Source organism: Cellulomonas sp. PSBB021 (assembly GCF_002240455.1).
GTDB classification, from domain to species: domain Bacteria; phylum Actinomycetota; class Actinomycetes; order Actinomycetales; family Cellulomonadaceae; genus Cellulomonas; species Cellulomonas uda.
This window is the reverse complement of record NZ_CP021430.1, coordinates 57,672-288,357: the sequence shown is the minus strand read 5'-3', so window position 1 is coordinate 288,357 and position 230,686 is coordinate 57,672. Positions and strand designations below refer to the sequence as shown.

At 73.2% G+C, this 230,686-nt stretch carries 193 protein-coding genes, 1 tRNA gene, 3 rRNA genes and 2 pseudogenes (2 of these 199 only partly in view); 69 read left to right on the top strand and 130 right to left on the bottom strand.

The genetic code is table 11. The annotated features are described in order from the left end of the window. Window positions 1-106: the start of a carbohydrate ABC transporter permease gene (locus CBP52_RS01235; protein ID WP_094182046.1), read on the bottom strand. 935 nt of this gene lie to the left of the window's left edge; only the first 106 of its 1,041 coding nucleotides appear in the window; the start codon lies at window positions 104-106; its stop codon lies off the left edge, out of view. Window positions 107-111: 5 nt separating this feature from the next. After that, window positions 112-1,437, bottom strand: a complete 1,326-nt coding sequence (locus CBP52_RS01230) for an ABC transporter substrate-binding protein (RefSeq protein ID WP_094179486.1) — start codon at window positions 1,435-1,437, stop codon at window positions 112-114. A gap of 153 nt (window positions 1,438-1,590) precedes the next feature. On the opposite strand from CBP52_RS01230, the gene CBP52_RS01225 reads away from it, so the two are divergent. Then, entirely contained in the window at window positions 1,591-2,577 is a 987-nt protein-coding gene (locus tag CBP52_RS01225; protein ID WP_094182045.1) for a LacI family DNA-binding transcriptional regulator, read from the top strand. A gap of 23 nt (window positions 2,578-2,600) precedes the next feature. On the opposite strand, the gene CBP52_RS01220 is transcribed toward CBP52_RS01225, so the two are convergent. From CBP52_RS01220 to CBP52_RS01190, 7 genes are all read right to left on the bottom strand, one after another. Then, complete coding sequence (locus CBP52_RS01220; protein ID WP_094179485.1) at window positions 2,601-4,205, bottom strand: peptide MFS transporter; 1,605 nt, start codon at window positions 4,203-4,205, stop codon at window positions 2,601-2,603. Window positions 4,206-4,259: 54 nt separating this feature from the next. Next, window positions 4,260-4,835 (bottom strand): GNAT family N-acetyltransferase, encoded by a 576-nt coding sequence (locus tag CBP52_RS01215; RefSeq protein WP_094179484.1) that lies wholly within the window; start codon window positions 4,833-4,835, stop codon window positions 4,260-4,262. Between the two features lie 149 nt (window positions 4,836-4,984). Continuing rightward, the gene (locus CBP52_RS01210) at window positions 4,985-10,069 is read right to left on the bottom strand and encodes an endo-1,4-beta-xylanase (protein WP_094179483.1); all 5,085 of its coding nucleotides are present in this window, start codon (window positions 10,067-10,069) and stop codon (window positions 4,985-4,987) included. A 300-nt stretch (window positions 10,070-10,369) separates the two neighbouring features. Beyond that, window positions 10,370-11,878, bottom strand: coding sequence for an Asp-tRNA(Asn)/Glu-tRNA(Gln) amidotransferase subunit GatB (gene gatB, locus CBP52_RS01205; RefSeq protein ID WP_094179482.1), 1,509 nt, complete (start codon window positions 11,876-11,878; stop codon window positions 10,370-10,372). Further along, window positions 11,875-13,392, bottom strand: a complete 1,518-nt coding sequence (gene gatA / locus CBP52_RS01200; protein ID WP_094179481.1) for an Asp-tRNA(Asn)/Glu-tRNA(Gln) amidotransferase subunit GatA — start codon at window positions 13,390-13,392, stop codon at window positions 11,875-11,877. Before gatA ends, gatB begins: the two co-directional genes overlap by 4 nt. Next, a complete protein-coding gene (gene gatC, locus CBP52_RS01195; protein ID WP_094179480.1) occupies window positions 13,389-13,688 on the bottom strand; it encodes an Asp-tRNA(Asn)/Glu-tRNA(Gln) amidotransferase subunit GatC in 300 nt (99 codons plus the stop codon). The genes gatA and gatC overlap by 4 nt, the downstream gene beginning before the upstream one ends. 21 nt (window positions 13,689-13,709) lie before the next feature. Continuing rightward, window positions 13,710-14,126, bottom strand: a complete 417-nt coding sequence (locus CBP52_RS01190; protein ID WP_094179479.1) for a pilus assembly protein CpaE — start codon at window positions 14,124-14,126, stop codon at window positions 13,710-13,712. Between the two features lie 67 nt (window positions 14,127-14,193). Between CBP52_RS01190 and nrdI the strand changes: the two genes are divergently transcribed. Further along, window positions 14,194-14,667, top strand: a complete 474-nt coding sequence (gene nrdI, locus CBP52_RS01185; protein ID WP_094179478.1) for a class Ib ribonucleoside-diphosphate reductase assembly flavoprotein NrdI — start codon at window positions 14,194-14,196, stop codon at window positions 14,665-14,667. 28 nt (window positions 14,668-14,695) lie between these two features. Here nrdI and CBP52_RS01180 read toward each other — a convergent pair whose 3' ends face one another. The 8 genes from CBP52_RS01180 to CBP52_RS01145 all read right to left on the bottom strand — a co-directional run bounded on the left by CBP52_RS01180 (window position 14,696) and on the right by CBP52_RS01145 (window position 24,151). Beyond that, window positions 14,696-16,174 (bottom strand): flotillin family protein, encoded by a 1,479-nt coding sequence (locus tag CBP52_RS01180; protein ID WP_094179477.1) that lies wholly within the window; start codon window positions 16,172-16,174, stop codon window positions 14,696-14,698. An 88-nt stretch (window positions 16,175-16,262) separates the two neighbouring features. After that, window positions 16,263-16,730 carry a hypothetical protein gene (locus CBP52_RS01175; protein WP_094179476.1) on the bottom strand — a complete coding sequence of 156 codons (468 nt, stop codon included), beginning with the start codon at window positions 16,728-16,730 and terminating at the stop codon, window positions 16,263-16,265. A gap of 162 nt (window positions 16,731-16,892) precedes the next feature. Then, the gene (locus CBP52_RS01170; protein WP_157732462.1) at window positions 16,893-17,702 is read right to left on the bottom strand and encodes a GNAT family N-acetyltransferase; all 810 of its coding nucleotides are present in this window, start codon (window positions 17,700-17,702) and stop codon (window positions 16,893-16,895) included. Window positions 17,703-17,764: 62 nt separating this feature from the next. Then, entirely contained in the window at window positions 17,765-20,077 is a 2,313-nt protein-coding gene (gene ligA, locus CBP52_RS01165; protein WP_094179474.1) for an NAD-dependent DNA ligase LigA, read from the bottom strand. Window positions 20,078-20,132: 55 nt separating this feature from the next. Beyond that, a complete protein-coding gene (locus CBP52_RS01160) occupies window positions 20,133-20,597 on the bottom strand; it encodes a hypothetical protein (protein WP_094179473.1) in 465 nt (154 codons plus the stop codon). Between the two features lie 97 nt (window positions 20,598-20,694). Then, the gene (locus tag CBP52_RS01155) at window positions 20,695-21,708 is read right to left on the bottom strand and encodes a hypothetical protein (RefSeq protein WP_094179472.1); all 1,014 of its coding nucleotides are present in this window, start codon (window positions 21,706-21,708) and stop codon (window positions 20,695-20,697) included. Beyond that, complete coding sequence (mnmA, locus tag CBP52_RS01150; protein WP_094182044.1) at window positions 21,705-22,895, bottom strand: tRNA 2-thiouridine(34) synthase MnmA; 1,191 nt, start codon at window positions 22,893-22,895, stop codon at window positions 21,705-21,707. The genes CBP52_RS01155 and mnmA overlap by 4 nt, the downstream gene beginning before the upstream one ends. After that, window positions 22,895-24,151, bottom strand: a complete 1,257-nt coding sequence (locus CBP52_RS01145) for a cysteine desulfurase family protein (protein WP_369826262.1) — start codon at window positions 24,149-24,151, stop codon at window positions 22,895-22,897. Before CBP52_RS01145 ends, mnmA begins: the two co-directional genes overlap by 1 nt. 90 nt (window positions 24,152-24,241) lie before the next feature. Here CBP52_RS01145 and CBP52_RS01140 point away from each other — a divergent pair, with 90 nt between their 5' ends. Beyond that, window positions 24,242-25,231 (top strand): phosphotransferase family protein, encoded by a 990-nt coding sequence (locus tag CBP52_RS01140; protein ID WP_369826261.1) that lies wholly within the window; start codon window positions 24,242-24,244, stop codon window positions 25,229-25,231. Between the two features lie 12 nt (window positions 25,232-25,243). On the opposite strand, the gene CBP52_RS01135 is transcribed toward CBP52_RS01140, so the two are convergent. Together CBP52_RS01135 and CBP52_RS01130 are read right to left on the bottom strand one after the other, a co-directional pair. Continuing rightward, complete coding sequence (locus CBP52_RS01135) at window positions 25,244-26,218, bottom strand: electron transfer flavoprotein subunit alpha/FixB family protein (RefSeq protein WP_094179470.1); 975 nt, start codon at window positions 26,216-26,218, stop codon at window positions 25,244-25,246. A 73-nt stretch (window positions 26,219-26,291) separates the two neighbouring features. Continuing rightward, a complete protein-coding gene (locus tag CBP52_RS01130) occupies window positions 26,292-27,071 on the bottom strand; it encodes an electron transfer flavoprotein subunit beta/FixA family protein (protein WP_094179469.1) in 780 nt (259 codons plus the stop codon). Window positions 27,072-27,195: 124 nt separating this feature from the next. Between CBP52_RS01130 and glgX the strand changes: the two genes are divergently transcribed. The 3 genes from glgX (at window position 27,196) to CBP52_RS01115 (ending at window position 31,798) form a co-directional block, all read left to right on the top strand. Continuing rightward, a complete protein-coding gene (gene glgX, locus CBP52_RS01125; protein ID WP_094179468.1) occupies window positions 27,196-29,457 on the top strand; it encodes a glycogen debranching protein GlgX in 2,262 nt (753 codons plus the stop codon). Window positions 29,458-29,559: 102 nt separating this feature from the next. Continuing rightward, window positions 29,560-30,084, top strand: a complete 525-nt coding sequence (locus CBP52_RS01120) for a flavodoxin domain-containing protein (RefSeq protein WP_094179467.1) — start codon at window positions 29,560-29,562, stop codon at window positions 30,082-30,084. A gap of 61 nt (window positions 30,085-30,145) precedes the next feature. Further along, the gene (locus CBP52_RS01115; RefSeq protein ID WP_094179466.1) at window positions 30,146-31,798 is read left to right on the top strand and encodes an FAD-binding dehydrogenase; all 1,653 of its coding nucleotides are present in this window, start codon (window positions 30,146-30,148) and stop codon (window positions 31,796-31,798) included. 12 nt (window positions 31,799-31,810) lie between these two features. Here the strand turns inward: CBP52_RS01115 and CBP52_RS01110 are convergent, their stop codons facing one another. Continuing rightward, entirely contained in the window at window positions 31,811-33,052 is a 1,242-nt protein-coding gene (locus CBP52_RS01110) for an AGE family epimerase/isomerase (RefSeq protein ID WP_094179465.1), read from the bottom strand. Window positions 33,053-33,388: 336 nt separating this feature from the next. Here CBP52_RS01110 and CBP52_RS01105 point away from each other — a divergent pair, with 336 nt between their 5' ends. The 3 genes from CBP52_RS01105 (at window position 33,389) to CBP52_RS01095 (ending at window position 38,659) form a co-directional block, all read left to right on the top strand. Beyond that, window positions 33,389-35,533 carry an alpha-1,4-glucan--maltose-1-phosphate maltosyltransferase gene (locus CBP52_RS01105; RefSeq protein WP_232514730.1) on the top strand — a complete coding sequence of 715 codons (2,145 nt, stop codon included), beginning with the start codon at window positions 33,389-33,391 and terminating at the stop codon, window positions 35,531-35,533. Between the two features lie 62 nt (window positions 35,534-35,595). Further along, entirely contained in the window at window positions 35,596-37,341 is a 1,746-nt protein-coding gene (gene treS, locus CBP52_RS01100) for a maltose alpha-D-glucosyltransferase (RefSeq protein ID WP_369826331.1), read from the top strand. 1 nt (window position 37,342) lies between these two features. Beyond that, window positions 37,343-38,659: a phosphotransferase gene (locus CBP52_RS01095; protein ID WP_094179464.1), complete on the top strand. Its 1,317-nt coding sequence runs from the start codon at window positions 37,343-37,345 to the stop codon at window positions 38,657-38,659. Window positions 38,660-38,673: 14 nt separating this feature from the next. On the opposite strand, the gene CBP52_RS01090 is transcribed toward CBP52_RS01095, so the two are convergent. Continuing rightward, complete coding sequence (locus CBP52_RS01090) at window positions 38,674-39,912, bottom strand: ROK family transcriptional regulator (RefSeq protein ID WP_094179463.1); 1,239 nt, start codon at window positions 39,910-39,912, stop codon at window positions 38,674-38,676. 214 nt (window positions 39,913-40,126) lie between these two features. Between CBP52_RS01090 and CBP52_RS01085 the strand changes: the two genes are divergently transcribed. The 6 genes from CBP52_RS01085 (at window position 40,127) to glgB (ending at window position 49,075) form a co-directional block, all read left to right on the top strand. Then, entirely contained in the window at window positions 40,127-41,464 is a 1,338-nt protein-coding gene (locus CBP52_RS01085; RefSeq protein WP_094179462.1) for an ABC transporter substrate-binding protein, read from the top strand. Window positions 41,465-41,475: 11 nt separating this feature from the next. After that, window positions 41,476-42,447 carry a carbohydrate ABC transporter permease gene (locus CBP52_RS01080; protein ID WP_094182040.1) on the top strand — a complete coding sequence of 324 codons (972 nt, stop codon included), beginning with the start codon at window positions 41,476-41,478 and terminating at the stop codon, window positions 42,445-42,447. Then, entirely contained in the window at window positions 42,444-43,280 is an 837-nt protein-coding gene (locus CBP52_RS01075) for a carbohydrate ABC transporter permease (RefSeq protein WP_094179461.1), read from the top strand. The genes CBP52_RS01080 and CBP52_RS01075 overlap by 4 nt, the downstream gene beginning before the upstream one ends. 56 nt (window positions 43,281-43,336) lie before the next feature. Further along, window positions 43,337-45,892 (top strand): glycoside hydrolase family 2 protein, encoded by a 2,556-nt coding sequence (locus tag CBP52_RS01070; protein ID WP_094179460.1) that lies wholly within the window; start codon window positions 43,337-43,339, stop codon window positions 45,890-45,892. Window positions 45,893-45,951: 59 nt separating this feature from the next. Beyond that, complete coding sequence (locus tag CBP52_RS01065) at window positions 45,952-46,791, top strand: LacI family DNA-binding transcriptional regulator (protein ID WP_232514598.1); 840 nt, start codon at window positions 45,952-45,954, stop codon at window positions 46,789-46,791. Window positions 46,792-46,885: 94 nt separating this feature from the next. Beyond that, the gene (gene glgB, locus CBP52_RS01060; RefSeq protein WP_094179458.1) at window positions 46,886-49,075 is read left to right on the top strand and encodes a 1,4-alpha-glucan branching protein GlgB; all 2,190 of its coding nucleotides are present in this window, start codon (window positions 46,886-46,888) and stop codon (window positions 49,073-49,075) included. A 108-nt stretch (window positions 49,076-49,183) separates the two neighbouring features. On the opposite strand, the gene CBP52_RS18545 is transcribed toward glgB, so the two are convergent. The 5 genes from CBP52_RS18545 to CBP52_RS01035 all read right to left on the bottom strand — a co-directional run bounded on the left by CBP52_RS18545 (window position 49,184) and on the right by CBP52_RS01035 (window position 58,360). Continuing rightward, the gene (locus tag CBP52_RS18545) at window positions 49,184-52,234 is read right to left on the bottom strand and encodes a glycosyl hydrolase 53 family protein (protein WP_094179457.1); all 3,051 of its coding nucleotides are present in this window, start codon (window positions 52,232-52,234) and stop codon (window positions 49,184-49,186) included. A gap of 90 nt (window positions 52,235-52,324) precedes the next feature. Then, window positions 52,325-53,233 carry a sugar ABC transporter permease gene (locus CBP52_RS01050; protein ID WP_094179456.1) on the bottom strand — a complete coding sequence of 303 codons (909 nt, stop codon included), beginning with the start codon at window positions 53,231-53,233 and terminating at the stop codon, window positions 52,325-52,327. Further along, window positions 53,233-54,867: an ABC transporter permease subunit gene (locus CBP52_RS01045; protein ID WP_094179455.1), complete on the bottom strand. Its 1,635-nt coding sequence runs from the start codon at window positions 54,865-54,867 to the stop codon at window positions 53,233-53,235. Before CBP52_RS01045 ends, CBP52_RS01050 begins: the two co-directional genes overlap by 1 nt. A gap of 85 nt (window positions 54,868-54,952) precedes the next feature. Continuing rightward, entirely contained in the window at window positions 54,953-56,215 is a 1,263-nt protein-coding gene (locus tag CBP52_RS01040; protein WP_094179454.1) for a maltose ABC transporter substrate-binding protein, read from the bottom strand. Between the two features lie 99 nt (window positions 56,216-56,314). Next, window positions 56,315-58,360 carry a beta-galactosidase gene (locus CBP52_RS01035; protein ID WP_094179453.1) on the bottom strand — a complete coding sequence of 682 codons (2,046 nt, stop codon included), beginning with the start codon at window positions 58,358-58,360 and terminating at the stop codon, window positions 56,315-56,317. A 275-nt stretch (window positions 58,361-58,635) separates the two neighbouring features. On the opposite strand from CBP52_RS01035, the gene CBP52_RS01030 reads away from it, so the two are divergent. Together CBP52_RS01030 and CBP52_RS18075 are read left to right on the top strand one after the other, a co-directional pair. Then, entirely contained in the window at window positions 58,636-59,973 is a 1,338-nt protein-coding gene (locus CBP52_RS01030) for an ISL3 family transposase (RefSeq protein WP_198303508.1), read from the top strand. 311 nt (window positions 59,974-60,284) lie between these two features. Further along, the gene (locus tag CBP52_RS18075; protein ID WP_232514597.1) at window positions 60,285-60,797 is read left to right on the top strand and encodes a GNAT family N-acetyltransferase; all 513 of its coding nucleotides are present in this window, start codon (window positions 60,285-60,287) and stop codon (window positions 60,795-60,797) included. Between the two features lie 121 nt (window positions 60,798-60,918). Here CBP52_RS18075 and rrf read toward each other — a convergent pair. The 7 genes from rrf to CBP52_RS00990 all read right to left on the bottom strand — a co-directional run bounded on the left by rrf (window position 60,919) and on the right by CBP52_RS00990 (window position 70,942). Continuing rightward, window positions 60,919-61,035: ribosomal RNA gene (gene rrf, locus CBP52_RS01020) — 5S ribosomal RNA — on the bottom strand. 96 nt (window positions 61,036-61,131) lie between these two features. Continuing rightward, a 23S ribosomal RNA gene (locus CBP52_RS01015) occupies window positions 61,132-64,240 on the bottom strand. A gap of 428 nt (window positions 64,241-64,668) precedes the next feature. Continuing rightward, window positions 64,669-66,187, bottom strand: a 16S ribosomal RNA gene (locus CBP52_RS01010). The 16S, 23S and 5S rRNA genes sit together here, the layout of an rRNA operon. 845 nt (window positions 66,188-67,032) lie before the next feature. Beyond that, window positions 67,033-67,959: a tetratricopeptide repeat protein gene (locus CBP52_RS01005; protein ID WP_094182038.1), complete on the bottom strand. Its 927-nt coding sequence runs from the start codon at window positions 67,957-67,959 to the stop codon at window positions 67,033-67,035. Between the two features lie 60 nt (window positions 67,960-68,019). After that, window positions 68,020-69,036: a hypothetical protein gene (locus tag CBP52_RS01000; RefSeq protein ID WP_232514596.1), complete on the bottom strand. Its 1,017-nt coding sequence runs from the start codon at window positions 69,034-69,036 to the stop codon at window positions 68,020-68,022. Continuing rightward, window positions 69,033-70,415, bottom strand: a complete 1,383-nt coding sequence (locus CBP52_RS00995) for a hypothetical protein (RefSeq protein WP_094179452.1) — start codon at window positions 70,413-70,415, stop codon at window positions 69,033-69,035. Before CBP52_RS00995 ends, CBP52_RS01000 begins: the two co-directional genes overlap by 4 nt. After that, window positions 70,337-70,942, bottom strand: a complete 606-nt coding sequence (locus tag CBP52_RS00990; protein WP_157732461.1) for a hypothetical protein — start codon at window positions 70,940-70,942, stop codon at window positions 70,337-70,339. Before CBP52_RS00990 ends, CBP52_RS00995 begins: the two co-directional genes overlap by 79 nt. Before the next feature lie 333 nt (window positions 70,943-71,275). On the opposite strand from CBP52_RS00990, the gene CBP52_RS00985 reads away from it, so the two are divergent. Next, complete coding sequence (locus tag CBP52_RS00985) at window positions 71,276-73,567, top strand: hypothetical protein (RefSeq protein ID WP_232514595.1); 2,292 nt, start codon at window positions 71,276-71,278, stop codon at window positions 73,565-73,567. A gap of 124 nt (window positions 73,568-73,691) precedes the next feature. Continuing rightward, window positions 73,692-74,078, top strand: a complete 387-nt coding sequence (locus CBP52_RS00980) for a hypothetical protein (RefSeq protein ID WP_369826258.1) — start codon at window positions 73,692-73,694, stop codon at window positions 74,076-74,078. A 125-nt stretch (window positions 74,079-74,203) separates the two neighbouring features. Here the strand turns inward: CBP52_RS00980 and CBP52_RS00975 are convergent, their stop codons facing one another. The 7 genes from CBP52_RS00975 to CBP52_RS00945 all read right to left on the bottom strand — a co-directional run bounded on the left by CBP52_RS00975 (window position 74,204) and on the right by CBP52_RS00945 (window position 83,214). Beyond that, window positions 74,204-74,983: an alpha/beta fold hydrolase gene (locus CBP52_RS00975; RefSeq protein WP_094179450.1), complete on the bottom strand. Its 780-nt coding sequence runs from the start codon at window positions 74,981-74,983 to the stop codon at window positions 74,204-74,206. Further along, window positions 74,980-75,852: an alpha/beta hydrolase gene (locus CBP52_RS00970; RefSeq protein ID WP_232514594.1), complete on the bottom strand. Its 873-nt coding sequence runs from the start codon at window positions 75,850-75,852 to the stop codon at window positions 74,980-74,982. Before CBP52_RS00970 ends, CBP52_RS00975 begins: the two co-directional genes overlap by 4 nt. A gap of 10 nt (window positions 75,853-75,862) precedes the next feature. Continuing rightward, entirely contained in the window at window positions 75,863-76,726 is an 864-nt protein-coding gene (locus tag CBP52_RS00965) for an HAD family hydrolase (RefSeq protein ID WP_094182036.1), read from the bottom strand. 1 nt (window position 76,727) lies between these two features. Continuing rightward, window positions 76,728-77,057 (bottom strand): hypothetical protein, encoded by a 330-nt coding sequence (locus CBP52_RS00960; RefSeq protein WP_094179449.1) that lies wholly within the window; start codon window positions 77,055-77,057, stop codon window positions 76,728-76,730. A gap of 153 nt (window positions 77,058-77,210) precedes the next feature. Beyond that, window positions 77,211-78,656: a GH1 family beta-glucosidase gene (locus tag CBP52_RS00955; RefSeq protein ID WP_094179448.1), complete on the bottom strand. Its 1,446-nt coding sequence runs from the start codon at window positions 78,654-78,656 to the stop codon at window positions 77,211-77,213. Window positions 78,657-78,825: 169 nt separating this feature from the next. Next, window positions 78,826-81,129 (bottom strand): alpha-xylosidase, encoded by a 2,304-nt coding sequence (yicI, locus tag CBP52_RS00950; protein WP_094179447.1) that lies wholly within the window; start codon window positions 81,127-81,129, stop codon window positions 78,826-78,828. A 51-nt stretch (window positions 81,130-81,180) separates the two neighbouring features. Then, window positions 81,181-83,214 carry a beta-galactosidase gene (locus CBP52_RS00945; RefSeq protein ID WP_094179446.1) on the bottom strand — a complete coding sequence of 678 codons (2,034 nt, stop codon included), beginning with the start codon at window positions 83,212-83,214 and terminating at the stop codon, window positions 81,181-81,183. Window positions 83,215-83,477: 263 nt separating this feature from the next. Between CBP52_RS00945 and CBP52_RS00940 the strand changes: the two genes are divergently transcribed. After that, complete coding sequence (locus tag CBP52_RS00940; RefSeq protein WP_094182035.1) at window positions 83,478-84,488, top strand: LacI family DNA-binding transcriptional regulator; 1,011 nt, start codon at window positions 83,478-83,480, stop codon at window positions 84,486-84,488. A gap of 10 nt (window positions 84,489-84,498) precedes the next feature. Here CBP52_RS00940 and CBP52_RS00935 read toward each other — a convergent pair whose 3' ends face one another. From CBP52_RS00935 to CBP52_RS00920, 4 genes are all read right to left on the bottom strand, one after another. Next, window positions 84,499-87,012, bottom strand: coding sequence for a glycoside hydrolase N-terminal domain-containing protein (locus tag CBP52_RS00935; RefSeq protein ID WP_094179445.1), 2,514 nt, complete (start codon window positions 87,010-87,012; stop codon window positions 84,499-84,501). Between the two features lie 10 nt (window positions 87,013-87,022). Beyond that, on the bottom strand, window positions 87,023-88,018 hold the full coding sequence (locus tag CBP52_RS00930) for a carbohydrate ABC transporter permease (protein WP_094179444.1): 996 nt from the start codon (window positions 88,016-88,018) through the stop codon (window positions 87,023-87,025). Further along, window positions 88,015-88,941: a sugar ABC transporter permease gene (locus CBP52_RS00925; RefSeq protein ID WP_094182034.1), complete on the bottom strand. Its 927-nt coding sequence runs from the start codon at window positions 88,939-88,941 to the stop codon at window positions 88,015-88,017. Before CBP52_RS00925 ends, CBP52_RS00930 begins: the two co-directional genes overlap by 4 nt. 158 nt (window positions 88,942-89,099) lie before the next feature. Further along, entirely contained in the window at window positions 89,100-90,767 is a 1,668-nt protein-coding gene (locus CBP52_RS00920) for an extracellular solute-binding protein (protein ID WP_094179443.1), read from the bottom strand. A gap of 389 nt (window positions 90,768-91,156) precedes the next feature. Here CBP52_RS00920 and CBP52_RS00915 point away from each other — a divergent pair, with 389 nt between their 5' ends. Beyond that, entirely contained in the window at window positions 91,157-94,108 is a 2,952-nt protein-coding gene (locus CBP52_RS00915) for a glycoside hydrolase family 3 N-terminal domain-containing protein (RefSeq protein ID WP_369826256.1), read from the top strand. On the opposite strand, the gene CBP52_RS17420 is transcribed toward CBP52_RS00915, so the two are convergent. After that, window positions 94,098-94,238, bottom strand: a complete 141-nt coding sequence (locus CBP52_RS17420; RefSeq protein ID WP_157732460.1) for a hypothetical protein — start codon at window positions 94,236-94,238, stop codon at window positions 94,098-94,100. The two genes, CBP52_RS00915 and CBP52_RS17420, sit on opposite strands and share 11 nt — an antisense overlap. 219 nt (window positions 94,239-94,457) lie before the next feature. Between CBP52_RS17420 and tatA the strand changes: the two genes are divergently transcribed. After that, on the top strand, window positions 94,458-94,715 hold the full coding sequence (tatA, locus tag CBP52_RS00910) for a Sec-independent protein translocase subunit TatA (protein ID WP_094179442.1): 258 nt from the start codon (window positions 94,458-94,460) through the stop codon (window positions 94,713-94,715). Between the two features lie 4 nt (window positions 94,716-94,719). Here the strand turns inward: tatA and CBP52_RS00905 are convergent, their stop codons facing one another. The 18 genes from CBP52_RS00905 to rpmE form a co-directional block, all read right to left on the bottom strand. Further along, entirely contained in the window at window positions 94,720-95,952 is a 1,233-nt protein-coding gene (locus tag CBP52_RS00905; RefSeq protein ID WP_094179441.1) for an N-acetylglucosamine-6-phosphate deacetylase, read from the bottom strand. 4 nt (window positions 95,953-95,956) lie between these two features. Next, window positions 95,957-96,364 (bottom strand): hypothetical protein, encoded by a 408-nt coding sequence (locus CBP52_RS00900; RefSeq protein ID WP_094179440.1) that lies wholly within the window; start codon window positions 96,362-96,364, stop codon window positions 95,957-95,959. 35 nt (window positions 96,365-96,399) lie between these two features. Then, window positions 96,400-97,095, bottom strand: coding sequence for an endonuclease NucS (nucS, locus tag CBP52_RS00895; RefSeq protein ID WP_094179439.1), 696 nt, complete (start codon window positions 97,093-97,095; stop codon window positions 96,400-96,402). Between the two features lie 25 nt (window positions 97,096-97,120). Further along, entirely contained in the window at window positions 97,121-97,540 is a 420-nt protein-coding gene (locus CBP52_RS00890) for a DUF2550 family protein (protein ID WP_094179438.1), read from the bottom strand. Between the two features lie 10 nt (window positions 97,541-97,550). Continuing rightward, window positions 97,551-97,829, bottom strand: a complete 279-nt coding sequence (locus tag CBP52_RS00885; RefSeq protein WP_094179437.1) for a F0F1 ATP synthase subunit epsilon — start codon at window positions 97,827-97,829, stop codon at window positions 97,551-97,553. Next, on the bottom strand, window positions 97,829-99,316 hold the full coding sequence (gene atpD / locus CBP52_RS00880; protein WP_094179436.1) for a F0F1 ATP synthase subunit beta: 1,488 nt from the start codon (window positions 99,314-99,316) through the stop codon (window positions 97,829-97,831). The genes CBP52_RS00885 and atpD overlap by 1 nt, the downstream gene beginning before the upstream one ends. Window positions 99,317-99,378: 62 nt before the next feature. Continuing rightward, window positions 99,379-100,278, bottom strand: coding sequence for a F0F1 ATP synthase subunit gamma (locus CBP52_RS00875; RefSeq protein ID WP_094179435.1), 900 nt, complete (start codon window positions 100,276-100,278; stop codon window positions 99,379-99,381). 2 nt (window positions 100,279-100,280) lie between these two features. Next, window positions 100,281-101,909: a F0F1 ATP synthase subunit alpha gene (gene atpA, locus CBP52_RS00870; protein WP_094179434.1), complete on the bottom strand. Its 1,629-nt coding sequence runs from the start codon at window positions 101,907-101,909 to the stop codon at window positions 100,281-100,283. A gap of 55 nt (window positions 101,910-101,964) precedes the next feature. Then, entirely contained in the window at window positions 101,965-102,777 is an 813-nt protein-coding gene (locus CBP52_RS00865; RefSeq protein ID WP_094179433.1) for a F0F1 ATP synthase subunit delta, read from the bottom strand. Then, window positions 102,777-103,358 carry a F0F1 ATP synthase subunit B gene (locus tag CBP52_RS00860; protein WP_094179432.1) on the bottom strand — a complete coding sequence of 194 codons (582 nt, stop codon included), beginning with the start codon at window positions 103,356-103,358 and terminating at the stop codon, window positions 102,777-102,779. Before CBP52_RS00860 ends, CBP52_RS00865 begins: the two co-directional genes overlap by 1 nt. Continuing rightward, window positions 103,355-103,585 (bottom strand): ATP synthase F0 subunit C, encoded by a 231-nt coding sequence (gene atpE, locus CBP52_RS00855; RefSeq protein ID WP_094179431.1) that lies wholly within the window; start codon window positions 103,583-103,585, stop codon window positions 103,355-103,357. Before atpE ends, CBP52_RS00860 begins: the two co-directional genes overlap by 4 nt. A gap of 102 nt (window positions 103,586-103,687) precedes the next feature. Further along, the gene (gene atpB, locus CBP52_RS00850; RefSeq protein ID WP_094179430.1) at window positions 103,688-104,572 is read right to left on the bottom strand and encodes a F0F1 ATP synthase subunit A; all 885 of its coding nucleotides are present in this window, start codon (window positions 104,570-104,572) and stop codon (window positions 103,688-103,690) included. 77 nt (window positions 104,573-104,649) lie between these two features. Further along, window positions 104,650-105,132 (bottom strand): hypothetical protein, encoded by a 483-nt coding sequence (locus CBP52_RS00845; RefSeq protein ID WP_094179429.1) that lies wholly within the window; start codon window positions 105,130-105,132, stop codon window positions 104,650-104,652. After that, the gene (locus CBP52_RS00840) at window positions 105,068-106,237 is read right to left on the bottom strand and encodes an MraY family glycosyltransferase (RefSeq protein WP_094179428.1); all 1,170 of its coding nucleotides are present in this window, start codon (window positions 106,235-106,237) and stop codon (window positions 105,068-105,070) included. The genes CBP52_RS00845 and CBP52_RS00840 overlap by 65 nt, the downstream gene beginning before the upstream one ends. Continuing rightward, window positions 106,234-107,001, bottom strand: a complete 768-nt coding sequence (locus CBP52_RS00835) for an L-threonylcarbamoyladenylate synthase (protein WP_094179427.1) — start codon at window positions 106,999-107,001, stop codon at window positions 106,234-106,236. The genes CBP52_RS00840 and CBP52_RS00835 overlap by 4 nt, the downstream gene beginning before the upstream one ends. After that, complete coding sequence (gene prmC / locus CBP52_RS00830) at window positions 106,998-107,936, bottom strand: peptide chain release factor N(5)-glutamine methyltransferase (RefSeq protein WP_232514593.1); 939 nt, start codon at window positions 107,934-107,936, stop codon at window positions 106,998-107,000. Before prmC ends, CBP52_RS00835 begins: the two co-directional genes overlap by 4 nt. Next, window positions 107,933-109,018: a peptide chain release factor 1 gene (prfA, locus tag CBP52_RS00825; RefSeq protein ID WP_094179426.1), complete on the bottom strand. Its 1,086-nt coding sequence runs from the start codon at window positions 109,016-109,018 to the stop codon at window positions 107,933-107,935. The genes prmC and prfA overlap by 4 nt, the downstream gene beginning before the upstream one ends. 128 nt (window positions 109,019-109,146) lie before the next feature. Next, window positions 109,147-109,359: a 50S ribosomal protein L31 gene (rpmE, locus tag CBP52_RS00820; protein ID WP_048342972.1), complete on the bottom strand. Its 213-nt coding sequence runs from the start codon at window positions 109,357-109,359 to the stop codon at window positions 109,147-109,149. A gap of 210 nt (window positions 109,360-109,569) precedes the next feature. Between rpmE and CBP52_RS00815 the strand changes: the two genes are divergently transcribed. Further along, window positions 109,570-110,736, top strand: coding sequence for a glycosyltransferase family 4 protein (locus tag CBP52_RS00815; RefSeq protein WP_094179425.1), 1,167 nt, complete (start codon window positions 109,570-109,572; stop codon window positions 110,734-110,736). Window positions 110,737-110,806: 70 nt separating this feature from the next. Here the strand turns inward: CBP52_RS00815 and CBP52_RS00810 are convergent, their stop codons facing one another. Then, entirely contained in the window at window positions 110,807-111,175 is a 369-nt protein-coding gene (locus CBP52_RS00810) for a TfoX/Sxy family protein (protein ID WP_094179424.1), read from the bottom strand. 139 nt (window positions 111,176-111,314) lie between these two features. On the opposite strand from CBP52_RS00810, the gene CBP52_RS00805 reads away from it, so the two are divergent. Continuing rightward, entirely contained in the window at window positions 111,315-111,911 is a 597-nt protein-coding gene (locus tag CBP52_RS00805; protein ID WP_094179423.1) for an NADPH-dependent FMN reductase, read from the top strand. A gap of 9 nt (window positions 111,912-111,920) precedes the next feature. Here CBP52_RS00805 and CBP52_RS00800 read toward each other — a convergent pair whose 3' ends face one another. The 8 genes from CBP52_RS00800 to CBP52_RS00765 form a co-directional block, all read right to left on the bottom strand. Further along, window positions 111,921-112,487 carry a type II toxin-antitoxin system PemK/MazF family toxin gene (locus CBP52_RS00800; protein WP_157732459.1) on the bottom strand — a complete coding sequence of 189 codons (567 nt, stop codon included), beginning with the start codon at window positions 112,485-112,487 and terminating at the stop codon, window positions 111,921-111,923. Between the two features lie 163 nt (window positions 112,488-112,650). Next, window positions 112,651-114,609, bottom strand: a complete 1,959-nt coding sequence (gene rho / locus CBP52_RS00795; protein ID WP_094179421.1) for a transcription termination factor Rho — start codon at window positions 114,607-114,609, stop codon at window positions 112,651-112,653. Window positions 114,610-114,906: 297 nt separating this feature from the next. Continuing rightward, window positions 114,907-115,884, bottom strand: a complete 978-nt coding sequence (thrB, locus tag CBP52_RS00790) for a homoserine kinase (protein WP_094179420.1) — start codon at window positions 115,882-115,884, stop codon at window positions 114,907-114,909. A gap of 7 nt (window positions 115,885-115,891) precedes the next feature. After that, entirely contained in the window at window positions 115,892-116,983 is a 1,092-nt protein-coding gene (thrC, locus tag CBP52_RS00785; RefSeq protein ID WP_094179419.1) for a threonine synthase, read from the bottom strand. Beyond that, window positions 116,983-118,293 (bottom strand): homoserine dehydrogenase, encoded by a 1,311-nt coding sequence (locus tag CBP52_RS00780; protein ID WP_094179418.1) that lies wholly within the window; start codon window positions 118,291-118,293, stop codon window positions 116,983-116,985. The genes thrC and CBP52_RS00780 overlap by 1 nt, the downstream gene beginning before the upstream one ends. A 140-nt stretch (window positions 118,294-118,433) precedes the next feature. After that, window positions 118,434-119,798, bottom strand: a complete 1,365-nt coding sequence (lysA, locus tag CBP52_RS00775; RefSeq protein ID WP_094179417.1) for a diaminopimelate decarboxylase — start codon at window positions 119,796-119,798, stop codon at window positions 118,434-118,436. Further along, window positions 119,795-121,477: an arginine--tRNA ligase gene (gene argS / locus CBP52_RS00770; protein WP_094179416.1), complete on the bottom strand. Its 1,683-nt coding sequence runs from the start codon at window positions 121,475-121,477 to the stop codon at window positions 119,795-119,797. Before argS ends, lysA begins: the two co-directional genes overlap by 4 nt. Beyond that, window positions 121,474-122,802, bottom strand: a complete 1,329-nt coding sequence (locus tag CBP52_RS00765) for an MFS transporter (protein ID WP_232514592.1) — start codon at window positions 122,800-122,802, stop codon at window positions 121,474-121,476. The genes argS and CBP52_RS00765 overlap by 4 nt, the downstream gene beginning before the upstream one ends. A gap of 117 nt (window positions 122,803-122,919) precedes the next feature. On the opposite strand from CBP52_RS00765, the gene CBP52_RS00760 reads away from it, so the two are divergent. The 3 genes from CBP52_RS00760 (at window position 122,920) to CBP52_RS00750 (ending at window position 124,632) form a co-directional block, all read left to right on the top strand. Beyond that, window positions 122,920-123,573 carry a FadR/GntR family transcriptional regulator gene (locus CBP52_RS00760; RefSeq protein ID WP_094179414.1) on the top strand — a complete coding sequence of 218 codons (654 nt, stop codon included), beginning with the start codon at window positions 122,920-122,922 and terminating at the stop codon, window positions 123,571-123,573. Window positions 123,574-123,814: 241 nt separating this feature from the next. Next, window positions 123,815-123,887: transfer RNA gene (locus CBP52_RS00755), tRNA-Arg, on the top strand. 118 nt (window positions 123,888-124,005) lie between these two features. Then, entirely contained in the window at window positions 124,006-124,632 is a 627-nt protein-coding gene (locus CBP52_RS00750; protein WP_094179413.1) for a 4'-phosphopantetheinyl transferase, read from the top strand. 42 nt (window positions 124,633-124,674) lie between these two features. On the opposite strand, the gene CBP52_RS00745 is transcribed toward CBP52_RS00750, so the two are convergent. Then, complete coding sequence (locus CBP52_RS00745; RefSeq protein ID WP_094179412.1) at window positions 124,675-125,403, bottom strand: SDR family oxidoreductase; 729 nt, start codon at window positions 125,401-125,403, stop codon at window positions 124,675-124,677. A gap of 223 nt (window positions 125,404-125,626) precedes the next feature. On the opposite strand from CBP52_RS00745, the gene CBP52_RS00740 reads away from it, so the two are divergent. The 3 genes and pseudogenes from CBP52_RS00740 (at window position 125,627) to CBP52_RS18070 (ending at window position 126,353) form a co-directional block, all read left to right on the top strand. Continuing rightward, window positions 125,627-125,956, top strand: a complete 330-nt coding sequence (locus CBP52_RS00740) for a CU044_2847 family protein (RefSeq protein WP_094179411.1) — start codon at window positions 125,627-125,629, stop codon at window positions 125,954-125,956. Continuing rightward, window positions 125,920-126,270: pseudogene (locus CBP52_RS18625) on the top strand (trypsin-like peptidase domain-containing protein); the annotation flags it as partial. The gene CBP52_RS00740 and the pseudogene CBP52_RS18625, both read left to right, overlap by 37 nt. Next, window positions 126,216-126,353 (top strand): hypothetical protein, encoded by a 138-nt coding sequence (locus CBP52_RS18070; RefSeq protein WP_157732458.1) that lies wholly within the window; start codon window positions 126,216-126,218, stop codon window positions 126,351-126,353. The pseudogene CBP52_RS18625 and the gene CBP52_RS18070, both read left to right, overlap by 55 nt. Before the next feature lie 21 nt (window positions 126,354-126,374). On the opposite strand, the gene CBP52_RS18065 is transcribed toward CBP52_RS18070, so the two are convergent. After that, the gene (locus CBP52_RS18065) at window positions 126,375-128,549 is read right to left on the bottom strand and encodes a hypothetical protein (protein ID WP_157732457.1); all 2,175 of its coding nucleotides are present in this window, start codon (window positions 128,547-128,549) and stop codon (window positions 126,375-126,377) included. Window positions 128,550-128,599: 50 nt separating this feature from the next. Between CBP52_RS18065 and CBP52_RS00730 the strand changes: the two genes are divergently transcribed. After that, window positions 128,600-129,518 (top strand): IS5 family transposase gene (locus CBP52_RS00730; protein WP_369826240.1). Its coding sequence is split into 2 segments (ribosomal slippage): window positions 128,600-128,962 and window positions 128,964-129,518, totalling 918 coding nucleotides; the frame shifts between segments, so codons are not numbered across the junction. Between the two features lie 50 nt (window positions 129,519-129,568). Beyond that, on the top strand, window positions 129,569-129,964 hold the full coding sequence (locus tag CBP52_RS00725) for a hypothetical protein (protein WP_094179410.1): 396 nt from the start codon (window positions 129,569-129,571) through the stop codon (window positions 129,962-129,964). 48 nt (window positions 129,965-130,012) lie between these two features. Here the strand turns inward: CBP52_RS00725 and CBP52_RS00720 are convergent, their stop codons facing one another. Next, window positions 130,013-130,639: an ABC transporter ATP-binding protein gene (locus CBP52_RS00720; RefSeq protein WP_198303507.1), complete on the bottom strand. Its 627-nt coding sequence runs from the start codon at window positions 130,637-130,639 to the stop codon at window positions 130,013-130,015. A 389-nt stretch (window positions 130,640-131,028) separates the two neighbouring features. On the opposite strand from CBP52_RS00720, the gene CBP52_RS00715 reads away from it, so the two are divergent. The 6 genes from CBP52_RS00715 (at window position 131,029) to CBP52_RS00690 (ending at window position 138,194) form a co-directional block, all read left to right on the top strand. Next, window positions 131,029-132,717 (top strand): sodium:proton antiporter, encoded by a 1,689-nt coding sequence (locus CBP52_RS00715; protein WP_094179408.1) that lies wholly within the window; start codon window positions 131,029-131,031, stop codon window positions 132,715-132,717. Between the two features lie 228 nt (window positions 132,718-132,945). Beyond that, window positions 132,946-135,672 (top strand): bifunctional acetaldehyde-CoA/alcohol dehydrogenase, encoded by a 2,727-nt coding sequence (gene adhE, locus CBP52_RS00710; RefSeq protein ID WP_094179407.1) that lies wholly within the window; start codon window positions 132,946-132,948, stop codon window positions 135,670-135,672. Between the two features lie 212 nt (window positions 135,673-135,884). Further along, entirely contained in the window at window positions 135,885-136,565 is a 681-nt protein-coding gene (locus CBP52_RS00705; RefSeq protein ID WP_157732456.1) for a DUF6318 family protein, read from the top strand. Further along, complete coding sequence (locus tag CBP52_RS00700; RefSeq protein WP_157732455.1) at window positions 136,562-137,395, top strand: hypothetical protein; 834 nt, start codon at window positions 136,562-136,564, stop codon at window positions 137,393-137,395. The genes CBP52_RS00705 and CBP52_RS00700 overlap by 4 nt, the downstream gene beginning before the upstream one ends. Window positions 137,396-137,454: 59 nt before the next feature. Further along, window positions 137,455-137,967: a hypothetical protein gene (locus CBP52_RS00695; protein WP_094179404.1), complete on the top strand. Its 513-nt coding sequence runs from the start codon at window positions 137,455-137,457 to the stop codon at window positions 137,965-137,967. Between the two features lie 110 nt (window positions 137,968-138,077). After that, window positions 138,078-138,194: a molybdopterin oxidoreductase gene (locus CBP52_RS00690; protein ID WP_198303506.1), complete on the top strand. Its 117-nt coding sequence runs from the start codon at window positions 138,078-138,080 to the stop codon at window positions 138,192-138,194. 132 nt (window positions 138,195-138,326) lie between these two features. On the opposite strand, the gene CBP52_RS18060 is transcribed toward CBP52_RS00690, so the two are convergent. The 3 genes from CBP52_RS18060 to CBP52_RS00675 form a co-directional block, all read right to left on the bottom strand. Further along, complete coding sequence (locus CBP52_RS18060) at window positions 138,327-138,446, bottom strand: hypothetical protein (protein WP_232514589.1); 120 nt, start codon at window positions 138,444-138,446, stop codon at window positions 138,327-138,329. 168 nt (window positions 138,447-138,614) lie between these two features. After that, window positions 138,615-139,232, bottom strand: coding sequence for a hypothetical protein (locus CBP52_RS17400; protein WP_141319598.1), 618 nt, complete (start codon window positions 139,230-139,232; stop codon window positions 138,615-138,617). Beyond that, entirely contained in the window at window positions 139,229-139,732 is a 504-nt protein-coding gene (locus CBP52_RS00675; protein WP_094179402.1) for a sigma-70 family RNA polymerase sigma factor, read from the bottom strand. Before CBP52_RS00675 ends, CBP52_RS17400 begins: the two co-directional genes overlap by 4 nt. An 869-nt stretch (window positions 139,733-140,601) precedes the next feature. On the opposite strand from CBP52_RS00675, the gene CBP52_RS00670 reads away from it, so the two are divergent. From CBP52_RS00670 to CBP52_RS00655, 4 genes and pseudogenes are all read left to right on the top strand, one after another. Continuing rightward, on the top strand, window positions 140,602-141,825 hold the full coding sequence (locus CBP52_RS00670; RefSeq protein WP_094179401.1) for a hypothetical protein: 1,224 nt from the start codon (window positions 140,602-140,604) through the stop codon (window positions 141,823-141,825). Between the two features lie 203 nt (window positions 141,826-142,028). Then, on the top strand, window positions 142,029-142,316 hold the full coding sequence (locus CBP52_RS00665) for a transposase (protein ID WP_157732454.1): 288 nt from the start codon (window positions 142,029-142,031) through the stop codon (window positions 142,314-142,316). Further along, on the top strand, window positions 142,313-143,272 hold the full coding sequence (locus tag CBP52_RS18620; protein ID WP_094179399.1) for an IS3 family transposase: 960 nt from the start codon (window positions 142,313-142,315) through the stop codon (window positions 143,270-143,272). Before CBP52_RS00665 ends, CBP52_RS18620 begins: the two co-directional genes overlap by 4 nt. Beyond that, window positions 143,157-143,708, top strand: a pseudogene (locus tag CBP52_RS00655) (transposase); the annotation flags it as partial. The gene CBP52_RS18620 and the pseudogene CBP52_RS00655, both read left to right, overlap by 116 nt. 325 nt (window positions 143,709-144,033) lie before the next feature. On the opposite strand, the gene CBP52_RS00650 reads toward CBP52_RS00655, so the two are convergent. From CBP52_RS00650 to CBP52_RS17380, 5 genes are all read right to left on the bottom strand, one after another. Continuing rightward, on the bottom strand, window positions 144,034-145,143 hold the full coding sequence (locus CBP52_RS00650; RefSeq protein WP_094179398.1) for a hypothetical protein: 1,110 nt from the start codon (window positions 145,141-145,143) through the stop codon (window positions 144,034-144,036). Beyond that, entirely contained in the window at window positions 145,140-145,802 is a 663-nt protein-coding gene (locus CBP52_RS17395; protein WP_157732453.1) for an ABC transporter ATP-binding protein, read from the bottom strand. The genes CBP52_RS00650 and CBP52_RS17395 overlap by 4 nt, the downstream gene beginning before the upstream one ends. Then, window positions 145,790-146,803 (bottom strand): hypothetical protein, encoded by a 1,014-nt coding sequence (locus CBP52_RS17390; RefSeq protein ID WP_157732452.1) that lies wholly within the window; start codon window positions 146,801-146,803, stop codon window positions 145,790-145,792. The genes CBP52_RS17395 and CBP52_RS17390 overlap by 13 nt, the downstream gene beginning before the upstream one ends. Then, window positions 146,800-147,174 (bottom strand): hypothetical protein, encoded by a 375-nt coding sequence (locus tag CBP52_RS17385; RefSeq protein WP_157732451.1) that lies wholly within the window; start codon window positions 147,172-147,174, stop codon window positions 146,800-146,802. The genes CBP52_RS17390 and CBP52_RS17385 overlap by 4 nt, the downstream gene beginning before the upstream one ends. A 340-nt stretch (window positions 147,175-147,514) precedes the next feature. Further along, entirely contained in the window at window positions 147,515-147,772 is a 258-nt protein-coding gene (locus tag CBP52_RS17380) for a hypothetical protein (RefSeq protein WP_157732450.1), read from the bottom strand. Window positions 147,773-148,104: 332 nt separating this feature from the next. Between CBP52_RS17380 and CBP52_RS00640 the strand changes: the two genes are divergently transcribed. After that, window positions 148,105-149,334 carry a pyridoxal phosphate-dependent aminotransferase gene (locus CBP52_RS00640; RefSeq protein ID WP_094179397.1) on the top strand — a complete coding sequence of 410 codons (1,230 nt, stop codon included), beginning with the start codon at window positions 148,105-148,107 and terminating at the stop codon, window positions 149,332-149,334. A 1-nt stretch (window position 149,335) separates the two neighbouring features. On the opposite strand, the gene CBP52_RS00635 is transcribed toward CBP52_RS00640, so the two are convergent. Next, window positions 149,336-150,607, bottom strand: a complete 1,272-nt coding sequence (locus CBP52_RS00635) for a multidrug effflux MFS transporter (RefSeq protein WP_369826253.1) — start codon at window positions 150,605-150,607, stop codon at window positions 149,336-149,338. 322 nt (window positions 150,608-150,929) lie between these two features. Between CBP52_RS00635 and CBP52_RS00630 the strand changes: the two genes are divergently transcribed. Next, a complete protein-coding gene (locus CBP52_RS00630) occupies window positions 150,930-151,661 on the top strand; it encodes an SOS response-associated peptidase (protein ID WP_094179396.1) in 732 nt (243 codons plus the stop codon). Window positions 151,662-151,668: 7 nt separating this feature from the next. Here CBP52_RS00630 and CBP52_RS00625 read toward each other — a convergent pair whose 3' ends face one another. Further along, window positions 151,669-152,754 carry an adenylate/guanylate cyclase domain-containing protein gene (locus CBP52_RS00625; RefSeq protein WP_232514588.1) on the bottom strand — a complete coding sequence of 362 codons (1,086 nt, stop codon included), beginning with the start codon at window positions 152,752-152,754 and terminating at the stop codon, window positions 151,669-151,671. Between the two features lie 14 nt (window positions 152,755-152,768). Further along, window positions 152,769-153,626 carry a biotin--[acetyl-CoA-carboxylase] ligase gene (locus CBP52_RS00620; RefSeq protein ID WP_094179394.1) on the bottom strand — a complete coding sequence of 286 codons (858 nt, stop codon included), beginning with the start codon at window positions 153,624-153,626 and terminating at the stop codon, window positions 152,769-152,771. 161 nt (window positions 153,627-153,787) lie between these two features. On the opposite strand from CBP52_RS00620, the gene CBP52_RS00615 reads away from it, so the two are divergent. The 4 genes from CBP52_RS00615 (at window position 153,788) to CBP52_RS00600 (ending at window position 157,950) form a co-directional block, all read left to right on the top strand. Further along, the gene (locus CBP52_RS00615) at window positions 153,788-155,392 is read left to right on the top strand and encodes an acyl-CoA carboxylase subunit beta (RefSeq protein WP_094179393.1); all 1,605 of its coding nucleotides are present in this window, start codon (window positions 153,788-153,790) and stop codon (window positions 155,390-155,392) included. Window positions 155,393-155,407: 15 nt separating this feature from the next. After that, a complete protein-coding gene (locus tag CBP52_RS00610; RefSeq protein WP_094179392.1) occupies window positions 155,408-155,995 on the top strand; it encodes a hypothetical protein in 588 nt (195 codons plus the stop codon). Continuing rightward, window positions 155,992-156,207 carry an acyl-CoA carboxylase subunit epsilon gene (locus tag CBP52_RS00605; protein ID WP_094179391.1) on the top strand — a complete coding sequence of 72 codons (216 nt, stop codon included), beginning with the start codon at window positions 155,992-155,994 and terminating at the stop codon, window positions 156,205-156,207. Before CBP52_RS00610 ends, CBP52_RS00605 begins: the two co-directional genes overlap by 4 nt. Window positions 156,208-156,273: 66 nt before the next feature. Beyond that, window positions 156,274-157,950: a DUF885 domain-containing protein gene (locus CBP52_RS00600; protein ID WP_094179390.1), complete on the top strand. Its 1,677-nt coding sequence runs from the start codon at window positions 156,274-156,276 to the stop codon at window positions 157,948-157,950. A 65-nt stretch (window positions 157,951-158,015) separates the two neighbouring features. Here the strand turns inward: CBP52_RS00600 and CBP52_RS00595 are convergent, their stop codons facing one another. Both CBP52_RS00595 and CBP52_RS00590 read right to left on the bottom strand, forming a co-directional pair. Further along, the gene (locus CBP52_RS00595; RefSeq protein WP_198303555.1) at window positions 158,016-159,035 is read right to left on the bottom strand and encodes an IS30 family transposase; all 1,020 of its coding nucleotides are present in this window, start codon (window positions 159,033-159,035) and stop codon (window positions 158,016-158,018) included. A gap of 455 nt (window positions 159,036-159,490) precedes the next feature. Then, window positions 159,491-160,153 carry a vitamin K epoxide reductase family protein gene (locus CBP52_RS00590; protein ID WP_232514587.1) on the bottom strand — a complete coding sequence of 221 codons (663 nt, stop codon included), beginning with the start codon at window positions 160,151-160,153 and terminating at the stop codon, window positions 159,491-159,493. 173 nt (window positions 160,154-160,326) lie between these two features. On the opposite strand from CBP52_RS00590, the gene CBP52_RS00585 reads away from it, so the two are divergent. The 6 genes from CBP52_RS00585 to efeB all read left to right on the top strand — a co-directional run bounded on the left by CBP52_RS00585 (window position 160,327) and on the right by efeB (window position 167,179). Beyond that, window positions 160,327-161,025, top strand: a complete 699-nt coding sequence (locus tag CBP52_RS00585) for a nucleoside triphosphate pyrophosphatase (protein ID WP_094182027.1) — start codon at window positions 160,327-160,329, stop codon at window positions 161,023-161,025. Between the two features lie 202 nt (window positions 161,026-161,227). Further along, the gene (locus CBP52_RS00580) at window positions 161,228-163,042 is read left to right on the top strand and encodes a biotin carboxylase N-terminal domain-containing protein (protein WP_232514586.1); all 1,815 of its coding nucleotides are present in this window, start codon (window positions 161,228-161,230) and stop codon (window positions 163,040-163,042) included. A 10-nt stretch (window positions 163,043-163,052) separates the two neighbouring features. After that, entirely contained in the window at window positions 163,053-163,574 is a 522-nt protein-coding gene (locus CBP52_RS00575) for an NUDIX hydrolase (RefSeq protein ID WP_094179387.1), read from the top strand. A gap of 141 nt (window positions 163,575-163,715) precedes the next feature. Next, on the top strand, window positions 163,716-164,576 hold the full coding sequence (efeU, locus tag CBP52_RS00570) for an iron uptake transporter permease EfeU (protein ID WP_094179386.1): 861 nt from the start codon (window positions 163,716-163,718) through the stop codon (window positions 164,574-164,576). A gap of 46 nt (window positions 164,577-164,622) precedes the next feature. Continuing rightward, complete coding sequence (efeO, locus tag CBP52_RS00565; protein ID WP_094179385.1) at window positions 164,623-165,819, top strand: iron uptake system protein EfeO; 1,197 nt, start codon at window positions 164,623-164,625, stop codon at window positions 165,817-165,819. A gap of 1 nt (window position 165,820) precedes the next feature. Then, window positions 165,821-167,179 (top strand): iron uptake transporter deferrochelatase/peroxidase subunit, encoded by a 1,359-nt coding sequence (efeB, locus tag CBP52_RS00560; protein WP_094179384.1) that lies wholly within the window; start codon window positions 165,821-165,823, stop codon window positions 167,177-167,179. Window positions 167,180-167,186: 7 nt separating this feature from the next. Here the strand turns inward: efeB and CBP52_RS00555 are convergent, their stop codons facing one another. Continuing rightward, window positions 167,187-167,978, bottom strand: coding sequence for a transglutaminase family protein (locus CBP52_RS00555; protein ID WP_094179383.1), 792 nt, complete (start codon window positions 167,976-167,978; stop codon window positions 167,187-167,189). A 62-nt stretch (window positions 167,979-168,040) separates the two neighbouring features. Beyond that, window positions 168,041-169,231, bottom strand: a complete 1,191-nt coding sequence (locus CBP52_RS00550) for a TIGR04053 family radical SAM/SPASM domain-containing protein (protein ID WP_369826252.1) — start codon at window positions 169,229-169,231, stop codon at window positions 168,041-168,043. Between the two features lie 89 nt (window positions 169,232-169,320). On the opposite strand from CBP52_RS00550, the gene CBP52_RS00545 reads away from it, so the two are divergent. After that, complete coding sequence (locus tag CBP52_RS00545; RefSeq protein ID WP_198303504.1) at window positions 169,321-171,420, top strand: endonuclease/exonuclease/phosphatase family protein; 2,100 nt, start codon at window positions 169,321-169,323, stop codon at window positions 171,418-171,420. A 12-nt stretch (window positions 171,421-171,432) separates the two neighbouring features. Here the strand turns inward: CBP52_RS00545 and CBP52_RS00540 are convergent, their stop codons facing one another. Then, on the bottom strand, window positions 171,433-172,860 hold the full coding sequence (locus CBP52_RS00540; protein WP_094179382.1) for an NAD(P)H-quinone dehydrogenase: 1,428 nt from the start codon (window positions 172,858-172,860) through the stop codon (window positions 171,433-171,435). Between the two features lie 125 nt (window positions 172,861-172,985). Here CBP52_RS00540 and CBP52_RS00535 point away from each other — a divergent pair, with 125 nt between their 5' ends. Together CBP52_RS00535 and CBP52_RS00530 are read left to right on the top strand one after the other, a co-directional pair. After that, window positions 172,986-173,816, top strand: coding sequence for a purine-nucleoside phosphorylase (locus CBP52_RS00535; protein WP_094179381.1), 831 nt, complete (start codon window positions 172,986-172,988; stop codon window positions 173,814-173,816). A 97-nt stretch (window positions 173,817-173,913) separates the two neighbouring features. Then, entirely contained in the window at window positions 173,914-175,770 is a 1,857-nt protein-coding gene (locus CBP52_RS00530; RefSeq protein ID WP_094179380.1) for a phospho-sugar mutase, read from the top strand. Between the two features lie 82 nt (window positions 175,771-175,852). Here CBP52_RS00530 and deoC read toward each other — a convergent pair whose 3' ends face one another. The 9 genes from deoC to CBP52_RS00485 form a co-directional block, all read right to left on the bottom strand. Then, window positions 175,853-176,539 (bottom strand): deoxyribose-phosphate aldolase, encoded by a 687-nt coding sequence (gene deoC / locus CBP52_RS00525; protein WP_094179379.1) that lies wholly within the window; start codon window positions 176,537-176,539, stop codon window positions 175,853-175,855. Then, the gene (locus CBP52_RS00520) at window positions 176,536-177,615 is read right to left on the bottom strand and encodes an adenosine deaminase (RefSeq protein WP_094182024.1); all 1,080 of its coding nucleotides are present in this window, start codon (window positions 177,613-177,615) and stop codon (window positions 176,536-176,538) included. The genes deoC and CBP52_RS00520 overlap by 4 nt, the downstream gene beginning before the upstream one ends. 134 nt (window positions 177,616-177,749) lie before the next feature. After that, window positions 177,750-177,983 carry a hypothetical protein gene (locus CBP52_RS00515; protein WP_094179378.1) on the bottom strand — a complete coding sequence of 78 codons (234 nt, stop codon included), beginning with the start codon at window positions 177,981-177,983 and terminating at the stop codon, window positions 177,750-177,752. A 178-nt stretch (window positions 177,984-178,161) separates the two neighbouring features. After that, the gene (locus tag CBP52_RS00510) at window positions 178,162-179,451 is read right to left on the bottom strand and encodes a thymidine phosphorylase (RefSeq protein WP_094179377.1); all 1,290 of its coding nucleotides are present in this window, start codon (window positions 179,449-179,451) and stop codon (window positions 178,162-178,164) included. Further along, a complete protein-coding gene (locus CBP52_RS00505; protein ID WP_094179376.1) occupies window positions 179,448-179,846 on the bottom strand; it encodes a cytidine deaminase in 399 nt (132 codons plus the stop codon). The genes CBP52_RS00510 and CBP52_RS00505 overlap by 4 nt, the downstream gene beginning before the upstream one ends. A 13-nt stretch (window positions 179,847-179,859) precedes the next feature. After that, on the bottom strand, window positions 179,860-181,161 hold the full coding sequence (locus tag CBP52_RS00500; RefSeq protein ID WP_094179375.1) for an ABC transporter permease: 1,302 nt from the start codon (window positions 181,159-181,161) through the stop codon (window positions 179,860-179,862). Continuing rightward, on the bottom strand, window positions 181,158-182,459 hold the full coding sequence (locus tag CBP52_RS00495; protein WP_369826251.1) for an ABC transporter permease: 1,302 nt from the start codon (window positions 182,457-182,459) through the stop codon (window positions 181,158-181,160). Before CBP52_RS00495 ends, CBP52_RS00500 begins: the two co-directional genes overlap by 4 nt. After that, the gene (locus tag CBP52_RS00490) at window positions 182,456-184,075 is read right to left on the bottom strand and encodes an ABC transporter ATP-binding protein (protein WP_094179374.1); all 1,620 of its coding nucleotides are present in this window, start codon (window positions 184,073-184,075) and stop codon (window positions 182,456-182,458) included. The genes CBP52_RS00495 and CBP52_RS00490 overlap by 4 nt, the downstream gene beginning before the upstream one ends. 91 nt (window positions 184,076-184,166) lie before the next feature. Beyond that, the gene (locus CBP52_RS00485; protein WP_094179373.1) at window positions 184,167-185,288 is read right to left on the bottom strand and encodes a BMP family protein; all 1,122 of its coding nucleotides are present in this window, start codon (window positions 185,286-185,288) and stop codon (window positions 184,167-184,169) included. Between the two features lie 411 nt (window positions 185,289-185,699). Here CBP52_RS00485 and CBP52_RS00480 point away from each other — a divergent pair, with 411 nt between their 5' ends. Both CBP52_RS00480 and CBP52_RS00475 read left to right on the top strand, forming a co-directional pair. Then, the gene (locus CBP52_RS00480) at window positions 185,700-186,254 is read left to right on the top strand and encodes a hypothetical protein (protein ID WP_094179372.1); all 555 of its coding nucleotides are present in this window, start codon (window positions 185,700-185,702) and stop codon (window positions 186,252-186,254) included. Beyond that, window positions 186,254-186,727, top strand: coding sequence for a hypothetical protein (locus CBP52_RS00475; RefSeq protein WP_094179371.1), 474 nt, complete (start codon window positions 186,254-186,256; stop codon window positions 186,725-186,727). Before CBP52_RS00480 ends, CBP52_RS00475 begins: the two co-directional genes overlap by 1 nt. Here the strand turns inward: CBP52_RS00475 and CBP52_RS00470 are convergent. Together CBP52_RS00470 and CBP52_RS00465 are read right to left on the bottom strand one after the other, a co-directional pair. Continuing rightward, window positions 186,708-187,916, bottom strand: coding sequence for an amidohydrolase (locus tag CBP52_RS00470; protein ID WP_232514821.1), 1,209 nt, complete (start codon window positions 187,914-187,916; stop codon window positions 186,708-186,710). The two genes, CBP52_RS00475 and CBP52_RS00470, sit on opposite strands and share 20 nt — an antisense overlap. Before the next feature lie 167 nt (window positions 187,917-188,083). Continuing rightward, entirely contained in the window at window positions 188,084-189,217 is a 1,134-nt protein-coding gene (locus CBP52_RS00465) for a mannose-1-phosphate guanylyltransferase (RefSeq protein WP_094179369.1), read from the bottom strand. Between the two features lie 265 nt (window positions 189,218-189,482). Here CBP52_RS00465 and sdhC point away from each other — a divergent pair, with 265 nt between their 5' ends. The 6 genes from sdhC to CBP52_RS00435 all read left to right on the top strand — a co-directional run bounded on the left by sdhC (window position 189,483) and on the right by CBP52_RS00435 (window position 194,591). Beyond that, window positions 189,483-189,902: a succinate dehydrogenase, cytochrome b556 subunit gene (sdhC, locus tag CBP52_RS00460; protein WP_094179368.1), complete on the top strand. Its 420-nt coding sequence runs from the start codon at window positions 189,483-189,485 to the stop codon at window positions 189,900-189,902. Then, window positions 189,902-190,360, top strand: a complete 459-nt coding sequence (sdhD, locus tag CBP52_RS00455; RefSeq protein WP_094179367.1) for a succinate dehydrogenase, hydrophobic membrane anchor protein — start codon at window positions 189,902-189,904, stop codon at window positions 190,358-190,360. The genes sdhC and sdhD overlap by 1 nt, the downstream gene beginning before the upstream one ends. 25 nt (window positions 190,361-190,385) lie before the next feature. Beyond that, window positions 190,386-192,215 carry a succinate dehydrogenase flavoprotein subunit gene (gene sdhA / locus CBP52_RS00450; protein WP_094179366.1) on the top strand — a complete coding sequence of 610 codons (1,830 nt, stop codon included), beginning with the start codon at window positions 190,386-190,388 and terminating at the stop codon, window positions 192,213-192,215. After that, a complete protein-coding gene (locus CBP52_RS00445) occupies window positions 192,215-192,976 on the top strand; it encodes a succinate dehydrogenase iron-sulfur subunit (protein WP_094179365.1) in 762 nt (253 codons plus the stop codon). The genes sdhA and CBP52_RS00445 overlap by 1 nt, the downstream gene beginning before the upstream one ends. Before the next feature lie 95 nt (window positions 192,977-193,071). Further along, the gene (locus tag CBP52_RS00440; RefSeq protein WP_232514585.1) at window positions 193,072-193,830 is read left to right on the top strand and encodes a phosphotransferase; all 759 of its coding nucleotides are present in this window, start codon (window positions 193,072-193,074) and stop codon (window positions 193,828-193,830) included. A gap of 35 nt (window positions 193,831-193,865) precedes the next feature. After that, entirely contained in the window at window positions 193,866-194,591 is a 726-nt protein-coding gene (locus CBP52_RS00435; protein WP_232514584.1) for a HEAT repeat domain-containing protein, read from the top strand. Window positions 194,592-194,608: 17 nt separating this feature from the next. Here the strand turns inward: CBP52_RS00435 and CBP52_RS00430 are convergent, their stop codons facing one another. The 7 genes from CBP52_RS00430 to sigE form a co-directional block, all read right to left on the bottom strand. Beyond that, a complete protein-coding gene (locus CBP52_RS00430; protein ID WP_094179364.1) occupies window positions 194,609-195,613 on the bottom strand; it encodes a YihY/virulence factor BrkB family protein in 1,005 nt (334 codons plus the stop codon). A 128-nt stretch (window positions 195,614-195,741) separates the two neighbouring features. Further along, window positions 195,742-196,317 (bottom strand): 2'-5' RNA ligase family protein, encoded by a 576-nt coding sequence (locus tag CBP52_RS00425; RefSeq protein ID WP_094179363.1) that lies wholly within the window; start codon window positions 196,315-196,317, stop codon window positions 195,742-195,744. After that, window positions 196,314-197,333 carry a tryptophan--tRNA ligase gene (gene trpS / locus CBP52_RS00420; protein WP_094179362.1) on the bottom strand — a complete coding sequence of 340 codons (1,020 nt, stop codon included), beginning with the start codon at window positions 197,331-197,333 and terminating at the stop codon, window positions 196,314-196,316. Before trpS ends, CBP52_RS00425 begins: the two co-directional genes overlap by 4 nt. Window positions 197,334-197,433: 100 nt before the next feature. Further along, window positions 197,434-197,784, bottom strand: coding sequence for a twin-arginine translocase TatA/TatE family subunit (locus tag CBP52_RS00415; protein WP_094179361.1), 351 nt, complete (start codon window positions 197,782-197,784; stop codon window positions 197,434-197,436). Between the two features lie 54 nt (window positions 197,785-197,838). Next, window positions 197,839-199,452, bottom strand: coding sequence for a S1C family serine protease (locus tag CBP52_RS00410; protein ID WP_094179360.1), 1,614 nt, complete (start codon window positions 199,450-199,452; stop codon window positions 197,839-197,841). Next, window positions 199,449-200,393, bottom strand: coding sequence for an anti-sigma factor (locus tag CBP52_RS00405; RefSeq protein WP_094179359.1), 945 nt, complete (start codon window positions 200,391-200,393; stop codon window positions 199,449-199,451). The genes CBP52_RS00410 and CBP52_RS00405 overlap by 4 nt, the downstream gene beginning before the upstream one ends. Next, the gene (gene sigE / locus CBP52_RS00400) at window positions 200,390-201,034 is read right to left on the bottom strand and encodes an RNA polymerase sigma factor SigE (protein WP_094179358.1); all 645 of its coding nucleotides are present in this window, start codon (window positions 201,032-201,034) and stop codon (window positions 200,390-200,392) included. The genes CBP52_RS00405 and sigE overlap by 4 nt, the downstream gene beginning before the upstream one ends. A 243-nt stretch (window positions 201,035-201,277) precedes the next feature. Here sigE and CBP52_RS00395 point away from each other — a divergent pair, with 243 nt between their 5' ends. Next, window positions 201,278-201,925 carry an O-methyltransferase gene (locus CBP52_RS00395; RefSeq protein WP_094182020.1) on the top strand — a complete coding sequence of 216 codons (648 nt, stop codon included), beginning with the start codon at window positions 201,278-201,280 and terminating at the stop codon, window positions 201,923-201,925. 6 nt (window positions 201,926-201,931) lie between these two features. Here the strand turns inward: CBP52_RS00395 and CBP52_RS00390 are convergent, their stop codons facing one another. The 7 genes from CBP52_RS00390 to CBP52_RS00360 form a co-directional block, all read right to left on the bottom strand. After that, window positions 201,932-203,530 (bottom strand): M17 family metallopeptidase, encoded by a 1,599-nt coding sequence (locus CBP52_RS00390; RefSeq protein ID WP_094179357.1) that lies wholly within the window; start codon window positions 203,528-203,530, stop codon window positions 201,932-201,934. A gap of 1 nt (window position 203,531) precedes the next feature. Then, complete coding sequence (locus tag CBP52_RS00385) at window positions 203,532-203,699, bottom strand: DUF3117 domain-containing protein (RefSeq protein WP_013884554.1); 168 nt, start codon at window positions 203,697-203,699, stop codon at window positions 203,532-203,534. Window positions 203,700-203,844: 145 nt separating this feature from the next. Further along, window positions 203,845-205,134 carry a hypothetical protein gene (locus CBP52_RS00380; protein ID WP_232514582.1) on the bottom strand — a complete coding sequence of 430 codons (1,290 nt, stop codon included), beginning with the start codon at window positions 205,132-205,134 and terminating at the stop codon, window positions 203,845-203,847. After that, window positions 205,131-206,102 carry a dihydropteroate synthase gene (gene folP, locus CBP52_RS00375; RefSeq protein WP_232514581.1) on the bottom strand — a complete coding sequence of 324 codons (972 nt, stop codon included), beginning with the start codon at window positions 206,100-206,102 and terminating at the stop codon, window positions 205,131-205,133. The genes CBP52_RS00380 and folP overlap by 4 nt, the downstream gene beginning before the upstream one ends. Then, a complete protein-coding gene (locus tag CBP52_RS00370) occupies window positions 206,099-206,929 on the bottom strand; it encodes a TIGR00730 family Rossman fold protein (RefSeq protein WP_094179356.1) in 831 nt (276 codons plus the stop codon). The genes folP and CBP52_RS00370 overlap by 4 nt, the downstream gene beginning before the upstream one ends. 9 nt (window positions 206,930-206,938) lie before the next feature. Next, on the bottom strand, window positions 206,939-208,018 hold the full coding sequence (gene dapE, locus CBP52_RS00365; RefSeq protein ID WP_094179355.1) for a succinyl-diaminopimelate desuccinylase: 1,080 nt from the start codon (window positions 208,016-208,018) through the stop codon (window positions 206,939-206,941). Window positions 208,019-208,046: 28 nt separating this feature from the next. Continuing rightward, window positions 208,047-209,015: an IS481 family transposase gene (locus CBP52_RS00360; RefSeq protein WP_157732448.1), complete on the bottom strand. Its 969-nt coding sequence runs from the start codon at window positions 209,013-209,015 to the stop codon at window positions 208,047-208,049. Between the two features lie 166 nt (window positions 209,016-209,181). On the opposite strand from CBP52_RS00360, the gene dapD reads away from it, so the two are divergent. Both dapD and CBP52_RS00350 read left to right on the top strand, forming a co-directional pair. After that, window positions 209,182-210,123, top strand: coding sequence for a 2,3,4,5-tetrahydropyridine-2,6-dicarboxylate N-succinyltransferase (gene dapD / locus CBP52_RS00355; RefSeq protein ID WP_094179354.1), 942 nt, complete (start codon window positions 209,182-209,184; stop codon window positions 210,121-210,123). Window positions 210,124-210,128: 5 nt separating this feature from the next. Beyond that, window positions 210,129-211,028: a hypothetical protein gene (locus CBP52_RS00350; RefSeq protein WP_094179353.1), complete on the top strand. Its 900-nt coding sequence runs from the start codon at window positions 210,129-210,131 to the stop codon at window positions 211,026-211,028. A gap of 7 nt (window positions 211,029-211,035) precedes the next feature. On the opposite strand, the gene CBP52_RS00345 is transcribed toward CBP52_RS00350, so the two are convergent. The 11 genes from CBP52_RS00345 to CBP52_RS00290 form a co-directional block, all read right to left on the bottom strand. Next, window positions 211,036-211,470 carry a YrdB family protein gene (locus tag CBP52_RS00345; protein WP_094179352.1) on the bottom strand — a complete coding sequence of 145 codons (435 nt, stop codon included), beginning with the start codon at window positions 211,468-211,470 and terminating at the stop codon, window positions 211,036-211,038. A gap of 1 nt (window position 211,471) precedes the next feature. Then, the gene (locus CBP52_RS00340) at window positions 211,472-212,770 is read right to left on the bottom strand and encodes a citrate synthase (protein ID WP_094179351.1); all 1,299 of its coding nucleotides are present in this window, start codon (window positions 212,768-212,770) and stop codon (window positions 211,472-211,474) included. Between the two features lie 174 nt (window positions 212,771-212,944). Next, window positions 212,945-214,096, bottom strand: a complete 1,152-nt coding sequence (gene dapC / locus CBP52_RS00335) for a succinyldiaminopimelate transaminase (protein WP_094179350.1) — start codon at window positions 214,094-214,096, stop codon at window positions 212,945-212,947. A 12-nt stretch (window positions 214,097-214,108) separates the two neighbouring features. Further along, window positions 214,109-214,435, bottom strand: a complete 327-nt coding sequence (fdxA, locus tag CBP52_RS00330; protein WP_094179349.1) for a ferredoxin — start codon at window positions 214,433-214,435, stop codon at window positions 214,109-214,111. A 412-nt stretch (window positions 214,436-214,847) separates the two neighbouring features. Further along, a complete protein-coding gene (locus CBP52_RS00320; protein WP_094179348.1) occupies window positions 214,848-217,952 on the bottom strand; it encodes a VanW family protein in 3,105 nt (1,034 codons plus the stop codon). A gap of 116 nt (window positions 217,953-218,068) precedes the next feature. Then, the gene (locus tag CBP52_RS00315; protein ID WP_094179347.1) at window positions 218,069-218,557 is read right to left on the bottom strand and encodes a flavin reductase family protein; all 489 of its coding nucleotides are present in this window, start codon (window positions 218,555-218,557) and stop codon (window positions 218,069-218,071) included. After that, window positions 218,554-218,964, bottom strand: coding sequence for a hypothetical protein (locus CBP52_RS00310; RefSeq protein ID WP_094179346.1), 411 nt, complete (start codon window positions 218,962-218,964; stop codon window positions 218,554-218,556). The genes CBP52_RS00315 and CBP52_RS00310 overlap by 4 nt, the downstream gene beginning before the upstream one ends. 4 nt (window positions 218,965-218,968) lie before the next feature. Next, window positions 218,969-219,907 carry a PIG-L family deacetylase gene (locus CBP52_RS00305; protein WP_094179345.1) on the bottom strand — a complete coding sequence of 313 codons (939 nt, stop codon included), beginning with the start codon at window positions 219,905-219,907 and terminating at the stop codon, window positions 218,969-218,971. A gap of 3 nt (window positions 219,908-219,910) precedes the next feature. Continuing rightward, a complete protein-coding gene (gene typA / locus CBP52_RS00300; RefSeq protein ID WP_094179344.1) occupies window positions 219,911-221,842 on the bottom strand; it encodes a translational GTPase TypA in 1,932 nt (643 codons plus the stop codon). 157 nt (window positions 221,843-221,999) lie between these two features. Continuing rightward, entirely contained in the window at window positions 222,000-223,817 is a 1,818-nt protein-coding gene (locus CBP52_RS00295) for an ABC transporter substrate-binding protein (protein ID WP_094179343.1), read from the bottom strand. Further along, complete coding sequence (locus CBP52_RS00290) at window positions 223,814-225,604, bottom strand: ABC transporter ATP-binding protein (RefSeq protein WP_094179342.1); 1,791 nt, start codon at window positions 225,602-225,604, stop codon at window positions 223,814-223,816. The genes CBP52_RS00295 and CBP52_RS00290 overlap by 4 nt, the downstream gene beginning before the upstream one ends. A gap of 26 nt (window positions 225,605-225,630) precedes the next feature. Between CBP52_RS00290 and CBP52_RS00285 the strand changes: the two genes are divergently transcribed. Continuing rightward, window positions 225,631-226,254, top strand: a complete 624-nt coding sequence (locus CBP52_RS00285; RefSeq protein ID WP_094179341.1) for a PH domain-containing protein — start codon at window positions 225,631-225,633, stop codon at window positions 226,252-226,254. Window positions 226,255-226,286: 32 nt separating this feature from the next. On the opposite strand, the gene CBP52_RS00280 is transcribed toward CBP52_RS00285, so the two are convergent. The 3 genes from CBP52_RS00280 to CBP52_RS00270 all read right to left on the bottom strand — a co-directional run. Then, window positions 226,287-227,405, bottom strand: coding sequence for an ABC transporter permease (locus CBP52_RS00280; protein ID WP_094179340.1), 1,119 nt, complete (start codon window positions 227,403-227,405; stop codon window positions 226,287-226,289). Then, complete coding sequence (locus CBP52_RS00275; RefSeq protein ID WP_094179339.1) at window positions 227,402-228,931, bottom strand: ABC transporter permease; 1,530 nt, start codon at window positions 228,929-228,931, stop codon at window positions 227,402-227,404. Before CBP52_RS00275 ends, CBP52_RS00280 begins: the two co-directional genes overlap by 4 nt. Before the next feature lie 289 nt (window positions 228,932-229,220). Further along, window positions 229,221-230,686, bottom strand: partial view of an ABC transporter family substrate-binding protein gene (locus CBP52_RS00270; RefSeq protein ID WP_094179338.1) — the 3' portion only. The gene runs 367 nt beyond the window's last position; only the last 1,466 of its 1,833 coding nucleotides appear in the window; its start codon lies off the right edge, out of view — the gene reads right to left on this strand; it ends in the stop codon at window positions 229,221-229,223.

The window sequence follows — 230,686 nt, the reverse complement described above, 5'->3', positions numbered from 1 at the left end:
GGCCGGCCACCGGCCGCGCCGAAGCGCGACCGGTGACCGGAACCGTCGGGGTGGACGTCGCAGGCGAGGCGGGGGCGCCCAGGCGGGCGGTCGCTTCGTCTGCCACGTCGATCACTTCTCCAGGTCAGCCGCCGCCTGCGTGGCGTCGACGATGTCCTGCGGGCTGGCCTTACCGGCGAACAGGTCGACGATCTTGGCGTTCATGGCGTCGCCGATCGCCGGACCGAAGGCCGTGTCGAAGTACAGCTGGATGAACGGCGACGCGTCGCGGACCTCGAGGAGGCTCGCCAGCGCGGCGTCGGACACGTACTTCGATGCGCTCGCGTTGGTCGGAAGACCCATGTCGAGCTCCGCGAAGCCCTTCTGGACCTCGTCGGACAGCAGGTACGACGCGAAGTCGACCGCGACGTCGGGCGCGTCCTGCGACACGGCCCAGGCGTCACCGCCACCGAGCTGCGCGGCGGGGTCGCCCTCGCCACCCGTGACGGCCGGGAACGCGAACCACGCGAGGTTCTCGCCGATGCCGGCCTCACCGATCTCGTCGGTGATGCCCTGCATCACGCCGGGCTCCCAGTGACCCTGGAGCTCGATCGCGACCTTGCCCGTGGCGAGCAGGCCGGACGCGGACGTCGCGCCCTTCTGCGCGACCGTCGACAGGAAGCCGTCGTTGAACGGCTGCGCGTCGAGCAGCTCCTTGAGCGACTCGCCCGCACGCACGAAGCACGGGTCGGAGAAGTCGAGCGAGGAGACGGCCGAGGTCAGGACGTCCTGCTTGCACTGGCGCAGCGCGAAGTAGTACCAGTAGTGCGCCGCCGGCCAGCCGTCGCCCGCACCGACCGAGATCGGCGCGATGTTCTTCGCCTTGAGCTTGTCGATGGCGTCGTACATCTCGTCCCACGTCGTCGGCGGGGCCTCGATGCCCGCCTCGGCGAAGAGGGCCTTGTTGTACCAGAAGCCCACGACGCCGATCGAGAACGGCAGCGCGTACGTCTTGCCGTCGACCTGGAAGCCCGCGACGGTGCCGCCGAGCTTGGCGATCGTGTCCGCGGCCGGCTCGGACAGGTCCTTGGTCAGGCCCGCCTCGACGTGGTCGGCGAGCTCGCCGCCACCACGCTCCATGTAGATGTCGGGCATGTCGCCCGACTGCATGGCGGCCGCCAGCTTGTCGAGCATGTCCTCGTGCTGCATGGCGTTCACCTTGATGGTGACGCCCTCGTGCGAGGCCTCGAAGTCCTTCGCGACCTTGTCGTAGTAGACCTTGCCGTCACCCGTGTTCGAGTTGTGCCACCACTCGAGCGTGACGGCCTCGCCCTTGGCGCCACCACCGGAGGTGGTGCCGTCACCGGACGGGGTGTCGCCCCCGCTGCTGCAAGCGGCAAGGAGAGCGATCGTCGTCGCGAGCGCGATACCGGCGCCCGCACGGCGCATGCGTGCCATGTCTGGTCCCTTCAGTCTTCGTTGACCCACCCTGACGACGACGAGAGTGCCAAAGTTTCGTGGCGGGTGTCAATCGTTATCGAAACCGATATCGACACCGTTATGAAACTGATGCCATATAGTCACCGCGTGGAGCACTCCGGTCGGGTCAAGATGTCCGACGTCGCCCGCCGAGCGGGCGTGTCGGTGGCGACCGTGTCGAAGGTCGTCAACGGTCGCTACGGGGTCGCGCAGGCCACCCTGGACCGGGTCCAGCAGGTCATCGCCGACCTCGGGTACGAGGCGAGCCTCGGTGCGTCCAGCCTGCGCTCGCACCGCACGCACGTCGTCGGGATCCTCGTCGCCGAGTTCGAGCCGTTCAGCACCGAGCTGCTCAAGGGCGCATCGGAGGCCATCGGGTCGACCGAGTACGAGCTGCTCGCCTACTCCGGCGGCGGCCGGCGCACCGACGTCGGGTGGGAGCGGCGCTACCTGTCCCGCCTCGGCGGCACGCTCATCGACGGCGCGATCATCGTCACCCCCACGGTCGTCGACGCGCACAGCGTGATCCCGGTCGTCGCGATCGACCCGCACACGGGCCCCACCGGCCTGCCGACCGTCGACTCCGACAACTTCGCCGGCGCGGTCATGGCGGTCGAGCACCTCGTCGCGCTCGGGCACCGGCGCATCGGCCTCATGGGCGGACGTCCCGACCTGGAGTCCGCACGGCTGCGCGAGGCGGGGTTCCGCGCGGCGCTGCAGGCTGCGGGCCTGGAGGTCGACGAGACGCTCGTCGTGAACGGCGGGTTCCGCCCCGAGACGGCGACGCAGCCCGCGCGTGAGCTGCTCGACCGGCCCGACCGCCCGACCGCGATCTTCGCCGCGAACGACCTGTCGGCCATCCGGACCATCGAGGTCGCGCGCGAGCTCGGGCTGCGCGTGCCCGACGACCTGTCGGTCATCGGGTTCGACAACGTCCCCGAGTCCGCGCTGTGCGAGCCACCCCTCACGACGATCAGCCAGCCGCTGCGCGACATCGGCGCACGCGCCCTGCACCTGCTCATCGACCTGCTCGACGACAAGGACGACAAGGACGTCCCGACGCACCTGCAGCTGCCGACCGCGCTCGTCGAGCGCTCGTCCTGCCGCGCGCTGGCCTGACCCGGCACGGCCCGTCCGGCCCGCTAGAGGACCGTCGCGTCCTCGGCGTCCTCCTCACGCGAGCCCTCGCGGATGTGCCGCGTGACCCAGGGGGCGATCGCGAACATCCCACCCGCGAACACGAGCGCCACGGCGCCGATCCAGCCGAAGTAGGCGGTCGGGCCCACGTCGCTCGTCGCCTGCACCACCTGTGCGGTGATCGCGTTGCCCGCGCTCGTCGCGAGGAACCACAGGGCCATCGCCTGCCCGCGGAACGCCCGCGGCGCGAGCAGCGTCGTCGCCGCGAGACCCACGGGTGACAGGCACAGCTCGCCGACGGTCTGGATGACGTACACCAGCACCAGCACCCACCAGGGAGTGCGCCCGTCGCCCGCGATCGCGGACGCGCCCGCGAGGAACAGGAACGACAGCGCCGCGAACGTCAGACCGATCGCGAACTTCACGGCGGTCGGCGGCCGGTCCTCGAGCCGGACCCACAGCCACGCGAAGACGGGTGCGAGGACGATGATCGCGGCGGGGTTGACCGACTGGAAGAACGCCGGCGAGACCTCGACGCCGAGGATCGTGAGCTCCGTGTGGTCCCGTGCGTACTCGGACAGCGTGCTCGCGGCCTGCTCGAAGATCATCCAGAACAGCATCGCCGCGACGAACAGCGGGATGTACGCCCGCAGCCGCGTGCGCTCCGCGTGCGTGACCTTCGGCGAGCGGAACATCAACCAGAACGTGGCCACGGGCGCGGCGAGCGCGATGTACGACAGCGCGTCGATGAACGTCGTCGTCGTGAACCCGCCGGAGACCGCCGCCGCGACGCCGACCGCGACGAGGCAGCCCACCAGGACGGCACCCACGAGCCGCACGAGCGGCCCGCGGTCCGCCGCCGTGAGCGGGTTCGGCGCCTCGTCGCCGGCGCCGCCGAGCAGACCCCGCCCCGCGACGAAGAACACGAGCGCGATCGCCATGCCGACCGCCGCCACGGCGAACCCCGCGTGGTACCCGCCGATCTCCCGCGCGACGCCCACCAGGATCGGCGCGAGGAGCGAGCCGATGTTGATGCCCATGTAGAAGATCGAGAACGCCGAGTCGCGGCGCGGGTCGTCGCGCGAGTACAGCTCGCCGACCATGCTCGAGACGTTCGGCTTGAGCAGGCCCGTGCCCAGCGCCACCAGCACGATGCCGAGGTAGGAGAACCGCGAGTCGGGGACCGCGAGGCTCACGTGACCCGCCGCGATGACCACCCCGCCGTACAGCACCGAGCGCCGCGCGCCGATCACCCGGTCCGCGAGCCACCCGCCGATGACGGACAGCAGGTACACCGACGCGCCGTACACCGCGACGACCGCGTTGCCGAGGTCGTCCGCGAGCCCGAGGCCGTCGTTCGCGATCGTGTCGGTGAGGAAGTACAGCAGGATCGCGCGCATGCCGTAGTAGCTGAACCGCTCCCACAGCTCGGTGCCGAACAGCGTCATGAGCCCCAGCGGGTGGCCGAAGAACGCGCGGTCGCGCGGCACGACCCCGTGCGCCTCCCCCACGCGCACGGACCGTCCGTCCAGCCGCGCGTCCCCGGGTGCCGGGTCGCGGGGCTCCACGCGGCGACGCGGGCGGCCCGGCGGCTCGTCAGGTGCGCTCATGCCCCCATCGTCGTGGGGCTCCCGGCGCGCCACCAGTCGGAGGCGGCAGCGGTGTCAGCGGGCTGAGCCCAGCTGGCCCGCGCGGTACTCGTCCTCGAGCAGACCCATGTCGATCGCGTCGCACCACCGGTCGCCGTCGCGGTAGGCGTCGCGGCGGCGCCCCTCGACCCGGAAGCCGAGGTTCTCGTACAGCGACAGCGCGCGGGAGTTGACCGACAGCACGTCGAGGCCGACCCGGTGCAGCCCCAGCCCGTCGAACGCGAACCCGAGCACCAGCTCGATCGCCTCCGTGCCGTAGCCGCGGCCCCGGTACCCGGGGCGCATCACGAGCCGCAGGTTCGCGCTGCGGACGACGTCGTCGATGTCGTTCAGCACGATCTCGCCGAGGTACTCGTCCTGACCCGCCAGCGTGATCGCCAGGTCGACCCGGCCCGGCAGGTCCGCCACCGTCGCGCACCAGCGGTCGACGTCCTCGCGGGTGAACGTCGCCGTGGTCCCGGTGAGGCGCTTGCCCTCGGGGTCGGTGACCACCTCCCAGACTGCCGCGGCGTCCGCGGCGCGGATCGGTCGCAGCGTGAGCATCTCACCCTGCAGGGTCGGCTTCTCGCTGCTCGTCGTCTGCTCGGTCATGCGCGACGCCCCTCCCGGCTCGGTGAGGCGAGGCTATTGCACCGGTCCGCGCCACCGCACCGACCCGCCGAGGACCGCCCGGGAACGACGAGGCGGCGTCGCCGCGGAGCTCAGCCATGCTCCGCGGCGACGCCGCCGGTCCCGTCGGGTCAGCGCAGCGTCAGCAGCGCTCCCCTGCTCGTGACCGTGCCGGCCACGTTGTGGACCACGGCCCGGAACGTCGAGCCGTCACGCGACGCGGTCGCGTTGATCCGCAGCGTCGTCTTGGTGGCACCCGAGATGGCGAACCACTTCGTCGACCCCTTGGGCTGGACGTACCACTGCACCTTCGGCGCGGGGTACGCGGTGGCCGCCACGGTGAACGTCGCGACCGTGCCCGGCGCCGCCACCACCGACCTCGGCTGCGCCGTGATCGTCGGGGCGACCTTCGTGGCGGTGATCGTCGCCGCCTTCGTGGTGACCGTGCCCGCGCTGTTCTTGAACACCGCGCGGACCTGGACGCCGTCGACCGTCGGCGTGAGCGAGACGCTCACCGTGGTCTTGGTGGCACCGTTGATCTTCGTCCACGACGACGAGCCGGGGAGCTTGCGCTCCCACTGGACCGCCGGCGTCGGGTAGCCCGACGCCTGGGCCGTGACCTTGACCACCGAGCGCACCGGAGCCGTCACCGACTTCGGCTGCACCGTGACCTTCGGCGCCACGCGCTGCACCTTCAGCTGCGCGGTGCGCGTGATGGCCGTGCCGTGGCTGTTGGTGAACACGGCGCGGAAGCTCGCCCGGTCGTTGACCGCGACGGCCTTGACCGTGAGCGTGCTGCTCGTGCGACCGGACAGGTTCGCCCAGGTCGTCGAGCCCGGCAGCTTGCGCTGCCACTGCACCGTCGGCGTCGGGTTGCCGGTCGCCGCAGCCGTGAACGTCACCGTCGAGCCGAGCGTGCCCGTGGTCGTGACCGGGTGGGTCACCACGACCGGCGCCGTCTCGACCGGCGGCTCGAGCGCGCCGACCAGCTTGGCGACGCCCCAGCGGGCCGTCGACTGATAGCCAGTGCCCGTCGGGTCCGCCCAGTTGGTGATGGCGTGCCGGCTGCCGCCCGCGGCGTCGTTGACCTGGACGTCCAGGCCGTGGAACGTCCCGAGGCCGCCGTACTCGAGGAGGCTGATCGCCGCCTCGACGCGGTACCCGGTCGCCGTCGGCACCACGGCCGACTGCAGGCGGTTGCGCTGGAACGCCTCGTCGCCCGTGCCGAACGAGACCGCACCGGTCGCGTCGATCCGGATCTGCGTGTCGTCGTAGCGGTACGCGCCGTTCTTGAAGTTCCCGCCGTCCACGTAGATCTCGACGGAGTCCTTCGTCCACGGGTCGCTGCCCGACGTGTCGACCTCGGGGTCGGTCACGTCCGCCAGCAGGTACAGCGTGTTGTCCTTCCACAGCGTGCGGAACGTGCCCTGCGCACCACCCGTGCCCAGCGTCGGCTTCTCGGTCGTGACCGAGCCCGCACCGGACCACACCGCGTCGACGTCGCCGTCGATCGTCGGGGCGGTCGCGGTCGCCGGCACCTCGGTGTACGACAGCGGCTCGACGAGCGTGACGCTGCCGAGCACGCCCGACGTGTTCCACGCCGACGTCGTGTCCTGGTCGACGACGCGCACGTCGAGCTCGACCACGTCGCCGCGGGCGGCGCCCGACAGCGGCACCGTGGCGACGACGGACCAGCCACCGGCACGCTCGACCGCACCCGACGAGCCGCGCGCGATCGTCGTCACGCCGTCCGGCGTCTCGAGCAGCACCGCGTCGCCCGAGTCAGCCGACGCGTCGTCGACGTCCACGTAGGCCAGCAGACCGTCCGGCGTCCAGCGCAGCTGGAACCGGCCGTTCTCGCCCACCGCGTGCAGCGGGAGACGACGCCACTCGTCGGAGCCGACCGCGTAGTCGCCCTCGGCGTCGGCCGCGAACGCGTTCGCGCTGCGGATCGCCGGCGGGAGATCCTGGTCGGCCGCGCCGTAGTACGCGGGCTTGGCCTTGAAGTAGTCGTCGAACAGCAGCGGCTTGCCGTTGTTCGACGCCCGCCACGACCGACCGTCGGTCAGGCCCCAGACCGTCACCGAGAACAGGTCGTCGGCGTGCGCCCGGAACGCGTCGAACGCGGCCTGGTAGTAGTACCCCTGGTCGACGGACTTCGCGGTGTCGGGCGAGCCGACGAACACGTCGAGCTCGGTCACGGCCTGCACGAGGTCGCGGCCGTCGGCCGTCTTCATGCCCTCGAAGTCGTCGATCGCGGCACCGAGCGTGCTGACCGGCGTCGACAGCGCGACGTGGAACTGGTGACCCACGCCGTCGATCGGGACGTCCCGCGCGATCAGGCGCTCGACGAGCGCCTTGTAGCGCGCCCGCTTGCCCGTCTGCTCGGTGTTGTAGTCGTTGATGAACAGCGTGACGGGGTGCTCCTCGCCCTCGGCCGCGTAGACGTCGTTGAACGCCTCGTTCGCGTACTCGAACGCCGAGTCCACGAAGCTCTCGCCGAGGATCTGGTACCACGTGGAGCGGCGCATGCCGTCCTCGTAGGCGGTGCCGTCGTCGATCACCTCGTTGACGACGTCCCACGCCTTGAGCGGGTTGGTCGGCGAGCCGAACGGGCCGTACTGGTCCGAGATCGTCTCGGCGATCGCGAAGATGTGCTCGCGCAGGCGCGCACGCATCGCGTCCGGCCCGAGCAGCGCACCCTCGTCGTCCCGGTAGAACCAGTCCGGCGTCTGGCTGTGCCACGCGAGCACGTGCCCGTACACCCGCAGCTCGTTCTCCTGCGCGTAGTCCAGGAGCGCCTTCGCCTCCGGGTGCATGCGGAACGAGTCCACACCCTCACCCGCATACCAGGCCTCGACCTTCATGTAGTTCTCGGCCGTGAGCTGGTTGAAGTGCTTGAGCAGCAGCTGGGAGGCCGAGCCGTTCATCTCGCGCGAGTCGACGGCCGCACCCATCGGGAACGTCACCGTGTCCTTGAGCGGCGTGAGGTCCTGGATCTCCGAGACCGGGGTCGACTTCACCGTGACGTCGTCGACGACGAACGTCGAGGTGTTGCCGGCCTCGCCCTGCGCCCACTTGGTCTCGAAGTAGATCTCCGCGGCGGTGTCGAACGCCGGCATCGTGAACGTGCCCGTCACGTTGACCCACTGGCTCGACGACAGGCCCGTGAACTGGGCCAGGTTCGAGAACGCGGCCGAGTTGTCACCCGTCACCGTGCGCGACGAGAGCGTCATGTCGCCCGGCGTGCCCTCGAACTTGACCCACGCCGAGACGTCGTACGACGCACCGGGCGTGGCCTTGTCCGTCACGTCGAACTGGATGCCCTGGCCCTGCGAGACGCGGTCCGAGACCCGGACGGCGTACGTCGAGTCGTGCGCGACCTCGTCCTGCACGACGACCGTCGGGGCGCCCTTGCCGTCGTCGCGCGGGGACCAGCCCTGCGGCGTGCCGTCCTCGAAGTCCGTGTCGACGAGCGTGACGCCCTTGGGCGCCGCACCGCCGGCGGGCAGCGTGAACGTCCAGCCGTCGGCGAGCAGCTCGGCGACCACGGTCTTGACCGCGTTCACGCCCGCCGTGCGGTTGCCGCCACCGTCGTGCACCAGGACGATCTCGCCCGGGTTGGACGTGATGACGTCGCGCAGCGCGGCCGTGAGCTTCGCCTCGTCGCCCGCGTTCTCGGCGCCGTCCCAGTCGAAGATCAGGTTGTCGACCGCGAGCGGCTGCATGCCGAGCGCGACCGCGACCTGGTTCGTCCGGCCCCAGTCACCGTTGGGCGCACGGAAGTAGGGCACCTCGGCCTCGGGGTCGCCCAGCGCGTCCCGGATGATCGCCAGGTTCGCCTTGAGCTTGTCCGCGACCTGCGCCTTCGTCAGCGAGCCCATGCCGTCGTAGTCGGTGCTGTGGTTGCACAGCGTGTGGCCGTCGGCCACGATCCGCTTGAGCACGTCGGCACCGCCGGGCGCCTGCACGTTCTGGCCGATGACGCAGAACGTGGCCTTGACGTCGTTCTCCTCGAGGAAGTCGAGCAGCGCGGTCGTCGTGGCGCCGTTCGGGCCGTCGTCGAACGTGAGCGCGGACGTCTTCGTCGTGCCGCGCGCGGCCGAGACGGGCGCCTCGGACGGGTTCAGCGCACCGCCCGGGACGAAGCTCGGGTCGGTCTCGACGTAGTCGTCCCCGCTGCCGGCGGCACCGGTGACGCGCACGTCGTCGACGAGGAAGCCCGGGTGGACCGTGTCGATCGCGGACGCCTCGAAGTAGAGGATCACCGAGGTGAGGCCGGCGGGCCGCGTGTACGACCCGGAGATCTCGACCCACTCGTCGGCCGTCACGTCGGCGGCCGTGGCGATGGTCGCGTACGAGTCGTCGCCGCCGCTGTTGGTCTGGGCCGTGACCTTGATGGTCGACGCACCCTCGGTCCCGGCCGGGAGCTTGACCCAGGCGGAGAAGTCGGCGGACTGCCCCGCGACGAGCGTCGACGTCAGGTCGGCCTGCGTGCCCGCCCAGTCGGCGGTGCGGTTCGCGACCAGCAGGCTCTGCGCGCCGCCGTGGAACTCGGTCCCGGTGAGGGAGGTCACCGAGCCGCGGTCGCCCCAGGGCGACTTCGTCGACTCGAAGTCGTTGCTCAGCACGACGGTGGGCTCGCTCGCGGGGGCGGCGGCGGTCACGACGACGTCGTCGAGCTGGTAGGTGAACGCCAGCGCGGGGGTCGGCTCCGGGTAGGGCCCGGTGCCGAGGTACAGCTCGCTCTCGGCGCCCGTCGCGGGGATGGTGTAGGTCCCGGTGACGGTGGTCCACTCATCGGTCAGGGTGGTGCTCGAGAGCCAGGTGAAGCTCGGCTTGGTGACCCAGCGGGCGCCGACGTTCGTGTCGCCCGCGACGATGCGGGCCTGCGCCGTCACGGTGACGACCGTGCCGGCCTCGAGGCCCTCGAGGAGGTCGGTGGGGGTCGAGACCCCGTCGAAGTTGGCGCCGCGGACGACCTGGTAGACCTTGTCGCCGTCGCCGAGGTCGACGAACGTGCCCGCCGCACCCGACTGCGTCAGGCCGCCGAGGGTCCCGTCGTCGAACGACGCGGTGAGCAGGGACGTCGTCCCGTCCGCCGCGCCGGCGGCGCTCGCGCCGACCGTCACGGCTGTCAGCGGTGCTGCCAGCAGGGCGAGCGTCGCGAGTCCCGCGACCCCTCGTCTGCTGTGCACCCGTGTACTAGTAAGCATCGACGCTCCTTTGCGTGACGTGGTTCCGGTGGCCGTGAGGCTAACCCGGTGTTGCGACCGGAGGGAACAATCTTTCGGTAACGATTTCGATACCGTTCAACACCCGGTCGCCGCGCACACCCGACATCTCGGACAGTCGCCTGCGGGACGGCCTCTGGACCGATCCGCACCACCACCTGGAACAACACCCGAAGGGAGCAATCTCCGGGGAACGCGAAGACCCCGGTCGGTGGACAGCCGACCGGGGTCTTGACGCCCGATGGTCCCGTCTGGGAGGAGCCGGAACCTAGAAAGTCTCGATCAGGACGAGACCCTCTCGAGGACCAGCTCGCGGACGCGTGCGGCATCCGCCTGACCACGCGTCGCCTTCATGACGGCACCGATGATCGCCCCGACCGGGCCCAGGTTGCCCGAGCGGATCTTGTCGGCGACGTCCGGCTGAGCCGCGAGCGCCGCGTCGATCGCCTCGAGGAGCGGACCGTCGTCCGAGACGACCTCGAGCCCCCGCGCCACGACGACCTGCTCCGGCCCGCCCTCACCCGCCAGGACGCCCTCGAGCACCTGCCGCGCGAGCTTGTCGTTGATCCGGCCAGCGTCCACCAGAGCCTGCAGCTCACCGATCTGCGCGGGCGTGATGGGCAGGTCGCCCAGCTCCACGTCCCGCTCCTTCGCGGTGCGGGCCAGCTCGCCCATCCACCACTTGCGCGCCGCGGCCGGTGCGGCGCCCGCCGCGACGGTCGCCTCGATGAGCTCGACCGCCCCCGCGTTCACCACGTCGCGCATCTCCGCGTCCGCGAAGCCCCACTCGCCCTGCAGGCGACGACGACGCGCCGCCGGCAGCTCCGGAAGCGCGGCACGGATCTCCTCGACCCACGCCCGGTCCGGCGCGATCGGCACCAGGTCGGGCTCCGGGAAGTACCGGTAGTCCTCCGCGTCCGACTTCACGCGGCCGCTCGTCGTGACCCCCGTGTCCTCGTGCCAGTGCCGGGTCTCCTGGACGATCGCACCACCCGCGTCGAGCACCGCGGCCTGCCGCGAGATCTCGTAGCGGACCGCACGCTCGACCGAGCGGAACGAGTTGACGTTCTTGGTCTCGGTCCGCGTGCCCAGCGGGCTGTCCGGAGTCGGGCGCAGCGAGACGTTCACGTCCGCGCGGACGTTGCCGCGCTCCATGCGCGCCTCGGAGACCTCCAGCGCGCGGAACAGGTCACGCAGGGTCTGCACGTACGCGCGCGCGACCTCCGGCGCGCGCTCGCCCGCACCCGTGATCGGGCGCGTCACGATCTCCACCAGCGGGATGCCCGCACGGTTGTAGTCGACGAGCGAGTACTCCGCCCCGTGGATGCGGCCCGTGGCGCCGCCCACGTGCGTGTTCTTGCCCGCGTCCTCCTCCATGTGCGCGCGCTCGACCTCGACGCGGAACACCGTGCCGTCCTCGAGCTCGACGTCGACGTAGCCGTCGTACGCGATGGGCTCGTCGTACTGCGACGTCTGGAAGTTCTTCGGGACGTCCGGGTAGAAGTAGTTCTTGCGTGCGAACCGGCACGTCTGCGCGATCGAGCAGTTGAGCGCGAGCCCGATGCGGATCGCGTACTCCACCGCCGTGCCGTTGACCACCGGCAGGCTCCCCGGCAGGCCCAGCGACACGGGAGTGACCGACGTGTTCGGCTCCTCGCCGAAGCCGGCGGGCGCCGCGTCGAACATCTTCGTGCGCGTGCCCAGCTCGACGTGCACCTCGATGCCGATCACCGGGTCGAAGCGCGCCACCGCGTCGTCGTAGTCGACCAGGGCCGCGGTCGTGCCGCTCATCGCGCCACCTCCAGCTCCGGGGCCTGCGCCAGCAGCGGACCGCCCCACTCGTTCTCCAGCAGACGCTCCAGCGCGGCACCGACCCGGTACAGGCGGTCGTCCGCCTTCGCCGGCGCGAGCACCTGGAAGCCGACCGGAAGGCCGTCGTCCGACAGCCCCGCCGGCAGCGACAGGCCGGGGACGCCGGCGAGGTTCGCCGGGATCGTCGCGACGTCGTTGAGGTACATCGCCAGCGGGTCGTCGAGCTTCTCGCCCAGCTTGAACGCAGTCGTCGGCGCCGTGGGCGAGACGAGCACGTCCGCCTGCGCGAACGCGGCCGCGAAGTCACGCTGGATGAGCGTGCGGACCTTCTGGGCGCTGCCGTAGTACGCGTCGTAGTAGCCGGCCGACAGCGCGTACGTGCCGAGGATGACGCGGCGCTTGACCTCGTCGCCGAAGCCCGCGCCTCGGGTCGCCGCCATGACGCGCTCCGCGGTGACCGGCCCCTGCGTGGGCTCGACCCGCAGACCGAACCGCATGCCGTCGAACTTCGCGAGGTTGCTCGACGCCTCCGCCGGCAGGATCAGGTAGTACGCCGCGAGCGCGTACTCGAAGTGCGGGCACGAGACCTCGACGACCTCGGCACCCGCGCGCTGCAGCAGCTCGAGCGACTCGTGGAACCGCGCGAGCACGCCCGGCTGGTACCCCTCGCCCTGCAGCTGGGTGATGACCCCGACGCGCACGCCCGACAGGTCCCCCGACGCGCCCTGGCGAGCCGCCGCGACGAGCGGCGGCAACGGCTCCGCGATCGACGTCGAGTCACGCGGGTCGTGGCCACCGATGAGCTCGTGGAGCAGCGCCGAGTCGAGCACCGTGCGCGTCACCGGGCCCGCCTGGTCCAGGCTGCTCGCGAGCGCGATCAGGCCGTACCGGGACACCGAGCCGTACGTCGGCTTGACTCCCACCGTGCCCGTGACCGCCGCGGGCTGGCGGATCGAGCCGCCCGTGTCCGTGCCGATCGCGAGCGGCGCCTCGTACGCGCCGACCGCCGCGGCGCTGCCGCCGCCCGAACCGCCCGGGATCCGCTCGAGGTCCCACGGGTTGTGCGTGTTGCCGTACGCCGAGTGCTCCGTCGACGAGCCCATCGCGAACTCGTCCATGTTCGTCTTGCCGAGGATCGGCAGCCCCGCGGACTTGATGCGCTCGACGAGCGTCGCGTCGTACGGCGGCACCCAGCCCTCGAGGATGCGCGAGCCGGCGGTCGTCGGGACACCGCGTGTCACCACGACGTCCTTGACCGCGATCGGCACGCCCGCCAGCGGGTGCAGGTCCTCGCCCGCCGCGCGGCGGGCGTCCACGTCGGCCGCCGTCGCGAGCGCGGCCTCGTCGGACACGTGCAGGAAGGCGTGCACAGCGCCGTCCACGGCAGCGATCCGGTCGAGGTGCGCGCGCGTCGCCTCCACCGACGAGACGTCGCCGGCCTGGAGGCGGTCCGCGAGCGCGGCCGCGGAGATCCGCGTCAGGTCCTCGCTCATGCGTCCTCCCCCAGGATCTGCGGCACCAGGAACTTGCCGTCCTCGCTGGCCGGCGCCGCGGCGAGCACCGCGGCGCGGTCCACCGGGGGCTCGGGCACGTCGGCACGGAACACGTTCGTCAGCGGCAGGGGGTGGCTGGTGGCCGGCACGTCCGGGGTGGCGATCTCGCTCACGCGTGCGACCGACTCGACGATGACGTCGAGCTCGCCCGCGAGCCGGTCGAGCTCGGCGGGCGACAGGTCGATCCGGGCCAGCCCTGCCACACGCGCGACCTCGTCGCGGGAGAGGGTGGACATGCCACGGAGTCTAGACGTGCGTCAGGTCCGGTCGACGGCCGCCTCGATCAGTGAGAGGAGCGCGAGCGCGTACGCGTCCTCCGCGTGCGGCGCGGTGAACACCTGCTCGGGCCGTCCCGCGAGCTCGACGAGCACCTGGAAGCTGCCGTCCGTCGAACGCGCGAGCGACCGGAACGTCCCGCCCAGCAGCTCGCGCAGCTGGTCCTCGCGCGGCAGCCACACCGCGTCCTGCAGCTCGACCGAGTCCAGCGCCCACTCCGTGGTGCCGTTGAACCCCAGGACCGTGCCCGTCGCGTAGTGGTGCGCCTCGATCGTCATCTCGCTTACCGTGAACACCTCGTCGACGCCGTCGACCAGCATCCCGAACCGGTCGCCCGAGGTCGGGTGCCAGTGCAGGCCGGTGGTCCGCAGCCGCAGGGCCAGGTCGCGTGAGATCACACGCCCAGTATCGGGCCGGGACCATCTGCCCGCGAGCACGCGGGGGCAGCGGGCGATCCTGACGGACGTGCGTGTCATCCCGGTGTACTACTACTCGTCCGCGAGCGGCCTCGTGCGGTCCTTCGCGCAGCGGCTCGAGCGGCCCGTGCACGACCTCGCGCAGCGTGAGGTCCGCCTGTCCGAGGCCGACGGGCCCTGGGTCCTGCTCACGCCGTCGTACAAGACCGGCAACGACGCGAACGACACCGTGCCCGAGGCCGTGCGGCGGTTCCTGCGCTCGGCGGCCAACCGCCGCCGGCTCGTCGGCGTGATCGGCTCGGGCAACCGGAACTTCGGCCGCTACTACCAGGACGCCGCGCGGCTCGTCGCCCGCGCGTCCGGCCGGCCCGTGCTGTTCGAGTTCGAGCTCGCGGGCACGCCGTGGGACGTCGAGGAGTGCCGGCGGCTGCTGGCCGACCTCGACGCCGCGCTCGACGCCTCCCGCGCCGACCGCCCGCTCGACGAGGGACCGGCGGGGACCGGTCGGCCCGAGGAGCGCTGAGCGCGGACCCCGGGCCGACCGGCGCCGATCAGGAGCGGGTGTCCGTGTGGTTGCCGCCCTGGTGGTTCAGCACGCCCGCGGCCACGCCGCCCGCTGCGCCCGAGAGCACCGCCGCGATGTCGATGCCCGTGAGCGACTTGACGACCTCCTGGCCCTCACCGAGCACCTGGCCGACGGTCTTGGTGACCGCCGACGCGCCGTCGGTCGAGACCACGGTCAGCTGCTTGATCGCGGCGATCGGGTCGGACGCCGCGCGCACGATCTCCGGGAGCACGCCGATGACCTGCTGCGCGAGGATCGCCTCGCCCTGCTCGCGCAGCGCCTCGGCCTGCGCCTTGGTCGCCTCGGCGGCGGCCAGACCCTCGGCCTTCGCGGCGGCGGCCCGCGCGAGACCCAGGGCCTCGACCGCCTGCGCCTCGGCGAGCTGCCGGTCGCGCTCGGCGTTACCGGCACGGATGGTGGCCTGCGCGGCAGCCTCCGCGTCGTTCACCGCCGCGACCTTGTTCGCCTCGGCGATGCGCGTGCGCTTGAACGCGTCCGCCTCGGTCGCCGCGTTCGCGGCGTCACGCTCACCGGTCGCCTGCTGGACCGCGGCGTACGCGGCGGCCTCGGCCGGCTTGCGCACGTCGATGTCCAGCTGCTCCTCGGTGACCTTGGCCTTCTCGGCGAGCGCCTCACGCTCCTGGAGGGCGACCAGCTTGTCCTGCTCGGCGCGTGCGAGCCGGCCCGCGGCGTCCGCCTCCGCGTTCGCGCGGTCGGTCTCCGCCTTGATCGTCGCCTGCTTGAGCGCGAGGTCGCGCTGGCGCTCGGCGATGGCCTCGGCCGCGACGATCTTCGCGAACTCGGAGACCTGCTGCGCCTCGGCCTCCTTCACCTCGGCGACCTGCCGTGCACGGGCCGCCTCGGCGCGCCCGAGGTTCGCCAGGTAGTCCGAGCCCGGCGTGGAGATGTCCGAGATGTTGAGCAGGTCGACCTGCAGGCCCTGCTCCGCGAGGTCCGTCTTCGTCGAGGCGACCACCGCGTCCTGCAGCGACTTGCGGTCGGAGATGATCTGCTCGATCGTCATGTCGCCGATGATCGAGCGCAGCGAGCCCTCGAGGGACTCCTTGATGACGTCGGTGAGCGTCGCCTGCTGCGAGAGGAACCGCTGGGCCGCGCGTCGCACGCCCTCCTCGTCCCCGCGGACCTTGAAGTTGATCGAGGCCTTGATGGCGAGCTTGATCCGGTTCTTGTCGACGCCCTCGACCGTGATGCCGATCTGACGCTGCTCTAGCGAGATCGGGAAGCCCTGCTGGAGCACGGGCCAGACGAAGACGCGCCCGCCGACGACGACGCGCTGGCCGCCGTCGCCCGCGTTCTTGCCGGCGCCCCGGCCCACGATGACGAGGGCCTCGTTCGGCGGGACGCGCCGGATGCGCTTGGTGACGAGCGTGATGACCGCGACGAACGCGATGACGAGCGCGAGGACGGCGAGGACCGCCGAGCCGCTGCTGAGGAAGTCGGGCATGGTGTCCGGGTCGCCCCGGGCTCCTCTCTTCAGGCCCGCGGCCTGTGCCGCGGGGACGGGTGGTAGGGGTGGGCCGCGCGGCCCGGTGTCAGGCGCGCCGCACGCGGACGCGGGACCCGGAGACCCCGACGACGACGATGCGGGTCCCCGCCGGCAGCTCCTCGTCGGCCCACGCGAGCCGGCTCTCGAGGTCGCGCACGCCCTCGAGCCGGACCTCGCCGCCCTCGGGGCCCGTCGTCGAGGTCAGGACCCCGAAGGCCCCCTCCAGCGGCGGCGGCGGGGCGTCCTCGGACGCGGCGAGCTTGGTGATCACGGTCTGGGCGACGAGCCCGGCGACCACCGCGAACGCCGCCGCGATGACGTAGGCCCAGACGTCGGCGAGCTCGGCCGAGCGCGCGAGCACGCCGGACGCACCGAACACCACCGCGCCGATCCCCACCGCCAGGCCCGAGATGCCACCGTCGCCGATCTCGAAGGACTCGAAGATCTCGCCCACGACGAGCGACAGGACGAGCAGCAGGAGGCCGACGGCGCCGACCACGAAGAACACGGTCACGGGGGTGCTACCTCTTTCTCGCCGGGTCGGGCGGGTGCACGGGCGGATGAGCCGTCCTCTGCGGCGGGAGCGAGCGTCCCCGGCCGTGAGTAACGGAGCAGTATGTCAGAGACCAAGACTCGGTGTGGGCGGTTTCGGACCGCCTGTGCACAGGACGTCAGGTCAGCAGGAACCCGCGGGCACCGTGCCGTCGGCGGTGGGCCGTTCGAGGTAGCTGTACCCGTCCACCCGGACGAAGCCGAGGTCCGCGTACAGCGCGGCCGCGCCCGTGTTGTGCTCCTCGACCTGGAGGAACGCGTGCGACGCGCCGTGCTCGCGCGCCACCTCGAGCCCGCGCAGCGTGAGCAGCCGCCCGGTGCCTCGCCGGCGGTGCTCGGGCCGCACCGCGAGGCACGACAGCGCACCCCAGCGCCCGGCGCGTGCCACGCGGATGATGCCGACGAGCGCGTCGTCGTCGTACGCCGTCAGGTGCCACGCCTCGCCGCCCGTGAGGATCGCGCGGGCCAGCGCGCGCCGCGCACCGCCGTCGCATGCGTCCGCGCCCTTGACGTCGAGGTGCAGGTCGAGCCACGCGTCGTCGGGCTCGCGTGCGAGCGACGTGCGCACGGCACCGCCCCCGGGCGTCGCCGTGAGACCGTCGAGCGGGCGCGCGAGCACCGCGGTGACCGCGCGCTCGGCCCACCCGCGGCCGTCGAGCTCGCCGCGCACCTCGTCCTGCAGGCCGCCGTGGCCGACGCGCATCACCGCGGGCAGACCGGCCGCCGCGTAGTGCGTCTCGACCTCGTCCACCGCGCTCGGGACGCCGCCGTCGGGGACCTGGAGCGCGACCGCGCTGTTCGCGCGCTTCGTCAGCCCGCCGGACAGGCCCACCCACCACCCCTGGGTCGTCACGACGCGACGCAGCGGGGGCCAGCACGCCATCTCGACCTCGACCCCCGGCGCGAGCGCCGTCGGCACCTTCGCCCTGGACACCGTGCCCCTGGACACCGTGCCCCTGGACACCGTGGACGCGGGCGCGCCACCGTCCCGCGCGCTCACGCGACGGCCTCCGGTCCCCCGGCCAGCAGCCGCTCGAACCCGGACTCGTCGAGGATCGTGAGGCCGAGCTCGCGCGCCTTGGTCTCCTTCGAGCCCGCGCTCTCCCCCACCACGACGAAGTCCGTCTTCTTCGAGACCGAGCCGGCGGCCTTCCCGCCGCGCACGAGGATCGCCTCCTTGGCCTCGTCGCGCGAGAACCGTTCGAGGCTGCCGGTCACGACGACCGTGAGCCCCTCGAGCGTGCGCTCGGTATCTGCCCCCGCCTCGTCCCGCATGAGGACGCCCGCGTCGCGCCACCGGTCGACGACCTGCGCGTGCCACGGCGTCGCGAACCAGTCCGTGAGCGACTGCGCGATGGTGGGGCCGACGCCCTCCACGCCCGCGAGACGTCCCGCGGCCGTCTCGGCGTCGCCCTCGACGACCTCGCGCAGCGCGGTCATCGAGCGGAACTCCTGCGCGAGCGCGCGCGCCGCCGTGGGGCCCACGTTCCGGATCGACAGCGCGACGAGCACGCGCCACAGCTCCTTCGTCTTGGCGAGGTCGAGCTGGTCGAGCAGCGTGCGTGCGGCCTCGGACGGCTCCCAGTCCGGCAGCTCACGGCCCTGCGCCTCGGCCGCGGTGCGCTGCGCGCGGCTCCACGTGAGGCGGCGGCGGAACGGGGTGCGCCGGCGCACGTTGCCGTCCTCGTCCTCGCGCGGCAGCCCCGTCTCCGGGTCCCGCACGACGACCTCGATCTCGGCGAGCCTCGCCAGGCTCGCCGCACGCACGCGTTCGCGCTCCTCGTCGGACGCGTCCGCCGCGTACCCCACGAGGTCGAAGAGGTCCGCCTCGGTGCGCAGCGGCGGCTCCCGCGGCACGTCGGGCTGCGTGAGCGCCGCGGCCGTGACCTCGCCGAGCGCCTCGATGTCGAGCGCGCCGCGCGAGCCGATGTGCTCGACGCGCCCGCGCACCTGCGCCGGGCAGGTCTCCGCGTTCGGGCAGCGCAGGTCCACGTCGCCCTCGCGCATCGGGCGCAGCGGCGTGCCGCACTCGGGGCAGTCGGCGGGCATGTGCCACTCGACGCGCGGCACGGAGTCGTCGGGGGCCTGGGGCGCGGGCCCCACGACCTCGGGGATCACGTCGCCCGCCTTGCGCAGCACGACCATGTCGCCGACACGCACGCCCTTCGCCCGCACGACGTCCTGGTTGTGCAGCGTCGCCTGGCGCACGGTCGAGCCCGACACGAACACGGGCTCCATGACCGCGAACGGCGTCGCCCGCCCGGTGCGGCCGATGCCCACCTCGATCGCGAGCAGGCGCGTGTTGACCTCCTCGGGCGGGTACTTGTAGGCGATGGCCCAGCGCGGTGCGCGGCTCGTCGCGCCGAGGCGGCGCTGCAGGCCGATCTCGTCGACCTTGAGCACGATGCCGTCGATCTCGTGCTCGACGTCGTGCCGGTGCTCGCCGTAGTACGCGATCATCTCCCGCACACCGTCGAGCCCCTGGACCACGCGCGTGTGCGAGGACGTGGGCACTCCCCAGCCGGCCAGCAGGTCGTACACCTGGGACTGCCGCGTCAGGTCCGCGGGCCGGGTGCCGTCGGCCCAGCGCAACGCCCCGATCCCGTGCGCGTACATGCGCAGCGGACGCGACGCGGTCACGCGCGGGTCCTTCTGCCGCAGCGAGCCCGCCGCGGCGTTGCGGGGGTTCGCGAACGGCGCCTTGCCCGCCGCGACCTGCGCCTCGTTGAGCGCGGTGAACGCCTCGACCGGCAGGAACACCTCGCCGCGGATCTCGATGAGCTCCGGGTGGGTCGCCGGGTCGCCCGCGAGGACGTCGGGGATCGTCGTGATCGTGCGGACGTTCAGCGTGACGTCCTCACCGGTGCGCCCGTCGCCGCGCGTCGCCGCGCGCACCAGGCGGCCCTTCTCGTACAGCAGGGCGATCGCGAGGCCGTCGATCTTGAGCTCGCACAGGTAGTGCGGCGGCTCGTCGGTCTCCAGGTCCCGCTGGACGCGGTCCGCCCACGCACGCACGTCCTCGTCGGAGAACGCGTTGTCGAGCGAGAGCATGCGCTCGACGTGGTCGACCGCGCGGAACTCGGTCGAGAACGTGCCGCCGACGAGCTGCGTCGGCGAGTCGGGCGTGCGCAGCCCCGGGTAGGTCTCCTCGAGCTCACCGAGCTCGCGCAACCGCGCGTCGTACTCCGCGTCCGACGAGCTCGGCGCGTCCCGCACGTAGTAGGCGAACTGGTCCGCGCGGATCCGCTCGGCGAGCTCGTCCCAACGGTGGCGAGCCTCGGGCGGGATCTCCTCGTTCTCTTGCGTCACCCGCCCATTGTGGCGGCGACCGCCGACAGACGCCGACCCCGCGGCGCGCCTCGGCTCAGCGCGTCGCGCGCGCCCGGGACGCTCGCCGGCGCCCGGCGAGCAGCACGGTCGCGCAGGTCACCACGCCCACGACGGCCAGCGCCAGCCCGACCCAGAAGACCGGCACGGACGGCTGGGCGACCACGACGGTCTGCGGCGCTCCGTCGACCAGCCACGTGCAGGTCGCGCGCGGCGGCAGGTAGGCGTTGTCGAGCGATGCGCCCTGGACCGAGCCGCTCACGGCCTCGAGGCACGGCACGTCCCCGGACTCGCTCGCGTCGAGCGACTGCGAGCCGAGCGTGATCAGCGTGGTCAGGAGCATGACGATGCCGACGAGCGCCGCGGCGCTCGCGACCAGCAGCACGAGCGGCCGCACGAGGGTCGCGCGCGTCGGTCCCGCGCCGCCCGCCGGGCTGCCGGTCCCACCGGCCGCGGGTCGGCCACCGTCGGTCGTCGCGCCGCGCGCGTCTGCCTGGTCCACGTCTCTCCTCGCCTCGCGCGCCGGTCGCGCCCGTGCAGCGTACGCGAACCGCCCGGGACCCGTGCGGGCGACCGCCCGGCCACGGCCGCTGCGCGGGTCAGCCGTGCACCGCCTCCGCGACCACGCGAGCGGCCCGCACGACGCCCGCGAGCGCACCGCGCGCCTCGTCGGGACCGCCCGCCGGCTCGGGCGCGAGCAGCACGACGTCGTCGAGGCCCGCCGCGGGCAGCCCGACCCGGCGCCACGGGTCCGTGACGGTCCGCGCCTGGCCCACCGCGTCCGGTCCCGCGCACTGCGACGAGCGCTGCGGCGGCACGTGCGCCCACAGCCGCAGGCCCGCCTCGACCGCCTCCGCGACGCGTTCCCAGCCCGGCTCGTCGAGCGCCGCCACCTCGAGCGCGACCGCGTCGGCACCGGCCGCACGGACGGTCGGGACGGTCGTCCACGCCGCGCCGCCGTGCACGACGACGCCTCCCGCGCCGCCCGACCGCGCGCCGTCGAGAACGGTCCCCACCCGCTCGGCCGCGAGCGGCCCCGGCACCCGGCGCAGCCGCGCGTAGCCGGAGAACGACGGCAGGACGCCCGCGACGGCCTGCGCGAGCGACGGCTCGTGCACGAGCACGAGCGGCTCGGCGCCCGGCACGGCCCGTCGGACGGCGCCCAGGTGCTCCGCGACACCGGCCGCGAGCGAGTCGGCGAGGTCGCGCAGCGCGCCACCGTCCGCGACCGCGCGGTCGCCGCGCGCGAGGTACACCGTCGCCGCGAGCGTCACCGGGCCGAGCACGGGCACGACGAGCGGACCCGCGTAGCCGTGCCCGGCGACCGCGAGCGCGTCGAGGTCCTCGCGCGTCGCCGCGCGCGTGCGGGCGAGGTCGCCGCCCGGGCGGTCGGCGAGCCGCCAGCCGTGCGGTCCGAGCTCGGCGGGCAGGTCGACGAGCAGGCCGAGCGTGCGCGCGACGAGCGTGCCGGCCGGGCCGCGCGCGGGCAGGTGGACCACGAACGGCAGCCCCCGGACCTCGGGCGGGACGTCGACGAGGTCGCCGAGCACGGTCGTCTGGGCCTCGAGGACGTCCTCGCCGGGCCAGGCACCCGGGCCGCTGACGCCGATCACGCGGTGGTCCGCACGACGGCCTGTCCAGCGGCCTGTGCAGGAGCCTGTGCGGTGCCTCCCACGCGCTCGGTCGAGGTGACCGTCGCCTGGCCGAGCACGCGCGTGCCGGCGTACACGACGAGGGACTGCCCCGGTGCGACCCCGCGCAGCGGCTCGTGCAGCCGCACCGCGACGCGGTCCACGTCGCCGTGGCGCGCGGGCGGCTCGACCGTCGCGGCCACGGGAGCGCCGTGCGCGCGCACCTGCACGCTCACGGGCCCGAGGCCGTCGCCGGCGCGCGCCGCGTCGTCGCGCCAGGCGTCGTACCGGTCGTCGTACCAGACCGCCCGGTCGGCCAGCACGCGGTCGACGACGAGCTCGTCGGCCGGTCCGACGACCACCCGGTTGGCCACGGGCTCGACGCGCAGCACGTAGCGCGGACGTCCGTCGGCGGCGGGGCGCCCGAGCGCGAGCCCGCGGCGCTGCCCGACCGTGTAGGCGTACGCGCCGTCGTGCGTCCCGACGACCTCGCCGCGGGAGTCCACGACCTCGCCGGGCTGCGCGCCCAGCCGGTCGCGCAGGAAGCCCTGGGTGTCGCCGTCGGCGACGAAGCAGATGTCGTACGAGTCGGGCTTCGCCGAGACGGACAGCCCGCGCGCGGCCGCCTCGCGGCGCGTCTCGTCCTTGGACGAGACGTCACCGAGCGGGAACAGCGACCGCGCGAGGCGGTCGGGCCCCATGACCGCGAGGACGTAGGACTGGTCCTTCGCGGCGTCGCGCGCGCGGTGCAGCTCACGCGTCCCGTCGGCGCGCTCGACGACGCGCGCGTAGTGCCCCGTGCACACGGCGTCGAACCCGAGCGCGAGAGCCTTGTCGAGCAGCGTCGCGAACTTGACGTGCTCGTTGCAGCGCACGCACGGGTTGGGAGTACGACCCGCCGCGTACTCGGCCAGGAAGTCGGCGACGACCGTCTCCTCGAACCGCTGGGACAGGTCCCACACGTAGTACGGGATGCCGAGCACGTCGGCCGCGCGGCGCGCGTCCCCCGCGTCCTCGATCGAGCAGCACCCGCGTGAGCCGGTGCGGAGCTGGTCGCGTGTGCGGGACAGCGCCATGTGCACGCCGACGACCTCGTGCCCCGCGTCGACGGCGCGCGCGGCGGCGACCGCCGAGTCCACGCCCCCGGACAGGGCCGCGAGCACCCGCATCACGCCACCTGCTCGTCGTGCGTGCCCGCAGCGCGCGGGGCGGCGGACGACGAGGTCGCTCGCGACGAGCCCGACAGCCCGGCGGCCCGCGCGCGCTCGAGCACCGCCGGGAGTGCGGTGAGCAGCGCCGCGACGTCGTCGGACGTGGACGTCCGCCCGAGCGAGAACCGCAGCGCGCCCCGCGCGTCGTCCTCGTCGACACCCATCGCGAGCAGCACGTGCGACGGGCGCGGCACGCCCGCCTGGCACGCCGAGCCGGTCGACGCCTCGACGCCCGCGGAGTCGAGCAGGTACAGCAGCGAGTCGCCCTCGCAGCCGGGGAACGTCAGGTGCGCGTTGGCGGGCAGGCGCCGCGCCGGGTCGGCGGGGCCGCGCAGCACGGCGGTCGGGTCGATCGCCCGCACGCCCGCGACGAGCTCGTCGCGCAGGGCGGCGAGCCGCGGCGCCGCGCTCGCGCGCGTCGTCACGGCCTCCTCGACCGCAACCGCGAACGACGCGAGCAGCGCCGCGTCGAGCGTGCCCGAGCGCACGCCGCGCTCCTGGCCGCCGCCGTGCAGCACGGGCGTCAGCTCGAGCCCGCGGCGCGCGAGCAGCGCACCCGCACCGCCCGGCCCGCCCACCTTGTGCCCGGTCACCGTGAGCGCGTCGAGCCCGCTCGCGGCGAAGTCCACCGGGACCTGGCCGACGGCCTGCACCGCGTCGGCGTGCACCGGCACGCCGTACCGGCGCGCGAGCGCGACGACCTCGGCGAGCGGCTGGAGCGTGCCCACCTCGTTGTTCGCCCACATGACCGACAGCAGCGCCGCGTGCTCGGCGTTCGCCTCGAGATCGGCGCGCAGCGCGTCGAGGTCGACGACGCCCTCGTGGTCGACGGGCAGCAGGACCAGCTCGGCGCCCGCGTGCTCGGCCATCCAGAACGCGGGGTCGAGCACCGCGTGGTGCTCGACCGCGGAGACCAGGATCCGGCGCCGCGACGCGTCCTGCGTGCGGCGCGCCCAGAACAGCCCCTTGATCGCGAGGTTGTCCGCCTCGGTGCCGCCGGACGTCCACAGCACCTCGCTGGGCCGCGCGCCCAGCGACGCGGCGAGACGCTCGCGCGCCTCCTCGACGACGCGCCGCGCGGCCCGGCCGGACGCGTGCAGCGACGACGGGTTCCCGGTGCGCGCGAGCTCCTCGGTCAGCACGCGAGCCGCCTGGGGCAGCATCGGCGTGGTCGCCGCGTGGTCGAGGTACGCGGTGGTGCGGGCAGCGGTCACCCCTGGAGTCTACGAACCCGTGCGTGCGACAGCGGTGCGTCCCCGGACGGGGGACGCACCGTCCGGGCCGGACCTGGCAGGATGTCGGCCGTGAGCGCCGACGACGACGTCCTGGCCATGCCGCTCGCCTTCAGCGGGCAGCGGCTGGACTGGCGCGACCTCCCCCGTCACGTGCGCGCGCGCATCAGCGAGCTCGCCGGCGCCTCGGTGTCCGCCGAGACGGACGCCACGAGCGGCTTCTCCCCGGGGTTCGCGGCGGTCCTGGAGCTCGCGGACGGCCGTGACGTGTTCGTCAAGGCCGTCTCGCCCGAGCAGAACCCCCACTCGCCGGAGCTCGCGCGCGCGGAGATCCGCAACGCGGCGGCGCTCCCGCCCGAGGTGCCCGCGCCGCGCCTGCTGTGGTCGGACGACGACGGCGAGTGGGTGGTCCTCGGCTTCGAGGTGGTGCACGGGCGCTCGCCCGAGCTGCCGTGGCGGCCGGACGACCTGGGCGAGGTGCTCGCGACCATCGGGCGGCTCGCGGACGCCGAGCCCGTCGTCGGCCACGCGCTGCCCCGCACGGACGACCGGCTCGCCGACGACTTCCAGGGCTGGCGGCGCCTCGCCGCGGGACCCGGGTCCGACCTCGACGCGCTCGTGCGCGACGGCGGTGACCTGGGTCGGTGGGCGGTCGAGCACCTCGAGCGGCTGGTCCTGCTCGAGCAGGACTCGCTGCCCGCGTGCGCGGGCGACGCGCTGGTGCACGGCGACCTGCGCGCCGACAACGTGATGATCGACTACGACCGCGGCCGCGTGTGGCTCATCGACTGGCCGCACGCCTCGGTGGGCGCGCCGTGGCTGGACCTCGCGTTCATGCTGCCGAGCGTCGCGCTGCAGGGCGGCGGTGAGCCCGCGCGCATCTTCCGGGACCACCCGTTGTCGGTCGGGGTGTCGGACGACGAGCTGCGCGCGTGCCTCGCCGGGCTCGCGGGCTGGTTCGCGTGCTCGAGCGTGCAGCCCGCCCCGCCGGGGATCCCGAACCTGCGGGCGTTCCAGCGCGCGCAGGCGTACGCCACGCTCGACTGGCTGCGCGCGACCTGACGCGGTCCGGTCTCAGCCCTTGAGGCGGCGCAGCTCCGCGGTGAGCTGCGGGACCACGGTCGTGAGGTCGCCGACGATGCCGTAGTCCGCGATCTCGAAGATCGGCGCGTCCGGGTCGGAGTTGATCGCGACGATCGTGCCCGAGGCCTGCATGCCGCCGCGGTGGTGCACCGCGCCGGACACGCCCGCGCCGATGTACAGGCGGGGCGAGACGGTGATCCCGGTCTGGCCGATCTGCGCGTCGTGGCCGATCCAGCCCTCGTCGGTGGCGACGCGTGTGGCGCCCACCGCGGCACCCAGCACGTCGGCGAGCTCCTCGAGCGGCGTGAAGTCGCCCTCGGTCCCGCGCCCGCCGGTCACGACGATGGTCGCGCTGCCCAGGTCGGGACGGCCCGTCGCGGGACGCTCGGTCCGCTCGACCACGCGGACGCGCGAGGCGGACGGCGACGCAGTGAACGCGTGCTCGGTGACCTGCGGCTCGACGGGCGCCTCGGCGTCCGTCGCGACCACGCTGTTCGCCTTGACCAGGACGACCGCGAGCGGCGCGCGGACCGCGCATCGCGTGCTCCAGGTGCCGGCGAACACCGTCTTGCCGGCGACGAGCGTGCCGTCGACGCGCTCGAGCGTGTCGGCGTCGGTCACGACGCCCGCGCCCGTGGTCACCGCGAGGTGCGCCGCGACCTCCTTGTTCTCGAACGACGACGTCGCGAGCACCGTCCGCGCCCCCGTGGCCTCGAGCAGTCCGGCGACGCCCTCGGCGAGCACCGCGGTCGCGTGCAGGTCGGCGTCGGAGGTGAGGCGGTAGACCTGCGTGACGCCGAGCGCGCCGAGCTCCGCGAGCGTCTGCGCGCCCGGCTCGGCACCGTCGACCGCCCACGCCGCTGTCACGGCGCCGCCCAGGCTGCGGGCGAGCGTGACGAGCTCACGCACGGGGGTGCGCAGCGCGCCGGTTGCGGTGTGGTCGAGCAGGACGAGGGTGTCGCTCACGGTGGTCCTCAGTTCTTGCCGGGCCACGCGCCGCGCGGGGCGGCTCGTGGCGGGTCACGCGGGAGAAGAAGGGTCAGACGAGCTGGTTCTCGACGAGGTAGGCCGCGAGCCTGGCGCCCGCGTCCCCCGTGTCGTTGACGAGCACGCGGTCCTCGCGCGCGGGGCGCGGCGCGGCCTCGAGCACCTGCGTGCGGGAGCCGGCGTCGCCGACGAGCGTCGCGTCGAGGCCGAGGTCGGCGAGCGTCAGGGTGGTGACCGGCTTCTTCTTGGCCGCCATGATCCCCTTGAAGTTGGGGTAGCGCGGCTCGTTGGCCTGGTCGGTGACGGAGACGAGCGCGGGCAGGTCCGCCTCGAGCACCTCGCTCGCGTGGTCGAGGTTGCGGGTCACGCGCACGGTCGAGCCGGTGACCTCGAGGCTCGCCGCGAGCGGGAGGGCGGGGACGTCGAGCAACGCCGCGAGCGCGGTCGGCACCAGGGACGTGAGGCCGTCGAGCCCCGCCATGCCGGTCACGACGAGGTCGGCCCCGCCGACGTGCCGCACCGCGGCGGCGAGCACGCGCGCGGTGCCGAGCGCGTCGGATCCCGCGATCGCGTCGTCGAGGACGTGCACGGCCTCGTCGGCGCCCATCTGCAGACCCTTGCGCACGGCGTCCACCGCGTCGTCGGGGCCCACGGTCACGACGACGACCGAGCCCTCACCGCCGGCCTCGACGACGGCGAGCGCGGCCTCGAGCGCGTTCTCGTCGAGCTCGTTGAGCGTCCCGTCGCCGCCGTCGCGGGCGGTGCGACCGTCGACGAGCCGACGGTCCGACTGGATGTCCGGGACGTACTTCACGCAGACGACGATCTTCACGCCCGGAACGTTACCCGCCGCACGCCCCGACGCGTCCGGTGCTGCTCGCCTGCCGGACGCCCCGGTGCCGCCGGACGCCGGCTGTCATGGCCGCGACACCCGCCCGACACGGGCGTCGGACACAATGTGCGGCGTGAGCCCGCGACCGACGACCCCTCGCCGCCCGGCGCGCCTGGGCGTGCACCCGGTGCGCGGCGGCATCGAGGTCGCCGTGCTCGCGACCCACGCGACCGGGGTCGAGGTGTGCCTGTTCGACGGCCACGGCGACGAGCCGCACACCACCGAGCGCCGGTACCCGCTCGACGGGCCCGTGCACGGGGTGTTCTCGGGCTTCGTGCCGGACGTGGCGCCCGGGACGCGCTACGGGCTGCGCGCGCACGGCGCGTGGGACCCGGTGCACGGGCTGCGGCACAACCCGGCCAAGCTGCTGGTCGACCCGTGGGCCCGCGGGCTCGAGGGCAGCCTGCGCTACGGCCCGCAGACGTACGGGCACGTCCTCGACGACGAGCTCCGCGGGGACGTGCACGGCCCGGCCGACCCGCGCGACTCCGCGGGGCACGTGCCGTACTCGGTGGTCGTGGACACCGCGGCGCTCCCGGGGCCGGACCCGGCCGCGAACCGCCCGTGGGTGCCGTGGGAGCGCACGGTCGTCTACGAGGCGCACGTGCGCGGGCTGACGATGCTGCACCCCGACGTGCCACCGGAGCTGCGTGGCACGTACGCGGGTCTCGCGCACCCGGCCGTCGTCGACCACCTCGTCGGGCTCGGCGTCACCGCGGTCGAGCTGCTGCCGGTCCACGCCGCCGCGTCCGAGCCGCACCTGACGGCCCGCGGCCTGACGAACTACTGGGGCTACAGCACGCTCGGGTTCTTCGCGCCCGAGCCGCGCTACGCGACCGCCGCGGCGCGCGCGGCCGGCCCGGCCGCCGTGCTCGCGGAGCTGCGGGGCGCGGTGCACGCGCTGCACGAGGCGGGCCTCGAGGTGCTGCTCGACGTGGTCTACAACCACACGTGCGAGGGCGGCAACGCCGGTCAGCACGTGTCGTGGCGGGGCCTGGACAACACGCTGTACTACCGGCACGACGGCGGTGTCCCGGCGACGCTCGCGGACGTCACCGGGACGGGCAACACGCTCGACCTGCGGCGCACCGAGGTCGTGCGGATGACGCTCGACTCGCTGCGCTACTGGGCGGACGTGGTGGGCGTCGACGGCTTCCGGTTCGACCTGGCGGTGACGCTCGGCCGAGGTCCGGACGGCTTCACGCCGGACCACCCGCTGCTCGTCGGGGTGGCGACCGACCCGTCGCTGCACGGTCTCAAGCTCGTCGCCGAGCCGTGGGACGTCGGGCCCGGGGGGTGGCGCACGGGTCAGTTCGGGCTGCCGTGGGCGGAGTGGAACGACCGGTTCCGCAACGCCGTGCGCTCGTTCTGGCTCGCGGACCCGGCGCGCGCCGCGCACGGCCTGCCGGGGCACCGCGTGCGGGACCTCGCCACGCGGCTGTCGGGGTCCGTCGACCTGTTCGGCCACGGCGACCCGCCGCTGGTGCGCGGGCCCGAGGCGTCGGTCAACTTCGTCACCGCGCACGACGGGTTCACGCTCGCGGACCTGGTCGCGTACGACCACAAGCACAACCTCGCCAACGGTGAGGACAACCGCGACGGCACCGACGACAACCGCTCGTGGAACCACGGTGTCGAGGGGCCGGTCGAGCTCGACTCGCCCGCGGCCGCGCTCCTGCCGCTGCGCCGCCGTTCGATCCGCAACCTGCTCGCGACGCTCGTCGTGGCCGCGGGCACGCCCATGATCACGGCCGGCGACGAGCTGGGCCGCACCCAACGCGGCAACAACAACGCGTACTGCCAGGACACCGAGCTGGGGTGGGTCTCGTGGGACCTGTCCCCGTGGCGTGCGGACCTGCTCGCGACCGCGCGCTACCTGCTCGCGCTGCGTCGCGAGCACCGGGCGCTGCGCGCCACCCGGTTCTACTCGGGGAGGCCGCTGCGTCCGGGCGGACGGCCGGACCTCGCCTGGTACGCCGCCGACGGCACCCCCTTCGACCACGCCCGCTGGCACGACCCGTCGATCCGCACGCTGCAGATGGAGCGCGCGACGGACGACGACGCGCGCACGGCGGCCGACGTGGTGCTCGTCGTCGTGAACGGGGCGCTCCAGGAGGTCGACGTGACGCTCGCCGGCGGGCCCGGCGACCGCTGGCGCCTCGTGTGGGACTCCGTGTGGGACCACCCCGACGAGGCCCGCTCGGCGGCGATCGCGGGTGCGCTGCACGCGACGGCGGGCGCCGAGACGGTCCTCGAGCCGCTGAGCCTGCGGGTCTACGTGCTGGACCCCGAGCACCTGCCGCCGACCCCCGGACCGACGTCCTGACCTGGGCCTGCTGACCTGCGCCTGCTGACCTGGGCCTCCTGACCTGGGCCGCAGGGACCTCCGGCCCACCCGACCGGCGCACGCCCCCGCGATCCTGGAGGCATGGTCGCGGTGGTCGTGTTCGAGTCGATGTTCGGGTGCACGCGCGCGGTCGCGTCGGCGATCGCCGAGGGCATGACGTCCGCGGGCCTCGAGACGGTGGTCCTGCCGGTCGACGAGGCACTGGCCAACGACGACCTCGTCGCGCGCGCCCGCCTGCTCGTCGTGGGGGCACCCACGCACATGCGCGGCCTGAGCACGCCGCGCTCACGTGCGCTGGCCCGTGCGCGCGGCGCCGACGCGGAGCCAGGGCTGGGCGTGCACGACTGGCTCGACGCGCTGCCGGGGCTCCAGGGCCGCGCGGTCGCGGTGTTCGACACGCGCTCGTGGTCGCGGTTCGCGGGCTCCGCGGGGTCCCGCATCGAGAAGCTGCTCCACCGCCGCGGCGCGGAGCTGGTCGCACCCACGCAGGCGTTCGGCGTGGAGGGCGGTGACGGCGGGCGGGCGACGATCAGCCAGTCCCAGGTGGAGCTCGCCCGCGTGTGGGGCGCGTCGGTCGCCGCGCACGTCGTCGGCGCGTACGCCTGACCCGGGACGTCGCCCGCGCAGCCCCTTCTGGACGGTCGTCCAGCCGGGTTACGCTCGCGGCATGCGAACCCACGACGTCGTGGTCGTCGGCGCCGGCCTGGCCGGGCTCGTCGCGACAGCCGAGCTGACCCGCGCGGGCCGCCGCGTGCTCCTGCTGGACGCCGAGAACGCCGCGAGCCTCGGCGGGCAGGCGTTCTGGTCGTTCGGGGGGCTGTTCCTGGTGGACTCCCCCGAGCAGCGCCGCCTGGGCGTGCACGACAGCGCCGAGCTCGCGCTCGCGGACTGGTTCGGCTCGGCGCAGTTCGCCGACGACGGCTCCGACCGCTGGGGCCGCGCGTGGGCCGAGGGGTTCGTCGACTTCGCGGCGGGCGAGCTGCGCCCGTGGCTGCACGCGCAGGGCGTGCGGTGGTTCCCGCTCGTGCAGTGGGCGGAGCGCGGCGGGTACACCGCGGGCGGTCACGGCAACTCCGTGCCGCGGTTCCACGTCACGTGGGGCACGGGCCCCGGCATCCTCGAGCCGTTCGTGCGGGCGCTGCTCGACGCGCGTGCCGCGGGCCTGGTCGACGTGCGGCTCCGGCACCGCGTGACGGGCCTCGTCGTGACCGACGGGCGCGTCACGGGCGTGCGCGGCGACGTGCTGCGCGACGACCACGTGGCGCGGGCGGTCCCCTCGTCGCGCGAGGTCACGGGCACGTTCGAGCTCGACGCCGACGCGGTCGTCGTCGCGACCGGCGGCATCGGCGCGAACCACGACCTGGTGCGCGCGACGTGGCCCGCGGACGCGGGACGCATGCCCGACCGCATGCTCTCGGGCGTCCCCGACCACGTCGACGGCTCGGGGATCGCGGCCGCCCGCGACGCGGGCGCGGCGGTCGTGCACTCGGACCGCATGTGGCACTACCCCGAGGGGATCACCAACCACTCGCCGGTGTGGACCGACCACGGCATCCGGATCCTGCCCGGACCGTCCTCGCTGTGGCTCGACGCCGACGGGCACCGCCTGCCCGTGCCGCTGTTCCCGGGCTTCGACGCGCTCGGCGCGCTGCAGCACATCACGCGGCGCGGTGACGACCACTCGTGGTTCGTCCTCGACCGGACGATCCTCGGCTCGGAGTTCGCGCTGTCCGGCTCGGAGCAGAACCCGGACCTGACCGGCAAGGACGTCGCGCTGCTCCTGCAGCGCGTCAAGCCGGGCGCCGTGGGGCCCGTCGAGGCGTTCGCGCAGCGGTCGCCGGAGTTCCTGTGGGCGGACACGCCCGCCGAGCTCGCCGCGAAGATGAACGCGCTGTCCGGCGACGAGCGCATCGACGCCGCCGCGCTCGAGCGGACCATCGTCGAGCGGGACCGCCAGGTGACCTCGGGCCTCGGCAAGGACCTCCAGGTCGTCGCGACGAAGCAGGCGCGCGCCTACGTCGTCGACAAGCTCATCCGGGTCGCCAAGCCGCACCGCCTGCTCGACCCGGCGCACGGGCCGCTGCTCGCGGTGCGCCTGTCGGTGCTGACCCGCAAGACGCTCGGCGGGTTGCACACCGACCTCGAGGGGCGCGTGCTGCGGCCCGACGGCGAGGTCCTGCCCGGGCTGTGGGCCGTCGGCGAGGCGTCCGGCTTCGGCGGCGGCGGCGTGCACGGCCACCGCGCGCTCGAGGGCACGTTCCTGGGCGGGTGCCTGTTCACGGGCCGCACGGTCGGCCGCGCGCTCGCCGCGCAGGCCTGACGGTCCGCCCGGTCAGCGCAGGAGACCCGCCGCGAGCGCGGGTGCCAGGGCGGGCGTGAGCGGCAGGCGCGGGAGGAGCGTGGCCTGGACCGCGTGGTAGAGGTCCGCCTTGCCCGCCCACACCGTGCGCGAGACCGCGTTGTCGGGCCCGAGCTCGTGCCACCACGAGCCGCCCGCCCGGTCGACCACGTGCTCGTCGACGTAGTCCCACCACGTCGCGTACCAGTCCTCGAACCGCGCGTCCCCGGTGGCGGCGTACAGCGCGGCCGCCGCGCCGATCGCCTCCGCGGCGACCCAGTGCATGCGCTCCCGCACCACGGGCGCCCCCGACCAGTCGACGGTGTAGACGAACCCGGGCGCGCCGTCGACGGCCCAGCCCTGGGCGACGCCCGCGTCGAACAGCGCGACCGCGTCGTCGAGCATCCACGCCGGGGCCGCGTTCCCGCGCGCCTCGAGCGCGGCGCGTGCGTGCAGCGTGAGGCGCGCCCACTCGAACCAGTGCCCGATCGTCGCGCCGTACGGACGGAACGGGTGCGCGGGTGCGTCGGCGTTGTACTCGAGCAGCGGGTGCCACGCGGAGTCGAAGTGCTCCGGGATCCGCCACGCGTGCTCCCGCGCGAAGCCGTGCACGACGCGCTCGACGACGCGCACGGCGCGGTCGAGCCACACGCGCTCGCCCGTGACGTCCGCGGCCGCGAGGTACGCCTCGACGGTGTGCATGTTCGCGTTGACGCCGCGGTAGCCGTCCAGCTCGGCGAACGCGGTGTCCCACTCCTCGACGACCATGCCCGCCGCGTCGTCCCAGAACCAGCGCTCCTGGACCGCGAGCGCGGCCCCGAGCAGCTCGCGCGCACCGGGGCGCCCGGCGGCCGTCGCCGATGACGCCGCGAGCACGACGAAGGCATGCGGGTAGGCGGCCTTGGCCGACGAGGCGGGTGTGCCGTCGCGCTCGACCTGCTCGAACCAGCCGCCGTGCACGCGGTCCGCGAGCGGGCCGGTGATCGCGGCGAGGCCGTGGTCGACCAGCCGCGCCGAGCCGGGGCGGCCGAGCAGGTGGCCCAGCGCGTACACGTGCGTCATGCGGCACGCGATCCACAGCTCCCACGGACCGTCGACCGGCCGGCCCTCGTCGTCCTGCCGGGCGAACGCACCGCCGTCGCCGACGCGCTGCGCGGACGCGCGTCCGAACGCGAGCAGACGGTCGGTCTCGGCCTCGAGCCACCGCGCGTGCGCGCCGTCCGCGAGCCAGCCCATGTGTTCCTCCGCAGGTCTCGGGGCCACGCACCGGGCGGACCGGCCGTCGGGTGCCCGACGGTCAGAGCCTGCCCCACTTTGTTTGAGTACCGAACTTAACACCGGGGCGAGGCCCGACCGCCAGGGCCGTCGGGCCGGACCTCCAGGTCGTGGCGGCGTGGCGGGCGGGCGAGGCTCGCCGTGTCGGCGCGCTGCAGATGCTGACCACGCCCACGTCTCGGTAGGTTCGGAGGCGTGACGAGCTCCCCCGCCGGTCCGCGCCGCCGTCCCGCGAAGTCCCCCGCCCGCACGAGCCCCGCGTCGTCGTCCGCCACCCCCCGGTCGACGGCCACTGCCATGCCGGCAGCAGCACCCGAGCCGGCGCCGACAGCAGCACCCGCAGCACCCGCCCCGCAGCCGCCGGCGCAGTCCCCCACGACGCAGTCCCCCACGACGCAGCCCCCCACGGCCCCCGCCGCCACACCCGTCGCGCAGGTCGTCGTCGGCCCGCCGATCGGCCGGATCCCGGTGGTCGACGTCTTCCCGGTCGCCGAGGCGGGCCGGTTCCCGGCCAAGGCCGTGGTGGGCGAGGCGTTCCCGGTGCGCGCCACGGTGTTCCGCGAGGGGCACGACGCGGTCGCCGCGACCGCCGTGCTGCTCGACCCGGACGGTCGCGTGCACCAGCGCGTGCCGATGGTCGACGTCGCCCCCGGCCTCGACCGGTACGAGGCGCGCCTGCAGCCGGACCGCACGGGGCTGTGGTCGTTCCGCGTCGAGGGCTGGTCGGACCCGTACGCGACGTGGGCGCACGACGCGTCGATCAAGGTCGAGGCCGGCATCGACGTCGAGCTCATGCTCGCGGAGGGCGCCCGGCTGCTCGCGCGCGCGGCGGACCGCACGGGCGAGGACGCGATGGGCGAGCACGGCGCGCAGACGCTGCGTGAGGCCGTCGCGGCCCTGCGGGACACGCACCGCTTCCCCGGCGAACGGCTCGCGTGGGCGCTGTCGCCCCACGTGCGCGAGGCGCTCGCGCGCGAGCCCCTGCGCGACCAGGTGAGCGCGTCGCCCGAGTACCCCCTGGTCGTGGACCGCCCGCTCGCGCTGTACGGGTCCTGGTACGAGCTGTTCCCGCGCTCGCACGGCGCGGTGTGGGACGACCGGGCGCAGGAGTGGCGCTCGGGGACGCTGCGCACCGCGGCCGAGCAGATCCCGCGCATCGCCGCGATGGGCTTCGACGTGGTCTACCTGACGCCGGTGCACCCCATCGGCGTGACGAACCGCAAGGGCCGCAACAACTCGCTGGGCGCGCTGCCGGGAGACCCCGGCTCGCCCTACGCGATCGGCTCGAAGGACGGCGGGCACGACGCGATCGAGCCGACGCTCGGGACGTTCGACGACTTCGACGCGTTCGTCGCCCGTGCGCGCGAGCACGGCATGGAGGTCGCGCTCGACATCGCGTTGCAGTGCTCGCCGGACCACCCGTGGGTCGCCGAGCACCCGGAGTGGTTCACGACGCGCGTCGACGGGTCGATCGCGTACGCGGAGAACCCGCCGAAGAAGTACCAGGACATCTACCCCCTGAACTTCGACAACGACCCCGCGGGGCTGTACGCCGAGGTCCGACGCGTGCTGCAGGTGTGGATCGACCACGGCGTGACGCTGTTCCGGGTGGACAACCCGCACACGAAGCCGCTCGACTTCTGGCAGTGGCTGCTCGCCGACGTGGCGAGGGACCACCCGGACGTCATCTTCCTGTCCGAGGCGTTCACGCGGCCCGCGATGATGCAGACGCTCGCGAAGGTGGGGTTCCACCAGTCGTACACGTACTTCACGTGGCGGCACACGAAGTCCGAGGTGAGCGAGTACCTCGCGGAGGTCTCGGGCGACCAGGGCGCGTGGATGCGCCCGGCGTTCTGGCCGACGACGCACGACATCCTGCCGCCCTACCTGCAGGGCGCGGGTGGGCAGGCGTGGGCGGTGCGCGCGGTCCTGGCGGCGTTCGGCTCGCCGACGTGGGGCATCTACTCGGGCTACGAGCTGCTCGAGAACGTGCCGCGACCGGGTGCGGACGAGCAGATCGACAACGAGAAGTACGAGCTCAAGCCGCGCGACTGGTCGCTCGCGGACCACCTGGGCATCGCCGACCTGCTCGCCCGGCTGAACCAGATCCGGCGCGAGCACCCGGCGCTGCAGCAGCTGCGCAACCTGCGCGTGCACCCGACGTCCGACGACGCGACGGTCGCGTTCTCCCGGCACCTCGCGGCGGAGCACTCGCCGACGGGCCGCGCGTCGACGGTCGTCGTCGTGGTGTCGCTCGACCCGTGGAACGTGCGCGAGGGCATGGTCGACCTCGACCTCGCGGCGTTCGGCCTCCCGCCGCACGGCCCGGTCGCCGCGCACGACGTGCTGCGTGACGAGCACTACGAGTGGGGCCCGCAGGTGTACGTGCGGATCGACCCGGCGGAGCGCCCCGCGCACGTCGTCGTGCTGGAGCACGCGTGAGGCCCGCGACGAGCGCGGGCGGCGAGCACGCCGCGCAGCCGCCCGCGGCCCACCTGCCGCGCGTGCGCGAGCCCGCGCCGACCACGTCGCAGATCCGGCTGCCGGCGGGCCGCCAGCCCGCGGTCCCGCCCGTCGACGAGGAGGGGCTGCTCGACGACCCCGACTGGTACCGGACCGCGGTGTTCTACGAGGTGATGCTCCGCAGCTTCTCCGACTCGACCGGGAGCGGCACGGGTGACCTGCGCGGGCTGATCAACCGGCTCGACTACCTCCAGTGGCTGGGCGTCGACTGCCTGTGGCTGCCGCCGTTCTACCCGAGCCCCATGCGGGACGGCGGGTACGACGTCGCCGACTACACGGCGGTGGCGAGCCAGTACGGCACGCTGGAGGAGTTCGCCGAGCTCGTGCGCGAGGCGCACCGGCGCGGCATGCGCGTCGTCGTCGACCTCGTGATGAACCACACGAGCGACGCGCACCCGTGGTTCCAGGCGTCCAGGAGCGACCCGGAGGGCCCGTACGGGGACTTCTACGTGTGGTCCGACGACAACACGCGCTACCCCGACGCGCGCATCATCTTCGTCGACACCGAGACGTCCAACTGGACGTTCGACCCCGTGCGCCGGCAGTACTTCTGGCACCGGTTCTTCAGCCACCAGCCCGACCTGAACTTCGAGAACCCGCGGGTGCGCGAGGCGATGCTCGACGTCGCGCGGTTCTGGCTGGGGCTCGGCATCGACGGCTTCCGGCTGGACGCCGTGCCGTACCTCTTCGAGGCCGAGGGCACCAACTGCGAGAACCTGCCCGAGACCCACGCGTTCCTGCGCACGGTGCGCGCGATGATCGACGAGGAGTTCCCGGGCCGGATCATGCTGGCCGAGGCGAACCAGTGGCCCGAGGACGTCGTGCACTACTTCGGCACCGAGGAGGAGCCGGAGTGCCACATGTGCTTCCACTTCCCGGTGATGCCGCGGATCTACTACGCGATGCGTGACCAGCGGGCGACGTCGATCGTCGACATCCTCGCGGACACGCCGCCGATCCCCGACAACGGCGCCCAGTGGAGCACGTTCCTGCGCAACCACGACGAGCTCACGCTCGAGATGGTCTCGACCGAGGAACGCGCGTCGATGTACGGCTGGTTCGCACCCGACTCGCGCATGCGTGCCAACGTCGGGATCCGCCGCCGCCTGGCGCCGCTGCTCGACAACTCGCGCAAGGAGATCGAGCTCGCGCACGCGCTCCTGCTGAGCCTGCCCGGCAGCCCGTGCCTGTACTACGGCGACGAGATCGGCATGGGGGACAACATCTGGCTCCCGGACCGCGACGCGGTGCGCACGCCGATGCAGTGGACGCCGGACCGCAACGCGGGCTTCTCGGTGGCCGACCCGGGCAAGCTCAACCTCCCGTTGGTGCAGTCCCTCGTGTACCACTACGGGCACACCAACGTGGAGGCGCAGCTCGCGCAGCCGACGAGCCTGCTGCACTGGGTCCGCGGCATGCTCACGGTGCGCAAGCAGCACCCCGCGATGGGGCTGGGCGACCTCCGGGTCGTCGCGAACGACAACGACTCGGTGCTGACGTTCACGAGGACGTCGGCGCAGGAGACCGTGCTGGTGGTCGCCAACCTCGCGGCCACGGCGCGCTCGACGACCGTCACGCTGCCGGGCCACGCGAACGCCGAGCTGCACGACGTGTTCGGCGGCGCGTCGTTCGGGACGCTCGACCCGAGCGGCTCGGCCCGGTTCACGCTCGGCTCGCGCGAGTTCTTCTGGCTCAGCGTGACGCCCGGCCCGGCCTGGACGCTCTGACGTGCTGACCGCGCAGACCCCGACGCCCGCCGACCAGCGGCTGCTCGCGACGATCGCCGCGGACCTGCCCGGGCGGCGGTGGTTCCCCGTCAAGGGCGCGTCCGCCGACCTCACCGTGCACGCGGTGATCCCGCTGGTGGACCCGCAGGGCGCGGCGGACGTGCGGGTGCTCCTGGTCGCGGCGCGCACGTCGGGCGCCGGGTCGCTCCTGCAGGTGCCGCTGGTCGTCGTGACCGGCGACGACGAGGCGGGAACGCCGCTGGGCGACGGTCGCACGGTGCTCGACGGCGCGGCGCACCCGGCGTTCCTGCGCGCGTGGTTCGCGGTCGCCGACGGCCCGGGTGGCGCACCGGCGCACGTGGACCTCACGCACGTGCAGGCGATCACGGGCGAGCAGTCCAACTCGTCCGTCGTGCTCGGCGCACCGGACGCCCCGGGCCGGGCGATCCTCAAGGTCGTCCGGACGCTCCAGCACGGCGAGAACCCGGACGTCGAGGTGCCGCGCGCGCTGGTCGAGCAGGGGTACACCGGTGTGCCGGCTCCGCTCGCGTGGCTGCGCGCGCGGTGGCCGGACGTCGCGACCGGCGAGGTGGGTGCGGGGTACCTCGGGGTCGCGGCGGCGTTCGTCGCGGGGGCGCGCGACGGGTTCGAGCTCGCGTGCGAGCTCGCGGGCAGCGGCTCGCCGTTCGCGGCGCACGCGCACGCCCTGGGTGAGGCCACGGCGCGCATGCACGCGGCGCTCGCGAGCGCGTTCCCGACCGTCGCGGACCCGGACGGTCCCGACCGGCTCGCGCGCGCGCTCCTCGACCGGTACGCGTGGGCCCGGGCCGCGACGTCCGCGGTGGAGCCGTACCACGCGGGCGTCGTCCGCACCGCGGACGAGGTGCGCGCCCTGCGCTCGACGCCCCCGCGCCAGCGGGTGCACGGCGACCTGCACCTGGGGCAGGTGCTGCACGGCCCCCACGGCTGGCTGGTGCTCGACTTCGAGGGTGAGCCGCTCGCGCCGCTCGAGGCGCGCACGCGCCCGGACCTCGCGGTGCGGGACGTGGCCGGGCTGCTGCGCTCGTTCGACTACGCCGCCGCGGTGGGCGGCGCGACCGGCGACGCCGCGCAGCGCTGGGTCACGGCGGCGCGTGAGGCGCTGCTCGCGGGGTACGCGCAGGCGTCGCCGCCGTCGTCGCTCGAGCCGGGGGACGCCGCGCTCCTGACCCGAGCGCTCGAGCTCGACAAGACGCTGTACGAAGCGGTGTACGAGGCGCGCAACCGTCCGACCTGGCTGCCCATCCCGCTGGCGGGCCTGGACCGGCTCGCGGGCTGACGGTCCCCCGCCCGTCAGGCCGGGGCCACGACCTCGGCGGGCTCGAGCACCATGCGCGTGCCGCGCCGCCGGGGAGCGAGCTCGGCCTGCAGCACGAGCGCGGCCGCGCCGAGCGCGGCGGCCTCGGGTGCGTGGGACGAGATCGCGACGCGCACCCCGTGGCTGCCGCGTGCGAAGAACGACCGCGAGAGCCGCTCCTGGATCACGGGCAGGTAGAGCGAGCCGGCGATCGCGAACGACGGCCCGGTGAGGACCACGTGCGCGAGGTCGAGCACGTTCGCGAGGGTCTGCGCCGCGACCGCGAGGTACTGCGCGGAACGCTCGAGCAGCGCCATCGCGTCGGCCTCGCCGCGCGCGGCGGCGCGGGCGATCTGCGCGAAGTCCTCGGACACGCCGCGGCCGGCGAGCTCGAAGCCCTGCTCGCGCGCCTGCGCGACGACGGCCGCGGGGCCGGCGAGCGCCTCGACGCAGCCCGCGCTGCCGCACCAGCACACCGGGCCGTCGAGCGCGACGCAGATGTGCCCGACCTCGCCCGCGTTGGAGCTGGTCCCGCGGTACACCGTGCCGTCGACGAGGATGCCCGCGCCGATCCCGGTGCCCATGTAGAGCGCGGCGAACGCGCTGCCCGTGGGCACGCCGCCGGACCAGTACTCGCCGATCGCGGCCGCGGTCGCGTCGTTGTCGAGCAGCACGGGCAGCCCGACGGCCTCCTCGAGCGCGGCGGCGAGCGGGAACTCGGTCCAGGCCTGCATGACGGGCGGGGTGAGCGTCATGCCGGTGGACGCGGCGATGGGCCCGGGTGAGACGACGCCGAGGCCGAGGATGCGCTCGGGGGCGACGCCCGTGCGCGCGACGGTCGCGCGGATCTCGGCGGCGATGCGCGCGACGACCTCGCGGGGGTCGTCGGACCCGGCGCCGGGGCGCCGCCAGCGGGCGACGACGGACCCGCCGAGGTTGGCGATCACGTAGGTGATGCCCGCGTGGTCGAGGTGCACGCCGACGGCGAACCGCGCGTAGGGGTCGAGCTCGAGCAGCATGCGGGGCTTGCCGCCGGTCGACTCGGCGCGCCCGACCTCGACGACGAGGCCGTCGTCGATGAGGCGGCGCACGACCGTCGAGACGGTGGCCCCCGTGAGCCCGGAGACCCGGGTGAGCTCGACGCGCGAGACGGTGCCCGCGGCGCGGATCAGGTCGAGGATCGCGGACCTGCTGCTCGCGTGCGCGGCGCCGATGCCCTCCTGGGTGCTGCTCACGACCCTCCTGTCGTCGCCCGGCTCACGGCCGGGTCCGCGGCCCATGGTAACGATCCGGCCACCACCGTCCGGGACCGCACCCGGCGCGTTGACTTACTTTGTTCACCGGTCTAAGAATGTCACCCGGAGCGGGGTCGGAAGGTCCCGTTTGGGCGACGATGCCCTCCACCCACGGCCGGCACGCCGACGTGCCGGGACGACGAGAGGATCACCGATGTTCCCTCACCACCGACGGCGCCGGCTGCTGGGCCTCGCGGCCGCGAGCACCGTCCTGGCCCTCACCGCGGCGTGCTCCGGGGGTTCCGACGACCCCTCCGGCGACTCGACGCCCGACGCGGACGCGACCCCCTCCGGCGCCATCACGGTGCTCACCTGGCGCACGGACCTCGTCGAGGACGGCACGTTCGACGAGTACGTCTCGCAGTTCAAGGCGAAGTACCCCGACGTGACCGACGTGAAGATCGAGGGCATCACCGACTACGAGGGCGAGGTGAAGACGCGCATGAACACCGACAGCTACGGCGACGTGCTCGCGATCCCCGGCTCGGTGACCCCCGACCAGCTCGGCGACTTCTTCGAGCCGCTGGGTGACTACGACGAGATGGCGAAGGAGTACCGCTGGATCGCCGACAAGACGTTCGAGGGCACGTCCTACGGCATCCCCGTCGTCGGCAACGTGCAGGGCATCGTCTACAACACCAAGGTCTGGGCGGCGGCCGGCGTCACCGACTTCCCGACGACGACGGAGGAGTTCCTCGCGGACCTCGAGGCGATCAAGGACGCGGGCATCAAGGTCGCGCCGCTCTACACCAACTACAAGGACAGCTGGCCGCTGTCGCAGTGGGACGGCGCGCGCGGGGCGGTCACGGCGAACCCGGACTACGTCAACGAGATGACCCGGACCGACACGCCGTGGACCGACGAGTCCGACTCGGGCGTCATCGACGGCCTGATCTACGACGTCGTCGCCCAGGGCCTGACGGAGGCGGACCCGACGACCACCAACTGGGAGCAGTCCAAGCAGCTCCTCGGCACGGGCGAGGTCGCGACCATGGTGCTCGGCTCGTGGGCGATCCCGCAGATGCAGGCCGCGGCGGAGGCCGCCGGGGCGAGCGCCGACGACATCGGCTACATGCCGTTCCCCGCGCAGGTCGACGGGAAGTTCCACGCGGTGGCGGGCGGTGACTACAACCTCGGCATCAACGTGCACTCGAAGAACAAGGTCACGGCCCGCGCCTGGATCGACTGGTTCAACCACGAGTCGGGCTTCTCGGAGTCGCAGGTGGGCCTGTCGCCCATGATCGACGGGACGGTGCCCGCGGCCCTCCAGGACTTCGTCGACGAGGTCGAGCTCATCACCATGAACCCGGCGCCGGAGGGCAAGGAGTCGCTCTTCGCGGACATCGACACGGCGTCCGGCATCGTGACGACCGACCCGAAGTACCGCCAGAAGATCGTCGACGACGCCCGCTCGGGCGCACGCACCAAGCAGCAGGTGTTCGACGACCTCAACGCCGCGTGGGCCGAGGGCCGCGCGGAGGCCGGCGCCTGAGGACCCGCCCCGTGACCACCGCTGACACGGGCCTGCAGGGCCCGACGACGGCGGCCGCCGTAGCCGGCCGCGCCCCCGGGAGCTCCTCCCCGGGCGGCGCGGCCGCGCCCGGGCGGCGCCGGCGCCGCCGGTCGACGCCCTACCTGTTCCTGCTCGTACCGGTGGCGCTGCTCCTGCTGCTGACGTACGTCCCGGTCGTGAACATGGTCTGGTACTCGTTCACCGACTGGGACGGGCTCGACAAGACCAAGGAGCTCGTCGGGTTCGACAACTACACCGAGGTGTTCACGGACCCCGAGAACCTGCACGTGTTCTACGTGTCCCTGTACTACTTCGCGGCGTCGTTCGTGCAGATGGTGCTCGCGCTGTACTTCGCGACGATCCTGTCGTTCCGGATCCGGTTCAAGAACCTGTGGAAGGGCATCCTGTTCTTCCCGTACCTCATCAACGGCGTCGCGATCGGCCTGATCTTCCTCAACTTCCTGCGCCCCGAGGGCGGGCTCGACACGGTGCTGATGTCGCTCGGCCTGGAGTCGCTCGTCCACCAGTGGACGGGTGACCCGGACATCGCGAACGCGACGCTCGCGAGCGTGTCGGTGTGGCGGTACATGGGGCTGAACTTCGTGATGTTCCTGGGCGCCATCCAGTCGATCAACGCCGAGGTCTACGAGGCCGCGGAGATCGACGGCGCGAGCCGCTGGCACGAGTTCTGGTACATCATCCTGCCGTCCATCCGGCCGATCGTCGGCCTGTCCCTGATCCTCGCGATCTCGGGCTCGCTGTCCGTGTTCGAGATCCCGAAGGTGATGACCGACGGCGGCAACGGCACGGAGACGTTCGTGATGCGCACGGTGTGGATGGCGTTCAACCGCAACATGGTGGGCCTCGCGTCCGCGATGGCGGTCGTCCTGCTGCTCGTCGTGCTGGTCGTCACGTGGGTCCAGCGCAAGGTGCTCCCCGACGACGAGGTGGACCTCACATGACCCGTACCCTCACCGCCGGCCTCGCGAGCACCGCGAAGTACGTGTCCCTGGTGCTCGCGGCCCTCGTGATGCTCCTGCCGCTCGTGCTGATCGTCATGGGCTCGTTCAAGACCAACCAGGAGTTCCTCGCGACCGGCCCGTTCACGGCCCCCGAGAGCTGGACCGACCTGTCCAACTACGCGACCGCGTTCACACGCGGCGGCATGGCCCGCGGCTTCGTCAACACCGTGCTGATCTTCGCGGTGGCGATCGTCGGGACCATCCTCATCGGCGCGGCGACCGCGTACGCGCTCGACCGGTTCCGGTTCGTCGGCCGCCGCGGCGTGCTCAACCTGTTCCTGCTCGCGACGCTCGTCCCGGGCGTGACCACGCAGGTCGCGACGTTCCAGATCATCAACTGGCTCGGCCTCTACGACAGCCAGGCCGCGCTGATCCTGCTGTTCATGGGCACGGACATCATCTCGATCTACATCTTCCTGCAGTTCGTGCGGAGCATCCCGCGCTCGCTCGACGAGGCCGCGACGATCGACGGCGCGGGCCACCTGCGCATCTTCTTCCGGATCATCCTGCCCAACCTCAAGCCGGCGATCGCGACGGTCGTCATCATCAAGGGGATCGGGATCTACAACGAGTTCTTCCTGCCGTTCCTGTACATCACCGACCCCGAGAAGCGCCCCATCTCGACCGCGCTGTTCGCGTTCAAGGGACCGTTCGGCTCGCAGTGGGAGGTCATCTGCGCGGGCGTCGTCATCACGATCGTGCCGATCCTGCTGCTGTTCCTGTTCCTGCAGCGGTTCATCTACAACGGCTTCACCTCGGGAGCGACCAAGTAGCGCACGACGACGAGACCTGGACCACCCGCTCACCGCGCACCACCCGGAGCACACCCATGACCTTTCCCGACCTCGCCGACGGCTGGCTGCTGACCGCCACGGCGGGCACGCCCGACGACCTCGACCCGGCCCTGGCGGCCGCGCTCACCACGGGCGTCCCGACCACCGTCCCCGGCACGAGCCACACCGCGCTGCTCGACGCGGGGCTGGTCCCGGACCCGTACCTCGACCGCAACGAGGAGGCGCTCGCGTGGATGCGGCACGTCGACTGGCGATACGAGCGCCCGTTCGAGGAGGCGGCGCCCGCCGACGACGAGCGGGTCGACCTCGCGTTCGACGGCATCGACACGGTCGCGACGGTGGCCCTCGTCACCGGCGGCGAGGCGCACGTCCTCGGCCGGACCGCGAACCAGCACCGCTCCTACCGGTTCGACGTGCGCGCGCTCGTCGGCCGTCCCGGCACGTCGCTGCGCGTGGACCTCGCCTCCGCGCTGCACCACGCCGAGGCCGAGGAGGCGCGCCTGGGGCACCGACCCCTCGCGTACCCGCAGCCGTTCAACATGGTGCGCAAGATGGCGTGCTCGTTCGGCTGGGACTGGGGGCCGGACCTGCAGACCGCGGGCCTGTGGCGGCCCGTGCGCGTCGAGCGGTGGCGCGTCGCGCGGCTCGCGCAGGTGCGGCCGGTGGCCACGCTCGCCGCGGACGGCACCGGCCGGGCCGAGCTGCACGTCACGGTCGAACGCTCCGGGCTGCCCGGCGGCGACGCGCCGCTGACGGTGCGGGCGCAGGTCGCGGACGTCGTCGTCACCGCACCGGTCGCGCCCGGGGAGAGCACGGCGACGCTCGTCGTCGAGGTCCCCAATGCGCCCGTCTGGTGGCCCGTGGGCCACGGCGACCAGCCGCTCGTCGACGCGAGCGTCACCCTCACGACGGCCGACCACGGCGAGCTCGGCCGCTGGCACCGGCGGCTGGGCTTCCGGGACGTGCGGCTCGACCGCGGCCGCGACGAGCACGGCACGCGGTTCACGCTCGTCGTGAACGGCCGTCCGGTGTTCGTGCGCGGCGCGAACTGGATCCCCGACGACCACCTGCTCACGCGCATCACGCGCGAGCGCCTCGAGCGCCGCGTGGACCAGGCGCTCGGTGCGCACCTCAACCTGCTGAGGGTGTGGGGCGGCGGCATCTACGAGTCGGACGACTTCTACGACGTGTGCGACGAGCGCGGCGTGCTCGTCTGGCAGGACTTCCTGCTCGCGTGCGCGGCGTACCCGGAGGAGTCCCCGCTGCTCGAGGAGATCGAGGCCGAGGCGCGCGAGAACGTCGTGCGCCTCGCGTCGCACGCGAGCCTCGTGCTGTGGAACGGCGGTAACGAGAACCTCTGGGGGCACGAGGACTGGGGCTGGAAGGACGAGCTCGGCGGCCGGACGTGGGGACTGCGGTACGCCACGGAGCTGTTCCCGGCGCTCGTCGCCGAGCTCGACCCGGCACGTCCGTACGCGGACAACAGCCCGTACTCCCCCGGCTTCGCGCCCGACGTGGTGCACCCGTGCGACCCGGACCACGGTACGCACCACCAGTGGGAGGTGTGGAACCGCGTCGACTACACGCACTACCGCGACGACGTGCCGCGGTTCTGCTCGGAGTTCGGCTTCCAGGGCCCGCCCACGTGGGCGACTCTCGAGCGCGCGGTGCGCGACGAGCACGGTGCGCTCGTCGTCGACAAGGAGCACCCCACGTTCCTGGCCCACCAGAAGGCGGAGGACGGCAACGGCAAGCTCGACCGCGGCCTCGCGCCGCACCTGGGCGTCCCCGAGGCGTTCGCGGACTGGCACTGGGCGACGCAGCTCAACCAGGCGCGCGCGGTCGCGTACGCCACGACGCACCACCGCTCGTGGTGGCCGCGCACCGCCGGGTCGGTCGTGTGGCAGCTCAACGACTGCTGGCCCGTGACGTCGTGGGCCGCCGTCGACGGCGACGAGCGCGTCAAGCCGCTGTGGTGGGCGCTGCGGCACGCCAACGCGCCGCGTCTGCTCACCGTGCAGGAGCGCGACGGCGCCCCCGTGGTCGCGGTGGTCAACGACACGGCGGACGCGTGGACCGGGCGGCTGGCGGTCTCGCGGCAGACGTTCGACGGCGACGAGCGCGCGTCCGCGACCCTCGCGGTCGACGTGCCGCCGCGCGAGGTGCGCATCCTGCCGCTGCCCGACGACGTCGCGCGCCCGCAGGACGTCGCGCGTGAGGCGCTCGTCGTGCGGCTCGACGACGCGTCGAGCGTGCACCTGCTCGCCGAGGACGTGGCGCTCGACCTCGACCCCGACCCGCTGTCCGCGAGCGCCACGCCCGTGCCCGGCGGGTACGCGGTCACGGTCACCGCGCGCTCGCTCGCGCGCGACGTGACGGTGCTCGTGGACCGGCTCGACCCGGCGGCGACGGTCGACGACGCGCTCGTCGACCTCCCCGCGGGCGCGAGCGTCACGTTCCACGTCCGCACGGACGCGGTGCTCGACCTCGACGCGCTGACCTCGCCGCCCGTGCTGCGCAGCGCCAACGACGTCGTGGTCCGCGCGGCCCGTCCGGCGGTGGCGTCCGGCGCCCCCGCCGCCGGACGCTGAGGTCCGGCACGGCGCCGCCGGCCCCGGTCGGGCCGGTGCCCGCCGCTAGGCTCTCGACCGTGACGCACGCGGACGCCGTCGGGCTCGTGCTGGCGCGGCCTGCGCGCCTGCTCGGCATCGAGCCGTTCTTCGCCGAGCTCATCTCGGGCATCGAGGAACGGCTGTCGACGGAGGGCCGTTCGCTGCTGCTGCACGTCGTGCCGGACCACGAGGCGGAGATCGCCGCGTACCGACGCTGGGCGTCGGGCGGGGTGGACGCGGTCGTCGTCGTCAACGTCGCGCTCGTCGACCAACGCCTCGAGGTGCTCGCCGAGCTGGGCATCCCGACGGTGGTCGTCGGCGGCCCGACGCGCGACCTGCCGTTCTCCCACGTGTGGATCGACAACGCGCGCGCGATGCGTGACGCCGTCGCGCACCTCGCGGCTCTCGGGCACGAGCGGCTCGCGCGCGTGTCCGGTCCCGCGACGCTCGCCCACACGCAGGCGCGCACCGACGCCTTCGTCGCGGAGTGCGAGCGGCTCGGCGTGCAGGGGGTCGTCGTCGAGGGCGACTACCTCGAGGAGTCCGGTACGCGCGCGACGCGCTCGCTGCTGGGCCGCGGCTCCCCGCCGTCGGCGATCGTGTACGACAACGACGTGATGGCCGTCGCCGGCCTCCAGGTCGCGGGCGAGATGGGCGTACCGGTCCCCGAGCGGCTCTCGCTGCTCGCGTGGGACGACTCCGCGCTGTGCCGGCTCGCGCACCCGCCGCTGTCGGCGATGAGCCTCGACGTGCACGCGATGGGCGGGCAGGTCGCGGACTGCGTGCTCGACGTGCTGGCGGACGGCCCGGTGCGCTCCTACACGGCGCCGCTGCCCCGCCTCGTCTCACGCGGCAGCACGGCCCCCGCATCGCGCTGACCCGGGCGGGTCCCGCGGTCAGGAGCGGGGCGTCCGGGCAGGTCACGCGGCGGGTACACCTGCGGACCGGCGGAAGGGGTGGTTGGCTAGGCGTATGAGCGCGACCGCCCCCACCCCGGTCCCCGCCGAGCCCGACACGCTGCACGCGGTCGCCAACGGCACCTGGTACGACCCGCACGGCGTGCTCGGCCCGCACCCGGGCGACGGCGGCGTCACGATCCGCACGCTGCGCCCCCTGGCCGACGCGGTCGTCGTCATCACCCCGGACACGCGGGTCCCCGCGCGCCACGAGCAGGACGGTGTGTGGGTCGCGGTCCTGCCCGGTGAGGACGTCCCCGACTACCGCGTCGAGGTCACGTACGGCGACACGACGACGCTGCTCGACGACCCCTACCGCTTCCTGCCGACGGTCCAGGAGCTCGACCGGCACCTGATCCGCGAGGGCCGCCACGAGGAGCTGTGGGAGGTCCTCGGCGCCCACGTGCGCACCTACCCCGGCACGCTGGGCGAGGTGCACGGCACGTCGTTCGCGGTGTGGGCGCCCAACGCGCGCGCGGTGCGCGTGGTCGGCGACTTCAACTACTGGCAGGGCGCGACGCACGCCATGCGGTCGCTCGGCGAGTCCGGCGTCTGGGAGCTGTTCGTCCCCGGCGTCACCGCGGGAGCGCGCTACAAGTACGAGATCCTCACGCCGGACGGGTCCTGGCGGCAGAAGGCCGACCCGATGGCGCAGGGCACCGAGGTCCCGCCCGCGACCGCGTCCGTGGTCGTCGAGTCCGCGTACACGTGGGGCGACGACGAGTGGATGACGCGCCGCTCGCAGAGCGACCCGCACTCAGGCCCGCTCGCGGTGTACGAGGTGCACCTCGGCTCGTGGCGCGCGGGGCTGTCCTACCGCGAGCTCGCGCACCAGCTCACCGAGTACGTGCTCGAGACGGGCTTCACGCACGTGGAGCTGCTGCCCGTCGCCGAGCACCCGTACGCGCCCTCGTGGGGGTACCAGGTCACCGGTTACTACGCCGCCACGTCACGGTTCGGCCACCCCGACGACCTGCGCTACCTCATCGACACGCTGCACCGCGCGGGCATCGGCGTGATCGTCGACTGGGTCCCCGGCCACTTCCCCAAGGACGAGTGGGCCCTCGCGCGGTTCGACGGCACGCCGCTGTACGAGCACCCGGACCCGCTGCTCGGCGAGCACCCCGACTGGGGGACGTACATCTTCAACTACGGCCGCAACGAGGTGCGCAACTTCCTCGTCGCGAACGCCGTGTTCTGGCTGACCGAGTTCCACGTGGACGCGCTGCGCGTCGACGCGGTCGCCTCGATGCTGTACCTCGACTACTCGCGCCAGCCGGGCCAGTGGCGCCCCAACCGGCACGGCGGCCGCGAGAACCTCGAGGCGATCGCGTTCCTGCAGGAGACGAACGCGACGGCGTACCGCCGTGCACCCGGCACCATGATGATCGCCGAGGAGTCCACCGCGTGGCCCGGCGTGACGGCCCCCACCGACCACAACGGCCTCGGGTTCGGCCTGAAGTGGAACATGGGCTGGATGAACGACACGCTGCGCTACCTCGCCGAGGAGCCGGTGCACCGCCGCTACCACCACGGCGAGATCACGTTCTCGCTGGTGTACGCGTTCTCCGAGCGGTACGTCCTGCCCATCTCGCACGACGAGGTCGTGCACGGCAAGGGCTCGGTGTACGGGCGCATGCCCGGCGACCACTGGCAGAAGTGCGCGGGTGTGCGCTCGCTGTACGCGTACCAGTGGACGCACCCCGGCAAGCAGCTGCTGTTCATGGGCCAGGAGTTCGCGCAGGCCGACGAGTGGACCGAGGCGCACTCGCTCGACTGGTGGTCGCTGGAGGACCCGCTGCGCGCGGGCGTGCACCGCATGGTCAAGGACCTCAACGCGCTGTACCGGGCGACGCCCGCGCTGTGGCAGCTGGACCACACGCCCGACGGGTTCGAGTGGATCGACTCCGACGACGCGGACCACAACGTGCTCGCGTACATCCGCAAGGGCCACGAGGGCACGCCTCCGGTGGTCGCGGTGGTCAACTTCTCGGGCGTGCCCCACGAGCGCTACCGGCTGGCCCTGCCCGCGGGCGGCACGTGGCGCGAGGTGTTCAACACCGACGCGCACGAGTACGGCGGCTCGGGCGTCGGGAACCTCGGCGCGGTGGACGCGCTGCCGGACCCGCACCACGGCCGGCCGTACTCCGCGCTCGTGAGCCTGCCGCCGTACGGCGCGATCTTCCTGCAGCCCGGCGAGCGCTGACCGGGCGGTACCAGGCACCCTGGGGGGCCGCTCGCGCGGCGGTCCTGCGGGGACGACGAGGGGCGGTGACCCTGCGGTCACCGCCCCTCGTCGTGCGTCATTCGTGCGTCATCGGACGCGGACGGTCACCGTGGCCGAGGCCGCGGTGATCCTGTCCGTGCCCGCGTAGCGCGCCTCGATCAGGTACGAGCCCGCGGTCCGGCCCGCGAGCGAGACCTTGACGACACCCGAGCCGTCCGACGGCAGGCCCACGACCCGCGACCTCCCGCCGATCGTCACACGCACCGTGCCGGTGGGCTTGACGCCCGCCGACGTGACCTTGACGGTCAGCACCACCGGGGCGCCCGGCCGCACCGTGCTGCTCGCGAGCGAGAGCGACACCGTCGGCGTCACCTTCGTGACCTTGAGCGTGCCCGCGGAGACCGTCCGCGGCCCGACGTTCGCGTCGCCCAGGTACTGGACCTTGACGGCGTGGGACCCGACCGCCAGGCGCGGGGCGGTGACCGACGCCTTGCCCTTGCTCGCGGCCGTGAGGGTCACGCTCTTGCTGTAGCTGCCGATGGAGACCCGGACCTGCCCGGTGGCCGTGGTCGTGCCGGCGTCGACGACGACGTCGACCGTCGGCTGCTGGCCCGCGGTGATCGTCTTCGCCCGCAGCGTCCCGGTGACCACCGGGGTGATCCTGACGACCTTGAGGGAGCCCACGGACGCCGTCCCGGGCACCACGCGCACGTCGCCGCCGTACTCCACCGTCACGGGGTGGGTCCCGACCGGGAGCTCGGGGAGCACCAGGGTGATCGCGCCGTCGTTCCCGGGGCGCAGGGTCCCCGTGACCGTGCTCCCGCCAACCGTGACCGTGACGTCACCCGTGGGACGCGCGGTCGTGCCGGCCGCGACGCGCACGGCGACCTCGCCGCGCGTACCCACCGGGACCGACGCCGGCAGGAGCGTCGCCGTGATCGTCGGCTGCGCGTCCGGGGAGACGACGAGCGCGGCGACCGCGTCACGGACCAGCGCTGCGGCGGCCTCGACGTCGTCCTGAGGAGCGAGGTCGCCGCCCGCGAGGACGACCCGCCCGATCTCGACCGCACGGTCGAGCGCCGCGACCGTCGCCGGCGTCCAGCGGCCGCGCAGCACGTCGCCCGCCTCGTCGAGCGCCGCGACCAGCTCGGTCGTGTCGGACGGCTCGACCTTCTCCGTCAGGGAGAACGCGTCGAGCCACGCCCACGCGCCGGCCTGCAGGTCCCACCGCGCGCCGACCGTGACGGTGCCGGACGCGCCGACCTCGACCTCGACCGACGGGGTGTTCCACACCTTCCACCCGTCGAGCGCGAACGGCGCGGACACCGTGCCCTCGGCGGTGGTCGCGACCAGCTCGAACGTGTCGTCGGTGGCCTCACCGTCGCCCTGCGTCGTCGCGGACAGCACGTACGTCCCCGGCGTCAGGCCGGTGACCTGCTGCGTGACCGACCCGGTGTGGTCGCCCGAGGACCACAGGTTCACGCCGTAGAAGCCGTCGTACACGTCGCCGGAGTCCTTCCACTCGACCTTGACGTCGGTGCCGGAGTCCGTGAGCGTCCACTCGGGCCAGCCCCACGTCTCGAAGCTCGGGTTCGCCACGTGGTTCACGCCGGACGAGACCGCCAGGACCACGACGGACGCGGTCGCGGCGTCGCCGTCGGCGGTCACGCCGGAGACCGTGTAGCGGCCCGGGACCGTGATCCAGTCCACGGAGTCGCTCCACGTGACCGCGACGTCCGCGCTGTCGCCGTCGTTGTAGTGCACGCGCACCGTACCCGGGAGCTCGACGTCCTCCCCCTGGTCGACGGTGACCGACGCGGGCTCGACCGACGACGCCGCGCGCGGCGCGGTCGCGCCGGTGCGCACGTAGTCGAACACGCCGAGCGACGGGAGCGGCACGCCGTCGACGTCGAACAGCGCCTGGTTGTCCACGGCGGACCCGCCGTACCACTGCGCGGCGTCGTCCTCGTACTCGCCCGCGAAGCTCGTCGCCCAGCCCGAGCCGTGCGCCTCCCACAGCGACGCGTTGTCCTGGGTCGGGGTCCCGACGGGCAGCCACGCGGGCTCCCAGTAGTAGACGCCGATGCCGGCGTCGCCGACCGCGTGCACCGCCGCGACCACGTCACGGAACGCGGTCGCCTGGCCCTGCGGGCTGAACGGGTAGCGCGGGTTCGTGTCGTTCTGCCCGCGGCGCACCGTGTTCGCGTGCCCGTCGCCGTCCTCGAGCGTGTACGCCCACGACGTCTCCGCGACCATGACCTGCTTGTCGTGCTCCGTCGCGATCCCGGACAGCACGTCCGTGAGGTTCGTGAGCGAGCCGTGCCAGAACGGGTAGTACGACGACGCGAAGACGTCGTAGTCCACGTCGTGCTCCGCGAGCTCGTCCGCGATCCACGCGTACGAGCCGGCCTTCTCCGGGTTGGTGAAGTGCAGCGCGACGAGCGCGTCGGGGAACACCTCGCGCACCGCGCGGCTGCCGGCGTCGAACAGCTGCGCGACCTGGCCCCAGTCCCAGTCGGCGTCCGCGACCCACACGCCGGACATGCCGTTGGTGGTCTCGTTGCCGACCTGCACCATGCGCACGTCGACACCCGCCGCCTCGAACCGGCGCAGGCTGTCGGCGGTGAAGTCCTCGACCGCGTCGGCCTTCTGCTCGACGGTGAAGCCGTCCCACGCCTTCGGAGCGGACTGCTTGCCGGGGTCCGCCCAGAAGTCCGAGTAGTGGAAGTCGACGAGCACACCCATGCCCGCGGCGGTCGCCCGCTCGCCGATCTCCACCGCGCGCTCCACGTCGACGGTGCCTCCGCCGTAGCCGTGGCCCTGCGCGTCGTACGGGTCGTTCCAGACGCGCACGCGCACGTCGGTCACGCCCGCCGCGGCGAGCGTGGCGAACAGGTCCGCGGGCCGCCCCGCGGCGTCGCGGAACACCACGCCGCTCTCCTCGAGCGACAGCACCGACGAGACGTCGACGCCGGTCACGAAGTCGGCGGGCAGGCCGGCGACGGGCTCGACGACGACGCCGGCCGCGACCGGTCCCTCGTCGGCGGACGCCGCGAGCGGCGGGGACAGGACCAGGAGCGAGCCGGCCGCCGCGAACGCGGCCCACCGGCGTGATCGTGCAGTCAGCGGTGCAGACACGAGTGGTGTCCCTTCGTCGGTCGTTCGGTAGGACCGGTCCCGCCGCCCGCACGTCAGGGGGCGTGCGGCGGACGGCGGGACCGGAGCGTGTCAGCCCTTCACGGAGCCGGCGGTCAGGCCGCCGACGATGTACTTCTGCAGGAAGAGGAAGAGCATGAGGACGGGGAGCGCCGCCAGCACGGCGCCTGCCGCGAACAGGCCCCAGTTGGCGTTGAGCTGGTCCGAGACCCACCCGTACATCCCGACCGCGAGCGTCCAGTTGCTCTCGGACGTGAGGATGACCCGCGCGAGGATGAACTCGCCGAACGTCGAGATGAACGACAGCAGCCCGACGACCGCGAGGATCGGCGTCACGAGGCGCAGGATGATCGTCCAGTAGATCTGCGAGTGCGAGGCACCGTCGATCTTCGCGGCCTCGTCGAGCTCGCGCGGCACGCTGTTGAAGAAGCCGTACATGAGCAGCGTGTTCGACCCGAGCGCGCCGCCGAGGTACACCGCGATGAGCGCGAGCTTGCTGTTGAGGCCGAGCACCGGGATGACCTCCCCGAGCGACAGCAGCAGCAGGAAGATCGCGACGAACGCGAGCATCTGCGGGAACATCTGGATGATGAGCAGGGTGGTCAGGCCCGTGCGTCGGCCCGAGAAGCGGAACCGCGAGAACGCGTACGCGGCCGCGGCCCCCATGAGGACCGACCCGATCGCCGTGGCCGTCGCGACGACGAGGCTGTTGCCGGCCCACTGCCAGAACCGCGTGGCGTCCAGCGCCTGGTAGTTCTCCGCGGAGACCGAACGGAACAGGCTCGTCGAGCCCGTGAGCGTGCCCCCCGCGGCGAGGGACGCGGACAGCACGTACACGAGCGGGAACGCGGCGTACACGACGACGACCGCCGCGACGACGTACTTCCAGCTCACCTCGGCGAACCAGCGGCGGCGCCGGCCGCGCGCCCGCGCCTGCGCGTTGCGCGCCATGACGGAGCCCGGGGCGTGCGTGGTTCCCATCAGTTGACCTCCTCGAGCTGGCGCGTGCGTCGGAACATCAGCGCCGAGATCACACCGATCACGACGAAGATGATGAGCGACAGGGCGCTCGCGAGGCCGTAGTCGGCCCGTCCGCCCGAGACCCCGGAGATCTGGTAGACCATCGAGATCAGGATGTCGGTGTGCCCGAGCGTCGCGGACGTGTCGGTGAACCTCGGCCCACCGCCCGTGAGCATGTAGATCAGCGTGAAGTTGTTGAAGTTGAACGCGAACGACGCGATCAGCAGCGGCGCGGTCGAGACCAGCAGCAGCGGCAGCGTGATCGACCGGAACGTGCGCCAGCGGCCCGCACCGTCGATCCGCGCGGCCTCCTGCACGTCGTCGGGCAGCGACTGCAGCGCACCCGTGCAGACCAGGAACCAGTACGGGTAGCTCAGCCACAGGTTCACCATGACCAGCGAGATCTTGGCGAGCGTCGGGTCGTCGAGCCACTCGATGCGCGCACCGAAGAAGAACAGCTGGTTGACGATGCCGTAGTCGGGGTTCGCGTTGAGCATCCCGCGCCACAGGAGCGCGGACAGGAACGCGGGAAACGCGTACGGGAGGATGAACAGCGTGCGCAGCACGGCCCTCCCGCGCACCCTCGGGTCGTTGTAGAGCAGCGCGAGCACGAGGCCGAAGAAGAAGCTGACGACCACGCTCGCGAGCGCGAACACGAACGTCCACAGGACGATCTTGACCAGCGGTCCGGAGTACGTGTCGTCGGTGAACGCCGTGCCGAAGTTCTCCAGCCCGACGAACACCTTCCAGCCGACCGGGAGCGCGGTGCCGTCGTCGGCCACGAACCGTCCCTCGTCGGTCGCGCGGTAGACGACGCCCGTCTCGGTGTTCGTCATGGTCTGCGCGGTCGCGTCGTACGTCAGGACCGAGCGGTACACCGCGCCGATCGTCGCGTCGCCCGTCCGGATCGAGCCGTCCTGCGCCTCGTCCGTGAGCGGGACCCGCAGCGCGAGCACCTCGTCGGCGAGCACGGCGTCGGACAGGACCTGGCCCTTGGGCACGACCTCCCAGCCGGGGACGGCGGTGACCACGGAGTCGACGACCGTCGCGTCGGCCGCGAGCTCGAGCGGCTGGTCGGCGGCGCCGACCTTGGCGGCCCCGCCCTGCACGACCGCGAATCCCAGAGCGTCGCCCTGGCGGACGATCGTCAGCGGGAAGCTCGGCGAGTCGGGGACCTTCTTCTCGTTCTGGCTGAGCAGCACGTCGACGGCCTGCTCCTGGCTCACGTTGTGGCCGGTGCCGTAGTTCGTGAGCGCCACGTAGCCGGTGTAGCCGATGGTGAACAGCTGGAACACGGCCAGGAACGCCAGGCCCGGGAACAGGTACTTCAGCGGCACGTGGCGCCGCGTGAAGTAGATCCAGTCCGCGAGCACGAGCAGGACCACCATCGCGCCGAGCAGAACCCAGGCACCGTTCACGAAGGCGGACCAGACCGCCGCGAGTCCGAGCGCGTTGATGACGGCCATGAGGCCGAGCTTCGCGAGGAACCCGACGCCGAAGCCGTTCCAGGAACGGGCGTGGGACTCGCGGGCACGCCGCGGTGGCGGCGGGCTGTCGCCGGCGATGGCGGCGGCGAACGACTGCTGGGTCGACATGTCTCCTCCGGAGGCGGGTCGGGTGCGGGAACGGGAGGGTCGGCGGCGCGGGCTACGCCTGCGGCCGCGCCGCCGACCCGGTCCGTCAGCCGAGCTTCGCCTCGAGGTCGGCCAGCATCTTCGTCCACGCCGCCTCGGGCTCCGCGGAACCCGAGATGATCGAGGACTCGGCCGCGTTCCAGAACTCCCACACGTCACCCATCTCCGGGATCGACGGCATGGGTGCGCCCTGCTTCGCCGAGGCGAGGAAGCCCGCGACGATCGGGTCGGACGCGACCTGCTCCGCGACCGACGTCATCGCCGGCAGACGCGGGTCGGCGTCGTACAGCGCCTTGATGACGTCCGGCGTGGCGACGTAGTTCACGAGGAAGTCGTTCGCGATGAGCTTGCTGTCGCTCTGCGACGAGAGGTAGAACCCCTGGACCCCGACGAACGGGGCGGCAGGCTTCCCGCCGGCCGACGGGATCGGGTCCACGGCGACGTCGACGCCCGCACCGGTGAACGTCGCGATGGCCCAGGGGCCGGCGATCGTGTACGGCGCGTTGCCGTCGGCGAACTCCTGGTTCGCCACGTCGTACGTCCAGTCCGTGCTGAAGTGGCCCTCGCCCTTCATGCCGTTCTCGCCGAGGAACTTCGCGAACGCGAGGCCCGCGTCGCCGCCCATGCCGATCTCGTTGGTGTACGAGCCGTCCGCGTTCTGCTGGAAGACAGGAGCGCCGAACGAGGTCTGCAGACCGTAGTACGTGTAGGCGTCACCCGTGGTGCCGTTGGTGTTGATGACGAACGGGTACTTGGTCTTCGCCTCCTTGCCCTTGGCGATGAGCTCGTCCCAGGTCGCGGGCGTCGAGTCGACGAGCGCGGTGTTGCGCACGACCGCGATCGTCTCGAGCGCGTACGGCAGGCCGTACAGCTGCCCGTCGTACGTGAACGCCTGCGTCGCGACGCTCTCGAACTCGGATGCCTTCTCGCCCAGGTCGACGGGCTCGGCGACGCCGTTGACGATGAACGAGCCCAGCCAGTCGTGCGCGCCGATCGTGATGTCCGGGCCCTCGCCGGTGGGGACCTGGGCGAGGAAGTCGGCGCGGATGTCCTCGAAGTTCTTCACGACGAGCTCGACGTCGACGTCGGGGTTCGTCTCGTTGTAGATGTCCACCGCGGCCTGGACGGCCGGCTTGCGGTTCTCGTCGACCCAGATGGTCAGCGAGCCGGTCGCGCCCGCGGGGGCCGCGCTCGTCTCGGGGGCGGCCGGGGCCGTCGTCGCGGCCGGGGTGTCACCGCCGCTGCTGCAGGCGGCCAGCATCGTCACGGCTGCCAGCACGGCCGCCGAGCGGAACAGGGTCTTGCGCATGAGGGTCCTTCCGGTAGGTGCCACAGCGTTGCCCCTGGGTGACGCGACGCTGCGACGAGGTGAACCGAACTGCAACGGACGCGCGTGGCGCCCGGGGCTCTACGGTTGGCCATCACCTCCGAGCTGCGGGGTCGTCGTGCGCAGCACGGCGACCGAGCCGGCGGGGATCACGACCGTCCCGGTCACCGTCGTGGCGCCGAGAAGCTCCTGGCCCGCACCGAGGTCGACCTTGACCTCGTCGGCGGTGTGGTTGATCGCGACGACGAAGTCCTCGCCGTCGCCGTGCCGGGTGACCACCTCGACGTCGAGGGGCAGCCCCGAGGACTCCAGGCCCGCGTCGGTGTACACCGCCGCGAGCACCGGTGCGAGCTCGTCGATGCCGAGCCGGGTCGAGACGTACCAGCCCTGCCCGGCCCCGTGTGCGTGCCGGGTGATCGCCGGGCCACCTGCGGCCGGTCCGTCGACGTACGTCCCGACGACCTGCGCGCCGTGCAGCACGAGGTCGTCCTGCCACACGTCGGCGGTCAGCGTCACGGGTTCGCCGCCCTCGGGCGCCCAGCGGACCGTCGCGCTGTCGCCCGCGCGCAGCGGCAGGAACTCCTCGACCTCCACGCCGAGCGCGTCGCGCAGCGGGGCGAGGTACCCGCCCGCGTGCACGGCGTCGTGCTCGTCGACGACCGCCGAGAAGAACGACACGAGCAGCGTCCCGCCATCCTCGACGTACCGCGTGAGGTTGTCGGCGTCCGCCTGCCGCAGCAGGTAGGACGCGGGCGCGACGACGAGGCGGTAGCCGGACAGGTCCTGCGACGGGTGGACGAAGTCGACGGTGACACCGTCGCGCCACAGCCGCTCGTAGTAGGCGCGCACCCGCTCCTTGTGCTGCACGTCCACCGACGGGCGCCACTCGAGGTCCTGCGCCCAGAACGACTCCGCGTCCCACAGGATCGCGGCCTGCGCCCGCACCCGCGCACCGCGCACCGGTGCCAGCGCGCGCAGGTGCCCGCCCAGTTCGACGACCTCGCGCCACACCCGCGACGACGTGCCGGCGTGCGGCAGCATCGCCGAGTGGAACTTCTCCGCACCCGAGCGCGAGGCCCGCCACTGGAAGAACAGGATCCCGTCGGCGCCGCGCGCGAGGTGCGACAGCGAGTTGCGGGCCATCTCCCCCGCTCGCTTGGCGACGTTGCGCGGCTGCCAGTTCACGGCCGACGTCGAGTGCTCCATGAGGATCCACGGCGCACCGCCCGCGACCGACCGCGTGAGGTCGGCGGCGAGCGCCAGGCCCACGTGGTTCCGCTCGTCGGCCGCGGTGAGGTAGTGGTCGTTCGAGACGACGTCGACCTCGCGGGCCCACGCGAACAGGTCGGTCGTCGGGCACTCGTTCGCCATGAAGTTCGTGGTGATCGGCTGCGTCGCGTGAGCCCGGATCGCGTCGCGCTCCGCGATGTAGCACGCGCGCAGCTGGTGGTCGCAGAACCGCGCGAAGTCGAGCTTCTGCGCGGGGTTGCCGACCGTCGGAGTCGGCTGCGGGGGCGAGACGTGCGCCCAGTCCGTGTAGTGCTGCCCCCAGAACGCCGTGCCCCATGCCGCGTTGAGCGCGTCGAGCGACTCGTACCGCGCACGCAGCCACTCGCGGAACGCGACGACCGCGTTCTGCGAGAAGTCCTCGCCGACCGGCGCGCCGTACTCGTTGTGCACGTGCCACATCACGACCGCCGGGTGGTGCGCGTAGCGTGCCGCGAGCCGCGACGCGATGCGCACCGCCGCAGCGCGGTACTCGGGCGAGCTCGGCGAGGCCATCCCGCGCGACCCGAAGCCGAGGACCGTCCCGTCCTTCGCCACCACGCGCGCCTGCGGGTAGGTGGCGAAGAACCACGCGGGCGGCGACGCGGTCGGGGTCCCGAGGTCGACCGCGATGCCGTGCGCGTGCAGCAGGTCGAGCACCTCGTCGAGCCACGAGAAGTCGAACTCCCCCTCCGCGACCTCGATGAGTCCCCAGGAGAAGATCCCGACGCTCACCAGGTTGACGCCCGCCTCGCGCATGAGGGCCACGTCCTCCTGCCACACCTCACGCGGCCACTGCTCGGGGTTGTAGTCGCCACCGAACGAGATCGCGCCACCGGTGGGCCAGCTCGCAAAGGTCATGACACTCCGTCGTATCGCCCCGGCACATCCCTGTGCACGGTCACCGCCTGTGAACGTGCACATACTAAGCACGACGGGCCTGAGAACCGGAAGCCCCCGGCCCGTCCTGTCACCTCATCGTTACCCACCTGTGATCGTGCACAGCCCCAAACCGGCTCTTCGCAGATCCGGTGGGGGTGTCGCGACGCGCCGGTGAGGCGGGTTGCGTGGTGATGTAGGTCGAGGTCCTCAGGATCGGTAGCGACCAAGCAAACCGTTCCACGAGGACCTCGACGATGCCCAACGCTACGGGGTGCGCCGCTGGCGCGCCCGCATCTGACCCCTGCCCGCGGTGCGAGGTGCTGCTCGGCCTGGACGGCGTGCAGGTGGTGGGCGTCGAGCGTGACGACGGGCGCCTGCGGGTCACGGTCCAGACGCCGTGGACGCTGATGGGCTGCCCGGACTGCGGGGTCGTTGCCCCCAGTCGGGGGCGACGCACCCGGGTCCTTCACGACGTGCCCGGGACGGTCCCCGTCGAGATCGTGTGGCGCCAGCGCCGGTGGGCGTGCCCCGATGCGGGCTGCCCGCGGCGCACGTTCAGCGAGCAGGTGCCGACCCTGGTCACTGCGCGCGGGTCGATCACGACGCGGGCGATCTCCTGGGCGATCAGGCAGCTACGCGCCGAGCACGCCACGATCGGCGGTCTGGCCCGTCAGCTGCGCGTGGCGTGGTGGACGCTGTGGCGGGTCGTCAAGCCGCGTCTGGAAGACCTGGCCGCCGATGAATCCCGGTTCGCCGGGGTGGGGACTCTCGGGGTCGATGAGCACGTGTGGCACCACACCCCGCACAAGACCTCCACCAAGGGGCCGGCGATGTTCACCGGGATGGTCGACCTGACCCGTGACCAGGACGGACGCGTCCACGCCCGGCTGCTCGACCTCGTGCCGGGGCGCACCGGCAAGGCGTACGCGACCTGGCTGACCGACCGCACGGCCGCGTTCCGGAGCGGGGTGAAGGTCGCCACCCTGGACCCCTACCGCGGCTACGCCAACGCGCTGCGCGACGAGTTGTCCGAGGCGGTCCCGGTCCTGGACGCGTTCCACGTCGTCAAGCTCGCCGCCCAGGCGATGGACGAGATCCGCCGCCGCGTCCAACAAGCCACCCTCGGGCACCGCGGCCGCGCCGGCGACCCGCTCTACCGGATCCGCAACATCCTGCACCGCGCCGCGGGCGAGCTGACCGAGCGGCAGTGGGCCCGGCTTCTCGACTGCCTCGAGCGCGGCGACCCCGGCGACGAGGTGCTCCTGGCCTGGCAGTGCTACCAGCAGGTCCGCTCCGCCTACGCCGCCGTAACTCCCGCCGCCGGCAGGGCCATCGCCGAGCACGTCGTGGCGAGCTTCGCGTCCTGCCCGATCACCGAGATCGCCCGCCTGGGCCGCACCCTGCGCCAGTGGAAGGACACCTACCTGGGCTACTTCACGACCGGCGGTGCGAACAACGGCGGCACCGAGGCGATCAACGGGATCATCGAGCTGCACCGACGCATCGCCCGCGGCTACCGCAACCCCGACAACTACCGCCTGCGCATGCTCCTCGTCGCCGGCGGACTACTCCTCCCACCGGATCTGCGATGAGCCCCCAAACCACGCAAACCCTCCAACCCATCCGCTGCCCGCCTGGCGCCCGCCACCCCGCCGACCCCGCCGCACCGGCCCGTCTGGCCCCCGCCGCACCGGCCCGTCTGGCCCCCACCGTGGAGTCGCGGGCCTCTCGGGAAGTCGTGCAGTCGTACCCACGAGTTCCCGACAGACGCACGACCTCACAAGGGACGCACGAACCCTTGGCGGCTGGGCGTTCCGGCGGGGATGGGCATCGGACCGACTGCGCGCAGCCGACCACACCGCACCGGCGCCACGACACCCCGCGCGAACGGCAGCATGGAGCTGTGAGCACCGAGACCGGCGAGCCCTTCGTCATCCGCGCCGCCACGTTCAGCGACTCGGCCGGGTGCGCGTACGTCCACCACACGTCGTGGCTCGAGACATACTCCGCGCTGGTGCGCGCGGCCCACTGGCAGTCCGACACCCTCGCGCGGCGGGAGGACGCGTGGCAACGCTGGCTCGACGACGGCGCGGTGGTCACCGTCGCCCAGGCGCACGGACGGGTCGTCGGCTTCGCGATCGCCGGGGCGGGGAGGCAGGTCGGTGACCATCAGCCGGTGCGCGACCGCGAGCTCCGCTCGCTGTACGTCCTCGGGGCACACCGCGGGACTGGCATCGGCCAGGCGCTGCTCGACACCGTGCCGGCCCCACGCACGCCGGCGCAGCTCTGGGTCGCCGAGAGCAACCCGCGCGCGCCGGTTCTACGAGCGCAACGGATTCGCCGCCGACGGCGCCCGCTTCGTCGACGACAGCGTGCGCCTCGCCGAAGCTCGCCACGTGCGCTGAGCCGCACCTAGCGACAACCCCACACCCCGTTGCAAGCCCCCCAGCCGGCCGAGGCACAGCGGGGCCCGGAACGCGAATCCGCCCGGAAAACAGAAGAAGCCACCCCGTGTGGGGTGGCTTCTTCTGAATGGTGTCCGGCGGCGTCCTACTCTCCCACACCCTGGCGAGTGCAGTACCATCGGCGCTGAAGGGCTTAGCTTCCGGGTTCGGAATGGGACCGGGCGTTTCCCCTTCGCTATGACCGCCGTAACGTTGTCGAGTTGTGAACGGGACTGGTTCGACCGGAGCCGAACAGTGTCGTTCGTTTCTCGGGAACCGCACAGTGGACGCGTAGCAATGAAAGTTGTGGTGAAGTTGTCGGCTGATTAGTACCGGTCAGCTGCGGCAGTCGTTAGTCCTGCCTTCCACATCCGGCCTATCGACCCAGTGTTCTAGCTGGGAGCCTCTCGCCCCGAGGGGCGTGGAAACCTCATCTTGAAGCAGGCTTCCCGCTTAGATGCTTTCAGCGGTTATCCCTTCCGAACGTAGCCAACCAGCCGTGCTCCTGGCGGAACAACTGGCACACCAGAGGTTCGTCCGTCCCGGTCCTCTCGTACTAGGGACAGCCCTTCTCAAGTTTCCTGCGCGCGCAGCGGATAGGGACCGAACTGTCTCACGACGTTCTAAACCCAGCTCGCGTACCGCTTTAATGGGCGAACAGCCCAACCCTTGGGACCTACTCCAGCCCCAGGATGCGACGAGCCGACATCGAGGTGCCAAACCATGCCGTCGATATGGACTCTTGGGCAAGATCAGCCTGTTATCCCCGGGGTACCTTTTATCCGTTGAGCGACGGCGCTTCCACAAGCCACCGCCGGATCACTAGTTCCGACTTTCGTCCCTGCTCGACATGTCTGTCTCACAGTCAAGCTCCCTTGTGCACTTGCACTCGCCACCTGATTGCCAACCAGGCTGAGGGAACCTTTGAGCGCCTCCGTTACATTTTAGGAGGCAACCGCCCCAGTTAAACTACCCACCAGGCACTGTCCCTGGTCCGGATCACGGACCGAGGTTAGATATCCAGAGCGACCAGAGTGGTATTTCAACGATGACTCCACCGACACTGGCGTGCCGGCTTCACAGTCTCCCACCTATCCTACACAAGCCGCACCGAACACCAATACCAAGCTATAGTAAAGGTCCCGGGGTCTTTCCGTCCTGCTGCGCGTAACGAGCATCTTTACTCGTAGTGCAATTTCGCCGAGTTCGCGGTTGAGACAGCGGAGAAGTCGTTACGCCATTCGTGCAGGTCGGAACTTACCCGACAAGGAATTTCGCTACCTTAGGATGGTTATAGTTACCACCGCCGTTTACTGGGGCTTAAATTCTGAGCTTCGCCTTGCGGCTGACCCGTCCTCTTAACCTTCCAGCACCGGGCAGGCGTCAGTCCGTATACATCGTCTTGCGACTTCGCACGGACCTGTGTTTTTAGTAAACAGTCGCTTCTCCCTGGTCTCTGCGGCCCTCCACGCTCCCCGAGCAAGTCGGTTCACGCTTCAGGCCCCCCTTCTCCCGAAGTTACGGGGGCATTTTGCCGAGTTCCTTAACCACGATTCGCTCGATCGCCTTGGTATTCTCTACCTGACCACCTGAGTCGGTTTGGGGTACGGGCGGCTAGGACCTCGCGTCGAGGCTTTTCTAGGCAGCATAGGATCACCAGATTCCCGCTATCGCGGTCACCGTCAGCTCTCAGGCTTCATGAGGTGCGGATTTGCCTACACCTCGCCCTACGACCTTGGACGTGGACAACCATCGCCACGCTTGGCTACCTTCCTGCGTCACCCCTGTTAATACGCTTACCTACTACCGGTTCGGGTCCCGTGCTCCCCTGTGCGGTGCGGCCCGAAGGCCACGGTGCACAGGCTCGGACGGTTAGCATCACCGGGCTCGGTATGGGCGGTCCTTCGCCGGTACGGGAATATCAACCCGTTGTCCATCGACTACGCCTGTCGGCCTCGCCTTAGGTCCCGACTTACCCAGGGCGGATTAGCCTGGCCCTGGAACCCTTGGTCATTCGGCGGACGGGTTTCTCACCCGTCATTCGCTACTCATGCCTGCATTCTCACTCGTGTGGCGTCCACAACTGGGTTACCCCGCTGCTTCACCCGCCACACGACGCTCCCCTACCCATCCACACGACTGAACCACGAAGGCTTGTCGAAAGTGTGAATGCCACAGCTTCGGCGGTGTGCTTGAGCCCCGCTACATTGTCGGCGCGGAATCACTTGACCAGTGAGCTATTACGCACTCTTTCAAGGGTGGCTGCTTCTAAGCCAACCTCCTGGTTGTCTGTGCAACTCCACATCCTTTCCCACTTAGCACACGCTTAGGGGCCTTAGCTGGTGGTCTGGGCTGTTTCCCTCTCGACTACGGAGCTTATCCCCCGCAGTCTCACTGCCACGCTCTGGCTTACCGGCATTCGGAGTTTGGCTAACGTCAGTAACCTGGTGGGGCCCATCGGCTATCCAGTAGCTCTACCTCCGGCAAGAAACGCGTGACGCTGCACCTAAATGCATTTCGGGGAGAACCAGCTATCACGAAGTTTGATTGGCCTTTCACCCCTAACCACAGGTCATCCCCCCGGTTTTCAACCCAGGTGGGTTCGGTCCTCCACGCGGTCTTACCCGCGCTTCAACCTGCCCATGGCTAGATCACTTCGCTTCGGGTCTAGAGCACGCGACTACAGACGCCCTATTCGGACTCGCTTTCGCTACGGCTTCCCCACACGGGTTAACCTCGCCACGTACCACTAACTCGCAGGCTCATTCTTCAAAAGGCACGCCGTCACCCCTGCTAGGGAGGCTCCGACGGATTGTAGGCACACGGTTTCAGGTACTATTTCACTCCCCTCCCGGGGTACTTTTCACCTTTCCCTCACGGTACTTGTCCGCTATCGGTCACTAGGTAGTATTTAGGCTTACACAGTGGTCTGTGCAGATTCACTCCAGGTTTCTCGGGCCCGGAGCTACTTGGGATCCCTCTCGGGAGGCCACGCCATTTCGTCTACGGGGGTACCACCCTCTGTGCCGGGCCTTTCAATGCCCTTCGACTATGACGCGACTTTCTGACTCCCTGCCAGGACGGCAGTCCTGACTGAAAGGTCCCACAACCCCGAACGCGCAACGCCTGCCGGCTTGAACACGCGATCGGTTTGGCCTGATCCGCTTTCGCTCGCCACTACTCACGGAATATCTCTTCCTGCCGGTACTGAGATGTTTCACTTCCCGGCGTTCCCTCCACACACCCTATATATTCAGGTGTGGGTCACCGCACATGACTGCGGCGGGGTTTCCCCATTCGGAGATCCTCGGATCACGGTTCGTTTGCCAACTCCCCGAGGCTTATCGCAGGCTACAACGTCCTTCATCGGCTCCTAGTGCCAAGGCATCCACCCTGTGCCCTTATAAACTTGACCACAAAGACTTTACAAAGATGCTCGCGTCCACTGTGCAGTTCTCAAGCAACGACCGACCCGCCACACCCAGCCCGCCAGCCACCACCCGAAGGCGACGCGGTACGCGACCAGTGACGACCCGAAGGCCACCACCCCCGACCCGGACCCCACACAAGGGACCCGACCAGGAGCACGACCCCGAGACAACAACCAACCGGCTGTTCCCTCAGGACCCAACAGCGTGCCAGACCCACCACCGCACCAGGCAGCAACCGTTCCCTCCCCCGACCCGAAGACCGAAGGCGTACTAGGCGCCACCTGCCACAACAGCAGGCCATAGTCGATGTTCCACCCGTGAGCACCACCCCGCACACACTCGGCACGGGCATGGGCCTGGACACCTGCACCCACCCCACGACAGGGCCGGCCAGCTGCCAGATGCTCCTTAGAAAGGAGGTGATCCAGCCGCACCTTCCGGTACGGCTACCTTGTTACGACTTAGTCCCAATCGCCAGTCCCACCTTCGACGGCTCCCCCCCAAGGGTTGGGCCACCGGCTTCGGGTGTTACCGACTTTCGTGACTTGACGGGCGGTGTGTACAAGGCCCGGGAACGTATTCACCGCAGCGTTGCTGATCTGCGATTACTAGCGACTCCGACTTCATGGGGTCGAGTTGCAGACCCCAATCCGAACTGAGACCGGCTTTTTGGGATTCGCTCCACCTTACGGTATCGCAGCCCTTTGTACCGGCCATTGTAGCATGCGTGAAGCCCAAGACATAAGGGGCATGATGATTTGACGTCATCCCCACCTTCCTCCGAGTTGACCCCGGCAGTCTCCCATGAGTCCCCGGCATAACCCGCTGGCAACATGGGACGAGGGTTGCGCTCGTTGCGGGACTTAACCCAACATCTCACGACACGAGCTGACGACAACCATGCACCACCTGTACACCGACCTTACGGGGAGCACATCTCTGCACTTTTCCGGTGTATGTCAAGCCTTGGTAAGGTTCTTCGCGTTGCATCGAATTAATCCGCATGCTCCGCCGCTTGTGCGGGCCCCCGTCAATTTCTTTGAGTTTTAGCCTTGCGGCCGTACTCCCCAGGCGGGGCACTTAATGCGTTAGCTGCGGCACGGAACCCGTGGAATGGGTCCCACACCTAGTGCCCAACGTTTACGGCATGGACTACCAGGGTATCTAATCCTGTTCGCTCCCCATGCTTTCGCTCCTCAGCGTCAGTTGCGGCCCAGTGACCTGCCTTCGCCATCGGTGTTCCTCCTGATATCTGCGCATTCCACCGCTACACCAGGAATTCCAGTCACCCCTACCGCACTCTAGTCAGCCCGTACCCACTGCAAGCCCGAGGTTGAGCCTCGAGTTTTCACAGCAGACGCGACTAACCGCCTACGAGCTCTTTACGCCCAATAATTCCGGACAACGCTTGCGCCCTACGTATCACCGCGGCTGCTGGCACGTAGTTAGCCGGCGCTTCTTCTGCAGGTACCGTCACTTTCGCTTCTTCCCTGCTGAAAGAGGTTTACAACCCGAAGGCCGTCATCCCTCACGCGGCGTCGCTGCATCAGGCTTGCGCCCATTGTGCAATATTCCCCACTGCTGCCTCCCGTAGGAGTCTGGGCCGTGTCTCAGTCCCAGTGTGGCCGGTCGCCCTCTCAGGCCGGCTACCCGTCGTCGCCTTGGTAGGCCATCACCCCACCAACAAGCTGATAGGCCGCGAGCCCATCCCCCACCGATAAATCTTTCCACACCCCCACATGCGCAGGAATGTCATATCCGGTATTAGACCCCGTTTCCAGGGCTTATCCCAGAGTGAAGGGCAGGTTGCTCACGTGTTACTCACCCGTTCGCCACTGATCCAACCAGCAAGCTGGTCTTCACCGTTCGACTTGCATGTGTTAAGCACGCCGCCAGCGTTCGTCCTGAGCCAGAATCAAACTCTCCGTCAATGTCAAACGCCACCCGATCCGAAAACCAGGCAACAAACATTACGAACGGTCCAAACGGACCAAGATTCGGCTTCAATCAAGAACCCACCACCCACGGGGTGGACGGCAGATCCCCATCTCAACCATCAACCCACCCGACAACATCAGGCAGGCCATATGGCATCGACTACTTGGCACACTGTTGAGTTCTCAAGGAACAGACGCGCATCCGTTCGTGATCTTTCGATCCGGCCCGGAGGCAACCTCTCTAACTTAGCGGATCCGGTTCCTCTCGTCAAACCGCTTGTCAGCGGTTCGTTGATCGGTCGGGCCCGCAGCCGGCGCGCCTCTCAGTGCCGGCGACATGGTCGTCGGCTCGAGGAGCTCCGGGGGGCGTCACCTGCGGGACCAGCCATCGCGGTTCGATCCGCGGTGTCCGTTCCTCCCTGCCGGGCGACATCGAGAACATTACGCAGCGGATGGCGCGGAGATCAAATCCGCGGCTGCGTGACGCCGGTCACCGCGCGCGGATGCCCATGATCATGCGGATCCGGCACCCTGCGGCGGCCCCGCGGGGCCGGCAGGGCACGGTCGGCCGCCGTTCGGCGTGCCCGGAGCGACTCGTCGCGCGCGGTGCCCCGACGGGTCGACGAGCGGTCGCGCACCAGGTCCGGCCCGCATGCACGAGGCCGGCCCCCGCAGTGGGGGCCGGCCTCGTGTCCGGATGATGAGCGGGTCGGGCCCGCGTCCGTCCGGCATCGCGCTCGGACGGCGCCGGCGGGTCAGGCTCGTCGGCTCGTCGGCGCCTGGGCAGCTCGCGGCATGGTCCGCGTCGCCGCCGGTGCCCTCGTCAGTAGGTGCCCTCGTCAGTACAGGGCGCTCGCCATGGCGCGGCGGGCGGCCACGACGCGCGGGTCCTCGCCGCCGACGACGTCGAACAGCTCGACCAGCCGGACCCGGACCCGCTCGCGGTCGTCGCCCGCGGTCGCACGCAGGAGGTCGACCAGGCGCTCGAACGCGTCGCCCACCTTCCCGCCCAGCACGTCGAGGTCCGCGACCGCGAGCTGCGCGTCCACGTCGGTCGGGCGGTCCGCCGCGGCTGCCCGCACCGCGCCGAGGTCCGCGTCACGCGTGCGGGCCAGCAGCCCCACCTGCGCGAGCCCCGCACGCGCGTCGTGGTCCCGCGGGTTCTCCCGCAGCGCCTGCTCGTACGCGGCGCTCGCCGCCTCGAGGTCGTCGCGCTCGATCGCGTCGTACGCCGCCTGGTGCAGCGGCGGCAGCTCGGGCTCGGGCTCCTCCTGCGACACCTCGCGCGGCGTCACCGTCCCGGTCAGGCCGTTCGCCTGTGCGGCCTGCAGGACCTGGTCGATCACCGGGCGGATCTGCTCGCGCGGCGCCGGACCCTGGAACAGCGGGACGGGCTGCCCTGCCAGCACCGCCGCGACCATCGGGGCCGACTGCGCCCCGAACGCCTGCGCGATCTGCGGGTTCGCGTCGAGGTCGACCCGGGCGAGCAGCCACCGGCCCCCGTCCTCGTCCGCCAGCGCGGCCAGGTCCGCGACGACCTGCTGGCTGGCCTCGGACCACGTCGCCCACAGGACCACCAGGACCGGGTACTGGGTCGAGTGGCGCACCAGCTCGGGGAACGACGCCTCGTCGACGTCGACGACGTACGCGCCGGGCGTCGGCAGCCCGCCGGGCGTGCCGGGCGGCGGGGTGGGCTTCGCGAGGGCAGACAGGTCGACGGCCCCCCTCGCGTCGAGCCGGGGTCCCTGGGGGTCGTTCAGTGCCATCGCGTCGTCCTTCGTCGTGCCTGTGTCCGCCACGCGTCGCCCACGGACGACGCGATCCTGTCAGGAAGCGGTCGCCGCCGTCACCACGAGCTCGCCCGCGAGCACGCGCACCTGCGCGTCCGAGCCCGACGGGGGCACGTACAGGACGACGACGCCCGTGTACGTGCGCTTGAACTCCTTGGTCGCCGTGCTCGTTCCCGCGAGCGCTGCGTAGAACGGGTCCGAGAGCGGGAGCGACGAGCCCTCACCCGTGATCGTCATGCGCGCGACCGCGGTGAACGAACCCGTGACGATCGCGCCCCCGTCGACCGTGCGCAGCGACGCCACCGGCACCGGGTCCACCGCGTAGCTCGTCGCGGCCTCGCCGACCTTGCCCATGGACGAGCGGTCCTGCGCGCGGACCTTCGCCATCTCGTCGACCAGCGGGCTGTCCGCGAACTGCTCGGCGTACTCCGACGCGTCGGCGTTCGCCGTGACGTCCATGAAGCGCTCGAGCGCCTCGGCGGGCGTCATCGTCAGGCTGTCGTCGTCGGCCGCGAGCTCCTCGGACCCTTCGTCCGCGGGCGCCGTCGCCGGCATCTGCGCGCCGGGCATGAGCCGCGCCCAGCCCCACAGCTTGTACACCGCACGGGGTGCGTCCTGCCTCAGGACGAGGATGCGCTGGGCCTGCAGGTCCTCGGGCTGCTCGGTCACGACGAGCTGCGTGCGCGACCACGCCGTCGTCTGCGGCACCACCATCGCGAGGGCCGACGTCGGCAAGGACGTCGGCCGCTTGGCGCCGTCCGTCACCGACGCGCGCACGTACTCCGCGGTGCGCATGGACAGCGCCGGGCCCTCGACGCGCGGCTTGAGCGCGGCGGCGTCCAGCTTCTCGTCGGCGGTCGAGAGCACGTCGCCCAGCGCGGTCAGCACGCGCTCGGACTGCGGCACGGACAGCGCGGCCGGGGCCACCGCGGGGGCGGCGGGTGCGGCGGGCTGCGGGAGCTCGGGCGCGCACGCGCCGACGAGCAGCGCGAACGTCGCTGTGGCGGTGACGCCGACGAGTCGACGAGGCGCGGACGTCCGTCGTGCGGTCATCGCTGTCCCTCCTGCGGCTGCGCGCCCTCGTCGTCCGTGCCCGGTGCGGCCGGCAGGCCCCACGCCCGGCGCCACGCGTCGGCGCGCGACCCTGCCGTCTCGCCTGCCCGCTCGTCGGCGGGCTCCGTCCCCGCGTCGGGGCCTGGTGCGGTGGGCGTGTGCGGGACCCAGCCGCCGGGGCTCGGCAGCACCGGCCCGGCGCCCGACGGGGACGTCGGTCCGGGCGGGCTGACCGCGCCGGTGGGAGCGGTCGGGCCCGCGGGGGTCCGGGCGCCGAGCCACGACGGGCGGGTCCGGCCGGCGTGGTCCGCGGCGGCCGCACCGGACGGGGCCGGAGCGGCAGCGTTCGGAGACTGGGCGTTCGGAGACTGGGCGTTCGGAGACTGGGCGTTCGGAGACTGGGCGTTCGGAGACTGGGCGTTCGGGGCCGGAGCGCTCGGCGCACCCGCGTGGCCCGGCCGCCCGGCGGTGGGCGACGTCGCCGACGACGACGGCGCAGCACCGACCGGGTAGCCCGTCGCCGCGACCGGCGCGGGCCGGCCGGGGCGCGCGCCGGGCGTCGACGGTGCGGGGTTCGCGCCGGGCCGGGGCGGCTGCGCAGCGGACGGCCCGGGGCCGGCGGGGCGCGACGTGGGCGCAGCCGACGGTGCGGCGCCCACGGTGTCGTGGACGACGGGGATCGCCGAGGTGGGCGTCGAGCTGCCGCGCAGCGCGCGACGGCTCGGCGGACGCTGGTCCCCGGACGGTGCCGCAGGGCTGATCGCCGCGGTCGCGGTCGCCCTGCCCTCGGGACCGCCGGTGGTGGTCGCCTCCGGCGCCGACGCCGCGGCGGACGAGCTGACGGGCGCCGACGAGGCCGTGCGCGCGTCGTCGGGACGCGTCACGGTCGCGGCGCCAGGGGCAGCGGACCCTGTGGTGGCAGGCCCGGAGGTGAGCGGCGGGATCGGCGTCAGGGCGGGGGTCGCGGAGTGTCGTCCCTCCTCGTGCGGGGGGTGGACCGTCTGCTGCGGACCGGTCACGCGTGGGACGCCCCCGGTGGGCGGCCGGCCGGACCGGGCCGCCTCCTGCGCCTCGCGGATCTGGCGGCGGGTGAGCGGCTGCCCCGCGGCCGCGGCCACCGGGACGCTGCCGGTGTGCACCGGCTCCCAGCTGCCGGTGCGGCGCGAGGACCAGTCACGCAGCAGGACGACCCCGGCCGCCGCGACGAGCAGCGCACCGACGACCACGCACGGCCACAGCCACGGGGTCGTCACGACGCGGGGCCAGGAGATCTCGAGGGTCGGCTCGACCTCGCCGCGGCTCACCGCGAGCAGGCTCCACCGTCCCGGCTGCGCGGGCCACACGAGCTCGGCGCTGCCGTCGCCCGTCGCCTGCGCCACCCAGTTGTCGTTGCCCGCGGGCTGGCCTGCGTGGGGGTGGCGGGAGCCTTCGCGTCGGCGGTCGCCTTCCCGGTCGGCGCGGCGGACGCCGCCGACGAGGGGGCGCTCGTCGCGGCCGCGGTCGCAGCAGCCTTCGGGGACCCGGTCGCGGCGGGAGTCGACGCGGGGGTCGGTGCGTCGGTGGGGACGGCTGCCGGGTCCGGCTCGCCCGTCGTCGTCGCGAGGCGGTCCCAGGCCGACAGCCCCGTGACGCGCGTGTAGGCGTCGGAGCCGACCCACCCGTCGACGTCGGTGTCGCGGCCCACCACGACGACGACCTCGGCGCCGTCGGAGGCCGTCACCCGCACGGTCGCGGGGTCGCCGCCGAGCTCGAGGACGCCGGGGTCGGTGACGACGACGTGCGACGACGCGGTCGTCGTCGCGACCATCACGTCGTCGGCACGCCACACCGTCGCCGATGCGACACCGAGGCCGATGACGACCAGTCCGACGACGCCGGCGGCGGCCGTGATCACTCGCTTGCGCACGCACAGTCCTCTCGGGCGGAGACGCCCAGGATAGGCGCAGGACCGCGAACGGCGACGACACGACCGGGCATATCGGGACATTCCGGGCGTCGCTGACGACGACCTGCACATCCTGTGCACACGACGGCGACACCTGCGCGCCCCCGGGCGCGGGCACCGGGGCCGGGGGCGGGGCCGAGCGCGAGCCGGGCACCGGACCCGTCACCAGGCCGACCACCGGCACCCCGACCGCAGCCACTATCCTGGCGCAGGGGCCGGAGCCGCCGTCCACGCGCGCCGGCGGCTCGGCGACATCGCCATCAGCCCGGCCCACGCCACCGAGGAGGAAGTCTCGTGCCCGAAGCCCGGCCGCAGTTCCCCGTCGTCAACTTCCGCGGGTACGAGCGTGAGGCCGTCGACGCCCGGATCGCGAGCCTCGAGCAGGCGCTCGCGGACACCCGCGCCCAGGTCGAGGCCCTCGACTCCAAGTCCCTGCAGATCGCGGGCGAGCTGTCCGAGGCGCACCGTCAGCTGCGCGAGGCCGAGCGGCCCACGTACTCCGGCCTGGGCTCGCGGATCGAGCAGCTCCTGCGGTCCGCCGAGGAGCAGTCGTCCGACGTCGTCACGCAGGCCAACGCGCAGGCCGCGGACGCGCTCGCGCGGGCCAAGCTCTCCGCCGGCCAGCTGCGCGCCCGCGCCGAGAACGAGGTCGCCGAGCTGCTCGCGACCGCGCGCCGCGAGGCGGAGGAGGTCCGCTCGACCGCCGCGACCGAGGCGGAGAGCACGCTCGTCGCCGCACAGCGCCGGGCCGAGGAGCTCGTCGGGTCCGCGGAGCGCGAGGCGGCCCGCATCCAGAGCGCCATCACGACCGAGGAGTCGGAGCGCCGCACGACGCTCGAGCGTGAGCTGGGGACGCTGCGCGCGACGGTCGAGCACGAGGCGACGCAGCTGCGTGTGGCGACCGAACGCACCGCGAGCGAGCTGCGCGCACGCACCGAGGCCGAGACGACCGCGCTGCGCGACGAGGCCGACCGGTACGCGCAGGACCTGCGGCAGACCGCCGACGAGGAGACGACGAACCTGCGCACGCGCACCGAGGCCGAGGTCGCGGCGCTGCGGGCGGAGGCCGAGCGGTACTCCGCCGAGCTGCGTGCGACCGTCGCGGTCGAGGCCGCGCAGGTGCGGCAGGAGGCCGAGAACGCCGCGACCACGCTGCGCACCCAGGCGCAGGAGTTCGCCGACAGCACGCGTGCCGCGGCGGAGCGCGACGCCACCGCGCTCCAGCAGCGCGTCGCCGCCGAGGTCGCGGCGCTGCGCACCGAGGCGGACCAGTACTCGGCGTTCGTGCGCGCCCAGGCCGACCGGGAGACGGGTGAGCTGCGGGCGAGCGTGAACGACGAGGTCGCGGCGCTGCGCCAGCAGGCCGACCAGGAGGTCGTGCTCGCCCGCACCGAGGCCGAGCAGTACGCGGCGGAGGTCCGCGCCGCGGCCGAGCGCGAGGCCGCCGAGCTGCGCGAGCGCGTCGCGTCCGAGACCACGCACCTGCGCGAGAGCACCGAGCGGGAGACCACCGAGCTGCGGGAGACGACGACGCGCGAGGCGGCGGAGCTGCGCGCGACGACCGAGCGCGAGACGCGCGAGCAGCGCGAGCAGACCCGCCTCGACACCGAGCGTGTCCTCACCGAGGCGCGTCGGTCCGCGGGCGAGACGTTCGCGAACGCCAAGGCGCGCGCCGACGAGCTCGTCCGCGAGGCCGAGCAGCGCCTCGCGGACGCCGAGCTGGAGATCGCGTCGCGCCGCGAGGCGAGCGAGCGCGAGGACGCGGCCCGGCACGACGCCGCGCGCGCCGAGACCGAGCGTCTCGTGCGGGACGCCGAGGCGCACGCGGCCGACGCCGAGGAGCGGGTCGCCAAGGCGCTCGTGCACGCCGAGAAGGTCCGCGTGGACGCCGAGACGCACGCCAAGGAGCTGCTCGCGAACGCGCGCCGCAACGCCGACAAGGTCGTCGCGGAGGCGCGCGAGCACGCCGAGAAGCAGATCTCGGAGGCCATGACCGAGTCCGAGCGCGAGCGGACGACCGCGGCACGCCAGGTCGAGGACCTCAACCGGCAGCGGGAGTCGATCACGACGTACCTCGACGAGCTGCGCGGCCTGCTGGGCAGCGAGCCCACGAGCGCGTCGGTCGAGCGGGCGCGGCGCGCCGAGGCCGAGTTCGCCGCGGCCAACGGCCCCGCAGCGACGGCGGCTGCGTCGGCCACGCCCGCGGCGCCGGAGCGTACGACGCCCCCGGCGGCGAAGTCCCCGGCCCCCGCCCGGCCCGCGGCGAAGGCGCGCGCGAAGTCGCGGCCCGCGCCGCTGTCCGCCGCACCCGTACCGGTCGCGGTCGACGACCCCAAGCCGGCCGACGAGCCGAGCAAGGACGCCGCCGAGGAGCAGGGCGGCCCCGCACCCGCGGAGCAGGTCGACGCCCAGACCACGGCTCAGGGCGACGGGCCGACCGACGGGGTCGCGGAGGCCGAGGCCGACGACGAGCGCCCGCAGGACGCCCCGGACGGCGGGGCTGAGCAGGCCGACGACTCGGCCGCTGCGCAGCACGACGACGAGGCACGCAGCGACGCGGACGACGAGCAGGTCGGCTCGCGCTGACGCCGCAGCGGCGGCCGTCCCGACCGGGCCGGCCGCCGTCCCGCGTCGGACGGACACCTCGTCGGACGCAGGACGACCGCCCGGACCCTCAGGTCCGGGCGCCCGACGACCGATCAGGACGGTCATGAGCGACACCGACGCCGCGCGCTGGCGCGCCGAACGCCGTGAGGCCGCGCACGCGCACGCGGAGGCGCTGCGCCAGCGGCGCGAGTCGGAGTCCGCGCTGGCCCGCGCGATGATCACCGAGTTCCTCGCGCACGCGCGAGCGCACGGCCCGCAGCCCGAGCCGCTGCGCGTGCGCACGTACGACGGCCGCGCCCGCTACCGCACGCCGCTGCACGGCTGGTACCTGCGGTTCGACGAGACCGTCGCGATCGACACCGACGGCGAGTTCTACGTGCTGCGCACTCCCCGAGTGTCGTCGGCCGGTTGCGCGGCGTGCGCCCCGAGCCGTCCGACCCGCCGCTCGTCATCGGTGCGGGTGGCAAGGACGGCGAGTCGATCGACATGAAGGACGCGCTCGCGCGGCTGCGCGCGGAGGGCTGAGCGGGCCCCGACCTCAGTGCCGGCGAGGTCGAGCTTGCGGCGCTTGCCGCCGGACCTGGCGAGTGTGGTGTCAGCCCGGCGTCGACGGCGTCAGGACGACACCACCCGCTGCACCAGGTCGTCGAGGGCGGCCGCGACCGCGCCGGGCTGCTCGACCGCCGACATGTGGCCCGAGCGCGGCACGACGACGAGCTGCGCGTCGCGCGCCGACGAGGCGAGGTGCTCGGCCGCCGCGACCGGCGTCACCGCGTCCTCGTCACCGACCACCACCACCACCGGGCCGTCGAACGCGGCGAGGACGTCCGTGCGGTCGGGCCGCGACGCCATCGCGCGCTGCGCCCACGCGACACCGCCGGGCGACTGCTCGTCGATCCAGGCGGCGAGCTGCGCGGTGACGTCCGGCTGCGCGGCGCGCGTCGACTCGCCCACGAGCGTCGTCGCCATGCCGCGGACCGGGTCGACCGTGCCCGTCGACTCCGCCTCGTCGGCGATCCGCAGGCGGTTGGCGCGCGCGTCGGCCGTGTCCGCGGTCGACTTGGTGTCGACCAGGCCGAGCGCCGCGACGAGGGGCGCGTGCCGCTCCGCGAGCGCGAGCGCGACGTAGCCGCCCATCGAGAGCCCGACGACGACCGCGCGCGTCACCCCCGCCTCGGCGAGCTCGGCCGCGACCCGGTCCGCCGCGGCCTCGACCGACGGCTCCGGCAGGTCCGCGTCCGCACCCGCCGCGCCCGGCAGGTCGGCCGCGAGCACGCGGTGCGGCGCGGTGAGGCGTCCCGCGACCGCGGTCCACATGCGGTGGTCGAGCGGGAAGCCGTGCAGCAGCACGACCGCCAGGTCGTCCCCGCCGTCCCGCAGCACGTGCAGCGTCATGCGTCCTCCTCGCGCGCGTCGCCGCGCTCGTCGTCGGCACCGTCCACGGGCGTGCCCGTCCCGGTCGTCGCGGTCGTCGACGGCCCGTCCCACGTCGTCGGCAGCGGAGCGTGCCCCGGCAGGACGTGCGCGACCACCTCGTCGAGCACGCGCCGCACGGCCGGCTCGCCGACCCACAGGTGCTTGGCCCCGTCCACGCCGATGACCTCGGCCTGCGGCACGCGCGCGAACCGGGCGCGCGCCTCGTCGGGACGCAGGTAGTCGTCGAGCTCGGGCACGAGCACGACGAGCGGACGGCCGAACTCGGCCCACGCGTCGAGGTCCGCGTCGCTCGCGCGGTGCAGCGGCGGCGAGAGCAGGATCGCGCCCTCGACCGACGGGTCGTGCCCGTGCATGAGCGCGAGCTCCGTGCCGAACGACCAGCCGACGAGCCACCGGCGCGGCAGGTCGTGGAACTCCGCGTACTCGATCGCCGCCGCGACGTCGAAGCGCTCACCCCGGCCCTCGTCGAACGACCCCTCGCTGGTGCCGCGCGGGCTCGACGTCCCGCGCGTGTTGAACCGCAGCACGGCGAGGTCCGCGAGCGCGGGCAGCCGCCAGGCCGCCTTGCGGTACACGTGCGAGTCCATGTAGCCGCCGTGCGTGGGCAGCGGGTGCAGCGTCACGAGCGTCGCGGCGGGCGTCGCGGGTCCGCCGTCCGGGCCGAGCGGGCGGGCGAGCTCGCCGACGAGCGTGAGCCCGTCCGCCGTGTGCAGCTCGACGTCCTCGCGGTACGCGGGCAGGACGGTCAGGGAACGGATCTGGGTGGGACCAGCGGTGGTCGCGCCGGCGTCGGTGGCCGGGTCCGGGGTCGGGGTCGTGGTGCTCATCCCGACGAGCCTATGCCGTGCCCCCGGCCGTGCGCGCGGGGCCCCGGACCAGCGCGGTGGCGTGCTCGAGCACCACCGCGACGCCGTCGTCGACGTTGGCGGGGCACGTGTGCCGTGCACCGGCGCGCACCTCGTCGTACGCGTTCGCCATCGCGAACGAGTGGCCCGCCCACGCCAGCATCGGCAGGTCGTTGGGCGCGTCGCCGCACGCCCAGACGTCCTGCGCGAGCACCCCACGCTGCTGCGCCCACGCGGCGAGCGCACCCGCCTTCGTCACGCCGCGCGCGCTGACCTCCCCGAGCCCCACGGCACCCGAGTCGGCGACGAGCGCCGCGCTGCCGACCGCCCGCTGCACGACGGTCGCGTGCCCCGTGCCGTGGTCGGCCTGGGTGCGCACGAGCAGCTTGAGCGTCGAGTCGGTCAGGACGTCCTCGATGCGGTCCGCGACCGGGTACCGCTCGGGCAGCACGTGCGCGTCGACGTAACCGCGCTCGGCGGCGAAGCCGTGCACGCTCTCGACTGCGAGGTGCACCTCCCCGAGCGCGTCCCGCAGCGTGCGGGCGAGCGCGCCGACGAGCGTGGCGGGCATGCCGTGCTCGGCGAGCACGCGACCCGTGGCGACCTCGACGACCGCAGCGCCGTTCGCGCAGATCGCCACGCCGTGCCCGGCGACGTGCGACGCGAGGTCCGAGAGCCAGCGCGGCGGGCGCGCGGTCACGAACACCACCTCGATCCCCGCCTCCTCGGCGGCGCGCAGCGCGGCGGCCGTCCGCGGCGACACGGCGCCCGCGGGGTCGAGCAGCGTGCCGTCGAGGTCGGTCGCGAGCAGGCGCGGCGCGCGCGTGGGCCAGGTCGCGTCGGGGCCTGCGGTCACGTCACGCGCCCCTCGTCGGGCGACGGGCGGCGCCACGCGTCGTCGGGCCGCGGCGGCCGCGCGCCTCGAAGCACGCCGCGTGCCAGTGCCGCCGGTCCTCGACGCCGGAACCGCGCCAGTCGTCGGTCCGCCACGCGACGACGTGCGCCGTGCCCGCGGGGACCGGCTGGTCGCAGCCCGGGCAGCGGTAGTCGCGCTCGCCGCCGCGCACCCGCTGCACGACCCACTCCCCGTCCGGTCCGTCCTGGACCGTGCGCCCGCCCGTGGCCCGGTGCACGTCGAGCGGGACGTGCTCGGCGCCGTAGGGGCGCTTGGTCGAGCGGCGGGCCATGAGCCGATCCTCCCCGATGCGCGCACGGGACGACGAATCGTGACGACGAGCCCGACGACGAGCCCGACGACGAGGGTGCCCGGCGGCGCGTGCTGCGCCGCCGGGCACGGGTGGCTCGGGGTGACGAGGTGGCTCGACCGGGTCGAGCCGACGTCAGAGCGTCGCGGCCGACTCGATCGTCGGGATGGTGCGGGTGCGCACGAGCTCGGCGTACCAGCGACCCGAGTCCTTGACCGTGCGCTCGAGCGTGTCGTAGTCGACGCGCACGACACCGAACCGACGGTCGTAGCCGTAGGCCCACTCGAAGTTGTCCAGGAACGACCAGACGAAGTACCCGACGACGTCCACGCCCTTGTCGATGGCCTCGCCGACGGCGTCGATGTGGTCGTGCAGGTACGCGACGCGCTCGACGTCGTGCACACGACCGTCCTCGTCGACGGTGTCGTAGAACGCGGCGCCGTTCTCGGTGACGGCGAGCGGCAGGTTCGGGTAGCGCTCGTGCAGCTCGACGAGCAGCTCGACGAGACCCTCGGGCTCGATGTTCCAGCCCATCGCGGTGTGCGGGCCGGGCTGCGGGAGCCACTCGGAGTGGGTCGCGCCGACCCACGGCGAGTGGACCGACGAGCGGTGGCCGTCCGGGCCGGGCTTGCCGTCGCCGACCGGCGGCGTGCCGTACCGGACCCGGCCGGTGGAGTAGTAGTTCACGCCGAGCAGGGCGAGCGGCACCTTGATGAGGTCGAGGTCCCCGTCGAGCACGAACGACCAGTCGGTGATCGACTCCGTGTCCGCGAACACCTCCTTGGGGTACTCGCCGTCCACCACGGGGCGCAGGAACACCTCGTTGGCGATGGTGTCGATGCGGCGCTTGGCCTCGACGTCCGCGGGGTCGTCGCTCGCGGCGCGCGTCACGTGGAGGTTGAGCGTGATGGAGATGGGCGTGTCCTCGCCGAGCACGTCCTTGATCGCCCGCGCGGCGAGGCCGTGCGCGAGGTTGAGGTGGTGCACGGCGCGCAGCGCCTTCTCGTCGTCCGTCACGCCTGGGGCGTGCACGCCGCTCGCGTAGCCGAGGAACGCCGAGCACCACGGCTCGTTGAGGGTCGTCCACAGGTGCACGCGGTCGCCCAGCACCTCGGCGACCTTGCGCGCGTACTCCTCGAAGCGCAGCGCGGTCTCGCGGTTGGCCCAGCCGCCCGCGTCTTCGAGCGGCTGCGGGAGGTCCCAGTGGTACAGCGTGACGACGGGCTTGATGCCCGCGGCGACGAGCCGGTCGACGAGGTCGGAGTAGAACGCGAGGCCGGCCTCGTTGAACTCCCCCGAGCCCGTCGGCTGGATGCGCGGCCACGCCAGCGAGAAGCGGTACGCCTCGAGGCCGAGCTCGGCCATGAGCGCGACGTCCTGCTCGACGCGGTGGTAGTGGTCGGCGGCGACGTCGCCGGTGTCGCCGCCCAGCACCTTGCCGGGCGTGCGGGAGAACGTGTCCCAGATCGACGGGCCACGGCCGTCGACGTCGACGGCGCCCTCGATCTGGTAGGACGCGGTGGCCGAGCCCCACAGGAAGTCGGCGGGGAACTGGCGGCCGGACGGACGCGTCGTGGTCATGGCTGGGTCCTTCGGTGGCTGGGCGCGCCCCGCGGTGACCGGGCGGGGGCGGTACGGGGTGGTGCGCAGTACGGGCGCCGGAACCGGTTCCGGCGGGATCGAATCGTTACGATACCCGACGAGCGGCCGTCGGACCAGCAGCGGCCGCCCGTCGAGAGACGATACGTCCTCAGCCCCGGGGGGCGGCCAGCTCCACGACGACCTCCGCGACGCCCGCGGGCGCACTCGCCGTCACCGCACCCGACTCGCGCCCGCGCTCCACGCTGACGTGCCACGGCGCGCTCGTGCCCTGCGCGACCACGCGCACGCGCTCCCCGACCCGCTCGACCGTGAACCACACGGGGTCGCCGCCCGACGACGACGGCACGCGCGTGCGGCTGCGGTGACCGTCGGGCAGGTCGAACAGACGCAGCGTCAGGCCGTCCGCCCAGTCGCCGTCCGGCCGGTCGGTGTGCGCGGCGAACGGCAGCACCGTGCCGGGCCGCACGTACAGCGGGAGCGAGCTGAAGCCGTGCTCCTCCCGCACCCACCGCGGGCCGGTGACCTGCGACCCGTCGAGCAGCGACGTCCACGTCCCGTCCGGCACGTACACGTCCACGTCGCCCTCGGCCGAGAACACCGGCGCGACGAGCAGCGAGTCGCCCAGCATGTACTGCGTGTCGACCGTGGCCGCGCCGCGGTCGGTCGGGAACTCCAGGACCATCGGGCGCATCACCGGCACGCCCTGCTCGTGCGCCTGCTCCCCCAGCTCCGCGAGGTACGGCATCAGCCGGTGCTTGAGGTGGGTGAACGTGCGCGTGACGTCCACCGCCTCGTCGTCGAACGCCCACGGCACCCGGTAGGAGTCCGAGCCGTGCAGGCGGCTGTGCGAGGACAGCAGCCCGAACGCGACCCAGCGCTTGAACACCGCCGGGTCCGGCCGGCCCTCGAAGCCGCCGATGTCATGGCTCCAGTACGCGAACCCCGACGAGGCGAGGGACAGGCCGCCGCGCAGCTCCTCCGCCATCGACTCGAACGTCGACTCGCAGTCGCCGCCCCAGTGCACCGGGAACTGCTGGCCGCCCGCCGTCGCCGACCGGGCGAACAGCACCGCCTCGCCCTCGCCGCGCTCCGCCTCGAGCAGCTCGAACACCGCGCGGTTGTACAGGTGCGTGTAGTAGTTGTGCATCCGGTGCGGGTCGCTGCCGTCGTGCCACACGACGTCCGTCGGGATCCGCTCGCCGAAGTCGGTCTTGAACGCGTCCACCCCCTGCCCCAGCAGCTCGCGCAGGTAGCCGGTGAACCACGCCACGGCGTCCGGGTTGGTGAAGTCGACGAGCGCCATGCCCGCCTGCCACATGTCCGTCTGCCACACCGAGCCGTCCGCGCGCGTCACCAGGAACCCGTTGTCCCTGCCCTCGTCGAACAGCCGCGAGCGCTGCGCGATGTACGGGTTGATCCACACGCAGATGCGCAGGCCCCGGGCCTTGAGCCGGGACAGCATGCCCACCGGGTCCGGGAACGTCGCCGGGTCCCACACGAAGTCGCTCCAGTGGAACTCGCGCATCCAGAAGCAGTCGAAGTGGAAGACGGACAGCGGCAGGTCGCGCTCCGCCATGCCGTCCACGAACGACGTGACCGTGGCCTCGTCGTAGCTCGTGGTGAACGACGTGGACAGCCACAGCCCGTACGACCACGCGGGGACGCGCGCGGGGCGGCCCGTGAGCGCGGTGTACTTGCGCAGGATCTCCTTGGGGCTCGGCCCGTAGATCAGGTAGTAGCGCAGGGTCTGGCCCGCGACCGAGAACTGCGTCCGGGAGACCACCTCGGTGCCGACCTCGAACGACACGCGCCCCGGGTCGTCGACGAACACGCCGTAGCCCGCGTCCGACAGGTAGAACGGCACGTTCTTGTACGCCTGCTCGCTCGCCGTGCCACCGTCGGCGTTCCAGATGTCGACGCTCTGGCCGTTCTTGACGAACGGTCCGAACCTCTCCCCCAGCCCGTACACGTGCTCGCCGACGCCCAGCGAGAGCTGCTCGTGGACGTACGCGTCACCCGCCGCGTCGGTCACGACGCCGATGCTGCGCGGGGTCGACGACGTGAGCACCCGCCCGCCGCCGGAGAACTGCACGCCCCACGCGCCCTCGGTGCGCACGGTCGCCGTGAGCGCGCCGGAGCGCACCTCGGCCGTGCCCGTGCCCGGCTCGTGCGTGATCTTGAGGTCCGGTGTGCCGCCCGCGACCTCGAAGCGCGGGCCGCGGTCCGTGCCGCCGCGGTGGTGGTCGACCTGCACCCCGATCACGTCGTCGAGCGGCGAGGTGAACGTCACCGTGACGAGCGGGCGGTTGAGGGTGTCGCCGCGCGTCGTCAGCGGTGCGGTCGAGGACCACACCGTAAGTCGGTCGTCGTCGACCCGCACGTCGGCGACGTCGCGGGGGCGCAGCACCTGCACCCCCGGCAGCGGGAGCCAGTAGCCGTCGGTGAACTTCATCGCAGTGCTCTCTCTCGTCGAGGACGACGGGTGGTGTCGGGGCGGGGCGGGTCAGCCGGGCGGGGCCGACGTGACACCCGCGACGACCGCCGCCCCGCCGGGGGGCAGACGCAGGACGCCGTCGTGGACGGGCACGCCGAGCAGGTCGCGCGCACCCGGCACGAGCTCGACCGCCCGCTCGTCGCCGGCGTGGTTGAGCAGGAGCACGAGGTCGCCGCGCTGCGCGACCTCGACGCCGTCGGGGACGAGCGGCAGCGGGCCGTGCACGCCGGCGGCGGCCGCGCAGTCGAGCACGACACGGTCCAGGACCGCCGGGTCCGGGAGCGTCGAGACGTACCAGGCCTGGCCGCCGCCGGGCAGCACGCGGCGGGTCACCGCGGGCGCGCCCGCCAGGTCCGCCCCGTCGTAGGTCGCGAGCACCTGCGCGTCACGCGCCTCGAGCCGCTCCGACCACACGTGCGCCCGGTGGTCGCCGTACGTCGCGCTGCGCAGCGCGACGCCCGCGTCGGGCAGCGGCCGCCACTCCTCGCCCGCGACGCCGAGCACGTCCGTCCAGGGCCCGGGGAACGGGCCCGTCCGCACGCGCGTCGTCGGGTCCTGCACGCCGCTGAACGGCCCGACGAGGAGCACGCCGCCCCGCCGCGGGACGTGCGCGATCGCGGCTGCCGCCCGGTCCGCGACCAGCGGCAGGGCGGGGACGACGACGAGGTCGTACGCGTCGAGGTCCGCGTCCGACGGCACGACGTCGGTCGCGACGCCCGCGCGCCACAGGGGGCGGTGGTACGCCTCGAGCTGCGCGACGACGTCCAGGCGGTCCGACGGCCGCGCGGGCAGCCCGCCCGCCCACAGCGCGGGCCAGTCGAAGACGAGGGCCGCGCGCGCCGGGACGCGGGTGCCCACCAGGTCGCCCAGCAGCGCGAGCACGCGGCCCTGGTCCCGGACCGCCCGGTGCAGGTGCGTGTCCGGCCCGGCATGCGGGAGCAGCGCCGAGTGGAAGCTCTCCGCGCCCGCGGCGGACTGGCGCCACTGGAAGTAGCAGACGCCGTCGGCGCCGTGCGCGACCGCGCGCAGCGAGTCCTGCAGCATCTGCGCGGTCGTCTTGGGGACGTTGTGCGGGCGCCAGTTCACGGCCCCCGCCGCCTGCTCCATGAGCAGCCACGGCGCACCACCGGCCACGCCGCGCGTCAGGTCGTGCGTCAGCGCCGCGCGCGCCGGGCTCGTCGGGTCCTGCGGGTCGCCGTAGTGGTCGTCGGACACGACGTCGAGGTCGGCGGCCCACGAGTGCTGGTCGACGCCGCCGAAGAAGCCCATGGCGTTCGTCGTGACCGGCGCGTCGGAGCCCGCGCGCAGCACGGCGGCCTGCTCGCGGTACAGGGCCAGCAGCTGGTCGGACGTGAAGCGCCGCCAGTCCAGCAGCTGCGCGGGGTTGTGCAGGTAGGGCGCGGCGCGCGGCGGCACGACCTCGTCGAACGTGCGGTACCGCTGGCTCCAGAACGCCGTGCCCCACGCGTCGTTCAGGGCGTCCACGTCGCCGTACCGGGCGGACAGCCAGCGGCGCAGCCGCGCGGCGCACAGGTCGCAGAAGCACTCCTGGCCGAACTCGTTGCCGACGTGCCACATCGCGAGCGCGGGGTGCCCCGCGTACCGGTCGACGAGCGTGGTCGCGACACGCAGCGCGGCCGCGCGGTACGCGGGCGCGCTCGGGCAGAAGTGGTTGCGCGACCCGACGGACATGCGCACGCCGCGCGCGTCGACCGCGGACGTCTCCGGGTGCAGCGCTGTGAGCCACGGCGGCGGCGACGCGGACGGGGTCGCGAGGTCGACCGCGACGTCGTGCTCGTGCAGCAGGTCCATGACCTCGTCGAGCCAGTCGAGGTCCCACGCGTCCTCGGCGGGCTGCAGCACGGACCACGAGAACACCCCGACGGTCACGAGCGAGACGTGCGCGTCGCGCATGAGCGCGGCGTCCTCGCGCCACGTGGCGCGCGACCACTGCTCGGGGTTGTAGTCCGCGCCGTACAGCAGCCGACGACCACCGGGACGGTCGGTGAGGGACGCGAGGCCGCGGCGGGTGGGGGCGGTCATCGCGGTCCTCCTGGGCTGGGTGACGCGGCCGGGTGGTGGGGCGCCGGGGATGTCGGTCGGCATCGCGCCCGACGATCGTCGAAGCGCTTCAACGCGCTGTCGTCGATGATGCTAGCCACGCGCGAGCAGCGGCGTCCACAACCGGGCGTCCGGCGCGTGCGTTGGTGCGGGGACGCCGCGAGCGGGTGAATCGAAGCGATTAGTCGAGATCCACGATGAAGACGTTCGACACCGCGCCCCGCGGCATCGGTAGGATCCGCCGCATGGCCACGATCGCCGACGTCGCGAAGCTCGCCGGCGTCTCGTCGTCCACCGTCAGCTACGTGCTCTCCGGGAAGCGGCCCATCTCCGCCGCCACCCGCGCGCGCGTCGAGCGCGCGATCCGCGAGCTCGGGTTCAGCCCGCACGCGGGCGCCCGCGCGCTCGCGACCAACCAGACCAACGTGCTCGGGCTCGTCGTCCCGCTGCGCGCGCTCGAGACGAACTCCGCGACCGTCATGGAGATCGTCGCGGGCGTGCTCGCCGGGGCCCGTGAGCACGGCGACGACGTGCTGGTCCTCACCGACGAGGACGTCGCGGACGTGCACCGGCTCGCCGCCGGGTCGCGCGTCGACGCGCTCGTCCTCATGGACATCGAGCGCCACGACCCGCGGCTGCCCGTGCTCGCCGCGCTGCGCCAGCCCTCGATCCTCATCGGCGTGCCCAGCGACTCGCAGGGCCTGTCGTGCGTCGACCTCGACTTCACGGCCGCGGGCCGGCTCGCCGTACGGCACCTGACCGAGCACGGCCACCAGCGCATCGCGCTGCTCGGCGCGAGCGAGGCCGCGATCGCGCGCAGCGCCAACTACGCCGTGCGCATCATCGAGGGCTTCCGCGAGGAGGCGGGCCGCCTCGGCGTGCGGCACACCGTGGTGCCGCTCGAGGAGTCCTACCCGCAGGCCGCGGCCGCCGTCGCCCGCGCGCGCGCCGAGGTCGAGGGCGTCACGGCGTTCGTCGTGCACAACGAGGGCGCGCTGCCCGGGGTGCTCGACGCGCTCGCCCGCGAGGGCCTGCGCGTGCCCGAGGACGTCTCCGTGCTCGCGGTGAGCCCGACGCGGCTCGCCGCCCACCTGCCCGTCCCGCTGTCCGTCATCGACATCCCGTCCGTCGAGATCGGCCGCACCGCCGTCGCGATGGCCGTCGACCGGCAGGCTCGCCCCATGGCCGTCGAGACACGGCTGCTCGCCCCGCGGCTGCTCGAGCAGGGCAGCTGCGCGGCACCGCCCGCGCCCTGAGCCCGTCGCGTCAGCCCGCACGGTCCACCAGCCCCGGCCCGAGCCGCGTCGCGCGGCCCGCGCGCAGCCGCACCCGCCGGACCGTCCCCGCGTGCTCGACCTCGCGCTCCTCGTCGCGCCCCGGGTGCAGGACCACCTCGACGAGCCGCCCCGCCGACCAGCGCACGTCGAGCGTCAGCGCACCCGGCGCGCGGACGCCGACCACTGCGCCGTCGGGCCACGACGGTGGCAGCGCGGGCAGGACACGCACGCGCGTACGCGTCGCGGACACGAGCGCCTCCGCGATCGCGGCCACCAGCCCGAGGTTGCCGTCGACCTGGAACGGCGGGTGCGTCGAGAACAGGTTCGGCAGCAGACCGCCCGCGGTCGGGCCGTCGCCGCGCGCCGGCAGGAGGGCGTCCGCGAGCACCGACTCCAGCCCGGGACCGTCGCCGAGGCGCGCGCGCAACGCGGCCTTCCAGGCCATCGACCACCCGGTCGACCCGGGGCCGCGCGCGTCCAGGCTCGCGCGCGCCGCCTCGGCGACGTGACGTCCGGACCCGGGCACGGCGGGGCCGGACGCGTGCTCCCGCGGCGACCGTGCGGTGTCGCCGAGGAGCTCGTCGAGCGGGTACAGCCCGACGAGGTGGGAGAGGTGCCGGTGGTGCGGGTCCCGCGCGGGCGCGTCGTCGGGCCACTCGCGCAGCAGGCCGCCCGCACCGGCACCCGGACGCGGCAGGCGCTCGAGCGCGTCCGCCCAGCGCGGCACCAAGGGCTCGTCGAGCCCGAGCACGTCGACCGCCTCGAGGCAGTGCGTCAGCAGGTCGCGCACCAGCGCGACGTCCATCGTCGACCCCGCGCACAACGCGACCGGCCGGCCGTCGACGAGCCGCTCGTTCTCGGGTGACGACGACGGGCTCGGGACCAGCCCGCCCGCGCCGTCGGGCACCAGCCAGTCGAGCGCGAACGCGGCCGCACCGCGCAGCACCGGCCACACCTCGCGCAGCACGTCCTCGTCAAGCGAGTAGGCGTAGCGGTCCCACAGGTGACGGCACAGCCACACGCCGCCCATCCACCACCCCGCCCACGCCGGGTCGCCCTGACCCCGGCCCACCGGCAGCGCCCAGCCCCACACGTCGCTGTTGTGGTGCGCGACCCAGCCGTCGCAGCCGTACAGCTCGCGCGCCACCGCCGTCCCCTGGAGCGCCAGCAGCCGCACGAGGTCGACGAGCGGCCCGACGCACGCCCCGAGGCCGGTCGGCTCCGCCGCCCAGTAGGCCATCTGCAGGTTGATGTTCAGGGTGTACGCGCTCGACCAGGGCGGGCGGTGCTCGTCCATCCACCGCCCCTGGAGCGTCACGGGCGGCGCACCGGGCCGCGACGACGCCATGAGCAGGTAGCGGCCGAACGCGAACGCCGCCTGCGCACGCTGCGCGAGCGGCACGCCGCGGACCTCGTCGATCGCGTCGGGCAGGACGAGGTCCACGGGGGCACCGAAGGACAGCGTGGTCGCGTCCGCGAGCGCCCGGTGGTCGGCCACGTGCCGACGCTCCGCCAGGTCACCGTCCGCGGCCCCCCGCGCGAGCGCGGCGCTCGCGGCGCGCGTCGCGTCGGCGAGCGCGTCGCCCGGCGCCCGCAGCGGGCCCGGGTCCGGCCAGCGGGACGTCGTCGCGGTCGCCAGGACGGCCTCGACCCACGTCGCGCCGGTCACGCGCACGCCGTCCCGCGCCCAGGTCAGGCGTCCGTCGCTCGCGACGCGCAGGACCGCGGCGCCGACGAGCGTGCGGGCCGGTCCGTGCCGCGTCACGCCCGGCACGACCTGCTCGTGCGGCGGCGCGACGTCGAACGGCAGCTCGACGAGCACGCGGACCGCGTCGGGGCCGGCCGCGTCGGGGTCGCCCGCGTCGGGGCCGGCCGCGTCGGGGTCGCCCGCGTCGAGGCCGACCGCGTCGGTCTCGTCCGCCGCGGGACCCGGATGGGCGCCCACGAGACGCAGCGCCAGCGTGAACCGCGTGCCCGTGGCGCGCCAGCGGCCGTGCAGGCAGCCGTCCGGCGCGGACGCGAACCACCGCACGTCGAGCCCGCCCGGCGACCCCGCGCGCGGGGTCGTGAGCCGCTCGGTGACGAGGCCGTCGCGCAGGTCGAGGGCCCGCCCGCAATACTCGAAGTCCTCCGCGCCGCCGTCGTCGGCATCCCCGTCGTCGGGAAGGACGTCGGCCCACAGGTCGGCGAACGGCTGGTACGCCTGCGCGTACGGCCCCTGCAGGGACCCGAGGAGCGCGGCGGCCTCGTCGTGCCGGCCGTCGGCGACCGCGTCGCGCAGCCGCGCGAGCGTGCCCGGCCCCACACCGCGCGCGCGCAGGTCCGCGAGCGCGCGCGCCGGCCCGTCCGGGTGGCCGGACCACGCGGTCGCGTCGTTCACCTGCACGCGCGCGTCGCGCACTCCGCCGTGCACCATCGCGCCGAGCCGGCCGTTGCCCACGGGGAACGCCTCGACCCACCGGCGCGCGGGGCCCGTGAACCGGAGCCGGTCACCGCCCGACACGTGCGACGCCTCAGCCCTTGACGGCGCCGAAGATGACGCCCTTGGTGAAGTGGCGCTGGACGAACGGGTACACGACGAGGATCGGGATCACCGCGAGCACCATCACGGCCATCTTCACGGGCATACCCGTGACGGCGCCCGCGCCGACGTCCACCTGCCCGGTTCCCGAGCCCGGCAGGGTCACGCCCTGCAGCACGTACGAGCGCAGGACGAGCTGCAGCGGCCACTTGGTGTTGTCGTTGATGTAGAGCATCGCGTTGAAGAACGCGTTCCAGTAGCCCACGCCGTAGAACAACGCGACGACGGCGACCACGGCCTTCGACATGGGCAGCACGATCCGCAGCAGGATCCGCCAGTCACCCGCGCCGTCCATGCGCGCCGCGTCGAGGATCGCATTGTCGATGCCCATGAAGAAGTTGCGCAGGATCAGGACGTTGAACGCCGAGACCGCGCCCGGCAGGATCAGCGCCCAGTACGTGTCGATCAGGTCGAGCGAGCTCACCAGCAGGTACGTCGGGATCATGCCCGCACCGAAGAACATGGTCACGAGGAACACGAACAGGATCGGCCGGTGCGCGAACGAGCCCGGGCGCGACAGGCCGTACGCGGCGAGCACCGACACGACCACCGAGATGACCGTGCCCACCGCGGTGACGCCGACGCTCACGAGCGCGGCCCGGGTCACGACGCCACCCGACAGGATCTGCGTGTAGGCGCGCAGCGTGAGGTCCCCGGGGACGACGACGAGCCCGCCCGCGTCGATGGACTCCTGCGTGGTCGACAGGCTCGTCACGACGACGGTCCACAGCGGGAACAGCACCGCCAGGACGACGAGCGTGAGCACGACGACCTTCGTCGTCTGACCCGCGAGCGAGGGGCGTTCCTCCCACACGGCGCGGTACTTGTTGCGGCGCGGCCGGCGCGGTCTCCTGCCACGCGCGTCGTCGACGACGTCGCGTGGCAGCACCGCCGCCTGACCTGAGATCTCCGGACCGGTCCCCGTCATGCGCGCTGGTACACCCCCGCCTCACCGAACACGTGCGCGAGCTTGTTCGCCCCGAGGACGAGCGCGAGGCTCACGACACCCTTGACCAGCCCCGCGGCGGCCGCGAAGCTCCAGTCCCCGTAGATGACACCCTGGTAGTAGACGTAGGTGTCGATGACCTCGGACACCTGCGCACCGACCGCGTCGCGCTGCAGGATCAGCTGCTCGAACCCGACCGTCAGCGCGTCGCCGAGGCGCAGGATCAGCAGCAGGACGATGACGGGCCGCAGCGCGGGCAGCGTCACGTGCCACATGCGACGCCAGCGGTTCGCGCCGTCCATGACGGCGGCCTCGTACTGCTCGGGCGGCACCGTGCTGAGCGCGGCGAGGAAGATGATGATCCCCCAGCCGGCGTCCTTCCAGATCGACTGCGACGTGATGAGCACCAGGAACGTGTCCGGGTTCGTCATGAACGTCACGGCGTGGTCGACGCCGTTGTTGCGCAGCGTCTGGTTGATGAGCCCCGCGCCGCCGAAGATCTGCTGGAAGATCGTCACGACGAGCACCCACGAGAAGAAGTGGGGCAGGTAGACGATCGACTGGATGACCGTGCGGACGCGCGGCGAGACGACGCTGTTGAGCAGGAGCGCCAGGAAGATCGGGACCGGGAAGTAGAACACGAGCTGGAACAGCGTGATCGCGAGCGTGTTCTCGACCGCGTCGAGGAACAGCGGGTTGTCGAACACCCGCACGAAGTTGTCCCAGCCGACGAAGGGGCTCGCGACGAAGCCCTGGTAGGGCGAGTAGTCCTGCCACGCGATGACGTTGCCGAGCATCGGGACGTACGCGAACACGACCAGGAGCACGATCGCGGGCAGCGTCATGAGCAGCAGCGAGCGGTCGCGGCGCAGCCGGGTGGTCCACGGGACCGCACGGTGCGGCACGTTGGTGCCCGGCCGCCGCGGGCCGCGCGGCGCCCGCGTCCTGGCGGCCGTCCGTGCGTCCGACCCTGCGGCCGGTCCGCTCGTCGGGCCGCTCGTCGGGCCGTCCGCAGGTGCCGCCGCCTCGTCGGCGGCGGCACCCTGCGTGAGTCGAGCACCCGTCACAGCTGGTCCAGGATCTCCTGGTAGAACGCGCGCAGCTCCTCGCCGCCCGACGCCTTCCAGGTCTCGACCGCGGGATCGAGGTCGGTGAGCTTCTTGCGGCCGCGCACGATGTCCTTCTCGAGGTCGACGAACGGCTGACCGATCGACGCGTACCGCGCCGGCTCGACGATCTGCATCGCGAAGAACAGCGGCTCGGTCACGTACTGCGCCGCGTCCGCCATCCACGTGCTGTACGCCTCGACGAAGCCCGGGTACTGCACGCGGGCCTGCGCGACCGGCGGGTCCACCAGGAACATGTACGTGGGCTGCAGCTCGGTCGCCGCGAGCTCGGTCGGCACGGGCATGCCCTGGTCGTCCTTGGTGTAGTGCACCCCCTCGACGCCGTTGTTGATGACGTCGAACTCGGTGGTGCCGAACGGTGCCGCGAGCACGTTGGCGAGTGCGAGCAGCTCGGTGATGCGCGCCTCGTCGTCGGACTTCTTGAGGAACGAGAAGATGTTCGCCGGGTTGCCCTGGAACAGCACGGGCGTGCCGCCGTCGGCCGCGATCGGCGCGAACGGCTGCTGCCAGTAGTCGGGGTTCGCGCCCAGGTTGTCGCGCAGCGCCTCGTGCCAGCCGCCCAGGCCGTCGCTCGCGATGAGGGAGCGCCCGCCCTGGAACCGGGTCTTCGCCTCGCCCGTGTTACCGGCGACCGCGTCGGGGTGGACGGCGCCCGACGCGAACAGCTTCGCGGTCCACTCGAGCGCGGCGCGGTACTCCTCGGTCTCGACGCGGTGGACGAGCGTGTCGCCGTCGAGCGTCCACTTGGGGGGCACCGCGAACATCTGGGTCGCGGTGATCCACAGGTCCTCGGCGCCGTACACGTTGCCGCCCGTGAGCTCCTTCGCGAGGTCGAGCAGGTCCTGCGCCGAGCGCACGTCGACGGTGATGCCCTTGGCCTCGATGAGGTCCTTGCGGTAGAAGGTCGCGTCGGTGATGAGCTCGCCCGGGAACGGCAGGCCGTAGAGGCGGTCGTTGAACACGCAGAACTTCCACGCCGCGGTGGGGATGTTCGCGAGGTTCGGGTAGTCCTTGACCTTGTCGCCCGCGAGGAAGGGCGTGAGGTCCTGGAACAGGTTCGGCACGATCTCCGAGCCGAACCGCGGCGGGATGTTCCACGTCGGGACGCACACCCAGTCCGGCACGTCCTTCGCGGACGCGAGCACGGTCGCGAGCTTGTCGCCGTACGTGTTGCCGTCCGAGATGCGGAACTCGATCGTCGAGCCGAGCGCGCCGTTGACCGCCTCGTAGTACTTGTTGCCCTGGACCGGCGGGATGGTGCCCCACAGGGGCGTCATCGCGGTGAACGTCAGGCCCGTGCCCGGCGGCTCGGGGACCGACTGCACGAACGACTCCGGGATGGTCGTGTACCCCGGCGTCGAGCCGTTGACGCCCGGGACGTCGGGCTTCGCGTACTCCACGGGGTAGTACGCGGGCAGGATCTGCGCGGACACGGTCGCCTGCGCGGAGGGCGCAGCGGCGCCGCCCTGCCCGCCGCCGCTGCACGCGGACAGCAGCGACGGCACACCGACGACCGCGGCACCCGCGGCGATCATCCCGAGGAACCCACGGCGGCCGACCTCCACGTCGGCGAGCCGGCCGGTTCGAGGGGTGGAGCTGTTCATGAGCGTCCTCACTCCCTTATGCGGACGAGCCCCGCGCACGCCTCGGTGCACGGGGAAGACAGGCACCTGCTCGGCCAGACATCGGCGCGAGTCGACGCGCTGCGGACGGCCGCCGAACCGCCGACCCGGTTGTCGAAGCGGTTCGACGGGGAACGTAGCCGGGATGCCGTCGGATTGCAACCATCCTCACCGATCCGGGTGGAGACCTCCGGCGTTGCCGGGTTCCGTGTCCGAAACCTGGACGTCAACGTGGTTCGTCCGGGCGCCCACGCGCGCTCTGCCGCGATCACGGCACCGCTCGGTGCCGCCCGGACTTGTGATCCACGCCATCGAATCGGTTCAATGACCGGCGGCGACTGCCACCCTGTGCCGCCTGGAGGAGAGCGACCGTGCCCGACGTGACCACCCCCGACCCGCGTGCGCCGTACCTCGACCCGTCGCGCTCGCCGCGCGAGCGGGCGGCCGACCTCGTCGGGCGCCTCACGCGCGACGAGAAGATCGCGATGCTGCACCAGCGTGGCCCCGCGGTCGAGCGGCTCGGCCTGCGCGCGTTCACGACCGGCGCCGAGGTCCTGCACGGCGTCTCCTGGCTCGGCACCGCGACGGTGTTCCCGCAGCCCGTGGGCCTCGCCGCGACGTGGGACCCGGACCTGCTGCGCCGCGTCGGCGACGCGGTCGGCGTCGAGCTGCGCGCCAAGCACGCCGCCGACCCGTCCGTCTCGCTCAACGTGTGGGCGCCCGTGGTCAACCCGCTGCGCCACCCCGCCTGGGGCCGCAACGAGGAGGGCTACTCCGAGGACCCGTACCTCACCGCCGAACTCGCCACGGCGTACGCGCACGGCCTGCGCGGCGACCACCCGACGTACTGGCGCACCGTCCCCACGCTCAAGCACGCGTTCGGCTACAACAACGAGACCGACCGCGCCGTGACGAGCTCGCAGCTGCGCCCGCGCGTGCTGCGGGAGTACGAGCTGCCCGCGTTCACCGGTCCCCTGCGGGCACGGGCCGCGGGCGCGGTCATGGCCGCGTACAACCTCGTCGACGGCCGCCCCAACCACCTCGCGGGCGAGCTGCTGGACCTGCTGCGAGAGGCGACGCCCGACGCGCTGTTCGTGGTCTCCGACGCCGCCGCGCCCGGCTTCGTGGTCGACCTCCAGCGGTTCTACGACGACCACGTCGAGGCGCACGCGGCGATGCTGCGCGCCGGGATCGACTCGTTCACCGACAACGACGCCGACGCGGGCCCGACGACGCGGCGCGTCGGCGAGGCGCTCGAGCGGGGGCTCGTCGACGAGGCGGTCATCGACCGCGCGGTGGCGCGCCAGCTCGAGCTGCGGATCCGCACCGGCGAGCTCGACCCCGAGCTCGACCCGTTCGTCGTGCCCGCGGACGCGATCGACCTGCCCGAGCACCGGGCGCTCGCCCGCGAGGCCGCGGCGCGCGGCGTCGTCGTCCTCGAGAACGCCGGCGCGCTCCCCGTCGCACCGGGTGCCGTCGTCGCGGTCGTCGGACCGTTCGCCGAGCGCGTGCTGCACGACTGGTACTCGGGCACCCCGCCGTACACCGTCGGTCTCGCGACCGCGCTGCGTGAGCGGCTCGGCGACGCCCACGTGCGGGTCGCGGACGGAGCGGACCGGATCGTCCTGCGCTCCCGCAGCACCGGCCGGGCCGTGCGGGCCGCGGGCGCGGGCCACGTCCTGGTCGCGGACGGCGACGCCCGCGACGCGGCCGCGCAGCACGACGCGACGCTCTGGGAGAGCGGGCTGTGGACGCTGCACGTCGCCGCGACCGGCCTGCTGTGGACCGGCGCACGGTGGGTCGCGCACGCCGACGCCACCCGCGTCGGCGGATGGGTCGCGCAGGAGACGTTCCGCCGGCACGTGCACGACGACGGCACGTGGTCGCTGCAGCACGCCGGCTCGGGCCGGTGGCTGCGTGTGCAGCACGACGAGCAGGGCACGCTCGTCGCCGACGGCGAGACGCTCGCGCACGCCGAGCGGTTCGCCGTCGAGACCGTCCGCGCGGGTGCCTGCGCCGTCCGCGAGTCGTGCGACGGCGCGGACGTCGTGGTGGTCGCGCTCGGCAACGACCCTCACCTGGGCGGACGCGAGACGCAGGACCGCCCCGCGCTGACGCTCCCCACCGGCATGCTCGCCACCTGGCGGGTCGCGGCAGACGCGTCACCGGCGGCCCGGCACGTGCTGCTCGTCGTCTCGTCGTACCCGTACGTGCTGCCGGAGGACCTCGACGCCGACGCCGTCGTGTGGACGTCGCACGGCGGGCAGGAGCTCGGGCACGGCCTCACCGACGTCCTGGTGGGCGACTCGGAGCCCACCGGCAGGCTCGCCCAGGCGTGGCCCGCGCGGGTCGAGGACGTCGGCGACCTGCTCGACTACGACGTCATCGCCGCCCACCACACCACGTGGTACGCGACCGCGGCGCCGCGTTACGCGCTGGGCCACGGGCTCACCTACGGCGAGGTCGCCTACCGCGCCGTGACGCCGACCGCACGCACGTGGGCCGCCGCGGGCACGAGCGGTGGCGACGACGAGGTCGCCCTCACCGTCACGGTCCGCAACGACGGGACGCGCACCGCGCACGAGCTCGTCCAGGTGTACGCCGACGCACCGGCCCACCGGCTGCCGTACGGCCACCGCCTCGTCGCGCACGCACGCGTCGCGCTCGAGCCCGGCGCGACGCGCGACGTCGAGCTGCGGGTGCCCCTCGCGCGACTCGCGACCTGGGACGTCACGCGCGACCGCTTCGTCGTCGAGCCCGGGACCTACGTGCTCGGCGTGGGGGCGTCCGCCGCCCGCCTGCCGCTGCGTGCGTCGCTGACCGTCACCGGCGAGCCCGTCCCGCCGCGCGCGCTCGTCGGGCACGCGGTGCGCGCGGCCGACGCCGACGAGCTGCACGACGTCGAGCTCACGGCCCGCACGCGCGAGCGCGGCACCGCGGTCCAGGTCGCGCGCCGGCGTGCCCGCGGGTCGGTGGTCATGTCCACGTGCGACCTCGCCGGCGCACGCGCGGTGCGGGCGGTCGTCGCGCGCACCGGACCGGGGACCGCGCGGGTCGAGGTCGAGGTGCGCGTCGACGTCGACGCGATCCCCGACCGCCTGGCTCACGCGGCGGGTGGCACGGCGGGTAGCGCGGCCGACGAGGCGACGGAAGAGCCGTGGCGCACGGTCGCGCGGCTGGAGGTCCCCGCCGGCGGCGGCCGCTGGGACTGGCGCACGGTCGAGGCCCTCCTCGACCCGGGTCCGGACGGCACGCCGCTCGGCGACGTCCGGCTCGTGCTCGTCGGCGCGGCCTGCCTCGCGACCGTCGAGCTCACGCCGTGACGGCGCTCCGCACGAGCCAGCGGTGGCCGTAGGGGTCGACGAGCCAGCCGCCGCGCGTGCCGTCCGGCAGGTCCGCCGGCGGCCGGTCCGGCGTCGCACCCACCCGCAGCGCGTCCGCCCACGCGCCCATACCGCGTCCCTTCGTCCACGGGTCGGCGTCGGTCGCCGGCCCTGTTCGAGGCGGTTCGAGGCGGTTCGAGGCGGTTCGAGGCGGTTCAATTCAACGCCGCGAGCGGAGCACCGGTCAACGGCGGGCGTCGCGGGCGTTGGTTGACGGATCGGACCTGCTGGGCGACCATGGGCCGTTGAAGCGCTTCGACGACGAAGCCCCGAGCTGGGAGAACCGCCCGTGCTGCGAAACCTGTCCGCCTGGCACCTCGTCATCCTGGTAGCCGTGCTCGTGCTGCTGTTCGGCGCGAACAAGCTGCCCGAGCTCGCGCGCGGCGTCGGGCAGTCGCTGCGGATCTTCAAGAGCGAGGTCAAGGACCTCACGGCCGACGAGCCCGCCGGCAGCCCCGCCGCGCCCGTCGGCCTCGCCCCCACAGCCCCCGGCGGCGTCGTGCCCGCACCCGCCACCCCGCCGGGTCCGCAGCAGCCCGCGGCCTGACGGGTCAGTCCACCGGCACACCCGCGCGCAGCACGAGCTGCGGCGTGAGGTCTCCGTCCACGACCAGGACGTCCGCCCGCAGGCCCGCCACCAGGCCGCCCACGTCCCGCAGCCCGAGCACCGTCGCCGGCGTGAGGGACGCCGCGCGCACCGCGTCGACCACCGGCACACCCGCGGCCACGGTCGCGCGCACGACGTCGAGCAGGTGCGCGACCCCGCCCGCGATCGCGCCCGCCTCACCGTCGCCGTCGACGACCCGCGCCACACCGTCGGCGACCCGCACCGCCATCGGCCCGAGCTGGTAGTCGCCGTCGGCCATCCCCGCGGCCGCCATCGCGTCGGTCACGAGCGCCACCGCGTCCGCACCGACCAGGTCGAACACCGCCACGACCGTCGCAGGATCCAGGTGCGTGCCGTCCGCGACGAGCTCGACGACGAGCTCACCGCGCCCCGCTGCCGCGAGGCACGCCAGGACCGGACCCGGGTCGCGGTGGTGCACCGGGCGCATCCCGTTGAACAGGTGGGTTGCGGTCGGCCGGCCCGAGCGCGCCGCCGGGTCCGCCGCGAGCAGGTCGAACGTGCGGTCGACGGCCGCCTCCACCTGCACCGCGCTCGCGTCCGTGTGGCCGATCGACGGGAGCGCGCCGCCGCGCACCAGGGCGGCCAGCACGTCGTCGCCCTGCCCCGCGTGCACACCGACGACCTCGGGCGCGACCGTCATCGTCACCAGGTGCCCGCGCGCCGCCTGGACCACCGCGTCGACCAGTGCCGGGTCGCCCGCGAGCATGTCACCGGGGTTCTGCGCGCCGCAGCGCGCGTGCGACAGGAACGGCCCCTCGAGGTGGATGCCCGCGACGACGCCGGCGTCGGCCGCGTCCGCGAGCAGAGCCGTGCGCGCGAGCAGGACGTCCGGCGGAGCCGTCACCAACGACGCGACGAGCGTCGTCGTCCCGTGGCGCAGATGCTCGTGCGCCGCGGTCGCGACCTGCTCCGCCGTCGTCGCGTCCGGGAAGCTCGCACCGCCACCCCCGTGGCAGTGCACGTCGACCAGACCGGGCAGCACGATGTCGTCGGATGCCTCGGGCAGGCGCTCGTTCCACGGCGCGGGCGCCTCGTCCGCGCGACCGATCCAGGTGATCGTCGCGCCCCGGGTGACCAGGAGCCCGTCCTCGAGCACGTGCGTCGGCGTGACGACCCGGCCACGCAGCAGGATCTCGGACTCCGGGAGGTCGCTCACGCGGTCATTGTCCCCCACGCCCCCGCGACCACGCGGCCCACACGCACGCCCCCGCCGCGGACGCCGCACCGACGGACGCGAGGACGACGCCCCACCAGGACGCCACACCCGCCTGCAGCACGACCAGACCGGCCAGGAGCGCGACGCCCGCGCCGAGCGCCCCGTACACCGCGGCGCGGTGCGCGGGTCCGGCGTCGACCAGCCGGTGCTCGACCAGCATCGCCCCCGTCCCCCCGACGACGAGCACGGGGACGGCCCCGAGCACCACCGCGTACGAGACCAGCCCGACCCCCAGCCCGCCCGCGCCGGTCACGAGTGCGAGCACCACGCCGAGGACCCAGCACAGCACGAGCGCGCGCCAGACGACGCCCGCCGCGCGACGGACGTCCAGGTCGGGAGCGGTGCCGGTCATGCCGTCATCATCGCGGACCCACGCCGGTCGCGGGGTCAGAAGAGCCGGGAGTCCACGTCGTCGACGCCACGCATCGCGTCGTAGTCGAGCGTCAGGCACGCGATGCCGCGGTCGGTCGCGAGCACGCGCGCCTGCGGCTTGATCTCCTGCGCCGCGAACACGCCCCGCACGGGCGCGAGCAGCGGGTCGCGGTTGAGCAGCTCGAGGTAACGCGTGAGCTGCTCGACCCCGTCGATGTCGCCGCGGCGCTTGATCTCGATCGCGACCGACCCGCCCGTGGGGTCCTTCGCGAGGATGTCCACCGGGCCGATCGCCGTGGGGTACTCGCGGCGCACCAGCACGTGCCCGTCGCCGAGCAGGCCGATCTGGGCGGCCAGGAGCTCCTGGAGGTGCGCCTCCACGCCGTCCTTGACGAGGCCCGGGTCCACCCCGAGCTCGTGCGCGCTGTCGTGCAGCACGTCGAACAGCTCGATCTCGAGCCGGTCGTCGGACTTCTGGTGCTGCACGGTCCAGACCTGCGTGACCCCCGCGGCGCGCGACTCGTCGTCCGGCTCGCCCACCGCCAGCGAGCACGGCGGGCTCATCCAGTTCAGCGGCTTGTAGGAGCCGCCGTCGGAGTGCAGCAGCACGCTGCCGTCCGCCTTGACGACGAGCAGACGCGTCGCGCGAGGCAGGTGGGCCGACAGCCGGCCCGTGTAGCGGGCCGCGCAGGACGCGACGACGAGACGCACGCGAGGATCCTCCCGGACGAGGGGGTCAGATGACCGAGCCGACGCGCGACGGCGTCGCCTCGATCCAGGAGGTGAGGCCCGCGTACGCGTCCGCGGAGAGCAGCAGCTCGAACTCGACCGGCCGCCCGGCGGACCGGGACCGGCACGTCACGACGAGGTCGCCGGGCGCACCGGGGACGTCGGCCTGGCGCTTGGCGACGACCGCGAGGGACTCGCGCTCCCACCGCCGCGCGGGCCGCGGGGCCAACGACCACGAGCGCCACCAGTACAGGGACGCCGCGCCGTACTGCGCCACGCCACCCGGCCAGCGGGTGCCGTGGCGCAGCGCGCAGCGGAAGGACCCCACGCGGCGGTCGAGCGTGTGCCGTCGCGAGAGCCACAGGGCAGCCGTCACGAGCGCGAGCAGCACCACCGTCACGACTGCGACGACGACGCCCCCGTGCACGCGGCCGGCCTCAGTGGGACGAGGACGTCGAGTCGCTCAGCGCGTCGACGACGATCGTGACCGTGTCCGAGTCGACGGACAGGAAGCCCCCGTCGACGTGCCACGAGAGCACACCCTCGCCCTCGGTGCGCACCCGCACCTCACCCGCGCGGAGCACCGAGAGGATCGGCGTGTGCCCCGCGAGGATGCCGATCTCCCCGTCGGCCGCGGGGGCCGAGACCTGGCGGGCCCGGCCCGACCAGACCTTGCCCACCGCGTCGACCAGGTCGACCTCGAGCGTGGCCGCCATCAGACCCCGTACTCCTTCTGGATGCGGGCCCAGTTCTTCTCGAGGTCCTCGAGGCCACCGATGTTGAAGAACGCCTGCTCGGCGATGTGGTCGAACTCGCCCGCGGCGATCTTCTTGAACGCCTCGACCGTCTCGGACACCGGCACGGTCGAGCCGACGACACCCGTGAACTTCTCGGCCATGTAGGTGTTCTGCGACAGGAACTGCTGGATGCGACGCGCCCGCGCGACGACGGTCTTGTCCTCCTCCGACAGCTCGTCGACACCGAGGATCGCGATGATGTCCTGGAGCTCCTTGTTGCGCTGCAGGATCGACTTGACCTGCGTCGCGACGTCGTAGTGCTCCTGGCCCACGTAACGCGGGTCGAGGATGCGGCTCGTCGACGACAGCGGGTCGACCGCGGGGTACAGACCGCGCGAGGCGATCTCACGGCTGAGCTCGGTGGTCGCGTCGAGGTGCGCGAACGTCGTGGCCGGGGCCGGGTCGGTGTAGTCGTCCGCCGGCACGTAGATGGCCTGCAGCGACGTGATCGAGTGACCGCGGGTCGAGGTGATGCGCTCCTGCAGGAGGCCCATCTCGTCGGCCAGGTTCGGCTGGTAGCCCACCGCGGACGGCATGCGGCCGAGCAGCGTCGACACCTCGGAACCGGCCTGCGTGAACCGGAAGATGTTGTCGATGAACAGCAGCACGTCCTGGTTCTGCACGTCGCGGAAGTACTCCGCCATCGTCAGTGCCGAGAGGGCCACGCGCAGACGCGTGCCCGGCGGCTCGTCCATCTGGCCGAAGACGAGGGCCGTCTTGTCGAAGACGCCCGCCTCCTCCATCTCGACGATGAGGTCGTTGCCCTCACGCGTGCGCTCACCGACGCCCGCGAACACCGACACACCACCGTGGTCCTGCGCGACGCGCTGGATCATCTCCTGGATGAGGACCGTCTTGCCGACGCCCGCACCACCGAACAGGCCGATCTTCCCGCCCTGCACGTACGGCGTGAGCAGGTCGATGACCTTGATGCCGGTCTCGAACATCTGCGTCTTCGACTCGAGCTGGTCGAAGGCCGGGGGCTTGCGGTGGATGGGCCAGCGCTCGGTGATCTCGAGCGTCTCGCCCTCGGCCAGGTTCAGCACGTCACCCGTGACGTTGAAGACCTTGCCCTTGGTCACGTCGCCGACGGGCACCGAGATCGGGGCACCGGTGTCGGTCACCTGGGCGCCACGGACGAGGCCGTCCGTCGGCTTGAGGGCGATGGCGCGCACGAGCGAGTCGCCGAGGTGCTGCGCGACCTCGAGCGTCATGCGCAGCGTGCCCTCACCCTCGCCCTCACCCTGGCCGGACAGGTCGATGTCGACCGTCAGGGCGTTGTAGATCTCGGGGATCTGGTCCGCCGGGAACTCGATGTCCACGACGGGGCCGATGACGCGGGCGACGCGACCGACGCCGGGCGTGCCGGCGGCGGTGGCCGTCTCGTCGACGGTGGTGGCGGTCATGTCTGGCCTGCTTTCTCGTCCCGGGGTGGTCGACCCCGGCGTGGTCTTCGGTCGGTCGTGGCTCAGGAGGCCGAGGCGAGCGCGTCGGCGCCCGACACGATCTCGCTGATCTCCTGCGTGATCTCGCCCTGACGGGCCTGGTTGGCCAGTCGGGTGTACGTGCGGATGAGGTCCTCCGCGTTGTCGGTCGCGGTGTGCATGGCCCGCTGACGCGCGGCGAGCTCGGACGCCGCGGCCTGCAGCAGGCTCGCGAAGATCCGGGCGCGGAAGTAGCGCGGCAGCAGCGCGTCGAGCACCGTCTCCGGGTCCGGCTCGAAGTCGTACAGCGGGAGCGGACCGCCGTCGCCGGCGGGCGCGACACCCTCCACGACCTCGAGCGGCAGGAGCCGGATGACCCGGGGCCGCTGCGTGACCATGTTGACGAACTGCGTGTACACGACGTGCACCTCGGCCACGCCGCCCTCGTCGGCCGGGGCGCCGAACCGCTCCAGGAGCGTGTCGGCGATCTCCCGTGCCGTCTCGAGCTGCGGGGCGTCGGACTGGCCGACCCACCGCCCCGCCAGCTCACGCTGGCGGAACGTGTAGTAGCTCACCGCGCGGCGGCCCGAGACGTACAGGTCGACCTCGCGGCCCTCGTCGCGCAGCTGCTCGATGAGCCGCTCCGTCTCGCGGATGACGGTCGCCGAGTAGGCGCCCGCCATGCCGCGGTCCGACGCGACGAGCAGCACGGCCACGCGGTTGGTGTCGGTCCGCCTCGCGAGGAACGGGTGCGTCACGTCCGAGTGGGTGGCCACGGCCGAGACGGCACGCGTGATCGCCCGCGAGTACGGCGACGCCAGGGCCACCCGGTCGCGGGCCTTGCCGATGCGGGACGCAGCGATGAGCTCCTGCGCCCGGAACATCTTCTTGAGCGACTGGGTGGACTTGATGCGCTGCTTGTAGACGCGCTGCGAACCGGCCATGCTCAGGCCTTCTTCTGCCGGACGATCTGCTCCTGCTCGACCTCGACCTCGGCGTCCTCCTCGGCACCGCCGACGAGCGGCGTCCCGTCGAACTTGAGGAAGCCCCCGCGGAACTGCTCGACCGCGGACGCGAGCTGCTGCTCGGTCTCGTCGCCGAGCTTGCCCGTCGAGGCGATCGTCGTGAGCACGTCCGTGTTACGGCGCAGGTGGTCGAGCAGCTCGTACTCGAACCGCTTGACGTCCTCGATCGGCACGTCGTCCAGGTGGCCCTTGGTGCCGGCCCAGATCGACGCGACCTGGTCCTCGACCGGGTACGGCGTGTACTGCGGCTGCTTGAGCAGCTCGGTCAGGCGCGAGCCACGGGCCAGCTGGGCGCGCGACGTCGCGTCGAGGTCCGACGCGAACATCGCGAACGCCTCGAGCGAGCGGAACTGCGCGAGGTCCAGCTTGAGCGTGCCGGAGACCTGCTTCATCGCCTTGACCTGGGCCGCACCACCGACGCGCGACACCGAGATGCCGACGTCGACCGCGGGACGCTGGTCCGCGTTGAACAGGTCCGACTGGAGGAAGATCTGGCCGTCGGTGATCGAGATGACGTTCGTCGGGATGTACGCCGAGACGTCGTTCGCCTTGGTCTCGATGACCGGCAGACCCGTCATCGAGCCCGCGCCCAGCTCGTCCGAGAGCTTGGCGCAACGCTCGAGCAGCCGGGAGTGCAGGTAGAAGACGTCACCGGGGTACGCCTCGCGGCCCGGCGGGCGACGCAGGAGGAGCGACACGGCGCGGTACGCCTCGGCCTGCTTCGACAGGTCGTCGAACACGATGAGGACGTGCTTGCCGCCGTACATCCAGTGCTGGCCGATGGCCGAGCCGGTGTAGGGCGCGAGGTACTTGAAGCCCGCCGGGTCGGACGCGGGCGCCGCGACGATGGTCGTGTACTCGAGCGCACCGGCCTCTTCGAGCGCGCCGCGCACCGCGGCGATCGTCGAGCCCTTCTGGCCGATCGCGACGTAGATGCAGCGGACCTGCTGGGTCGGGTCGCCCGAGTCCCAGTTGGCCTTCTGGTTGATGATCGTGTCGATCGCGATCGCCGTCTTGCCGGTCTGGCGGTCGCCGATGATCAGCTGGCGCTGACCGCGGCCGATCGGGATCATCGAGTCGATCGCCTTGATGCCGGTCTGCAGCGGCTCGTGCACGGACTTGCGCGCCATCACGCCCGGCGCCTGCAGCTCGAGCGCACGGCGCGCCTCGACCTCGATCTCGCCCAGGCCGTCGATCGGCTGGCCGAGCGGGTCCACCACGCGGCCGAGGTAGCCGTCACCGACGGGGACCGAGAGGACCTCGCCCGTGCGGCGGACCTCCTGGCCCTCCTCGATGCCGGAGAACTCACCCAGCACGACGACGCCGATCTCGCGCACGTCGAGGTTGAGCGCAAGGCCGAGCGTGCCGTCCTCGAAGCGCAGCAGCTCGTTGGCCATCGCGCCGGGCAGGCCCTCGACCTGGGCGATGCCGTCGCCCGCCAGGGTCACACGGCCGACCTCTTCCGCGACGGCGCCCGTGGGCTCGTAGCTCTTCACGAAGCTGTCCAGCGCGGCGCGGATCTCCTCCGGCCGGATCGTCAGCTCAGCCATTGCTCTCTCCTGTCATGGGCCTGCCGGTGCAGGCTCAGCGTTCTGGGGTGCCGGGTCAGCCGGCGAGTCGTCGTCGGGCGTCGGCGAGGCGGGACAGCACGGTCGAGTCGACCACCTGCGGCCCGACCTGGATGCGCAGACCACCGAGCACGTGCGGGTCCACGATCACGTTGAGCTGCACGTCGCGGCCGTACGCCTGCCGCAGGATCTGCGCCAGGCGGTCACGCTGCGGGCCGGCGAGGTCGGTCGCGCTGGTGACCGTCGCGACCTCGCGGCTACGGCGCTCGGCGATGAGGTCCGCGATGCGCCCGAGCGTGGCCACGTAGCGCCGGCCACGCGGCGCGGACGCCGCGCGCCGCGCGATGATCCCGGTCACGGCACTGCCGCGGCCTGCCAGGATCCGGTCCACGAGGTCGGCGCGCGCCGCTCCCGGGATCGCGGGGTCGAACAGCGCCTGGCGGACCTGGCGCTGACCGGCGAGCGCACGCGTGAGCCGGAACAGCTCCTCCTCGACGTCCGCGAGGCCGTGCTCGTTCTCGGCGCGCGCGACCACGGCGATGAAGCCGAGCCGCTCGAGCGCGTCGGCGAGGTCGGCGTCCGCCGACCAGCGCTGGCGCACCGCGTCCTGCGCGACGGCCACGACCCGGGGGTCGGCAGGGGCCAGGAGCCGCCCGACTAGCGTGGCCTTGGCCTCGCCGTCGACCGACGGGTCGCCGAGCACGCGACGCAGCGAACCGGAGGAGTCGAGCGCGTCGACGAGCGCGAACAGCTGCTCGCCCAGGTCGGACGCCTGTGCCCCGGCGGCGGTGAGAACCGGCTCGAACCGCTCCTCGACCGCCGCCAGCGACGCGCGAGAGGTCCCGCGCATCAGGCCCCCTTGCCGCTCGTCGCCGCGGTCGCCTCGAGCTCGTCGAGGAACCGGTCGACGACGCGCGAGCGCCGTGCCTCGTCCTCGAGCGACTCGCCGACGATCTTCGACGCGAGCTCGGTCGCGAGCGACCCGACGTCCGTGCGCAGCTGCACGGCAGCCTGCTGCCGCTCGGCGTCGATCTGGCGCTGCGTGGTCTCGAGGATGCGAGCCGCCTCCTCCTGCGCGCGCCCGCGCTGCTCGGCGACGATCTGCGCGCCCTCGGCGCGCGCCTCCTCACGGACCCGGGCCGCCTCGGTCCGGGCGTCCGCGAGCTCACGCTCGTACTCCTCGCGCAGCGCCGCGGCCTCGGCCTGGACGGCCTCCGCCTTGGCAAGGCCGCCCTCGATGCGCCGGGCGCGGTCGTCGAGGACCGCCTGCAGCTTCGGCAGGGCGAACTTGTAGAACGGGATCGCGATGATGAGGAGGACGACCGTCGACCAGATGAGGTCGTACGCGGCGGGCAGCAGCAGCTGGACGCCCTCGCCCTCGGTCTCCTCCGCGGCCGTCACGACAGCCGCGGCGATCGCGGCGGCGCTCACGTGAAGAGGAACCCGGTGATGAGGCCGAGCAGGCCGAGCACCTCGACGAAGCCGATGCCGATGAACATCGTCGTGCGGAGCTGACCGGCCACCTCGGGCTGGCGGGCGATGCCCTCGAGGGTCTTGCCGATGAGGATGCCCAGACCGATACCCGGGCCGAGCACCGCGAGGCCGTAGCCGACGGTCGCGATGTTGCCGGAGACGGCGTCGGTGGCGGCGAGGATCATGCTGGTGTCTGCCACGGTCGTTCGTTCCTTCCGTAGGGTCCTCGGCCGGTCGACCGAGGGCTCGTTGTAGTCCGTAGGGTGGCCGCCCTGCGGTGGGTGAGGTCAGTGCTCCTCGGTGATCGAGGAGGAGATGTACACGGCGGTGAGCACGACGAAGATGTACGCCTGGAGTGCGGCGACGAACACCTCGAAGAGCGTGATCGCGATACCGCCCACGAGGCTCGGCACGGCGAAGGCAGACATGCCCGAGGCCTCACGGACGAAGAAGTCCGTCGCCGCGAAGCACAGGACGAGCATCAGGTGACCGGCGACCATGTTGGCCATGAGCCGGATCGCGAGCGTCACGGGCCGGATGACGAACACCGTGAGGAACTCGACGGGCGTCAGCAGCACGTACAGGAAGGGCGGCACGCCCGGGGGGAACAGGCTCGACCGCAGGAAGCCGCCGACGCCCTGCGCGCGGACCCCGGCGCCGATGTACATCACGTACACCCACAGCGCGAGCATGACCGGCAGACCGATCAGGGACGTCCCGGCGATGTTCAGGCCCGGGATCACACCCGTGATGTTGAACGCGAGGATCGCGAAGAAGAGGGTCGTCAGGAAGGCGACGTACTTGCCGGCCTTCTCCTTGCCGATGATGTCCTCGGCGACGTTCTTGCGGACGAAGTCGAGGCCCATCTCCACGACGCTCTGCGTGCGGCCGGGCACCAGCCTGGCCCGCGAGGCGACCGTGCAGACCAGGACGACGAGCGCCACGGCCGCGATGACGCGCACGAGCTGGAGCCTGTTGAACTCGAGCAGCGTGCCCTCGAACAGGAAGGGCGGCGGGAAGAAGTCCGCGATCGACGGCGTGTGGAAGCCGTTGCCCCCCTCGTCGGACGCGAGTGGCAGGAGGGTCGCGAGGCTGGACAGGGTGCGCTCCTGGAGGTCGTTCGCGTCGGCCGGTGCCGCGGCTGTGCGGGCACGCCTTCGACTGCTGGCCATCGGGGTCGGGGGAAGCCTAACCCATCGAAGGTGGTGCCCGAGCCCCTGTCCGGGACCGTCGTCCTACGACTTCGGCGTCACCGCGTGCTCTCGTCCGCGTCGCGCGGCGCGGGCTCCACGTAGGGCAGCCGGGCGCGCGTGACCGCGCGGTAGTCGAGGTACGCCGAGCCCAGCACGCCGACCATGAGCGTCACCGCGAGGACCCCCGGGGAGTAGAAGTCCTGACCGCGCAGGATCGCGAGCACGACGACGACGACGGCGACCTTCGCGAGCCACGTGCCCATGACCACCAGGGCCATCGTCTGCGCGGTCGAACGCGTCGTGAGCAGCATCGCGACGATCGTCGTGCCCGAGAACACCAGGGCGAGCCCCACGCCGACGAGCGCGCCCCACACCCCCGCGGCGCCCGCGACGAGCCACCCGACGAGGGTGCCGATCACGAGCAGCGCGCCGAGCAGGACCAGCACCGTGCGCAGCGAGGTGCGGAAGACGTCCTCAGCTGTGCTGTCGTGCCTCGGGGCGGTCGACGGGTCGTGGTCCGGGCTCGTCGGGGAGGACATGCGGCTCCTTGGAGGTGCGGTGCGACCGGCCGCGCAGCGGCCCGATGGTCAGCAGGACGGCGACGACGACGGCGGCGAGGAAGATCCACAGCACGGTCGTCGTCGAGAACAGGACGAGCGCGCCCACGCCGTAGGCGAAGACGGCCGTCCACAGGTACATGATCGCCACCGCGCGACGGTGGCTGTGCCCGAGGGCGAGCAACCGGTGGTGCAGGTGCAGGCGGTCGGGGTGGAACGGGGACTTGCCCTGGATGGTGCGTCTGATGATCGCCAGCCCCATGTCGAGCAGGGGCAGCAGCAGGACCGCGATGGGCAGCAGGATCGGCAGGAACGCGGGGAACGACTGCCGGCGGGACACCTGCTCGGGGTCGATCTGGCCGGTCACGATGATCGCCGCGGCGGCGAGCACGAACCCGAGCAGCATCGAGCCGGAGTCCCCCATGAAGATGCGCGCGGGGTACAGGTTGTGCGGCAGGAACCCGACGCACGCCCCCACGAGCGCCGCGAGGACGAGCGCGGACAGGCTCGCGTAGTCGCCCGACGTCGCGCGCGTGAGCAGGTAGCAGTACAGGAAGAACGCGCCGCCGCCGATGGCCAGCACGCCCGCGGCGAGGCCGTCGAGCCCGTCGACGAAGTTCACGGCGTTCATCGCGACCACGACGATCACGATGGTGAGGAACGTCCACATGCGCCCCGAGCTCACGGTGACCCCGCCGATCGGCAGCTGGTAGAGCTGCACGCCCTGCCAGGCGAGGAAGCCCGCGGCGAGCACCTGACCCATGAGCTTGGTGAGCCAGTCGAGGTCCCAGATGTCGTCCGCGACCCCGAGCGCGACGACGAGCCCCGCGCCCCCGACGATCCCGACGAGCGCGCGCGGGTTGTCGTACACCCCTTCGAGGAACGGCAGGCGGCTGGCCACGACGATCGTCACGACGACGCCGAGGAACATCGCCAGCCCGCCGAGCCGTGGCGTCGGCACCGCGTGCACGTCGCGGTCGCGCACCGCGGTGATCGCGCCCCAGCGCAGCGCGCACCAGCGGGCGAGCGGCGTCATGAGGTAGGCGACCGCGGCGGCCACCAGGCCGACGAGCAGGTAGACCCTCACCCGGCGGCACCGTCCCCCGTGGCGGGCCGGTCGGCGCCCTCCGGGTCGCCAGGAGCCTCGTCGGGACCGCCCTCGTCCGGAACGCCCTCGTCGGGCACGACCTCGTCGGGCAGGAGCCCGTCCGTGCCGCGCACGGGCGCGACCTCGTTGAGCGCGGCGAGCGAGATCGCCCCCTGCCGCACGACGCGCAGCCGGGGGGTCGTCGCGTCGACGATCGTCGACGCCACCTGCCCCGGCGACGTGCCCGCGTCGAGATACACGCGCACCCGGTCGCCGAGCATGCGGTACGCGTCGGCGGCGCTCAGCGCGGCGTCCTGGCCGGTGCGGTTGGCGCTGGACACGGCCAGCGGGCCGGTGCGGCGCAGCAGCGCACGCGCGGCCGGGTGGTCGGGCACGCGCAGCGCGACGGTGCCGTGCGTCTCGCCCAGGTCCCACGCGAGCGACGGCTGCGCACGCACGATGATCGTCAGCCCGCCGGGCCAGAACGCCTCCGCGAGGAGCCGCGCGTGCGCGGGGACGTCGGTCGCGAGCCCGTCGAGCGTGCGCACGTCGCCGATGAGGACGGGCGGCGGCATCTGCCGGCCGCGCCCCTTGGCGTCGAGCAGCGCCTGCACCGCGGGCGGCGAGAACGCGTCCGCGCCGATGCCGTAGACGGTGTCGGTCGGCAGGACGACGAGCCCGCCGTTCGCGACGACGTCCACCGCCTCGTCGATCGCCGGTCCCCACGTCGCGGGGTCGTGAGCAGACAGGGTGCGCGCGGTCACGGGTGCGATCCTTCCACGTGCGACGGTGCCTTCCGACGTGCCACGAGCATCCGGGCCCGTCCGGTGAGGTCCGGCAGCGTGCCGACGTCGACGAACGCGCCGGTCCGGTCCGCCGCGGCGCGCGCCTGCGCGTCCTGCACCTCGGCGTGCTCCATCACGAGCAGGCCGCCCGGGACCAGGAGCCGCGCGGCGGCGGCGAGCACCGCGCGCGGCACGTCGAGGCCGTCGGCACCACCGCCGTAGAGCGCCAGGTCCGGGTCGTGGTCGCGGACCTCGGGCTCGCGCGGGACCGCGTCGGGCGGGACGTAGGGCGGGTTGGAGACGAGCACGTCGACCTTCCCGACGAGGTCCGCCAGCAGGTCGGGGTCGCGCACGTCGCCCTGCTCGACGCGCAGCGTGCGCGTCCCCACCGCGCCGCTGTTGGCGCGCGTGAGCCCGACCGCCTCCGGCGACAGGTCGACCGCGACCACGTCCGCACCGGGCACCTCGGTGTCGACCGACAGCGCGATCGCGCCGGTCCCGCAGCACAGGTCGACCACGACGGGCGTCGCACCCGCGGCGACGAGGCGCGCGGCCTCGTCGATCGCGACCTGCGCGACGACCTCGGTCTCGGGCCGGGGCACGAACACGCCGGGCTCGACACGCAGCGTGAGGTACCGGAACACGGTGTGCCCGACGATGTGCTGCAGCGGCTCGCGCCGCCGTCGCCGCTCGACGAGCTCCGCGAGCTCCTCGACGAACCCGGCGGGCGCCGGGTCGGGTGCGAGCGCGAGCTCGAGACGCGGCAGCCCGAGCGCGTACGCCGCGAGCGCGACCGCGTCGACGCGCGGCGACGGCACGCCGGCCTCGTCGAGCACGCGCACGGCGGCCTCCACGAGCGTGCGCACGCCGGGCGCGCGGTGCGCGCCCGCGGAGCCGGGGGCCGGGGTGCTCACGCGCCCGCCTCGGCGAGCCGCGCGGCCTCGTCGGCCTCGATCGCGGACGCGACGACGGGCCCGAGGTCGCCCGCGAGGACCGCGTCGAGGTTGTACGCCTTGTAGCCCGTGCGGTGGTCCGCGATCCGGTTCTCCGGGAAGTTGTACGTGCGGATGCGCTCGGAGCGGTCGACCGTGCGCACCTGGCTGCGCCGCGCCTCGCTCGCCGCGGCCGCGGCCTCCTCCTGGCGCGCCGCGAGCAGCCGCGCGCGCAGCACGCGCATCGCCTGCTCGCGGTTCTGCAGCTGCGACTTCTCGTTCTGCATCGACACGACGATGCCCGTGGGCACGTGCGTGATGCGCACGGCCGAGTCGGTCGTGTTGACCGACTGCCCACCGGGGCCGGACGAGCGGTAGACGTCGATCCGCAGGTCGTTCGGGTCGATCTCGACCTCGCCCTCGTCGTCCGCCTCCGGGAAGACGAGCACGCCCGCGGCCGACGTGTGGATGCGCCCGGCCGACTCCGTGACGGGCACGCGCTGCACGCGGTGCACGCCGCCCTCGTACTTCAGGTGCGCCCACACGCCGTCCTCGGGCGCGACGCTCCCGCGCGACTTGACCGCGACCTGGACGTCCTTGAAGCCGCCGAGGTCCGAGGGCGTGGACTCGAGCACCTGCGTCGCCCAGCCCTGCTGCTCGGCGTACCGCAGGTACATGCGCAGCAGGTCGCCCGCGAACAGCGCCGACTCCTCGCCGCCCTCGCCGGCCTTGATCTCGAGGATCACGTCGCGCGCGTCGTCGGGGTCCCGCGGGATCAGGACCTCGCGCAGGCGCGCGGCGGCCTCGTCGGCGGCGGCCCGCAGCGCGGGGAACTCGGCGGCGAACGTCGCGTCCTCGTCCGCGAGCTCGGCGGCGGCCGCCGCGTCGTCGGATGCCGACCGCCACGCCCGGTAGGCCTGCGCGACCCGGCCGAGCTCGGCGTACCGGCGGCCGAGGGTGCGGGCGCGCCCCGCGTCGGCGTGCACCGCGGGGTCCGAGAGCTGTGCCTCGATCTGCGCGTGCTCGGCGAGCAGCGCCTGCGCGGCGGCGAACTGCTCGCTCACGGGACTCCCTCGGGGTGCGGGTGCGACGGGGCACGCGACGCACCCCGGGGACGACGCAGCGCCGGTGCCCTCGCGGACACTGCCATGGAGGGCAGTCGTCCGCGCCGGGCACCGGCGCTGCGGAGGTGCTAGTTGGCCTTCTTGCCGTAGCGGGCCTCGAAGCGGGCCACGCGGCCGCCGGTGTCGAGGATCTTCTGCTTGCCCGTGTAGAACGGGTGGCAGGCGCTGCAGACGTCGGCGTGGATCTTGCCGCTCGTCACGGTGCTGCGGGTGACGAACGTGCTGCCGCAGGTGCACGTGACCTCGGTGACCACGTACTCCGGGTGGATGTCAGACTTCACGGGGATCTCCTTGGTGGGGTGTCTCCGGGTCCCGACGCGGATGTGCGCGGGTGAACCGCAGACCAGCGGACCATTGTGCCAGAACCCCCGCGTGCCCCGAAATCTTCCCCGGGCGTCGACGCGTCCTGCCCACGTCCACGACCACGTCCACGCCCGGGTCCACGCCCGGGTCCACGCCGCCGCCGGCGTGCCGGTCCCTAGGATGCGTGGGTGCCGTCTGCTGCTGGTCCCCGTGACGACGACCGTCGCCTCGTCGTCGGCCTCGTGATCGACGACGACCTCGACCGCCCCGACGGCGTGCAGCAGTACGTGCTCACCCTCGGCGCCGAGCTGACGCGCCGCGGCCACGACGTGCACTACGTGGCGTCCACGACGCGCCGCACGGACCTGCCGCTGCACGTCGTCGGGCGCAACGTGGGGGTCACGTTCAACGGCAACCGTCTCAACACGCCGCTGCCGGCGTCCCGCGCGCAGGTGCGCGACCTGCTGGCGCGCGTGCCGTTCGACGTGCTGCACGTGCAGATGCCGTACTCGCCCGTGCTCGCAGGCCGCGTCGTCTCGGCGGCCGCGCCCCGCACCGCGGTCGTCGGGACGTTCCACATCTACCCGCACTCGTGGTGGGTGAGCGCGGGCACGCGCGCGCTCGGCCTGCTCGAGCGGCGGCGCCTGCGCCGGTTCCGGCACGTGTTCGCGACGTCGCAGGCGGCGGCGCAGTTCGCGCAGCGCACGTTCCGCGTGCCGACGCACGTGCTGGGCAACCCCGTCGACGTCACGCGGTTCCCCCCGGCCACCGGTCCCGTGCGCGCGGACCGCCCGGTCCGCATCGTGTTCCTCGGGCGGCTGGTGCCGCGCAAGGGTCCGCGCGAGCTGCTGGACGCGGTGGTCGCGATGGCACGCGCCGGCACCCGCAACCCGTGGACCCTGACGATCGCCGGGCGCGGGCCCCTGCACGACGAGCTCGCGGCGACGGTCGCGCGCGAGGGACTGACCGGCGTCGACCTGCCCGGGTTCGTCGCCGAGGAGGACAAGGCCGCCCTGCTCGCCGACGCGGACGTCGTCGCGCTGCCGTCGACGGGTGGCGAGAGCTTCGGCATCTCCGTCGTCGAGGCGCTCGCCGCCGCGCGTGGCGTGGTCCTCGCGGGCGACAACCCTGGCTACCGCACGACGATGGCCGGCCTCGAGCGCCAGCTGCTCGACCCGGCCGACACCGCGACGTTCGCGCGCGTGCTCGGCCGGTGGGTCGACGACCCGCAGGGGCGCGCCGCGATCGCCCGGCGCCAGCGCGCCGCCGCGGCACGGTTCGACACGCCCCGCATCGCCGACGAGGTCGAGCGGGCCTACCGCTCGGCGCTCGCCGCCGCGCGCGCCGAGCACTGACGGCGCCCGGCACACACGCGGACGAGCGCACCCGCTGACCAGCGCATCCGCTGACCAGCGCTCCCGCGCGTCAGCGCGCGGGCACGGACGCGGCCGTGCGGGCGCCGATCGCGACCCACCGGCGCAGCACCGCGTCGTCGGCCAGCTCGGCCGTGTCGACCACGACCCACCCCCGCATGTCCGAGCCCCGCATCTGCATGGGCCGCACCCCGGCGCTCGCCAGGAGCTCGCCGCGGTCCTCGATCGGGACGCGCACCATCAACCCGCCCGAGCGCGTGCTCACGACGACGGCCATCCGCCCGTCGAGCAGGAACGCGAGCCCGCCGAACATCCGCTTCTCGCCGACGGCGGAGCCGCCCGGTCCCGCCCCGGCGCCGCACGCCGCGAGGTGGTCCGCGAGAGCCGCGCGCACGCGTGCCCCCAGAGCCTCGTCGACCATGGGTCCCCCCTCGTCCCGTCGTGTCCGGGACCCATGGTGCCCCCGCGTGCGCCGGGGCGGAAGGCGCTGCACTGTGGAGTGAGCACTGTGGAGTGAGCACCGTGGAGGTGCCGACCCGCCCAGCTCGAAGGAGAAGGCCATGACGTACCGGATCGGCTACCTCGTCGGGAGCCTGTCGAGCACGTCCGTCAACCGTACGGTCGCACGGGCGCTCGTCGGGCTCGCGCCGCCCGAGCTCGAGCTCGTCGAGATCGGCATCCGTGACCTGCCGCTCTACTCGCCGGACTACGACGACGACTACCCGCCGCAGGGCCGCGCGATCAAGGAGGCCGTCGAGGCGTCCGACGGCATCCTCTTCGTCTCGCCCGAGTACAACCGGTCCATCCCCGGAGCGCTCAAGAACGCCATCGACTGGGCGTCGCGCCCGTGGGGCACCAACTCGTTCGCGCGCAAGCCCACCGGCATCGTCGGGGCGTCGATCGGCGCGATCGGCACCGCGGTCATGCAGTCGTCGATGCGCAGCGTGCTGAGCTTCCTCAACGCGCCGCAGCTCAACGCGCCCGAGGTGTACCTGACGTTCCACCCCGAGCACTACGCCGACGACGGCGCCGGCGGCATCACCGTGACGCACGAGGACACCGCGACGTTCCTGCGCCACTACATGTCGGAGTACACCGCGTTCGTCGAGCGCGTCCTGTCGGTCACGGCGCCCGGGCACATCGGCGACCCGAGCTGACTCGTCGCGTCAACGCCCGCCGGCGGCCGTCCCGTCGCGCCCGGTGCGCTCGAGCTCGCGCTCGAACCAGACGAGCCCCGCCGGGCCCAGGTCTCCCGCGCGGCGCCGGAACGCACCCCGCGGCACGGTGCGCGTGCGCAGCTCGAGCCAGCCGTCCTTGCGCATGCCAGTCAGGCGCGCGGGTGCCGGCACGTGGTCGCGCCGGCGGCTCTTGTCCTGCGAGGTGAGCTGCGCGACGACGACCGACCCGCCCTGGACGTCGAGCACGAGCACCGGCCGGTCCTTGGCCCCCGAGCGGTCGTCGAACGGCACGAGGGCGAACCACAGCTCCCCCGGCCGGGGCCCACGACCGCCAGGCCCACGAGTGCCGGGCCGACGACCGCCAGGCCGACCGCCGGGCCGACGACCGGCAGGCGGACGACGCGCGCGCCGCGCCACCGCGGCCACGACGAGGAGCGCGACGAGCGCCGCGGCCCCGAGCACCCACGGCGGCGCCGCCCCGGCGCGCTCGGTCAGCCACGCGACCATGCCGTCACCCCCGTCGCGCACCGCGTCCACGCCCCGCCATCGACGCACGCGCCGCCGACCTTGAGCGACCGACGACGGCTGCAGGGACGGGTGGAGGACGGGTGGAGGACGGGCGAGAAGGTCCGACCGGCAGGACCGTCGCCACCCGCCGGCGTGCGCCCGGGACGACGAAGGCCGCGCCCGAGCGGGCGCGGCCTTCGTCGAGCGGTGGTCAGACCGTGCGGCCCGCGTTCTCCTCGCCGAAGCTGCCCGGCGTGGAGCGCTGCACGCCGAGCAGGAACTCGACGTTCGACTTGGTCTCCTTGAGCTTGCCGATCAGCAGCTCGATCGCCTGCTGCTGGTCGAGCGCACCGAGCACGCGGCGCAGCTTGTAGACGATCTGCAGCTCGTCGCGCGACATGAGCAGCTCCTCGCGGCGGGTGCCCGACGCGTTGACGTCGACCGCGGGGAAGATGCGCTTGTCCGACAGCGAGCGCGACAGGCGCAGCTCCATGTTCCCGGTGCCCTTGAACTCCTCGAAGATGACCTCGTCCATCTTGGAGCCGGTCTCGACGAGCGCGGACCCGAGGATCGTCAGCGAGCCGCCGTTCTCGATGTTGCGCGCCGCACCGAAGAACTTCTTCGGCGGGTAGAGCGCCGAGGCGTCGACACCACCCGACAGGATGCGACCCGACGCGGGCGCGGCCAGGTTGTACGCGCGGGACAGGCGCGTGATCGAGTCCAGCAGCACCACGACGTCCTGACCCAGCTCGACCAGGCGCTTGGCGCGCTCGATCGCGAGCTCCGCGACGATCGTGTGGTCCGAGGCCGGGCGGTCGAACGTCGAGGCGATGACCTCGCCCTTGACCGACCGCTCCATGTCCGTGACCTCCTCGGGGCGCTCGTCGACGAGCACGACCATGAGGTGGACCTCGGGGTTGTTCGCGGTGATCGAGTTCGCGATCTGCTGCATGATGATCGTCTTGCCGGCCTTGGGCGGCGCGACGATCAGACCACGCTGGCCCTTGCCGATCGGCGCGACGATGTCGATCACGCGCGGCGTGAGCCGGCCCGGGTCCGGCGTCTCGAGACGCAGGCGGTCCTGCGGGTACAGCGGCGTGAGCTTCTGGAACTCGGGCCGCTGGCGCGCCTCGTCGGGCGACAGGCCGTTGACCGAGTCGAGCCGCACGAGCGCGTTGAACTTGTTCGGCCGGCCGCCCTGCGCGGCTTCGCCGTCACGCGGCTGCCGCACCGCGCCCGTGATCGCGTCGCCGCGACGCAGGCCGTTCTTCTTGACCTGGCCGAGCGAGACGTACACGTCGTTGGGGCCCGGCAGGTACCCGGTGGTCCGCACGAACGCGTAGCTCTCGAGGATGTCGAGGATGCCCGCGACCGGGAGCAGCACGTCGTCGTCCGCGAGCTCGACCTCGTCGAGACCCGCGAGGTCCGGCTGGCCGCTGCGGCCGCGGCCGCGCTTGCGGTCCCGGTCGCGGTAGCGGTCGCGCGAGCGGCGGCGACGCCCGCCCCGCTCGTCGTCGTCGTCGCCCTGCGCCGCGACACCCTGCTGGCCCTGCTGGCCCTGCTGGCCGGTCTGCTGACCCGCCTGCTGAGCCGTCTGCTGGCCCGTCTGCTGATGTGCCTGGGCGCCGGGCTGCTGGCCCTGCGCGCGCTGCTGGCGCCCCTCGCCCTGCGCGTCGGAGGCGCCCTGGCCACGGCCCGCGCGGCGCGAGCGGCGCTCGCCGGCCTCGCCCGCCACGTCGCCCACGGCCTCGCCGACCGCCTCGGCGGCGCGCTGCGCACGGTCGTCGTCACGGCTCTCGCGGCCGTCACGGCCCTCGCCGCGCCGCTCGACCGGCTCGCCCGCGATCTTCGCGTCGATCGCGGCCTCGAGACCGGCGAGCGCGTCCTGCGCGGGGCCCTGCGCGCGGCGGGCACCGCGCGTGCGCTGCGTGCGCGGCGCGGCCTCGTCGCGCTCGACGGGGCCCGCCTGCTCCGTCACCGGCGCGACGGTCTGCTCACGACGCGCGTCGAGGGCCCGGGGGCGCGAACCGCCGCGTGCGGCGTCGATCGCCTCGACCAGGTCGCCCTTGCGCATCTTCGAGATGCCCTTGACGCCGAGCTCGGACGCGAGGGCCTGCAGCTCGGGCAGGCGCAGCGCCGCGATGGACCCGGTCTGGTTGGTGTCTGTCACGAAGGACCCTTCCCCCTCGTCGGTGGCCTCTCGGGGTAGGAGGCCGTCGTCTCGTCAGACGGACGTCCGTCGACGAGACGGTGCTGGAAGCCCACGCGCGGCTCACGACCGTGTCGGCGACGCGTTCAAGGCTGGGGTTGTTCCCGGATGGTCGGCTCGCCTGGGCAGCGGTCCCGCGGATGTCCTGCGGAACACCGTTCGGGAGGCACGCGACCCGGAGGATGTGGTCCGGGGGAACGCGACGATGCTACCACTGTCGGCCTCACGACCGGCCGCGATGACCCCGCGCGACACCGCTCACCCGATCGGGTGGTCGCCGACCGCGAGGCGCACCCCGGCGGGGTCGACGGGCAGCCGGCGGATCACCCAGCCGCCCAGCACGCCGCCGAACGCCTCGTCGATCGCGGCGTCCGCGTCCGTGCCCGGGTCGCCCGCCACGTCCGGCCCGCCGGGCTCGTCGGGCAGCCGGCGCGCGAGCGCGAGGACCGTGGGGCCCGCACCCGAGACGACCGCCGCGACCCCCCGGCGACGCAGCGCGTCGACCAGCGCGAGCGAGTCCGGCATGACGGCGCGCCGGTACTCCTGGTGCAGCAGGTCGACCGTCGCGTCGAGCAGCAGGTCCGGGCGGCGCCCGAGGGCCTGCACCAGCAGCGCCGAGCGTCCGGCCTGCCGCGCCGCGTCCACGAACGGCACCTGCTCGGGGAGCACACCGCGTGCGGCCTTCGTCGACAGGTGCGTCGGCGGGATCATCACGACCGGGGCCACGTCGGGGTGCACCTCGACCTGGGTGGCACCCACCGCGCCGGTCGGCGTCGTCCACGCGATCGTCGCGCCGCCGAGGATCGCCGGGGCCGCGTTGTCGGGATGTCCCTCGAGCTGCGTCGCGAGCACGAGCACGGTCGCGTCGTCGAGCGCCTCGGGCTCGGAGATCAGCCCGCGCGCGGCGACGATGCCCGCGACGACCGCCGCGGCCGACGAGCCGAGACCCCGGCCGTGCGGGATCGCGTTGCGGCACGTCAGGGTCAGGCCCGCCTGCGGCGCGCCGACGTGGTCGAGCGCGGTGCGGATCGCGCGCACGACGAGGTGCCGCTCGTCGCCCGGCACCGCACCGGCACCCTCCCCCTCGACGACGACGGTCACGCCCGGCGCGGCGACCGCGCGGACCTCGACCTCGTCGTGCAGCGCGAGGGCCACGCCCATCGCGTCGAAACCCGGACCGAGGTTCGCGGACGTCGCGGGGACGCGCACGCGCACCCGGTCGGCACGCAGTCGCACGGCGGCCTCAGCCCAGGCCGAGCGCGTCCGCGATGGACACGACGTCCGCGGGCACGCGCACCGGGGTGACCTCGCCGCCGTCGGGCCGGCGCAGGGCCCACTGCGGGTCCTTGAGGCCGTGGCCCGTGACCGTGATGGTGATGCGCGCACCGGCTGGCACGCGCCCCTCGTCGGACAGGCGCAGCAGCCCCGCGACACCCGCGGCAGATGCGGGCTCGACGAACACGCCGACCTCGGCGGACAGGACGCGGTGCGCGCGCAGGATCTCCTCGTCGGTCACCGACTCGATGAGACCGCCCGAGACGTCGCGCGCCTGCTCGGCCTGCTGCCACGACGCCGGGTTGCCGATGCGGATGGCGGTCGCGATCGTCTCGGGCTCCGACACGGGGTGCCCCAGGACGATCGGGGCGGCGCCCGCCGCCTGGAACCCCCACATCACCGGGGTGCGCGACGCGACGGCACCGTGCGCCGCACCGTCGTCGAGCCCCGCGTACTCGCGGAAGCCCTTCCAGTACGCCGTGATGTTGCCCGCGTTGCCGACCGGCAGCACGTGGATGTCCGGGGCGTCGCCCAGGGCGTCGACGATCTCGAACGCCGCGGTCTTCTGACCCTGGATGCGGTCGGGGTTCACCGAGTTCACCAGCTCGACCGGGTACGCCTCGGCGAGCTTGCGCGCCGCGATCAGGCAGTCGTCGAAGTTGCCGTCGACCTGCAGGAGCGTCGCTCCGTGCGCGATCGCCTGGCTCAGCTTGCCCATCGCGATCTTGCCGTCCGGCACGAGCACCGCGCAGAGCATGCCCGCGCGCGTCGCGTACGCCGCGGCCGACGCCGAGGTGTTGCCCGTCGACGCGCAGACCACCGCCTTCGCACCCCGCGCGGCCGCCGCCGAGATCGCGGTCGTCATGCCGCGGTCCTTGAACGAGCCCGTGGGGTTCATGCCCTCGAACTTCACGTGCACGTCGGCACCGGTGCGTTCGCTCAGCGCGGGTGCCGCGATGAGCGGCGTGCCGCCCTCGTCGAGGGTGACCGGGTGCGTCGTCAGGTGCTCGGGCAGGCGGTCGGCGTACTCGGCGATCACGCCGCGCCACTGGTGGGCCATCAGGCTCCTTCGACTCGCAGGACGGACACGACGTCACGCACGACGTCGAGGTCGGTGAGCGCGGCCACGGTGGCCGCGAGCGCGCTCTCGCGCGCGGTGTGCGTGGTGATCAGCAGGCGGGCGACGCCCGTGGCGGCACCCGCGTCCGCCGACTGCCGCACGGCCTCGATCGAGACGTCGTGCTCCGCGAGGACGTGCGCGACCTGCGCGAGCACGCCCGGGCGGTCGTCGACGTCGAGCCGCACCTGGAACCGGGTGCACGCCGCCTCCGCCGGCAGCACCGGCAGGTCGGCGTACGACGACTCGACCGGCCCGCGCCCGCCGAGCACACGGTGGCGCGCGACCGAGACCAGGTCGCCGAGGACCGCCGACGAGGTGGGCGCGCCGCCCGCGCCCCGGCCGTAGAACATGAGCTCGCCGGCCGCCTCCGCCTCGACGAACACCGCGTTGAACGCGCCGCGCACGCCCGCGAGCGGGTGCTCCAGCGGCACGAGCGCCGGGTGCACGCGCACCTGGATGCCCGCGACGTCGTCGCGGACGTTGCGCTCCGCGATCGCGAGCAGCTTGATCGCGTGGCCGGTCCGCTGCGCCCACGCGACGTCGGCGGCGGTGACGCCCGTGATGCCCTCGCGCGCGACGTCGTCGAGCGACACCCGCGTGTGGAACGCGAGCGAGGCGAGGATCGCGGCCTTGGCCGCCGCGTCGTAACCCTCGACGTCGGCCGTCGGGTCCGCCTCCGCGTAGCCGAGCGCCTGCGCCTCCTTGACGGCCTGCTCGAGCTCGAGCCCGTCGGTGGCCATGCGGTCGAGCACGTAGTTCGTCGTGCCGTTGACGATGCCGAGGACGCGCTGCACCTGGTCGCCCGCGAGCGACTCGCGCACCGGCCGGACGATCGGGATCGCGCCCGCGACGGCGGCCTCGAAGTACAGGTCCACGCCCGCCGCGTCGGCCGCCTTGTAGAGCGTCGGGCCGTCGGACGCGAGCAGCGCCTTGTTGGCCGTGACCACCGACGCGCCCGCCTCGATCGCCTGCAGGATCAGGGTGCGCGCGGGCTCGATGCCGCCCATGACCTCGACGACGGCGTCCGCACCGCGCACGAGCGCCGACGCGTCCGTGGTGAGCAGCGGCTCCAGCGAGGTGCCCGTGACGCCCTCGCGCGGCGATGCCGCGTCCCGCACGGCGATGCCGACGATCTCGAGCGGCGCGCCGACGCGCGCGGCGAGCTCGTCGGCGTGCGTGACCAGGCGGTGGGCCACCTCGGTGCCGACGACACCACAGCCGAGCAGGGCGACCTTCAGGGGGGCGGGCACACGACCTCCGGTGCTCTCGTCGGGGACTGGGCACAGGATAGGGCGCACGCGTGGTGGGCCGTCCGGGACGTCCGGTCGGCAGGACGCGACTCTCACCTACCCTCCGGAAGGGTCCTTGGGCACATGTCCAGCGCGGCCGGTCAGCCCTGGTCGAGCGCCAGCAGGTCGTCGACCGTCTCGCGCCGCAGCAGCGTGCGCACCGCGCCCTCACGCACCGCCACGACCGGCGGCCGCGTCAGCAGGTTGTAGTTCGACGCCATCGACCGGCCGTACGCACCCGTCGCCGCGACCGCCAGCAGGTCCCCCGCGCGCACGTCGCCCGGCAGCTGCACCTCGTGCACGACGACGTCACCCGACTCGCAGTGCTTCCCGACGACCCGCGCCAGCACCGAGGGCGCCGACGACAGCCGCCCGACGACCTCCGCGTGGTACCGCGCGCCGTACAGCGCGGGACGGATGTTGTCGCTCATCCCGCCGTCGACGGACACGTACAGGCGCTCGGTCTCGTCGTCCACGCGCACCGGCTTCACGGTCCCGACCGTGTAGAGCGTGAGCCCCGCCGGCCCGACGACCGCGCGCCCCGGCTCGATCGAGAACCGCGGCAGCGGGGTGGCGAGGTCCGCGGCCGCAGCCGCGACCGAGGCCGCCACGTCCTTCGCGATGCGGTCCGGGTCGAGCGCGACCTCGCCGGGCAGGTACGCGATGCCGTACCCGCCCCCCAGGTCGACCTCCTCGACCAGCACGCCCGTGCGGTGCGCGAGCTGCGCGCGCAGCTCGAGCACCACGCGCGCGGCGACCTCGAACCCCGACGGGTCGAGGATCTGCGACCCGATGTGCGAGTGGATGCCCAGCAGGCGCAGCTCCGGGTGGTCGAGCACCGCGCGCAGCGCAGTCATCGCCGGGCTGTCCTGGCCGTCGCGCGCCGTGACCGACAAACCGAACTTCTGGTCCTCGTGCGCGGTCGAGATGTACTCGTGCCCGCCCGCGTGCACCCCCGTCGTCACGCGCACCATCACCGGCGCCGGGTCGCCCCCGCGGGACCGCACCAGCGCCGCGAGCCGCTCCACCTCGACGAGCGAGTCCACGATGACCCGGCCCACGCCGTGGTCCAGCGCGAGCGCGAGCTCGTCGTCGGACTTGTTGTTGCCGTGCAGCCCGAGGTGCGCGCCCGGGACTCCCGCGCGCAGCGCGACCGCGAGCTCGCCGCCCGACGCGGTGTCCACGCGCAGGCCCTCGTCGTGCACCCACCGCGCCACGGCGACCGACAGGAACGCCTTGCCCGCGTAGTAGACGTCGACCCCCGCGCCCACCTCTGCGAACGCGGTCTCGAACGCGCGGCGGTACCCCGCGGCACGCGCGCGCAGGTCCGCCTCGTCGAGCACGTACGCGGGCGTGCCCACCTCCTGCGCGAGCCGCGCCACCGGCACCCCGCCGACGACGAGCGCGCCCGAGCTGTCCCGTGCGACGCCCGTCGACCAGGGCTCGCCCGGGATGCTCGTCGTCACATCCGCTCCGGCGCGCTCACGCCGAGCAGACCCAGGCCGTTCGCGAGCACCTGCCGCGTCGCGTCGACCAGCCACAGGCGCGTGCGGTGGGTGTCCGTGACGGGCTCGTCGCCCTGCGGCAGGACGTAGCGCTTCGCGTCGTACCACTTGTGGAACCCGCCCGCGAGCTCCTCCAGGTAGCGCGCCACCCGGTGCGGCTCGCGCAGGTTCGCGGCCTGCGCGACCACGCGCGGCAGCTGCGCCAGGTGGCCCAGCAGCACCGCCTCGGTCTCGTGGTCGAGCACGCTCGCGTCGAACCCGTCCTCGCGGCGCACGCCGGCCTCCGCCGCGTTGCGCCCGATCGCCGCGGTGCGCGCGTGCGCGTACTGCACGTAGAAGACCGGGTTCTCGTTGGTGGCCTTGGCGAGCAGGTCGAGGTCCAGGTCGATCGCCGAGTCCGTCGACGAGCGCGCGAGCGCGTATCGCGCGGCGTCCACGCCCACCGCGTCGACCAGGTCGTCGATCGTCACGACCGTGCCCGCGCGCTTCGACATGCGCACCGGGGCGCCGTCCTTGACGAGGTTCACGAGCTGGCCGATGAGGATCTCGAGGTTGACGTCCGGGTCGTCGCCGAACGCCGCCGCGACGGCCTTCATGCGGCCCACGTACCCGTGGTGGTCCGCGCCGAGCATCATCACCACGCGGTCGAACCCGCGCTCGCGCTTGTCGAGGTAGTACGCGATGTCACCCGCGATGTACGCGGCCTCGCCGTCGGACTTGATGACGACGCGGTCCTTGTCGTCGCCGAGCTCGGTGGTCCGCAGCCACGTCGCGCCGTCCTGCTCGAACACGTGACCCAGCTCGCGCAGGCGCGCGACCGCGCGGTCGACCGCACCGGACTCGTGCAGCGAGTCCTCGTGGAAGTAGACGTCGAAGTCCACGCCGAAGTCGTGCAGCGACTTCTTGATCTCGTCGAACATCAGGTCGACGCCGCGCGCGCGGAACGCCTCGAGCGCCTCGTCGTCGCCGAGCGTGGCCGGGTCCGGCTCGCCCGCCGCGACGGCCTGGGCCGTCACCTGCTCCGCGATGTCCGCGATGTACTGCCCGCCGTAGCCGTCCTCGGGCGCCTCCTCGCCGCGGGCGCGCGCCAGCAGCGAGCGCGCGAACCGGTCGATCTGCGCGCCGTGGTCGTTGAAGTAGTACTCGCGGGTGACCTCGGCGCCGGCCGCCTGCAGCACACGCGCGAGGCTGTCGCCCACGGCCGCCCAGCGCACACCGCCGATGTGCAGCGGGCCGGTCGGGTTCGCGGACACGAACTCGAGGTTCACGCGGTGCCCCGCCTCGGCCGTGTTGGTGCCGTACGAGGCGCCCTGCTCGACGATGCTGCGCGCGAGCTCGCCGGCCGCCGCCGCGTCGAGCCGGATGTTGAGGAAGCCGGGTCCCGCCACCTCGACGGACGCGACGCCGTCGGTGCTGGTCAGACGGCGCGCGAGCTCCTCGGCGAACGCGCGGGGGTTCGAGCCGGCCTTCTTCGCGAGCTGCAGCGCGACGTTCGTCGCCCAGTCGCCGTGCTCTCGCTGACGGGGTCGCTCGACGTGGACGGTCGCCGGGAGGTCGGCGGGGTCGAGGGCGAACGTGCCGTCGGCGACGGCCGCCGCGAGGGCGGCCGCGATGGCCTGCGAGAGCTGGTCGGGAGTCACCGCTCCAGGGTAGGGGAACCGCGCGACGCCCTTTCGCGGACGTCCGTCGTCGGCGGCCCGGGCTCGACGTGCCCCAGCACCTCGGGGCGGCACGCCCGCCACCCCGCCACGAGCAGCACGACGAGCAGCCCCAGCAGCACGAGGATCGGCGCGTCCCAGCCACCCGTGGCCTCGTACACCAGGCCGATCGAGACAGGCCCGAGCGCCGCGAGCGCGTACCCCACGCCCTGCACCATCCCCGACAGCACGACCGCGAGGCCCGGCGTCGCCGTGCGCAGGCCGATCAGCGCCAGCAGCACGGGGAACGAGCTCGTGCCGAGCCCGAGCAGCACCATCCAGACGACCGTGCCGTGCGCGGGGGCCAGCAGGAGTCCCAGGTAGCCGACCGCCCAGCTCGCGACGAAGCCGGCCACCAGCGGGAACGGCGAGCGCATGCGCGCGGTCAGCACGGGGACGACGAGCGAGGCGGGCAGCCCGAGGATCGCGAACAGCGCGAGCCACCGCCCGCCCGCCTCCGTGCCGAGCCCGAGGTCCGCGAGCATCTCCGGCAGCCACGCGAACACCGTGTACGTGCCGAGCGAGTTCACCGCGAACGTCACGGCCATCGCCCATGCGAGGGGCGAGCGCCACACCAGGCGCGCGTCGCCGGGTGCGCCGCCGGGGGCGACGCGCGGGTCCGTGCCACGCGCCCGCGCTCCCCCGCCCACGCGGCGCAGGATCTCACGCACGTGCGCGCGCGCCGCGACCGAGCGGACGATCACGACCAGCCACGGCACCGCGGCGACCACTCCGAGCAGCGCCCACGCCCCCACGGCCCACCGCCACCCGGCGGCGCGCGCGAACGGCAGCGCCACGAGCGGCGGGACGGCCGTGCTCACGGACAGCATCACCGCGTACGCCGCGGTGACCACGCCGATGCGGTCCGGGAAGTACCGCTTCACGAGCGGCGGCAGCAGCACGTTCCCCATCCCCATGCCCGCGAGCGCGAGCACCGACCACGCCAGGAACGCGGGCGCCGACGACGACAGCGCTCGCGCCACCTCCCCCACGGTCGACAGCGCGAGCGCGAGCACGACCGTCGGCTCCAGGCCGAGGCGCCGGCCCAGCGGCGACGCGAGCGAGCCGAACACCGCGAAGGACAGCAGCGGCACGGTGCCGAGCACCCCCACCTGGGCGGGCGACAGGTCGACGTCCTCCCTCACCGCGTCCAGGATCGGTGAGACCGCCGCCACCGCGATGCGCAGGTTCAGCGCCACGAGCACGACGCCCAGGAGCACCACGAGCCGCCCGCGCCAGGGAGCCGGAGGGGGCGAACCAGGCGTCACGACACTCCGCAGGGTGAATCGGCAGGATGGGACGGTCGGCGCGACGGACACCCCTGGCACGCAGACACCCGGCTCGTGTTGACTGCACCGCATGCCTGTTCACGGAGTCCTGTCCCGATGACGCGACGGACCGGTCTGATCGATTCGACCGTACAGGAGCTACGCGCGCGCATCACGAGCGGCGAGTGGCCCGTCGGCTCCCGCATCCCGCCCGAGCCGCAGCTCGTCGGGCTGCTGGGGGTCGGTCGCAACACCGTGCGCGAGGCCGTGCAGTCGCTGGTGCACGCCGGTCTGCTCGAGCGGCGTCAGGGTTCGGGGACGTACGTGCTCTCGTCGTCCGAGCTCGCCGCGAGCATGGGCCGGCAGATCGCCGAGGCCCGCCAGCGCGACGTCGTCGAGGTGCGCCGCGCGCTCGAGGTCGAGGCCGCCCGCCTCGCCTCGCGTCGCCGCACGGCGCTCGACGCCAGCACGCTGCTCGACCGCCGCGACGAGCGCGCCGCCGCGTACGTCTCGGGCGACCTCGACGCGATGGTCGCGACCGACCTCGCGCTGCACACCACGATCGTGCGCGCCGCGGCCAACCCCGTGCTCGCGTCGCTGTACGAGAACCTCATCGACGCCATCGGCGAGAACATCCGGTTCAACTTCGTCACCGACTACCACGGCCAGACCGCGCACGACGCGCTGGTCGAGGCGATCGTCGCGGGCGACAGCGCCAAGGCCGTCGCCGAGACGACGGCGTACCTGTCCGCCCTCCTCGGCGAGTCCTGACCCTGACCACCCCGTCCACCCCGACGACCCCGCGGTTCCTCCGGGTATCCCCGCCCAGAGCCGGAGGAAGCGCGGGGTCGCGGGCGCTGGGGGTGGCGGGCGCCGAGGTGGCGGGCGCTGAGGTGGCGGGCGCTGAGGTGGCGGGCGCTGAGGTGGCGGGCTCTGGGGTGACGGGCGTTGGGGTGGCGGGCGTTGGGGTGGCGGGCTGGTAGGCTCGCTGGCCGATGCGTTCGCGCGTCTCGCGCCCGTAGCTCAGCGGATAGAGCGTCTGCCTCCGGAGCAGAAGGTCGAAGGTTCGAATCCTTTCGGGCGCACCGGCATTCGACGGCCCGTGACCACCTCGGTCACGGGCCGTCGTCGTCTGGCGCGACCGCACCCGCGCGGGCGTGGACGCGTCGGCGGGGACACAGGTGTCTCGGGCACAGTGAGGCCGTGCTCGCCGACCTGCTGCCCCCGGGGGTCGAGGTCACCGAACGGCACGGCCCGCCGGTGACCGTCCCGCTGTTCGCCGACGAGGAGCGCGCGGTCGCCCAGGCCGTGCCCGCTCGTCGGGCGGAGTACGCGGCCGTGCGCGGGTGCGCGCGCGAGGCGCTGAGCCGGCTGGGCGTCACGACGCTCGCGGTGCCGAGCGCACCGAACCGCGCCCCGGTGTGGCCGCAGGGCGTCGTCGGGAGCATGACGCACTGCGCGGGCTACCGTGCCGCGGCCGTCGCGCGCGCGGGCTCCTGGGCGGGACTCGGCATCGACGCCGAGCCGCGCGCTCCGCTGCCGCCCGAGGTCGCGGACCTCGTGCTCGACGAGTCCGAGCGTGCCCCGCTCGCCGAGCTCGACCCGGCGCTGTGCGCCGACCGCGTGCTGTTCAGCGCCAAGGAGTCGGCCTACAAGGTGTGGTCGCCGATCACGGGCGTCTGGCTCGGGTTCGAGGACGTGCGCGTGCACCTCGAGGACGACACGTTCGTCGTCCGGCTGCTGAAGCCCGGTCTCGGGGTCGACGAGCTGCGCGGCCGCTGGGCCGTCGGTGACGATCTGCTGGTCACGGCGCTCGCGCTGCCCCGCTGACCGGCGCGCCACGCGGCCGGCGTCCGCGGCTCCGCGGGTGGGTCAGCGCAGCGACGCCCCGCCGTCCACGTAGAGCTCGTGCATCGTGAGGTGGCGCGCCTCGTCGGACGCGAGGAAGGCGACCGCCGCCGCCACGTCCTCCGGCTCCGCGACCCGGCGCAGCGGGATGCCCACCTTGTAGGCCTCGGGCGTGCCGGCGATCGCGGCCGCGACGACCTGCTCGGTGTCCCCGAGGTCGCCGAGCATCGGTGTGCGCGTGGTGCCCGGGTGCACGACGTTGCAGCGCACGCCGTGCTCGGCCACCTCGAGCCCGAGCGACTTCGTCCACGCCGTGAGCGCGGCCTTCGACGCGCCGTACGCGGCCATGCCCGTGCGGGGCACGCGCGCCGCGTTGGACGCGACCGTCACCACCGACCCACGCCCGCGCGCGACCATGCGTCGCACCACGGCGCGCGTGAGCGTCGCGGTGCCGAGGACGTTGACCGCGACCAGCGCCACGAGGTCGTCGTCGTCGGCCAGTGCCGGAGCCGTGCGCAGCAGGCCGGCGGCGTTGACGAGCACCTCGACCGGACCCTCGTCGTCCTCGACCCGCGCGACGAACTCCGCGACGGCGTCGCCGTCCGTGATGTCGAGCACCCGCACGTCGTCGCGCGGGGCCCGGTCGGTCCCCACGACCGTGTACCCGCGCGCCCGCAGAGCGCTCACGACGGCCGACCCGATGCCCCCGGCAGCTCCCGTCACCAACGCGACCCCGCGTGCCCCCTGCGCCATCCGTCTCCCCCTCGTCCGCTGCCGGCCCCCGCTCGGGCCCTGCTCGGGCCCTGCTCGGGCCCCGGTCGGCGAACCTAGCCCGGCGACGGGCCGCGAGACCGGGTGTATCGCCCCTCGGGCCGTGCGCGGCGCCACCCGAGGCTTCTCACCCGTGCCACACCGGGCGGACGGCGCTACCGTGTCCGAGAAGTCCCTTTTCTCTGGTCTCCCAGGGGGCGGAGCGATGACGCGGATCGTCAGCACCGAGGTGGAGCCGGGCGCGCCGCTCGTCATGGTCGAGATCGCCCGGCAGGACGACCGTGAGGAGGACGTCTCCGCACTGTCCGACGTCCTGTCCTTCGACGACCTCGCGGACTCCGTGGCGCGCGTCGCACGGTCCATGACGGAGGCGCTGCGCCGGGCACGGCCCGACGAGGCGGAGGTGACGTTCGGCGTCGACGTCGCGGTCGAGGCGGGACGGCTCACGTCACTGCTCGTCAAGGGCGGCGCGACCGCCACGTTCGGCGTCCGGCTGCTGTGGAAGGCGCCGCCGGCCGCGGACGGTGGGCCGTGACCGACGAGCTGTCGGACCTGCTCGCCAAGGCGACCGTCCGCATCAACGTCGGCGGCGAGCTGTCGGGGACCGGCTTCGTCGTCGCGCCCGGCAAGGTCCTGACGTGCCACCACGTGGTCAAGCGCGCGCTCGACCGGACCGCGGGCCACGACCTCATCGACGTGGTGCTCGACGCGGGGGCGGGTGCGCGGGCGCGTCCCGTGACGCGCCCGTCGGTCGACGAGACGAACGACCTCGCGCTGCTCACGCTGGACACTCCGTGTCCTGGGTCCCGGGTGCGGACCGCGACCAGCTGCACCGCGCGTACGTGCGCGCGTGTCACGAGGCAGGCAAGGAGCCGGTGCCGTGGGGTCTGCTGGCGCACGACGACGGCGCACCCACGGTCCGCATCGACTAGCGCGAGCGTCCTCCTCCTCGGTCAGCCCGAGCCGCGCCGCGCGACGTCCCTGCGCAAGGTCGCCCAGGCCGACCCGAGGGTCACGGCCGCCGCCGCCCCGAGGCCGGTGGCCAGCAGCACCCCCAGGAGTGGGCCGACCGATGACGTCGACGCACTGCCGTACTGGATCGCATTCCAGCTAGCGGCGAACGCGGTGGCCGAGCCGATGACCGCGCCGATGAGCAGCGGAACCCCCACGAGCCCGAGACCGAGCCCGAGGTGCCGGTGCAGGCCGCCCGCGTACACCGCGAACACCCGGTGCCGACGCCTCGTGCGCGCGAGCTCCGCGACCAGCGACGCGCACCCCATCGTCACGGCGAACAACCCGGCGACGCCCCCGAGCACGACGATCCAGCGCGCCTGCCGGATCGCGACCGTCGCACCCACCACCCAGGTCTGCTCCGGCTCCGTGATCAAGGGCGGCGGGCTGACCAACGGGCGCATGGCACCCGCCAGTGCAGTGGTGTCGACCGCACTCTCGTCCTCGCTGACGACGAGGACCTCACCGGCCTGCGGCGTACCGGTCCTGACGAGCGTCTCCGGACCCATCCCCCAGACCCGCAGCACGACCGGCACGTCGCCGCCCGCGAACGCGCCGAGAGGTGTCTGCTCGTCCCCGGCACAGCGTCCGAGCAGGGCCGACTGCGCCTCGCAGGACGCGGTGAGGACCCTGGTGCCTGCGACGGGGTCCGTCTGCAGGCCCACCAGGTGCTGCCCGGCGGGCAGTGCCTGCTCGACCTCGGGCAGCCACCGCGCGGTGTCCGCCGTCGTGAACGTCACCGACCGGCCCGCGTTGGCGTCGCTCGCGGCGATGACCTGCCGCAGGAAGTCGCCTGGCGTGGTGGACAGGACCGTCGCGAACGTCGCGGTCAGCGCGACGACGCCCATGAAGATCGTGGCTCGGACCGCGGGCCGCGCCATCGACGCGAGCTCACGTCCGACGAGCATCCGCACGGGACGTCTGCCGCGGCGCGCGGCGGACGTCACGGCGGCCGCGATCGCGGTCAGGACGCTCGCGGTGACCGGACCGATGAGCAGGACGCACAGGAGCACCCCGACGAACAGGACGATCGTTCCCGTGGTGGGGTTCGTCGGGTTGACCAGGGCATAGAGCCAGTTCACCGCTGCGAGCACCGCGAGGAGAGCGAGAACGGGACGCGCGGTGACGCGTCGGCCCGCCCGCACCGGCCGGGGGGACGCGAACGCCGTCCGGCGGGGTCGCGTCGAGACGAGCACGGCAGCCCACGTGAGCATGACGCCGAGGGCGGCGCTCACGACGAGCGACACCGCCTGGCGTAGGTCGGGTGACGGCGACATCGCGTACCCCGTGTACGGCACGGTCCAGCTGACCCGGTCGAGCACGAGTGCGGCCAGCACGGCGACCAGCGCCCCGGCTCCCATCGGCACACGCACCGTGCGCCACAAGGCACCGCGCAGCTGTGCTCGCGAGGCACCGAGCGCGACGAGCAGCGCGACGGTCGCATCCCGTCGTTCCCCTCCGACCCGGGCGAGGACCACCAGGAGCACCAGGACCGGCGCCAGTGCGAACACGAGCACGAGGCTCAAGGCACCCGAGCGGCCGGACTGGTACATGGTCGACCCGAAGTACCCGTTGTCGCCCCGCGCGGGGTCGACGTGCAGGCCGAACCCGACGACCGGCAGCCAGTAGGACGGCTCCTCGAGGGTGGCGGGATCCACGCCCGCGTACAGCACCTTCTCGCGCGGGTCCGCCAGCACGGCGCGGTCGATCTCGCCGACGACGCTGCCGTACCGCGCCGCGAGCTCCCGTGCCCCGTCGACCGCCAGCAGCCCGGGAGACGCGAACACCTCCCCGGGTCCCGGCCACCGACCCACCCCCGGCGGGGGCTGCGCCGGGGTCCCGTGGCGCAGGAGCAGGGCGACCGCGACCGGCTCGCCGCCCAGGCTGTCGTCCCTCGCGCCCCAGTACCCGATGACGTCGTGGGCGGCTGTCGCGCCCTCGGCGACGAACACAGGGGCCCGTGCGGCGTCCCGCGCGAGCCGGGCGTCGTACTCGTGGTGCACCGCGGGGAACAGGTAGAGCACGAGCACGGCTAGCGCCGCCGCCACACCGATGCCGACCCGCCAGACGGTGTCGACCGCGTCCCCGGTGCGCAACGCCTGCACGATGCCGGGCACTAGGGCGTGTCTCCCAACTCTGCGGCGAACTGGGCGGCAGGCTCTCGGGCGTGAGTCGGTTCCAGGTCTTTACGGACGTGCAGTGGGAGCGGATCGAGCCGTTGCTGCCGTCGAACGCGGGCAAGGTGGGTCGCCCGTTCGGTGACCACCGCACCATCGTCGAAGGCATCGCCTACCGGTACCGGACCGGGATCCCGTGGCGAGACCTGCCGCGGGACGCCTTCGGACCATGGCAGACGGTGTGGAAGCGGCACAAGAAGTTCGCCGACGACGGGACCTGGGACCGCATCCTGGCGCACCTGACGGCCGAGGCCGATGCCGCAGGTGAGATTGACTGGACGGTCTCGGTGGACTCCACGATCAACCGCGCCCACCAGCACGCGACGAACACGACCCGCCCAGAGCACGACACAGGGGGCGGCGTCGAATCACAAGACGCAGGGTCGCTCGGTCGTCCACAGTGAACCCGCAGGTCACGGCATAGGTCGCTCCCGTGGCGGGTTGACGAGCAAGGTCCACCACGCGGTCGACGGTCGCGGGCGCCCGCTCGCCGTCGTCATCACTCCCGGCCAGTCGCACGACGGGCGAGCGCTGGAGCTGGTGCTGGCGGACCTCTGGGTGCCGCGCCTCGGTGCGGGCCGCCCGCGCACCACGCCGGACGTGGTGCTCGGGGACAAGGCGTACTCGTCACGAGCGAACCGGGTCATGCTGCGTCGGCGCGGGATCCGGGCCGTGATCCCTGAACCGTCCGACCAGCAGGCCAACCGCAAGCGACGCGGCGCGAATGGTGGGCGTCCGCCGAAGTTCGACCGCGAGGTCTACAGGCGGCGCAACGTCGTCGAGCGATCCTTCAACCTGCTCAAGCAGTGGCGCGGCCTGGCCACCCGCTACGACAAGCACGCCGTCGTCTATCGGGCTGGCGCCGTTCTCGCCGCGATCGTGACGTGGTTGCGTACATCCGTCGGCTGAATACGGAGACCGCTCACCACACGAGTCGGGGCTTGCACCATGATCGTCACGTGGACGAGGCACCTTCCGAGCGACTGGTGGACCAGCGGGTGCGCAACAGGGCGATCGAGGTCCTCGAGGTCCTCGCCGATGGCGATGCGGGTCTCTACGCCGTCGGCGTGAACGAGTACTTCAACCACTTCTTCGATTACGTCGACGACGACCTGCCACACGACTGGCGAGGACTGTCGACCTACACCCAGGAGGAAGTCACAAGGATCGAACTCGTTCTCGACGAGATGCTGGCGGCCCTCAAGGCCACGGCAAACCTCACCACCGAGCGTGAGGTCGCTGCCAGCGGGTGGCCAAAGCGCATCGCACCGATCGCGCGCGAGGCTCTCGGGGTCATGACCCAACGGGGCAGATTCGACGAAGAGCGCGAGGAGGTTGAGCCGTCACACCGCTGATGCTCTCCGACCAGTGACCAGACCTTCGCGGGGGTTGGGAGACACGCCCTAGTGCACCTCGGCGAGCTGGGCCGTGAGCCGGCGGTCCTCGAGCCGCAGCACCCGGTCGGCGCGGGACGCGACCTCGGGGTCGTGCGACACGATCAGGAGCCCGGCGCCGTGAGCCTCCAGCCGCGAGTACAGCAGGTCGGCGACCACCGACTTGGTGCGGCCGTCGAGCGACGCGGTCGGCTCGTCCGCGACGACGAGCGCGGGTGAGCCGACGAGCGCTCGCGCGATGCCCACGCGCTGTGCCTCGCCACCGGAGAGGTCGCCGGCCGGCGTGTCGGTCTCACCGAGCTGCACCTCGTCGAGCAGCTCGCGCGCGCGTCGTTCAGCAGCGGCCCGGTCCAGTCCGTCGAGCATCGCGGGCAGGGCGACGTTCTCGACCGCGGTCATCGTCGGGACCAGCTCGGCTTGCTGGAAGATCACACCGATGGTCGCCCGACGGAACGCCGCCAGCCTCGACGAACGCAGTGTCAGCACGTCCGTCCCGTCGATCCTGACCGTTCCGGACTGCGGCCGCAGCAACGTCGCGACGATCGCGGCGAGCGTGCTCTTCCCGCTCCCGGACGGCCCGACGACCGCCACGGACTCACCTCGGTCGACCGTGAACGACACGTCGTCGAGGATCACCGATCGCCGATAGCCGAAGGACGTCCCTTGCAGGTCGACCACAGGCTGCATTGCTCACCCCCGCGAATATGTGGTCTCGGGTGTTCAGCCGCCGCAGCGGGAGCGGCAGCAAAGTTAGCAGTCGACACCCATCTCCGGGACCATATCGGCGCAGATGGGACGGCGATCTCGAAACGTGACGGACGCTCCGTGTGTGTCGAGCCTGTCGCGTCGTGGGACTCGGGATCGTTGAAAGGTCGGGGGCCGACCGCGGGTCCCGGTGACCATCGACGCTCAAGCCGGCGCCCGAAGCCCTTCGGAGGGCACGCCGGTCGCCGTTCGATGGCCGTGCGCACCGGCACGGCTAGGGTCGGTGCCGGAGCATCCTTGCGGGCGACCACGGGAGCGTCATGCACCACGTCGAGGTCTTCGTCCTGGCAGCCGCGGCCGTGCTCGTCGCGGCGGTGAGCCGCCGTCGCGGGTGGCCGGCGCCGCTCGTCGTCGTCACGGTCGCGCTGCTCGTCTCGCTCGTCCCGGGCGTCCCCCGCTACGAGGTGAACCCGGAGCTGCTGCTCGAGTTCGTGCTGCCGCCGCTGCTCTACTCCGCCGCGCTGTCGTCGTCGTACCGCGACTTCCGGGCGTCGCTGAACTCGATCACACGGCTCGGCGTCGGGCTGGTGCTCGTCACCGCGCTCGCGGTCGCGGCGGTGTTCTGCGTGCTCGACGACGTGCCGTTCGCGGCGGCGCTCGTGCTGGGCGCGGTCGTCGCACCGCCCGACGCGGTCGCCGCGGCAGCGGTCGGCCGGCGGCTCGGGCTGCCGCGGCGCGTCATGACCCTGCTCTCGGGCGAGAGCCTCATCAACGACGCGACCTCGCTGACCCTCTACAAGGTGGCGCTCGCGGGCGTCGCGAGCGGTGCGTGGGCCCTCGGCGCGGGGCTGTGGACGTTCACGCTGGCCGTCCTCGCGGGCGTCGGCGTCGGCCTCGCCCTCGGGGTGGTCGTGCACCTCGTGCGCACGCACCTCGACGACGCGGTCGTCGCGTCCGCGATCGGGATCCTCACGCCGTTCGCGGCGTACTGGGGCGCGGAGGCCGTGCACGGCTCGGGTGTCCTCGCGGTCGTCGCCGCGGGCCTCTACCTCGGGCACACCTCGCCGCGCGCGGGGTTCGCGACGCGCCTGTTCGAGGAGCCGATCTGGTCGACGCTCGACCTCGTGCTCGAGTCCTTCACGTTCGCGCTGATCGGCATGCAGCTGCCGTGGGTGATCCGCGACGTCGTGGACTCCGACCAGGGCTTCGCGCACGGGCTCACCGTGTCGCTCGTCGTGCTGGCGGTCACCGTGCTGGTGCGGCCGGTGTACATCTTCTCGACCGCGTGGTTCGACAACGTGCGGCTGCCCGGCTCGCACCGGCCGGAGAACGACGCGCTCACCGCCCGCGAGTCGGCCGTCGTGTCGTGGGCGGGGATGCGTGGCGTGGTCACACTCGCCGCCGCGGCGGCGATCCCGGCGACCATGGGCGGCGCGCCGTTCGACCACCGCGCGACCATCCAGCTCGCGGCGTACACGGTCGCGCTCGGCACGCTCCTGCTGCAGGGCCCGTCGCTGCCGTGGCTCATCAGCCGCCTGGGCGTCGGCTCCGCGCAGGAGGCGGCCGACGACGCGCGTCAGGAGGCCGCGATGCGCGTCGCGACCGCGGACGCGGTGCAGCGCTACTTCGAGGCGCAGCAGCCCCGGCTCGCGTCCACCATGGGCGACGAGCGCGCGGCGGAGGTGGTCGAGCGGCTGTCGCAGGGCTGGCGCTCGCGCGCGACCGCGGCGGCCGTCATGCTCGACCCGAGCAGCGCCGAGGAGCTGGGCGTGCAGGCGGAGGCGGCGCGGGGGCTCGGGCTGCTCGGCGGCAAGGCGGCGACGTCCGTCACCGCCGGACGGCGGCTGCAGACCGTCCGCCGCCAGGTCATCGCCGTGCAGCGCGAGGTCCTCATGGCGCACCGCGACGCGGGCGACCTCGACGAGGCCGTGATGCGCCGCATGATGCGCGAGCTCGACCTCGAGGAGGAGTCGCTCGCGTCGTCGTGGGTCTCGCGGCTGCGCGACTGACCCCTTACCGGGAGCCGGGTGAGGAACCCGGGGTGACGAATGGGATGGACCAGGACCCAGGTCCCCCTCGGGCCCGCGGCGCCCACGACTCGGCGGCACCCTCCTGACCTCGGGGGACTTTCATCCCACCACTTCCGACGAGGGCTTCCCTAGCGTCGAGTCATCGGTTCGGACGGGCCTCCAGCACCCGCCCCTCTCACCGAATTTCGTCTCGACCAGGGAGTCTCCGTGACCACCAGCACGCCCCGTCCTGCCAAGAGCCGCAAGCCGGCCGACGCCCCGGCGCCGGCGCTCGCGGTGCAGTCCGACGAGGAGGTCCACGCCGCGATCGACGCGCTCGTCGCGAACGCCGCCAAGGCGCTCGCCGAGTTCGAGTCGATGACGCAGGAGGACGTCGACCGCTTCGTCAAGAAGGGCGCGGTCGCCGCGCTCGACCAGCACGGGCAGCTCGCGAAGCTCGCCGTCGACGAGACCGGCCGCGGCGTGTTCGAGGACAAGGCCGTGAAGAACATCTTCGCGTGCGAGCACGTGACGAACTCGATGGCGAACCTCAAGACGGTCGGCGTCATCAACGTCGACGAGCTCAACGGGATCACCGAGATCGCCGAGCCCGTCGGCGTCATCGCGGGCATCACGCCGGTCACCAACCCGACCTCGACCGCGATCTTCAAGTCGCTCATCTCGCTCAAGACGCGCAACCCGATCATCTTCGCGTTCCACCCGAACGCGCAGCAGTCGTCGATCGCCGCCGCCCGCGTGGTGCGCGACGCGGCGGTCGCCGCGGGTGCGCCCGAGCACTGCATCCAGTGGGTCGAGGCGCCGTCGCTCACCGCGACGAGCGCGCTGATGAACCACCCGGGGGTCGCGACGATCCTCGCGACCGGCGGCAACGCGATGGTCAAGGCCGCGTACTCGTGCGGCAAGCCCGCCCTGGGCGTCGGCGCCGGCAACGTCCCCGCGTACGTCGAGAAGAGCGCCAAGCTCGCCCGCGCGATCAACGACATCGTCCTGAGCAAGGCGTTCGACAACGGCGTGATCTGTGCGTCCGAGCAGGCCGCGATCCTGGACGACGAGATCTACGACGCCGCGATGGTCGAGTTCGCCAAGCTGCACGCGTACCGCGCCACGCCCGCCGAGAAGGCCAAGCTCGAGCAGTTCATCTTCGGCGTCGAGGCCGGCGGCGAGAACTGCGCCGGCGCGAAGCTCAACCCCGCGGTCGTCGGGAAGTCGCCCGTGTGGATCGCCGAGCAGGCGGGCTTCACGGTCCCCGCGGACACGTCGATCATCCTCGCCGAGGTCTCGGGCGTCGGCCCCGACGAGCCGCTGACCCGCGAGAAGCTCTGCCCCGTCCTCGCGGTGCTGCGTGCGCACTCCACCGAGGAGGGCATCACGCTCGCCGAGAAGATGGTCGAGTTCGACGGCCTCGGCCACTCGGCCGCGATCCACACGCGTGACGACGCCCTGACCGTGGAGTTCGGCAAGCGCGTCAAGGCCATCCGCGTCATCTGCAACGCGCCCTCGTCGCTCGGCGGCATCGGCGACATCTACAACGCCTTCATCCCCTCGCTGACCCTCGGCTGCGGCTCCTACGGCCACAACTCGGTGTCCAACAACGTCTCGGCGGTGAACCTCATCAACGTCAAGCGCGTCGGTCGTCGGAACAACAACCTGCAGTGGTTCAAGGTCCCGGCGAAGACCTACTTCGAGCCCAACGCGATCCGCTACCTGGCCGACATGGCCGACGTCGAGCGCGTCACCATCGTCACCGACACGACCATGACGACCCTCGGGTTCGTCGACAAGGTCCTGGACGTGCTGAACCGGCGCGCCAACAAGGTCGCGGTCCAGATCATCGACGAGGTCGAGCCCGAGCCGTCGGTCCGCACCGTGCAGAAGGGCGCCGCGAACATGCGGCACTTCAAGCCGGACACGATCATCGCGCTCGGCGGCGGCTCGCCCATGGACGCCGCGAAGGTCATGTGGCTGCTGTACGAGCACCCGGAGATCGTCTTCTCCGACCTCAAGCAGAAGTTCTTCGACGTCCGCAAGCGCGCGTTCAAGTTCCCCGTCCTGGGCGACATGGCCAAGCTCGTGTGCATCCCGACCACGTCGGGCACCGGCGCCGAGGTCACGCCGTTCGCGGTCATCTCCGACCCCGACGCGGGCAAGAAGTACCCGCTCGCGGACTACGCGCTGACCCCCACGGTCGCGATCATCGACCCGGTCCTGACCTCGAAGATGCCGCGCTCGCTCGCCGCCGACTCGGGCTTCGACGCCCTGACGCACGCCACCGAGGCGTTCGTCGCGGTCTACGCGAACGACTTCACCGACGGCATGGCGCTGCAGGCCATCCGCCTCATCTTCGACAACCTCGCGCAGTCGGTGAACGGTGACCCGACCGACCCGGCCACGCAGGACGCACGCGAGAAGATGCACAACGCCGGGACGATCGCCGGCATGGCGTTCGGCAACGCGTTCCTGGGCATCGTGCACGCGATGGCGCACGTCATCGGCTCCACGTACCACCTGGTGCACGGCCGGACGAACGCCACGCTGCTCCCCCACGTGATCCGCTACAACGGCACGGTCCCGACGAAGCTCACGAGCTGGCCCAAGTACGAGAGCTACGTCGCGCCCGAGCGGTTCCAGCAGATCGCCCAGATGCTCGGTCTGCCGGCGGCGACGCCGCAGCAGGGCGTCGAGTCCTACGCCCTGGCCGTCGAGGCGCTGCGTGCGAAGGTCGGCATCCCGTCGTCCTTCCAGGCGCAGGGCGTCGACGAGCAGGAGTTCATGTCCCGCCTCGACGAGGTCGCCATGGGCGCCTACGAGGACCAGTGCGCCCCCGCCAACCCGCGGATGCCGATGATCGACGACATGAAGGACATCATGACTGCGGCCTACTACGGAACGTCGCTGGAGGACGTCCGAGGCCGCAAGAGCGGGCAGGAGGGCTGACCACCTCCGGGGGCTCCCGCGGCTCCGGCCGCCGGTAGAGCCCCGCCCGCTCGCGACGCCCCGTCCGGCTCATCCCTCGCCGGACGGGGCGTCGACCTTTTCCCGCACCCTTTCCCCGCACGCGTTCCCCGCCCACCGCGCGCTCGGACGGTTGTCCACAGCCTCGTGGAACCGCCCCCGTCCGCCTGTCCGGTTTGGGTATGTTCACGGCCGTGCACCCGACTGCGACGACCACGACGCCTCCGACCCCGCGCCCCGCCCGCCGCGTGCTCGCGTCCGGCGCGGTCGCGCTCACCCTGGCTGCCGCGCTCACCGGCTGCACGGGCGGCGGCACGGCCGCACCGACCGCGTCCGCCACGGTTCCGACGACGGTCGCCCCGACCGCGAGCGCCTCACCCACCCCGTCGGCGACGCCCACGCCGACCGCCCTCCCGAGCAGCGCGGAGGACTTCTCGTCGATCGACCTGACGGTCCCCCCGCCTCGCCCGGACGCCCTGGACGGACCGCCGAGCGATGAAGCAGCCGCCGAGGTCGCCCGCTACTTCATCCTGATGTACCCCTACGCGGCAGCGACGCACGACACAACGGTGTTCGACGAGCTCTCGTACAACGACTGCGGGTTCTGCAACCGGTCGCTCGACAAGTTTCGCGAGTACGAGGCGACGGGCGTCGAGACGGAGGGCGGCGCGATCATCGTGCATTCGGCGGTGGCCGGCGAGATCTACGGCAACGCCTTCAACGCCACGGTGACGCTCTCCGAGAGCCCCACGCGTGATGTCGCCCCGGACGGGACCGTGGTGGACGAGAGTCCTGGCCTCGACAACATGGTGTACGACGTCGGCCTGAAGTGGTACGACGGCGCGTGGCTCGTGATGTCGGTGACTCACGCGTGAGAGCACCGGCGGCAGCCCGGCTCGTCGCGCTGGTGGGGTCGGCGCTCCTGCTCTCCTTCGCAGCAGCGACGAGCGCGAGCGCGGGCATCGAGTCTGGCGTCGAGGACGGTGACTTCTTCCTCGCCGCGAGTGCAGCCACCGCGGGCCTGAGTGCCTATGAGTCCAACCCGGACGCGGGGCCCTACGTGTGGAAGCGGGACCTGCCGTGCTGGAGCCGGTTCCCCGAGATCGACAAGGACTCGAACGAGGCGTGCTGGGGCGGGTCCGCCATCCAGCACGACCCGCCCCAGTGCGAGGACGGCGCACCGCTCATGCCCATCTGGCGCCGCCTGCGCACCGAGGAGACCTGGCACCAGCAGGTCGGCTGGCACTGCCCCGAGGACCTGATCCCGCGCGTGACGCAGGAGGACTTCCGGCGGCTGACGATCCCGGCCGCGCCCGCGCGGATGCAGCCCGACGGCGGCCCGGTGCTCGTGAACAAGAAGACGATCGTCTACACCGAGGCCGAGGTGCAGAACCTGCGCACCGATCTGCTGGGCTACGGCGTCGACATCGAGGCGACGCCCGTGTCGTACTCGTGGGACTTCGCCGACGGTCAGCCGCCGTTGGTCACGACGTCACAGGGCCACCGCTACCCCGACCACGACGTGTTCAGCACGTACTTCCACCCGGGCACGGCCCGGATCACGCTCACGACGACGTGGACGGGCCGCTACCGGGTGGACGTCGACCCTCTGCACAAGTGGCGCGAGATCGACGGCAACGCCCTCACCACGTCCACGACCCCCGCCTTCGAGGTCGTCGAGCTGCGCGGGCACCTCGACGGATGAGCCGGACGGATGCCCGAGAACGGGTTGCGCGGGGGCGATTCGTCGGGAAGCGTGTCCGCGTGACCACGACGACCCCCCGACGTCTCGCCGCTGCTCTCGTCCTGACCGCGTCGCTGACCGCGTCCTTCACGCTCGCGGGTTGCTCCGAGGCGGACGACGCCCGCAAGGCGGTGAGCGACGCCGCCTCCCAGGCCAAGGCGCAGGTCGACAAGGCTCGCGAGGCCATCGACGGCCTGCGCAGCACGGTCGACGACGCCCGCGCCCGGGCCGACGAGGTCCGCGACCAGCTCGCCGACCTGACGCCGGAGAAGAAGAAGGAGGCGCAGGCGGCGCTCGACGAGGCCACGGCCGCGCTCGCCGACGCGAAGGCCGCCGCCGAGGCCGCGAAGGACGACGCGTCGTCCGGGTCGCAGCGGGCGCTGGACGACGCGCGCGCCCGCGTGGACGAGGCGAAGGAGGCCCTCGACGACGCCGCGGCGGACGCGGGCGGCGACGCCGCGGACGGTCTGAGCGCCCTGGCGGGTCAGCTCCAGGACGTCGCGGACGATCTGCGCTCGGCCTCCGGTTCCTGAATCACGCGGCCGCGCCGTCTTGCACGGCGAATGGCGCCCGTTCGGGTGATTTCTCGACCGTTCGGCGCGGGACGTTGTCTCTGCGGCTGCGGGTGCCGATCTTGAGAGACATGGCAGACCGTCGAGCAGTTCGACGCCACCACGTCGAGTGGTGGGTCGTCGCTGCATGGTCGTCGTTGGCCCTCATGGTCATCGCCGGCCTCACCGCCGCCGCCGGCACCTTCTGACCCGGCGCGCTCGTCGCCGTCATCGGCGCCGTGCGCGGTCAGGCCGGCACGGAAGGTGGCTCAGCGGCCTGTCCGTGCATCCATCGCGCGCACGAGCTCGTCGGCGTGATGGAGCATCGACCCGACCGACCGTCAAGTACGAGGTGCCTCACCGCGGTCGATCGGGCGGTCCGCGGCACGCCGCACCGCCTCGAACGTGCCAGCCCGGTCCCTGGGGACCTCGATCTGCACCGGGCCACCCTTGATCAGCACTGTCTCCGCCCGGGTGCCGTTACGGGCGTTACCCTCCCCGCGAGGCGTCCTTCTCTTGCTTCTCGTAACCCAGGTGAGCGGTGATTTCACCCTCGAGCGCGGACTCCAGCACGATCTTCGTTACCTGGGCCAGAAGTCACGCCACAGGGCAGCCATGAGTTCACCAGGCTATCGGCCTCCTGCCGCTGGGTCCCAGACGCCGCGAAGCGGCAGATCGACGTGAGCGCATGCCTCCGGAATCGTCAGCCGTCCGTACCCGTTGCCCGCCATCTCGACGTCGTCACCGAGGCCATAGCTCTTTCCCGTGGCCACGGAGGTCAGCGTCGCCGTCTGCGCATCCCAGCGCCAGCTCGTGTCGAGTGCAAGGACGAACCCTCGCGCCTCGTCGACCAGGCATCCGTCGCGACTTGCCAGTGTGTACAGCGACGGTCCCAGGAACGTGCGGATTCCCTCGGACACAACCGCCTCGACCTTGTGGGGGCTGGGCGGCGCTGTGGCGCGGGGTTCCTGTCCGCCCACGCTCGTCGTGTCTGCAAGATTCGTCGAAGCTTCCCTCCCAACCTGGTGCGACACTGCTCCGGCGAGTGCAGCGGCCAGCGCCGCGGACGCCGCGACACCCGCGATGAGCAAAGCGCGGCGCGGCTGTCGTCCTGGGGGAAGCGTTACCACGGGCAGGACTTCGACATGCTCGCGAGAGTCCGAGCACGCATCGCACCGCAAGGCTTGCGCGAGCTCGCGCTGGACCGTCACGCGAAACTTGTCGGCGAACGCTCGTTCGTTGATCACTTGATCTCCCTGTGCCTCTCCGTTTGGACAGCGAGCTGTCGAAGGGCGCGGTGCGCAGCGACGCGAACCGCGGCGCGTGTCGTCCCCAGCACGTCCGCGATCGTCTGATCGTCAAGCTCTTCGATGTACCGCAGCGCGAGCACCGCCCGGCTACGGGCAGGCAGTGACCGGATCCGGCGCACTGCGGCGTCCAGGTCGTCGACGCCCGCCATCGCGTCGTGGCCGTCCGCTACGTCGGCGTGTTCCGACACGTATACGGTGCGCTCGTCGCGCGAACTAAGGAACACCCGCACGGTGGCCTGGCGGACGTAGGCCCACGGGTAAGTGGCGGCGCAGACCATAGACCACCGAGGAACTAGTCGGGCGAGTGTCTCCTGAACCACGTCCTCAGCCGTGTCGAGGTCGCGGCAGAGCCCCAGCGCCAGGCGAAGCATCGCGGGTCGATAGCGCGCGACAAAGCCGCCGATGTCGTCCACCGAGTCCAGCGGCTCGACCGCCATGACGCCCCTTCCTCACTGCTAGTTCTACAGACATAGACGGGCCCGGCGTGTCGAACTGTTACAGACGCTCTTCCCCAAGCGCCATGAACCGCCTGCAAGTTGAGTCACCACTGGCGTAGCAGAGGGTCGCACGACCTCGGTCGCCTGCTCGGGCGCGACTGCCAGTACTTGCGCTTATCGCTCATCACCCTCCTCGGGTGATCAGAGCGACCACCGTCCCCAAGCCCGACGGCTCCGGGAAGTGTCAACGAGCCAACGGGGTCCTCGTCGAAGGGCACCGACCTGTCGCGCTGGTCCGCCGAGAACCTCAAGGCCGTCGCCTTGGCCGGCGTGTCCGGAGGGCTGGTTTGTGGTGTCAGCTCGCTCGTTCGAGGGGTTCGCTGCGAGAGTAGTCGACCTGTTCGGCCTCGATCCGGGTCAGGTCGTCGATCACGGTGTGGGTGCGCTCGCTGTTGAACCACAGCACCCACGACGCGGTCGCGGCCTCGACCTGGTTCAGGTCGCGCGAGGGGCCTTCGTGATGGATCAGCTCGGACTCACATCACGAGATCGCTTCGTACATCGACACCTACCACCACAGGCCCCACTCCGGACTGGCCTCGCACCCCCGCCGAGGTCGCCCGCACCTGAGCCGACCCCGGAATCCCTACGCACCACAGCGACCTGACCCGTCACGACCACGGCGTCCACGTCAGAGCCCCGGACTCTTGCTGCAGCACTCTCGCCGCTGGCATCCTTTGGGCAACTTTTCTGGAGGAGGAGCGTTGCAACGATTCAGGAGCATCAGCGCGTTGGCGGGACTGACGATTGCGATCGGGGCGTCAGTTATCGGAGGGCCGGTACGGGCCGCAGACGACACTGTCCGGATCGTGGACGAGATCGACCCAGAAACGTTCGACAGACTCACCGAGCCGGTACGCGAGAAGGCTGGCGAAGTCATTGCCCAGTACTCGGTGGCGATGCAGAATGCCGACGACGGCCACCTCCCCGACAAAACACCCTTCTGGGGGTATGATCGCGACGCCTTCACGCGCACCGCGTACGAGTCGTTCGACCTGCTTGCAGAGAAGCATCCCGACGCCTTCGGCGGCGGTGCCGTTGACCCGCTTCGCGCCATCGCATATATCGGCGTAGTTGGCGACAATGCCAGCGCGCTGGAAAGAGCAATAAAGGATCTGGCGCCAGACATTGAGTACGAGTTTGTCTCGTTGCCATTCACGCATGCGTACAAGACCCGAGTGGAGAGCGCCCTCACAGAACTGGCTCTCGGATCAATTAGCGGGTCGTCGATCGCAGAGCGGTGGTGGGTCAACCTCGACCCGGACCAGATCAGGTCCGACCCCACCGTCTTGGCTGCGAACGTGACCCGGGCCGCCGAACTGCCTGAGAGTCAGGTGGACCAACTCGCCAAGGCGATGACCTCCGCGCTAGCGACAGGCGGGTACGTGGTCGCAGGTCCAGTCGTCCTGATCCCCGCGCAACCTGAAGTGAAAAGCCACTCGCTCGCCTCAGGCGTATTCCTTGACGTCGGCGGCTATACGCACTGTACGAGCGGGTATGCGATGAAGAAGATCTCGACAGGTACCACATACTCGACAACCGCTGCACATTGCGTGGATGCTGGCACGATCCGACGCAGCGGCACCATCCTCCCCGCATACGCGAGTGGTTCCGCCATGGGGGAACCCAACTACCTCCCAGACCAAGACTGGGCATTCCTCTCTGTGCCCTCCCCCGTGGCTCCGGCCATCGGCAAGATCTACGTCTCGTCGAACGAGATTCACTCGGTTGATGGCCCGTGGCGATCGACTTGGACTGGAGACTTGCGCTGCAAGAAGGGCGCAACGACGGGCAAGACATGCGGCTACGACGACGGCACGTGGTGTGGGTACGGTACCGCGACTTTCACCGCCGCCGGCGGCGACTCCGGCGGGCCTGTGTTCTACCCCTACGGGACGGTACTGGCCGCCGGCCTCCTGACCGGTGAGTGCAGACCCACCATTGACATGCCGTGGAAGGTTGTCTACACGCGCATTTACAATGTCGAAAAGGCGTACGGCGCAAACGCCCAGTACACGGTCGTTCCGGGCTAATTCCCGGGACATCGGCTGGTGGATGACGCCCCTCCCGGTGGATTGACGGCTGGAGGCTGACCCGCTTCCGTGGACACCTTTGCTTGGCTCTTCGCCGTTCGGGTGGGGACTATGTGATCAGCCCGCCGGCGGCCAGGGGAGCCTGACCCGCTTCCCCGGACACCTGCCCTGAGGTGACGATGTCATCTCCGAGAGGAGTCCTTGTGCCTGCAGCCAAGCCGCCGGAGTTCCGGCGTCGAGCGGTCGACCTGGCCCGTAGCGGCCAGCAGCCCGTCAGGAAGGTCGCGTCCGATCTGGGGATCAGCGAGTCATGCCTGCGCCGGTGGATGGCCCAGGGCGACGTCGATACGGGCCGCCGTGAAGGCATCAGCACGGACGAGCGCCGTGAGCTGGTCGAGCTGCGCCGCCGCAACCGGGTGCTGGAGATGGAGGTCGAGATCCTCAAGCGCGTCTCGGCGTTCTTCGCCCGGGAGAACGTCCTCCCAAAATGACTGCCCGGCTGGTCCAGGAGCTGGCGGCCGACGGGGTGCCCGTCGCGCTGACCTGCCGGGTGCTCGGCATCTCCCGCTCCGGGCTCTACGACGCCATTCGTCGGCCGCCGAGTGCTCGCGCGGTCGCCGACCAGGCCTTGACCGCGACGATCGTGGCGATCCACCACGGGTCGCGCGCGACCTACGGTGCCCCCAGAGTTCACGCGGAGTTGCGCCTCGGGCTCGGGGTCTCCTGCGGGCGCAAGCGCGTGGCCAGGTTGATGCGCGCGGCGGGGCTGGCCGGGGTGTGTCACCGACGCAAACGCCGTGGCCAGCGACCGCTGCCGGCGCCGCACGATGACCTCGTGCAGCGCCGGTTCAGCGCCGATGGCCCGGACCGGTTGTGGTGCACGGACAGCACCGAGCACCCCACGAGCACCGGGAAGGTCTACTGCGCTGCCGTCCTGGACGTGTTCACCCGCAAGATCGTGGGCTGGTCGATCGCCGACCACATGCGCTCCGAGCTGCTCGTCGACGCCCTGCAGATGGCCATATGGCGCCGCCAGCCCGCACCCGGTGCGATCGTGCACGCGGACCGAGGCAGCCAGGGCGGACTCAACCGGTCGTCGCAACACCTCGTGATCACGGAGGTGTCAGGTGGTGCGACGGCAGCAGCAGGTGGACCGGGCGTTGCGACCGGCGATGCGTTCACCGGGGCGGCCGATTCCCGCTCGGCATGTGGAGCGGGAGTTCTGGCGGTTGATCGCGGCGGGCAAGAGTTCCGAGGAGGCCGCGGCCGGGGTTGGTGTGTCGTGGCCGGTCGGGTCGCGGTGGTTTCGTCACGCTGGCGGGATGGCGCCGTTGCCGCTGGCCGAGCCGACCGGCCGCTACCTGTCGTTCCACGAGCGCGAGGAGCTCGCACTTCTCAAAGCGCGCGGGCTTGGTGTTCGCGCGATCGCCCGCGAGCTGGGGCGTGATCCGGGGACGATCTCGCGGGAGCTGCGACGCAACGCGGCGACCCGGGGCGGCGAGCCCGAGTACCGGGCGACGGTCGCGCAGTGGAAGGCGCAGACCGCCGCCCGGCGCCCCAAGCCAGCCAAGCTCGTCATCAACGCTCGTCTGCAGGAGTACGTCCAGGTCCGGCTGAGCGGCCAGTTGCGCCGACCGGACGGGACGCTGGCGGCAGGGCCGGCGACGACCTGGAAGTGCCTGAACAAGCCGCACCGCAGCGACCGCCGGTGGGCGACGGCCTGGAGCCCGGAGCAGATCTCGCGGCGGCTGGTCATCGACTTCCCCGACGATGAGGACATGCGCATCAGCCACGAGGCGATCTACCAGGCGCTCTACATCCAGGGACGCGGGGCGCTGCAGCGCGAGCTGGTGGCCTGCCTGCGGACCGGCCGGGCGCTGCGCGGGAGTTTGTCTCTGCCCCCGTGGCTGCCGATCTTGAGAGACATGGCAGACCGGCGAGCAGTTCGACGACACCACGTCGAGTGGTGGGTCGTCGCTGCGTGGTCGTCGCTGGCCCTCATGGTCATCGCCGGCGTCACCGCCGCCGCCGGCACCTTCTGACGCCGCGCGCTCAGGACGCTCGGTACCGACGCCGAGCGGCCAACGCGGTACCCGAGCGCCGTTCGCGCTCTCGAAGTCGAGACCGCACGAGTTCTCGGCGAGGCGCGATCAAGTCGGCCAGTGAGGGTCACACGGGCATCTCGTGAAGCCGATGGCCCGACCAGCTTCAGGTTCGGTCCTTGAGTGCATCGAGCAGCGTTCCCACGGGAAGCAGACCCACCGCCGCCGCTCCGACCGAGGCCGCGCACCAGGTGGCCACCACCTGCCCGGTGACCTGCGTGAGTGCGACCCCGGCTTCAGCGCCTAGCCCCAGCGCGTACGAGACGGCCATGCCCCACCCCCACGCGCTGCCCGCCGCAGACAGAACCAACCACTCCGCGCTCTGCACCGTCAACCGCGCTCGCGCATCGGCCCCGAAGGTCGCGTAGATCGCCCACTTCGCACGTCGGGACCACTGCAGGACGGCCCAGAGAGCGACGAGCATCGCCGCCCCCGCCGCCCACGCCCACCGCAGTACGCGAGCGCCATACGCGTTCTCGAAGTCGAGACCGTACGAGTTCTCAGCGAGACGCGGGCGCACGAGCGCAGGCGTCCCATCGTCGTCCGCGAGGTGTGGACGCAGGTAAGCGCCGACCTCGTCCACGTGCGCCGCGTCGGTCCGCACGTAGCACTGCTTCGCCTCACCCGTCAGCACAGTGGGCAGCAGGTAGGCGCCGACGAGTTGCTCAGCGAGTACTCCGTCGTCGACGAGCACGGCAGTCGCCGGGACCTCGTGCGTGTCCCGTCCCCACGACTCGACCACGAACACCGAGTGCTCGCCGTCGGCGAGGCCGGTGCTCGTCGCCGCCGGCGGCGGCACGAGAATGCCTCCAGTTGCCGGAGCCCTGACGCCGAGGAACTCGTACACGCCGGGCGATGCCACTGCGAGAGTCGCGCGCGTCCCCGGGGCGTGCGCGGGCTCGACGGTGGACTCCGTCACCGTCACCGCGAACGCGGCGTCGATGCCATCGACGTCGCTCAGCCGGTCACACCTCGAGACGTCGATCCCGGCATCGTCCGTCTTCGAGCCCGGTTCGACGACGAACACGAAGGCACCCGCGTCGATCCAACGCCTCTCGGCGTCGACGAGCGACGAGACCTCGAGCGCGTTCGCCAAGCCCACGCCTCCAGTGACGAGCGCCACCGTCGCGCAGACCGTCACGGCGAGGCGTCGACCCGCGACGGCGTTGGCGAGGCCCTCACGGACGGACAGCTTCGTAGGCCACGGGCGCGTCATCCGCCCCCCGCCTCAACCGTCGAGCGCTCGGTCACCAGGACCCCGTCACGCAGGCGCAGCACGATGTCGCATCGTGCCGCGGCGGACTCGTCATGCGTGACCAGGACCACGGTCCGCCGCGCGGACGCGAGCATCGCGTCGAGGACCGCGGCCGTCGTCGACGCGTCGAGCTGACCGGTCGGCTCATCCGCGAACAGGACCGTGCGGTGCGAGCTCAGTGCGCGCGCGATGGCGACCCGCTGCGCCTCACCCCCGGACAACACCTTTGCCGGGTCCTCGGCGCGCTCCCGCAGTCCCATCTCCTCGAGACTGCCCATCGCCCGCCGGACCGCCTCGGACCTCGACGCCCCGTCGAGGTACGCACCGACGCAGACGTTGTCGAGCACCGACCGATCGGGCAGTAGCGAGACCGTCTGGAGGACCCAGGTGGAGACGTCGCGCGGGACGTGCTCGCCTCCCTGGTCGTCAACGCACCGGAAGCGCCCGCGCTGTGGGGCCAACAGGCCACCGAGGAGCGCGAGCAACGTCGTCTTGCCGGAGCCCGACGGTCCGATGATCGCGGCTGACGCGCCCGACGGTACGTCGCACGAGAGACTGGACAGCACGTCGTGGTCGCCGCGGGGGTAGCGGAACGACAGGTCGTCGGCTACGAGTCGCACGACAGATCGTCCACGACGCCCCGCGGGTTGACCAGGACCGGCGTGCCGACGAGCGCCGCGTCGACGTCGACGAGCCCGAACCCTCCCGCCGTCGCGTCGATCCGCACAGGGTCGGCTTCGAGCCCGCGGAAGTAACAGCTCACGCCCTTCTCGTCGACGATCACCGCGCTCGCGGGCACGGTGCCGACCTTCGTCGGGGCCACGTCGGCCAGCACAGCCGGGCCGGACTCCTGGTCTCCCAGGACCTCCGCGAGATCGGCGACGTCGTCGGGGTCGGTGACGACGGTGGACCCCGCAGGGAGGGGAACCGTGACCGCCCCCACGGTCAGGGAGCGTTCGACTTCCGCTGCGGGAGCGGCGACGGAGGCAGTCGAGGCCCCGCGCGCGGTCTCGTAGAGCGGTGTCTGCGGCTGCACGACATCTCCGACGCGGACGATCACGACGTCCGGTGCGCCGCTCCCCTCCGGGACCCAGAGCAGCGAGCCCGCCGCGAGAGTCGTGACGTCCGTCCCTGACCCGTGCGCCGCGTTGAACGCGCGAACCGCCCGACGCATGGCGTCGGTCGAGGAACGATCGGTCGCCTTCAGGTGTCCCGTCTCCACGAGCAGGTCTTGAGCCGTGGCCACGTCCTTCCCTTGGAGGCCGGGGGTGATGTCGCGGTACAGAGGCGCGGCGGCGACGTACGCGATCACCGGGCGGCCGTCCACCTCGTACGCGACGTCGCCTGTGCGGAGCGGTCGCGCCTCCTGCAAGGCGGACCCAGTGACCGTCCCCGCGGACTGGCTGCGGACCTCCACGGTCGGCGCAGGGCTCAGCGTCACGGTCGTGGATGTCCTGTTGTCGCGCTGCGCGGCCTGCACCTGCGCGACGACGGGTTGAGGGTCGGCCGAGGACTGGAGCGGTGACGAGGCCAAGGCCCACACCGCGAGCGCGGCGCCCACGGCCAGTGGCACGGCGAGCACTGCGAACGCCCCGACCGCCGGACCCGGACGAATGGTCACCACGTGTCGATGCCCGCCTCGTGGAGGCAGTCGAACGCGCCGCTTCCGTCACGAAGTGCCTCGGCAGCCATGTTCGCGAGATCAACACCGCTCGCGTCAGGGTCGGTACGGATCCCGTGCTCCTCGAGGCATGCGCGGAGCACGGACTCCTGCTGGTTCGCGTAGTCCTCCTTCTGCTGGATCGACGTCGGCTGCAGCTGGAGCACCTTGTTGATCCACAGCGACTCCCGGGTGACGCACTCGTCGATCGTGGCATCCCGCGCCGCGTCAGCGCCGTCGTCGTCGGCCGACGCGACCAGATACCCGGGCACGACAAGGCCTCCCGCCAGCGACTGCTCCGAGTACTCCGCGTCCAGTCCGGCGGCGGTCATGCAGGCGACGGTGCGTCGAGCCGCCTCCCGCGCCACCTCGACGGGAACGCCCCCGGTTTCCGTCGCCGCTTCGAGCGCCCGCACCTGCTCGGGTCCCGCGCCTTCCGCCTTGGCCTCGGCGAGCGCCTCCGAGATGACATCCGTAGTCGAACTCGACTCTGACGGTCCTGCGCTCGAACATGCCGCTAGCGTCAACGCGGCGACAGCGATGGGCAGAAGTCGCCCAAGCCAGTGCCGCCTTACAGATCCTTGCACCTTCACTCCCCCTGAGACCCCGACGAACGGTGCCCGCCTGGTGTCGCACGCTCCACGCGAACGACACCAGGCGTCGCGGGCGACTCTAGTGATAGACGTTGACGTACGTGACGTTCGTGGCGTTCCACCTGACCGACGAGCCCGCCCAGAGAACCGAGGTCGTGTACGTGGTCGAGCTCGGCTTGTACTTCACCGCGAGGCCGACGTCACCGGAGCAGCTGGAGTTCTCCGCGGCACTCGCGTAGTTGGTGAACCCCGACTGGACGACGGCACAACCGTCGACTGTGAGCAGACGGCTCTGGTTGTTGGGCAGCCAGCCGGTCGAGCCTGCTGCGAGTGCCATCGATGCCGTCAATGCAACGAGAGTTCCGCTCGCACCGACCGCCAACGCGCCTCGTGTTCGCCAACGCATCTTGTCCCCCATCTCAACTCTCTTGAACCGTTCTAGGCCACATTGCTACGGCACTTCGACCGCAGCCGGACATTAGCGACACAATCACCCCAAACAGGTGTGATTGCAGTCACAGACATGCATGCGTCACGGTAGGGTCGCTCTACGCTGGCACCCGCGTGACGCTGCGCGGCCACGAGTTCGCGGCGGCCACGGGCGCACCGAACGACAGGTGCCGAGACGAGTCGTCGAGTCGGTCTCGTCGCGGCCTAGGCTCGGCTGCCATGAGTGCTGTTCGGTGGGTCGACGTCGCCAAGGCCGCGAACCTGCTCGGTGCGGACGGCACCCCGCGCGCGACGATCTTCGCGGAGATGTCGGCGCTCGCGGGGGCCACGGGAGCGGTGAACCTGGGTCAGGGCTTCCCGGACGTGGACGGCCCGGAGTCGGTGGCGCGGGTCGCGGCGGAGTCGATCGCGGCGGGCGTGAACCAGTACCCGCCGGGTCCGGGGATCCCCGAGCTGCGGCAGGCGATCGCGGCGCACCAGTCCCGCCGGTACGGCATCGAGCTCGACCCGGACACGCAGGTGCTCGTCACCGCGGGCGCCACGGAGGCGATGGCCGCCACGGTCCTCGCGCTGGCCGGGCCCGGCGACGAGGTCCTCACGCTCGAGCCGTTCTACGACGCGTACGCGGCGGTGATCGCGCTGTCGGGTGCGACGCACACGACCGCTCCCCTGCGCGCGACGCCCGACGGGTTCCGGCTCGACGAGCAGGCGCTCGCCGCGGCGTTCACGTCCCGCACGCGCCTCGTCGTGATCAACACCCCGCACAACCCGACGGGTGCGGTGCTGACGCGCGCGGAGCTCGAGCTGGTCGGCCGGCTCGCACGCGAGCACGACGCGCTCGTCGTGACCGACGAGGTGTACGAGCACCTGACGCTGCCCGGCCCGGACGGGTCGCGGCCGCGGCACGTGCCGATGGCGTCGCTGCCGGGCATGGCGGAGCGGACGCTGACGATCTCGTCGGCGGGCAAGACGTTCTCGTTCACGGGCTGGAAGATCGGCTGGGTCAGCGGGCCGGCCGAGATCCTCACGGCGGTGCGGACCGTCAAGCAGTTCCTCACGTACGTGAACGGTGCGCCGTTCCAGCCGGCGATCGCGTTCGCGCTGCAGGACGAGGGTGTGGCGGCGTGGGTCGACGAGCTCGCGGCGTCGCTCGCGCGGCGTCGGGACCTGCTGAGCGAGGGTCTGCGCGCCGCGGGCTTCGCGGTCGCGCGGCCGCAGGGCACGTACTTCGTCGTCGCCGACGCTGCCCCGCTGGGCTACGACGACGGCGTGGCGCTGTGCCGGGACCTGCCGCGGCTGTGCGGGGTGGTGGGCGTGCCGGTCAGCGCGTTCACGCGTCCCGGCTCGCCCACCGACGAGGCCCTGCGGTCCTGGGTGCGGTTCACGTTCGTCAAGCGCGACGACGTGCTCGCCGAGGCGGTCGGCCGCCTGGCGCGGCTCGGGGCCTGACTCAGCCGGTCCAGCCGCCGCCGCGGCGGTACGCGGGGGTCGCCAGGGCGAGCACCGCGAGCGCGGCCATCGACGACCCGACCATGACGGCGGCCATCGCGACGGCGTCGCCGCCGAGGAAGCCGGACAGCGGCGAGATGAGGCCGGAGATCGCGGCCTGGGTCGCGCCGATCATGGCAGCGGCGGTGCCCGCGATCTCGCCGTGCCGGGACAGGGCGAGCGCGGACGCGTTCGGCGGCGCGAAGTTCACCAGGGCCAGGACGAGCCACAGCATGACGAGCAGCAGCGGCAGCCCGCCGAACTCGGTGGCGCACACGACGAGCAGCGCCAGCGTCATGCCGAGCGACGCGGGCAGCACCACGCGGATGATCCGGATGGGCGCGACCTTGCGGACGAGCGCGGCGTTGACCTGCGCGCCCGCGACGAGCCCGATGCCGTTGAGCGCGAACAGCAGCGAGAACTCGTGCGACGAGAGCCCGAACCCCTCCTGCAGGACGAACGGCGAGCCGATCACGTAGCTCATGAGCACGGCGTTGCCGAGGCCCGGCATGATCGCGAGGGCGAGGAAGTGCCGGTCACGCAGGAGCGAGCGGTAGCCGCGCAGCGCGGTGCGCAGACCGCCGTCGCGGCGGCGCGCGGCGGGCAGCGTCTCGGGCAGGCGCCGCCAGCACACGACCCACAGGAACGCACCGAACGCGCCGAGCCCGACGAACACGGCCCGCCAGCCCCACTCGCCGGCGATGAGCCCGCCGACGGACGGTGCGAACAGCGGCGCGATGCCGATGACGAGCATGAGCCGCGAGATGAGGCGCGAGGCGTCGGCGCCGACGAACCGGTCGCGGATCACGGCCATCGCGACGACGGTCGCGGACGCGTTGAAGAAGCCCTGCGCGACGCGCAGCGCGATGAGCATCTCGACGCCGGTGACCACGGCGCACAGCAGCGACGTGACGATGTGCAGCGCCACGCCGACGAGCACGGGCGCTCGGCGGCCGAACCGGTCGGACAGCGGGCCGATGACGAGCTGCCCGACGGCACCGCCGAGCATCATCGCGGTCATCGTGAGCTGCGCGGCGGTGGCGGACGTTCCGAGGTCGCGTGCGACGTCCGGGAGCGACGGCAGGTAGATGTCGTTCGAGATCGCGGGCAGCGCGCACATCATGCCGAGCAGCAGCACGTACTTGGCGTTGGGCCGGTACGTGGACGTGCCGCTCGTGTCGGCGTCGTGGCGGGTCGCGGAGGTGCTGGGGGCGGGCTGGGCGCTGGGGTTCACGTCGTGGTGATCAGTCGTCGCGCGGCGGGTGGGTGCATCGGAGAGCGTCGTCACAGGGTGCGGGGTTCCGTCATCGGTCTCGTGGGCGTGGGTCCGCGGTCCGACGAACGTTCTTGCCGACTGCTCGGCCGGCGTCCGTCGTCGGCTGTCGCGGTGACCATGGTGGCACTCCGACGGACGCGGCGCGAATCGATTCGATCCCGTGACCCGGGCGCGCCCGCGCACTGACCCGGCCTTGACCCACGACCTGGTCAGACCTCCCGAACCGGCCACCCGGCCGGGACGGGGGCGCATGTGGGCGGCGGGTGGCAGGGTGTGCCTCATGTGCGGTCGTTATGCCTCCTTCCGCGAGGACCAGGCCATCGCCGACGAGTTCGCGGTGGCGGTGGTCGCCGACGACGTGCGCCTGCTGCCGCCGTCCTGGAACGTCGCCCCGACGGATGGCGTGCGCATGGTCGTCGAGCGTGCCGACCGCGAGACGGGCGAGATCACCCGCCAGCTGCGCGTCGCACGCTGGGGTCTGGTCCCGTCGTGGGCCAAGGACCCGTCCGTCGGCAACCGGATGATCAACGCGCGGGTGGAGAGCGTCGCCGAGAAGTCCGCGTTCGCGCGCCCGTTCGCCCAGCGCCGCGCCCTCATCCCGGCCGACGGCTACTACGAGTGGCGCAAGCCCTCACCGGACGCGCCCGTGCAGCGCAAGCAGCCGTATTACATCCACCCGGACGACGGGTCGCTCGTCGCGCTCGCCGGCCTGTACGAGTTCTGGCGCGACCCGGCCAAGGCCGACGACGACCCCGACCGCTGGCTCGTCTCGGCGACGATCCTCACGCGCCCCGCGAGCGAGCGGCTCGCGTTCATCCACGACCGCCAGCCGGTGATGCTCCCGCACGCCGCGTGGGACGCGTGGCTCGACCCGGCCGTCGACGCCGCGGGCGCGAGCGACCTGCTCGCCGCGACCCCGCCGGCCCTCGAACCCACCCCGGTGCGCCCGCTGGTCAACGCGGTCCGCAACAACGGCCCCGACCTCCTGCTGCCCGACCCGGAAGCCGCCTAGCGCGAGCTCAGCTCGTCGCGGCGCGCAGGCGGACCGGGGTGACCGTGCCCAGGCCCTGGAGCTCGCGGACCGGCTGCTCCTCGCAGACGAACCGCGGGTCGGCTGCGAGCACCGCGGCCGTGCCCTGGTCCATGAGGACGGTCGACGGCTCGGCGATGTCCGTCAGCCGCGCGGCGAGGTTCACCGACGGCCCGAACACGTCCCCGAACCGCGACAGGACCCGCCCCCACACGAACCCGACCCGCACGGGCGTGACCCCGCGCGCCCCCTCGGCGAGGCCGCCCGCCCCCTGCACGGACGACACGTCGAGCTCGCGTCCGAGCGCGTCGGCGAGACCCAGCGCGACGAGCGCACCGACCTGCGGCGTGTCGGAGACGAACAGCACGGCGTCGCCGATCGTCTTGACGACCCGCCCGCCGGCCGCGGTGACCACGTCGCGCGCCTCGGCCTCGAACCGCTGCACGAACGCCGACAGGTCCGTGGACCCGAGACCCGCGGTGCGGCGCGTGAACGACACCATGTCCGCGAACCCGACGGCGCGCGCGAGCGGCAGCGCACCGGGCTCGTCGCCGGGCCGGCCCAGGTCGCCGAACTCGGCGGCGTACCGGCCGGCGATCGCCGCGAGCTGACGGCGGTAGGAGTGCACGAGCTGCGCCTCGAGCACGGGCGCGAGGTCCGCGAGGCGGTCGAGCACGAGCAGGCGCGCCGTGGTGTCGTCGAGCTCGTAGCGCGAGGACATGTCCTCCACGAGCGCCTCGACCTGCCACAGCGCGAGCCGGTCCGACGTGTGCCCGAGCGCGCGGGTCACGGTCAGGACGGTGCGCAGGTCCAGCCCGTGGTCCCGCACGAGCGACGCGGCGCGGCCGATCGCGTCCGCGTCGTTCTCGGAGAAGTAGTCGTCGTCCGGGTCCGGGTGCGGCAGGCCGAGCGTCGACCAGAACGTCTGGACGAAGTCGAGCGAGATGTCCGCGCGAGCGGCCAGGTCACGTGCGGTGTACCGCCGGGTGCCGCCGAGCAGGGCGGCGTCGATCTCCTCGACGGTCGACGCGAGGGCGGCGTGCTCCTCGGGGGCGTCGGCGGCAGGGTCGGGCACGGGTCGAGGGTAGTTCACGCCAGGGTCCGCAGGTGACGCACGTCACCGGCGAGGACGCGTCGCTCGTCGTCCGCGGCGGTGCGCACGACGAGGGCACCGTCGTCGTCGAGGCGCACCGCGACGCCCTCGAGGACGTCCCCGCCGGGCAGGTCCACCGCGACCCCGGTGCCGAGCGTCGACAGGACGGACGCGACCTCGTCGGCCAGGCCGGACTCCTGCACCGCCCCGCCCGAGGTGTCCCACCGCGACTCCACGTCCTCGAGCGCCTCGACCAGCCCGACGAGCACCGCGAGCCGGTCGACGTGCCGCGCGCCCGCGAGCGCGAGCGAGCCCGCGGACGGCACGGGCAGCTCGTCCGCGGTCTGCAGCACGTTGAGGCCGATCCCGACGACCGCCGCGACGGTCCCGTCGGCGAGCGGCACGAGCTCGCAGAGCACCCCGCCGACCTTGCGCGCCGACCCCCAGCCCTCGACGTCGCCCGACGCGGGCACGAGCACGTCGTTGGGCCACTTCAGCGACGCCGCGACGCCGGCCGTCGCGCGCACGGCCCGCACCGCACCCATGCCCGCGAGCAGCGGCAGCCACCCGTACCGGTCGGAGGGCATGCCCAGGTGCACGACGAACGAGCAGGTCACGGCGGCGCCGGCCGGCGTCTGCCAGGTCCGGTCGCGCCGGCCCTTGCCCGCGACCTGGTGGTCGGCGACCAGCAGGCTGCGGTCGGGCCACGACTGCGGGTCCGCGCGCAGGTCGTGCACCACGTCGGCGTTGGTCGAGCCCGTGCTCGCGACGACCTCCACCCGCGTGAGCGGGCCGTCCGGCCGCTGCAGCAGCGCGCGGACCTCGTCGGGGTCCAGCGCTGGTCGCGTCGTCATGCGCCCGTCCTCACCTTCGTGCCGGTCCCCCCATCCTGCCCCCGAATCGCGCCGTGCCGGGCGTGCCGTCGGCGTGTTGTGGGATCGGCACGACGAACGACGCGCAAACCCGTCCGCGCCCTGCACCGCGTTGGAGCGTGCCGACAACTAGCCTCGGTCGGGTGACGCAGACAGACGCGACCAGCCCGAGCGCGCCCGCCCGCACGACCGCCGGCAAGCTGGCCGACCTCGCGGCCCGCCGCGAGGCGCAGGCGAGCGCCGAGGCGGCCGCCGTGGACAAGCAGCACGCGCGCGGCAAGAAGACCGCGCGCGAGCGCATCGACCAGCTCCTCGACCCGGGGTCGTTCACCGAGATCGACGCGCTCGTGCGGCACCGCTCGACGAACTTCGGCCTCGAGAAGAAGCGCATCCCGGGCGACGGCGTGGTCGTCGGGCACGGCACGGTCGACGGACGCCCGGTCGCGGTGTACTCGCAGGACTTCACGGTGTTCGGCGGCAGCCTCGGCGAGGTACACGGGCAGAAGATCACCAAGGTCATGGACCTCGCGCTGCGCACCGGCGTGCCGCTGATCGGCATCAGCGACGGCGGCGGCGCACGCATCCAGGAGGGGGTCGCGGGCCTGACGCAGTTCGCGGAGATCTTCCGCCGCAACGTCGCCGCCTCGGGCGTGATCCCGCAGATCAGCCTCATCCTGGGCCCGTCGGCGGGTGGCGCGGTGTACTCCCCCGCGCTGACCGACTTCATCGTGATGGCCGACGGCACGTCGAACATGTTCATCACCGGCCCGGACGTGATCCGCGCGGTCACGGGCGAGGACGTCGGCTTCGAGGAGCTCGGCGGCGCGACCACGCACAACACCCGCTCGGGCGTCGCGCACTACCTGGCGTCCGACGAGGACGACGCGATCGACTACGTGCGCTCGCTGCTCGGCTACCTGCCGCAGAACAACCTCTCGGACCCGCCGCTGTACGCGCACGAGACCGACCTCGCGCCCACCGACGGGGACCTCGCGCTCGACACGCTCGTCCCGGACTCGGACAACCAGCCGTACGACATGCGCACGGTCGTCGAGACGGTGCTCGACGACGGGGTGCTGCTCGAGGTGCAGCCGCTGTACGCCGGCAACGTCGTCGTCGGGTTCGGGCACGTCGAGGGTCACCCCGTGGGCGTCGTCGCGAACCAGCCGCAGCAGATGGCGGGCACGCTCGACATCAACGCGGCGGAGAAGGCCGCGCGGTTCGTGCGCACGTGCGACGCGTTCAACATCCCCGTGCTGACGTTCGTCGACGTGCCCGGGTTCCTGCCCGGGACGGACCAGGAGTGGAACGGGATCATCCGCCGCGGCGCGAAGCTCATCTACGCGTACGCGGAGGCGACGGTCCCGCTGGTCACCGTGATCACGCGCAAGGCGTACGGCGGCGCGTACATCGTCATGGGCTCCAAGCAGCTCGGCGCGGACGTGAACCTCGCGTGGCCGACCGCGCAGATCGCCGTCATGGGCGCGGGGGGCGCGGTGAACATCCTGCAGCGCGGCGCGCTGAAGAAGGTCGCCGACTCCGGCGGCGACGTGGAGGCGGAGCGCCGGCGGCTCACCGCGGAGTACGAGGACGCGATCGTCAACCCGTGGGACGCTGCCGACCGGGGCTACGTGGACGCGGTGATCGAGCCGTCCGCGACGCGCGCCGAGATCACCAAGGCGCTGCGCCTCCTGCGCACCAAGCGCGCGTCCCTGCCGCCCAAGAAGCACGGCAACATCCCGCTGTAGAGACTGGACCAGACGATGACGCACGAGCACGACGAGCACGACGAGCACCACGGGCACGGTCACGACGACGACCACGAGGGCCACGACTCGGCCACGCACGGGCCCGCTCCGCTGACGGACGTGGACCCGGCCGGGCTGCACGCCGCCGTCGACGCGCTCGCCGCCGCGCTGCACGAGTACGTCGACGCCGCGGTGGGCGTGCGCGCCGAGTTCGGCTCCACGGAGGCCGACGAGGACCCGCGCATCCTGGCGCTCGAGGCGCGCGTGGGCACGCTCAACGCCGCGCTCTACGACCAGATCCACGACCGCCTGGGCATGCACTCGGACCTGACGGGCATGACCTGGCAGGAGGACGAGGGCGGGCACGACGACGCGCCGTCCGAGGACGACGAGGCCGACACGTTCCACGTGGGGCTCGTCGTGGTCCGCACGCCCGCCGCGGGTGACCGGACGCTCGACTCGGCGCTCGACATCGTCGAGTCCGGTGCGGGCGACCTCACGCAGGCGCTGGTCGACGCGGGCTTCGAGGTCGCGGAGTGGGGCGTCTCGCGCGGGGCCCACGTGGACTTCGGCGACGAGGACGACGACGAGGACGACGCGTGAGCGACGACGGCCAGCTCCAGGTGGTGCGCGGCACGCCCGACGACGTCGAGCTCGCCGCGCTCGTCGCGGGCATCATGGCGGCCGCGACGGCGGCTCCGCTCGACCCGCCCGCGGCGCCCCGAGCCGCGTGGTCCGACCGCCGCCGCCAGCTCCGCCCGGTGCCGTCAGCCGCCCCCGGCGCGGACTCCTGGCGCTGGAGCCTGCGCGGCTGACCGCGGCTCCCGCGACCGCCGTCCCCGGTCCCGGTCGCGTCGCTACCGACGAGTAGGGTCGGGCGCATGCGTGAACCCACGGCCGTCGACGCCGTCGCCGAGAAGTACGTCAGCACCTACGCCTCGCTCGACCCGCTGTCCGCGACAGCGATGGGTCTGTCGGGCCACGACCACGAGATGACCGACCTGTCCCCCGCGGGGCACGACGCGCGCGCGGACCTCACGCGCTCGACGCTCCTCGAGCTCGACGCCCTCGCGCCGGTGGACGACGTCGACCGCATCACGGTCGCGGCCATGCGGGAGCGGCTCGGGCTGGACCTCGAGCTGCACGCCGCGGGCGAGCACCTGCGCGACCTGAACAACATCGCGTCCCCCGTCCAGGGCCTGCGCGACGTGTTCGACATCATGCCGACGGGCGACATCGAGGCCTGGGAGAACATCGCGGCGCGTCTGACGGCGCTGCCCCACGCGGTCGACGGCTACGTCGAGTCCCTGCGGGCCGGCGCCGCGCGCGGGCTCGTCCCGGCGGTCCGCCAGGTCCGTGAGGGTGTGACGCAGGCCGTCGAGCTCGCCGCCGGCAGCTCGTTCTTCACCGAGTTCGTGCAGGGCGAGGCCGCCGCGGCCGCGCTGGACGACTCGTCGTCGTGCGCGCTCGTGCGCGCCGAGCTCGAGCGCGGCGCCGCGGGTGCGCGCGAGGCGTACGGCCGGCTCGCGGAGTTCCTGCGCGACGAGCTCGCGCCGCAGGCCCCCACCGACGACGCCGCGGGCCGCGACCGCTACCAGCTGTTCTCCCGGGCGTTCCTGGGCGCGGCCGTGGACCTCGAGGAGACCTACCAGTGGGGGCTCGAGGAGCTCGCGCGGGTCGTCGCGGAGCAGGAGGCCGTCGCGGCGCAGATCGCCGGGCCGGGTGCCACGGTCGAGCAGGCCGTGGCGGCGCTCGACGCGGACCCGTCGCGCACCCTGCACGGCAAGGACGAGCTGCGCCGCTGGATGCAGGAGACCTCGGACGCGGCGATCGCCGCGCTCGACGGCACGCACTTCGACATCCCCGAGCCGCTGCACACGCTCGAGTGCCGGATCGCCCCGACCCAGTCCGGCGGCATCTACTACACGGGCCCGTCGGACGACTTCACGCGGCCCGGCCGCATGTGGTGGTCGGTGCCGGCCGACGTCACGACGTTCAACACGTGGCGCGAGAAGACGACCGTCTACCACGAGGGCGTGCCGGGTCACCACCTGCAGGTCGGTGCCGCGGTGTACAACCGGGCGGACCTCAACACGTGGCGCCGCCTCGCCTGCTGGACCTCGGGCCACGGCGAGGGCTGGGCGCTGTACGCCGAGCGCCTGATGGCGGACCTCGGCTTCCTGGACGACCCGGGCGACCGCCTCGGCATGCTCGACGGCCAGCGGATGCGCGCGGCGCGCGTCGTGTTCGACATCGGTGTGCACCTCGGCCTGCCCGCTCCCGAGCAGTGGGGCGGCGGCCGCTGGGACGCCGACAAGGCGCTCGCGTTCCTGCTCGCGAACGTGAACATGCCCGAGTCGTTCGTGCGGTTCGAGTGGATGCGCTACCTCGGGTGGCCGGGCCAGGCGCCGTCCTACAAGGTCGGCCAGCGCCTGTGGGAGCAGACGCGTGACGCGGCACGGGCCGCCGCCGGCGACGCGTTCGACCTGCGCGCGTTCCACGCCAAGGCGCTCAACCTCGGCTCGCTCCCCCTGGACGTCCTCAAGCTCGCGTTCTGACCCGCCCACGACGAAGGCCCGGCCCCTGTGGGCGGATTCTCGGGGTCCTCGCAACACCTGATGGCTTATGTGGTTGTCAGTAGATCACGCAGACGCTCGGCTGGGGTTCTCCAGCCGAGCGTCTTGCGTGGTCGGCCGTTGAGTTGTTGGGCGACGTGTTCGAGGTCGGCCGGGGAGTGGATCGACAGGTCTGTGCCCTTGGGGAAGTACTGGCGCAGCAGCCCGTTGGTGTTCTCGTTCGAGCCGCGCTGCCAGGGCGAGTGCGGGTCGCAGAAGTAGACCGGCACCCCGGTCGCGATCGTGAACTGCTTGTGGGCGGCCATCTCGCAGCCCTGGTCCCAGGTCAGCGATCCGCGCAGGTGGTCTGGCAGGGTTGTGATCAGCGGGACCAGGACGTCGCGGACCTCCTCGGCGCTGTGCCCGCCGGGCAGGTGCCCGAGCATCACGTAGCGGGTCGAGCGTTCGACCAGGGTCACGATCGCGGAGGCCGACCCGGTGCCGACGATCAGGTCGCCCTCCCAGTGCCCGGGCACCGCTCGGTCCTCGACCTCGGCGGGGCGTTCACAGATCATCACCATCTCGTCAACGAACCGGGACGTGCGCTGGTCCGGGCTCGTGTGGGGTTTGCGGCGGGTCCGCCCGGTGCGCAGCGCGTCGGCGACCTCACGGCGCAGCCCACCGCGGGCCTGGACGTAGATCGCCTGGTAGATCGTCTCGGTGCTCACCCGCATGCTCTCGTCGTGGGGGAAGTCCTCGACCAGAGCGTGGCAGACCTGCTCGGGTGACCACCGCTGCGCGAGCTTCGCGGCGACGAACTCACGCAGCGGACCGTCGGCGGCGAGCTTGGCCGCCTTGGGACGGGCGCGGCTCTTAGCCCACGCCCGCTGGGCGGCATACGGGCGGTAGACGCCGTCGACGGACCGCCGGTCCAGCTCTCGTTTGATCGTCGACGCCGGCCGACCCAGTTGGCGACCGATCTCACGCAGCGAGGCATTCTGCCGGCGTAGGTCGGCGATCGTCTCCCGCTCGGCCAACGTCAAGAACCGCCGATCCAGCTCGGCCTCCAGTGCCGCGAGCGACACCATCTCGTGCGCTCGGACAAGGGTGGTCACGCCCGTCTTATAGTCCACCCGGCGCCCGTCGGGGTAGATCCGAGCCCCGCGGGTCTTACGAACGCCGCCGTCCCAGTCGCGTGCGGTGCGCTCGTTGACCCCCACCTGCTCAGCAGCGCGACGCCGGGATACACCCGCACGCCGCAGCCGCTGGTACTCACCCTTGCCCGGATGCGGCCCCCACCCCCCAACGCCCACGGAACGCAGACCGGCCTGGCGCACCCACCCCGCCGCCGTGTGCCGGCTCAGGCCGACCTCCCGAGCGGCGAGCGTCGCACTCCCGACACGGTCGAAGACCTCGAAGAACCTCATCTTGAGCTCTGGTGAAAGCACGATCCCCGCAACTCCCTGAAAACAGGGCGTTGCGGGGATCGCTAGAACCCGCCGTGCGGGGTCCGGGCCTTCGTCGTGCGGCTCGCGCGCTCCGCTCAGAACAGCGTGTAGCCGTACTTGACCATGATCATCCCGGCCATGACGACGAGCAGCGCGATCGTCACGAACCAGTCGTTGCCCGCCTGGACGAACCGCCGGCCGGCCGCGCCGGCCCGGCCCGGCAGCGTGATGTGCCCCTCGCGGATGTTGATGCGCGTCAGCCCGGCCCACACCAGGGTCGTCGTGAGCGTGATGAGCAGGCACCACGGGCACAGCGCGCCGATCACGAAGTACGACATGTAGAACAGCCACCACGCGAACAGGAACCCGACCGTGTAGATCGCCTGCGCGGTGCGCATGAACCAGCGCGGGAACACCACGCCACCGACCAGCGCGACCGCGACGGTCAGCACGACGGCCTCGGCGGCGATGCCGAGGAACGCGTTCGGGAAGCCCAGCAGCTCGGCGGCCCAGTGCTTCGCGACCGTGGCGCAGTTGATCTTGTCGTTGAAGTTGCAGCTCAGCTCCGCCTTCGAGTTCCCCGCGAGGACGAGCGCCTCGATCGACAGGACGAACGACGCGTACAGGCCGATCAGGCCCGAGACCACCATCTCGATCGCGGTGCGCCGCCGCCACGCCGGGTCCGGCGGCGCGAGCAGGTCGGGGTCGTCGTCGACCAGGTCGTCGAGCTCGAGGTCGTCGTCGTCCACGTCGACCACGGTGTTCTCCTTGCCCACGAGCCCTCCCGAGCCACCCGGCGTCCTGCGTCGGCCCCCGACGCTGCGCAAGCGCGCGACCGCCATTGTGACCCACGTTCCTGTGCGCGAACCCCGACAATCGTCCCTCGGCGCGCGGCTCGGACCCCGCGACCTGCGTGGGTAGGGTGCGGGCCGTGACCCGCCTGCTGCTCGCCTCCGCCTCCCCCGCCCGCCGTGCCACGCTCCGCGCCGCCGGCATCGAGCCGCTCGTGGCGGTCTCGTCCGTCGACGAGGACGCGGTGCTGGCCCGGGCCCGCGAGCGCTACGGGGACGCGGACGGCGTGCTCGACCCGGCGGACGCGGTGCTCGTGCTCGCGCAGGCCAAGGCGCACGACGTCGCCGCGCACCTGCCCGACGACCTCGCGGACGCCACCGACCTCGTGGTGCTGGGCTGCGACTCGATGCTCGAGCTCGACGGGGAGGTCCTCGGCAAGCCGCGCGACGCGGACGACGCGGTCGCGCGCTGGCGGTCGATGCGCGGACGCGCGGGCACGCTCCACACGGGCCACTGGGTGGTGGACCTGCGCGAGCCCGACGAGGACGCGCCCGAGCCGCGGCCCGGGACGCTCGGGGCGGGGCGGGGGGCCGTGCTGGGCGACACGTCGTCGACCGTCGTGCACTTCGCCGACGTGTCCGACGAGGAGATCGCGGCGTACGTGGCGACGGGCGAGCCGCTGACGGTGGCGGGGGCGTTCACGATCGACGGGCGGGGCGGCCCGTTCGTCGAGCGCATCGAGGGCGACCACCACGGCGTCGTCGGCCTCTCGCTGCCGCTGCTGCGCACGCTCCTGCTCCAGGTCGACCTGCCGCTGCCGGCCCTCTGGACCCCCTGACCCACCCGCCCCGCTCGCGCCGTGCGCCACGGCCGGGTTGTGGGGATCGTGCAGCGGGGTCCGGACACCGACCCCCGAGCGGCGCGCGGGCGTCGTCGGGTTCCTACAAAACCCGGGCCGCGCAGGTTGGGTGCAAGCCCAATCTTCTCCGGCGGGCGGCGACGACGAGGCCGCGCCGCACACCGGGGCGTTACGGTGAGCCGTGCCCTCCAGCCTGTCCGCCTCTGCCGTGCGCCCGCTGCGCAAGGTCCTCATCGCCAACCGCGGCGAGATCGCCGTCCGCATCGCGCGCGCCTGCCGTGACGCCGGCGTCGGGTCCGTCGCCGTCTACGCGGACCAGGACCGCACCGCGCTGCACGTGACCCTCGCGGACGAGGCGTTCGCGCTCGACGGCGCCCGCGCGGCGGACACGTACCTGTCGATCGAGAAGCTGCTCGACGTCGCGCTCCGCGCGGGCGCGGACTCCGTGCACCCCGGGTACGGGTTCCTCGCGGAGAACGCGGACTTCGCGCGCGCCGTGACAGACGCGGGCCTGGTGTGGATCGGCCCGTCGCCGGACGCCATCGAGGCGCTGGGCGACAAGGTCAGCGCGCGGCACATCGCGCAGAAGGCGGGCGCGCCGCTCGTCGCGGGCACGCCCGACCCGGTGGACGGCCCGGCGCAGATCCACGCGTTCGTCGCGGAGCACGGCCTGCCGATCGCGATCAAGGCCGCGTTCGGCGGTGGTGGCCGCGGCCTCAAGGTCGCGCGCTCGGCGGACGAGGTCGACGAGCTCTACGAGTCGGCGGTGCGTGAGGCGGTCGCCGCGTTCGGCCGGGGCGAGTGCTTCGTCGAGCGCTACCTGGACAAGCCGCGGCACGTGGAGACGCAGTGCCTCGCCGACGCCCACGGCACGGTCGTCGTGGTGAGCACGCGCGACTGCTCGCTGCAGCGCCGCCACCAGAAGCTCGTCGAGGAGGCGCCCGCGCCGTTCCTCACGGACGCGCAGCGCGAGCAGCTGGTGACCTCCAGCAAGGCGATCCTGCGCGAGGCCGGCTACGTGGGCGCGGCGACGTGCGAGTTCCTCGTCGGCGCCGACGGGACCGTCTCGTTCCTCGAGGTCAACACGCGCCTGCAGGTCGAGCACCCGGTCACCGAGGAGATCTCGGGCGTCGACCTGGTGCGCGAGCAGCTGCGCATCGCGGCGGGCGAGCCGCTCGGCTACGACGAGGTCGCCACGCGCGGGCACTCGATCGAGTTCCGCATCAACGGCGAGGACCCGGCCGCGAACTTCCTGCCCGCGCCGGGCCGCATCTCGACGCTGCGCTTCCCGTCCGGCCCCGGCGTGCGCGTCGACTCGGGCGTGGTCGAGGGAGACACGGTCTCCGGTGCGTTCGACTCGATGATCGCCAAGCTGATCGTCACCGGCGCCGACCGGCCGCAGGCGATCGCGCGCGCCCGGCGCGCGCTGGCCGAGCTCGAGGTCGTCGGCATCCCGACGGTCGTGCCGTTCCACCGGGCGGTGCTCGAGGACGAGGCGTTCGCGCCGGCCGACGCAGCCACGCCGTTCGCGGTGCACACGCGCTGGATCGAGACCGAGTTCGCGGACACGCTCGCGACGCTCGGCAAGGCGCCGGCCGCGACCCCGGCTCCCGAGGAGGAGCCGCCGGCGCTCGAGCGCGTCGTCGTCGAGGTCGGCGGCAAGCGGCTCGAGGTCGTGCTGCCCGCCGCGCTCGGCCTGGGGCGTCCCGGTCCGGCCCGCGCGGGGATGCCGCGCCGGCCCGCGCGTCGCAACGCGAGCGGGCCGAAGGCGGCGGCCAACGGCACGACGCTCGCGTCCCCCATGCAGGGCACGATCGTGAAGGTCGCGGTGCAGGACGGTGCGACGGTCGCGGAGGGCGACCTCGTCGTCGTGCTCGAGGCCATGAAGATGGAGCAGCCGCTGGTGGCGCACCGCGGTGGGACGGTCACGGGCCTCGCCGCGAGCGTCGGCGCGAGCGTGAGCGCCGGCACCGCGATCTGCGAGATCGTCGACTGAGCCCGACCGCATGACCGACCTGCCCCGCCACCCGCCCGCGCCGGGCGACGGCTGGGTGCGGTGCGGGTGCGGGGCACGGCACTGGGGTCTGCACGGCGCGGCGGGGCTGCTGGTCGCGCGCCGCGCCCCGGACGGCCGGCCGACGCACGTGCTGCTGCAGCACCGCGCGCCGTGGAGCCACCACGGCGGCACGTGGGGCATCCCGGGTGGGGCACGCCAGCCGCACGAGGACGCGACCGCGGCCGCGCTGCGCGAGGCGCACGAGGAGGCCGGCGTCCCCGCGGACGCGGTGCGGCCCTTCGCGTCGCACGTGCTGCGGCACCCGGACTGGTCGTACACGACCGTGCTGGCCGACGAGGTGCGCCCGTTCGAGGCGCGCGCCACGGACGCCGAGTCCCTCGCGGTCGCGTGGGTCCCGATCGAGCAGGTCGCCGCGCTCGACCTGCTGCCCGCGTTCGCGGACGCGTGGCCGACGCTCCTGGCCGCGATCCCGGCGACCCCGGAGAGCGCCCCGTGCGGCCCGGACGCGTGACGCGAGACACATCGTCGGGCTCGGTACCGGGCTCCCGCCGACCCCGGGCACGGGTGTAACCTCGCGAATCGTGTGAGGTAAGCCTGACCTCACCTCGCGGCGTCCGGCGCCGCGGACGCACACACTCGGCGAACGGTCACCATGGTCGCGAACTTCCTCATCGGCCTGCGCGAGGGGCTCGAAGCAGCCCTCGTCGTCAGCATCCTCGTGGCGTACCTGGTCAAGACCGGGCGACGCGACCTGCTGCCCGCGCTGTGGGGTGGCGTGGCCGTCGCCGTGGGGGTCTCGCTCGCGTTCGGCGCGCTGCTGACGTTCGGGCCCAAGGGGCTGTCGTTCGAGGCGCAGGAGGCCATCGGCGGCACGCTGTCGATCGTCGCGGTCGGCCTCATCACCTGGATGATCTTCTGGATGGCGCGCACCGCCCGCCACCTCAAGGCAGACCTGCAGCACAAGCTCGACGACGCGATCGCGGCCGGCAAGGGCGCCGTGGTCGTCATGGCGCTGCTCGCCGTGGGCCGCGAGGGCCTCGAGACCGCGCTGTTCCTGTGGGCGGGCGCGCAGGCGACCTCGTCGGGCACCAGCGCGCCGCTCGCCGGCGCCGCGCTCGGCATCGCGGTCGCGGTCCTGGCCGCGTGGCTCATGTACCGCGGCGCGGTGCGCCTCGACCTGCGCCGGTTCTTCGCCTGGACCGGGCTGTTCCTCGTCCTCGTCGCGGCAGGCGTCCTGTCCTACGGCGTGCACGACCTGCAGGAGGCCGGCATCCTGCCCGGCCTGGACTCGCTCGCGTTCGACGTCTCCGCGAGCATCCCGCCCTCGTCCTGGTACGCGACGCTCGCCAAGGGCGTCTTCAACTTCACGCCCGCGACCACGTGGCTCCAGCTCGTCGCGTGGACCTCCTACGTCGCCGTCGTCCTGACCGTGTTCGTCCGCACCACGTGGGGCCGCTCGACGGCGCCCAGGCCGTCGGCGCCCGCCGTCGTCGCCCCCGTCGCGACCCCCTGACGCCCGCGCCGGACGCCCGCACCTCCACCCGCTCCTGAGGAGACCCATGTCCCGCTCCGCCCTCGGCGCGCTCGCGCTCGTCGCCCTCGTCCTGCCGCTCGCCGCCTGCGTCGACAACGACGCGAGCCCGGCCGCGTCGGGCGCACCCGGGCGTGCGCTGACCGTGAGCAGCACCCAGGACGCGTGCGAGGTGTCAGCCACGACCGCCCCGAGCGGCACGCTCACGTTCGCCGTGAGCAACGACGGCACGGACGTCACGGAGTTCTACCTGCTCGGCGAGGACGGCCTGCGGGTCGTCTCCGAGGTGGAGAACATCGGCCCGGGCCTCACGCGCGACCTCGTCGTGCAGGTCCGACCCGGCACGTACTACACGGCGTGCAAGCCGGGCATGGTGGGCGACGGCATCCGCGCCGAGTTCACCGTGACCGACTCGGGCGAGGCCGTCGGACCGACGGGCGACGCGGCCGACCAGCTCGCCGCCGCCGAGGCGCAGTACGTCGCGTACGTCAAGGACCAGGTGGGCGCGCTGATCGCCGGCACGCAGGAGTTCGCGGACGCCTACACGGCTGGCGACGACGACGAGGCGCGCGCGCTCTACGCCGCGACGCGCGTCCACTGGGAGCGCGTCGAGCCCGTCGCCGAGTCCTTCGGAGACCTCGACCCGCTGACCGACGCGCGCGAGGCCGACCTCGAGGACGGCCAGACCTGGAGCGGCTGGCACTACATCGAGAAGGACCTGTGGCCGCCGCTCGCCGCCGACAACGGCGGCGTCGAGTACGTGCCGCTCACCGACGCCGAGCGCACCAAGGCGGCGGACGACCTCGTCGGGTGGACGCAGCAGCTCGTCGACCTGGTCGACGACCCGCAGTTCACGTTCGAGGCGTTCCAGATCGCCAACGGCGCCAAGGAGCTCCTCGACGAGGTCGCGACCGGCAAGGTCACGGGCGAGGAGGAGATCTGGTCGCACACCGACCTGTGGGACTTCCAGGCGAACGTCGACGGCGCGCGCGTGGCGTACGAGGTGCTCGCGGACGTCGTCGAGGGCGCCGACCCGGACCTGGCGGCGACGCTCGTCGAGCGGTTCGCCGCGCTCGAGGGGCTGCTCGCCGAGCACGGCTCGGTGGAGAAGGGCTTCACGGCGTACGACGAGCTGACCGCGCAGCAGGTCAAGCAGCTGTCCACCGCGGTCGACGCGCTCTCCGAGCCGCTGTCCCGGCTGACCGCCGTCGTCACGGGGGTCTGACGTGACCGAGCAGCCGCCCGCCCCCGGGTCGCGGGGCGTCACGCGTCGCGCGGTGCTCGGCGGCGGTCTGCTCGGTGCCGCCGCCGTCGGCGCCGCGGGCTTCGCCGCCGGTCGTGCGGCGGCGTCGGTCGGCGAGCCTGCCCCGGACACCCGCGCCGCGGGGACCTACCCGTTCACGGGCCGGCACCAGGCGGGCATCGTGACGCCCGCGCAGGACCGCCTGTACCTCGCGTCGTTCGACGTGACGACCGACGACCGCGAGGACCTCGTCGCACTGCTCCAGCGCTGGACGACGATCGCCGCACGCCTCACGCAGGGGCTGTCGGCGGGCCCGTACGGTGCGGCGTCCGGCCCGTACGACGCGCCGCCCGACGACACGGGCGAGGCCGCCGACCTGCCCGCCGCGGGGCTGACCCTCACGTTCGGGTTCGGCCGCTCGCTGTTCGTCGCCGCCGACGGCACCGACCGGTTCGGCCTCGCGGACCGTCTGCCCGACGCGCTCGTCGAGCTGCCGCACTTCCCCGCGGACGCGCTCGACCCGGCGCGCAGCGACGGCGACCTCGTCGTGCAGGCGTGCGCCGACGACCCCCAGGTCGCGGTCCACGCGATCCGCAACCTGTCGCGCGCGGCGTTCGGCGCCGCGACGATCCGCTGGACGCAGCTCGGGTACGGGCGCACGTCCTCGACGTCCACGGCGCAGACGACGCCGCGCAACCTGTTCGGCTTCAAGGACGGCACCGCCAACCTCAAGGCCGAGGAGCCCGACGAGCTCGAGCGGCACGTGTGGGTGGGCGAGGACGCGGCCGCGCACGACTCGCGCGACTCGTCGTGGCTGGTCGGCGGCACCTACCTCGTCGCACGGCGCATCCGCATGCAGATCGAGACGTGGGACCGCACGTCGCTGCGCGAGCAGGAGGCGCTCGTCGGACGGACCAAGGGTGAGGGCGCTCCCCTGTCCGGCGGCGAGGAGCTCACCGAGCCCGACTTCGAGGTCACCGGCCGCGAGGGCACGCCGCTCGTCGCGCTCAACAGCCACGTGCGGCTCGCGCACCCCACCCACAACGACGGCGTGCGGATGCTGCGCCGCGGCTACAACTTCACCGACGGCAACGACTCGTTGGGGCGGCTCGACGCGGGGCTGTTCTTCATCGCGTTCGTCCGCGACCCCCGCACGCACTACGTCCCCATGCAGACCACGCTGTCGCGCGACGACGGGCTCATGGAGTACCTGCAGCACACCGGCTCGGGTCTGTTCGCGGTGCCGCCCGGCGTGCCCGACGGCTCGCTCGTGACGGGCAGCGACGGCACCCCGATCACGACGAGCCACAGCCCGTTCGTCGGGCAGGCGCTGTTCGCCTGAGGCGCGCTCAGCCGAGCGTCACGAGCGTGCGCACGTCGTCGTCGGGCAGCTCGTCGACGACCGCGCCCACGCGGAAGGCGGTGAGGTCCGCGGCGCCGCCGTGCACGGACAGGAACGCGGTGTGCGACGCGTCGCGCCCGGTGGCGACGCGCACGAGGGTGGACCGCGGTGCGAGCGTCGTCGCGTCGACCACGCGCCACGCGTCGTCCACCCACGCCTCCGCGACCGCGTGCAGGTCCATCGGGTCCAGCCCGGGCGCGTACACCCCGACGAGCCGCGCGGGCACGTCGAGCGCGCGCAGCAGCGCGACGACGAGGTGCGCGTAGTCCCGGCACACGCCCTGCCGGGCGAGCAGCGTGCGCACCGCGCCGTCGGTCGGCAGGCTCGAGCCCGGCACGTAGGCGAGGCGCGTGCCGACCCACGACGAGACGGCCGCGAGCAGGTCCTGCCCGGCGAGCCCGGCGAACTCGGCGCGCGCGGTCGGCCCGAGCGAGTCCGACTCGCAGTACCGGCTCGGCCGCAGGTAGCGCAGCCGGTCGGCCTCGCTCGCCCCGGGTGTGGTGGTGCGTCCGCGCACGGTCGCGCCGTAGTCCACGACGAGCGTGCCCGGCCCCGCGTCGAGCACGTGCAGGCGCGTGCCGTGCGCGTCGGGGACCTCGCGCGGGGTGAGGGGGACGCCGTCGAGCGTGACCTCGAGGCGCTCGTCGGCGTCGTGACCCGTCGCCACCGCGAGCGCCAGCGCCAGGGTCGCGGGGGCGCGGACGTCGAGCGTCAGGTGGGCGGTGACGTCACGCAGCATGACGACGAGTGTGCGGGCTGCACCCGCCGCGCGCACCCGCTCACGCGGGTGCGTCCCGCAGGTCAGGACGCCAGCAGCGCGGCGACGTCCTCGGCGTACGGGAACGAGCCCGGCTCGTAGGCGCACAGCGGGTCGGACGCGTGCGGGTCGCCGGACGTGGCGTACGCGCGCGACCGCGAGCCGCCGCACACCCGGGCGAACTCGCACGTCCCGCACCGCCCGGTCAGCAGCGAGGTGTCCCGCAGGCCGGTGAACAGCTCCGAGGAGCGGTAGATCTCCGGGAGCGGCTGCTCGCGGACGTCGCCGGCCGAGACCGGCAGGAAGCCCGAGGGGTGCACGGTGCCGACGTGCGAGACGAAGACGAACCCGTAGCCCGCGTTGACGTTGACCGGGGGTCGCCGCGCCCGCACCGCGTCGCCCCAGCCGAACGCGGCCGTGCGCTCGGTCAGCTCGGCGTACAGCTCGCCGAGGCCCATCACCTCGACGTGGTCCGCGCCGCGCTCCTCGAGCACCGCTCGCTGCAGCGCGACCCGCCGGAAGTGGTGGCCCTCGGTCGTCTTCACCGGGACGTGCGGGCCCAGGTCGTACAGGTAGTTCATGACGTCCTCGCACTGCTGCGCGCTGAGCGCACCCAGGTCGACGCCGCGGCCCATCGGCACGAGCATGAACGCGCTCCACGTCATCGCGCCGTACTCGCGCACGAGCGCCGCCAGGTCGGGCAGCTCGTGCACCGTGCGGCTCGACATCGTCGAGTTGACCTGCACCTTCATGCCGAGCTCGCGCGCCGTGGCCCACGCCTGCACGGTCCGGTCGAACGTCCCCGGCACGCGGCGGAAGCCGTCGTGGACCTGCGCCGTCGCGCCGTCGAGCGACAGCGACATCGCGGTCACACCCGCCTCCTGCAGCCGCACGAGCGCCGCACGGTCGAGCTTCGCGGTGCCCGACGGCGAGACCGCCACCGCGAGCCCGAGCGCACGACCGCGCCGCACGAGCTCGTCGAGGTCCTCGCGCTCGAAGCAGTCGCCGCCCGTGATGACGAAGATCGGCGACGGCCGCCCGAAGGACGCGACCTGACGCATGAGCTCGGTCGCCTCCTCGGTGTCGAGCTCGCGCGGGTCACGGCGGGGCTGCGCCTCGGCCCGGCAGTGCACGCACGACAGCGCGCACGCGCGCGTGGCCTCCCAGATCACCAGCAGCGGCCGGTCCGCCGGGTCGTGGCGGACGGTTCGGACGACGGGACCGTGCGGGCGCATGTGCCGCATCATGGGCCCACCGGGGCGCCCCGGGCCGGGACGTGTGTCCCGCGCGGGCCGCCCACGGCCCGGCGCGTACCCTTCGGCGCGTGACGAGCGACGACACGCGAGAGGCGCGGCCCACCGGGTCCGCCGACGAGCAGGCACCGGCCGGCAGCGTCGCCCGGCCGCCCGACGACGGCACGCCCACGCGCGTCTGGCTGCTCGCGGCGCTCGTCGTCGCCACGCTCGAGCTCGTGCGCGCGAGCGGTCCGCTGCTCGACCACGCGTTCGCGTCGGGCGTCGTGACCGTCGGCGTCACCGCGCTCGCCACGTACGCCGCCGCAGGGCTCGTCGCAGGGGCGCTCCTGGTCGCCACGCGCGCGCCGAGCGGGGTGCCGACCGGCCGCACCGTGATCGTCGGCGCGGCGGTGCTCGCGGTGCTGCGCGTGGTGCTGCAAGGCCTCGAGGACGACGCCCGGTACCGGCTCGGGCTCGTGTCCGTGGCCTGGGCGGTCGGCGCGCTCGTCCTCGCGGCCGCGTTCGTCGCGGGACGCGCCTCGGGGCCGCGGCAGGCCGCGCTCGGGGTCGTCGTCGGCTGCGGGCTGTCCGCGGGGCTCCAGGTGCTGCTGGGCTCGTGGGACGCCGTGTGGCGGTCGTCGTGGGTCGGCTGGGTCGTCGCGGTCGCGGTCGCGGTCGCGCCGCTCGCCGCGGTCCGCGTCACCTCGGGCGGGACGGGCGCGGGGGCGCCCGCGACGAACCGTCCGCGCCGGCTGTGGGCGCTCGGGCCGGTCATCGCGATCGCCGTGATGATCGGCGCGAACCCCGCGTTCCTCGCGTCGCAGGCCGGGATCGCGCTCGGCTGGGCCGGGCTGGCCGTGGTCCTCGCGACCGGGCTGGGCGGGTGGCTGCTGCTGCGCCCCGACCGCTGGCCGGGAGCCGTGCGCGTCGGGGCCGCGGTCCTCGTGGTCGCCGCGGTCGCGCTCGCGATGCTCACCTCCGGCGGCACGGCGCTCGTCGCCGTCGTGGTGCTGGACGCCGTGCTCGGCGTCGTGCTCGTCGGGACGCTCTCCGTGCGCCGCTCGGCGCCTCCGGGCACCTGGCGCACCGCGGGTGCGGTCGCGGTCGCCGGGCTCGGCGTCGTGCTGCCGCTGCTCGGCTACATGCTCGACTACGACGTCCCGCTGCCGTTCGACAACGCGTACGTGCCGGTGGCCGCGGCCGTGGTCGTCGCGGTCTGCGGCCTGCACCACCGCACACCGGCGCCCGTCGCCCCGCTCGGGAGCGCGCCGGGCAGCGCGTCCGGCAGCGCCTCTGGCAGCGCGTCTAGCAGTGCGTCGGGCGGCGCGCAGGGCCCCGCCCCGGACCCGGCACCGGACCTGCGCCAGCCCGCGCGCGTACGCGCCGCGCGCCTGCTGCTGGTCCCGCCGGTCGTGCTCGCGCTCGTCGGCCTCGGCCCGTCGACGACGAGCACGCACGGCCGGGACGTGCCCGCGCGCGCCGCGGGCGACGCGCTCACGGTCGTGAGCTGGAACCTGCACTACGGCGTCGCGCCGTCCGGCGGCGTCGACCTCGAGGCCGCCGCCGCGACCGTCGAGGCGGCGGGTGCCGACGTGGTCCTGCTCCAGGAGGTGGAGCGCGGCTGGGTGCTCGGCGGCGGAGCGGACATGGCGACGTGGCTCGCGCGCCGTCTGGGCATGACGGTCGAGTACGCGCCGGCGGCCGACCGGCAGTTCGGCAACGCGGTGCTGGCCAGGTCCGGGCTCACGGACGTCGCCGTGACCGTCCTGCCGTACGGCGCCGGTCCGCAGGGGCGTTCGGCACTCTCGGCCACGGTGACGACGGCCGGGGGCGAGGCCGTGCGCGTGACGTCCGTCCACCTGCAGCACCGCGCCGAGAACACGCCGACGCGCCTGGACCAGCTCGCCACGCTGCTGGCGGCCGAGCCGGGCACCGGGCCGAGCGTGCTGGGCGGTGACCTCAACGCCCGGCCGGGGTGGCCGGAGGTCGAGCTGCTCACGGACGCCGGGTGGGTCAGCGCGGTCGACGAGGTCGGTGACGCCGACGCACTCACCTCACCGTCCGACGCACCCGCCGAGCGGATCGACTGGGTCTTCGGCCGGCACGTCGGGTTCGCGTCGGCGGACGTGCTCACGGACGTCGCGACGAGCGACCACCTCCCGCTCGTCGTCCGGGTCACGCTCCCCTGACGCTCCCCGCGGTCAGTCCGCGGCGCGGTGGTGCAGCGTGCGCGCGACCTCGGCCAGCGTGCCGGACATCGACGGGTAGACCGTGATGACCTGCGCGACCTGGTCGGCGGACAGGCGGTGCGTGATCGCGAGCGCGAGCGGGAACACCGACTCCGACGCGCGCGGGCCGACGAGCACCGCACCGAGCACGGTGCCCGCGCCGCGCGTCGCGAAGATCTTGACGAACCCCTCGCGCACGCCGAGCATCTTGGCCCGCGGGTTGCGGGTCAGCGGCAGGGTGCTCACCTCGTACGCGACCCCCTCCTCCTGCAGGCGCTGCTCGGAGTAGCCGACCGTCGCGATCTCCGGTGCCGTGAAGATGTTCGCCGCGACGGCGCGCAGCGACAGCGGCATGACCGCGTCGCCCAGCGCGTGCGACATCGCGATGCGCCCCTGCGTCGCGGCGACCGACGCGAGCGGGAGCACCCCGGTCACGTCGCCGGCCGCGTAGACGCCGCGCACGCTCGTGCGCGAGACCTTGTCGACCTCGATGTGCCCGGACGGCGCCAGGCGCACGCCGGACTCCTCGAGCCCGAGCCCGCTCGTCGTCGGGATCGAGCCGACCGCGAACAGCACGTGCGTGCCCTCGACCTCCCGCCCGTCGGCGAGCGTCACGACGACCCCGTCGGCGGTGCGGCGCGCCCCGGCGGCCCGCGAGCGCGACAGCACGGTCATGCCGCGGCGTTTGAAGACCTCCTCGATGAGCTCGGCCGCGTCGCCGTCCTCGCCCGGGAGCACGCGGTCGCGCGACGAGACCAGCGTGACGTCCGAGCCGAGCGACGTGTACGCGCCGGCGAACTCCGCACCCGTGACGCCCGAGCCGACGACGACGAGCCGCTCGGGCAGCGCGGGCAGGTCGTACAGCTGCGTCCACGTGAGGATGCGCTCGCCGTCGGGCCGCGCCTCGGGCAGCTCGCGCGGGCGCGCGCCGGTCGCGACGAGGACGACGTCCGCGTCCAGCGTCGTCTCGCCGCCGCCGTCGACGAGGTCGACGACGACCCGCTGCGGCCCGTCGAGACGGCCGCGGCCGAGCACGACGTGCACGCCCTCCTTCTCGAGGCGTCCCCGGATGTCCGCCGACTGCGCGGCCGCGAGCGCCTTGACGCGCGTGTTCACCGCGGCGAGGTCGATGTGGTGGCCGTGGTCGTGGCTCAGGCCGCTGCGGATCCCGAGCTCGGGCGCGCGGTCGGCGATCGTCATCCACTCGGCGGTCGCGATGAGCGTCTTGGACGGGACGACGTCCGTGAGCACGGCCGACCCGCCGAGCCCCTTCTCCTCGACCACCGTCACGTCGGCGCCCAGGCGCCGCGCGACGAGAGCGGCCTCGTAGCCACCGGGGCCTCCCCCGACGATGACGACGCGGGTGTCGGGCAGGGCGTGCGTACCGGGCGGTGTGCTCACGTGTGCATTCTGCCCGGTGCCGGCGCATGCCTCACGAGCAGCCGGTGGGCAGCCCGCGTGTGGCTCGGCACGTCCCGCGCGCCGTGACGCGTGCCCCGGGCGCGGTCGGGGCTAGCGTTCTCGTCATGACCGACGTCCTGGACCTCGACGACCCGACGACCGACCCGTTCGACGTGGCCCGCGCGGCCGCGGAGCACCTGGCGCGCGCCACCGGGGTGCCGCGCCACGACGTGGCGCTCGTGCTGGGCTCGGGCTGGGGCGGTGCGGCGGACCTGCTGGGCGAGACGGTCGCCGAGGTCGCGAGCACCGACGTGCCGGGGTTCTCGGCCGCCGCCGTGCACGGGCACGTCGGCACGATCCGCTCGGTGCGCATCGGCGCGAGCGGCAAGCACGCGCTCGTGCTCGGCTCGCGCACGCACCTGTACGAGGGCAAGGGGGTGCGGCGCGTCGTGCACGGCATGCGCACCGCGGCGGCGGCGGGCGCCACGACCGTCGTGCTCACCAACGGCTGCGGCGGCCTGAACCCCGCGTGGGGTCCGGGCACGCCCGTGCTCATCAGCGACCACCTCAACCTGACGGCGACCTCGCCGGTCGAGGGTGCGACGTTCGTCGACCTGACCGACCTGTACTCGGCCCGTCTGCGGGGCCTCGCGCGCGAGGTCGACCCGTCGCTCGACGAGGGCGTGTACGTCCAGTTCCGCGGACCGCACTACGAGACGCCGGCCGAGGTGCGCATGGCCGGGCGCCTGGGTGGCGACCTCGTCGGGATGTCGACGACGCTCGAGGCGATCGCGGCGCGGCAGGCGGGGCTCGAGGTGCTCGGCATCTCGCTCGTGACGAACCTCGCGGCCGGCATCAGCGAGCAGCCGCTGTCGCACGAGGAGGTCCTCGAGGCCGGTCTCGCGGCCGGGCCGCGCATCAGTGCGCTGCTGGCCGACATCATCCGCCGCCTGTGACGCCCCGCCGCTGACACCCCGCCGCTGACACACCGCCGCGCGGCGGGGCCGGGACGTTCGGTTCGTGCGCGAGCGTACTGGTCAGTACGTTGGGGGCATGAGCGCCGACGACGCGTGGGATGACCTCACGGCCCGGGTCGAGGCATGGATCGCCGACGACCCGGACCCCGAGACCGCGGACGAGCTGCGCGAGCTGCTGCGCCTCGCGCAGGAGTCCCCGCCCGGGCTCGAGGAGGGCGCCGACCCGGACCTCGAGCAGCTCACGGTGCTGCGCACCGCGCGGCACGCGCGCGCCGAGCTCGCCGACCGGTTCTCCGGGCTGCTCCAGTTCGGCACCGCGGGGCTGCGCGGCGCGATCGCCGGCGGACCGCACCGCATGAACCGCGCGGTGGTGATCCGCGCCGCGTCGGGGCTCGCGGACTACCTGCTCGGCGAGCTCGACGGCCTCACGCCGGCGCCGCGCGTCGTCGTCGGCTACGACGCGCGCCGCAAGTCCGAGCAGTTCGCCCTGGACACGGCCGCCGTCCTGACGGCCGTCGGCATCGAGGTGCTCCTGCTCCCCCGCCCGCTGCCCACCCCGGTGCTCGCGTTCTGCGTGCGCCGGTTCGACGCCGACGCGGGCGTCATGGTCACCGCGTCGCACAACCCGCCGCAGGACAACGGCTACAAGGTCTACCTCGGCGGGCGCGTCGTGACCGACAGCGGCCAGGGCGCGCAGATCGTGCCGCCCGCCGACTCGGCGATCGCCGCCGAGATCGCCCGCGTGCCGTCCGTCGCGTCCGTACCGCGGGCCGACCACGGCTGGACCGTGCTGGGCGAGGACGTCGTCGACGCGTACGTCGACGCGACGCTGCAGCTCGCCGACCCGACGACGCGGGCTGTCGCAGGCGACCTGCGGGTCGTCCTGACGCCCCTGCACGGCGTGGGCGGCGAGGTCGCGCAGCGGGTGCTCGCGGGGGCGGGGTTCACCGACGTGCTCGTCGTGCCGGAGCAGGCGGAGCCCGACGGCCGCTTCCCGACCGTCGCGTTCCCCAACCCCGAGGAGCCCGGCGCGATCGACCTCGCGCTCGGGCTCGCGGCCGACGAGCGTGCCGACCTGGTCATCGCGCTCGACCCGGACGCCGACCGGTGCGCCGTGGCGGTGCAGGACCCGCGGGCGCGCGCCTACCGCGGCCCGGACACCGCGGCCGCCGACGGCTGGCGGATGCTGCACGGCGACGAGACCGGCGCGCTGCTCGGCCAGGAGGCCGCGGACCGCCTCGCGGCCGACGGCGAACCCCTCGACCCCGAGGCCGCGTTCGCGAGCTCGATCGTGTCCTCCCGGCAGCTCGCGCAGATCGCGCAGGCCGCCGGCGTGCGCCACGTGCAGACGCTCACCGGGTTCAAGTGGCTCTCGCGGGTCGACGGCCTCGTGTTCGGGTACGAGGAGGCGCTCGGCTACTGCGTCGCACCGGGGACCGTGCGGGACAAGGACGGGATCTCGGCCGCGCTGCTCGTCGCGGGCCTCGCCGCCCGGCTCAAGGCGTCCGGCAGGACGCTCGTCGACGCGCTCGACGACCTGGCGCGCGCGCACGGGCTGTACCTCACCGGCCAGGTGTCGGCCCGGTACGACGACCTCGCGGCGATCGGCGAGACGGTGGGCCGAGTGCGCGCACAGCCGCCCGGCGTTCTCGGCGGCGCGGCCGTGACGCGCGTGGTCGACCTCGCGCGCGGCACCGACGAGGAGCGCGGGGGCCTGCCGCCGACCGAGGGGCTGCGGCTCGACGCCGCCGACGGCACCCGCGTGATCGTGCGCCCGTCCGGCACCGAGCCCAAGGTCAAGTGCTACCTCGAGGTCGTCGAGCCGGTGCTCCCCGACGCCGACGACGCCGCCGTGGGCGCGGCACGCCGCCACGCCCGCGAGCGCCTGGACGCCGTGGCGGCCGACGTGCGCGGCGCGCTCGGCATCGACTGACCCCGCGGCACCACCCGCACCGCGCGAGCGGGTGGAGGGACGCGTGAGCGCCCGTCCACCCGTCTGGCGCACGAGGCAGCGGTCAGTACGTCGAGTCGGCCTCCAGGCCCGCCAGGACCGCTGCCGTCCCGGACAGGCCGAGACGCGTGGCGCCGGCCTCGATCATCGCCAGCGCGTCGCCCGCCGTGCGGATGCCGCCCGACGCCTTGACGCCGAGCCGACCGCCCACGGTGTCGGCCATGATGCGCACCGCGTGCACCGACGCGCCACCCGCGGGGTGGAACCCCGTCGAGGTCTTGACGAAGTCCGCACCGGCCGCCGCGGCGGCCTTGCACACGTGCACGATCTCGTGGTCGCTGAGCGCCGCGGACTCGATGATGACCTTGAGCACGGCGGGCGCGGGGATCGCGGCGCGGACGGCGGCGATGTCCGCCTGCACGTCGTCGAACCGCTCCTCCTTGGCCGCGCCCACGTCGATCACCATGTCGACCTCGTCGGCCCCGTCCGCGACGGCACGCGCGGCCTCGGCGGCCTTCACCTCGCTGTGATGCTTGCCCGACGGGAACCCGCACACCGTGGCGACCTTGAGGCCGGGCGCCCCCGAGACGTCGACGGGCAGGAACGACGGCGACACGCAGATCGAGTAGACGCCGAGGCGGCCCGCCTCGACGACGAGCGCGTCGACGTCCGCGCGCGTGGCCTCGGGCTTGAGCAGCGTGTGGTCGACGAACTGGGCGAGGGCTGCTGCGTCGAGCGGGTCGTGGGTCATGCGCGGTGCCTTCCTCCCCGGGCCGCGGCGTACGCGGGCCGGATCACGGTGTCGATGAGCGCGGCGCGCTCGTCGTGGTGGAGGAACGCCTGCGCGGCCGCGGTGACCGCGACGTCCTCCAGGTCGTGCAGCGTCCAGCCCGCCTGCTCGACGAGCAGCGCGAGCTCGCGGCCGAGCGTGGTGCCGGACTGCAGCCGGTTGTCGGTGTTGACGGTGACCGCGAAGCCCAGCCGGCGCAGCCGGGTCACCGGGTGCTCCGCGACCGAGGGTGCGGCGCCGGTGTGGACGTTCGACGACGGGCACACCTCGAGCGCGAGCCGCTGGTCGCGCACCCAGTGCGCGACCAGGCCGAACCGGTCGCCGAGGTCGTCGGAGCCCACGTCGTCGACGAGCCGCACGCCGTGGCCCAGCCGCAACGCACCCGCCGCGACCGCGTCGGACACGGACTCCACACCGGCCGCCTCGCCCGCGTGCAGCGTGAACGGGAAGTGCGCCGCGCGCAGCATCGCGAACACCTCGGGGTGCGCGGACGCCGGGTAGCCGTCCTCCGGGCCCGCGAGGTCGAAGCCGACCACCCCCGCGTCCCGGTTGGCGACCGCCAGCTCGGCGACCTCCGCCCAGCGGTCCAGGTGCCGCATCGCGCACAGCACCAGCTGGACCCGGACCGGGGTGCCGGCCTCGCGCGCCTGCGTGACGCCCTCGTCCACGCCCGCGCCGACCGCGTCCACGACCTCCTGCAGGCTCAGCCCGCCCTCGACGTGTTGCTCGGGCGCGTACCGCAGCTCGGCGTACACCACGCCGTCCGCCGCGAGGTCGAGCACCGCCTCCCGCGCGACGCGGCGCAGCGCGTCGGCGGTCTGCAGCACCGCGACCGTGTGCGCGAACGTCTCCAGGTACCGCTCGAGCGAGCCGGCCGACGCGGCGTCGACGAACCACGCCCCGAGCGCATCGGGATCCGTCGTGGGCAGCTCGTGACCGGTCTGCTCCGCGAGCTCGACGATCGTCGCGGGGCGGAGCCCGCCGTCGAGGTGGTCGTGGAGGAGCACCTTCGGCAGCGAGGGGATGAGGGCGACCAACGCCCCGACCGCGTCGGCGGCGGGGACAGCGGGGTCACCCGCCTGGCCGCTCACCTGCTCGTCCGCGGGGCCGGCGGTCCGCTCCCCCGGCTGCTCCCCGGCCGGCTCGTCCTTCGTCTCGTCCGTCTTCTTGCTCACGCCTCGTCCTCGTCGTCGTCCAGGGGGACCTCGGTGTCCTGCTCGACGACGTCCGCCTCGTCGGCGGCGCCGTCACGGTCGGGCCGCGCGAAGTCCGGGACGTACTCCTCCGGGTCCGGCGCGTCGGCGGGCCGGTCCGTCTCGTCGTCGGTCAGCCGGGCGGGGACGGCCGGGTCGGCGGGCTCGAGCCCCGCGTCCCGCCAGGCGTCAGGTCCGGGCAGCGTGCTCATCGCGTCCTCCTCGTCGCCGGGTCGTCCTGCTCATCCTTCTCCCGTGCCCTGTCCGCCGCCAGTGGGCCTTCGGCCCTGGTCAGCGGCCCTGCCCGGCAGCCCTGGTCGGCAGCCCTGGTCCGCAGCACCGCACGGCCGCACCGGCATCGGGCGCCGGGCGCCGGCAGGGTGCCGGTGGTCAGGCCGTGACCCGGCCGAGCACCAGCGGGCCGGCACCGGGCGCAGCGGCGGGGTCGACGACCACGCCGCCGTCCAGGGCCTCGCGCGCCCGCGCGAACCGCTCCGGGGTGTCGGTGTGCAGCGTGAGCAGCTTCTGGCCCGCGGTGACGCGGTCGCCCGGACGCACGTGGATCTGCACGCCCGCGCCCGCCTGGACCGGGTCCTCCTTGCGGGCGCGTCCCGCACCGAGGCGCCACGCCGCGATGCCGACCGCGTACGCGTCGAGCGTCGTGAGCACGCCGTCGCTCTGCGCGACGACGTCCTCGGTCTCGCGCGCCACGGGCAGCGTCGCGTCCGGGTCGCCGCCCTGGGCCGCGATCATGCGCCGCCACACGTCCATCGCGCGGCCGTCCGCGAGCGCCGCCGCCGGATCCGCGTCGGGGCGTCCCGCGGCGTCGAGCATCTCGCGCGCGAGCGCGAGCGTGAGCTCGACGACGTCCGCCGGACCGCCGCCCGCGAGCACCTCCACGGACTCGCGCACCTCGAGCGCGTTGCCCGCGGTCAGGCCGAGCGGGGTGGACATGTCGGTGAGCAGCGCGACGGTCGTGACGCCCGCGTCCGTGCCGAGCTCGACCATCGTGCGCGCGAGCTCGGTGGCGCGGTCGAGGTCCTTCATGAACGCGCCCGAGCCGACCTTGACGTCGAGCACCAGCGAGCCCGTGCCCTCGGCGATCTTCTTGCTCATGATCGAGCTCGCGATGAGCGGGATCGCCTCGACCGTGCCCGTGACGTCGCGCAGCGCGTAGAGCTTGCGGTCCGCGGGTGCGAGGCCGGAGCCGGCCTGGCAGATCACCGCTCCCACGTCGGCGAGCTGGCGCATCATCTCGTCATTGCTGAGCGCCGCGCGCCAGCCGGGGATGGACTCGAGCTTGTCGAGCGTGCCGCCGGTGTGGCCGAGCCCGCGGCCGGACAGCTGCGGCACCGCGACGTCGAACACCGCGACGAGCGGCGCGAGCGGCAGCGTGATCTTGTCCCCCACGCCGCCGGTCGAGTGCTTGTCCGAGGTCGGGCGGCCCAGGTCGGCGAACGACATGCGCTCGCCGGAGGCGATCATCGCGGCGGTCCACCGCGCGATCTCCGCGCGGTCCATCCCATTGAGCAGGATCGCCATGTTGAGCGCGGACATCTGCTCGTCGGCCACCACGCCGCGCGTGTACGCGTCGATGACCCAGTCGATCTGCGCGTCGCTCAGCCGGTGCCCGTCACGCTTCGCGACGATGACGTCGACCGCGTCGAACTGCTCGCTCATGCTCGCTCCTCCAGGTCGGCGGGCCCGAACGCGTCGGGCAGCACCTGGTCCATCGTCCGTACTCCCGACACGGTCTCGAGCACGAGCCGCGGACCGCCGTGCTCGAACAGCAGCTGGCGGCAGCGCCCGCACGGCATGAGCACGTCGCCGTGCCCGTCGACGCACGTGAACGCGACCAGCCGCCCGCCGCCCGACATCACGAGCGCCGAGACGAGCGAGCACTCCGCGCACAGCGTCACGCCGTAGCTCGCGTTCTCGATGTTCGCCCCGCTGACCACGCGCCCGTCGTCGACGATCGCCGCGGCCCCCACGGGGAACCTCGAGTACGGCACGTACGCGTGGCGCATCGCCTCCGTCGCGACCGCACGCAGCGCGTCCCAGTCGACTTCCTTCACCTGACGACCTGCCTCACTTGACGTACGGGATGCCCTCGGCCGCCGGCGGGCGCACCCGGCCGACGAGCCCGGCGACGGCGAAGATCGTCACGACGTACGGCGTCATGAGCATGATCTGCGACGGGATGGGCGTGCCGATGATGCCGAGCACCACCTGCAGGTTGTCGGAGAAGCCGAACAGCAGCGCGGCGGCGAGCGCCCCGACCGGGTTCCACCGGCCGAGGATCATCGCGGCCAGGGCGATGAAGCCCTTGCCTCCGGTCATCTCCTTGCCGAACGCGAGACCGGCCGCGACGGTGAAGAACGCGCCGCCGAGACCGGCGACCGCGCCCCCCAGCAGCGTGGCGCGCATGCGCGTGCGGTTGACCTTGATGCCGACGGTGTCCGCGGCCTTCGGGTGCTCGCCGACGGACCGCAGGCGCAGGCCCCACCGGCTGCGGAACAGGAAGATCTGCAGCAGGGCGACGACGACGTACATGATGTAGACGAGCGCGGTCTGCCGGAACAGCACGGGTCCGACGACCGGGATCTGGCTGAGCAGCGGGATGTCGATCGTCTGGAGCTTGGGCGGCGAGTTGAACGTGGCCGCGTCGTTCTTCAGCACGGTGGAGAACAGGTAGCTCGTGACGCCGACGACGAGCACGTTGAGCACGACGCCGACGATGATCTGGTTCACCACGTACCGGATCGAGAACAGCACGAGCAGGGCACCGACGAGCGCTCCCGCGATCGGCGCGGCGACGAGCCCGGCGTACGCGGACTGCGTGATCGACGCGACGACGGCCGCGAGGAACGCGCCCGCGAGCAGCTGCCCCTCGATGGCGACGTTGACGATGCCGGACCGTTCGCACAGCGTGCCCGCGAGCGCCCCGAACACCAGCGGGATCGCGAGGAACAGCGAGCCCTGCAGCAGCCCGGTCAGCGGCATGGGCGAGGCCTTGCCCGCGTCCGCCCAGGTGAGGAACGCGAGGATCACGGCGACGCCGAACAGGACCGGCAGCCACACGCCGACCTTCCGGCGCCGGCTCGCGGCCCGGTAGGAGTAGGCGGCGAGCGCGAGCGCGACGAGGGACAGCACGATCGCGGTGAGCTTGGACGGGACCGTGACCGGGTCGATCGTGACGAAGTCCTTGCTCGTCGAGACCGTGAAGGTCGACTCCAGCCCACCGTCCGGGAGCAGCCCGAACAGCACCAGGGAGAGCACGCCGACCACGCCGTAGCCGATCGGGGCCTTGTAGGAGATCGGGGGCAGCGGCTTGGTCTGCGCCGGTCCGGCGCCCGCGGGCGTCGGACGGTCCGTCGTCGGGGCGCTCACGCGGCCACCTCCTTCGTCGTGGGGCGGGGCGCGCGATCGCGCCGGGTGCCGGGGGTCGGCAGGTGGAACACCGCACGGACGAGCGGCGGTGCCGCGATGAACAGCACGACGAGCGACTGGACGACGAGCACGACGTCGATCGGCGTGCCCGTGCGCGCCTGCATCGCGAACCCGCCGGCGCGCAGCGCGCCGAACAGCAGACCGGCGAAGAACGTGCCGAGCGGCTTGGACCGGCCGAGCAGCGCGACCGTGATCGCGTCGAACCCGAAGCTCGCGGCCACGTCCGCGGTGAGCACCTTGTCCGTGCCGAGCACCTGCGCGGAGCCGCCCAGCCCGGCGAGCGCACCCGCGACCACCATGACCCAGACGAACGACGCGTTCACCGAGATGCCGGCGGTGCGCGCGGCGTGCAGGTTCGAGCCGACCGCGCGGAACTTGAAGCCGATGGTCGAGCGGCTCATGAGCCACCAGACGAACGCCGCCGCGAGCACCGCGACGACGAACCCCCAGTGCAGGCGGAACTGCCCGCCGAGGAGCGCCGGGTACTGCGCCGACTCGGGCACGGGCGGCGAGATCGGGTTGGTGCTGCCCGGGTTCTTGAGCACCGACGTCGTCAGCAGGTACGCGACGAGGTACACGGCGATGTTGTTGAGCATGATCGTCGTGATGACCTCGTGCGCACCGGTGCGCGCCTTGAGGAAGCCGGCGATCCCGGCCCACAGACCGCCCGCGACCGCGGCCGCGAGCATCGCGACGAGCAGGTGCAGCACCGGGGGCAGGTCGAGGTGGAACGCGACCCAGCCGGCGCCGACCGCGCCGACGATGATCTGCCCCTGGGCGCCGATGTTGAACAGGCCCGCACGGAACCCGATGCCGAGGCCGAGACCCGCGAGGATCAGCGGCACCGACGTCGTCATGGTCTCGGTCAGCGGCTTGATCGACGCCGCGAACGTGTCCTTGCTCGGGTCGTACACCGCGCCGTGGAACAGCGCGACGTAGGCGCTGGACACGGCGTCCCACGCGGCCGTGAGGGTGTCCGTCGGCTTGGAGAAGAAGTAGCCCGCGGCCTTCTGGACCTCCTCGTCCGCCGCGGCGATGAGCACGCCTGACAGGACGAGCGCGAGGACGACCGCGAGCACCGTGACGAGCCACCCGCTCGACAGGATCTCGCGCAGCACCGAGCTGCTGCGCGGCTCGGGCTGCTCCTTCGTCGTCGTCACCGCGTCGGTGCCGGTGCCCGCCGGGGGCGGGACGTGCTCGCCGGGAGCGCCGTCGGGAAGTGGTGGCGTGGTGCTCACCGGTCTGCCTCCTGGGTGGGGTCCTGCGAGCCGGGCGCGTCGGTGACGTCGTCGTCCGTCTCGAGGTCGAGCTCGCCGAGCACCGTGTGGTGGCTCGCCGCCTGGGCCCGGGCCTCCGCGAGCGGCACGCCGGCCATCATCAGACCGAGCACGTCGCGGTCGGTGTCGCCGGGCACGGTGCCGACGATCCGACCGCGGTACATCACGACGATCCGGTCGGCCAGCGCGAGCACCTCGTCGAGCTCGGTGGACACGATGATCACGGGGGTGCCGTGGTCCCGCTCCTGCACGATCCGCTTGTGCACGAACTCGATGGACCCGACGTCGAGGCCGCGCGTGGGCTGCGACGCGATGAACAGCCGCAGCGGCCGGCTCATCTCGCGCGCGAGCACGACCTTCTGCTGGTTGCCGCCCGACAGCGTGCCGGCGGGCGCGTCGATCGACGGCGTGCGCACGTCGAACTCGACCGTGCGGTGCTCGGCGTTCGCGCGGACCTTGGCGAGGTCCATCTGCACGCCCCGGGCGAACGGCTCCTCGTCGTGCAGGTCGAGGACCAGGTTCTCCGCCACGGTGAAGTCGGCGACGAGGCCGTCGAGCGTCCGGTCCTCGGGGACGAAGCCGACGCCCGCGCGCAGCACCTCCTTGACGCTGCGGCCGGCGAGGTCGGTGCCGTCCAGCCGCACGGCACCGGCGACCGGCTTCTGCAGGCCGAGGATGACCTCGGTCAGCTCGGTCTGCCCGTTGCCCTGCACGCCGGCGATCGCGACGATCTCGCCGCGTGACACCTCGAAGCTCACGTCGTCGACCTGCCGCACGCCGGCGGCGTCGATGACGGTCAGCCCGCGGACCTCGAGGCCGACCGCGCCGGGCTCGGCCGGCGCCTTGTCGACGCCCAGGGACACGGAGCGGCCGACCATGAGGGAGGCGAGCTCGGTCTCGCTCGACGTGGGCTCGGCGGTGCCGACGACCTTCCCCCGACGGATCACGGTGATCTTGTCCGCGACGGCCCGGACCTCGCGCAGCTTGTGCGTGATGAAGACGATGGACGTGCCCGACTCCTTGAGCTGGCGCATGATCGCGATCAGCTCGTCGGTCTCCTGCGGCGTGAGCACCGCGGTGGGCTCGTCGAGGATGAGGACCTCGGCGCGGCGCGAGAGCGCCTTGATGATCTCGACGCGCTGCTGCGCGCCCACGGGCAGGTCCTCGACGAGCGCGTCGGGGTCCACGTCGAACCCGAAGCGGTCGGAGATCTCCCGCACCGTGCGGCGGGCCTGCGCGAGGTCGAGGATGCCGCCGCCCTTGACCGGCTCGTGCCCGAGGGCGACGTTCTCCGCGACGGTGAACACCGGCACGAGCATGAAGTGCTGGTGCACCATGCCGATCCCGGCCGCCATCGCGTCGCCGGGGCCGACGAACGTGCGCGCCTGGTCGTCGAGCAGGATCTCGCCCTCGTCGGGGTCGTACAGCCCGTAGAGCACGTTCATGAGCGTGCTCTTGCCGGCGCCGTTCTCACCGAGCAGGGCGTGGATCTCGCCGGGCTCGATCACGAGGTCGATGTGGTCGTTCGCCACCAGCGCGCCGAACCGCTTGGTGATGCCCCGCAGCTCGAGCTTCACGAGGTCACGCTCCTTCGCGTCGTTGCTTGCACATTAGTCGCACCGGCATGACGGTGGCCCGGGCGCGTGCCCGGGCCACCGTCGTGGGCCGTCAGTTCTGGCTCGGCGACTCGACCTTCAGCTCACCGCTGATGATCTGCTGCTTGAGCTCCTCGACGCGCGTGGTGACCTCGGCGGGCACCTTCGACTCGAAGTCGTGGAACGGGGCGATGCCGATGCCGCCGTTCTCGAGAGTGCCGACGTAGGGCTCGGCGGAGAAGCTGCCCGCGGCGGCCTCCTTGACCGTGTCGTACACGGCCTGGCCGATCTCCTTCATGACGGAGGTCAGGACGATGCTCGAGTAGTCCGGCGCCGTGAGGAACCAGTCGGCGTCGACGCCGACGAGCGCGACGTCGCCCGCATCCTTCGCGGCGGCCGCGGCACCGAGGCCGACGGGGCCGGCGACGGGCATGATGACGTCCGCACCCTGGTCGATGAAGCCCTTGGCGAGGTTCTGGCCGTTGGCCTGGTTCTCGAAGTCACCCGTGAACGAGCCGGTCTGCTTGGCCTTGTCCCAGCCGAGGACCTTGACCGTCTTGCCCGAGTCGGTGTTGTACTGCGCGACGCCGTCGGCGAAGCCGTCCATGAAGATCGAGACGGACGGCAGCTGGATGCCGCCGAACGTGGCGACCGTGCCGGTGGCGCTCGTGCCCGCGGCGACGTAGCCGGCGAGGAAGGCGGCCTCCTGCGTGTTGAACAGCAGCGGCTTGGCGTTCTCGATCGTCACGACGCCACCCTCGGCGTCACGGAACGGCGAGTCGATCAGCGCGAACTCGACGTCCGCGTTCGCCTCGGCCGCGGCCTGGATCGGGTCCTCGAGGAGGAAGCCGACGCCGATGACCAGGTTGCAGTCGTCGGCGATCATCTGGTCGATGTTCGGCGTGAAGTCCGTCGCGGCGGTCGACTCGACCATGTTGATCTGGACGCCCAGCTCGTCGGCCGCGCGCTGCAGGCCCTCGGCACCGGACTGGTTGAACGACTTGTCCTCGAAGCCGCCGGAGTCGGAGACCATGCAGGCCTTGAAGTCGACCTCCTCGGGCGCGGCCGCGGTGGTCTCGCCGCCGGTCGCCCCCGCACCGGGCGTCGTGTCGTCGTCGCTGGGGGCGCTGCCACAGGCCGTGAGCGCGAGGGCGACCGCCCCGCTGAGCGCGGCCACACGGATGAGCTTCTTCACGCGTGTCTCCTGGGTTCTCGTCAGAGCACCGACCCGGCGCGTCGGTGGACGCACTTCCCCCGGCACGCACGGTGCCGCGGTGCGGCGGGTGCACCAGATCGCACGGGCCGGTCGATGGGTCGGACTCTAGTGAGCGCCAGGTGACGCGCATGTTACCGGGGAGTATCCCTGCAGGTTCCGTTACCGAGTTGGGACATCGGCCCAGGTGACGGACGTGCCGTCTCACCAGGTGATCGGGACGCCGACCGCGAACCGGTCGAAGCCACGCGCCTCGGGCGCGCCCGGACGCGCCGGGCGACACGCCGTGCGGGGCTGAGCCGTTCGGGTGATCCGCTGCCCGGGGCATGTCGGCGCCGGGTGACGGGTGTCACAGTGACGCGTCCGTCCGGACCAGACAAAGGGGGAAAACCCGTGACATCCACCACCCGTCGCCGACTCGCCTCGACGGCCCTGCTCCTCGCGCTCGGCATCGGCACGCCGGTCGCCCTGGCCGCGCCCGCCTCGGCGACCTCGTGCACCGCGCTCAGCGCGTCGGTGTCCGCCTGCTCGAAGGTGACGTCCGTCCAGGCGACGAGCTTCAAGGTCGCCTACCGCGACTCGGCGATCAACCGCACGGGAAGCTCGATCTCGTTCACGTGCACCGCGTCGAGCACCACCTCGGCGTCCCACACGGTCAGCGCGACCGTCGAGGCCGCGGTCAAGGCGTCGATCCTGGCCGAGTTCAAGGCCTCGGTCACCTCGGGCGTCTCGGCGAGCATGTCGACGACGTACGGCTCGAGCACGACCGTCAACGTCCCGGCCAACTCGACGCGCTACTGCACCTACGGCATCTACGTGCCCAAGGTCAGCGGCAACACCTCCTACGACGCGTACAGCGCCGGCAGGCACACGCACATCAAGACCGTCACGTGGACCTCCACCGCGCCGCAGCGGCTCGGCTGGCAGGTGACGACCACCCCGATCTGATGACCGCCCCGCGACGACGCGGGCGCGCGTGGGTCCTCGCCGTGGCGGCCGTCGCCGCCACGGCGGGGCTCTGCGGCTGCGCCGGCAGCACCGCCCCGCCCCCGACGACCCCCGCCGGACCCGACGCCTCGGGCGCCCCGGCCGCGCCCGACGCACCCGTCGCGCCGTTCGCGACCGTGGTCGCCGGCGAGACCCGGCTCGCCGTCCCCGACGACGAGCGGCTCGTCGCGACGCTCGGCGGCCAGGACGCGACCGTGACGCTCGCCGCCGGCGACTTCACGCTCTACGGGCTGTGCGACGGTCCGGAGCCGGTCACGCTCACGTTCGAGGCCGAGTCCGAGCCGTTCTGGGTGGTGCCCTGCGACGGCCTTCCGTCACGGCTGCGCGGGTCGATCCCCGCCGGCACCACCGCGCACGTCGCCGGTCAGGAGCAGGCCGACTGGCAGGTGCTCGTCACGACGCCCGCGGGCTGACCCGCGCGGGGCCCGACCCGGCGATCACCGCGGCCCGCGCGAGCAGGAGCGCGCCGGCCTCGACCGCGCGCTCGTCGACCACCAGGTCGCCCTGGTGGATGTCGTACGTGCGGCCGCCCGGCGTGCGGGTGCCGAGCCGCGCCATCGCGCCCGGAACCTTCGTCAGGTACCAGGCGAAGTCCTCGCCCCCGAGCGACTGCTCGGTCAGGTTCACCGAGTCCGGCCCGAGCGCGTCGCGCGCGGCCGCCTCGAGGACGCCCGTCGCACGCTCGTCGTTCTCGACCGGGGGCACGCCGCGCTGGTGACGGATCTCCACCTCGACGTCGTACGGCGCGACGACCTGCTCGACGGCGTCGTGGAACACCTGCGACGCGGTCTCCCACGCCCGCACGTCCAGGCAGCGCAGGGTCCCGCGGACCGAGCCCGAGCCGGGGATCACGTTGTGCGCCGTGCCCGCCTGGACCGCGCCCCAGGTGAGGTTCACGCCCGAGCGCGGGTCGAGGCGCCGGCCGAGGATCGCGGGCACCTGCGTGACGACCTGCGCCATGGCGTACACGAGGTCACCCGTGAGGTGCGGGCGCGACGTGTGCCCGCCCGCGCCGGAGAACACGACCGTGACCTCGTCGCTCGCGGACGTGATGGGACCGATGCGGGTGCCCACCTGGCCCACGTCGACCTTCGGGTCGCAGTGCACCGCGAAGATCTGCGAGACGCCGTCGAGCGCACCCGCCGCGATCACGTCGAGCGAACCGCCCGGCTGCACCTCCTCGGCGGGCTGGAACACCAGGCGCACCCCGGTCGCGAGCTCGCCCGCGGCCGCGAGCTCCGCGAGCGCGAGCCCCGCGCCGAGCACGGCGGCCGTGTGCACGTCGTGGCCGCACGCGTGCGCGACCGACCGGTGCGTCGAGTGCCACGGCAGCCCGCACTCGTCCGCGACGGGCAGCGCGTCGAGGTCGGCGCGCAGCGCGACGCGGCCGCGGCCTGTCTCGGCGTGCGAGGGGCCGATGTCGCAGACCAGCCCGCTGCCGGGCAGCACGTGCGGGTGCAGGCCCGCGAGGCGCAGGCGCTCCGCGACGACGCGCGTCGTGCGCTCCTCGGTGCGGGCGAGCTCGGGGTGCGCGTGCAGGTCACGGCGGATCTCGACGAGCTCGTCACGCAGCGAGCCCACCAGCCGGGCGAGCCGCAGCACCGGGGCGGTCGTCGGCGCGGGGCGCAGCGAGTCGAGCGGCGGGACGGCGAGCGACGACGAGGTGGACACGTGGCGAGGTTATCTCCGTGCGCCCCGGCGCCGCCCGGCCGTCCGCGGTCGGGCGTGGTCGGGCGGGGTCGTGCGTGGCCGTGCGTGGTCAGGCTCGCTCAGAGCAGGTCCTCGCGGCCGGCCGCGCGCCAGCCGTCGACGGCCTGCTTGACCTGCTGGGCGTGCGCGCGGGTCGTCACCAGCAGCGCGTCGGGGGTGTCGACGACGACCGCGTCGGCCAGGCCGACGACCGCGACCGTGCGGCCCGCCCCCGGCACGACGAACGCGTCGTCGGACCCCACACGCAGCACCGCGGCGTCGTCGCCGAGGGTCGGGGCGGGCAGCAGGTCCGCGAGCGACGCGAAGTCGCCGACGTCGTCCCAGCCGAAGTCACCGGGCACGACGGCCACGCCGCCCGCGGCGGCGACCGGCTCGGCGATCGCGTGGTCGATCGCGATCTTGGTCAGGCCGGGCCACACCCGCTCCAGCACCGCGTCGCGCTCGGCGGTGTCCCACGCGGCACCGATCTCGCGCAGCCCCGCCGCGAGCGCCGGCAGCTGCTGCGCCAGGTGGTCGAGCAGCACCGCGGCGCGCACGACGAACATGCCCGCGTTCCACCGGTAGTCGCCGGTGGCCAGGTACGCGGCGGCGGTCTGCGCGTCGGGCTTCTCGGTGAAGCCCGCGACGTGCCGCGCGGTCGGCGCGCCCGCGACGCCGAGGTCGTCGGCCGAGCGGATGTAGCCGAACGCGGTCGACGGACCGGTCGCGGTGATGCCGATCGTCACGACGAAGCCCTCGCGTGCCGCCGCGACGGCCTCGCGCACCGTGCGCTCGAACTCGTCGGTGCCGTCGATCACGTGGTCCGCGGCGAACGAGCCGATCACGACGTCGTCGCCGTGCCGCTCGAGCAGCACGGCGGCGGCGAGCCCGATCGCGGCCATCGAGTCGCGCGGTGACGGCTCGACGAGCAGCCGCCCGCGCTCGTCGTCGGCACCGAGCGTGGGGACCTGCTCCGCGACCGCCCGCGCGTGCCGCACGCCGGTCACGACGACGACCCCGCGGTCGCCCGTGAGCGGCGTGAGGCGGTCGACCGTCGACTGCAGGAGCGTGCGGCCCGAGCCGGTGAGGTCGAGCAGGAACTTCGGGTGGCCGGCCCGGGACAGCGGCCACAGCCGCGTGCCGGCGCCGCCCGCGGGGACGACGGCGTGGAAGCCGGGGATGCGACCGGACGTCGGTGCGGCGGAGTCGGGCATGCGCGACAGGTTAGCCCGCCGGCGCGGCGCGCCACGGGCGGGGGCCGAGCGTGGGACGAGACGTGCGGGAGGGGGTCGCACGACGCGTGGGAGCACCGTGCACGAACCGCGCGACCGGGGTCGGGCGTCCCAGTCTGTGGACTTTCTCACAGGCAGGACCTTGGGCCCAGCCCCGTGCGATCGGGGGTGGAGGGGTCTATACAGTGAGGGACACACCCCCGGGACGAGGCCGTCCCGACCCCTGACTCGCCAGGAGGCACTCCCCGTGTCCGCTGCGCCCACCGCGCCCGCCTCGCCCCCGGCGAGGAAGAAGGCGCCCGTCGGCACCCTGTACCGCGGGCGTGAAGGAATGTGGTCGTGGGTCGCGCACCGCGTGACCGGAGTCGCGATCTTCTTCTTCCTTCTCGTCCACGTGCTCGACACCTCGCTCGTGCGCGTCTCGCCCGAGGCGTACAACGAGGTCATCGGCACGTACAAGAACCCGGTCATGGGCCTCGGCGAGGCCGGCCTGGTCGCCGCGATCGTGTTCCACGCGTTCAACGGCATCCGGATCATCCTCGTGGACTTCTGGGCCAAGGGCCCCAAGTACCAGCGGGTCATGCTCTGGGTCGTCATCGGCCTGTTCGTCGTGACGATGGCGGGCTTCCTGCCGCGTCACCTCATGCACGTCTTCGGGGGTGAGTGATGACGACGATCGCCGACCCCAAGGCCCCCCGCCCGCCGCGCGCCCGTCCGTCGCGCCTGACCACGCGCGGCAACACCGAGCTCTACGGCTGGGTGTTCATGCGCGCCTCCGGCGCGCTGCTGATCGTGCTGATCTTCGGCCACCTGTTCATGAACCTGGTGTCCGGCGAGGGCATCAAGTCGATCGACTTCGGGTTCGTCGCCGGCAAGTGGGCGTCGCCGCTGTGGCAGGTCTGGGACCTGCTGATGCTGTGGCTCGCGATGATCCACGGCACCAACGGCATGCGCACGATCGTGAACGACTACGCGTCCAAGGACTCCACCCGCCTGGTGCTCAAGGGCCTCCTGTACTTCGCGTTCGTCATCGTCGTCGTCCTCGGCACGCTCGTGATCTTCACGTTCGACCCGTGCCCGACCGACGCGCCGCTGGACCTGCTGCCCTCGTTCTGCACCGCCTGACGTCCCGAAGGAAGCCCTGACCCTCATGCAGACCCACCAGTACGACGTCGTCATCGTCGGCGCAGGCGGCGCCGGGATGCGCGCCGCCCTCGAGTCCTCGACGCGCGTGCGCACCGCCGTGATCTCGAAGCTCTACCCCACGCGTTCGCACACCGGCGCGGCGCAGGGCGGCATGTGCGCCGCGCTGGCCAACGTCGAGGAGGACAACTGGGAGTGGCACACGTTCGACACCGTCAAGGGCGGTGACTACCTGGTCGACCAGGACGCCGCCGAGGTCATGGCCAAGGAGGCCATCGACGCGGTGCTCGACCTCGAGAAGATGGGCCTGCCGTTCAACCGGACGCCCGAGGGCCGGATCGACCAGCGCCGGTTCGGCGGCCACACGCGCAACCACGGCGAGGCCGCCGTGCGCCGCGCCTGCTACGCCGCGGACCGCACCGGCCACATGATCCTGCAGACGCTGTACCAGCAGTGCGTGAAGAACGACGTCGAGTTCTTCAACGAGTTCTACGTCCTCGACCTGCTCGTCGACCACGACCTCGCGGCGGGCCACGTGCCCGACGGCGAGGAGGTCAACGTGTCGGGCGTCGTCGCGTACGAGCTCGCGACGGGCGAGATCCACGTGTTCCAGGCCAAGGCCGTCGTGTTCGCCACGGGCGGCGCGGGCAAGATCTTCAAGACGACCTCGAACGCGCACACGCTCACGGGCGACGGCATGGCGCTCGCGTACCGCCGCGGCATCCCGCTCGAGGACATGGAGTTCTTCCAGTTCCACCCGACGGGCCTCGCGGGCCTGGGCATCCTGCTGTCCGAGGCCGCACGCGGCGAGGGCGGCATCCTGCGCAACGCGGACGGCGAGCGGTTCATGGAGCGCTACGCCCCGACGATCAAGGACCTCGCGCCGCGCGACATCGTCGCCCGCTCGATGGCCAACGAGGTGCGCGAGGGCCGCGGCGCGGGCCCGAACAAGGACTACGTCCTGCTCGACCTCACGCACCTCGAGCCCGCGCACATCGACGCCAAGCTCCCGGACATCACCGAGTTCGCGCGCACCTACCTGGGCATCGAGCCGTACACCGAGCCCGTGCCCGTGTACCCGACCGCGCACTACGCGATGGGTGGCATCCCCACGAACATCGAGGGCGAGGTGCTGCGCAACGAGCGCGACGTGATCAAGGGCCTGTACGCGGCCGGCGAGGTCGCCTGCGTGTCCGTGCACGGGTCGAACCGCCTGGGCACCAACTCGCTGCTCGACATCAACGTGTTCGGCAAGCGCGCCGGACGCTCGGCCGCCGCGTACGCGGCGACCGCCTCGTTCGTCGAGATCCCGGCGGACCCGGCGGTGGTCGTCGAGTCCGAGCTCGAGACGATCCGCACGCGTCCGGACGGCGAGCGCGTCGCGGACATCCGCCGCGCGCTGCAGGAGACGATGGACGCGAACGCGCAGGTGTTCCGCACCGAGGAGTCGCTCACGCAGGCGCTCACCGACATCAAGGCGCTGCGCAAGCGGTTCCAGGCGGTGTCCGTGCAGGACAAGTCGCGCACGTTCAACACCGACCTGCTCGAGGCCGTCGAGCTCGGCTTCCTGCTGGACATCTCCGAGACGGTCGTCGTCGGCGCGCTGAACCGCAAGGAGTCGCGCGGCGGCCACTTCCGCGAGGACTACCCGGACCGCGACGACGCGGGCTTCATGCGGCACACGATGGCCTACCGTCGCCCGGCCGACGCCCCCGTGACCGACGGCGACGCGGAGGGCTCGTTCCACCGCGTCGAGCCGTTCGACGACTACCAGCTGGTGCTCGGCTCCAAGTCCGTCACCGTGACCCGCTACCAGCCGATGGAGCGTAAGTACTGATGACTGCCACCCTCGAGGACGCCCCCGCCAAGGCCGGTGCCGTGCCGTCGTTCACGGTCACCCTGCGCGTGCTGCGTCACCTGCCCGCCGAGGACGGCCCCGCGGTCACGCGGTTCGACGACTTCGAGCTCGAGGTGCACGGCACCGACCGCGTGCTCGACGCGCTGCACAAGATCAAGTGGGAGCTCGACGGCTCGCTGACGTTCCGCCGCTCGTGCGCGCACGGCATCTGCGGCTCGGACGCGATGCGCATCAACGGCCGCAACCGGCTGGCGTGCAAGACGCTGCTCAAGGACCTCGACCCGAGCAAGCCGATCACGGTGGAGCCGATCAAGGGCCTGCCGGTCGTCAAGGACCTCGTGGTCGACATGGAGCCGTTCTTCGCCTCCTACCGCGAGATCATGCCGTTCCTCATCACCACCGGGAACGAGCCGACCAAGGAGCGCCTGCAGTCGCCCGCGCAGCGCGAGCGGTTCGACGACACGACCAAGTGCATCCTGTGCGCGGCGTGCACGTCGTCCTGCCCGGTGTTCTGGACCGACGGCCAGTACTTCGGCCCCGCGGCGATCGTCAATGCGCACCGGTTCATCTTCGACAGCCGCGACGACGGTGGCGCGCAGCGCCTCGAGATCCTCAACGACAAGGAGGGCGTGTGGCGCTGCCGCACGACCTTCAACTGCACCGAGGCCTGCCCGCGTGGCATCGAGGTGACCAAGGCGATCCAGGAGGTCAAGCGCGCGATGATCACCCGCGCGTTCTGACCCGCACCTTCTGACCCGCACGGCCCGCACCGCGACCGACGCCCGCCGCCCCGCCCCGGGGACCGGCGGGCGTCGTCGTGTGGTTGGGTGGTCCGGTGCTGGACGACGAGGTGGTGCTGCCGGGCGGCAACGTGGGCGGAGCGGTCCGCGTGGGCTCGACCGTGCGACGGCCGACGGGCCCGTGGACGCCCGCGGTGCACGAGCTGCTGACGTTCCTGGCCGACGAGGGTCTGCGCGGGGTGCCGCGCCCGCACGGGACCGACGAGCACGGCCGCGAGGTCCTCGACTACCTGCCCGGCGAGGTCGTGCCGGTGGGAGTCGTCGCGCTCTCGGACGCACAGCTCGCGTCGACGGCCCGCTGGCTGCGCGACTTCCACACGGTCGTCGCGGGCTTCCCGCGCTCGTCGCGCCGCTGGCGCTTCGTCGAGCGGGGGCTGGAGCCGGGCGAGATCGTGTGCCACCACGACGCCGCGATGTACAACCTCGTGTTCGACGGCGACGAGCTCGCGGGCGTCTTCGACTGGGACACCGCCGGCCCCGGCGTCCCGCTCGACGACCTCGCGATGTTCGCGTGGGCATCACCCTTGCTGTTCCCCGACGACGACGCGGCACGCATGGCGCACGGGCTCGCGGTGATCGCCCAGGGGTACGGCGGGGTGGACCCCGTGGTGTTGCTGCGGCACGTCGAGCGGCGCCTGACGGACTCGTGCGACCGCATCGTGGCGGGGCAGCGCGCGGGTGACGTCGGCATGCTGCGGCTCGGCGAGCGCGGCGAGCCGGCCGCGACGCTCGCGCGGTTGCGCCGGCTGGTGGCCCGGACCGACGAGCTGGTCGCCGCGCTCGGTCACGCCTGACCGCACGCGGCGCGCCGACGCGCCAGGATGGCGGGGTGGCAGAAGGGACGCGCGCCGCGTGGCGCCGACAGCTGACGGACCTGACCGACGACGAGGTCGTCGCGCTGCTCGGGACGCACTCGGGGCTGCCCGGGCCGCGCGCGAACCTCACGCTGCTCGCGGCGTTCGGGGACGTCGCGCGCGAGCCGCTCGTGCGGCGGCTCGCCGGGGACGATGACGAGTACCTGGCCGCGTGCGGCACGGCCGCACTCGGCCGCCTGCTCGCGGACGCGAGCGGACCGCGGCTCGACGAGCTCGTGGACGTCCTGACCGCGCGCGCCGACGACGAGCGCTGGCGCGTGCGGGAGGGCGCCGCGATGGCCGTGCAGCGCCTCGGTGCGGCCGACCCCGCGGCGACGGTCGCGCTCGTGCGCCGGTGGCTCGCGGGCCCGCGGCCCCTCGTCGTGCGGGCGTCGGTCGCCGGTACGTGCGAGCCGGCGCTGCTCGCCGTCCCGGAGCTGCGCGCGCTCGCGCTCGAGGCGTGCGCGCGCGGGACGGACGTGCTGCGCGCCGTGCCCGCCGGTGAGCGGCGCACGCCGGACGTGCGCACGCTGCGCCAGGCGCTGGGCTACTGCTGGAGCGTCGCGGTCGCGGCGGACCCGGAGCCGGGCCTCGCGGCGTTCGCGGCGCTCGAGCGCGACGACGACGCGGACGTGGCCTGGGTGGTGCGCGAGAACCGCGGCAAGCGGCGGCTCGCGGTCCTGCTCGGCCCGGACGTGTGAGCCGCGGCCAGGCGGACTCAGGCGGCGGGGGCGGTCGGCTGAGCCGGCTGAGCCGGCGGGTTCGCGGTCCACGCCGCCGCCAGCAGGACGATCCGCGAGATGAGGTTCACCCACACCAGCAGCGTCACGACCAGCGCGAACGACGCGAGCACCGGGTTCCTGGTCGCGCTGCCCGCGACCACCGACGTGCCCAGGACCCGCACGACACCCATGCCCACACCCGCGATGACGGCGCCGCCGCGCAGGTCGGGCCAGCGCGGCGACTCCCCCGCCAGGACCTTGACGATCAGCACGAACACGGCGGCGTCGACCACGAACGCCACGAGCACGCCGACGACCTGCGCCGCGACGCTCGTCACGCCGCCCCACCCCAGCACCTGCAGCACCCAGGCCACCGCGGACGCCACCGCCGTGGTCAGCACCGCCGAGACGAGGATCGCGACCGCCAGCCCGGCCAGCCCGCCGAGCTCGCGGAGCTTCCCGGTGACCGCGTTGCCGCCGCCCTGCTCGTCGAACATCGCGCGAACGCCCGTGCGCAGCGCGGCCGTCGCCGACAGCGCCGACAGCAGCAGCACGACGAACGCGACCAGGCCGGCGACCGTGAGCCCGGAGCTGAGGCGCAGGGACGCCGGGTCGACCAGACCCTCGGTCGTGCCCGTGCTCAGCAGGCCCGGCACCGCGTCGTTGACCGCGTCGACCACCTGCGCGCGCAGCTCGGCGCTGTCCCCCAGCACCGCCATGAAGACGGTCCAGCCGATCGTCAGCGCCGCGAACACCGAGAACAGCGCGGCGTACGCGATGCCGCCCGTGAGCACCCCCCCGCCCTGCGCGCCGAACCGCGCGTTCGCGCGCGCTGCCCGCGTCCCCTGCCACCACGCCAGCAGCGCCTTCGCCCGGTCGACCACGCGTGTCACGAGCGAGCGGCGCGCGGGCGCCAGGTCCTCGCCGACCCCCGCGGCCGCGCGCGCGTGCGCCGAGCCGGAGCCCGCTGCCGGTTCCACCACGTCTGGCTGTCGTCCCACCTCACGAGGCTAGGTGGGGCCACGCGGCCCGGCACCTCGAGGCGCGGTCCTCGTCGTCGAGGCCACGGCTGCGAGCGCGTCCGGGCGCGAGGTCGGGAACGGTCAGGTGGTCCGGGACGGCCAGGCGGTCAGGTGCGCGAGACGCGGTCGCCGCGCGGGGCGGCGCGGCCCGTGAGCCGGTACTCCGAGCGCGGCCGCCACACCTCGTCGTCGCCACGCAGGTAGCAGTGGAACCGCGTCACGACGAACGTCGCGTCGTAGTCCGCGAGCAGGTCCATGGCCACGTCCAGCTGCTCGTCGGACAGCTCGTGCGCGACCGTGACGTGCGGGTGGTAGTGGAACCGCAGGTCCTGCGCGAGCGGCCCGGTGCGCACCGCGGTCTCGAGCGCCTCGCACCCCGCGATGCCGTCGGCGACCTGCACGAACGCCACCGGCGAGACGGGCCGGAACGTCGCGGTGCCGCGCAGCCGGACGACGAACGGGGCGTGCGCCGCGGCGACCTGCGCGAGGTGCGCGTCGACCTGGTCGACGTCCTGCGGCTCGAGCGCGGTGGGGCCGAGCAGGGTGATGTGCGGCGGGATGTACGCCGCGACCGGGTCGCCCAGGCGTGCGCGCGCGTCCTGGAGCTGGCTGCCGTACGGCTCGGGGACGGTGATCGCGACCCCGACGATCACCTGGTCGCCGTGGACCTCGGGCAGCTTCACGCGCGCGCCCGCCGCGCGAGCAGGCCGGAGCGCTCGTACACGCGGTCGAGCGTGGGCGCCGCGATCTCGCGCGCCTTCTCGGCGCCCGCCGCGAGCACCGCGTCGAGCGCGGCCGGGTCGTCGAGGTACTCGTGCACGCGCGCCTGGAACGGCGTGACCCAGTCGACGACGAGGTCCGCGAGCGCGACCTTGAGGTCGCCGTACCCCTTGCCGTCGAAGTCCGCCTCCAGCTCGGCGATCCCCCGCCCGGACAGCGCCGAGAAGATCGTCAGCAGGTTCGACACCCCGGCCTTGTGCTCCGGGTCGAACCGGATCTCGCGGCCCGCGTCCGTCACGGCGGAGCGGATGCGCTTCGCGATCGTCTTCGGGTTGTCGAGCAGCTCGATGAGGCCGTTGGGCGAGCCCGCCGACTTGCTCATCTTCGCCGTCGGGTCCTGCAGGTCGTAGATCTTGGCCGTCTCCTTGACGATGTGCGGCTCGGGCACGACGAACGTGCCCGCGCCGAACCGCGAGTTGAGGCGCTGCGCGAGGTCACGCGTGAGCTCGAGGTGTTGACGCTGGTCCTCGCCCACGGGCACCTTCGCCGTGTCGTACAGCAGGATGTCCGCGGCCATGAGCACCGGGTAGGTGAACAGCCCGACCGTCGTGCCCTCGGCGCCCTGCTTGGCGGACTTGTCCTTGAACTGCGTCATGCGCGAGGCCTCACCGAAGCCCGTGTGGCAGGACAGGATCCACGCGAGCTCCGCGTGCTCCGCGACGTGCGACTGCACGAACAGCGTGGAGCGCTCCGGGTCGACGCCCGCCGCGAGGTACTGCGCGGCCGTGCGGCGGGTGCGCTCGCGCAGCACCGCCGGGTCGGGACCGACCGTGAGCGCGTGCAGGTCGACCACGCAGTAGATCGCCTCGTTGCCGTCCTGCAGCGCCACCCACTGCGTCAGCGCACCCAGGTAGTTGCCGAGGTGGAGCGAGTCCGACGTGGGCTGCATGCCGGAGAAGATGCGCGCGGGGTGTGACACTGCGGGTCCGATCTGTGCGGCTCGTCGGCGACGAGCGTGGACGGGTGCGGGCGGGTGCCGGCGGGGTGCCGGCGGGGCTGTGGGTCGGCGGCGTCGACGCTCAGGTGGCCTGGTCGTCGAACGGGGGCGGCCCGACGAGCGGGGCCGGGCGGGGCACGGCGGCACCGGCGGCGGGCGCCGCGCCACGACGCGCGGGCGCTGCCGGCTCGTCGAGGAGCGCGTCGCGCACGATGCGTCGCGGGTCGTACTTGCGGGGGTCGAGGGCCTCCCAGTCGACACCGAGGTCGGCGGTCTCCTCGTCGAGCCGGGTGCGCGCCTGCGTGATCCAGTCGCGGCCGCGGCGCACGAGGACGCCGAGCTGCTCGGCGTACGCCGGCAGCCGTTGCGGCCCGATGACGAGGGCCGCGACGACGAGGAGCACGATCAGCTCGCCGCCGTTGATGTCGAACACCGGCTCAGGCTACCCCGGTCGCACCGGCCCACCGACGCGATCGTCCGACCCGCGTCACTGCGACTCGTCGAGCTCCACCTGCAGCGTGCGGTCCTTGCCGTCCGACCGCACGGTGAGCTCGACGACCTCGCCGGGCTCGTGCGCGCGGATCGCGACGATGAGCTCGTCGGGGTCCGTGACGGGCCGGCCGTCGATCGCGACGATCACGTCGCCCGGCCGGATGCCCGCGTCCTGCGCGGGCCCGCCGGGGCTCACCGGCTCCTGCCCCTGCTGCGCCTCCGACGCGACGCGCACGCCCTCGCCCGAGTACTGCCGGTCGAGCAGCACGCCGATGATCGGGTACGTCGCGCGTCCGGTCTCGATGATCTGGGTCGCGGTGCGTCGGGCCTGGTTGGAGCCGATCGCGAACCCGAGCCCGATGCTCCCGCCGGTCTGCGCGGTCTGGCCGGGCGGCTGCGCGATCGCGGAGTTGATGCCGATGACCTCGCCGGCCGCGTTCACCAGCGGCCCTCCGGAGTTGCCCGGGTTGATGGCCGCATCGGTCTGGATCGCGTTGATGAACGCGGTCTCCGCCTCGTCGCCCGCCGAGACCGGCCGGTTGAGCGCCGAGACGATGCCCGTCGTCACGGTCCCCTCGAGCCCGAGCGGCGCGCCGATCGCGACGACCGGGTCTCCCACGCGCACCGCGTCGGAGTCGCCGAGGGCGAGCGGCACGAGGCCGTCGACGTCGACCTTGAGGACCGCGAGGTCGTAGTCAGCGGTGCTCCCGACGAGCTCCGCAGGCGCCTCGCGGCCGTCCGCGAACGTCACGACGAGCGAGCCGCCCGCGCCCGTGCCACCCGCGACCACGTGGTTGTTGGTCAGCAGGTAGCCGTCCTGCCGCAGCACGAAGCCCGACCCGGTGGCCGCGCCCGACGAGCCCGACGACTGGATCGAGACGACGCTCGGCAGCACGGTCGCCGCGATCTCGGCGACCGAGCCCTCGACCATGGCCCCGCCCACGGGGTTCCCCGCGGCGTCCGTCGGCCGCGTGACCACCGCGGGCAGCCCGGCGTCGGCGAGGCGGTCGTCGCCGCCGAGCAGCCGCGCACCCGCGACCCCGCCGACGAGGCCCGCACCGAGCGCGAGCGCGACCAGCCCCGCGACCCAGCCGGCCGACAGCCCGCGGCGCGTCCGGCGTCCCCGCTCGTCCGTCGGCGACGGTCCGGGACCGCCCGGCGGTCCGGGGACCGGGCCGGGCTGCGCAGCGGGCGCACCCCGCCGCGCGTACGGTCCTGGCGCGCCGTACGGCGCGTACCAGGGCGCGGGGCTCGGGGCACCCACGTCGGGGACGGGGACGGGTGCGGGCGCGGCCTGCGGTCCGGGCGGCGTGAGCCCGTGCGGCTGCGCGCCGACGTGCACCGCCTGCGGGTGCGCGGTGGGCGGCTGCGAGTGGCCGAGCTGCGGGTACGTCCCGGGCGGGCCGTACGGGTTGGCGGGACGTCCGTACGGCTCGGCGAACAGCCCGCCCGCGGGCGACGCGGCAGGCGTGGGCGAGCCGGCCGGTGGCGTGGCGGCGGCCGGCGGTCCCGGGGGAGCGGGTGGCACGGGTGGTCCCACCTCGGGCCGGTCCAGGGCGGGCTCGGGGCGCGCGTCGGCGGGGCGCGCGGGCTCGTCGGGCGTCGTCATGGGCGGCTGATCGCCCCGGCCACGGTCGACCACCCGCGCGAGATCCGCGCGGGCACCCCTCCGTCGAACGCCTTCGCGGGGAACGCCTCGACGATCGCTGAGGCGTCCCCGCCGGAGACCACCTGCACGACGGTCGAGTCGCACTGCCACACGACGTGCCACGGCGCGTACGAGAGCACGTACGCCTCGTGCTCGCCGATCGTCACGCGCTCCGCACCGCGCAGCGCGGTCGTGTCGAGCCGCCCCTCCTGCTCGGTCACGACGAGCGTGCCCTGCGGACCGGCGAGGTCGATCTCGAGCACGCGCTCGTCGTCGTCCCACCGCGTGCCCGTCACGCTCCAGCCGACCGGCAGCGTGTCGGGGAACGTCCACCCGCGCGCCCGCAGCGACTGGGCGAGGCCGGGCTCGCCGTCCGGGGTGCCGGCCTCCTGCGCCGCGGCGGCCAGCACGCTCGCGGCCGATGCGCTGCCCAGCAGCCCGAGGTCCTCCCCCGGGTGCCCGACGGGCGCGACCGCGGGCCGGTCACCCAGCACGAACAGCATCGCGGCGATCGCACCGACCCCCGCGAGCGACCCGGCCGCGAGCCGCGAGACCTGCCGCCGCGGCCCGACCTCGCCGCGCAGCGCGCGCGCCCGGCGTCCGTGCAGGTGCGGGATACCGAGCGCCGGCTGGGCGAACGGGTCCCGCGGAACGGCCGCGGGCACGGCGGCGGGCGCCGGGACGGACCCCGCGAGCGACATCAGCCGGGCCGTGAGGTCCGGGGCGAGGGGCACGTCGTCGTGCGCCGCGGCGGCCAGCGCACGCCGGGCCAGCCGTGCCGCCGCGAGCTCGTCGGCGCACTGCGGGCAGCCGGCGACGTGCGTGAGCACCCGCTCGGTCGCGACGGCCGAGAGCCGCCCGTCGACGAGCGCGCTGAGCTGGGACCCGACGTGGTACGTCACGGCGCGACCCCGACCTCGTCGGCCACGCGGGTCCCGACCGGCGCCGACGCCACCACGGACGTCGAGCTCGACGCGGCGGACGACGAGGGGGCCCGGTGCTCGAGCGACTCGCGCAGGCGCGCGCGGGCGCGGTGGATGCGCGAGCGGACCGTGCCGATCTTCACGCCGAGCGTGACCGCGATCTCCTCGTAGGACAGCCCCTCGATGTCGCAGAGCACCACGGCGGCGCGGTACTCGGGCGGCAGGTCGTCGAGCGCGCGCTGCACGTCGTGGTCCAGGTTCCCGTGCTCGAACGCACGCTCGGGCGTCGCGAGACGGTCCGTGTTCTCGTAGCGCTCGTCGTCGTCGCCCATCGCGTCCATGCGGATCCGCTGCCGGCGGCGCGCCTGGTCGAGGAACAGGTTCGTCGTGATGCGGTGCAGCCAGCCCTCGAACGTGCCGGGCGAGTACGTGTGCAGCGAGCGGAACACGCGCACGAACGTCTCCTGCGTCAGGTCCTCGGCGTCGTGCTGGTTGCCGGTCAGGCGGTACGCGAGCCGGTACACGCGCGCGGAGTGCTCGCGCACGATCTCCTCCCACGACGGCGGCTGCCACGTGGGGGTGCTGGGGGTGGCCTGGTCGCTCGGCACGCGCTCCCTCATCGCTCGGTGGTCGGACCGGTGGTGGCCCGGTCGCCCGCGACGTGTGCCGCGGCCGACCGCCCAGTGTCCCAGGCGCCGCACGGTGCCCGCGACCCGTGGAGGTCCGTGACGTGAGTGCCAACGCCGCACCCGCACGATTCGTTCCCCGCGCTGGCCCGCAGGCCGTGCCGCACTAGGCTGGGGCGAGCCCGCGACCGTGGGCGCACGACGCGCGTCCGACGCGCCACCGCCGGGAGGTCCATCATCTCCGCCGACAAGGCCAGCAGCTGGGTCTACGCCGAGGAGTTCCTCCCGGAGGACGACGTGGTGCTCGCCGCGCGCGAGCGCGCCGCCCAGCTCGGCGCGAGCGCCGTGACCCCCGGCACCGGAGCGGCGCTGACCCTGCTCGCGGCCGCCGCCAAGGCGCGCGCCGTGGTCGAGATCGGCACGGGCACGGGTGTGGCGTCGCTGTTCCTCCTGCGCGGTATGCCCGACGACGGCGTGCTGACGACGATCGACTCCGAGGCCGAGCACCACCGTGCCGCCAAGGAGTCGTTCGCCGACGCGGGGATCCGCTCGACGCGGACCCGCACCATCTCGGGCCGGCCGCTCGAGGTCCTGCCCCGGCTCACCGACGGCGCGTACGACCTGGTGCTCCTGGGCCTGACGAGCGTCGGCGGACTGCTCGAGTCCGCGCCCGAGTACCTCGCGCAGGCCGTGCGGCTGCTGCGCCCCGGCGGCGTCCTGGTCGTCGACCACGCGCTGTGGCACGACCGGGTGGCGGACCCGGCGCGCCGCGACGAGGCGACGACGACCGTGCGCGAGCTCGGCCGCGCCGTGCGCGCCGACGAGCGCCTGCAGCCCGCGCTGCTGCCGGTCGGCGACGGCCTGCTCGTCGCGGTCCGCCGCTGACCGAGGTCAGCGCAGGTCGGTGAGGTAGCGCAGCAGCAGCCGCGCCCCGTAGCCGGTCGCGCCCTCGGTCACCTCGTGCTTGTCGGCGGTGGCACGCGCGGTGCCCGCGATGTCCAGGTGCGCCCAGGCCCGCTCACCCGCGAACCGCCGCAGGAACAGCGCGGCGGTCACCGACCCCGCGCCGGTCTTGCCGTCCTCGGGCACGTGCCGCAGGTCCGCGACCGAGCTGCGCACGGCGCCCTCGTACTCGCCGACCAGCGGCATGGGCCACGCGCGCTCGCCCGACTCCGCGCCGGCCCGCTCGAGCGCGGCGACGAGCGCGTCGTCCGTGCCGTACAGCGCGGCGTACTGCCGGCCGAGCCCGACGGTCGCGGCGCCCGTGAGGGTCGCGACGTCGACGAGCACGTCGGGGTCCAGCTCGGCGTCCGCCCACGCGAGCGCGTCGGCCAGGACGAGCCGGCCCTCGGCGTCGGTGTTGGCGATCTCGACGGTGGTGCCGCCGAACATCGTCAGCACGTCACCGGGACGGTAGGACGCGGCACCGAAGTGGTTCTCGGCGAGCGGCAGCACGGCGGTGACCTTGTGCAGCACGCCGGCCTTGGCGGCGCCGAGCACGGTCGCGAGCGCGACCGCGGCCCCCGCCATGTCGGTCTTCATGGGGACCATCGCCTCGCGCGGCTTGATCGACAGGCCGCCGGTGTCGTACGTGATGCCCTTGCCGACGAGCACGACGTGCTTGCCGTCCGCCGCGAACGTCGGGGGCGTGTAGGACACGGTGACGAGTCGCGGGGGCGACGCCGAGCCCGAGCCGACCGCGAGGATGCCGCCGAAGCCCTCGGCCGCGAGCTCGCGGGGTCCGCGCACGGTGACCTGGAGCCCGGCCTCGGTCGCCAGGCGGCGCGCCTGGTCCGCGAGCCACGCGGGGTTCTTGATGCTCGACGGGGTGGACGCGAGCTCGCGCACGAGCCACGTCGCCGACGCGGCGGTGCGCGCCGCGTCGACCGCGGCACCCGCGCGCGTGCCGTCACGCCCGAGCAGCACCAGGTCGGCCGACGGTTTGACCGACGGTGTCCGGGCCAGGCTGATCGGCACGTAGGCGGCGAGCAGGTAGCCCTCGACGAGCGCGCGTGCCGCACGTGCGGCCTGGGACGCGCTGTAGCCCGCGTCGTCGCCGATGGTCGTCACGACGCGCCGCAGGCCACGCGTGGCGCGGGCGAGCGCGGCGCCCGCGCGGCGCAGGTCGGTGTCGGTGCTCGCACCGATGCCGACCAGCACGATCCGCGGCGGCAGACCGGCCCACGGCAGCGTCACGCCGGACCCCGCCGGCCGGGGCAGCTGCACCACGGACGCCTCGCCCGCGGCACCGCTCAGCCCGGCCCGCTCGGCGAGCTCGGCCAGGTCGATGCCGTACCGCGCCGCGGTCGACGCCGCGCCGCGGCGCGGCTGAGGACCCTCGTCCTCGTCGCCCGCGACGGCCGGGGCGACGGGGACGGCGACCGCGTCGACGTCGGGCTCGGTCAGCAGCGGGCTGTCCGCCACGACGCCGCCGACGAGCGAGACGGCCGGCAGGCTCCGGCCGATCGTCAGGGGACGACCAGCGGCCACGTCAGCCTGCGACGGAGGTCAGTGCCTCGCCCAGCTCGGCGGCCTCGGTCGCGTTCAGCTCGACCACGAGACGACCACCACCCTCGAGCGGGACGCGCATGACGATCCCGCGTCCTTCCTTCGTCACCTCGAGCGGTCCGTCTCCGGTCCTCGGCTTCATCGCGGCCATGCGTGGCCTCTCCTTCGCCTCGTGCGTCCCGACCGGGTGCCCCGGTGCGGTCGCCGTGCAGCGCTAGCGCGCCGCTCGTGCCCGCACCACCTGCGATCCCGTGGTGCCGGATGTCCGTGGGCCATCCTAGTTCACAGGCCGGACATCACGGCGGCCAGCCGCTCGTCAGGCGCCAGAACCGCCACACCCAGACCGCCTGCAGGACCAGCATGAGCACCACGACACCCGCGAACCACGCCCACCGCGCGGCCCCCGGCCGGCGCACCACGCCGGCCGTGATCGCCCCCGCGGGGAAGGCGAGGACGAGGAACCGCGCGAGGCTGCTGCCGGGCTCGATCGCCGCCGCGAGGTAGAGCAGGTACGCGGCGGGCCACGCGTGCAGCTCGGGTCCCAGCCGCCGGGCGGCGGGCACGACGAGCAGCGCGACGACGAACACCGCGGCCGCGGCGAGCACCCACCAGCCGGCGTCGCCGAACCAGAACCGGAGCACGTAGTCCCAACCGCCGAACGGCGTGACCTCACGGACCCCGCGCCACGCCTCCTGCGTGCGCAGGTACCCCTCGGGCACACCCGTGACCCAGCCGCACACCGCGGGCCACGCGAAGCCCGAGACGACCGCGACGACGCCGAGCCCCAGCACCTGTGCGACGTCCCGGCCCGGGAACGCCTCACGACCGCGCCGCGCCGCCACCCACCGCGCCAGCAGGTGCACGCCGACGACGACGGCCATCGGCAGCGCGACCGCACGGGTCAGCCCGAGCAGGACGAGCACACCCGCGCACGCGAGGTAGTGCCGGCGCACCAGCAGCAGCAGCGCGGCGGCGACGAGCAGGAGCGCGAGCGACTCGGTGTACGCGACCTGCAGCACGGGCGAGGTGGGGAACACCGCCACGAGCACGACGGTCGCGAGCGGCAGCCCGGGCCACGCGGCGCACGCGCGCGGCGCGCCGTGCGCCACGGCGCGGTGCACCAGGAGCATCGCGGCCGCGCCGAGCAGCAACGACGTCGTCGGCGCCACGACCTCCCACCCGAGGGTCGTGACGGCCATGAGCCCGCGCACGAGCATCGGGTACAGCGGGAAGAAGGCCCACGCGCTCTGCTGCACGCGGCCCGCCTCGTCGACGGGCAGGGTGTCCGGGTAGCCCTCGTCGGCGATGCGGTGGTACCAGCCCGCGTCCCAGAACAGCCCGGTCATCTGCGCGTACGACGGGTGCGCGTCCGCCCAGGGGGTGGCCCCCTGGTGCGCGGCGGCCTGCAGGACCAGCACCGCGGTGAGGCCGCGCGCGAGCGCGTACACCGCGAGCACCTGCACCCACCACGCCCACGTGCGCGGGTCCCACCACCGGCGCGCCGGCCGCACGACGTCGTGCTCGCCGGTGGGCTGCGCGGACCCCTGTGCGGACCCCTGCGCGGGCCCCTGCACGGCCGCGGTCACGCCAGCCCCCGCACCGCGTGCTCGGGTGCGCGGTCGGCGCGGATCGCGGCGACCATGTCGAGCGTGCGGCGCGTCGCCCGCACGTCGTGCGCGCGGAACACGCGCGCGCCGAGCCACGCCGCCACCGCGGTCGCGGCGAGGGTGCCCTCGAGCCGCTCCTCGGTGGGCAGGCCGAGCGTCTCGCCGACGAAGTCCTTGCGCGAGAACGCCATGAGCACCGGGTACCCGAGCGCGACGAGCGCGGAGGTGCGGCGCACCAGGTGCAGCGAGTGCCACGTGTTCTTGCCGAAGTCGTGCGTCGGGTCGACGAGCACGCTCGCGGGGTCGATCCCGAGGTCGACGGCCCGCCGGGCGGCCGCGGCGAGCGTCGCCACCACGTCCTCGACGACGCCGTCGAGCGGGTCTGTCGCGTCGCTCCCGGGTCCGTGCGGGTACGCGACGCGGAACGGGTCGGTGCGCGGGCGAGCGCCGCCCGTGTGCGAGCACACGACGCCCATCCCGTGCTCGGCGGCCACGGCGACGAGCTCCGGGTCGTGCCCCGCCCACGTGTCGTTCACCAGGTCGGCGCCCGCGAGCGCGGCCGCCCGCGCCACCGACGAGCGCCACGTGTCGACGCTCACGAGCAGACCCGGGTGCCGCCGGCGCACGCGCTCGACCAGCGGGATCACGCGCGCGAGCTCCTCGTCGGGCTCGACCCGCGGCCCGCGCCCCGCCCGCACGCCGCCGAGGTCGACGATGTCCGCGCCCTCCTCCTCGGCGCGCGCGACCGCCGCGTCGGCACCCGCCTCGTCGTACCGGGCGGGTGCGTAGAACGAGTCCGGCGTGCGGTTGACGACCGCCATGACGACGGGGTGGTCGGGCCCCAGCACGCGGTCCCGCAGGCGCAGCGTGGCGCCCGCTGCGGGCACGCCCGCGAGGCCGCCGGGCTCGCTCCCGGCGGGTCCGGCCGTGCCGGGAGCGCCCGTCACGGCTCGTCGGACGCCGCGTCGGCGGCCTCCTGCGCGGCCTCGGCCTGCGCGGTCGCGGCCTCCTCGGCGGCGCGCAGCTCCGCGCCGCGCTCGAGCACGACCCGCACGGCGTCCTCGGCGGTGTCGACCACCTGGATCAGCTCGCGGTCGACGGGCGAGATGAGCCCGGCGGCGACCACGGGCCCGGTGATCCAGTCGAGCAGCCCCTGCCAGTGCGCGCGCCCGACGAGCACGATGGGGAACTCGATGACCTTGTGCGTCTGCACGAGGGTGAGGGCCTCGAACAGCTCGTCGAGCGTCCCGAACCCGCCGGGCAGCACGATGAACCCCTCGGAGTACTTCACGAACATCGTCTTGCGGGCGAAGAAGTAGCGGAAGTTGACGCCGAGGTCGACCCAGTCGTTCATGCCCTGCTCGAACGGGAGCTCGATGCCGAGCCCGATCGAGACGCCGCCCGCCTCCTTGGCGCCGCGGTTGGCGGCCTCCATGATCCCGGGGCCGCCGCCCGTGATGACCGCGTACCCGGCCTCGACGAGCCGGCGCGCCACCTCGGTCGCGACCACGTACTCCGGTGAGCCGGGGCGGGTGCGCGCCGAGCCGAACACGCTCACCGCGGGCCCCACCTCCGCGAGCGCCCCGAACCCCTCGACGAACTCCGACTGGATGCGCATCACGCGCCACGGGTCGTCGTGCAACCAGGCCGCCCCGCCCGAGGGCCCGCTCAGCAGCCGTTGGTCCGACGTCGTCGTCGGGATCTGCCGCCCGCGCAGGAGCACCGGGCCCTTGCGGTAGCCGCGGCCGGGTGCGGGCTGTCCGTCGTCGCTCATGCCCGCAGCCTAAGAGGTGAGCCAGACGCGCAGGGCCTCGTACGACGTGCGCAGCTGCGCGAGCGGGCAGCGTTCGTCGTCCTTGTGCGCGAGCATCGGGTCGCCGGGGCCGAAGTTCACCGCGGGGACCCCCAGCTCGGAGAACCGGGCGACGTCCGTCCAGCCGTACTTGGGTGCGGGGGCGCCGCCCGTCACCGCGAGCACCGCGGCCGCGAACTCCTGCGCGGCGGGTGCGTCGAGCCCCGGTCGCGCGCCGGGGGCCGCGTCGGTGACGACGACGTCGTAGCCGTCGAACAGCTCGCGCACGTGCGCCTGCGCGTCGGCGACCGACGACGACGGCGCGAACCGGTAGTTGACCGTCACCACGCAGCCGTCCGGGATGACGTTCGTCGCGGTCCCGCCGCTGATGAGGACCGCGTTGAGGCTCTCGCGGTAGACCAGCCCGTCGACGTCGACGGACCGCGGCTCGTACGCCTCGAGCCGGCGCAGCACCTCCCCCGCGGCGTGCACGGCGTTGACGCCCGCCCACGCACGCGCCGAGTGCGCGGCGACGCCGGCGAGGCGGACCTCCGCCCGCAGCGTCCCGTTGCACCCGCCCTCGAGGCCGCCGTTCGACGGCTCGCCGAGCACCGCGAAGTCGCACGCGAGCCAGTCCGGGTGGTTCCGCACGAGCCGGCCGAGCCCGTTGAGGTCGGCGGCGACCTCCTCGTGGTCGTAGAACACCCAGGTCACGTCGCGCGTCGGCGCGTCGAGCGCCACCGCGAGCGCGAGCGCGACCGCGACGCCCCCCTTCATGTCGACCGTCCCGCGCCCCCACAGCTCGTCGCCGACGACGCGCGTCGGCAGGTTGTCCGCGACCGGCACGGTGTCGAGGTGCCCGGCGACGACGACGCGCTGGGCGCGGCCGAGGTGGGTGCGCGCGACGACGGCGTCGCCGTCGCGCAGGACCTCGAGGTGCGCGGCGCTGCGCAGCGCGTCCTCGACCAGGTCGGCGAGCGCGCGCTCGTCTCCGCTGACGGAAGGGACGTCGCAGATCGCGCGGGTGAGGGCGACCAGGTCGCCGCGAGGGTCGAGGGCGGGGTGCGTCACGGTCCCCGAGCCTAGGTGTACTCGGCCATCACGTTGGTGACAGTCGGGTGACGGGGGCGGCGCCGACGGCGTGGTGGTGACGTTCAGTGTTGTACTCGTTGAGCCAGGTGGTGAAGGCGGTGGTTCGCTGGTCGTTCGAGGTCCATGGATGCCGGTAGGCCCATTCGCTGGCGAGGGTGCGGTTGAATCGTTCGACCTTGCCGTTCTGCCAGGGGCAGTGGGCCTTGATGAACCAGTGCGCGGTCTGGTGCGCGGCGAGCACCGCAGCGACCTCGTGGGCGTGTGCGTAGGACCAGTGGTTGTCGGTGAGGACGGCTCTGACGGGTGTGCCCAGCGCGGCGAAGTGGGTCAGGGCACGGTCGATGAAGCCCGCGCAGGTCGCGCCTTTCTCGTCCGGCAGGATCTCGGCGTAGGCGACTCGTGAGTAGTCGTCCACGGCGGCGTGGACGTAGTCATAGCCGATCAGCGGGCGCTTCTTCTTCGCGGCCTGGGTGCCGGCTCGCCCATGCGCTCTCCACCCACCGCCTTGCGGGATCCGCCCGACCTTCTTGACGTCGACGTGCACGAGGTCACCCGGGTGCGCGTGCTCGTAGCGGACCGCGGTCACCTTCGACGCCCGGATCGGCTCACCGCTGATCGGGTCGCACTGCCACAGGTAGGGCACGTGGGCGCGGCGCAGGATCCGCGAGACGGTCCGCGCCGGCACTCCGGTCGCCCGCGCGAGCTCGTCCGGACCGCGCCGCAACCGCTCACGCGCAGCGAGCACGAGTGCGACCCGCTCAGGGCTGGTCACCGCCGGTGACCGTCGCGGACGCGAGGACCGGTCCTGCAGACCGGCACGGCCCTGCGCATCGAAACGAGCCACCCACCGATGCGCGCACTGGCGCGAGACACCCAGCTCGCGGGCGACATGAGCGACCGGGCGCCCCTGCACCCGCACCCGCTGCACCAACAACCATCTCCCATGCGGCGTCAGCCGCGCATTAGCGTGAACCACGAGGGCCTCCGGATCGTGAAGACGAGACATCTCCACTACGCCGGAGGCCCTCGCCCACGTCAACGCCCTGTCACCAACGTGATGGCCGAGTACACCTAGGGCGCGCGAGCCACGCCGCGATCGGTTACCGACCGGTAACGATTCAGCCGCCCGTAGGCTGGCCACCATGAGCTCTCGCCCCGCCTGGGGGTTCGGTCTCGCGACCACGACCCTCGACGGCACCACTCTCGACACCTGGTACCCCGCTCCCGCCCTCGGCACGCCCGACGACGACGCCGAGGCGCCCGCCGACCTGCACGAGCACGTCGACGAAGCGCGCCGCGTGCGCGTGCACGTCGTGCGCACCGTCGTCGACCTGGACGCCCCGCCCGCCGGGACCGCCGACGCGTACCTGCGCCTGCACCTGCTGTCGCACCGGCTCGTGCGGCCCAACGACGTCAACCTCGAGGGCATCTTCGGTGCGCTGCCGAACGTCGTGTGGACCGACCGCGGCCCGTGCGCGGTCGAGGGCTTCGAGGTCACGCGCGCACGCCTGCGCGCCGCGAACCAGGTCGCACCGACCGTCTACGGCGTCGACAAGTTCCCGCGCATGGTCGACTACGTGCTCCCGTCGGGCGTGCGGATCGCCGACGCCGACCGCGTGCGCCTCGGCGCGCACCTGGCGGCCGGGACGACCGTCATGCACGAGGGCTTCGTGAACTTCAACGCCGGCACCCTCGGCACCTCGATGGTCGAGGGCCGCATCTCCCAGGGCGTCGTCGTCGGCGACGGCTCGGACATCGGCGGCGGCGCGTCGATCATGGGCACGCTGTCCGGCGGGGGCCGCGAGGTCGTCTCGATCGGGCGGCGCACGCTGCTCGGCGCCAACGCGGGCCTGGGCATCGCGCTCGGCGACGACTGCGTGGTCGAGGCCGGCCTGTACGTCACCGCGGGCACCAAGGTCACGCTCGTCGGCTTCGGCGACGACGACGGCACGGTCGTCAAGGCCCGCACGTTGTCGGGCGCCGACGGCGTCCTGTTCCGCCGCAACTCGCTCACGGGCGGGGTCGAGGCGGTCGCGCGCACGGGGACGGGCGTGCGGCTCAACGCGTCGCTGCACGCCAACTGAACGCGGTGACCGACCGCCGGCGCCGGCCACGCGCCCGGCGCGGCCGGCGCGCCGCGCGCACGCTCGTCGGGCTGCTGGTGCTCGTCGGGGTCCTGGCCGGTGCCGTCGCGCTCGTCGTGACCGCGCTCGAGCGCCTCGAGCCCGAGGTCCCCGTGGTCGCGCGGTGCACGGCGACGCTCGACGGCACCGCGTGGAGCCTGAGCGCCGACCAGGCGCAGCACGCCGCGCTGTTCGCCGCGGTCGCGCAGCGCCGCGGGCTGCCCGCGCGTGCCGTGACGATCGCGATCGCGACCGCGCTGCAGGAGTCCCGCCTCGAGAACATCGACTACGGCGACCGGGACTCGATCGGGCTGTTCCAGCAGCGACCCTCGCAGGGCTGGGGCACGGTCGAGCAGATCATGGACCCGGTCTACTCGGTCGGGAAGTTCTACGACGGGCTCGTGAAGGTCCCGGGCTACGAGGACATGGAGGTCACCGACGCCGCGCAGGCGGTGCAACGGTCCGCGTTCCCGAAGGCGTACGCGCAGCACGAGGTCCGGGCGCGCGCGTGGGCGTCCGGCCTGACCGGGCACTCCCCCGCGACGATCGCGTGCACGCTGCCGGCGGGCGACGGCGGGGACCCGGACGCGGTGCTGACCCGCGTGCGGCGCGACCTCGGCGACGTCCCCGCGCGGGCGTTCGGCGGCGGCGACGAGCCGGCGGGCGTCGTGGTCGACGCGCGCGGTCTGGGCGACGACGCCGCACGGTCCGCGTGGGCGGTCGCGGCGTGGGCCGTGGCGACCGCCGACGAGCTCGGCACCCGGCGGGTCGACGTCGCGGACCGCTCGTGGACGCGAGAGGGCGGCACGTGGACGGCGAACGACCGGGGCGCGCGCACCGCGGGCACGGTGCGCATCGACTCGTGAGCCCCGCTCACGGACGAGGGGCCGCACCCCGCGTCGTCGCGGCGTCCTGACCACCGCGCGAGAACCCGAACGCGACCGCGGCCAGGACCGTCAGCACCGCGCCCCACCACCCGAGCCCGACCAGGCCGGCGAGGAGCGCGACGGCGACGAACGGCGCGAGCTGCGTGAGGTAGCGCCACGGCCACGGCAGCCGCGACGGCGAGCGCGGCGCGTTCCACCGCGCCCATACGATCACGACGACCGCGACGAGCAGCACCGCCAGCACGGCCGCGAGCGCGTCCTGCGCGGGCACGTCGATCCGCTGCCCGAGGCGCCACCCGGTCACCCCGGCGAGCACGAGCAGCCCGAGCTCGCAGACGAACGCGACCACGGACAGCGGCCCGGCCACCCCGGGCGGGAGCGCACCGGCGCGCCGCGCGTCGGGGCCGCCGGTGCCGGTCACGTCAGCGCTTGTCGGCGCAGACGTAGTCGCGCGCGACCTCGCCGGTGTAGACCTGGCGCGGCCGGCCGATCTTGGTCGCGGGGTCCGTCATCATCTCGCGCCACTGCGCGATCCAGCCGGGCATGCGGCCCAGCGCGAACAGCGGCGTGAACATCGCCCGGTCGAAGCCCATGGCCTTGTAGATCAGGCCCGTGTAGAAGTCGACGTTCGGGTACAGCTTGCGCGAGATGAAGTAGTCGTCGTTGAGCGCGATCTCCTCGAGCGTCATCGCGATGTCGAGCAGCTCGTCGGCCGCGCCCAGCGCCTCGAGCACCGCGTGCGCGCTCTCCTTGACGATCGCCGCGCGCGGGTCGTAGTTCTTGTAGACCCGGTGCCCGAAGCCCATGAGCCGGACACCCTGCTCCTTGTTCTTCACGCGGCGCATGAAGTCCGTGGCGTCGCCGCCGTTCGCCTTGATCTCGTCGAGCATCGTGAGCACGGCCTCGTTCGCGCCACCGTGCAGCGGGCCCGACAGCGCGTTGATGCCGGCCGCGACGGACGCGTACAGGTTCGCGTGCGACGAGCCGACGATGCGGACCGTGGACGTCGAGCAGTTCTGCTCGTGGTCCGCGTGGAGGATCAGCAGCTTGTCGAGCGCCTCGACGACGACCGGGTCCGGCTCGTACTGCTGGTACGGCACGGCGAACGTCATGCGCAGGAAGTCCTCGACGTACCCGCGGCTGTAGTCCGGGTACAGCAGCGGCTCACCCTTGGACGTGCGATGCACGTAGGAGGTGATGGTGCGCGTCTTGGCGAGGATGAGCACCGTCGCGAGCTCGACCGTCTCCGGGTCGAACGGGTCGAGCGACTCGGGGTAGAACGTCGACAGCGCGTTGATCGCCGACGACATCACGGCCATCGGGTGCGCTCCGCGCGGGAACGTCCCCATGAACGTGCGGAAGTCCTCGTGCACGAGCGTGTGCCGGTTGACGCGCTCGCTGAACGCGTCCAGCTCGGCCGGCGTCGGCAGCTCGCCGTGGATCAGCAGGTACGCGACCTCGAGGAACGTCGACGACGCCGCCAGCTGCTCGATCGGGTAGCCCCGGTAGCGCAGGATCCCCTCGTCGCCGTCGATGTACGTGATCTTCGACTCGCACGACGCGGTGTTCATGAAGCCGGGGTCCACGGTCACCAGACCGGTGTCGCGCAGCAGCGTCGAGACCACCACTCCGTCGTTCCCCTCGGTCGCGGTGACGACCGGCAGGTCCTTGGCCTGGCCACTGACGACCAGCTGGACCGGGGAGGTGAGGGTCTCGGACATGGCGTTCCTTCCTGCCACGACCTGCGCAGATCGCGCTCTGGTCGTCGCCGACGTCGGCCCTGCGGCCGCAGCGGTGGCCTCCGTTGGCCTGCCGACGACGGTACCTGCGCCCGGCGCGCGGTGACGAATCCTGGGACGACCTGACCCGCTGTGAATCAAGTCACAGCACGTCGGTCACGCGCCGCGCAGCCGCGCCGCGGCCTCCGCGACCGCCTCGTCGGACGCGGTCAGCGCGACCCGCACGTGCCCCCGGCCGGCCGGGCCGTAGAACGCACCCGGCGCGACGAGGACGCCCAGCCCCGCGAGGTCGGCGACCGTCTGCCAGCAGTCCTGCTCGCCGCCCGCCGGCCGCACCCACAGGTAGAGGCCCGCCGCGGACTCGTCGACCGCGTACCCGGCCTCCTCGAACGCCGCGCGCAGCACGGCGCGGCGCGCGCGGTACCGCTCACGCTGCGCCGCCACGTGCGCGTCGTCGTCGAGCGCGACCGTCATGGCCGCCTGCACCGGCCCCGGCACGATCATGCCCGCGTGCTTGCGCGTCTCGAGCAGCCCCGCGACCAGCGCCGGGTCCCCCGCGACGAACGCCGCGCGGTACCCCGCGAGGTTCGACTGCTTCGACAGCGAGTACACCGCGAGCAGACCGGTCACGTCGCCGCCCGACACCCGAGGGTCGAGCACGCTCGGCACCCCGTCGCTCGCCCACGGCTCGTCCCACGCGAGCTCCGCGTAGCACTCGTCGGACGCCACGACGACCGGGCGGCCGTCCCGCCGCGCGGCATCACGGGCGGCGGCCACCACGGCCGCGAGCTCGTCGACGCCCAGCACCGCGCCGTGCGGGTTGGCGGGCGAGTTCAGCCACACCAGCCGCACGTCGCCGCGCCCGCGCGCGAGCCGCTCCGCGGGGTCCGCGCACGGCTCGGGCACCGCGCCCGCGAGCCGGGCCCCCACGTCGTACGTCGGGTACGCGACCGCCGGGTGCAGCACCGTGTCGCCCTCCCCCAGCCCGAGCAGCGCCGGCAGCAGCGCGACCAGCTCCTTCGAGCCGACGGTCGGCAGCACCCCCGCCGGGTCCAGGCCCGGGACACCGCGGCGCCGCGCGAACCACCGCACGACCGCCTCACGCAGGTCCGCGGTCCCCCACGTCGTCGGGTACCCCGGCGAGTCCGCCGCCGCGACGAGCGCGTCGCGCACCACCGCCGGCGTCGGGTCCACCGGCGTGCCGACCGACAGGTCGACGATGCCCCGCTCGTGCGCGCGCGCCTGCTGCGCGAACGGCACCAGCGTGTCCCACGGGAAGTCCGGCAGCGCGCCGGTCAGCAGTCCCACCGGTGACGAAGGTCAGTCGCCGTGCACGCGCAGCGGCAGCGTCGCGATGATCGGGTGGTCCTTGTCGATCTGCCCCATCTTGGCGGCGCCACCCGGCGAGCCCAGGTCGTCGAAGAACTCGACGTTGGCCTTGTAGTACTCGCTCCACTGCTCGGGGACGTCGTCCTCGTAGTAGATGGCCTCGACCGGGCACACCGGCTCGCACGCCCCGCAGTCCACGCACTCGTCCGGGTGGATGTACAGCGACCGCTTGCCCTCGTAGATGCAGTCCACGGGACATTCCTCGATGCACGCCTTGTCCTTGACGTCCACGCAGGGTTCGGCGATCACATACGTCACGGTCGGTCCTCCACTTGACGGGTCGTCCCTAGTATTCCCCACATGCGCACGCGCACGATCCGGTGTCCACTCCCCGACCCACCCCCCGCCGCCACGAGGCCCGGACGGTGAGCGCCCCTCCCGCCCGGCCGTGGCGCGAGGCCACTGCCGGCACGCGCGTCGTCGTCCGACGCCGCCTCGTGCCGGCCCCGCCGGACGGGCCGCACCTCACCGACGTGCTCGGCGTGGTGCTGCGCGTCGACGACGAGGGCCTGACGCTCGACACCTCGCGCGGCCCCGCCCGGATCCTGGGCGCGGACGTCGTGCTCTGGAAGCCGATCCCCCCGCCCCCGAGCGACGCGCCCGGCGGCACTGACCCCCTGCCGTTGAGGTCCGCACTGCGGTCGAGGTCGACGCTGCGGTCGCGGTCGGCTCAGGGAGCGGCGGACTCCTCGTCCTTCTCCTTGTCCTTGTCCTTGTCCTTGTCCTTGTCGGGCGGCGAGCCGCACACCACGCGGTTCTGCGGCTTGTACCGCCACGTGTTCGACGTCGTGTCCTTCAGCTCGCCGTCCAGCAGCAACCGGCGCGTCACCGTCACCGAGAAGCCCGGGTTGCCGGCGGACTGCGGCGAGCACGTGCGCGAGGTGGAGTACACCGTGGACGGCTGCACCACACCTGAGCGCCCGCTCGTCGACGTTTCGACCGTCCAGTACTTGGTCCCCCACAGGCGCACGTACGCGCGCCCGTCCGCGACCCAGCCCTGCACGAGCGCGCCGTACGGCGTCGAGTTCTTCCACTTCATGTCGATCACGCCGGTGAAGATCGTCGCCTCGCGCCCCTCCGGGTACCGCGCGAACCACTCGCTGTGCGGCGTGTGCTCGACGTCCTCCATGCCCGCGAGGTACGCGGCGTTGAACGTCGTCGTCGACACCTGCGACAGGCCACCGCCCCACGCGTCCGAGTGCTCGCCGTTGACGATCGCGCCGGCCTGCACGAACCCGTGGGCCGCGTCGATCGGCCCGAGCGCGTCGGTGAGGCTGAACGTCTCGCCCGGCCGGATGAGCACGCCCGTGATGTTCTCCAGCCCCTGACGGATGTTCTGCGTGCGGCGCGGCTCGCTCGTCAGCGGCGTCGAGAACTCCGAGACGACTTCCTTGACGCCGAGCTCCTCGAGCGCCTCGGTGGACTCGCTCGGGTCGGTCTGCGTCAGCTCCACCGTCGCGGTGCGGTCCTGCGCGTCGGCGACGGCCGCGACCGCGTCCGCGACGTCCTCCGGCGCCACCGTGGTGCCCGGCTCGCCCGGCACGAGCACCGGCTTGCCGTCCTGGAACTCGAAGTGCGCGTCCGCCGCCGACGTCAGCACACCCTCGGGCAGCTGCTCGACGACCGCGTCCGCGAGCGCCTCACCGTCGAGCTGCAGCTCGAGGTCCCCGTCGACCGGCTGCATCGCTGCAGCCGCCGCGAGCGTGGCCGGCTGCAGCACCGCGAGCTTCTCGGACACGACGACCGAGATCGGGGCGGACACGAGCGGCTCCGCCACGTCGTCCAGCGCGGCCTGCGCCTCCGCCTGGGTGATCTCGGGCTCGACGACCGACGTCGGCAGCGCCAGCGGCTGTGCCGCGACCAGCCAGTCGCGGGACACGAGGTCCGCCGCCGCGTCCTGGTCGAGGCTCCAGCCCTCGGACGCGTCCGTCAGCACCGCGGCACCGTCGACGAACAGCACCGCACCGTCGACCGGTGCGAGCGACAGCGACGTCCCCAGCGCCTCGAGCGCGGCCGTCAGCTTCGCCTCGTCCACCTGCGTCACGGGCTCCTGCGCACCCACGCCGACGATCTGGTCCCACAGCCGGCGCGGCTGCGCCAGGTCCACGCCCGTCAGCCGGTCGACCGTCGCCGCCGCGTCGAACGACAGGCCCGCGGCCTGCGGCTCGAGCGTCGCCTGCACGTCGTTCGCGAGCACCTCGACCGCGTCCTGCGTCGTCGGCGCGAGCTCCTCGTCCAGCCGCGCGACCGCGGCGTCCGCCGAGAGCCCGCCGATGTCCACGCCCGCGACCGTCGCCCCCCGCGGGACGCGGTCCGCCGTCGCGTAGCTCGCGCCGACGTACGCCGCGCCGAGCAGCACGACGACGCCCGCACCGACCGCCAGGCGCCGCGGCCAGCGGCGCACGTGCTCCTCGGGCTCGAAGTCGTCGAACGGCGACGGTTCGCGCGGCGTCGTCGGCACGGGGCCGGCCGTCACGCGCGCCGGACCGCCCGGCGTCGAGCCTGTGGACGTCGGGGCGGTGGGTGCCGGTGCCGCCGCGGGCAGGACGACCGTCTCGTCACCGCTGGCGTCCGCGAGCCGGGGCGCGGGCGTCGTCGGCTGCGCCTCGCGCCGGGGGAACACGGACTCCCGCGTCGGAGCCACGGCGGCAGCCGCGGCAGGGTCCGCGGGCGGCGCGGGCTCGGTCGCCGCGATCGGCTCCGCGGGCGCGGCCGGCGTGGCAGGCAGGACGACCGTCTCGGAGTCGCGGGGCGCGCTCGCGCGCACGGCGGCCGCAGGCGCATCGGCGGCCGGCTCCTCGGCGGCGGCCTCGTCGGGGGCGGCGGTGTCGGCAGCGGACTCGTCGGCAGCGGCAGCGGCGGCGTCGGCAGCGGGCTCGTCGGCCGTGGCCTCGGCAGCGGCCGTGCGCTCGTCGTCGGACGGCTCTCCGGCATCGGGCTCGCTCGCGTCGGACTCGTCCGCGGCCTCGTCGGCCTCCGGCTCGTCGACCGGCGCGGACGTCGGCTCTGTGCCGTCGGCAGCGCCCGCGGCAGGCTCCTCCGCCGCGGGCGTCGACGCGGCAGTCTCGGTGAAGATCGCGGGAACGACGACCGTCGGCGCCGGTTCCTCCGCCGCGCCCTCGTCGTCGCCAACGTCCTCGTCGTCCACGACCTCGGCGTCGACGGCGTCCTCGTCCTCGGCGTCGTCCTCGTCCTCGGCGTCGTCCTCGTCCTCGTCCTCGACGGTGGCCTCGTCGTCGCGCCCGCCCTCGTTCTCGGGCTGCTCGGGCCGGACGGTCTGCGCGACAGCGGCCTGAGCCTCGTCCTCGCCGGGCTCGTCAGATGGCTCGGCGTCGGTCGACGGCTCGGCGTCGGTCGAGGGCTCGGGGTCGGTCGAGGGCTCGGCCGGCGGGGCCTCGGCAGCAGGGCGCTCGGCGGGCAGCGACTCGTCAGCGGGTGCCTCGTCGGGCAGGTCCTCGTCGGGCGCGTCCTCGTCCGACCCGTCGTCGTCGGGCACGTCCTCGTCGGGCGACGCGTCGGCGGCGACGGGCTCGTCGGGGGTGACGTCGTCAGCAGAGGGCTCGTCGGCCACGACGTCCTCCGCGGGGGCCTCGTGCGGCTCCGCCGGCTCGGCGGACGCTTCTCCGGCAGGGACGACCGGGTTCGGACGTGTGTCGTCCCCGAGGGCGGGGCGGCGCGTGGTCGCACCCCAGACGGGCCAGACGACATCGTCGGCCGAGCTCCCGTTCGACGGCTCCTGAGGCGCGGGGCTGTCGGCGTCGGTACGGTCGGTCATCGCTTCCCCTGCTCGGTCGTGTTACGCCCGGCGAGTCTACGTCGCGGTGCCGTGAGGGCGGCGCAGGCCCACGCCCGCCTCGACGTACGCGGACGACCTGTGACGAGATCGTGACCTCAGCGCAGGCCGCGCAGTCGTCCCTCGACGTGCACGAGGCCCCCGACCTCGGGTCCGCCGCGTTCCGCGACGAGCACCTCGCCGACGACGACGTCGTGGTCACCCGCGGCGTGGATGGCACTCGTGCGGCACTCGAACCAGGCGGCGGCCCCGTCGACGCGGATGCCCGCGGCGACGTCGGGTGCGTGGTGCGGGACGCGGGCGAGCTGGTCGACCGCGGGGCGCCCGGCGGACGCGAGCCAGTCGGCGACGGGCGCCTGGTCGGCGCCGAGCACGGAGACCGTCCAGGTGTCGGCCTCGTCGAGCGCGTCGCGCAGGCGCGCGTCGGCGTGCACGCAGAACAGCAGCAGCGGGGGGTCGAGGGACACGGACGCGACCGAGCTGACGGTCATGGCCCAGACCGTGCGCCGCCACGTCGTGGTGACGACGGCGACGCCCGCGGGGAGCGCCGCGACGGCGGTGCGGAAGTCGTCGGGCCGGGCGCTCACGCCGCGCCGTCGCTCGCCGGTGCGGCCGGTGCCCGCGGGGTGTCGTCGAACCAGCGGCGCGGGGCGAGCGCACCGAGGGCGAGCGCGACCACGACCCCGCCGAGCCAGGCGAGGCCGAGCCACGCTGCGTTCACGCGGTCGCCGCCGGGCAGGAGCACGTCACCGCCGGGTCCGGTCCGCGCGAGCACGACGACGGCGAGGAACACACCACCGACGAGCCCGACGTACGCGGGCCACCCGGCCCACGCGCGCACCATGACGCTCGCGGCGAGCACCAGGGCGAGCCCGGCGAGCAGGCCCCACGGCATCGCACCGCGGTGGACGACGGTCCCGAGCGCCCCGATCAGGAGGCCGAGGACGAACGACAGGAGGGCCCGCACGAGCGTCTGCGGGGTCAGCGGCTGCACGCCGTCAGGCTACCGGCCGGACCCCTGCGGGCCACGCGACGCCCGCGAGACCGCCGGGGCTCGAGCCGGGTGCGAGGCGGTACTGCTCGACGGGCAGGACCGGCTCGGCCAGGCCGAGGCTGAGGCCGTACCGGCCGACGAGCGCGGGCTCGTCGTCGACGGCGGCCACGTGCTGCACCTGCGTCGCGTGGGCGCGCAACGCGTCGAGCACCGTGTCGCGCACCGGGCGCGTGTCGACCTCGACCGCCACACGCTCGTCGTCGACGACGACCGAGGCGAACACGTCGTCGTCCGCGGGCGGGGTCAGCGCGTCGCCCGGTCCGACGAGGCGGCGCAGCGCGGCACGCGCGGCGCGCGCCCGCCGGCGCCCCTGCGCGGCCCACAGCACCACGGGCACGCGGTGCCCGGCCCGCGCCGCGAGCTCGAGCGCGCGGGACGTCACGTCGTGCGCACGCACGTGGTCCGGGTGGCCGTAGCCCCCGCCCGGCTCGTACGTCACGACGACGCTCGGTGCCCGGTCGACGACGAGCGCGGCGAGCGGCGCGGCGAGGTCGTCGAGCGGCTGCGCGGCCAGCGCCGTCCCCGCGGCGACCGCCTCGGGAGCCGCGACCGCGCGGCGGCCCTCGTCGGCCCAGGCCATGCCCGAGTCCTCGTACCGCGCCCCGGTCAGGGCGTCGAGGAACACGTGGTCGGCCACGCCCAACGCCGCGAGGGCGCCGGCGAGCTCGGTCTCGCGGTGCGCCGCGAGCGCCGGGCCGTCGCCCTCGAGGTGCGCGAGCGCGTCCCCGATCACCTCGCCGCGCTCACCGCGCGTGCACGTCACCAGGGTCACGGGCAGCCCGGCCGCGGCCCACGTCGCGAGCAGCGCACCCGTCGCGAGCGTCTCGTCGTCGGGGTGCGCGTGCACCGCGAGCAGGCCGCCGGGCCGGCCCGGCCCCGGCACGGCTCAGCCCTTCTTGGTGCGGGACCAGATGCGCGCGCGCTCGGTCTGGTCGAGCACGACCTTGCGGATGCGCACGATCTCGGGCGTCACCTCGACGCACTCGTCCTCGCGCGCGAACTCCAGCGACTCCTCGAGCGTGAGCTTGCGCGGCGGGACGACGTTCTCGAACGACTCGGCCGTGGAGGAGCGGATGTTGTTGAGCTTCTTCTCCTTGGCGATGTTGACGTCCATGTCCTCGTTGCGGGAGTTCTCGCCGACGACCATGCCCTCGTAGACCTCGGCGGTCGGCTCGACGAAGAACGTGCCGCGGTCCTGGAGGTTGAGCATCGCGAACGGCGTGGCCACACCCGCGCGGTCGGCGACGAGCGAGCCCGTCATGCGCGTCTCGATGACGCCCGCCCACGGCTCGAAGCCCTCGGCGATCGAGGACGCGATGCCCGTGCCGCGCGTCTCGGTGAGGAACCGCGTCCGGAAGCCGATGAGGCCGCGCGCGGGCACCAGGAACTCCATGCGCACCCAGCCGGTGCCGTGGTTGCTCATGGTCTCCATGCGGCCCTTGCGCTGCGCGAGGAGCTGCGTGACCGCGCCGAGGTACTCCTCGGGCACGTCGATCGTCATGCGCTCCATCGGCTCGTGGACCTTGCCGTCGATCGTCTTGGTGACGACCTGCGGCTTGCCGACGGTCAGCTCGAAGCCCTCGCGGCGCATCTGCTCGACGAGGATCGCCAGGGCCAGCTCGCCGCGGCCCTGCACCTCCCACGCGTCGGGGCGGTCCGTGGGGACCACGCGCAGCGAGACGTTGCCGACGAGCTCCTTGTCGAGGCGGTCCTTGACCTGGCGCGCGGTGACCTTGTGGCCCTTGCCGCCCTTGCCCGCGAGCGGGCTGGTGTTGATGCCGATCGTCATCGAGATCGCGGGGTCGTCGACCGTGATGGGCGGCAGCGGGCGCGGGTCGTCCGGGTCGGTGAGCGTCTCGCCGATCGTGATGTTCTCGATGCCCGCGACGGCGACGATGTCGCCGGGGCCCGCCGCGTCGGTGGGCACGCGCTCGAGCGCCTTGGTCTCCAGCAGCTCGGTGATGCGCACGCTCTGCTGCGAGCCGTCGTTGCGCACCCACGCGACCGTCTGGCCCTTGCGCAGCGTGCCGTTGAAGACGCGCAGGAGCGCGAGCCGGCCGAGGAACGGCGACGCGTCGAGGTTGGTGACGTGCGCCTGCAGCGGCGCGGACTCGTCGTACGTCGGCGCGGGGATCTTCTCGAGGATGGTCGCGAACAGCGGCTCGAGGTTCTCGCTGTACGGGAGCGCGCCGTCGGCGGGCTGCTCGAGCGACGCGCGGCCGGCCTTCGCGGACGCGTACACCACGGGGACGTCGAGGATCGCGTCGAGGTCGAGGTCCGGGACGTCCTCGTGCAGGTCGGACGCGAGGCCGAGCAGCAGGTCGGTCGCCTCGTGGACGACCTCGGTGATGCGCGCGTCGGGACGGTCGACCTTGTTCACGACGAGGATCACGGGCAGCTTCGCGGCGAGCGCCTTGCGCAGCACGAAGCGGGTCTGCGGGAGCGGGCCCTCGGACGCGTCGACGAGCAGCACGACGCCGTCGACCATCGACAGGCCACGCTCGACCTCGCCGCCGAAGTCCGCGTGGCCGGGGGTGTCGATGACGTTGATCGTGATGCCGTCGGGCTGACCCGCCGCGGCCGCCGCGGGGCCCAGGTACCGGACCGCGGTGTTCTTCGCGAGGATCGTGATGCCCTTCTCGCGCTCGAGGTCGCCCGAGTCCATCGCGCGCTCGTCGACGTGGTCGTGCGCGCCGAACGCGCCCGACTGCCAGAGCATGGCGTCGACCAGCGTGGTCTTGCCGTGGTCGACGTGCGCGACGATCGCGACGTTGCGCAGGTCGCCGCGAACGGCAGTTCCGGTGACGGACGAGGGCATGCGAGCTCTTCTCGAGTGGAGGAAAGGGGGGTGACGCCGACGGCGGCGCCGGTCGATCTTACCCGGTCCGGGCCAATCACCGGTGGCCGCGTGGCCCTCGCCACACGTGACCTGCGCCGCGCCGGGCCGCCCGCACGACTCGGGCCCACGCCCGGGCTCAGCCCTGTGCGGCCCAGGACCACCAGTCGGTGAGGTCGGCGCGCGAGAGCCGCAGCAGCGGGACCTCGCCCACCTGCGGCGTGCGCGCGACGGGCGCGGAGCGCGTGGCCGTGAGCGCGGGGGCGTGCACCAGCGGCAGCACGGCACCGGCCTCGACGAGCCTCGCGGCGAGCGTCGCCTGCCCGGCGGCGAGGCGCGCGGGGTCGGTCTGGGCGGCGAGCGCCGCGAGCGCCGCGTCGGTCGCCTCGTCGGACCACGCGGTCACGTTCGCGGTCCTGTCGGTCCCCCACCGGCCGACGAGCGACGCGACGGGGAGCTCGTCCTGGACGGTCGGGACCAGCGCGACGTCCCACGCGTCGGGCTCGGCCCACAGCGCGGTCGCCGGGTCGGCCGTCGAGGCCGTGACCTCGAAGCCGGCCGGGCGGGCGGAGTCCGTGAGCAGCGCGAGCGTCTGCTCGCGCAGCGGGTCGGTGGTGGAGACGAGCACACGCACGGCCACCGGTGCGCGCACCCCCGCGTCGGCGAGCCGAGCGGCCGCGGCGGCCGCGTCGGGCTGCGCGGTCGCGACCGGGCCGCCCGCACCGTCCCCGACCGTCGCGAGCACCGCGGTGTCGACGACCGCCTCGGGCCACAGCGGCGCGACGACCTCGTCGACCACCTGCTCGCGCGGCACCGTCGACCACAGCGCGCCCCGCACCGTCGGCGCGTCGTCACCCGCGAACGGACCCGTGCCGCCCGCCCGCGCGACGAGCTGCCACGCGGCGTCACCGCCCGTCACCACCCGCGCCTCGGCATCGACGAGCGCGTCACGCACGTCCGGCGTCGCGACGGGCGCGACGACGTCGACGTCGCCGGCCTCGAGCGCGGCGACCTGGTCCAGCGGGTGCTGGTCGGTGCGCACGCGCACCGAGTCGAAGCGCGCGGGCCGCGAGCCCGCGTACCGCTCGTTGCGCACCAGCTCCACGGCCGTGGCCGTCACCGACGCGAGCGCGTACGGCCCGGTCGTGACGGCGTCGGCGGTGCTCGCCACCAACGCGTCCGTGTCGAAGCCGGTACGCCACGCGCGGGAGACCGCCACCAGGTCGTCGTGATGCTCGGCGGGTGCGGTCACGGCCGCGACGACCGCCGCGGCCGCCTCCTGCGCGTCCTCCACACCCAGCGCCGTGCGGCCCAGCACGTGCGCGGGCAGGTTGACGTCGAGCGCGACCTGCCAGTCCGCGACCGGCTGCGCGTACACGAGCGTGACGCGACCCTCGTCGTCGACGGACGGGGCGGCCTGCACGTGCACGAGCGCCCGCGAGGTCGCGGCGAACGCCACGCCCGCGTCGAGCGCGTCCCCGTTGACGATCTCGCCGTCGTCGCCCAGCTCGGGCGCGACCTCGTCGAGCGCACCCGAACGCGCGGCCCACTCGAGCAGCAGGTCGGCCGCCGTCACGGGCGTCCCGTCCGACCAGCGGGCGTCCGGGCCGATCGTGTAGCGGATCGTCAGCGGGTCGTCGGCCGTCTTCTCGACCGTGCCGAACGCGGCGTCCGGCACCGCGGCGCCCGCGGCGTCGAGCGAGACGAAGCCGTCCTGCACGAGCCCGCGGACGAGCACCGACCCGGGCAGCCGGCCCTGCGACGTCCCGGCGTTCAGGGAGCCGAACGGCGCCCCGACGCTCACCACCACCTCCCGCGACCGGTCCGGGCCCGGCTCGGGCGACGACGAGCACGCGAGCGGCACGAGCGCGACCGTGCCACCCAGGAGCGCAGCGAGGAGCGTGCGGCGGCCGCCTCCACGGCGACCGGCCGCACGCCCCTGCGCCGCGTGGGTCACGTGCGGTCGATCAGCAGCGCCCGCAGCTCGCGACGCTCGCGCTGCTTCTCCGGGTTGGGCAGAGGCACCGCCGCGATGAGGCGCTGCGTGTACGGGTCCTGCGGGTTGCGCAGGATCGCGTCGCGCGAGCCCTGCTCGACGATCCGTCCGCGCTGCATCACGACGATGCGGTCCGCGAGCAGGTCGACGACCGCGAGGTCGTGCGTGACGAACAGGCACGCGAACTTCAGGCGCTCCTGCAGCTCCTGCAGCAGCTCGAGCACGTGGGCCTGGACCGACACGTCGAGCGCGGACGTCGGCTCGTCCGCCACGAGGAGCTCGGGCGAGAGCGCGAGGGCCCGCGCGATGCCGACGCGCTGCTTCTGCCCGCCCGACAGCTCGTGCGGGTAGCGGTTGCGGTACGCGCGGGGCAGCTCGACCTGGTCGAGCAGCTCCTCGATGCGGCGCTGCAGCGCGGCGCCCTTGGCGATCTTCGCGAGGTACAGCGGCTCGCCGATCGACTCACCGATCGGCAGGCGCGGGTTGAGGCTCGACGACGGGTCCTGGAACACCATGCCGACCTTGCGGCGCAGGCGCGCGATCGTCTTGCGGTCGTTCGACGAGACGTCGATGTCGCCGACCGTGAGCGTGCCCTCGGCCACCGGCAGCAGGCCGACCGCGGCGCGGCCGATCGTCGTCTTGCCGGAACCGGACTCGCCGACGAGGCCCACGACCTCACCGGGCCGCACGACGAGGTTCGCGCCCTCGACCGCGCGGAACGCCGGCATGCGCCCCTGCTTGGGGTACTCGATCGCGACGTCCTTGAGCTGCAGGATCGGCTCGGTGCCGGCCATCTCGCGGGCGCGCTCCTCGCGACGCGCGGCCTCGAGCTTGGCCGCGTTCTCGGCCTCGCGGCGCGCGAGCTCCTCGCGCGACACGTCGACGACGAGGTCCTCCGCGTGGGTCGCGCTCGCGAGCGCGGCCGTCAGGTCGATCTCCGGGCCGCCGAGGTGCGGGACCGCGGCGAGCAGCTCCTGCGTGTACTGGTGCTGCGGGTCGGAGAAGATCTGCTCGGACGTGCCCATCTCGACGATCACGCCGCGCCGCATGACGGCGATGCGGTCCGCGAGGTCCGCGACCACGCCCATGTCGTGCGTGATGAGGATGACCGCGGAGTCGAGGCGGTCGCGCAGGTTGCGCATGAGGTCGAGGATCTCGGCCTGCACCGTGACGTCGAGCGCGGTCGTCGGCTCGTCGGCGATGAGCAGGGCCGGGTCGCAGGACAGCGACTGCGCGATCATCGCGCGCTGGCGCTGGCCGCCCGAGAGCTGGTGCGGGTACGACCGGAACGCCTTGTCCGGGTCCGGCAGCTCGACCATCGACAGCAGCTCGAGCGCGCGCTCGCGGGCCTGCGCGGGCGACATCTCGCTGTGCAGGCGCAGCGTCTCGATGATCTGCGAGCCGACCGTGTACGCCGGGTTCAGCGCGGTCATCGGCTCCTGGAAGATCATCGCGACGTCGTTGCCGCGGATCGCGCGCATGCGCTTGCTCGGCAGCCCGCGCAGCTCGGTGCCACGCAGCTTGATCGAGCCCGAGATGCGCGCGTTGCGCGGCAGCAGGTCGAGGATCGCCATCGAGGACACGGACTTGCCCGAGCCGGACTCGCCGACGATCGCGAGGACCTCGCCGGGGGCGACGGAGTAGTTGAGCTTGATCGCCGCGGGCACCCACGTGCGGTCGACCGCGAAGTCGACCGACAGGTCGCGCACCTCCAGCACGGGCTCGCGGGTCGTGGTGGGCGTGGTCATGACAGAGCTCCTGGGATCATGGGGTCGTGCGAGACGACGACGAGACCTGGACCTTCCGGCCCCGCAGCGCGGCGTGGATCACGGGGGGTACGTGGCTCGTGGTCGCGGGCTTCGAGGGTGCCGCGGTCGCCGAGGGGGGTGCGCGGACGCTGCTCACCGCGGTGCCGTTCACCGCGGCGGCCGTGCTGCTCACCTGGCTGGTGGCCTACCGGCCGCACGTGCGGCTCGACGACGAGGGCGTCCACGTGGTGAACCCCTTCGTGACGCACCACGTGCCGTGGACCGCGCTCATCGAGATCCGGACGCGCTTCACGTGCACGTTCGTGACGCCCGGCCGCAGCGTCGAGGCGTTCGCCGCCCCGGGCCCGGGCCGGCACGCCGCGACGCGTGCGGTGTCCGTCGACCTGCGCCACGTGCAGGCGGGGGCCTTCGACCCCGCCCGCTCCGTGAGCATCGGCGAGATCGGGCACTCGCCGTCCGCGGTCGTCGCGACCGCGGCGCGCCGCCGCTGGGAGCGCCTCGTCGAGGACGGTGCGCTCGAGCTCGGTGTCGCGGACGAGGTCCCGGTGCGCCGCGAGGTGCACACGGCCGCCCTGGCCGCGGTGGGCGCGCTCGTCGCGCTGGGCGCGGTGCTGCAGCTCGTCGGCTGAGCACCGCGCCGACCGCGCGTGCGTGCGGGGCGTCACTTGGTCTCGTCCCGGGGGTCCGGGTCGTGCCCGACGCCCGGTGCGCCGTCCTCCCAGCCGCTGCGTGCGCCGTCGAGCGTCGCGACGTTCGCCGCGAGCAGGCTGCCCTCGAGACGCGCGTCGAGCTCCTCGCGCGGCGTCTCACGCATCCGGCGCAGCGACACCTTGCGCTGGCGCGGGTCGAACGCGTCGCGCAGGCCGTCGCCGATGAAGTTGATGCAGAGGCAGATGAGGACGATGAACAGGCCGGGCCACCAGAACAGCCAGGGGCGCGTGGCGAACGCGGCCTGGTTCTGGCTGATGAGCAGGCCCAGGGACGTGTCCGGCGCCTTGACGCCCATGTTCAGGTAGGACAGCGACGTCTCCAGCAGGATCGCCGAGGACATCAGCAGGGTCGTGTTGACCGTGATGACGCCGACCGCGTTCGGCAGGATGTGCTTGAAGATGATCCGCTTGTCGGACGCGCCCGCGAGGCGGGCCGCGTCGACGAACTCGCGCTCGCGCAGCGACAGGAAGTCACCGCGGACGAGCCGCGCCATGCCGGTCCAGTACGTCAGGCCGAGCAGCAGGCCGAGCACGACGACACCGGACTTGGTGTTGTAGCCGATCACGGCGCCGATGAGCAGCACCGGGATGATGATCACCATGTCGGTCAGGCGCATGAGCACCGCCTCGACCCAGCCGCGGAAGTACCCCGACAGCGCGCCGAACACGACGCCGACGAACGCGGCGATGACGCCGACGACGAACGTCACGAGCAGCGAGATCTGGGTGCCGCGCATCGTCATCGCGAAGTAGTCGCGCCCGACCGAGTCCTGCCCGAACGGGTGCTCACCCAGGGAGAACGGGAACAGGCTCAGCGTGGGTCGCCCGCCGTTCTGCAGCGGCGGGGTGTCCGTCCAGCGGAACTTCCACCAGCCGTGCCAGCCGCCGATGCCCACCGAGGTGAGCGCGAGGATCACGACGAGCGCGAGGACGACGAGCGAGACGATCGCGCCCGTGTGGCCGAAGAAGCGCTTGCGGACCAGCGCGCCCTGGCTCTTGCCCTTGAGGTCGGCCGCGACCTCGCCGGAGTCGAGGGAGTCGGTCATCCGCTCCGTGGTCTGCTCGGTCATGCCTTCACCCTCACGCGCGGGTCGAGTGCGGAGTACAGGAGGTCCGCGACCAGGTTGAACGTCACCGCGGTGACGCCGACGACGAGGAACACGCCCATGACGGGGTTCGGGTCCTGGTGGTCGAGGCCTTGGATGAAGAGCTGGCCCATGCCCTTGAACGAGAACACGTTCTCGGTGATGACGGCGCCACCCAGCAGGCCGCCGATGTCGAACGCGACGATCGTCGCGAGCGGGATCAGCGCGTTGCGGAACGCGTGCCGGACGACGACCGTGCGCTCCGGCAGGCCCTTGGCGCGGCCGGTGCGGACGTAGTCCTGACCCATCACCTCGAGCATCGACGCACGCGAGTAGCGCGTGTACGAGGCGAGCGAGATGAGGATGAGCGAGATCGTCGGGAGGACGAGGTGCGTGTACTTGTCGACGCCCGTGATCCAGAAGTCGCCGTTGAGGTTCGGCGTCTCCGAGCCGATCGTCGCGATCGGGCGGCCGCGCGTGAGCTTGAAGTACTCGGGCCACGCCTGCATGAACCCGTCGAGCAGCACGAGGCCCGCGACGAGGAACGAGGTGAGGGCCGCGACCTTCATCGACTGGCCGCGGTCGTAGCCGCCCATGAGGCGCCCGACGAGCAGGCCGCCGCCGACCGCGGCGATGCCGAGGAGGATGACGAGCCAGACCGACGGGTCCTCGAGCAGCGGCTGCAGCGCGAACATCGCGACGACGGCGAGCCCGACCATGATGAGCGCGGAGTACAGCGCCTTGCGGTTGCGCAGGCCCGCGAGCAGCGCGGTGAGCGCGAACGCGATGCCGACGCCGAGCCCGGCGACGATGCCCGGCCCGAGACCCGGGTAGCTGAACCACTGCGACCAGCCGAGGTACCACAGGATGCCGGCGGTGAGGAGCGTGGACCCCGCGAACACGATGCCGCGGCGCTTCCACGAGCCGCCGATGAGGACCGTCCAGATGACACCGGCGACCAGCCCGACGGCGAGAGCGACGGTCACGCTCACCGAGGGGTCCCGGAGGAAGTCGTTGAAGCCGATCGCGCCGAACTCCTTGAGGAGCACCGCGACCCAGAACACCGGCAGCGAGAAGAACAGGAACGTCATGAACGTGACGCTGTAGTCGAGCACCGAGTACTGGCGCAGCGCGACGACGATGCCGATCGTGATGCCGATGACGACCGCGAGGATCGTCGCGGTGAGCACCAGCTGGATCGTCGAGGGGATCGCGGCGCTCAGCGCGTCGGTGACCTCCTGGCCCTGGAGCGTCTTGCCGAGGTCGCACTGACCGGGGATCACGCACTTGACGGCTCCGCTGAGCCACGAGAAGTAGCGCAGGGGTGCGGGGGTGTCGAGGTCGAGCAGGTCGATGCGGGCCTGCATCAGGGCCTCTTTGTTGGGGCGGTTCGACTCGCGGTACTCCCTCAGCGGGTCACCGGACACGGCGACCAGCTGGTACACGAGGAACGACGCCCCGAGCAGGATGAGCAGCGACACACCGAGGCGTCGCAAGACGTAGGAAGCCATCAATTCTCGCTTCTCGGGCGTGGGGAGCGTGCGCGGGTGAGGTGCACGCCTCCGCGTCGGCGTCGCGCTGTCGCGACGCAAAGGTCGGGAACGCCGCGCCTCGTGGGCGACGCGTTCAAGGCGGGTCCGCCGTACTGGTCAGTACGACGTTCTGAGGAGGGACTCTAGCGCGCGTCGCGCGCCGGTCCGTCGTCGACGGTGCGTCGACGACCCCGGGACGCACCGGTGCCGGGACCCGAACGACCGGGTCCCGGCACCGGTGGCTGTCATACCGGGGAGGTCAGCCGACTCAGTCGGTGACCGTCCAGTCCCACACGTTCCACCAGACACCCGACTGGCTCGGGTTGTAGGCCTCGATGCCACCCACGCGGTCGGCGACCGCGTCGATGCCGACCGACTGGAACAGGGGCAGGCCGTACGCGTCGGCGAACAGGAGCGGGTCGATCTGCTCCTGGATGTTCGCCTGCTCGTCGAGGTCCAGCGTCTTCACGAGCGTCGCGGCGAGCTGGTCGACCTCGGCGTTCTTGTAGCCGTTGTAGTTGCCACCACCGGTGCTGGAGAAGATCTGCGGGACGCCGGAGACGCCGACACCCGAGTTGATCCAGCCGAAGATGGCGACGTCGTACGAGCCGTCGGCGAGGCGCGAGCCCCACTCGGCGTCACCCTGGTCGTCGACCTTGAAGCCGGCGGCCGTGGCCTGCGCCGCGATCAGCGTGTAGGCGTTGACGCGGTTCGGGTTGTTGATGTTGTAGAGGATGCGCACGGTCGGCGTGACACCGACCTCCTCGAGCAGCGCCTTGGCGCCGGCGACGTCGGGCTCACCCGGGAAGTCGGCCGAGCCGTTGTTCGCGACCGAGTCCTCGTACGAGGCCTGGGCCGGGACGAAGAGCTGCGAGTTGAGGATCGACGCGTCCGCCTTGAGCGGCGTGACGATCGCCTCGAGGATCGCCTGGCGCGGGATGACCTTGAGGAACGCCTGGCGGACCTTGAGGGCCTTGGCCTCGTCGCCACCGTAGGTCGCGGGGTCGAACGGACCACCGTTGTTGAAGGTCAGGTCGACGTGGTCGTACGCGAGCTGGTCGCCCTCGTGGACCGTGATGCCGTCGATGCCCTCGAGCGCCGCGAGCGTGTCAGCGGACGGCTGCGGGGAGATGACGTCCACCTCGCCGTTCTTGAGCGCCTGCACGGCCGCCGTGGCGTCCGGGATGGTGCGCATGACGATCGAGTCCAGCTTCGGCGTCAGGTCGCCCGAGTACTTCTCGTTCGGGACGAGCGTGACGGACTGGTTCTCGACGACCTCGGAGACGATGTACGGGCCGGACGAGAGGTACAGCTCCGGGTCGCTCGGGAGGACCGTGGAGTCGAAGCCGGTGTTCCAGAAGTCCGCGACCTTGCGCAGCTCCGGGTCGTCGGCCGTCGCGTCCTTGGCGGTCGGCGCGAGCTTGGTGAACAGGTCGATCAGCGCCTGACCGTCCGCGAGGCCGGCCTTCTTGGCGACGACGTGCGCGGGCGCCTCGGCGGCGAGCGCGTACTCCCAGTCGGCCGCCGGCTCGGAGAAGGTGAGGGTCATCGAGCGACCGTCCTCACCCAGCTCCGGGAAGTCGGTCAGCGCGAGCGTGCCCGTGTCACCGGCGTAGTCGAAGTAGGAGACCTTGCCGTCGGCCGAGTTGTAGTGGCCCGAGTCGACCGCCCACGACAGGAGCAGGTCGTCCGCGTCGACGGGCTCGCCGTCCGACCAGACGACACCCTCGTTGA

Bases quoted from the DNA above. Each gene is read 5' to 3' on its own strand.
- gatC (WP_094179480.1), bottom strand. From the start codon at position 13,688: ATGTCCACCCTCTCCCGCGACGAGGTCGCGCGTGTGGCAGGGCTGGCC.
- CBP52_RS00945 (WP_094179446.1), bottom strand. From the start codon at position 83,214: ATGACCGCCCCCACCCGCCGCGGCCTCGCGTCCCTCACCGACCGTCCC.
- CBP52_RS00810 (WP_094179424.1), bottom strand. From the start codon at position 111,175: ATGGTCGACGAGGCTCTGGGGGCACGCGTGCGCGCGGCTCTCGCGGAC.
- CBP52_RS00970 (WP_232514594.1), bottom strand. From the start codon at position 75,852: ATGAGCACCACGACCCCGACCCCGGACCCGGCCACCGACGCCGGCGCG.
- CBP52_RS01075 (WP_094179461.1), top strand. From the start codon at position 42,444: ATGACCCGTACCCTCACCGCCGGCCTCGCGAGCACCGCGAAGTACGTG.
- CBP52_RS00745 (WP_094179412.1), bottom strand. From the start codon at position 125,403: ATGGCGCAGGGGGCACGCGGGGTCGCGTTGGTGACGGGAGCTGCCGGG.
- CBP52_RS00530 (WP_094179380.1), top strand. From the start codon at position 173,914: ATGAGCGCCGACGACGCGTGGGATGACCTCACGGCCCGGGTCGAGGCA.
- CBP52_RS00865 (WP_094179433.1), bottom strand. From the start codon at position 102,777: ATGCGCGGGACCTCTCGCGCGTCGCTGGCGGCGGTCGAGGAGCGGTTC.
- CBP52_RS00885 (WP_094179437.1), bottom strand. From the start codon at position 97,829: ATGGCGGCCACGCTCGAGGTCGACCTGGTCGACGCGGTGGGCAAGGTC.
- CBP52_RS00845 (WP_094179429.1), bottom strand. From the start codon at position 105,132: ATGTCCTCCCCGACGAGCCCGGACCACGACCCGTCGACCGCCCCGAGG.
- CBP52_RS00980 (WP_369826258.1), top strand. From the start codon at position 73,692: ATGAGCGACACCGACGCCGCGCGCTGGCGCGCCGAACGCCGTGAGGCC.
- efeU (WP_094179386.1), top strand. From the start codon at position 163,716: ATGGTCGCGAACTTCCTCATCGGCCTGCGCGAGGGGCTCGAAGCAGCC.
- sigE (WP_094179358.1), bottom strand. From the start codon at position 201,034: ATGAGGGAGCGCGTGCCGAGCGACCAGGCCACCCCCAGCACCCCCACG.
- deoC (WP_094179379.1), bottom strand. From the start codon at position 176,539: ATGACCCACGACCCGCTCGACGCAGCAGCCCTCGCCCAGTTCGTCGAC.
- CBP52_RS01085 (WP_094179462.1), top strand. From the start codon at position 40,127: ATGTTCCCTCACCACCGACGGCGCCGGCTGCTGGGCCTCGCGGCCGCG.
- CBP52_RS00290 (WP_094179342.1), bottom strand. From the start codon at position 225,604: ATGACCACGCCCACCACGACCCGCGAGCCCGTGCTGGAGGTGCGCGAC.
- dapD (WP_094179354.1), top strand. From the start codon at position 209,182: ATGAGCTCTCGCCCCGCCTGGGGGTTCGGTCTCGCGACCACGACCCTC.
- CBP52_RS00640 (WP_094179397.1), top strand. From the start codon at position 148,105: ATGAGTGCTGTTCGGTGGGTCGACGTCGCCAAGGCCGCGAACCTGCTC.
- efeO (WP_094179385.1), top strand. From the start codon at position 164,623: ATGTCCCGCTCCGCCCTCGGCGCGCTCGCGCTCGTCGCCCTCGTCCTG.
- gatB (WP_094179482.1), bottom strand. From the start codon at position 11,878: ATGAGCGGCACGACCGCGGCCCTGGTCGACTACGACGACGCGGTGGCG.
- CBP52_RS00960 (WP_094179449.1), bottom strand. From the start codon at position 77,057: ATGGCCCGCCGCTCGACCAAGCGCCCCTACGGCGCCGAGCACGTCCCG.
- CBP52_RS01220 (WP_094179485.1), bottom strand. From the start codon at position 4,205: ATGAGCGCACCTGACGAGCCGCCGGGCCGCCCGCGTCGCCGCGTGGAG.
- CBP52_RS17385 (WP_157732451.1), bottom strand. From the start codon at position 147,174: ATGACCGCCGCCGGACTGGACGCGGAGTACTCGGAGCAGTCGCTGGCG.
- CBP52_RS01040 (WP_094179454.1), bottom strand. From the start codon at position 56,215: ATGCGCAAGACCCTGTTCCGCTCGGCGGCCGTGCTGGCAGCCGTGACG.
- glgX (WP_094179468.1), top strand. From the start codon at position 27,196: ATGTGCGGCGTGAGCCCGCGACCGACGACCCCTCGCCGCCCGGCGCGC.
- CBP52_RS00595 (WP_198303555.1), bottom strand. From the start codon at position 159,035: ATGGTGTCGCTCGCGGCACTGGAGGCCGAGCTGGATCGGCGGTTCTTG.
- CBP52_RS01215 (WP_094179484.1), bottom strand. From the start codon at position 4,835: ATGACCGAGCAGACGACGAGCAGCGAGAAGCCGACCCTGCAGGGTGAG.
- typA (WP_094179344.1), bottom strand. From the start codon at position 221,842: ATGCCCTCGTCCGTCACCGGAACTGCCGTTCGCGGCGACCTGCGCAAC.
- CBP52_RS01000 (WP_232514596.1), bottom strand. From the start codon at position 69,036: ATGACCGCACGACGGACGTCCGCGCCTCGTCGACTCGTCGGCGTCACC.
- CBP52_RS00920 (WP_094179443.1), bottom strand. From the start codon at position 90,767: ATGAACAGCTCCACCCCTCGAACCGGCCGGCTCGCCGACGTGGAGGTC.
- CBP52_RS00630 (WP_094179396.1), top strand. From the start codon at position 150,930: ATGTGCGGTCGTTATGCCTCCTTCCGCGAGGACCAGGCCATCGCCGAC.
- CBP52_RS00510 (WP_094179377.1), bottom strand. From the start codon at position 179,451: ATGAGCGAGCAGTTCGACGCGGTCGACGTCATCGTCGCGAAGCGTGAC.
- CBP52_RS18620 (WP_094179399.1), top strand. From the start codon at position 142,313: ATGACTGCCCGGCTGGTCCAGGAGCTGGCGGCCGACGGGGTGCCCGTC.
- CBP52_RS00370 (WP_094179356.1), bottom strand. From the start codon at position 206,929: ATGAGCGACGACGGACAGCCCGCACCCGGCCGCGGCTACCGCAAGGGC.
- CBP52_RS01110 (WP_094179465.1), bottom strand. From the start codon at position 33,052: ATGGGCTGGCTCGCGGACGGCGCGCACGCGCGGTGGCTCGAGGCCGAG.
- CBP52_RS00690 (WP_198303506.1), top strand. From the start codon at position 138,078: ATGGCAGACCGTCGAGCAGTTCGACGCCACCACGTCGAGTGGTGGGTC.
- gatA (WP_094179481.1), bottom strand. From the start codon at position 13,392: ATGAGCGAGGACCTGACGCGGATCTCCGCGGCCGCGCTCGCGGACCGC.
- CBP52_RS00465 (WP_094179369.1), bottom strand. From the start codon at position 189,217: ATGCCCGACTCCGCCGCACCGACGTCCGGTCGCATCCCCGGCTTCCAC.
- atpB (WP_094179430.1), bottom strand. From the start codon at position 104,572: ATGGCCAGCAGTCGAAGGCGTGCCCGCACAGCCGCGGCACCGGCCGAC.
- sdhA (WP_094179366.1), top strand. From the start codon at position 190,386: ATGCAGACCCACCAGTACGACGTCGTCATCGTCGGCGCAGGCGGCGCC.
- CBP52_RS01035 (WP_094179453.1), bottom strand. From the start codon at position 58,360: ATGACCTTTGCGAGCTGGCCCACCGGTGGCGCGATCTCGTTCGGTGGC.
- CBP52_RS01230 (WP_094179486.1), bottom strand. From the start codon at position 1,437: ATGGCACGCATGCGCCGTGCGGGCGCCGGTATCGCGCTCGCGACGACG.
- CBP52_RS00760 (WP_094179414.1), top strand. From the start codon at position 122,920: ATGACGCGACGGACCGGTCTGATCGATTCGACCGTACAGGAGCTACGC.
- CBP52_RS00650 (WP_094179398.1), bottom strand. From the start codon at position 145,143: ATGACGCGCCCGTGGCCTACGAAGCTGTCCGTCCGTGAGGGCCTCGCC.
- CBP52_RS00575 (WP_094179387.1), top strand. From the start codon at position 163,053: ATGACCGACCTGCCCCGCCACCCGCCCGCGCCGGGCGACGGCTGGGTG.
- CBP52_RS01070 (WP_094179460.1), top strand. From the start codon at position 43,337: ATGACCTTTCCCGACCTCGCCGACGGCTGGCTGCTGACCGCCACGGCG.
- CBP52_RS00740 (WP_094179411.1), top strand. From the start codon at position 125,627: ATGACGCGGATCGTCAGCACCGAGGTGGAGCCGGGCGCGCCGCTCGTC.
- CBP52_RS01115 (WP_094179466.1), top strand. From the start codon at position 30,146: ATGCGAACCCACGACGTCGTGGTCGTCGGCGCCGGCCTGGCCGGGCTC.
- CBP52_RS01210 (WP_094179483.1), bottom strand. From the start codon at position 10,069: ATGCTTACTAGTACACGGGTGCACAGCAGACGAGGGGTCGCGGGACTC.
- CBP52_RS01050 (WP_094179456.1), bottom strand. From the start codon at position 53,233: ATGGGAACCACGCACGCCCCGGGCTCCGTCATGGCGCGCAACGCGCAG.
- CBP52_RS01005 (WP_094182038.1), bottom strand. From the start codon at position 67,959: ATGGCACTGAACGACCCCCAGGGACCCCGGCTCGACGCGAGGGGGGCC.
- CBP52_RS00600 (WP_094179390.1), top strand. From the start codon at position 156,274: ATGCGTGAACCCACGGCCGTCGACGCCGTCGCCGAGAAGTACGTCAGC.
- CBP52_RS00410 (WP_094179360.1), bottom strand. From the start codon at position 199,452: ATGACGACGCCCGACGAGCCCGCGCGCCCCGCCGACGCGCGCCCCGAG.
- CBP52_RS00715 (WP_094179408.1), top strand. From the start codon at position 131,029: ATGCACCACGTCGAGGTCTTCGTCCTGGCAGCCGCGGCCGTGCTCGTC.
- CBP52_RS01120 (WP_094179467.1), top strand. From the start codon at position 29,560: ATGGTCGCGGTGGTCGTGTTCGAGTCGATGTTCGGGTGCACGCGCGCG.
- CBP52_RS00535 (WP_094179381.1), top strand. From the start codon at position 172,986: ATGACCGACGTCCTGGACCTCGACGACCCGACGACCGACCCGTTCGAC.
- CBP52_RS00975 (WP_094179450.1), bottom strand. From the start codon at position 74,983: ATGACGCTGCACGTGCTGCGGGACGGCGGGGACGACCTGGCGGTCGTG.
- CBP52_RS00515 (WP_094179378.1), bottom strand. From the start codon at position 177,983: ATGAGCACGCTGCCCGGACCTGACGCCTGGCGGGACGCGGGGCTCGAG.
- CBP52_RS01225 (WP_094182045.1), top strand. From the start codon at position 1,591: ATGTCCGACGTCGCCCGCCGAGCGGGCGTGTCGGTGGCGACCGTGTCG.
- CBP52_RS00475 (WP_094179371.1), top strand. From the start codon at position 186,254: ATGACCGCCCCGCGACGACGCGGGCGCGCGTGGGTCCTCGCCGTGGCG.
- CBP52_RS00900 (WP_094179440.1), bottom strand. From the start codon at position 96,364: ATGACCGGCACCGCTCCCGACCTGGACGTCCGTCGCGCGGCGGGCGTC.
- CBP52_RS00620 (WP_094179394.1), bottom strand. From the start codon at position 153,626: ATGACGACGCGACCAGCGCTGGACCCCGACGAGGTCCGCGCGCTGCTG.
- CBP52_RS01030 (WP_198303508.1), top strand. From the start codon at position 58,636: ATGCCCAACGCTACGGGGTGCGCCGCTGGCGCGCCCGCATCTGACCCC.
- CBP52_RS00875 (WP_094179435.1), bottom strand. From the start codon at position 100,278: ATGGCCGGTTCGCAGCGCGTCTACAAGCAGCGCATCAAGTCCACCCAG.
- atpE (WP_094179431.1), bottom strand. From the start codon at position 103,585: ATGATCCTCGCCGCCACCGACGCCGTCTCCGGCAACATCGCGACCGTC.
- mnmA (WP_094182044.1), bottom strand. From the start codon at position 22,895: ATGCGGGTGCTCGCGGCCCTGTCCGGGGGCGTGGACTCGGCGGTCGCC.
- CBP52_RS00940 (WP_094182035.1), top strand. From the start codon at position 83,478: ATGGCCACGATCGCCGACGTCGCGAAGCTCGCCGGCGTCTCGTCGTCC.
- CBP52_RS00930 (WP_094179444.1), bottom strand. From the start codon at position 88,018: ATGACGGGGACCGGTCCGGAGATCTCAGGTCAGGCGGCGGTGCTGCCA.
- CBP52_RS00445 (WP_094179365.1), top strand. From the start codon at position 192,215: ATGACTGCCACCCTCGAGGACGCCCCCGCCAAGGCCGGTGCCGTGCCG.
- CBP52_RS00550 (WP_369826252.1), bottom strand. From the start codon at position 169,231: ATGCGCCCGCACGGTCCCGTCGTCCGAACCGTCCGCCACGACCCGGCG.
- CBP52_RS17420 (WP_157732460.1), bottom strand. From the start codon at position 94,238: ATGGGCGCGTGGGCGGACGCGCTGCGGGTGGGTGCGACGCCGGACCGG.
- CBP52_RS01045 (WP_094179455.1), bottom strand. From the start codon at position 54,867: ATGTCGACCCAGCAGTCGTTCGCCGCCGCCATCGCCGGCGACAGCCCG.
- atpD (WP_094179436.1), bottom strand. From the start codon at position 99,316: ATGACCGCCACCACCGTCGACGAGACGGCCACCGCCGCCGGCACGCCC.
- CBP52_RS00675 (WP_094179402.1), bottom strand. From the start codon at position 139,732: ATGGCGGTCGAGCCGCTGGACTCGGTGGACGACATCGGCGGCTTTGTC.
- atpA (WP_094179434.1), bottom strand. From the start codon at position 101,909: ATGGCTGAGCTGACGATCCGGCCGGAGGAGATCCGCGCCGCGCTGGAC.
- CBP52_RS01105 (WP_232514730.1), top strand. From the start codon at position 33,389: ATGCCGGCAGCAGCACCCGAGCCGGCGCCGACAGCAGCACCCGCAGCA.
- CBP52_RS00385 (WP_013884554.1), bottom strand. From the start codon at position 203,699: ATGGCCGCGATGAAGCCGAGGACCGGAGACGGACCGCTCGAGGTGACG.
- CBP52_RS00955 (WP_094179448.1), bottom strand. From the start codon at position 78,656: ATGACCACGACGCGTCCGTCCGGCCGCCAGTTCCCCGCCGACTTCCTG.
- CBP52_RS01180 (WP_094179477.1), bottom strand. From the start codon at position 16,174: ATGCCCGACTTCCTCAGCAGCGGCTCGGCGGTCCTCGCCGTCCTCGCG.
- sdhD (WP_094179367.1), top strand. From the start codon at position 189,902: ATGACGACGATCGCCGACCCCAAGGCCCCCCGCCCGCCGCGCGCCCGT.
- CBP52_RS00340 (WP_094179351.1), bottom strand. From the start codon at position 212,770: ATGTCCGAGACCCTCACCTCCCCGGTCCAGCTGGTCGTCAGTGGCCAG.
- CBP52_RS00280 (WP_094179340.1), bottom strand. From the start codon at position 227,405: ATGACCGAGCAGACCACGGAGCGGATGACCGACTCCCTCGACTCCGGC.
- thrC (WP_094179419.1), bottom strand. From the start codon at position 116,983: ATGGCCCACCAGTGGCGCGGCGTGATCGCCGAGTACGCCGACCGCCTG.
- CBP52_RS00275 (WP_094179339.1), bottom strand. From the start codon at position 228,931: ATGGCTTCCTACGTCTTGCGACGCCTCGGTGTGTCGCTGCTCATCCTG.
- CBP52_RS00555 (WP_094179383.1), bottom strand. From the start codon at position 167,978: ATGCTGCGTGACGTCACCGCCCACCTGACGCTCGACGTCCGCGCCCCC.
- yicI (WP_094179447.1), bottom strand. From the start codon at position 81,129: ATGAAGTTCACCGACGGCTACTGGCTCCCGCTGCCGGGGGTGCAGGTG.
- CBP52_RS00805 (WP_094179423.1), top strand. From the start codon at position 111,315: ATGACGTACCGGATCGGCTACCTCGTCGGGAGCCTGTCGAGCACGTCC.
- glgB (WP_094179458.1), top strand. From the start codon at position 46,886: ATGAGCGCGACCGCCCCCACCCCGGTCCCCGCCGAGCCCGACACGCTG.
- CBP52_RS17380 (WP_157732450.1), bottom strand. From the start codon at position 147,772: ATGGCACTCGCAGCAGGCTCGACCGGCTGGCTGCCCAACAACCAGAGC.
- CBP52_RS00610 (WP_094179392.1), top strand. From the start codon at position 155,408: ATGACGCACGAGCACGACGAGCACGACGAGCACCACGGGCACGGTCAC.
- CBP52_RS00320 (WP_094179348.1), bottom strand. From the start codon at position 217,952: ATGACCGACCGTACCGACGCCGACAGCCCCGCGCCTCAGGAGCCGTCG.